Genomic DNA, 230,686 nt, shown 5'->3' on the forward strand with positions numbered 1-230,686 from the left:
GTGGAAAATATTTTGCGCTGTTGATCTTAGCATTTGGCTTTTTATTTAGCTTTATAAGCTTAATCCTGGTTTTGTTAAAATTATCGAAAAGTTTATTTTTTTTAAACTTATTTTACGGACTTCTTATTGTAATGTTTTTAGGGGTTTTGACTACTGTGTTTATACAAGAATTTGGTAAGATGGAAGAAGATATTCCTTTATTTGAATATGTAATGTTGTTTGGATTTATTTGTGTTACAACATGGCTGATCATACTAATTAACAAGTACAGATATAACGAGGTAAAATGTGATAACATTGAATTTATAGGACAAAAAGAAGAATAAAAATCAAAATATAAACATAAATGGCAATACTCGTAACCGGAGGTCTTGGATATATAGGTTCCCATACTGTAGTGGAATTACTTAATAATAACTTTGATGTTGTTATTGTAGATGATTTGTCTAACTCTGAAAGATTTATTTTAAATAATATAGAAGAGATTACCGGAAAGAAACCTGTTTTTTATCCCTTTGATCTAAAAAGAAAGGAGCTTTTAAGTCAGGTTTTTGATGCTCATCAGATTGACGGATGTATCAACTTTGCTGCTTCTAAGGCAGTTGGCGAAAGTCAGGTTATACCTGTTGATTATTATGAGAATAATTTATTTTCTCTGATCAATATTCTTCAGGAATTTAAGAAGAGAGAGATCTCTAATTTTATTTTCAGTTCTTCATGTACGGTTTACGGGCAGGCGGATGTAATGCCCATTGATGAAAATACCCCATTAAAAATGCCGGAGAGCGTTTATGGTAAAACTAAACAAATGGGTGAAGAGATCCTTAAAGATTTTGCCAATGCATATAAAAGAAAGATTTCCTTATTAAGATATTTCAATCCTATTGGAGCGCATCCTTCGGGGAAATTAGGCGAATTGCCTATTGGAGTTCCAAATAATCTTGTTCCTTATGTGATGCAGACGGCAGCAGGAATTCGTGAAAAATTAAATATTTGGGGAAATGATTACGACACGGAGGACGGAACACCAATCCGCGATTACATTTATGTTGTTGATCTTGCAAAGGCTCATGTTGCAGCATTAAAAAAATTAATGTCAGATTCTAGTAACAATACCGTTATTGATATTTATAATTTAGGAACCGGAAAAGGATTCTCAGTTTTAGAAGTGGTGAATGCTTTTGAAATGGCAAATGATGTGAAGGTTGCTTATCAGATGTGTGACAGAAGAGAAGGAGATATTATGGTTGCGTATGCCAATGCTGACAAAGCTGAACGTGAGCTGGGGTGGAAGGCTGAAACCAGTTTGCAGGAGGCATTAAAAACAGTTTGGGAATGGCAAAAATACCTGAACTCAAGAAATTTATAATAAATGATTAACAAAATATTTCTCTATGAAAGGAATTGAATAAAAGATTTCTATCTTAGCGAAGTTTTAAATAGACTAATATGAAAACAGAAAGAATAGGGATTACATTCTCTTCATTTGACTTACTTCATGCAGGACATATAAAAATGTTAGAAGAAGCAAAAACCGTTTGCGATTATCTGATTGTAGGTTTACAGATTGACCCCTCCCATGATCGCCCTAATAAAAATAAGCCTACTCAGACCATTGTAGAAAGATATATTCAGCTTAAGGCAGTGAGTGCTGTAGATGAAATTATTCCTTACTATACAGAAGAAGATCTGGAAGACATTTTGAAATCTTTTGTAATAGACGTAAGAATTATAGGAGACGATTATATGGACCGTGATTTTACAGGAAAAAAATACTGCGAGCAAAAAGGAATAGAAATTTATTATAATAAAAGGGACCACCGGTTTTCCTCCAGCGATTTAAGGAAAAGAATTTTCGAAGCGGAGAAAAGCAAAGTACCCGTAAATGCAAAATAAAAAAATCCCGATTATTAATCGGGATTTTTTTTGTATTACATTGGACCACCTTGATCGTCGTCTCCTCCTGCATTAGAATTAATATCTTTTTTTCTTTTCTGTTGTTCCACTTTTTCTCCTTGTTTGAATCTGTATGTAAGAGAGAGTGAAAATTGTCTTGGTTGCCATTGCATGTACATTTCTCTTGTATAATTGGGTCCAAAATTTGTTACTTGTCTTGCTCTAGTATTGAATATATCTTGAATATTAAATGCAATTGTTCCATTTCCTTTCCAAATAGTTTTGGTTGCTCCTAAGTTAAAAAAGTAAATAGATTTTGTCTCCTGACTTGCATTTTTTTGTGCGCCTCGGAAATTTCCTTGAACTTGAATACTAAATGTTTTATCTAACTTGAACGTATTGGCTAATCTGGCTCTGCTCGAAAATCCAGTACCATCATAAGACTGGATGAAATTACCATCTATAAAAAGATCCCCCTTAGTTTTATATCCGAATAGGTCCACGTTCCCCATTATTTTCCACCAGGCAAAAGGATCATAAGTACCATTTAAATCTAAACCATATCGATCTTCTGATCCAACATTAAATGGAGTAGAAGTAAATGAGCCAGGATCAGCAAGGTTTTGAATGATAGCAAATTGTACGTTGTCTTTCTCCTTTCTATAATATAACGTTGGGTTAATGGTTACTTTACTTTTTGATAAGTTGTATCCCAGTTCAAAAGAGTCAATGTATGAAGGGTTTAAATCTGGATTTCCTTGAAACAAGTTTCTAACATCACTAGGCGACGGAATAGGAATCATAAAAAATGATCTTGGCCTATCTATTCTTCTGGAATAGTTTAATAAGATTTGATTGTTTTTGGCTATGTCATAGCTTAAGAAAATACTAGGGAAAAGATTATTATAGTTTTTCTTTTTATTTAAAATAACATCAGTATTTACATCAGGAGTTTGCGGATTTCTATATGGATAAGAAAAGTTTATATTTGAAATCTCATTTCTTAATCCAACTTGATAGCTGAATGCTCCCATCTTACTTTTGAATTGTGCATAAAAAGCATTAAATGTTTCAGTGTAATTAGATAATCCTGTAAATCGGCCCATTACAGTAGGAGGTTGGGTTTGTGATAATTGATTTTGAGCAAAATAATCATAATCATTATCATTGTGATCTAATTTGTATCCAGCATTAAATGTTGAATGCTCACCAATGGGCAATTCATAGTCTAATTTTCCTACTAATGATTTATTTAATGTCTTCACTTTTGTATTTGTAAAAGAGCTAAAAATATCATTGGTAGTTGCTGTAATATCAGAATTATTATTGGATTGATTTCGTTGTAAGCTTACGGATAAAGAAATATTTTGACCTTTATCGTCAAATTTATGATCAATTCCAAAGTCCCCTTGCATACCGGTGTTGGTATTAGCTCCAATAGAATTTCTTGTTGAAAATACGCTACTGCCATTTCTGTTTGTATCAATGTAATTTATAGGATTATCATTGGTATTATCAAACGTTCTAATCGTTCCACTTAAATTAATCGAGGTCTTGGGTGAAATATCATATACTACTCCAGCTGTTGCATTGTAATTATTTGATTTGGTTTTATTTTCGCTGTTTTGATATGCTGATAGAAGGTCTCCTGAAGTATAATTTGTAGTACTTCTATTTTTATTTTTACCTTCTTGATATCCGCCGCCGCCATTTAAAAACCAATTCCAATTACCTTTCTTCCAACTAAGATTTACATTAAGATTTGTTTTTGGAAGATACCCTAAAGTTCCAATTACACTACCATTAAATCCTAATTTATTATTTTTTTTAAGTATGATGTTTAAAATACCTGCTGTACCTGAAGCATCATATTTTGCTGATGGATTAGTAATTACCTCAATCCTATCAATTTGATCAGCTGGAATTGCTTGCAGGGCATTTGCACCGTCATCAATACCTAATAAAGCTGACGGTTTTCCATTAATCAAAAATCTTACATTTGAGCTCCCTCTCATGCTTACAGTTCCATCAGGATCTACGGATACAGATGGTACGTTTTGTAATACATCCTGTAAATTTCCACCAATAGAAGTTAAATCACTTTTTACATCATAAGTTTTTTTATCTAATTCAACCTTATAGGGCTTTGTTGCTTGTACCGTAATCGTTACACCCTGTATATCTCCCGTTTTAAGGTTGGTTGCACTTTTTTCAGGCTCAATGGATAAGGCGCCGATATTTCCTGCAGCTGCAATTTGTTTATTAACTACACTTTTTTTGTAATCAATTGCTTCAACGGTGATGTCGTAATTCCCGGGAGCAAGATCAAGTTTATACTGTCCTTTTTCATCAGTAAGAGCAGCATCACTAAGTAATTTATTTTCTTTATTGCTGAAGGTGACTGAGGCATAAGGAACAGGCTGATTGTTTTTACTAACAATTGTCCCTGATATAGCTGCTTTTTCCTGTCCGAAAGCAAATGCTGCCGCCGAAAGAACAAAAGTAAGCCCTAAGGTTTTTTTTGTAAAAAGGTTAATAATTTCCGTCTGATTCATAAGGTGTTGTTTGTGTAAAATCGTGAAGGGATAACTCCTAATATTATGAAATTATTAATGGGTTAAATTTCAAAATATTACGATTAATTTATTGTTTGTAATAGATATGTCGCTTTTTAAGGCTGGATGTTAATTATGAAATTGTTAAAATAAAGTTAAATTTGCTTTTTATTTTATATTTTTTGAATTAAGCCAGTTTTGATAAGCTTTTGCATTGATTGCATGCTCTTCAGCACTTGCCGTGAATTTGTGATAGCCAAACCTTGTGGGATCAGCGCACATATATATATAACTGTTGTTTTCTGCGTTAAGTACAGCATCTACAGAGTTCTTATCTACAATACATATCGGGCCGGGAGGAATACCGGGATTAGCGTATGTATTGTAAGGAGAGGGCGTAGACAGATGTTTATATAAAACCCTTTTGATTGGCTCTTTAAAATTTGTCTGCTTATTAATAGCATAGATCACCGTAGGATCAGATTGTAATTTCATTCCTTTTCTGTATCGGTTTAAATATAGTCCTGCGATAGTTTTCATTTCATCTTTTTTTCCACCGGATTCTTTATAGACAATGGAGGCAAGTGCATAAATCTGATCTCTTGTTAGCCCGGACTGCTGTTCTTTGTTTTTTCTTTCACTTGTCCAGAAACCATTATATTGATCCTCAAATCTTTTAAAAAAATCTTTAGGACTTACTGTCCAGAAAAAGTTATATGAATCGATAAAAAAATACTTTTTCAGGTCTTCGGCGCTGGTATATCCTTTTTCAGTTGCAATCGTATTGAAATCTTTTACAAATCTGAGTGAATCTAGCTCCGTTTTTTTTGTGACTTTACCGATCATTTGATACATATCACCAAAATCTCCTATTCTAAAGGTATTCTCAGTCTGGTTTCCCGCTTTGATCATATTGACAATATTCGTATTTCCTGTTCCATTCTGGATGTGGTAACGACCCGGTTTGAGATGTTGTTCCAGATCCTTATCCTTTGCTACTCTTTCAAACGACTCTTTATTTTGTATATACGGTCCAATAGAATCAAGGACCTGCTTAAAGCTTGCTCCATGAGGGATTAAAACATATCCTTCTTTTTCTACGTTGTTACCGTAATATGTATTATAAAATCTTAACCCAAAAAATCCTGCTACCGCTACAACAAGCAGTATGATAATGAGAATAGTTTTTTTCATTATTTAATAGTTGATTAAAATTTGTCTGTTTTTTTTAAACCAAGTCAACCTTACCTCTAAAAACTTGTTTTGCCGGTCCTTCCAACCAAATATTCTGGAAAGAATTTCCGTTTTTTTCAGCATACACTTTAAGGTTTCCACCTAAAGTTTTAACTTTTACAGAGATTAGATTGTTTTTTTGTAGAAAGGTTAAAGCAGATGCAGTAACTCCTGTTCCGCAACTGTATGTTTCATCCTCAACGCCTCGTTCATAGGTTCTTACGAAAATTTCATCATCGGTAATTTTTTCAACAAAATTGACGTTGATACCTTTTTCTTTATAGTTTTCTGAATTTCTGATCCCGTTTCCTTCTGCAAAAACATTGTAGGTAACCAAATCTTCGACGTATTTTACATAATGTGGAGATCCGGTATCCATTACAGAATCTGCTCCGTCATTGGAAATGTTGGTAACATCGATCATTTTTAATTTGATGATACCATTATGGATTTCTGCTTCATGTTCTCCATCTATAGCAATAAATTTACATTTGGCTTCAAAGATATCAAGGAAAAAAGCAAACGCAACAAGACATCTACCACCGTTTCCACACATGGTACTTTCTCCACCATCGGAATTGTAATACACCATTTTGAAATCATACTTTTCATCATTTTCCAAAAGAATAAGACCATCCGCTCCAATTCCAAAACGTCGGTCGCAAAGCTTTTCGATAATTGCTTTGTCTTTTGGAAATTGCAGATCTCTGTTATCTACCATTACGAAATCGTTTCCAGTGCCTTGATATTTATAAAATTCCATAATTTCTTTACATTAAAATAAACAAACAAAATTAGTACATTAAAATAAAAAACGGGCAGTAAATACTGCCCGTTTTTTATTATTTAGAATGATTATCTTCTGAATCCGCTTCCGCCTGATCGATTAGAGTTATCTTGCTGAGTATTATTACTTCTAAATCCACTTCCGCTATTTGTATTTATTGTACTATTAGAGTTGGATGAACTGTTACTTCTGAAACCGCTGTTATTTTGAGGTCTTCCAGTATTTTGCTGAGGAACATTTCTATATCCGCTACCCTGATTGCTCTGGCTATTGGAGTTGTTATTTCTGAAACCGCTATTTCCGTTGTTTCTGTTAATATATCCGTTATTGTTATTGTAATTACTATTGTTATAATTACTGTTATTGGTACGTGTATTTTGTAATCCGTTATTAGGTCTCTGAGAAGTAATTGTAGAGCTTCTTCTTTCTACATAAACCCTTCTTCTGTTATTATTGTTCCCATAGTAATAATAAGGAGCACCATTATCGTAATAATAATTGATATCATTTCTATAGTAATATCCATCATTGCCATAATATCCGCCACTTCCGTAGTATCCTGATGGAGCATAATAATACCCGTTATTATAATACGGATCTCCATAACCACCAGCATATCCGTCAGAATATGCCAAACAAGAAGTTAAACTAACTATAGTGAAAAAACTAAACGTTAATTTTAATAAATTTTTCATGACTTTATCTTTCTTTTTTCTTTATAACTTTTTTTCCATTTGACGAATCCTATGATCGCCATTATAGTAAATACCAAATATTGAACCGAAGTGATTCCAAGTCCTTTAAAAATCATCATAGGCATGCAAATAAAATCTCCGATGATCCAGAAAATCCAGTTCTCAATGCGTTGTTTGGCCATAAACCACATGCCTACTAAAAATATAGATGTGGTAAATACATCCAGCCAATTTGCCCAATCAAGATGATGCAATCCTAAATTAGCACCTGCCATGGAAAAATGATTATCTATGTAAGGTTTGTAATAATATATAAAAGTAACGAGTAGTAAGCTAACTGCAAACAGGATGCTGGCAAAGATCCATTCTTTTTTGGTTGCCCATGAAACTTCCACATGAACATTATCTTCTGAATTGTTTGCCCATAAAACCCATCCGTAAACACTCATAGCAGTGTAGTAGATGTTGATCATACAATCGCCCAGCAATCCGAAGTTAAAAAGAATATAAACATAAATAAGGGTCGAAATAATACCAGTGGGGTATACCCAAATATTTTTTTTGATGGAGAAATAGACACTGAGAATGCCGAAAAAAGTTCCTGCGCTTTCCAGCATAATTTGTAAGGTTGTATAGTCTTCATACGGTTTTACAAAGAGGTCATATAGATTCATATGTTCAAATGTGTTCAAAAATAAGCAAAAATTCAATATTGATGAAAAATGAGTTGAATGGTATGTTAATCAGTTTTTTATATCCTTAAATATAAATTTAATAATGAAAGTTTGTCAATAATTGTTAGTATTTGTAAATTTTTTATACTTTCGTAAATCTTAAATAAACAATAAAATATGTCAAAAATTTGGGTTAAGAAACCAATGAGCGCTTATGAAGCTGATATTAAGAAAAGTGAGCTGAAACGCGTTTTAGGAAAATGGAGTCTTACAGCTATTGGAATCGGAGCAATTATCGGAGGAGGAATTTTTGTACTTACCGGGACAGGAGCTTATTACAATGCAGGACCTGCATTAGCACTTTCCTTTGTAATTGCAGGGATTGCCTGTGTATTTGCAGCTTTATGTTATGCTGAATTTGCTTCCATACTTCCTGTAGAAGGTTCGGCTTATGCTTATGCTTATGGAACAGTAGGGGAAATTTTTGCCTGGATTATCGGGTGGGGATTGATTTTAGAATATGCAATGGGATCTATGACGGTCGCCGTATCCTGGTCCGGTTATTTTGGAAAACTCCTTAAAATGTTCGGATTGCATTTGCCTACATGGCTTACTACTGACCCCCAGACTTATTGGGCAGCCGGAAATTCCGGTTTTTCTATGAACTTGCCCGCATTTTTGATTGTATTATTTGTTATATCTATTTTGGTGAGAGGAACAAAGGGAGCTGCAAAAGCGAATAACTTTATTGTAATGCTTAAAGTATCAGCAATCATTTTTGTTATTATTGCCGGTATTTTCTTTATCAATACGGATAACTGGGTTCCTTTCATTCCTGAAGCGACTACTATTACTGAAAATGGGGTTTCCCATTCTGCGTATGGTATAGGAGGAGTTGTTGCAGGAGCCTCTGCAATTTTCTTTGCTTATGTAGGATTCGATGCGGTGTCGACACAGGCAGGAGAGGCAATCAATCCTAAAAAAGATGTTCCTTTTGCTATTATTGCTTCTTTGATCATTTGTACACTTTTATATATATTGGTGTCTCTTGTATTAACGGGTATGATGCATTATACGGATTTCAATCCTTTAGGGAAATATCCTGATGCGATCAAAGCTCCTGTTGCCTATGCATTTGATATTGCTGGTCAGGCCTGGGCTGGTTACATCATTACAATTGCAGCAACTGTTGGATTGATTTCAGTATTGATGGTAATGATCATGGGACAATCAAGAATTTTCCTTGGAATGTCTAAAGATGGATTGATCCCAGCAACTTTTTCAAAAGTAAATCCAAAAACAGGAGTGCCAACCAAGAACTTAATCATCTTGGGAATTCTAATTTCTGTAGTTGCCTCTTTAACACCGATCAATGATCTTGCTCACATGACGAGCTTCGGGACTTTATTTGCTTTCACTATGGTTTGTGTAGCTGTTTGGGTGTTGAGGGTTAAAGAACCTAATCTGCAGAGAAACTTTAAAGTTCCGGCATTGCCATTAATCGCTTGTCTTGGAATTTTAATTAATGTTTATCTGATTTTTAATTTAAGTAGAGAGGCTAAAATGTATTCTTTCGCATGGTTGATCATCGGATTTATTATTTACTTCCTTTATAGTAAAAGAAATTCCAAATTACAAAACGGAGGATACGGAGAAACCTTTAAAGCGGAACAAGAGCCACTGGAAAAACCTGATCTAGATTTGTAAGAATAAAAATAAAAATAAAAATAAAAAATCCACAGAATGTTGTGGATTTTTTATTTTTGTCTTTCACCAAATTAAATTTTTATGAAAAATATTCTAGCATGTGTATTTTGTTTTTTGGGAATATTGACATTTTCCCAGGAAGTAAACATGGAAACAATTTTTAATGATAAAATAAGCATAAGAGCGCTCCAGGTCTGGGATCATAAAATCTGGTATGCGGGTACGGATTCTAAATTAGGTTTTGTTGATCTTAAAAATTTTAAAAATCAAAAACAGATTTCATTATCGGATCAGAAGTTAGAGTTCAGAACATTGGCTCAGAACAATAATGATTTTTATGCTATTAATGTTGGAAGTCCTGCTTATTTCTTTAAAATTGATAAAAAAGATATGCAGTCAAAAACAATGTATAAGGATACGGTGAAAACTGCATTTTATGATGCTTTACACTTTGTGGATGATCATCTTGCTTTTACTTTCAGTGATTCGGACTCAAGTAATCGCCTTAAATTGGTTGCTTTTAAAAATGGGAAATGGGATTTGCTAAAGAATGAAATTTCATTAAACAGTGGGGAAGCAGCTTTTGCAGCAAGTAATACAAACATTGCTTCAACTAAAAAATACATGTGGATCGCAACAGGAGGTAAATCTTCCCGAATTCTGAGGTTAGATCTTAAAACGGAGAAGTTTGATGTTTTTACTACACCATTTATTCAGGGTGAGCCATCGCAGGGAATGTATTCTATAGATTTTTATGATGACCGGTTTGGAGTTGCAGTCGGAGGAGATTATACCAAACAGAAAGAGAACATCAATAACATAGCGACGACTAATGACGGGGGAAAAACCTGGCAGATTCAGGCGTCAGGTGCGAACGCAGGCTATACTACCTGTGTAAAAATTAGACCGGGATCCAAAGGAAAAGAAATGATAGCAGTAGGAGATCAGCATATCAGTTATTCTTCAGATTTTGGAAAAACTTGGAGGAAAATTTCTGATGAAAAAAACTTATATGTGTGTGAGTGGATTGATCAAAATTCCGTTGCCTTTGCGGGTAAAGACAAGATTCAGCTGATGAAATTAAAATTTTAAATTTTTGGTATAGAGGATATCTGTAGTTTTATTACCCATTATTATTTTCTTCGGTATACCTTTGATTGATTTTGGATACAATTAGGTTATTGAATATTTTAAGGCTTTATTTTTTGTATTTAGAGCCTGTGAATGGTATTTAGACTGATTATAAATTTCGAAAACAAACCCTAATATAATTCATGATTTAAAATTCATAAGTTATAGCTAATTTTGCAGAATGAAATTCTTATGTGAATTTTATTCAATTTATAAAAATTTAAAATTTTTAGATGAACTCTTTAATCGATAAATATAATATTCCCGGACCACGTTACACGTCTTATCCTACTGTTCCATATTGGGACGAAAGCACCTTTTCTCCTGAAAAATGGAAGGAGAGTGTGGTAAGATCTTTCCATGAAAGTAACTCAGGTGAGGGAATTTCTATTTATATCCATTTGCCGTTTTGTGAAGCATTATGTACTTTCTGTGCATGTCATAAACGTATTACAAAGCAGCATAGTGTTGAGACACCTTATCTTGAAAGTGTTTTAAAAGAGTGGAAGCTTTATCTTGAGCTTTTTAATGAAAAACCTAAATTAAAAGAACTTCATTTAGGAGGGGGAACGCCTACTTTTTTTTCTCCTAAGAATTTAAAGACATTACTGGAAGGAATATTTGCTACGGTAGATATTGCAGAACATCCCGAGTTTTCATTTGAAGGACATCCCAATAATACAACAAGAGAGCATCTTCAGACTTTGTATGATCTTGGCTTTCGAAGAGTAAGTTTCGGCGTGCAGGATTACGATCCGAAAGTTCAGAAAGCAATCAACAGGATACAGCCTTTTGAAAAAGTAAAGGAAGTAACCGAATTAGCCCGTGAGATAGGATATGGAGGAATAAGCCACGATTTGGTTTTTGGACTGCCTCACCAGCATTGGGATGCAATGGAATACACGATCCGTAAAACACTGGAACTGAAGCCTGACAGACTGGCTTTTTATTCCTATGCGCATGTTCCGTGGGTAAAAGGAGTAGGACAGAGAGGTTTTGATGAAAATGACCTGCCAAGCGGAGAGGAAAAAAGAAAACTCTACGAAGATGGTAAAAGCTTATTGCAGGAACTGGGATATATAGAGGTTGGGATGGATCATTTTGCCCTGGAGCATGATGACCTTTATCAGTCTTTAATTCAGAAAAAGCTGCATAGGAATTTTATGGGATATACTTCAAGCAAAACGCAATTGATGGTGGGACTTGGAATGTCTTCAATTTCAGATTCCTGGTATGCTTTCGCTCAAAATGTAAAAACGGTTGAAGAATACCAGAAAATCGTTGAAGAAGGAGAGATCCCGGTGGTAAAGGGTCACATCCTTAATCATGAAGATTTAATTGTAAGAAGACATATTTTGAACCTTATGTGTCAGCTGGAAACGACATGGGATATCCAAAACTCTTTCCCGGAACTGGAAAATGCTTTGGAGATGCTTAAGGAAATGGAAAGAGATGAACTGGTTGAAATCAGAGATCATCAGATCAGGATTACAGAAAAGGGAAGAGCGTTTACAAGAAATGTAGCCATGGTGTTTGATCTTAGAATGATGCGAAATAAACCTGAAACCAGGATTTTCTCTATGACTATTTAGTAGATGAATAGAAAAGTTCTTTTCATTATTATCTATACATATACACTTGTTTTTAGTGTCTTAAAAACGATAAGGTTTCCCAATCAATGGTCCGTTGCTCACTGGATGCTCGATTATAGATTCGGGTTTATAAAAAGAGGATTTGCCGGAGGTTTTTTGGGATTATTTGTAGAGAAAAATGAGCAGAACATATTTGTTTTATCTGTTTTTATAATATTGTTGCTATATGGATTGTTGTTGTTTATGGCTAGTAAAGAAACAATCCGGAACAAAGGGGATGTTTACACTCTCGTATTTTATCTGACCTTTTTTTTATCTCAATATATCATATTTACGGCCCATCTTATAGGGTACCTGGATCATATCATCTTTTTGCTAACCATTTTAGTTATATGGCTTCTCAGGAAGAAAAAGATTCTGCTGGCATCATTAGTTGCTTCTATTAGCATTCTTATACATGAGGTTTCATTTTTCCTGATGCTCCCTATCTGTTGCTTTGCTTTGGTGGTAGATGGAGTAAGTAGAGAAGGAATTTCTTTTAAAGACACTTTAAATTCCCATTTAATAAAGAGAATCAGCTTCTTTCTTATATTACCGCTTGCTGTTACTTTTGGAGTGTCAGCCTACCAGGAAGTGAGCGGGTCAAACTATCATAAAATGATTTTAAATTATCTGGATCATTTAGAATTTATAAACGCAAAAGTTGCCGATTCTGTAGCATCTGCTTATACTGTAAAATTTACAGACTATATACAAGATGAGAGTCCGCATTTCTTTCAAAGGGTATTTGTTTCCAAATGCTCAATATTTTTTGGGATTCCCATTCTCTTTATGATGTATGTTGTTTACAGGAAGTTTGAAAAGGCCAACAAGTATCTTTTGCTATTGTTTGCTATTGTTATTCTAATTCCCTTAGGACTTCATGCTATTGCCTATGACACTTACAGGATATGGTCATTTCCTTTCATGATTTTGTTTCTGGGTTATTGGATTCTCAGTTCCGGGTACAATGTTTCAGTCGATGTTTCTGAAAAATTATCCTTACCTGAAATTTTGCTTGCTGCTCTTGCAATTGCATTGGTATCGTTAGTTCCAAGTCAATTACTGGATGATGAAGTGGAGCGTTTTTCTTTAGTTCAGAGACTGCTGATTTTAATTCCACTTCTAGCTTTAGGAACTGCGTGTTTTTATAAGAAAGCCCCAATGTAATGATATTGAGGCTTTCGTTAACATTATTGAATAATTAGCTTTTGACTATAGGATTTTAATTCTCCTGACTTTAAATTGATGTAGTATACTCCCGGGCTAAGACCTGAAATATCAATACTGTTATCATTACCAATTTTTAGCTGATTCATTAGCCTGCCTTCAGAGTTAATGATCTCTACTGAAAGTTTCTGTTCTTTAATACTGTCAATGAATACTTTTTTAGAAGCAGGATTTGGATATACCCTTATTTTGGCTAAATTATTATTTTCCTGTGTTGAGAGTGTTCCGCTTGTAATTTTGTAAATCTTTCCGCTATTAACACCGGCAACATATAGACCATTCTGATTATCTTGTCCAAAAGTTGAGAAACCATTTCCAGAGTAGGATGTCGTCCAGGTTATGGAATTATCAGAGCTCAACATTCCGATCTGGTTGGAGCAATAATCTGCGAAAAAATATTTTCCTTGTAGTGCCGGATAAAGAGTTCCACGGTAAACATATCCACCGGTTATAGAACATTTTCCACCAGAGTGGTCATATATGGCAACCGGAAAAGTCATTGTTGAAGCGGCTGCGCATCCACCGGTATTATAGGCAGTATTTCCTTCATAACATCTCCATCCATAATTAATTCCAGCCTGGGTAATCGGATTTTTGTTGATTTCTTCAATCTGTCCCTGACCCACATCTGCAATCATGGCATTTCCTGTGGTGAGATCAAAGGAAAACTTCCAGGCGTTCCGAAGTCCATATGCCCATATTTCATCTGCTCCGTCAATACCTATAAATGGATTGTCAGGAGGTATATTATAAGCATTGGTAGAGTTAATGTCAAGACGCAGCATTTTACCCAGCAGGGAGTTTTTGTTTTGTGCATTGTTGTTGGGGTCTCCACCGCTACCTCCGTCTCCGGTTACCACCCATAATTTGCCGTCAGGCGCAAAATGAATGCTTCCTCCATTATGATTATCGAAAGGCTTTGGGATATTGAGTATTATTTTTTCAGAGCTTGCATCGGCTACATTCGGATCAGTGCTGCTTACGGTATACCTGGCAACAGTAATGTTTCCGTTGGTTGCATTGTTGTAATATACAAAGAAATAACCGTTTGTTGCATACTGGGGATGGAAAGCCAATCCTAAAAGTCCTCTTTCTCCACCATACAAAACTTTGCTGCTAATGTTTAAGAAGTTAGTCGTATTAATAGTCCCGGAAGGTTGAATAATTTTAATGATTCCGTTCTGTTGTGCTACGAAAAGCCTGCTATCATTGGCATTTGTAATTTCGACCGGACTCGTGAGCCCGGTGGCAAATTCTACCAGATTAATTGTCTGGGAATTAAGAAATAGGGAAGAAAAAATCCCTATCACAAAAAGTAAAATTTTCATAATATTTTGATATTTAGTGTATTGTATTCATAATGAAAATTTCATACCAATTAAACTTTATAAACTTCATTAAAATAAGCTTTTAAAATTGATAAATCTTAAATGGAAGTCATATTGTCGATATATCTGAAAATAAACCATTTCTGTTATTGAAAGTTCATAAAATATAAAGAAAATCATTATATTTGCCGACTTAATTTAACGTAGTTATAACAAAATGCAAGGAAAAGGACTTATTACAATTGTTGCTATTGTACTGGGGTTGATTTGCTTAAATGAGCTTATACCAACCTGGTACGCCAGCAAAATTGAATCGCAGATTGAAGCTGCGAACGGAAACGAGAAAGAGATCAAACGAATAAAGGAAGATACTCTTAATCTTGGTTATACGAAGCTTTATTATTCTAAAGCGAAAGACAAAGAAATGAAACTTGGTCTTGACTTGAAAGGAGGGATCAACGTTCTTTTGGAGATCAACCAAAGAGATTTGGTGAGTGATTTAACGAATTACTCTTCTAATCCTGTTCTAATCGAAGCTTTAAATAAAACTGATGAGGTTCAGAAGAATTCTACTAAATCTTATGTAGATAATTTTTTCGATCAGTTTGATGCTATAAACAAAGCAAAAGGAACCAATCTTAAACTTGCAGATCCGGAAATATTCGGAAACACTAATCTTACAGAGATTAAGTATAATACTACTGATGAGCAGGTAAAAAGTATCGTTAAAAGAAGAATTGATGCTTCTGTAGGTACTGCTTTTGAGGTTATCAGAACCAGAATTGATAAAATGGGGGCTGTACAGCCGAATGTTCAGAGAGTACCGGGAACAGCGAGAATTTCTGTTGAAATGCCTGGTATGAAAGACATCGATAAAGTAAAGAAAATGCTTCAGACTTCAGCAAAACTTCAGTTTTGGGAAGTACAGCAGGTTCCTGAAATTGCACCTTATTTTCAGACTTTAACAAGTGTGGTTGCAGCAAAAGGAGATTCTATGGGAGTTGCAAAGAATGTGAACTTCATGAACCTTTTACATTTAGACAAGTTAAGAACCAACGGAGTTGCTAACATTAAATTGTCTGATACTGCAGTTGTAAATAAAATTTTAAACAGCAAAGTGGCTCAGGCATTACGTCCGGCTAACATTAAATATACCCAATTCATGTGGGGGTACAAACCAGAAGCTACAGATGCTGAGAGCCTTGTATTGTATGCCATAAGAGGAAACATCAACCAAAAAGCACCAGTAGACGGAGCTGTTGAAACTGCTAACATCAGCTATGATGAGCTGGGAAGAGTAGTAGTTGATATGCAGATGGATTCTAAAGGGGCTAAAGAATGGAAAACATTAACAGAGAAAAACGTTAATAAACCGGTTGCTGTAACTCTTGATAACAGGGTATATACTGCACCGAACGTAGTAAATGCTATTCCTAACGGTAGAACTCAGATCTCCGGTAACTTCTCTCAGGAAGAAGCTAAAGAACTGGTAGACGTTTTAGGAGCAGGTAAATTACCGGCAGGAGCTAAAGTAGTTCAGGCTACACAGGTAGGACCGTCTCTAGGACAGGAATCTATTAATGCAGGGATGATCTCATTCGCTATTGCATTTTTAATCATCATCGTTTATATCATTTTCTATTATGGTGGTGCGGGAGTGTACGCTGTAATTGCAATGGTTATTAACTTATTCTACATTTTCGGAATTATGGATTCCGGAGACTTTACGCTTACTCTTCCAGGTATTGCAGGTATCGTTCTTACAATGGCAATGGCTGTGGATACGAACGTAATTATCTACGAAAGAACCAAAGAAGAACTATTTGCCGGAAAAAGTATTTTGGAGGCTTACAAAGATGGTTTTAAACATGCATTAAATGCCATTATTGATGGTCACTCGACAACATTCCTAACGGCAGTGGTGTTATTCTTCTTCGGAACGGGACCTATTAAAGGATTTGCTTTAACACTAATGATTGGTATTGCAATGACTTTATTTACTTCTGTATTGCTTTCAAGAGTAATGATCTTCAACAGACTAAATAAAGGAAAACACCTTTCTGTATGGACAGCTCCGACGAAAAATCTGTTCAGAAATACGTGGATTGATTTTATTGGGAAAAGAAAATATGCGTATATTATTTCTGCTATATTAACTGTTATCTGCATCGGATCTATTGCAACTCAAGGATTTAAGTATGGAATTGATTTCACTGGTGGTAGAAACTACGTGGTAAGGTTTGATAAAGATGTAAATGCTGAAGATATCGAACAGAATCTGGTAAAAATGTTTAAAACGGAAGATGGTAAGAACTCTTCTGTTGAGGCTAAGACCTTTGGTAACTCTAAACAATTGAAAATCTCTACAGATTACCTTATTGATGATGAATCGCTTAAGGCTGACCAGACTGTTGAGCAAAAATTATATGAAGGATTAAAAGGGAATTTACCGGCTAATATTTCACTTCACGATTTTAAATCTGCGGATAAAGACCATGCCGGAATTATCTCTTCTGAGAAAGTAGGTCCTACTGTAGCAGATGACATCAAAACCCACGGTATTCTTGCAGTTGTTGCTGCACTAGGAGGTATCTTTATCTATATCCTTATCAGATTTAGAAAATGGCAATTCTCTCTGGGCGCTGTAGCTGCATTGTTCCACGATGCGATTATCATTCTGGGAGCTTATTCATTGCTGCATAAATTCATGCCTTTCAATATGGAAATCAACCAGGATTTCATTGCTGCAATCCTTACCGTATTAGGGTACTCAATCAATGACACCGTGATTATCTTCGATAGAATCAGGGAATATTTGAGAGAGAAGAAATCTTTAACATTGGCAGGTTTATTTGATGATTCAATTTCAAGTACATTGGGTAGAACATTCAATACCTCATTTACAACGATCCTTGTAATTTTAGCAATCTTTATCTTTGGTGGGGATAACCTGAGAGGATTTATGTTTGCGATGCTAATTGGTATTGGTTTCGGTACCTACTCATCCATATTTGTTGCTTCGGCTATTGCTTATGACTTCCTTAAGTCAGGGAAAGAAGAAGGAGTACATGGAAAAACGACTTCGAATAAAGAAGTCCTTTCTTCAAAATAATTATACTACAATAAATAAAAAAATAGCCTTTCATTTCGAAAGGCTATTTTTTTATTTATTGGTTTAAATCTAAGGAAAGAAAATTGTTTGAATAATTAAATGTTAAGCTGTAAATCCGACCTACTATTCAATCCTTGATAATCAATTATCATTATTAAATCTTCACAATTTAGAATCATTATACTTCTATATTTCATTAATTTTGCACAATTATGGAAAATTCAAGGAAAAAAGCCGCCATGAGCTTTATTTTTATAACGCTCCTGATTGATATCACCGGATGGGGGATCATTATTCCCGTTGTTCCTAAATTAATTGAGGAACTGATTCATGCAGACATCAGTGAGGCCGCAAAATATGGTGGATGGCTTGGTTTCGCCTATGCGTTTACACAGTTTATATTTTCCCCGGTAGTAGGAAATCTCAGTGATAAATACGGAAGAAGACCCATTATCCTCATTTCGCTTTTTGGATTTTCAATAGATTATGTTTTACTGGCTTTAGCTCCAAGTATCTGGTGGTTATTCCTGGGAAGAATTATAGCCGGAATCACAGGAGCGAGTGTAACCACTGCAAGTGCATACATCGCTGATATCTCTACTGACGCGGACAGGGCTAAAAACTTTGGTCTGATAGGGGCGGCTTTTGGTTTGGGATTCATTATTGGACCTGTGCTGGGAGGTGTTCTGGGGCATTATGGCTCAAGAGTTCCATTCTACGCTGCGGCCGGTTTATGCCTGCTCAATTTTCTTTACGGATATTTTATTCTTCCTGAAAGTTTGGATAAAGATAAGAGAAGAGAATTCAGCTGGAAGCGTGCCAACCCTGTGGGATCATTTAAATTTTTAGGTAAGCATCCTGAAATTTCAGGATTGATAGTGTCTTTAATTTTGATTTATATTGCAGGTCATGCTGTACAGAGCAACTGGAGTTTTTATACGATGTATAAATTCAGCTGGACGGAAAGGATGGTTGGATTATCTCTCGGAGCAGTAGGATTATTGGTCGGACTTGTACAGGGAGGTTTGATCCGTTGGACAACTCCAAGATTAGGAGAGCAGAAAAGTATTTATTACGGATTGGCCTTGTATGCCATCGGAATGTTATTGTTTGCATTTGCTACAGAAGGGTGGATGATGTTTGCATTCCTTATTCCTTATTGTTTAGGAGGAATTTGTGGTCCTGCACTTCAATCTGTGATTACAAAAAGTGTCCCTTCTAATGAACAAGGAGAATTGCAGGGCGCTTTAACAAGCCTGATGAGTGCTACGGCAATTGTAGGCCCTCCTATGATGACAAACCTGTTTTATTACTTTACCCATGATGAGGCGCCATTTAAGTTTTCAGGAGCACCTTTCTTTTTAGCTTTCCTTCTCATGGCTGTAAGTGTGGTTATTTCATATTATGCATTCGAGAAAAATAGAGAAATTAAAAAGTAAATTATTTTAAATAAAAAAGCAGGATATCATTAATGATATCCTGCTTTATTTTTTTAGCTATGTATTGATTAAGGATAAAGGGACTTGGTTCCGTTACTTACGATATTACTTCCCAAACCGGAAAATGATACCGTAAAGTTACTTGAATTAAAGCTTAAAGAACCTGTCGGTGTACATAATCCAAGTGCATATCTGCATTGTCCGTAAGCTCCGGTTCTCTTTAATATTTTGCTTTCGCTTTTTGCTTTTCCTAAACTGATATTGCCCCAATCACTTACATCAGTATTAGATACGGTAGATCCATTATAATAAATCGTGATCTTATATCCGATTTCTCCTCTCTTGGATCCCCATAGCCATTTTGCCGTCCACCATTCTTTATACCACTTCGAAAGTACCTTTGCCTGATTGTCATTAGAGGCTTCTACGTTACTTCCTCTATCCATCATTACCAGGCCTCCTAACACATTATCCCAGATAATTCCGCTGGTATTGTAGAAACATAATGAAGTAAATTGCTCTCCCTTGTGATTCCATGTAATTTCAAGTACTTCTGTATTTGGTTTTACCTCCTGACTAATGACATCCTTCAGGCTTTGTTGGGCAACTGATAGTTCATCTCCTGAATTAAAATTTGTCATTTTGCCTATTTTTACTGATGCCGGGTCTGTAATATTACCAAACGCCACATAAGTATTTTTATCTGAAATGAGGTTTTGAGAAATGGAAATTCCATTTGCATCAGACAGCTTTCCTAAAACTGAAACTCCGGTAATCTGAAGATCATTTTTAAGGTATTGTTCCAGATTTTTCTTTGAATCATTCAATTGTGTTTGAACAATATCGGGAAGTGTTTGAGAAGAGGGAGTTAATACTTTTTTCAAATCGGAAACAGATTCTTTTTTTGCGGTATTTTCCTGAAGTACTTCAGTTGTTTCATTTTGGCAGCTTGTTAAAGACAGCACCATTGCCAAGGCAAAAACCTTGAAGGGAGTTACTAATTTTTTCATAAGTATATATTTAATGTTTGTGTAGAAATAAAAATAATGAAAAATTTCATATAATTCTTTAATTAGAGAATTAATTATTGATTAATTTAAAAAGATCTGAATATTAAGAGGATTAATAAGCCTGAATTGAAAATATTTAAAGCTTTGAAATGGAAAATCTTAAAATTTGTTTAAATTTTATGTTTCTACATTATATATGTATAATCTTTTGTAATTTTACCTCATGGAATTAAGCATTGGAGAAATGGCATTGATTGCAGTCGCAATCGTTGTATTATTCGGTCCGGATAAACTCCCTCAGATAGCGCGTGACTTAGGAGCAGGCGTAAGAAAGATGCGTGGAGCGGTAGAAGACATTAAAACCGAGATCATGAAAGAGACGGATAACCCTGTTTCTGAAATCAAACGTGAGATCGAAAAGGTGAAAGATGCTGCTAAAGATTTTAACCCAATGAAGAATATTGAAAAAGATATTCTTACCGAACCTTCTTCTGAGCCTGCAAAGCCAAAGCCTTCTGAAGATGAAACCTATGAAGGACCTGTAAGCAGATAACTGATGGAAGAAATCATTCAGGAAGATAAAAATGTCTTTTTATTTCTCAATAATTTGGGGAGTTCTTCGTTTGATCAGTTTTGGATGCTTATCTCCAGTACATGGATCTGGGTTCCGCTTTATATTATTTTTCTGTATTTTCTTTATAAAAATTACCAGTTAAAATCCTTAGTTTTTATTCTTTTATTTATACTTATAGGAACAACCGTGTCCGATCAGGTCGCTGGCATCTTTAAGCATGGAGTACAAAGGTTAAGACCTTGCCATGATCCTTCTCTGGAACATTATATGAGGATCGTAAAATGTGGCGGACAATTTGGATTTTATTCTGCTCATGCATCGAATACTTTCTTTTTAGCTACATATCTGAGTGTTTTATTAGGAAAAAAACTCAGATGGTTTCCTTATGCTATATTTGTATGGGCTGCAGTGGTTTCTTACAGCCGTATATATTTAGGAGTGCATTTCCCGATAGATATTTTGGTGGGGGCGTTTGTTGGACTTTTATTGGGAGTGATATTTAGTGCACTCGCGAAAAAAGTCATCAACAAACAAACGATAACCTCATGAAAAAACATTTATTACTTGTAGTATTAGCATTTACATTTGCTAATCTTTATTCCCAGGACGCAAAAACAGCGGAAGAATGCTTTAAAAAAGCAGATTATAAGTGCGCCGAAGAGCAGTACGCTAAATTAGCCGAAAAAGAACAGATTCAGAAATACCAGTCGGAGTACTACAATAATCTGGGGACTTCCCAAAGGAGGTTGGGTAAAACGAGCCTTGCTCTTAAATCGTATGAAGCAGCTCTGCGGGCAAATCCAATGTCGGCACCAGTATATGCTAATCTGGCATCGGTAAACAGCCAAAAAGGAAATAAACAGAAAGCCCTTGAATACATTGATAAAGGATTACAGATCGATGCTGAAAATGTAGATATGTATTTGACAAGGTCTAAAATTTATGACAGCCAGGGAAAGAAAGAACTGGCTATTAAAGATCTGAACCAGATTTTATCTTTTGCTCCGGAAAATATCTTTGCAAGAACGGGATTGGCTAATTTAAAGAAGAATAATGGCGATCTTGACGGAGCATTAAAAGATTATAATCAGCTCATTTCTGAAAAACCGGAGTCTTTGTTATACAACGGACGTGCGGAAGTCTATTTAAAAATGAAAAAACAGAAGGAGGCTTTGACTGATATCAATAAAGCTATTTCCATAGATCCGAAATTTGCTCAGTCCTATGTAACAAAATCTCTGATTTTGTTTGACGGTGCCAAGCCGAAAGAAGCTTGTGTCAATTTGGAGAAAGCTGTTGCTTTGGGATACGAAAAAGCAATTCTTGCAGATCATTTTGCAAAATGTCCTCCCGCCAAGTAAACTTAATCGTTATGATAAGGTTTTCCCTGTAGAATCTGATCTGCACGATATAATTGTTCAACGATAAATAACCGGATCATCTGGTGGGTAAATGTCATTTTAGATAATGACATTTTTTCGTTGGCTCTGGTATATATTTCCTCAGAAAACCCATAGGCTCCTCCGATTAGTATGTGGATCTTTTTTACCGACAAATTCATCCATGTATCTATTTTCTGAGAGAATTCCCTGCTGGTAAACTGTTTTCCTTTTTCATCGAGAATAATAACGAGATCATTTTTATCTATATAATTCATAAAAAGCTTTGCCTCTTCTTTCTTCAGAAGATCTGAAGAGAGATTTTTGGCATTCTTAACATCAGGGATTTCTGTTATTTCAAAATTCCAATGTTTAGGAAGGCGGGGAATATAGTAATTGATCAAAGAATTAATTTCTTTATCATCTGTTTTACCGATACAAAGTAAACTTATTCGCATAGGATATAATCACATTTAGGATGACAAAGATATTCATAAATTAAGGAATTTTCCCGGGTTCCTATGATACATTTTACCCTTCGCTGCCAACCGGTGTAATTTTCCGGTTCATTATCAAGTCTAAAAAAATCTGTATTTTTACGGAGCCAATATCACACGATGAAAATAAAATCTATTCCCTACTTATTTTTATATTTTCCGTTAGCTTCTTATGGTCAGGAAGTTAATGAGTATAATAAGAAGTACAGGGAAGATAATAATACAATTTCTCTCGTTGCAGGCGTAAGCTACCTTAACAATTCCTTTGGACTTCGCTATGAAAGAGAAATTTTCAGGCTAAAACCAAATGATTCTTTTTACACTGAGCTTTTTCTAAGGTACAGATGGCTGGATACCAGTATTTCATTTACACCTAAACTGATTAAAATAAATAATGATGATGATATCAAGGGGAAAACGAAATATTTCAATGTGAATTTTGCTTTTTTCCTGAATCCAAAGCTACGACAAATGATAGGTTATAATCAGATCAAAGGGTTATATTTCCGGGATACCAGGAAGTATATAGATCTTTTGTTAAATGGTTCAGACGAAAGTATCACGGATGCATATATTCAGTTTCCGGATGCTAATTACAGGTCTTTTAAAGGGGAGACAAGTTATTTATGGGTCGGAAATAAAGAGAACTACAGAAGCTATACTAATATGACTTATAAGCCTGCTAAAAATGATTTTGTCGTTATTACAGGTCTGTTTTATCAGTATAATATATTGAAAGATTCCGATAGGGCAATATATAAGGGAGAAGTGATAGGAAGCGGGGAAGAAGGTTCTGCCACGAAAGATATAAGGCTGGCATTAAGAACAGGTGCAGGAATACAAAGAGTGATCGATAGTAATTGGTATGCGGTGGTTGAATTTTATCCTCAGCTTTATTATTCAAAGCTGATTGATGAAGACTTTCATGAATTTAATATGGGAATGAATTCCAATGTAAGGATCGGATATGATAACGGAAAATGGTTTGTTGGAGCCGGTACTCAGCTTAACTGGGTAAATAGTTCAAATTCCAATTTGTATTCATCTACACAATGGCAATTCAGGGCTGGAATTGGTCTGAGGTTTAATGCGCCACAAATAGTCAACAGAAATTTTGATAAAATAGATAATATCCTGAAATAATTATGAATATAAAAACACCTAATTTTATCCTGAAGATTCAGGAATTCTTAGATGATATCCATATCCCGCTCCTGGGAATATCACTGTGGCAAATGTTTCAGATTTATATTTCGGGTATTTTTAAGGATAAGATAGGAAGAAAGGCAGCCGCTATTTCATGGAGCTTTACCATCAGTTTATTTCCGTTTCTCCTTTTCTTGCTTTCCGTTTTACCTTATATGCCGCATTATGATAAGCTTCATTTTTATATTTTTGAAGTGCTGATTCACAATGTTTTCCCTTCCAATATGGAAACTGATGTTAGAGGCTATATTGAGAAAAGTATCATTCCCAATATGAGGGGAATCAGTAATCTAACCATTATTCTTGCCCTTGTTTTTGCTACAAACGGGACTTTTTCCCTCATTAATGGATTCAATGAAAATTCCGAAGAAAAGCTGAGTGACGTAAAAGAGTTTATTCTTTCTTTTTTTATTACAATAGGCTTTATCACCATAGTTTTTTTAGCTCTTTTCGGAGTCTATTATGTAGAAGTAGTTTTAAAACTATTTACACCTATCCATAATGTTTCCTGGCTGGTGAATAACCTTTCTAAGATTATTGGATTTGTGTCTTTTCCTCTTTTTTACTTTATTTTATTAGCAATGTTTTACTGGTTGGGAACAGTGAAGATTGCCAGGTTCAGGCAAGCGGTTCCTGGGGCTATTTTAACGACTGTTCTTTTTGTTCTTACTACTTACATATTTGCTATTTATGTAAAAGATATCGCCCGTTATAATGTTCTGTACGGGTCCATTGGAAGTATGATTCTTTTAATGGTATGGGTAAATGTGAATGTTTATCTGCTATTATTTGGTAATGAACTTAATATGGCTATCAGAAAACTCAGGATAGAAAAATTACTGGCTGATGAACTCCGAAAAGAAGTGCAGGCAGATCATTCCCCGAACGAAAAAGAATAATCTGAATTCTCTTCAATCAATATTGTATTGATTCAGCTAATATTTTATTTATGGGTCAATTAAAAATACCTGATTATATTTTTTCGTATTCATTTTTATGGTAATTTAGTGACTAGTAAGAATTTGAAATTCTTGTACAAATACCAAATTAATTTATTATGAAAAACATCAAAAAATTAACGAGAAACGATTTGAAAATCGTAAAAGGAGGATTAGCATGCAGAACCGGGGATGATTATTGTCCGGGAACGACCTACTGCTGTAACGGACTATGTAAGATATCCACTTACATTTGCCCGTAATACAATAAAAAAGAGCACTGAAAGGTGCTCTTTTTTATTTTTATAGTTAGCAATTACTCATCACTATCGTCGTCGATAAATTTATTCTTTTTAGCACTTAGGCTTAATATAATTACGCCTAAAATAGCTGATAAAAACGATGCAATCAGGATTGCAAATTTCGCTTCATCCTGGATTTCAAATTGCTCCTTAAAGGATAGTAATGCTATAAAAATAGACATCGTAAAACCAATTCCTGCAAGAAAGCCTACCCCCAGCATATGCGACCATGTGCTATTGTGTGGAAGTGAACTTATTCTAAGTTTAATGGCAATAAATGAAAATAAATTGATCCCGATTAGTTTTCCCAGGACTAAACCACCGATGATCCCTAATCCCAAAGTACTTATCAACCCTTCTGCCATTCCGCTGTGAAAGGCAATATTGGTATTTGTAAGGGCAAATATTGGCATGATTAGAAAGCTTACAGGTATATGAAGATGATGCTCTAATTTTTCCAAAGGAGAAATTTGAACATTGGATGCATTGGTAGGAATAGACAAAGCCAGTAATACTCCTGCGATGGTAGCATGAATTCCTGAATTGTGAAGAAAATACCACAAAAATAATCCAGGGATAATATAGAAAATAAGCCTCGTCACTTTTAAAAAATTCAAAAGAAACAAGAAAGCGACAATTCCGAAAGAGATCAACAAATACATCCATTGAATCTGATCTGTATAAAATATAGCGATAACTAAAATCGCTCCCAGATCATCAACAATGGCCAGAGCAGCTAGGAAAATTTTAATGGAATTAGGAATTTTACTTCCTAGCATGGAAATCAACGCAAGCGAGAAGGCTATGTCTGTAGCCATCGGAATTCCCCATCCATTGCTGAATTCTGTTCCTGAGTTGAATAGGGTATAGATGGTTGCGGGAACAAGCATTCCTCCGACTGCCGCAAAAATCGGAAGAGAAGCATTTTTAAAAGATGAAAGCTCACCTTCCACCAGTTCTCTTTTTATTTCGAGGCCTACCAAAAGGAAAAAAATAGCCATGAGACCATCATTGATCCAGATATGGATCGGATATTTCAAGTGAAAAAGATGAGTGCCTATTTCATAGTGGAGAAAATTTTGAAATCCTTCTCCTAAGCTCGAGTTAGCAATTAATAAAGAAATCGCTACACAAAAAATAAGGATGATACCCGAAGATTGACTGCTGTTGAAAAATTTTTTAAAATAAATAGATAAATTCATGCCTATGATTGTAATCGTCTCACCCTTGAAACTCCGTTAATATTTTTAAGTTTTTTAAAGGTTTCTTCCAACTGACCTTTATTTTTAACCTCAAGAATAATGTTACCCATAAAGACGCCATTATTGGATTCTATGGAAAGACTTTTCATATCCATTCCCATAGTGCCACTGATCACGGCGGTAATGTCGTTAATCATTCCCATCCGGTCTAAACCTTCAATTTCAATTTTAACCCTGTTTTTAAAGCTTTCAGCATTAACCCATTTGGCTGGAATAACCCGGTAATCATACTGTGCCCTCAGGTTAATAGCATTCGGACAATTATCACTATGCACTTTTATACCGTCTGAAATCGTAATGAATCCAAAAATTTTATCTCCCGGAATTACGGTACAGCATTTTGCATAACTATAGTTTAACTTTTCTTCGTCTTTTCCAAAGACGATCATGTCCAGGTTTTGCTCCTTTGGTTCTTCATAATGAACGTTTTTGGAAGGAGATTTTCTGAATCTTGAAAGTAAATTATTGAATACATTTTTACTTTCGATGTATTTTCTAAGACTGCTTACATCCAGTTCATTGCTCTGGAATTTTAAAAACAGTTCCTGTGATGTTTTTAAGTTGAAAAACTTCTGAAGTTTATTGACTTCCTCATCATTAAAATTAATTTTAGCGTGACGAAGCTTTCTTTGTAAAATTTCTTTTCCTTCTTCTACCAGCTGATTTTTTTGTGAATTAAGATAACTCTTAATCTTGGATTTTGCCTTGGAAGTAACTACGAATTCGAGCCAGTCCGATTTAGGCTTTTGATTCTGGGAAGAAAGGATATCTACCTGGTCTCCGTTTTGAAGAACATATGAGATAGGAACCAGTTTTCCATTGATCTTGGCTCCTAGGCATTTCATACCCAAATCAGAGTGTACAGAGAATGCGAAGTCCAATGCCGTAGCGTTGGTTGGCAGAATTTTGATTTCTCCTTTGGGAGTAAAAACAAAAACCTCTTTAGAATATAAATTGAGTTTGATGTTATCCAGAAGTTCGGAGGTAGAAAGGTTCTGCTGCTGTTCTAAAACATCCCGGATCTCTGTTACCCATCTTTCAAAATTTCTGTCCTCACTGCTTTGCTTGTATCCTTCTTTGTATTTATAATGTGCGGCTACCCCTTTTTCAGCAATTTCGTCCATCCTTTCTGAACGGATCTGTACTTCAATCCATTTTTTATCCGGTCCAAGGACAGTAAGGTGTAAACTTTCATATCCTGTAGAACGGGGCTGTGTGATCCAGTCACGCATTCTTGAAGGGTTACTGTGGTATACATCCGTTACGATTGAATAAATTTTCCAGGCCAGGAACTTTTCATTTTTTGCATCTGATTTGTAAATGATCCTGATGGCGTAATTATCAAATACCTCCTCAAAGGAAACTCCTTGTTTGAGCATTTTCCGGTAAATGGAAGAAACTGCTTTTGCACGGCCTTTTATACTGAAGTTTAATCCTTCCTCTTTGAGCCTTTCGGAAACTTCTTTTTTGAATTCCTCAATGTATTTTTCCCGGTTTTCCTTGGCTAGTTCTAACTTTTCAGTGATCTCATTGAAAACTTCCGCATTATTATACTTTAATGAAAGGTCTTCAAGCTCGGATTTGATGTTGTATAATCCCAGACGGTGGGCCATGGGAGCGTAGATGTACACGGTTTCAGAAGCAATTTTCTTTTGCTTATCCGGGGCCATGCTTTCCAGTGTCCGCATATTGTGAAGGCGGTCTGCGATTTTAATCAGTATAACCCTGAAATCTTCCGATAGTGTGAGCAATAACTTTCTGTAGTTTTCAGACTGTACGGAAATGTTCTGATGATTCATGATGGATATTTTGGTTAATCCATTCACGATATTGGCTATTTTTTCCCCAAAGATCTTCTTGATATCTTCGTAGGTATAGTCGGAATCTTCAATCACATCATGCAGCAGTGCGCAGGCTATTGATGTAGCTCCAAGACCTATTTCCGTTGCAACAATTTTAGCTACGGCAATAGGATGGTAGATATAGGGTTCTCCGGATTTTCTCCTTTGATCTTTATGAGCATCTAATGCAATATCAAATGCCTTTCGGATGAGTTTATTGTTTTCTTCATCCAAAGTCCTGTAAGTATTAGAAATCAGGTCTTTATATCTTGCCAGTATTTCTTTGTTCTCCCGTTCTAAGTCGTAGCTCATTTGTGTAAATCCCGTATAATTAAACGAAAATACGAAAATTTTCCCACTTGTCAATGACAAAAAATCCGCAGAAAGATCTGCGGATTTCCGGTTATTAGATTTTAGTTTTTATTAGAATTTTACTTCTGAATCCATGCCGTTGCTTGAACCCTTGATTTTAACGTCGGGACTGTTATGGATTTCAGCTTTATTTCGTGCGTCAATATATCTTTTTATGTTATGGTAGTCTGCTTGTTCTATTCCCATATTCTCAAATAAATAAGTTTTTACCACAGCATTTTTATTAAAAACGTTCCTGGCATTATCTGCCTGATCTGTATCTTTTACTGCAACACTTGCAAGATATTGTGAATTTTGATGGTCGTTGAGATAAACAATATAATCTGAATCTCCGAAGCCTGAGCTTTCCAGGTCCGTTTCAAGCTTCTTATAATCACTGTGAGATTGAAATAATCCGGCTAATATTTTTGTCATGATCGTGTGTTTTAAATTTGTACTTAAAGGTAATAATTAAATTTCAAATTATTTGAATAAAATTCAATAAAATTTGATTTATATTGTTTTATCTATAATTAAATGTTAAAATATTTGATGATTTCTATCAATCAAATGTTTGAACTTAAAAGTCCGTTAGTCGTTGATAGACAGTATCATGAATTATTAAGAAGTTTATTGTATACTTATCTCAAAAACCTCAAATTTGTTTTTAAAATTAATACCTATGAAAAGAATTTTATTTACTCTTATTCTATCATCATTCCTTCTGCAGGCTCAGCAATATAACTGGACCGCGTTCTCTTATCCTCCGGGAAATGGGGGAGGGCGGTATGATGATGTGTTCTTTCTTAATGAAAATTTAGGGTGGGCAGCCCGGGGCGGCAACGGAGCTGTTTTTAAGACAACAAATGGAGGTACCAGCTGGACACAGCAAATTGTGAGCACGACACCCAATGAATACTATAGGAATATTGAATTTTTAAATGAAAATGTAGGTTTTCTGGGGACGTTGAATAACAATTTTTATAAGACAACAGACGGCGGAGCTACATGGCAAAGAGTTGATAATATTTCGCCATACCCGCAAGGAATCTGTGGTCTGGATTGTGTGGGTACATCCACTGTGTACGGTTGCGGAGCATGGTTTTATCCTGCTTATATTATCAAATCAACAGATAGCGGTATAACATGGCAGTATATGGATATGTCCGCGTATGCTACCGCCCTGGTAGAAATTACTTTTATCAATGAGAACGTTGGTTTCGCATCCGGAAGTGATGATGATGGTGCGGTTATTCTTAAAACGACTGATGGAGGAGCAAGCTGGACAAAAATATATAATAGTAATATTCCTTTTGAGTACGTCTGGAAAATGCAGCTTCTGGATAATAATAAAATATTCTGCTCTATTGAAGCAGAATCTCCTAATACAGGAAGGTTATTGAAATCTTTAAATGGCGGACTTACCTGGGAAACAAAGGATTTTCCGGATACTTTTGTTCAGGCTGTGGGCTTTACTTCACCAGACCATGGGTGGATGGGGGGGCATAATACAGGGTTTTATGAAACCTTTAATGGTGGGGAAACCTGGACGGACACAGGAGTAGGCGGTACTTTGAACAGGATATTTTTTGTTAACAGTAATGTGGCATATGCTGCTGGTACCGGTATTTATAAAATGACTGTCGGTAATCTTGCAACGCAGGAAACTACCAGAGAGAATCAGGAAAGGAAACTTCAGATCGATGTAGCTCCCAACCCTGTTAAAGACAAGCTGAATCTCAGTATTCATTTTTTACATTCCGATCATATCATTATCGGGCTGTATGACACATCAGGAAAGTTCATTACAGAAATTCTGAAAGATGATATCAGTGGGAAAAGGCTGAAAAAATATTCTTTGGATTTTCATTATCCTAAAGGGAATTATCTACTTAGTGCACATTCCAACCTCGGTAGACAAGCTATAAAAATTATCAAAGAATAGAGTTGATAAAAAAAGCGCAGGTAAACCCTGCGCCTTCTTATTAATGATAAAGATTAGTCTATTCTTTCATTTTTAATTTCGTCCACAATTTCCGGATTTAATAACGTAGAAATATCTCCGAAGTTGCTGAAATCTCCTTCGGCAATTTTTCTAAGGATCCTACGCATAATTTTTCCTGAACGTGTTTTTGGCAATCCTGAAACGAATTGTATTTTATCCAGTTTAGCGATCGGTCCGATCTGATCGGCAATAAGCTGGTTGATCTCTTTTTTAAGGTTTTCCCTTTGTCTGCTTTCTCCGGTTTCTTTTAAAACAACATACCCGTACAAAGCATTTCCTTTGATATCATGAGGATATCCCACAATTGCAGATTCGGCAACGGCAGGATGCTGGTTGATGCTGTCCTCAATAGGAGCCGTACCTAAGTTATGTCCGGAAACAATGATTACATCATCTACCCGGCCTGTAATTCTGTAATATCCAACTTCATCTCTTAAAGCACCGTCTCCAGTGAAATATTTTCCGGGAAAAGCGGTAAAATAAGTTTCTTTGTATCTCTGGTGGTCACCCCAGATGGTTCTTGCAATTCCAGGCCATGGAAAACGGATGCAGAGATTTCCTGTTACCTGGTTTCCTGTGATTTCATTCCGTTTATCATCCATCAGCACCGGTTGAACGCCAGGTAAGGGAAGGGTTGCGTAGGTAGGTTTGGTAGGCGTTATAAAAGGTAGGGGAGAGATCATAATTCCTCCTGTCTCGGTCTGCCACCAGGTATCCACAATAGGACACTTCTTTTTACCCACATGGTCATTGAACCAATGCCATGCCTCATCATTAATGGGTTCTCCTACCGACCCGATCACTTTTAACGAACTGAGGTCATGCTTATCTACCCATTCGGCACTTTCCTTGGCCAGGGAGCGAATAGCGGTTGGTGCTGTGTAAAATTGGGTGATTTTATGCTTCTCAATAACCTCCCAGAATCTGTCCGGTTCAGGATATGTAGGAACACCTTCAAAAATAACTGTAGTGGCTCCGTTTAGCAAAGGCCCGTAAAGGATGTAAGAATGTCCCGTGATCCAGCCGATATCTGCAGTACACCAATAGATATCATTTTCCTGGTAATTGAAAATATTTTTAAAAGTATACGCGGTATAGACCATATATCCCGCACAGGTATGGAGCATTCCTTTTGGTTTTCCGGTAGAACCTGAAGTATAAAGAATGAAAAGGGGATCTTCGGCATCCATTATTACCGTAACAAAATCAGGAGAAGCTTTTTCATAGAGTTCAGACATCCAGTGATCTCTGCCTTCTTTCATTTTGATCTCATTGTTTGTTCTTTTAACGACCAGGACATTCTCAACCGTTGTTGTTTTTTCAAGAGCTTCATCAACGATACTTTTAAGGTCTAGCACTTTATTTCCTCTGTAGCTGCCATCGGAGGTAATTACTAGCTTCGCTTCACAGTCATTGATCCTTGAAGCTACTGCATTGGCTGAAAATCCTGCAAAGATTACTGAATGTATCGCTCCTAATTTTGCACAGGCGAGCATTGTGATTGCCAGTTCAGGGATCATAGGAAGGTAAATGCATACACGATCACCTTTTTCAATGCCCATATCCCTTAGGACGTTAGCTGTTTTGTTAACTCTTACGTACAATTCACTATAAGAAATATGCTCAGCTTTTTCTTTAGGATCGTTGGGTTCCCAGATAATAGCCGTCTTATCTCCTCTTTCATTCAGGTGCCTGTCGATGCAGTTTTTGGTAATATTTAATTTTGCGTTCTTAAACCAGGTGATTTTTGCCTCGTTCATATCATACTTAACTACCTTACTCCATCTCTGATACCACACAAAATTTTGATCGGCTATTTTATCCCAGAATTTTTTAGGATTTTTAATAGATTTTTTATACTCCTCAAAATAATGTGGTAAATCTTCTATTAAGTAATTTCTCATATCCCTTTTGTTTTTGAAATTTGAATTTTATTGATATTAAATGTATGTCTAATTTGTGAATTTTGCCCTGTAATTAACGATTTTTTCTTGTATTTCCTCAATGATCTGATCGTCGTCTATCGTTGAGGGAACCTGAAATTCTTTTCCATCCAGAAGCGTCCGGATAAGTTTTCGCAGGATTTTTCCTGAGCGTGTTTTGGGTAATCGTTTTACAACCATGGCATTCTTTAAAAATGCGACTGCTCCTATTTTCTCCCGTACCATTCGTACAGTGTCTTTTTCAAGATCTTCCTCTGAAATCGTGGAACCGTTTTTTAATACTACAGTGGCAAAAGGAACTTGTCCTTTCAGCTCATTATCGATTCCTACTACGGCACATTCCGCCACTTCCGGATGGGAAGCGACAATTTCCTCCATTTCCGAAGTGGAGAGCCTGTGTCCTGCAACGTTGATAACGTCATCCACTCTTCCGGTGATGAAAAAATATCCGTCCTCATCCTGTATGGCTCCGTCTCCGGAGAAGTAATATCCTTTATATTGTGATAAGTAGCTGTTCTGAAAACGTTCTTCATCTTTCCATATTCCGGAAAGTGCACCTGGAGGCAGGGGGAGTTTGATCACCAGATAGCCTTCCTGATGAGGATCGAGTTCAAAACCATTTTCATCGAATATTTTAATGTCGTACCCCGGAATAGGCTTTCCTGCTGCGGCTCTTTTAATGGTATAATGATGATCAAAAGTCATCAGTCCCAGCATTGGCCACCCCGATTCCGTCTGCCACCAGTGATCAATGGCGGGTACTCCAATGTGTTTACTGAACCAATCCAGGGTAGCCACGTCACACCGTTCGCCTGCCAAAAATTGCTTTTTAAAATGCGATAGATCGTATTTTTTGACGAGCTCCCCGTCCGGATCTTCTTTTTTTATAGCTCTGATGGCTGTAGGAGCGGTAAACATGGCGGAAACCTTATATTCTGAAATGATGCGCCAGAAAGTTCCGGCATCCGGAGTCATGATCGGTTTGCCTTCAAAAATAATGGTCGTGTTTCTGTTTATTAAAGGTCCATAAACGGAAAAACTATGTCCCACCGCCCATCCGAAATCGGAAGCAGCCCAATACGTTTCTCCAGGCTCAATGCCATAAATATATTTCATTGAGAACTTCAGGGCTGTTGCGTAGCCTCCCGTATCTCTTGTTATTCCTTTGGGTTTTCCTGTTGTTCCTGAAGTATAAAGAAGATAGAGTGGGTGGGTAGATTCCACTGCAACAGGAGAAACCGGGGAAGACTTCTGGGTGAGTTCTTCATAATCGATCAGGCCGTCAAACATTTCATCTTTATTATCAACCAGTTTTCGGTTGTAAACAATGATGTGATCCACTTTGTCCTGAGCAAACTCAATTGCTTTTTCTATCAATGGCAGATAAGGAATTCTTTTGGCGATTTCTATTCCTGCAGTAGCGGTTATCAAAGCTTTAGGCTTGCAATCATCAATTCTTACCACAAGTTCATGCGGGGCAAATCCTCCGAAAACAACATTGTGAATTACTCCAATCCGGGCACAGGCCAGCATTGCAAAAAGGGTTTGTGGGATCATCGGCATATAAATTACAGCGGTATCTCCTTTTTTTAATCCTAAAGAAGCAAGTCCGCCGGCAAATTTTGAAACCTCTTCCTGCAGTTGCCTGAATGTGTATGTTTTTTTCTGGTCTGTAACAGGAGAGTCATAAATGATAGCGATCTGATCTCCAAAACCATCTTCAATATGTTGATCTATACACAGATAAGACAAGTTAAGCTGCCCATCCGGATACCATTCCGGATAGCGGTCTGTATCTCGCGAAAGAATTTGTTGAGGAAATGTATACCAGCTTATTTCCCGGGCTTGTTCCTTCCAGAAATTTTCTTTGTCTTCGATACTTCTTTTAAATAAATCTTCTGCATTCATATTAATAATAGTATTTCGTGTTTTTTTTGTTTTTTTTGATAGTCGGAAGTCTTGTATCTGGCCTCTCCAAGCTTTTATTCTCAGTTATCAAATAATTCCTCAATCTGCTGTATCAGCTTCTTGATAGAGTAGGGTTTCGTAACATAGGCATCAGCTCCCATTTCGAGGCCTTTTTCAATGTCTTTTGGGTTGTTTTTGGCACTCAGGAAAATAACTTTTGTATGTTTCAGCTGTTCCTGTTCTTTAATGGCTTCCAGGGTGCTGTATCCGTCAAGATTTGGCATCATAATATCCAGAAGGATAACATCGGGAACCATGGTTTTAAGAAAATCCAATACTTCAGTACCGTCTCTGGCGATGAATACGTCATAGCCGTTTTTTTTGAAACTATATTCCAGGGACATCAGTATTTTATGTTCATCATCTGCAATGATTATTTTTTTCATAATGTGTTTTTAGTACTGTTCGACTTCATCTTTATATATATTTTCCGGAAGGCTTATGGTAAATATTACTCCTGAGCTTTTGTTTTCAGCGTAGATTAGACCTCCGTGGGCCTCAATAATCTGCTTTGAGATGGCAAGCCCAAGCCCGCTTCCTGTTGGTTTTAAAATATTCTGATTTTTGGACTGATAAAATTTATTAAAAATCATCTCCAGATCTTCTTCAGGAATAGGTTTACCCGTATTGAAGATAGTGATATTTAAGGCATTTTCATTTTTTAAGAAACGGGTTTGTATCTCTCCCTGCTGATCTGCAAATTTCAAAGCATTTCCAAGGATATTCTGAAACAATTGGATCATTCTTGCTTCATCGTATTCAAATACACTTTCTGTGAGAAGATTGGTTTCACTAACCTGGATATCTTTCTGCTGGATCAGGTGAAGGATAGGATTTAATGCCTTCCTGTAGGTTTCTGTGATGTCGTTTTTCTTTATTGTAAGGGCAATTTCTCCATGTTCAAGCTTATCAAGATAAAGAATGTCATTGATGATCTCACTTAAACGATCGGATTCCGTAATAATATTGTTTAAAAATTCTCTTTTGATGTCCGAAGGGATATCATCGTCATCGGCTAGAATCTCTCCCGCAGAACGGATGGCCGTTATAGGAGTTCTCAGTTCATGTGCGACGGAATCCAGGAAATCGTCCTTTTGACGGTCTTTAATTATTAAACTTTCATTAGCTACGGTAAGTTCTTCAGAAAGTTGTTTAAGTTCTTTGGATTTTTCAGTCAGTTTTTTGTTGAGTGTAATATTCTCTTTTGATTCTTCGAGGATGTTCAGAACTTCCTTTAAAGAAATTTTATCTTCTTTAGTTACGCCTTCGATGAGAATCTTGGCAGAAGCGGTTCCTATTCTTCCTGCCAGAAGGTTTTCAGAGAATTTTATAAACCTCGAATCTGCTGTTTCGGTTTGAGAATCGATGTTGTATTTTAAATTAAATATCCTTAGTGCCTGTTCTGTTTTCTTTTTTCCTAAAAATCGTTCCAGGATGTTTTTTATATCCGAAACATAAGCCGTACCCCGCCAGATAAAGGCGTTTTCATGGTTTTGAATATATTTATCAACATCCACATACAGCTCGGCAAAGTTTCGTTCCCTGTAATTTCCTTTTACGCTGACTGAAATTGTAGTAAATAGCCCGGTGTTTACTAAGATTGACCAAAAGAAAATTTCCGGGATCTTACTTAAGTAAGGAATCCTGAAAAAATCAAAAACAGTATACATATCTCTCAATACTCCTTTGAATTCCTGATTGTAAGAAAAATAATACTGTGGGATAATCAATCCGAAATAACAAATGGCCAGCCCGGCAAGAAGCCCTATTACTGCACCTTTATAGGTTCCTCTTCTCCAGAATAAAGCTCCGAAAAACGCAGGTGCGAGTTGGGCAATAACAACAAAAGAGATCAGGCCCACTGAATCCAGGGATGTTTTAAGGATAAAATACTTGTAAAAGGCAAAAGCCATTATGATGAGGGCAAAAATACTTATCTTCCTGATATTCGTTATGCTTCTTGTGTTTTGAATTTCATTTTCAGATTTAAATTTTCCCAGTAAACCGTAAGGAATGATGAGGTTATTGGAAAGCATGATGGATAATGTGATCGCGGATATAATGATCATTGAAATACAAGAACTCAGTCCTCCAAGGAAAACAAATACTGTGATTAAAGTGTTGTCAAAATATTGAGGGATCAGGATCGAATAGAATTCAGGATTTACATTCTGTCCGTTAAATAAAAGCCTGCCTCCCCAAGCAATTGGAAAAATGAAAATGGTAAAAATTAAAAGATAGAGAGGGAAAAACCAAATGGCGGTTTTGATGTGTTTTTCCTGCCTGTTTTCTACGATGGCTGTATGAAACTGTCTTGGAAGGATACAAATAGCTGTTGCAGAGATCATACATAAGATCATCCAGTTCAAAGCACCTTCAATACCATTGAATGTATTCTTTTGTTTGAAATCTTCGAATTTGCTTGCCTTTTCATAAATGTCTGAAAATCCGTCAAAGGCAAAATAAATCACAAATAATCCAAGGATGATAATGAAAAACAGCTTTAGAAAACTTTCCAGGGCAATAGCGGATATGATTCCAAGGCGCTTTTCTGAAGCATCCACATATCTTGTTCCGTAGTAGGAGGAAAATAAAGCAATCAAAACCACTACGAAGGTTGCATTATCGGTTAAAATATTTTGAGATACCGGAGTTTTCGTAACCAAATGGAAGGTTTCTGATATGGCTTTAATCTGTAAACCTATATATGGGACGATTGCTAAAAGGCAAACGATGGTAATAACGGCACTAAAGCTTCTGCTGTTTCCGTAGCGAAGCGAAATAAAATCGGCGAGACTGCTTATTTTATTGATTCGTGAAATTCTTACGATTCGTGTGTTGATAAATATCCATGCAGGAATAATGACAATAGGTCCTACGTAGATGGGAAGATAGCTGAGTCCGGTAGTGGCAGCAACGCCAATACTCCCGTAATATGTCCAGGCTGTACAGTATACTGCTAAGGATAATGCATAGATGTAAGGATTGTTGATCCATAACTTGCTTTTTTTCTTTTCTGCCAGGTGGGCGACCACAAATAGAAGGGCCAGGTAAAGCAGGACAACAACAAATAAAGCAAAACTACTCATCATATTTTTTCACGATTATAAACGATATGATGATCGAAATCATCCAGACGGCGAAGATGTAGATCAAAATCACGGGATAGCCAAAAGTATCTTTTTCACTGTTGAATAACAATGAAATAGGAATGCTGAAGAGAATGACTAATCCAATGCTTAGTATGATCAGTTTTTGTTCGTGTCTTTTTTTCATACATGATGATGGATAAAAGACAATTGATGAACAGATCCTTTGTACAGATTGTTCACCAATTATCATTCATCATTAATAATTATATTTTGTCGTCAGAATATTCTCCGGTTAAGGCGTAATATCCAAAGACTGCCAGTCCTCCGGAAATAATTGGCATCAAAACAAAAAGGATGATGATGCCAAAAACAAGGTCTTCCTGCTTTCCTGAAGTGATTTTTGGAATACCCAAAACGGTGATCCCGAAATATCCTACAACCAAAGCAATTAAAATCCAGAGGATACCTAATATTTTTTTTAGTCCGTTCATTTTAGTAGTTTTAAAATTAATAAAAATTTGACTGATTCAGTGGTTAATCGTGGATATTATTGTTCTTGCTCTTAAGATAAAATAATCCAATGAGTAAACACACGGCTGCAACACCGATAGGATACCACAGTCCCTGAAGATACCATGAAGGGTGTCCTGCCTCTTTTCCTGTGGTTACAAGGTAAGTGGCTACTGCAGGTAATAGTCCTCCAAATACACCATTACCAATGTGGTAAGGCAATGACATGGAAGTATATCGTATTCTTACCGGGAACATTTCTACCAGGAATGCTGCGATAGGACCATACACCATCGTTACAAAGATCACCTGAATGAACACCAGGAATATCAGGTACCATTTGGTATCATCACTGAGCTTTAAGGACTGTGACACCTTAGGTTCCTCGATCTTTCCGTCTTTTATAACGGGGCCGTTTGCCGACCAGTGTACAATGCTGTCTTTTTTTATTAAAGTTCCATCCGTAAAGAGGGTTTCCTTATGGAAAGTGATCAGGCTGTCGCTGGCAATATCTTTATGGATTTTTGCTGTTCTCTTTTCACTGATGCCGTTGGAAGCTATGGTTTTGCTTTCGAGATTAACACTCTTGTACATGCTGTTGTAAATCGGGCGGTAAGCTAAAATGGCAACCAGCATCCCGGTCATCATAACGGCTTTTCTGCCCAGTTTATCCGAAAGCCATCCGAAAAATACGAAGAATGGTGTGCCTAAAAATAAAGCGGTGGCCATTAATGAATCAACCTGAGCAGATTCTACATTCATTACTTTTTGCAAAAAGCTCATGGCATAAAACTGTCCTGTATACCAGATGACACCTTGTCCCATTGCGGCTCCGAACAATGCCAGCAGGACGAATTTGAAGTTGTATTTATTTCCGAAACTTTCTTTTAATGGATTTTTTGATGTTTTACCTTCACTTTTGGCTTTAGCAAAAAGCGGTGATTCCTTCATGTTTTTTCTGATGATGTAAGAGACGCCCACCATTAAAATAGAAATCCAGAAAGGAACTCTCCATCCCCAGCCGTCGAATTCCTCTGCAGAAAGGGTGTTTTTTGTTATTAAAATAACAATCAATGAGATAAAAAGTCCGGCGGTAGCGGTGGTCTGGATCCATGAAGTCCAATAGCCTCTTCTGTGGGGTTGTGCGTATTCTGCAACGTAAGTTGCTGCACCTCCATATTCTCCTCCCAGGGCCAGTCCTTGTAATAATCTCAGGATCAGAACCAGAACCGGAGCCATAAATCCAATGGTTTCATAACTAGGAATACATCCGATAAGGAAAGTGGAAAATCCCATGATCAGCAGGGTGACCAGGAAAGTGTATTTTCGTCCGATAATATCTCCTAATCTTCCGAAGAACAGGGCTCCGAAAGGTCGCACAACAAATCCTGCGGCAAAAGTAGCCAGGGTGGATAAAAAGGCTGCGGTAGGGTTGTCTGCCGGAAAGAATTTTGTTGCCAGCACAACAGCTAAACTTCCGAAAATATAGAAATCGTACCATTCTATCAGTGTACCGAGTGAAGATGCAGTAATAACACTCCATATGGTTCTGTTCTTCTGCTTATCGGTCATATTTTCATAGCTTTCATGATGGTTTTCGCTCATATCACTTGATTTTGATGTTAGTTAATTTTTTTATGTGGGTTTAAACGAGTCTGTCATTATAAATAAATCTGAAACTGAACAATGAACTCGCCTTTGGATTTTGGACGCTCGGTAGGGTTGGTATAAACAGGTCTGGTGGAGTACTGGGTTGTTATTTTAGCGTGATGTCCGTCTATAAACCAGTTGGCTCCAACGTCAAACTGTGAAGACGACTTGTCGAAGGCTTCAAAGTTTTTATGGGTATATGCTGCAAACGGTTGAATTCTGATTTTAGGCTTTTCTGCTTCGTTAGGAAGTAATAATCCGGCTTGTGCATAGATAATATTACCTGTTCCGATCGTTGGCTGTAAGTTTCCAGGTCCGGCAATTGCCTTTTGTCCTGTAAAGTTAGGATCAGCTGCTGCGATATTCATAGTCCCCAGATTTCGGATATAATTGGGGCCGAACTGATAATTATAATATCCTGCGTAGGCAGAAACTGCCATTTTATGTTTGGCATTTCCCAAAGGGATATCTGCAAAAGCATCAACAGCTAGAAGAGTGATGTCGTGCTTTTCGATATTTGAGTTTACGGAAGTTCTGGTTCCGTCCGCCTGATGATAAAAGCCGGCTCCTACATTAAACACTTTCTTTGTTCCCAGATATGATCCAACTTTGAAAGGAAGGGTATTGGATTCTTCGTCCAGAAACTGATATTCTACGTATCCGGCTTTGGAAAAGCTGGGATTTCCGTTATTATCCACAGCAACAGCTTTTGAGGGATCGGTTACATTTACAGGAACCAGATCTGTAGCGAAGGGTTTGTTTAAGCTAAGGCGGTATTCAAGTTTTCCATACTTTCCTTTGGCAAACATACCCAGTTGTCTTGCGAACTGATCAGAGCTATCGATTAATGGCCACGAAAATATGGGAGAATCGAGGGTTAAAAAATTGAGGGTGGAGGCCATAGTCATTCTGGAGAGTCCCATATAATAATGCAGTCCAGCTCCTAATGTTAAAGTGAATTTTCCTGCTTCTCCCGGCATCAGTACTGCATATTCATTCCATGCATCATGGAAAAAAAGCTGTGTTTTTTTGCCATTTCCGTTTCCTCCTGTTCCTGTTGTACCCGGCGCTCCTCCATTGATGAAGGTTTGGTTATTGATGCCGAAGTGAAGGAGGATCATATATCGCTTGGTAACCTGGGCGTACGTTAAGGCACGGAGTCTGCGGTTCCCTACATTCCAGGTATTGTCTGTGGGTTCTCCTCCGACCATACTTCCCGGGTTCATTTGTGAGTTCCTTAACCAGAACTGATCCCATAAAATAAATCTGACAAATTTATCTCCTTCAGGATTAAGGTTTATTTTTAATCCGTTTCCGTAGTCGGGAGATCCCTGGGAGTATAATGTATTGCTGATTAAAGCTAATCCAATAAAAGTGAGTATTTTCTTCATAAATTATCAATTTTTTGGCGTTAATTTTGTGAAAGCCAAATTGGAATTAATAATTTATTTAGAGAAATTTAATATATATTAATGGTAAGTATATAGTTTTTTTATAAGTACCTGTTTGTTAGTTGAAGCTGAAGCTCGGAATAGAGAGTTTCATTTCCTGATTTTGCAAATAGGTGATTTTATGATTCCTTCTTTTTGTTTGTTTACTTTTTAAAACGTTCCCACTTGATCAACATGTATTTATCTGCGAACTGTGTGATGATCAATCCTGAGTTTTTAATATTGTCTTCATTGGACATGTATTCGATCAATTCGTTTTGCTTCAGGATTTTATATACGGGATGGAATTCTGAATGCGGCGGCCGGGTGATATTGTATTTCTTGATCCATGAGCTTATGGTTACATGTGAGACCCCGATAATCCTTTCTATTTCGCGGAAGCTTAATCCTTCGAGGTAAAGCTGAAGGGCTTTGGTAACGTAGTAGTCATCGATCTGCTTGCCTATTTTTTTTACGGTGAAATAATAATTGCAGGATTTGCAATGAAATCTTTGTTTCTGGTTGATCACCCCACTTTTTACAAGATGGGAGCTATTGCATTTAGGGCATTTGTTTTCCATATATAATATTTTAGCAAATATATAATAATTTAGCAAAATTATATATTTCAAATAAGATATATTATCTTGTAATAATCATTTAAACAAAAAAAATATCTTTTTAATTTGGTTATTAAAGTTATTATGCTTTAAATTTGCCGAAAAATTCAGATAAATAAATGGAAATAGAAATTTCCTCATGCGAACATTTAATGTATGTGAGTGAAATACAGCAGGAAATGTATGATTCTGCACAACGGAGAGGAACGGGGATCGCAAAACGTTCCATAGAATATTTAAGTAAGAAGATTTCAGAAGGCAATGCCGTTGTTGCTACTGAAAACGGGGAATGGGTAGGTTTCTGCTATATAGAGACCTGGTCCCACGGTCAGTTTGTGGCCAATTCGGGGCTGATCGTTTCGCCAAAATACAGGAACAGGGGTGTTGCGACCCTGATTAAAAATAAAGTTTTCCAGTTATCAAGGGATAAATTTCCTGCGGCTAAGGTTTTTGGATTAACAACCGGGTTGGCTGTCATGAAAATCAACAGCGATTTAGGTTATAAGCCCGTTATTTATTCTGAGCTTACTCAGGATGAGGAATTTTGGAATGGTTGTAAAAACTGTGTGAATTACGAAATTTTAATGAAAAAGGAAAGGAAGAACTGCTTATGTACAGCAATGCTTTTTATTCCTTCCAACAATGATATAAAGGAGGTGAAAAATAATGAACCTCAAAATAAGGATAATGATGAAGTAAATCAGGATGGGCTTTTGTCTTCGGGGCAGATTACATCCGGTGGATTACATTATACGAACAATAATACGAAAAAGAAGATCGATGAAAAAGAAAGTAATCTTAGCGTTTAGTGGTGGTTTGGATACCTCTTACTGTGCCAAATATCTTAGTGAAAGTCTGGGATATGAGGTGTATGCAGTAACTGTGAATACAGGAGGTTTTTCAAAAGAAGAAGAAAAAGAACTTGAAAACAGAGCCCTGAAATTAGGGGTAAAGGAATACAGGTGTATTGACGCTCAGGAAGATTACTATAATTCATGTGTGAAGTATCTGATCTTCGGAAATGTATTGAAAAATAATACTTATCCGCTTTCCGTAAGCGCTGAGCGTACCATTCAGGCTCAGGAAATTGCAAAATATGCACTGGAAAAAGGGGCGGATGCTATTGCTCATGGAAGCACAGGAGCGGGAAATGACCAGGTTCGTTTTGATCTGATTTTCCAGGTAATGGCTCCGCATGTTGAGATTATCACGCCGATCCGTGATATGGCACTTTCGAGAGAAGAGGAGATTGAATTCCTGAAAAGCCACGGATATGATATGGAGTTTCAAAAGGCTCAATATTCTGTTAATAAGGGGTTGTGGGGGACTTCTGTGGGTGGAAAGGAGACGCTGACTTCCAGAAATAACCTTCCGGAAGAGGCCTTTCCGTCGCAGATCAAAGAAACCCAGTCATCTGAACTGGAAATCGAATTTAAAAACGGTGAAATTACAGCAGTAAATGGTGAGGACTTCAGCCATCCTGTGTATGCTATCCAGAAAATAGAACAATTGGCTTCTGCTTACGGTATCGGAAGGGATATTCACGTAGGAGATACTATTGTCGGAATTAAAGGAAGAGTAGGATTCGAGGCGGCGGCTGCATCTGTGATCATCAAGTCCCATCATTTATTGGAAAAACATACTTTATCGAAATACCAGCAAATGATGAAGTCGCAATTGTCCGACTGGTATGGGAACTGGCTGCATGAGGCATTGTTTTTAGATCCTGTGATGAGAAATATAGAATCTTTCCTTACTGACTCTCAGAAAATGGTAACAGGAAAAGTTTTCATCACTCTTTATCCTTACAGATTTGTTTTGAACGGCATTGAATCTGAACATGATCTGATGTCTGATCAATTTGGAAGTTACGGAGAGGCAAACAGAGCATGGAGCGGAGAAGATGTAAAAGGGTACACAAAAATTGTAAGCAATTCCCTGAATATTTACCACCAGATTAACGGCGTGAAAATATGAAAACGGTAGGAATTGTAGGAGCTAACGGATATACCGGTAGTGAATTGGTGCGCCTGTTGGCTTTTCATCCCAATATTGAATTGAGTTTTTTATATAGTCGTTCTAATTCGGGTACAAAGATTTCTGATCTGTACCCGGATTTAGCGACGGTTTGTGAAATGGATTTAACGGACAATCCTTCGGCTGTAGATATTCTTTTTTTGTGTCTTCCTCATAAGGAAAGTCAGAATTGGCTGAATCAGAATGCTCTTACAGATGAGACGTTGGTGATTGACCTGGGAAATGATTTTCGTTTGGATGGTGCTTTCGGAAATAGAAATTTTATCTACGGGCTTCCGGAAATCAATAAAAAAAATCTTTTGGGGGTAAAAAGTATTGCCAACCCGGGATGTTTTGCAACTGCTATCCAGCTGGCTCTATTGCCATTGGCTGAAAAAGGACTTTTGAATGATGTGTATACAACAGGAATTACCGGATCGACAGGGGCCGGACAGTCTTTACAGGTGACCACTCATTTTACCTGGAGAAATGATAATATTTCTGCATATAAAACACTTAGCCATCAGCATGTAGACGAGATTTTGCAGCAAGTGAATTCTTTTAACAATAAAGACGTAAGCCTGAATTTTGTTCCCTGGAGGGGAGATTTTACAAGAGGGATTTTTAGCAGCTCAACGGTTAAATCAGACCTGGAGCTTTCAGATATTGAGACATTGTACAGGAAGTTTTATGAAGATGCACCTTTTGTAAAGGTGAGTGAGAAAGCAATTGATCTCAAACAGGTTATCAATACCAATCGCTGTGTGATTCATATTGAAAAGAATAATAATGTTGTTGTTATTCACTCAGCGATTGATAATTTGTTAAAAGGAGCTTCCGGACAGGCTGTTCAGAATATGAATATTGCCATGGGATGGGAAGAAAACCTGGGACTGGATTTGAAACCAATAGGTTTTTAAATACATTCTTATAAAAGTAAAATGGGGAAGGGTGGAATTGTAAAACAATAACCCGAAACCGGTAACTAAAAATTTTCAACTTCAATTAAAAAAAATGAACTTATTTAACGTATATCCATTATTCAATATAAATCCTGTAAAAGCAAAGGGATCATTTCTTTGGGATGATAAGGGAGAAAAGTACCTTGATTTTTATGGAGGCCATGCAGTGATCTCTATAGGTCATAATCATCCTTATTATCAGGAGAAATTAAGGGATCAGTTAGAAAAAATTTCTTTTTACTCAAATTCAGTACAAAACGAATTGCAAACTGAACTGGCATCGAAACTTGGAGAGATATCAGGATACGAAGACCATGATCTTTTCCTGTGTAATTCCGGAGCTGAAGCCAATGAAAATGCGTTAAAACTTGCTTCTTTTCATAATGGAAAAAGTAAAGTGCTTTATTTTTCCGGTTCTTTTCATGGAAGAACCTCTGCGGCAGTTTCCGTAACGGATAATCCGAAAATTGTAGCACCTGTCAATTATTCCGAACGTTTCATAAAGTCGGAGTGGAATAATGTAGAGCAATTAGAGGAAGTTTTTAGGACTCAGGGAGATTCAATTTCTTCGGTGATTATTGAAGGGATTCAGGGAGTGGGTGGAATTATGATTCCAACGCCTGAGTTTTTATCTAAAATTAAAGAGCTATGCGATCAATATAATGCTGTTTTGATCTTAGATGAGGTTCAGTCAGGATATGGTAGAACGGGTTATTTCTTTGCTCACCAGGAGTTCGGTATCCAGCCTGATATAATTACAACCGCAAAAGGAATGGGAAATGGCTTTCCGATTGGTGGAGTCCTGATCCATCCTAAATTTGAAGCAAGCCATGGTTTGCTGGGAACTACTTTTGGAGGTAATCACCTGGCATGTGCTGCAGCGATTGCTGTGTTAGATGTTATCAGGGATGAAAGCCTTATTGATAATGCTGAGCATATGGGAAGCTATATCGAAAAAGAAATTGAAGATTTACCACATATCATCTCTATACGAAGGAAAGGCCTGATGATCGGGATAGAGCTGGACAGGGATTGTGCAGAGGTAAGGAAAAGCCTGCTTTACGATCATCATATTTTTACCGGAAATTCTAATGATAAAACGGTGCTGAGGATCCTTCCTGCACTCAATATCAGGAAAGAGGAAACAGATCTTTTCATTGGTGCATTGAGGGAAGTACTGACGAAATTGTAAGAGTGAAAATTGCAGAATTGCAAAAACGAAAATGATAGATTGTTAAACGTAAAATTGCAGAATCGTAAAAGGGTAAACTATAGAGATGTCTCTAATGGTTTTAAAAATATAGAAATAAGAGTCTGTTGACCATTAAATAAAATTTATACAATGAAAAACTTTACTGCTGTAAGCGATATTGAAAACTTACAGGAAATTATAAAAAAAGCCTTATATATAAAAGAAAATCCCCATTCTGAAACCGAAAAAGGAAAGGGAAAAACCATTGGATTGGTATTTCTGAACTCAAGTCTGAGAACCCGTTTAAGCAGCCAGATCGCTGCACAGAACCTGGGACTTAATATCTTAACATTAAATGCTGCACAAGAAGCCTGGAATCTTGAATTTGCTGACGGAGCTGTAATGAACGGAGATACTGTAGAACATATTAAAGATGCGATAGAAGTATTGAATCAATACTGCGATATCATTGCGGTTCGTTGCTTTGCGGGAATGAAAAGTAAAGAAGATGATGTGAATGAAAGTATTCTAAGCCAGTTTCAGCAACATGCGAAGGTTCCTGTAATTTCTTTGGAGTCGGCAACACGTCATCCTCTGCAGAGTTTAGCGGATTGTATAACCATTAGTGAAAACTGGAAAGAAGAACGTAAGCCTAAAGTAGTCCTTACTTGGGCTCCTCATATCAAGCCGATCGCTCAGGCAGTTGCGAATTCCTTTACGGAATGGATGCAGGAAATGGATGTGGATTTTGTTATCACCAATCCTGAAGGATATGATTTGGATCCAAACTTCACAAAACAGACGAAAATCATTCATAACCAGGATGAAGCTTTAAAAGATGCGGATTTTATCTATGTTAAAAACTGGTCATCTTTTGATGAATATGCTGCGATGCCTGAAGTGAAGGAAAACTGGATGTTGACAGCTGAGAAGTTGGCGCAAACCAATAACGGAAAAGTAATGCATTGTCTTCCGGTTCGCCGGAATGTAGAATTGAGTGACGAAGTGATGGATGGTGAAAATTCTATTATTTACCAACAGGCTAAAAACCGGATTTTTTCTGCTCAGGCAGTGTTCAGTGAAATCCTGGATGAAATTAACCAAAGTAAATAACAGGAGATTATGGACAAGCTTTTTGTTGTAAAAATAGGAGGTGCCTTAATTGATGACGAAGAGTTATTGGATCAGTTTTTAGAGCAGTTTTCTCAAATCAAAGAAAAGAAGATTCTTGTTCATGGTGGCGGAAAGCTTGCTACTGATTTGGCTGATAAATTGGGAGTTGAGCAGAAGCTCGTCAACGGGCGCAGAATTACAGATAAGGAGACTCTGGATATTGTGGCAATGGTGTATGCAGGTGGAATTAATAAAAATATTGTCGCAAAACTTCAGCAGAAAAAATGTAAAGCAATAGGGTTTTCAGGAGCTGATGCCAATTTGATTAAAGCCAAGAAAAGAGAACATGCAGAAATTGATTTTGGATTTGTAGGAGACATTGAGAAGAAAAGTGTCAATAATAAATTGATATCCAAATTAATTAAGCTTGAGCTTGTTCCTGTATTTTCGGCTATTACGCATGATAAAAAAGGAAATCTTTTCAATACCAATGCAGATACAATAGCTTCGGTGATTGCACAGGCCTTATCGAAGAAATACGATGTGGAATTGCTCTATTGTTTTGATAAAGAAGGAGTATTGGAAAATGTGGATGATCCTGATTCTGTAATTAAAAGCGTATCGTCCGAAGATTTTTCAACGCTGAAAGAAGAAGGAAAACTGCATAAAGGCATATTGCCAAAACTTGAAAACGCACTGGGTGCGATTAAAAACAATGTAAATAAGGTATTCTTAATAAAAGAAACTCAATTAAAAAACCATATAGAAAACCATCATGGAGGCACTGAAATCTGTTTATAGTCACGAAGAGCTGTTCGATAATGCGATTGAACTGCTGAAAAAACTGATTGAAATTCCTTCATTCAGCAAGGATGAGTACAATACATCTGTAGCTATTGAAAACTTTTTTCAGAAGCATCTGATCCCGGTAAAACGTTTTAAAAATAACATCTGGGCTGTCAATAAATATTTTGACGCATCCAAACCTTCTGTGTTATTGAACACCCATCATGATACGGTGAAACCTAATAAAGCGTATACACTGGATCCATTTACGGCGATTGAAAAAGATGGAAAACTGTATGGTTTGGGAAGCAATGACGCAGGAGCATCCTTGGTTTCTTTAGCACAAACCTTTCTACATTTTTATAATAGAGACGATTTAAAATATAATTTAATTATTGCCCTGACGGCAGAGGAGGAAATTTCAGGATTTGATGGAATTGAAGCTCTTTTTCCACAATTACCTAATGTGGAGCTGGCTATTGTGGGAGAACCTACACAGATGAATCTGGCGATAGCAGAAAAAGGACTTCTGGTCATTGACGGTGAAATGAAAGGCACTGCTTCCCATGCTGCCCATCCCAATGATGATAATGCCATTGTAAAATGTATGGAGGATCTGCAGCATATCACCCATTTTAAATTCCCAAAGGTATCTGATTATCTCGGAGAGGTTAAAATTACCCTATCTGGTATCCATGCAGGAGTTCAGCACAATGTAGTTCCCGAATCCTGCCAGTTTATATTGGATGTGAGGGTGACGGATGAGTATACGAATGAAGAGGCTTTTGATATCATTCAGTCCCAAATGAAATCCAACCTTACGGCAAGGTCTTTCAGGCTGAATTCTTCAAAAATAGAACCTGACCATCCTTTTGTACAGGCAGGACTGGCTATTGGAAGGTCGACTTACGGTTCCCCGACATCTTCGGATCAGGCAATTATCCCATGTACTTCTGTTAAGATCGGTCCCGGAGACAGTAGGCGCTCTCATACGGCTGATGAATTTATAGAACTCCATGAGATAAAAGAAGGGATTGATATTTATATCCGGATTTTAGAAAGGGTTTTGTAAAAGACAGCAGATATCAGAATTATTTGAAAGTATTGAATATCTGACATCTGAAATCTAAAGAAAATGTTTTGACACCCAGCATGATCATAATGAAGAGTATCGTTTTTAATAAGATTTATGCAAAATGACAATTAAAAATAAAAGACTTTGTTGAATGTGGAAGATGTTCAGTTCAGGAAGATGGAAAGAGCATGCTGGGTAAAAAAACAACCTAAAATCAATTAATACTATTTTAAAAAAACAATTATGAAAAAGATATGGCAGAAAGATGATCTTGCCACCAATATATTAGTCAATAAGTTTACTGTCGGTAAAGACCTTGATTTTGATGAACGTCTGGCGAAATATGATGTTAAAGGTTCTTTGGCGCATTGTAAGATGCTTGCAGAGGTTGGAATTATTTCCCATGAAGAAGCTGAACAGATGACCTCTGTTCTGTCGATGATATTAAAAGATATAGAAAACGGAGATTTCGAAATCGATACCCAGGCAGAAGATATCCACTCACAGGTTGAAGCCATCCTGATTGAAAAATTAGGAGATACCGGTAAAAAAATTCATACGGCAAGATCCCGTAATGATCAGGTTTTACTGGATATAAAACTATACCTTTTGGATGAGATCCGTGAAATAGCAGGTCTTACGGATGGGTTTTTCCAACTGCTTATCCAGCTGGCAGACCAGCATAAAAATGTATTGCTTCCCGGGTATACCCATTTACAGATTGCAATGCCATCTTCCTTCGGACTATGGTTCGGAGCCTATGCAGAAGCTTTGTTGGACGACCTTGAAATGTTATTTTCGGTAAAAAACATCATTAATAAAAATCCGTTAGGGTCTGCTGCGGGTTATGGTTCCTCTTTTCCTATAGATCGTGAAAGTACCACCTATAATCTGGGTTTCCAGACAATGAATTACAATGCAGTATATGCACAGATGACCCGTGGTAAATCTGAAAAAATGCTTGCAATGGCAATGGCAACAATGGCTGGGACCCTTGGGAAATTTGCGTATGATGTATGTTTGTATTTAAGTCAGAATTTTGATTTCATAAGCTTTCCTAAAGAATTTACTACCGGAAGCAGTATTATGCCTCATAAAAAGAATCCTGATATTTTCGAACTGGTACGGGCACGATGCAACAGAATTCAATCGCTGCCCAATGAGCTTATCTTATTAACGAATAATCTTCCGTCGGGATATCACAGAGATGTGCAGCTCACAAAAGAAATCTTATTTCCTGCGATTGACTCTTTAAAGGAATGTCTTGAAATCCTGAACTACACTTTACCACATATTAAGGTAAAGGATGGTATTCTTGAAGACGAGAAATATAAATATCTGTTCAGTGTAGAGAAGATCAATGAAGAGGTTAAAAAAGGAAGTTCTTTCCGTGATGCATATATAAAGGTAGGACAGGAAATTGAGAATAATGAGTTTGATTATGAAATTACAGACCTCCATCATTCTCACCAGGGAAGTATCGGAAACCTTTGTCTGGATAAAGTAAGCTACCAGTTCAATAAATTAAAAAATAAGATAGTAGGGTAAATCAGTACATTGGATTTCCAATCCGGCAAAAAGGTAGAATAGCTGAATTGCCCAATCGTATAATGGCCATTATGCCTTTCTGCTAAAAGAAATTAGTCCAGGTCAATTTTAAATTTGGTGGATTTTTTAACCTCATGCAGAACGATGGAGCTGTGGTACTGACCAATATTAGGAATGTTTGAAATCACGCTTACGGCAAAATCATTATAAGAGTTGATATCTTTAGCGATGATCTTTAACATATAATCATATTCTCCGGAGAGACTTATGATTTCCTGAACCTCGTCATATTTGCTGATGTTTTTCTCAAAAGTCTCCAATACTTTCTTGGATTGCTCTTTGAGCCGGACATTACAATACACCACAATATTAAGGCCTAGTTTTTCACGATTCAGAAGGCCGACGTATTTTTCAATGACACCCTGTTTCTCCAGCTGCTTGATACGCTCATAAGTAGGAGTAAAAGTAAGACCTATCTTCTCGGAGATTTCTTTTACAGATAAGGTAGAGTCTTCCTGGATAATACTGAGAATCATTTTGTCTTTGGCGTCCATATGAGCAATTTGAATTTTAACAAAAATATTAAGAAAAAATGAGAATAAGGTGTGATTAAAGTTTTTTAATTTTTTTAGAACTTTAGTTTTGTCAATTCGGTTAATTGTTATATCTTTGCACCTAATGAATAAAAGAGTATTTATATCATTAGATTTACCGGGCGAAAGCGCCCTTTACGATATTTATTGTTATTAAGCGAAGATTTTGTCTTCGCTTTTTTTATGTAAAAAAATTAAGATATTATGTTTACGATTGCAGAACTAAGTACAGAGAAAATCAACAGTATACTAACAGAAGCGCTGGCTTTTGCTGAAGGAAAAACAGCTAAAATTGACGGTGAGGTTTTTTGCTCAAATCTGTTTTTTGAAGACAGCACCAGAACAAAGACAAGCTTCGATGTGGCTGAAAGAAAACTGGGATTGCAGGTGGTTCCTTTTGATGCTTCTCACAGTTCAGTAAATAAAGGCGAAAGTTTATATGACACTGTGAAGACGATCGAAAGTATAGGAGTAAACTTAGTCGTAATAAGAGACAAAAAAGACGGGTTCTTCGAAGAATTGAAAAATATCAACATCCCTGTGATCAACGGAGGAGACGGAACCGGAAACCATCCGTCACAATGTATGCTGGATCTCATGACCATCTACCAGGAGTTTGGGAAATTCGAAGGACTGAAAATAGGAATCGTAGGAGATGTGAAACACAGCAGGGTAGCCAACTCGAATGCTGAGGCATTAAGAAGGTTAGGTGCCAAAGTATATTTTTCTGGGCCTGAGCAATGGTTTGATGAGGGAGCCTTAATCAACGGAACATACCAATCGGTAGACGAGCTGATCCATGAAGTGGATGTCCTGATGCTGTTGAGAATTCAGCACGAAAGACACGATGCTAAAATGAGCTTTTCAGCATCCGAGTACCATAGAAAATACGGATTAACAAAAGAAAGGGAGCAGGCAATGAAGAAAGGAGCTATTATTATGCATCCGGCACCGATCAACAGAGGAGTGGAGATTGACACAGATCTTGTGGAATGTGAACGTTCAAGGATCTTCAAACAAATGCAGAACGGGGTTTTTGCAAGGATGGCCATACTGAAAAATGCATTGGAAGAAAAAGGATTTAAATTTAAATAATTATTGTAAAAAGTATTAATGTAAAAGGTATTCATGAAAATCGTTAATACGTTAATACATGAATACATTATACAACAAAAATAAAAATGAAAAAGAAATTAATATTAGAATCCGGAGAGGTTTTTTACGGAGAAGGTTTCGGAGCAGAATTGGAAACTGCAGGAGAAGTGGTTTTCAATACCGGAATGACGGGATATCAAGAATTGATTTCCGACCCATCTTATTGTGGTCAGATTGTATGTATGACGTATCCGCTAATCGGAAATTACGGGATCAACCGTGATGATTATGAAAGTATTGAGCCGGCTATTAAAGGTCTTATTGTAAAAGAAATTTGCGATTTGCCATCAAATTTCCGTACGCAGATTACTTTAGATGAATTATTCAAAAAGAAAAACCTTTCAGGAATTTCAGGAATTGACACAAGAAAACTGACAAGGATTCTTCGTAATTCGGGAGTTGTAAAAGGGAAAATCGTGAACGCCGATGCAGATGAAAACACAATCGTACAGGAATTAAAATCAACAACTTTCCCTACCAACCAGGTAGAAACGGTTTCTACAAAAACACCATATGCTAATCCGGGAAGAGGGTTTAAAGTGGTGCTGGTAGATTTCGGCTCCAAACTGGGAATCATCAGAGAACTTTCCCAAAGAAACTGTGATATTATTGTAGTATCACACGATACTGCAGCCGAAGAAATTTTATTAATGAATCCGGATGGAATTATGCTTTCAAACGGTCCTGGTGACCCTGAAGATAATCCTAAAGCTTTGGAAATGATCCGTGGTCTTTTAGGAAAAGTTCCCATCTTTGGAATCTGTCTCGGACACCAATTGATAGGATTAGCCTGCGGAGCTAAAACATTCAAATTGAAGTTCGGACACAGAGGAGGTAACCACCCGGTGTTAGATTTAGAGAAAAACAAAGTTTCAATCACTTCTCAGAACCACGGTTATGCAGTGGATCAGGAAAGCCTTAAAGGAACTGATCTTATCGAAACGCACATCGCCCTGAACGATAGAACAAATGAAGGATTAAAACACAAAATCCACCCTTGTTTCTCTGTTCAGTATCACCCGGAAGCAAGCCCAGGCCCTGAAGATGCGAACTACTTGTTTGATGAGTTTATTGATTTAATGGAGAAATTTAAGAAGTAATAATATAGACATCAGATATCAGACACTAGACTTCAGACTTTAATAAAGTAAATATGCACAACTTTGAGAAATTACTTTTCTGGCAGAAATCAATTCAACTTGCAAAAGAAGTTTACCTTGTTTGTGTTGATTTACCGAAGGATGAGAAATTTGGCTTGATTTCTCAAATTAAAAGATCCGTAGTCTCAATTCCATCTAATATTGCGGAGGGAGCAGGAAGAAATAATGATAGAGAATTTTATCATTTTCTGGGTATTGCAAATGCCTCTTCTTTTGAGCTACAGACACAGCTAATATTAACAAGAGAACTGGAATTGCTAAGTGTGGAAAAAGTCGACAGTCTAATATCACAACTGAATGAAATTCAAAGAATGATTTATACATTCAAATCTAATTTAAAAAAGTAAAACACAATGTTGGAAGTCTGAAATCTGACATCTAACATCTTGTATCTAAAAAAAGAAAATGGCAAAACGTACAGATATAAAAACAATTTTAGTAATTGGTTCCGGGCCTATCATCATTGGACAGGCTGCCGAATTCGATTACGCAGGAACGCAGGCTTGTTTGTCTTTGAGAGAAGAAGGCTACAGGGTAATTTTGATCAACTCAAATCCTGCAACGATTATGACGGATGTGGAGATCGCTGATAAAGTATATATCGAGCCGATATCCCTTCAGTTTGTAAGTCATATCATCAGAAAAGAGCGTCCGGATGCGTTGCTTCCTACTTTGGGAGGACAAACCGGATTGAATATGGCGGTAGAATTAGAGAAATCAGGGATTCTTGAAGAATGTAAAGTTGAGGTACTTGGAACTAAACTTTCAGCGATCAACAGAGCGGAGGACAGAGATCTGTTCCGTGAGTTGATGAGAGAACTGAACGAGCCGGTTCCGGAATCTGATATTGTAAATACAGTGGAAGGAGCCCTTAATTTTGCAGAAGAAATCGGATATCCTGTAATTGTTCGTCCTGCCTTTACGATGGGAGGAACAGGAGGTGGAATCGCTTCCAATGAGGCTGAATTGAAGGAGATTGCTGAATTAGGATTGAAATACAGCCCGGTTACCCAGTGTCTTATCGAAAAATCAATTGCCGGTTTCAAGGAGATTGAATATGAGGTAATGCGTGATGCGAACGACAATGCCATTGTGGTTTGTAACATGGAGAATATCGATCCGGTAGGAGTTCACACGGGGGACTCAATTGTTGTGGCGCCTTCACAGACACTTTCGGATAGAGAGTATCAACTATTGAGAAATGCATCACTTAAAATCATCAGAGCATTAGGAATTGAGGGAGGATGTAATGTGCAGCTGGCCCTGGATCCTCACTCATTCAATTATTATATCATCGAGGTAAACCCTAGGGTTTCCAGATCATCAGCTTTAGCAAGTAAGGCAACAGGATATCCGATCGCTAAGATTGCGGCTAAAATTGCAGTAGGACTTACGTTGGATGAAATTATGAATCCGGTTACAGGAAAAACATATGCATGTTTTGAGCCTGCACTGGATTATGTGGTAACCAAATTCCCGAGATTCCCGTTCGATAAATTTGAAACTGCTGACAGAAGACTTTCTACTCAGATGAAAGCTACCGGAGAGGTTATGGCCATCGGAAGAAATTTTGAAGAGTCTTTACAAAAAGCGATCCGTTCTTTAGAAACAGGAATCAGACATCTCGGATTAAAGAAAAAACAGGCAGAAGCGCTTACAGCAGAAGAAATCGAAAGAAGAATCAGAGTTTGTGATGATGAGAGATTATTTATCATCGGGGATGCGTTGAGAAGAGGATATGACTGGGAACAGATCGTAGAATGGAGTAAAATTGACAAATTCTTTATCTGGAAGATCAAAAAGCTTATTGATTTCGAAAAAGTTATTGCAGACAATAAATTCAATAAAGAGACTTTAATTGAAGCTAAAAAATTAGGTTTCGCAGACCTTAATATCGCCCACCTTTGGGAGACGACACAGCGTGAAGTTTTCAACTTCAGAAAAGAAAACGGGGTGATGCCGGTTTATAAAATGGTGGATACCTGCGCAGCTGAATTTGAAAGTGAAACCCCATATTTCTACGGAACCTATGAGGAGGAAAATGAAAGTGTGGTTTCAGATAAGAAAAAGGTTATTGTTTTAGGTTCGGGACCTATCAGAATCGGACAAGGGGTAGAATTTGATTATGCAACGGTACATTCAGTATGGGCGATCAAAGAAATGGGATATGAAGCAATCATCATCAATAACAACCCTGAGACTGTTTCTACAGATTTCTCAATCTCAGATAAACTGTATTTTGAACCTCTGACGGAAGAAGATGTAATGAACATCATCGAACTGGAAAAGCCAACAGGAGTAGTCGTACAGTTCGGAGGACAAACAGCGATTAACCTTGCAGATAAATTGGCCAGCCATGGAGTAAAGATCCTGGGAACTTCATTAGAAGATCTTGACAGAGCTGAAAACAGAGATAAATTCGAGAAAGCGCTTCAGGAACTTGGAATTCCTCAACCACTGGGAAAAACTTCAACTTCGAAAGAAGAGGCAATAAAGATTGCCAATGAAATCGGATATCCCGTGTTGGTAAGACCAAGTTATGTGTTGGGAGGAAGAGCCATGGAGATTGTATATACAGAAGCGGAACTGGCACATTATATGGAATTTGCGGTAGATGCAAGCCCGGAACATCCAGTACTGGTAGACCGCTACATCACCGGAAAAGAAGTGGAAGTGGATGCCATCTGTGACGGGGAAACTGTAATTATCCCTGGAATTATGGAGCACATTGAAAGAGCAGGGGTTCACTCCGGAGACTCTATCGCAGTGTATCCACCGCAGAATGTTTCTCAAAAAGAAATTGATACATTGGTGGATTACACACAAAGGCTGGCAAAAGGCCTTAATGTGATCGGATTAATGAATATCCAATATGTTCTTTTTGAAGGGAATGTATATGTGATCGAGGTAAATCCACGTTCATCAAGAACGGTTCCTTTCCTTTCAAAAATTACGGATGTGCCGATGGCTAATCTGGCAACAAAAGCAATATTAGGTCAGAAACTAAAAGACCTTGGATATGAAAACGGACTGGTACCTAATAAAGAAGGGGTGTTTGTAAAAGTTCCTGTGTTCTCTTTCTCCAAATTAACAAAAGTTGATATCTCCCTGGGACCTGAAATGAAATCTACAGGAGAAGTAATGGGAAAAGATACAACTCTGGAAAAAGCACTTTACAAAGGTTTGATCGCTGCAGGAAGAAAAGTTCCGATGCATGGCTCTATTCTCTTCACTGTGGCTGATAAGCATAAAGAAGAGGCTGCTGATCTTGCTGCAAGATTCCATGAAGTAGGATTCAGAATCTGGGCAACCGAGGGAACGGCTAAATTCTTTGAAGAGAAAGGAATTCCTTGTAAAATAGGATACAAGATCGGAGAAGAGGATGTCAACCTTATCGACCTGATCCAGAAAGGTAAAGTACAGTATGTAGTTAATACCATGACAAAAGGGAAACAAGTTGAAAGAGACGGTTTCCAGATCAGAAGAATGAGTGTTGAAAACGGAGTACCATGTTTAACTTCCATGGATACTGTAGAAGCAATTCTAAAAGTAATTGAAAGCATGACTTTCAAAATGGAAGCGATGTAATTCCTAAAAAATAAATGTAAAACGCACCCTAAGTAATTGGGGTGCGTTTTTTAGTAAAGAATAAATCTTATAGAGATAATAGAGATAATGAAGAAATCATTGTCTAAATTTGAATGATTCACTATTTTATTTGAATCAATGTATAAAGAAATTTTTAAAATATTTTTCGGATTTTAATTTTCTCGGATCAATATATTATATGAAAAATAAAAGAATTTTCATTGTTGGAGTGTGTATAGTAGTCTTCTTAACCGCATTTTTTTATGCTTTATTTGAAAACCCCTATAAGACCGTAAAAATCAAAGTACTCGATTGTGAATATACTTACAGAGACTATTATTTTGATGATTGGAAACTAAGGGATTCCTATATAAAACCACAACCAACCACAGCATTTGGAAAACAGTTCGCTGAAAAAGAAATTGGGATGTGTTTGTATAGTAAATATTTTCAAACATTACATTCACAATATAAAATTGAACTTTTAAAATTGTTCAAAAACAGTGAAGAGGTAATAATTACAGAAAAGAATTTTGTAATTGATAAGGAGTTTAAAAATAAGACGGGGTTAAATAAACCAAAAGACTCTATTGATTTCAATCAATATTATCTTGAGTAAAGTTTTGGTTCTACAATATAAGGTTTACGATATTACAAAGGTTATCATACAATGACTTCGGACATTTTTCTTACCATAGTTCTAAACGCACTTTAATGAATAATTTAAGGTGTGTTTTTATTTTTGGCGAATATTTTATTGGGTTTATTTTAATGTACGATAAACATTGGAAAAATTAAAGAGAGTAGGTAAAAGGAAATTGATAAATATGTAAATTAGCCCGTTAAAATTTATTAAATAAAATTGAATGAAATCAAAATTTAAAATTTTTGTTTTAGGTGTTTCGTTGACGTCTTTAACGAGTTGTGCATTATCTAATTCTGTTCAGAAAATTAATTATCAATCAGGGTTAAAAATTGATAATAAATTAGCTTCCAGTAAGACTGTTCAGATCGATCCTATGAAAGATACAAGGGGATATCAGGATAATAAAGTTATTTTCTATAAGAAAAACATGTACAACCAAACCATGTCCGGTGCTTATATGGCTGAAAAACCTGTTTCAGAAATCCTTACGGACGCTATAAAAAACGGGCTTAAAGAAAAGAATGTTAACTTAGGCAGCGATAATAAAAGTTTTACGTTAAAATCAGAATTACAAAAAATGGATTACGAAGCCATTTCCGGATTCTCTACTGTTCAGCTGATTCCTCAGATCACCGTAAAGTTTCAGTTGATTGACAATGAAGGAAAAGTGGTTTGGACTGATCTGATAACAGGAAAGGCAAACACAAAAGGAGCCAAATTTGAAAAATTCCTGCCACCGGCTATCGACAATCTTGTAGAGCAGCTGGTCAACAGCCAGGATTTCCTGAATACGATAAAAGAATAATCGATATTTTGATATAAAAAAACAGATAATTTTTGCCCCGTAATTTTTTACGGGGTTTTTAGTTGATGTAAACATATTAGTTTTTTTTTGCCGATTTATTTATAAATTAGAGCGTTAAAATTCAGGCTGTTAAAATTGTAAAAAAACTAATAGGAATTCCATCAAATCAAAAGTAACCATGGCAGAATATAACGCAAAATCAAATAATGCTTTATCTTTTGAAGTGACAAAAGATGAGAAATTAATTGGAAAACTTTCTTATAATAGCTGGTTTAAGTTCAATGCAGTCATTGACCTGGCGGATTATTCCCATTATGTAATAGAACCTAAAGGTTTTTGGGGAACAACGATTGAACTGAAATACCATGATCGTGTTCTGCTGAAGTTCAGAATGAACTGGAACGGAGAAATCGTCATTCAGACCCATTTTAATGATTGTAAAAAAAGTTATGCCTTTAAGCACAGAGGGATTTTTAAAGAATCTTTCGTGCTGGTGGATGAAGAGGGTTCTGAATATGTAGTGATGAAACCTAATTTTAAGTGGAATAACCCCGATTATGAATACCAGATCGCTACCTCCGAAGCTTTTGAAGAAATTCCTGATAAAGAAATTATATTGATCACTTCATTGCATTGTGCCAATTATTACATGTCTATGATGAGTTCAGCCTCTGTAATATAACTATAGAATGCCTAACATTAGCTAGTTTTTTATTTTTAATTGATTTTATAATAAGGATCGGAGAAATATCGGCTGGGTTTAATATAAGCTGTTTTCCGGTCTGCATCAAATATCCATATGAACCTTTTGATCAGGTCAGCTGCAAAATAACTTACTTTTTGCGTTTTAAGATCTCCGGCAAAGAATCCTGCAGAAACATTTTTTAATGTTGTATTTCCGATTTTAAACTCAGGTAAAATTCCTTGTTTTGTGATCACACTTTTTCCGCTGGAATTCTTTAATGTTTTCTCGCCCGTTATTTTTAATTTTTTATCCAGCAGGTTATCTTCCGCAAGCTGATTATTGTACAGAAGTCCACCGGAATATCCCGATTGTAACAGAAAGCGGCCGGTAATTGTCTTCCCATCGATTATATTTTCTGCTTCAATAAACAACTGATCCCTTTCCGGATATAATTTTATAGGCTGAAATCCCTCCAGATCGGGTAGATGATCATAAATTACAAACTGATTATGGTCATAATCGATCTTGAAGGCCTTTCCGGAGAAAGCTCCTGTTCCGAACTTTCCGTCAGCTTCATGTCCGGTCAGTTCATTATCAAAAAAACGCACATTTTTCCAGGTGATTTTTTCCAATTGTACTCTGTTGTTGTCACTGATTTCATCCTTATTAAAGATAATATGATCTACCTTCCGGGTTCGTTGAGGGGATATTGAAGCATCCTCCATGGCAATCTGAAACATCAGATCTAGTGAATCCTTGTCATTAACCAGTGCTTTTACAATAATATTATTGTGCTTGGTTAATCTGAAAGGAATTGTTTCCTGTGCGTGAAGAGTAGTGAGGCCAATAAGGAAAAAGAGTATGAATTTTATTTTTGTCAGCATGGATAAAAGATTTCGGTATAGAAATTAACCTTTATTTTTGAAATATAAAAGAATAAAAATACTTGTTCATTTTTCGGTTGCAAAATATACCACATAGTACTTAATTTTATAAAAAAAAGAGAAATGACAAATATTCAACTTTTCAGAGATCTGCATCATGGTAATGAACCTTTATTGGTGGGAAATGTATGGAATGTACAAAGCGCGAAAGTATACGAAAAGCTGGGCTATAAAGCTTTAGCCACTTCAAGCTCTGCGGTAGCGCATAGTTTGGGGTACGAGGATGGAGAAGAGATGAGTTTTGATGAGTATTTCTATATGGCTGAAAGGATACTGAAATCTGTTCATATTCCTGTATCCGTGGACCTGGAAGCGGGTTATGGAAATACAACCGATGAGATCGTTTCCAATATTTCCAAACTGTCGGCTGCCGGAGCTGTAGGGATTAATATTGAAGACAGTATCGTGGTGGACGGAAAAAGGAGATTACTATCACAGGATGAGATTTATGAAAAATTCCGACCTGTTATTTCAAAACTGAAAGACAATGCTGTTGAGATTTTCATCAATTTCCGCACAGATCCCTTTTTGATGGGAATTGAAAATCCTGTTGAAGAACTTTGCAAAGAATCCGGATCTTTGAAGAACTGGGAGTGGATGGGATCTTTGTACCGTGTATTACCGATGAAGAGGATATCAAAACCATTGTGAACGCCACGGAGACTCCTATCAATGTTATGTGTATGCCGGAATTACCCGATTTTGAAACTTTAAAAACGCTTAATGTAAAAAGAATTTCCTCAGGTAGTTTTTTAAACGGATACATTTATGATCATTTGGAAGATGCGGGCCGCGAGGTTGTTGCAAAACAAAGCTTTTCACCTATTTTTATATCATAATGAGGCTTACAGAAGACAGAATGTATCAGGCTTCCCTGGAAAAGGATTCCACATTTGAAGGAACGTACTGGATGGCCGTAAAAACGACCGGAATATTCTGCCGTCCCACCTGCACTGCCAGAAAGCCCAAAAGAGAAAATGTGGAGTTTTTTTTAGACACGAAAGAGGCTATCGCACATGGTTACAGAGCATGCAAAGTATGCAGGCCGCTGGAAAAACTCAATGAAACACCATCCTACATCCGGGAATTGCTGAATGAATTAATGGGTGATGAATCGGTGAAAATTAAAGACTCCGACTTGATCGCGAGAAATATAGAGCCGGTAACAGTTCGCCGTTGGTTTTTGAAAAATCACGGGATCACTTTTCATGCTTTTCAAAGGAAACTGAAGGTAAATAGGGCTTTCAAAAGGATTAAAAACGGGGAAAGTATTCTCGATGCCGCAATGGCCTCGGGTTATGAAAGTCTGAGTGGTTTTAATGAACGCTTTAAAAATATAGTAGGAGTCTCCCCAAAACATACAGGAAGGCAGAAGATTATTGACCTTAAAAGGATTGAAACACCTTTAGGAATCATGTTTGCTTGTGCTGTTGATGAAGGAATCTGTCTTCTTGAATTTACAGACCGGAAAAATATGGACCGGCAGTTTGCTTCGTTGTCAAAATTCCTCAATGCAGAAATCGTTCAGGGAGAAAACAAACATTTCCAGCAGCTCGAAAGAGAATTACAGGAATATTTTGAGGGCAGGCGAAAGTCTTTTGATGTTCCGTTATACATAACGGGTACAGAGTTTCAGGAAAAAGTATGGCAGCTGCTACGTGAAATTCCAATGGGAGAGACCAGGACCTATAAGCAGCAATCTGAGGTTTTAGGAAACCCAAAGGCTATACGTGCTGTAGGAACCGCCAATGGGATTAATAAAATAGCTATATTGGTTCCTTGTCATAGGGTGATCGGGTCTAATGGTGACCTGGTTGGCTATGCCGGTGGCATCTGGAGAAAACAAAAATTACTGGAGCTGGAAAAAGCGATCTTATTCTGATTTTTTATTTAAATTTATAGAACACATCATAACAAATATCCGGAATTTATGAGTTCTGTAAATACCATCCAAACAATGATCGATGCCGGTTTATTTCAGGCTCAGAAAACCATTCAGCGATACCAGTTTTTAAAAGTAAAAGGAGAGACTGATACTCATATTTACTTTGTGCAAGAAGGAAGTGTAAGGATTTTTATCATGGATGAGGATGAAGAACGGATCGTCAGGTTTGGATATAAAGGGAACATTATTGTTTCACTTGATTCTTTTTTATCAGAAAAACCCTCTGATTTTTACATCCAGGCTATAAAAAGGACTACTGTAAAAATAGCCACCAAGAAAAATTTTTATGAGTTGATCCGGTCGGATTACCAGCATCTGAATTGGTGGACCCATGTTCTGGAAGATCTCGTTCTGCAACAGATTGAAAGGGAAAAAGATCTCCTGATCTATTCTCCCCGTGAGCGTTTTGAGAGGGTTTTGAAAAGGAGTCCGAAGCTGTTTCAGGAGATTCCCAATAAATATATTGCCAATTATCTGCGCATGAGCCCCGAAACATTATCGAGGCTAAAGAAATCTTGAGTTCAATCAAGATTTCAGAATGGATTAATCCTGAAGTTTGTAGAAAAAGGATCAATGAAAATTCTTACCGCTCAATTATTATCAGAATTAAAGGAAATTACGCAAAATAACACCCGGTACGTAGAAACTCTTCTCAATAGAACGGATCAGGAACTCAATTACAGAACCTCTGAAAACTCCTGGACTGTACTGGAATGTATAGCGCACCTTAACCGGTACGGTCAATTTTATATTCCGGAAATCCACCGAAGGATATTATCTTCAAAATTTCCACCCAAAGTTACTTTTTCACCTGGAATTTTAGGGGACTACTTCGCAAAGTCCATGCTTCCAAAAGAGAAGCTTAATCCAATGAAAACATTCAAAACAATGAATTCCATTCACAGTAAATTGGATAAGAACGTGTTGAAGGATTTTATTGAACAACAGCATCAATTACTCGGACTGCTTGAGAAAGCTAAAGATATTAACCTTGAAAAGACCAGAACGAACATCAGTATTTCAAAGCTTATTAAACTGAAGCTGGGAGACACTTTACGTTTTGTGATCTACCATCATTTGAGGCATATTGAGCAGGCAAAAAAAGTATTGGAAAGTCTTAAAAATTAATAGTGCGAAAGCAAAAATTATTAAGAATGGGGAGGGCTGTTTTATTTTGATTTCGTAATTTTAGGCAAAAATTTACACGTGAAGAAATTACTATTCGCAGTTTGCCTGTCTGCTTCAGCTTTAAGTTTTGCACAGGATTATTCTGTACCGGCAGCAAGTCCACGTCAGAGAGTGGAACAACAATTTTCGATGTCTAAGATTACGATCGATTATGGAAGACCCGGAGTGAAAGGCCGTAAAATTTTCGGTGAATTGGTTCCTTATGGACAGGTGTGGAGAGCAGGAGCAAACTCTTCAACAAAAATTACTTTCGGACAGTCCGTTAACTTTGGAGGGAAAACAGTTCCTGCAGGGACTTATGGACTATTCATTATTCCAACTGAAAAAGAATGGAAAGTTATTTTAAATAAAGATTTCCAGCAATGGGGCGCGTACACCTATGATCCAAAGCAGGATGTTGTAGACGTTACCGTACCCGTAAATAAATTAGCAGATAAGCAGGAATGGTTTGAAATTACATTAAACCCTACCGATGAAAATTCCGGAAATTTGGTTATTAAGTGGGATATGGCTCAGGCAGAAGTTGCTTTGAAGCCGGCAAAATTAGATGCGGTGATCAAAATTTCTGATAAGTTGAAAGAAATCAAGAAAATAGAAACCGACGCAGCTAAAACCAAAAGCTAAGACGTATGAATTTCTCTGTTCAACCTATTTTAGAAAATGATGAACTTCAATTAATCCCCTTGGTACAAGGGGATTTTGAATCTGTATACGAGCTGGCTTCAGATCCTAAGGTCTGGGAACAACACCCGAACAAAGACCGTTACAAGAGAGACATTTTTGAAAGCTTTTTTCAGGGAGCGATGGAAAGTAAAGGAGCTTTTAAAATTATTGATAAAGCATCGGGAGACGTATTGGGAAGCTCCCGTTATTATAATTACGACGAAGATGACAGCAGCATCTTTATCGGGTATACGTTTTATGGAACAAAATCCTGGGGAAAAGGCATCAATCCTAAAGTGAAAAAGCTGATGCTGGATTACATTTTTCAGTTCGTGGATAAAGTTCATTTCCATGTAGGAAAAGAAAATCTCCGCTCCCAGATTGCTATGGAACGATTGGGAGGTGTAAAAACAGGAGAAGAAGAGGTTGCTTATTTTGCAGAACCTACCCGGACCAACTTTGTGTACGAAATCAAAAAAGAAAGCTGGCTGAAATGAAAAAATATAAAATTCAGAAATCCCCTTTTATCGTTCCCACTACAGATGGGAAACTCATTGAGGAACATTGGGGAAATTCTACGAATAATTCAGATATATCAATTGCTCATATGGTAGCACCTCCCGGTTGGAGCGAACCTCACCAGACTCCTCAGTTTGATGAATTTACCATTATTGTTTCCGGAAAAAAGCAGTTTGAAATTGACGGTGAAACGGTCATCCTTGAAAAGGGGCAAAGCATTCTTGTGGAAAAGGGAGCCAGAGTACGTTACAGTAATCCTTTTACTGAGCCCTGTGAATACATTGCGATCTGTCTTCCTGCCTTTTCCATGGAACTGGTGAACAGGGAAGAGTAGCCATTAATAAGAAACCGGACAGTATATTGATCTGACAATATAAGGTTGTTGTATCGCCAGATCAATACATTGTCCGGATAAAAGTTACTTCAGAATTTCTTTCAAAAACATCAGGGTATGGTTCCATGCTCTCTTAGCCATCACTTCATTGTAATCAGGAGATTTTGGATCAGTAAACGTATGCTTTGAATGAGCATAGGTGATGATCTGCCAGTCAGCAGCCCCGTCGTTCATTTCTTTCACCAGGTTATCATAATCCTGTTGGGTAACTCCTTTATCGTCTGCTGGATTTTCAATCAGCATTTTCGTTGAGATCGGACCGTTCTTTCTTGTCTGGTCCTTACCAATGCTTCCATGAATCGATACAACACCGGCTACAGGCATATTGGCCCTGGCAACTTCCAAAGCTCCGGTTCCACCGAAACAATAGCCGATCACAGCTACTTTCCCGTTGGATGCACCGCTCTTTTTAAGCTGTTCTAACGCCAATGAAATCCGTTTTTGATATTCCGTATAATTTTGTTTGTAATGTCCCGCTGCTTTTCCGGCTGCGTCGTTGTCGGCAGGAACATTCCCTTCACCGTAAATATCAGCAATAAACGCAATATAACCTTGTTTTTCAAGCTCTACAGCAGCTGTTTTGGCTTCGTCATCAATTCCTTTCCAGGCGGGTAAAATCAGTATTCCCGGAAGCTTTTTTCCGGCATTGGATGTTACAAGGCCATTGAGCTTCTGTGAGCCGTCCTGATAAGAAACGGGTTTTAAGTTTTGACTGAATAATGCTCCCGATGTCATAAAAAGGGTGGTTAATAAGATGGAACGTATCATATTTTGTTATTTTAATTACACTAATTATTCTTTAATAGCTGAAGGAATATGGATGAGATACGATCTTGAAACTGCATGTAAAGAGAGGGGATTTCTCCTCAATAAAGTAACAAAAATGTATCAAAATCCTCATCTAAGTTAATAAAAATAACTTATTAGAAGAACCATTAAAACATTGTTAATCCGTTATTTATTAGAATTTCAATCCCAAACCGATCAGTTCTTTTTCCAGATCTGTTGTAGGATATACCTGTATGGTATGAAAACCTAAAGATTCTGCCATTTCAATATTCTTTGGATTGTCATCTATAAAAACAGATTCATGAGCATGGATATCGTAACGTTCCAGTAGGAGATGCCATATTTTGGGATCCGGTTTTATCAGTTTTTCGGTTCCTGAGACCACAATTTTTCCATCAAAAAGCTGGAAGAAATCATAATTTTCAAGAGCGTAGGGAAATGTTTCTTCAGACCAGTTGGTGAGTCCGTAAAGATGATAATTGGTTTTGCTGAGTTTTCTTAAAACCTCCACATTTTGTGGAATATCACTTTTCAGCATAACATGCCAGTTGTCATAATAGGCTCTAAGCTCTCTTTCCCAATCCGGAAATTTCTGAACCTGAATGTTGGTTCCTTCCATAAGACTTCTTCCCCGGTCCTGTTCCTCATTCCATTCAGACTGTGCGATGTGGGTAAGGAAATATTCCATTTTCTCATCGTCATTGAAATAGTCCCTGAAAAAATATCTTGGGTTCCAATCCATTAAAACGCCCCCGAAATCGAATATAATATTCCTGATGTTCATAGTAATCCGCTCAATATTTACTAACCGCACAATAGCTTTATCATCTGAATTTTACATTCAACTGAATCTCTTAAGTGCTTTGTTATTTAATGATTTACAATTTTTGTAGCTTAAATGTAGGGAGATTTATGCTCTTATGAACTATAGACTGTGTTTAAAAATTGTGAACTATTAGTTAACGGGAGGATTCATATACAATCGGTTGCTGATGTGTTGAATGGCAAATGGAATTTTAATGATCCGCTTTATAAAACTGATACTGCTCATTCTCAAAATAAGCATTGATATGTTGAAGGCCGTTGGTAAGGACAATTTCTTTAGCTCCGATGATCGAATTGTATCTTGCCGTTTGTTCAAAAGTTTTTTCCGTCAGTTTAATATGGGGAGCTTTGCATTCCACCAAAACAATAGGCTGGGCTTTTTCTGTGATCAGCAGGTCAACTCTTTTTGTGAGGCCGTTTAAAACGATCTTTTTTTCCGTAACCAAAGCAGATACGGAGTAGGATTTTACAGTAAGATAATAATGTATCCAATGTTGTCTTACCCATTCTTCAGGGGTAAGCAAAAGGTAAGTTTTACGAACCAAGTCATAAATAAAAAACTTATCTTTGTCTTTCTTGAATTTAAAATCAAAAGTTTCCTGAAAATTCAGTTTTGGAAGTTCCATTAAAAGATGAAAGAATTAGATTTAATCCTCAAAAATATTAAAAATAAAGAAGTTTTACCGATTTATTTTTTCCACGGAGATGAACCTTATTTTATTGATGTTGCCGTAAAGGCTCTTGAACACGACTTTCTGGAAGAGGATGAAAAAGCTTTCAACCAGACCGTGACCTATGGGAAAGATACTACCTATCAGGAAGTTCTTTCGCTGGCAAGACAATTTCCTATGATGGGGGACAAGCAGGTGATCATTGTAAAAGAAGCACAGGATCTCAGGCTGAATGAAGAGGAAAGCAGAATCCTGGAATCTTATGTTGAAAACCCTGTACCTTCCACCGTTCTTGTTTTTGCCCACAAGCATAAAAAGCTGGACAGCCGCAAAAAAGTAACAAAAGCATTGGACAAGGCAAAGGCTCTTTTCCTGAGCGAATCGATCCGGGAGAATAATCTTCCTAAATGGATTGCTGATGAATGCATCAAGCTGAATATTAAGACAGCACCTAATATTTCCCATCTTTTAGCGGAGTATCTTGGAAATGATCTTTCACGGATCGCCAATGAGCTTGGAAAATTAAAGATCATTTTAAAGGAAGGAGAAGTTCTGGACGGAACGATCGTTGAAAACCACATCGGGATCAGTAAAGAATTCAATGTCTTTGAACTTCAGAAGGCTTTGGGAACAAAGAATTCCAATGCAGCATTTAAAATTGCCCATTTTATGGGAAAAAATCCCAAGAATAATCCTTTTGTGATGATGCTGGCCAGTTTGTACAATTATTTTTCAAATGTAATTATTTACCAGACAATGGCAGGGCAGCCACCACAGGTTATCGCCTCTCAGATGGGAATCAACCCCTATTTTATAAAAGATTATGCAGAAACAGCCAGGCTATATCCTCTGAAACATGCAACAAGGGTTATTTCTATTTTAAGGGAATTCGATATGAAAGGAAAGGGGCTTGGTGCCGTGAATATGAGCGAAGCAGAATTGATCAAGGAACTGGTATATAAGATTATTAATGTGGATAAGTTTAAGATGAAGGTGTAGGTTGGATGAGAGTTGAGGGGGTAAGATTTTTATAGAGCGCTGAGAAGTCGGAGATTGCTCATGTTGACATATAAAGCGATTTCGCGATTAAGCAATTTAGCAGTTTTGAAACTCTGATGAACCCGAAACCAGCGCCTGATAACCAATACTACATTCATCGACAATCGACATATTGATTATTGACAAGTATCATTAAAATTCCTTTAATAAAACATTAAAAATTACGAAATTAGCGAACTTTAATTTTAATCTTTTTGAAAAGTAAATTATGGAGCAAAACATTTTAGATTGTGTAATAGTTGGATCAGGGCCATCTGGGTTCACAGCGGCAATTTATGCAGCAAGAGCAGATCTTAAACCTGAATTGTTCACAGGTTTGGAACCGGGCGGACAATTAACAACAACAACGGAGGTTGATAACTTTCCCGGATATCCTGCAGGTATTACAGGTCCTGAAATGATGATGGATTTGCAGAAACAGGCAGAAAGATTTGACACCAAAGTTCATTATGAAATGATCACAAAGGCTGAATTTTCTAAAGAAGTAGGTGGTGTTCATAAATTGTATGCTGGAAACAAAGAAATCCTGGCAAGAACAGTAATTATCTCTACAGGAGCCACTGCAAAATATCTGGGGCTGGACGATGAGAAAAAATATAATGGAGGAGGAGTATCTGCTTGTGCCACTTGTGATGGATTTTTCTACAGAGGAAAAGACGTAGTGGTAGTAGGAGCGGGTGATACAGCTGCTGAGGAAGCTACCTATCTTGCAAAATTGGTGAATAAAGTAACCATGTTGGTAAGAAAGGATGAGTTCAGAGCTTCAAAAGCAATGGTTCACAGAGTTCAGAATACACCGAATATTGAAGTGAAGTTTCATCACGAATTGATCGGGATCGAAGGGGAAAACAATCTTGTAGAAAGAGCTGTGGTGATCAATAACCAGACTCAGGAAAAATCTACCGTGGATGTGCACGGGATCTTTATTGCCATCGGCCACAAGCCTAATACAGATATCTTCGCCGGACAAATTGATCTGGATGAAAACGGGTATATTCAAACGGAGAAAGGATCAACAAGAACCAACCTTCCTGGTGTTTTTGCAGCAGGAGATGTTCAGGATCACATCTACAGACAGGCCATTACAGCTGCGGGAAGCGGATGTATGGCAGCCATGGATGCTGAAAAGTATCTTGCTGAACTGCATTAATACTTGAATCAATACATCATATCATAAACGCATCATGAATTGGTGCGTTTATTTTTTATCCTGTTTGTTGATCAATACACACAGAAAGACAATCCCAGGAAATTAATCCGGTTGATTTCTAGCTGATTATTTTATTTTGTTAAAATTTATCCGGGAATTATTTTGTCAGAATTAAAAAACGTTCTATATTTGCACCACTGAAAACGAAGGCATAGCCGGAGTTCAGGGAGAGTTGGCAGAGTGGTCGATTGCGGCAGTCTTGAAAACTGTTGACTGTAACAGGTCCGGGGGTTCGAATCCCTCACTCTCCGCAAGGTTAGAAACCAAAATAAGCTAAAACGCTGTAAACATCATGTTTACAGCGTTTTTTGTTTTAGTGCAGTATCAAAAAAAAACAAACTAGGTCACGATTTATATGTCCTATTTCGTATCCCATTCGAAAAATAACAAAAATGGGTCACGAAAAATCACGGAAAGCCCGACCAATAAGCAGTCTAACGATTGTACATCTTGCAAAAAGTGGTAACAAAAAGTAAATTAGTAAATCATTAAAGTTATCACACAATGAACAAAACATTCAACCTGTTATTCTTTATCAAAAAGAATAAAATCAGAAACAACGGAACCGCTCCCATCTACTTACGAATTACGATAGACGGCAAGGCAGCAGACATTGCTGCTAAAAGGTATATCGATCCGAAGAAATGGGATGTTAAAGCACACAAAGCACTAAGCAATTCGCAAGAAGCAAAAACACTGAATCTCTATCTTAAAACTTTAGAACAGAAAGTTTACGATTTCCACTACCTGATGCTGAAAGATGAAAACTTTGTAACAGCAGAGAGTTTAAAATCTAAACTGCTTGGAACTGATATTGAGCAAAGAATGCTTATTCCGATATTCCAGGAGCATAATGACAAAGTGGAAGCTTTGGTTGGTAAGGATTTTGCCCCAGGAACACTGGAGCGTTATAAAACTTCTTTAAAGCATAGACAGGAATTCATTAGATGGAAATACAAAGTTTCTGATATTGATATCACGCAAATCGATCACGGTTTTGTAAGTGATTATGACTTCTGGCTCCGCAGTGTACGTAAATGTGGAAACAATACAGCTGTGAAATACCTAAAGAATTTCAAAAAGATCATCCGATTATGTATGGCCCACGGATGGATCATTAAAGATCCTTTTCTGGGCTATAAAGCAAAGATTAAAGCTGTTGAACGTCCTTACCTTGCTAAAGAAGAAATTCAGATGATCTATGAGAAGGAATTTGTTTCCGATCGATTGAAGCAAGTACGAGATATTTTTCTTTTTAGTTGCTATACAGGTCTGGCTTATGTAGATGTAAAACAATTATCAAAATCTAACATCAATATTGGTATTGATGGGGAACAGTGGATTTTTACACATCGTCAAAAGACCGGTACTTCAACCAGAATTCCATTATTGACTTTAGCTCAGGAGCTGGTTTTAAAATATAAAAATCATCCGCAATGTGTGAATTCAGATGTCCTTTTCCCAGTTCTTAGCAATCAGAAAATGAATTCTTATCTCAAAGAAATTGCTAGTGTCTGTGGAATCAATAAAGATTTGACATTTCATATAGCAAGACATACTTTTGCTACTACTGTTACATTGTCTAATGGAGTACCGATTGAAAGCGTGAGCAAAATGCTGGGACATAAAAATATTAAAACTACACAACAATATGCTAAGATTTTGGATGAAAAATTGAGTAACGACATGTTAACTCTAAAAGGTAAACTTGGAGAACAAAAATAGACGTTATTTCTTGCTCAATTATCTTGGTAGAACAGTCATTAATTGAAAACGGAAAGTCTAAAATAATTCCTGTCAAGGGACCTTAACGAGCGTATCTTCAAACACTTTTATCGATGATTTGGTTCGATTAAGTCAAATTAAACTATACTTATAGAATCAATTTTTTCTTCAGAAATATTTAATATTATAATTTGAAATTTACTATAAGTTAGGATAAGCACAAGTGGTGAACTGCTTTTAGCATTTATTGTTAAAAGTGTAAAGAAATTAAAGGTAGGTGGATAAATTAGCTGAAGTTTTTGCAAAGGGAGATGATTTATACGAAGCAAACAAGGACGGAGCTATCTATATCACAACCGATTCGGGCGATAATTGTTAGTCCAGATAGAATTATTGAGAGTACTAGATTCTATATTTGATGCCAGACCCGCAACAATGAATGCCGTTGGGTGTGCTTATTTTTTTATGGTGTTATCTAGTTATTAACCTGTTGTTTGAATTACTATAAAAAATATTAGCTTATCAATCAGGTAATTATAGACATTGAGGAGCATATCAGGATTAAGCATTTTCTAAATATTAATATTTGTATCAAGACTACAAATCAATTCCTGATTTCATCAGTTTAAGTTTTCAAATTATTAAATTTGGAATTCAAATTTGTAATGCAGTAAAATTGGAATCACTAGACTATTTCGAATCTCATTCTCTATTTCAGCTGTACAAAGCACTGAACCTTCCTGTAGACCTGTTTGATCTTACGGAGGGATTCACTATTTTCAATTTAAGAGATATTTGTTTCCACATTAAGAGATCCGGATACACGCGATAACGAATTGTTAATTATAACATAAAGTACTGCTTTTGGGTTTTCTATTCCATGGACTTTGTAAGGAACATTCATGTGGAAGTGGCCATCTGGAAGTTGAGTCCAATCAGATGGCTCAAATTTAAAAATATAATCTTTACGATTGAAGTATGGTAGTAATGTTGCAATAAGAGGGAATAAAATAACAAATACTAATGCAAGATAGTCTAATTCTTTTGTATAGTACCACTTATTAATTACATAGACTGCAGATCCTGTAGTTAAGGCGATACATATATTTTTAATGACATTATTTCTCACGATCAATCTCTATTTTACATCAATTAAATCTAGAAATTTCAAATATTTTCAAACTTATTGGAGATAAGTAAATAAATTATCCACAACCTCAGTTACAATTTTCTTAATCAACTCAGCATCTCTATTGTAAAAGCCACTACCTCCTAATAGTAATGAATTAGCAAAAAGTTTTTGCTTACCACTGAATTCAATGACATCAAAAAAATTAATATCTAAAATTTCTAATAATTCACCCAGTTTTTTTATATCAAAATCATTTTCTCCCTTTTCTAAACGACTATACTGTGCTTGTGAAATATCAAGTAGATCTGCAATATATGTTTGAGAATAACCTTTTTGTATGCGTTTTTCTCTTATTTTTTCTAATCTGACTTTCATAATGTCAAAAATATAAATCAAAAATATAAAATTATTGTGAATTTATAAACAAAATAATTGTATTCTAAAAACGTATAAAGTATACATTTTACGGATTGTTAAATAAGGTATTAATCTATAGTTTTACCAAATATTAAAACTTAATAACATTATATTATGAAATCGGTAAGAAAAATCGCAAGTCATCCTATCATATTAGGTACATTACTTGCTTCGTTTTTAAACATGTCGTGTAGTCAAGGTGATACTCGTGACAATCAGAGTATTGAAATCAAAAATGAAAAAAACAGTAGTAATTTTTCAAAAATAGCATCGCTTAGTGATGCTGATGTTTTTAAAGGAGTAATGTTTTTTGAAGGAGATATTGCTAATAGCTTATCAGATTTTAAAGAATTAAACTTTAGAAACTTTATTACTGACAATACAAAAATTGCAGAGATTGAAGCATTCCAAAATAATGTTGTTAATAATATTGAAGTTTCAAATCCTGGTTATTTGGATAAATTCAGAACAGACATTTCTTCTGGGGATTATTACAAAGTTGAAGCTGCCATTAAAGAGGCTGCCCAGCTTGTAAGAAAAGAAACAATAGCATTAGCTCAAACTAATGATGCAACGGCAACAGAGCTTACAAATCTTTATGCGACACAGGTCAAAGAACAAAGTGACATCAGCAGTTCTACATCAGTCCCAGAGGTTGCTTCAAAAGCGAGACAAATCAAAATACAGGCTGGGGATACGGTTTGGTTTGATACTGACACTGTTGTTTGGGCAGTTGTGGCAGTTGCAGGAGCTGTGGTGGTTGTAGGTGCAGTAGCTGTGTTTTTATATGCTCCACAGACAGGAATGGATACTCCTTACTTACAAGAAAAATTTACTTCGGATGTAACAATGCAATTAAAGGGAATTTAAGTATTTTACATGAAGAAAGTAAGTATATATTCAATAATAGCTCTCTTTTCAGGGCTATTTATTGTTTTATTCATATTCTTTAAACTCCTCAGTGTTTATTTAGGAAATAATCCTCTTAACAATAGTCAGAGCATAAAAGCATCCTACGTATCGTTTTTTCCGGAAGGTTGGGCTTTTTTTACCAAGACTTCAAAAGATCCAAAAATTCATATCTTTTCTGTCAAAGGGAATAAGATAGAATACCTTAATCTTAGAAATTTTTCTTCTGAATATTATTTTGGTATATCGAGACACAATCGGGTATTAAATGTTGAAATAGGCAATATTACACAAAGAATTAAAGAAGATTCTGTTAAATCTTTCACAATAACTACAAAGTCTGAATTAAATATTCTGGATGGGATAAAACCTGACACTTTACAATATTCAGATTTGGTGATAGATAAGAAAAGTATTAAAAATTTTAATGGAAGATACTTAATTTCATTGGAATTTCTCCCGCCCTGGTCTTTATTAAACCAAAGTCCAGAGTACCCTTCCAAATTTGTAGTTTTCCCCATAAATATTATCACGAAATGAGGTCATTAATTTTGTTGTTGGAAAGAAAATCTATATTTAGTGAGCGTTTAGCATTTGCCCGATCTATATTTGCTTTAGGCGCCTTATTAACTCTTTTATTCAATAACGTCCCAGAATTGGCTGATTTTGAGTTATTGTCGAATAAACAGGAAATGATATTCGTAAGAAATATACCACTCGCCAATTTCAGTATCTTCTATTTATTAGGTTTGGAGTTGGGAAAATATATTTCGATCCTGATCCTGCTATCTGTTTTTACGGGATATATTCCCCAGGTAACAGGCTTATTACAAGCATGGGTACATTATAGCATTTGTAATAGTTTCTTGGTTGTGGAAGGTGGTGATCAAATTGCCTCAAATCTTACCATTCTGCTTGTTCTTATCTGTTTATTTGATAATCGGTTAAATCAATGGAGACCAGAAAGAAAAAGTGAGGGAAGAAAGCCTATTAATGTTTTTTTTAATATATACTATTTTTTGATTATTCTTCAGGTTGCTATAATATACCTGCATTCGGCTGTTGGAAAACTATACAATGAAGAATGGAGAAATGGAACCTGTGCCTATTATTGGTTTACGCACAACGTATTTGGAGCGCCGGTTTGGATTCAGAGAATCTACAATATTTTTACACTAAGTAAATTTACTCCTTTATTTACATGGTCTGTAATTATCTTGGAACTCTTACTTTTTGCATGTATATTAGCTACCAATAGAAAATTAAGATATTCTTTTTTAATTGTTGGGTTGATTTTTCACTTGAGTATTATTTTTACTCATGGCTTAGTTTCTTTTTTCTGTTCCATGGCTGCAGCATTGATACTCTATCTTGATGATGAAAATATCATATATTCGAAAATAAAAAAATTATTTATCAAAAACTATTATGGTAAGAAAGTACAAAGCTAAAATGGGCACAATGACTATAGTCTTAACATTAGTCTTAAATCTATTTATTATTAGTCTTTATTATTTTATTATTTTTAAAAAAGATTATGTTGAGGTTCCTTCAGCAGCAGCGAAGTATTTTCTTTTAATGCTGTTTGCAATAATAGCGATAGTCCCCTATATATTACATCCTAGAGAGTATTTGATAAAGGATAATTATATCCTTATAAAATCACCTGTTTTTACAATAAAAAAGATTAACATTTATGATTTGGTGGATATAAAAGAAACAAATACACGTGCATTCAACATGCATATGCGTATGTTTGCTTCGAAGGGTTTTTGGGGATACTTTGGAATATTTAATTCAAAACCATATGGCAGGTATTCAGTATATGCTTCCAATCTAACAGATCTTGTATTTATTATTACAAAGACTAAGGATATCACTATTATCAGCCCAAGACAAAGGCTTGATTTTATAACAACCTGTCAGAGTATCAGATCTCAGCAATTAGAAAAAATTAATTAGGACTCTGTAAAAAAGTATTCGAAGATAATAACATCCCGTTTTCAGCTTTTGAGAAAATTTTAAGGATTTCTTTAATGCAATTTGGAGGTAACAAGGGTGACGAATTTGAAATTATAAAAAGAAACGAAACCGAAAAATTCAATAAACCATCATTACCTACTTATTAAATATTTTCGATCAGTATTTTATCATTTATCTTTTCCCTTAAGTAAAGAAACTCTGAGTATAACCAAAGTTTGGATATATTGAAATCCCATAAGGGTTCATTTTCATTAATTATAACAAGTGTTTTATCATTAATGTCATATTCTTTCATAAAGTAACTGGTAAGTGATAACAAAATTTTTTAACTATCATGATTTACTGGGCTATAAAAGTATGGATTATTCGTCATGCTTATTTCTCAAATTAATAGACATTATTCTTGTTTCCAAAAGCTTAAATTCATGCATGGGGTATTTTATGGATGCGGTACCCAGTTTTTTCCAAGGGATTCCTTTAATAATTTATTGTTTCCGAATTATTCTTTTTATAAATAAAATCTTCTTTTGTAGGATGGTAATTCTTAAAGAACCATCTGGATCCTCCTACTGTGAGATGTTTCATGCTTAGTTTGTGAAGGTTATTTCTACTGACAATTTCCAGGGCCCTGCTGTTAATATTGATATTTTAAAAAGTGGCTATAAGCTCACCTTCAACACTGTATAGGTTACCTTCTTTTTCATACATGTCTCTGCTATTTGCAACCAGGTTTGCCCCGGTTCTTCTAAAATGGTCTTTACTGACAGATAGCTTTTCCAAGTTTTCAGCATGCAGGTGAAACCTATTACCATCTTTAAATGAGATCAGAAAAGGCTCGGTATTTGAATTTCCACGAAATGATGTTATACCAAACGGGGCACAGACCTTCGCTATCATTTTCCCTCTGATTATAATAAGCAGGTATATTATAAAAATCTTTTCTAGGTATTTGTTGAAGAATTTCATGAATTGTCTCATAATCAATTCCGATGGCTTACGCTTTTTTCATCTTATGATGTAATCAGGTGCTCAAGGCTTTTCATATCTCCATAGTTGGAAATAGCGTAGTTTTCAAAATTTTCAATAGATTTCCATTCTTCACCGGGAAGATTCCCGAGTGAAGTATTGTGAAAGACTTCACTAAAGTATTAGTTATCTATATTATCGGTCTGGATCATTAAAAAAATTGTTAACAAAAAAATATCACGGCATCCTGAAAACAAAAATATTAAACTCAAAATATGTTTAAAAGGAATGTGGTAGATTAGGAATACAAGCATCTTAAGTAAACTATAGTAAGAATAACAATTAGCACATTATTCTACTTAAAAAAGATTTTTTACCTTTAGTACAGCTTTTATTTGATCACCTATGCACGAAACCTTATTCAAATATATTGAAGACAAATCCGGAATGACCTTGAAATCTGATGAAAAGATCCTCATAGAAGAAAAATTCAAACCAAAAAAATTTCGGAAACGGCAATATCTTCTGCAGGAGGGTGATGTGTGCAAATATGCCAGCTTTGTTGTTAAAGGATCTGCCCGTATGTTTTCGGTTAATGATAAAGGTCAGGAACATATTGTTCGTTTTGGAGTCGAGGATTGGTGGCTCGGTGATCCTGAAAGCTATACGCAGGGCACCCCTACAAAATTTCACATAGAAATGCTTGAAGATTCTGAACTATTGCAGATTACCTGGGAGCATCTTCAAGATCTTATGGCGGCGATTCCTGCTGTTGCAGCTACCTTAAAATCAATGGATAAGCAGAGTTTCATAGCAAGCCAAAAACGAATACATGCAGCCATAAGCATGAGCGCAGAAGAGCGCTATGAAGAGTTGATGAAGTCCTATCCATCGTTCATTTTAAGATTTCCGCAAAACATGGTTGCATCTTACCTAGGTATTTCCCCTGAAACATTAAGCAGAATTAAAAAGAATGCCTTGAACGGTTGATTAAATGATTATACAATTATACGATCATACAATCAAAAGGTGGTTACTTTCCTGCTTATTTTATTTGGACTTTTTAAGCGGATCACTGCTGTGGCTAGGTATGATCTTTAAAGCGCATATCCAAGTTTGATTCTTTATGGGCTGGGCCGGCACTTTACAAGGGGAAGGTTATGAATACCATTTGCTTGTGATAGGAATATTAGTGGTGCTGGCGAAATATGGTTCAGGAAAGGTAGCGCTGGATAATCTGTTGCATAAAAACATAAAATAGAGACGGCTGTAAATTTCCAATACTGCATAAACGTTTTAGTAATTGAAAGGATTCGCTTGAGTCCTTTTTTTGTTTATAAACATCTGCTCTCTTACACGAATCCATGATTGATGTCAGTGCAATGCTCTTGATAAATGTCAAGACCATTTTTTGACAAAGGTCATTAATGCTTATTTATGATTAACGCAAATTTGTAACATCAAAATGAATCAAGGGCAATGTCCCTATAAACAAAGAATACATTAGATAATATAAGGACAATTAAAATTTACTATAATGACAACAAATTCAAATCCTCACACAAATTACAATGATGCCGAAAGTTTAGATAGAAAAATTCTTTCTACCGATGTTTTTGATCAGCTTTTTACCAAAGCAAGATCACACCACCATTGGACGGATAAGGCAGTCTCAGATGAAGACTTAAAAAAACTATATGAGATCGTAAAATATGGTCCGACAAGCGGCAACCTGCAACCTGCCCGAATTATATTTGTTCGAAGTGAAGCAGGGAAAGAAAAACTTTATCCCGCATTAGAAGGGATGGGGAGCAATCTAGGACAGGTTAAGTCAGCACCAGTGACCGCGATCATAGCACAGGACGAGCTTTTTTGGCGGGAGGCACCAAAACTATTTCCGAGAATAGATGTTAAACCAATGTTTGAAAATGATCCCAGCTTTGCTGAATCTATAGCCTACAGGAGCAGTTCCCTAACTGGAGCTTATCTCATGATCGCGGCACGTGGTCTCGGACTGGATGTATGTCCAATGTCCGGATTCCATAATAATATTATCGATGAAACATTTTTTAAAGGGACTTCATGGAAGGCAAATTTCATCTGCACGATCGGTTATGGAGATGATTCCAAATTGCATCCGCGTGATCCGCGTCTGGCCTTTGAAGAAGCTTGTCGTTTTGAATAAAGCTATCGGATTTATTAAAGAATGATAAAACGAAAGTGTTTTTCATTTTATCATTCTTAAGTTCAAAAATTAAGATTTCAAACTATGAGAAAAAATAAAATTCCGCTTCGAATTTCTATAAATGGCAAACCTGAAACTGCGCAATACTGGGAAGCACTTGCAAAGGTATTGGGAGCAAAAAACATGCTGGGAGATCCAGGCCTTTCGGCCTATAAGCTAAATGATAATACAGTATTGGAGATTTATGGAACAGGTCTGGTCGGTCCTCAAATGATTTTTAGAGACGGCGATATTGTGATAGGTTTCCAGGTGGACGACCTAGAAAAATCCGTGGATATTTTGCTAAAAGCTGGAGTTGAACCTGTTGATGGTATTATCAGGACATGTGAAAGCTATGCTTACAGTCATCTTTTATTTGACGGAAATCTTTTTGGACTTTATCAGATCGACTAGGCTTGACATTTATCAATCGTATTTTTTGATAAACATCATTCCCTATCTTTTGACAATAGCTGAACTTTGACATACAAACTTTAAGAACGACAGTAATTCAGATACGATTATCAATATATAATCTTCTTGCTCTAAGAAGTTACTAATAGAAATAAAAATTAATTATAAATAACACTTAAAAATTTACAAACATGGCAACAAAATGGAATCTTGACCCAACGCACAGTGATATTACTTTTAAAGTAAAGCACATGATGATTTCTAACGTAAGAGGAAGCTTCACAGATTTTAATGTGGAAGTGGATACTGAGGATGATACGTTTACTAATGCAAAAACGAGAGTAACGATCAAAACCGATTCGATTTCAACCAATAATACTGATCGTGATAACCATCTGAAATCCGCTGATTTCTTCAATGTGGAACAAAATCCAACCATCACTTTTGAGTCTTCAGCACTAAATGTTAGTGATGGGCTTACAGGTAATCTTACCATCAATGGAATTACTAAGCCTGTTACCATCGACCTGGATTTTAACGGGATCGAAGTAGATCCTTATGGAAATTCGAGAGCTGGCTTTTCTTTTGAAGGAAAAGTCAACAGAAAAGACTTTGGTTTGACATGGAATGCTGCCCTGGAAACAGGCGGGCTAATGATTGGAGAAGATGTCAAATTAGCTGGAGATCTGCAATTTGTAAAGCAGGTACAAGAAGGCTAAAGCATTTCTGAAGAAATAATTTTAAGCGGCCAGCTAAATGTTAGCCGCTTTCATTCAAAAGCAAATATTTATTATGGAAATAGGAATTGACAGTTTTGCATCTGCCATGTATGGCACTACAGGAATTACACCAGATCTTGCAATGAAAGAATTGCTTGAGCGTATCGAGCTTGCCGACCAGGTAGGATTATCCGTGTTTGGGATTGGTGAACACCATAAAAAAGGATTTTTAGATTCTGCTCCTGCAGTTATTTTAGCTGCCGCAGCAGCTCGTACCAAGAAGATACGGCTGGCAAGCGCAGTAGTAGTTCTTGGAGCTGCAGATCCCGTCCGGCTTTTCCAGAGTTTTGCAACTCTGGATATTATTTCTGAGGGAAGAACAGAAATGGTTGTTGGCAGGGGATCCTCGATAGAAGCGTACCCGCTTTTCGGACTGAATCTCAGCGACTATGATGAGCTGTTCCATGAAAAACTGAATCTTTTGCTGGAAATCCGTAAAAACGAATTCGTGACTTGGAGCGGTAAATTTCGTTCAAAGTTAGACAATCTTCCAGTTTATCCAAGACCTTTGCAAGAAAAGCTCCCTATTTGGTTGGGAGTGGGCGGTACTCCAGCCTCTTTTGAAAGGGCAGGCCGATTAGGATTACCACTAATGGTAGCTGTCATTGGTGGTTTTACGGAACGATTTAGACCTTTGGTTGATATATACAGAGAAGCAGGAGCTAAGGCTGGATTTAGACCCGAGGATTTAAAGGTCGGTCTGCATTCACCTGGTTATGTTGCTGAAAACGATATGAATGCTATCGCCGAATATTATCCCGGACATGTTGATCAGTGGAACAGAATTGGCAAAGAAAGAGGGTGGGCGCCAATCACACGTTCTCAGTTTGATTTAAATGTCAGTCCCAAAGGTGTATTAGTAGTAGGTGGTCCCGAAGCGGTAGCAGAAAAAATAATTAATCACAGTGAGTCACTCGGAGGTATCCAAAGATTCACTTTTCAGATGGACAATGCCGGTCTTTCACACAGCCAGTTAATGAAGGCCATAGAACTAATTGGTTCCAAGGTTATTCCGACTGTGAACATGACATAAATGTAGAAAATATGTTGTAATTTCATTCAAATTTCACAATTCCAAATATATTAAAAAAGTAACAAAATGAAAAAAATCGCTATTAACGGATTTGGCCGTATTGGCCGTGCTGCCTTAAAAATCATTTTTGATACGAATGATCTTGAAGTAGTTGGTATCAATGATCTAATGAGTATAGAAAATGCTGTGTACCTGCTCAAATACGACAGTAACTATGGCAAATATGAAAAAGATGTTCAGATTGCTGGTGATACAATTGTTGTGAATGGTAAGCCAGTTAAATATACTAACGTCACGGACATAGAAAGTTTACCATGGAAAGAAATAGGCGCAGAAATAATCATTGAAAGTACAGGTTTGTTCACCAATAAAAATGATGCTGAGAAGCACCTTACAGCCGGTGCAAAATTTGTGGTGATTTCCGGTCCGACCAAGGATACTCCAACTGTCGTACATGGTGTAAATACAGAGGACGGTAAAGTTTCAGTTTTTTCATGTGCAAGCTGTACTACCAATAACATTAGCCCCATTATTGAAATACTGGGAAGACGACTTGGTATCAAAAAAGCAATTTTGAATACAACACATGGTTATACAGCATCTCAGACCCTAATTGATGCCCCATCTAAGAAAGAGCCCCGTATGGGCAGAGCAGCAGGTATCAATCTGGCACCAGCTGCTACAGGGGCTGCTATAGCAACAACAAAAGCCCTACCTCAGTATGTAGGAAAGTTTGATGGTATAGCAGTTCGAGTACCAGTTCCTGTAGGCTCTATATCCGACATAACTTTTGTTGCAGAAAGACCTACGAGCATTGAAGAAATTAACCAAATTTTGACTGAAGAATCAAAAACTGAGCGGTATAGTAAAGTTATTTCTGTAACAGACGAACCTCTTGTATCTACTGACATCATCAAAAGTCCATTTGCTTCAACTGTTGATTTGGAAATGACCCGTGTTGTTGATGGTGACCTGGTAAAGGTTATGGCATGGTATGACAATGAATGGGGATTTAGCAATCAGATGATCAGACAGATCCAGTCTATTTAAAACTATCAAAAAACTACAGCAGATGAATTATGCAAACACAGCATTTACAGAAGTAATTAAGGCGATCCAGGAACAACAGGGAAGCCGTGATATCTATGAACGGATGGAAAAACAAAGTTACCGCGATGGTCTGACAGAAGTTGAAAAGGGTTTTATAAGTGGGATGGATAGCTTCTATCTGGCTTCATTTGGCGAAAATGGATTTCCTTATATTCAGCATCGTGGTGGTCCAAAAGGCTTTGTTAAAGTTATTGATAAGGAGACCCTTGGTATGATTGATTTCAGTGGGAATAAGCAATATATTTCCGTTGGAAATATTGTCACCAATAATAAGGTATCACTGATAATGATGTCATATCCTATGCGTGCAAGATTAAAAATCTATGCTAAGGCTGAGGTTATAGAAATTGAGGACGATCCGGCTCTATTTAAAGAATTGAAACCTAATGATTATAAATTCAAACCGGAGCGAATGCTGATCTTTCGGATCGAAGCTTACGACTGGAACTGCCCACAACATATTATACCGAGATACACCGAGTCGGAAATTACAGAAATACTTGGACCTAAGTTGGAATATATTGAAAAGCTAGAGGAAGAACTAAGTACTTTGCGCAATCGTATAAAAGGGTAATTCCTAACTAAAAATAAAAACAGATGATATTCTGACCACTAAAGGTGGTGCTGAAAGATTATAGCGAAACTCAGTTAACCTTCCCCTCTTTTCAAAATTGAACATATTGCACAGCTTCCGGCGATCAGATTAAGATACTGGCAACTCAATCACGACACGGTTCTGCAGGCATCGAACGAATCACGGGGGATTTGATGGGCTTTCATATTACCGTGTAAGTGGAAGAAAGAATTTTGAGCTGTATATAACAGAGGATACCGTGTACTATAATGAAAAGCTGATAAAAGGGGACTGGAAAATCAACTGGTAATTTTTTCTCCGCAGATATTAATGACTTATCGGATGATGCTGTTTCCGCTTATAATTATTTGAAAAACAGAAATGACCTGAATTATTCCAAAATGGGATTTTTAGGAGCAAATCAGGGTGTGGCTTATTCCGTTGGGAGCCAATAAGATTTCCGATTGTGGCTTTGCAATTTTAGTAGTCGGTCCTGCAGTTTCTCTTTACGAGCAATATTTCAATAGGGTTCAATATACTGCCTGGAAATGTCGCAAAATTTTCAATGATAAAATATTCTAAAAAAATATATTAATAGTCATCAGAACTTCAAATCTATATGATTCATTGTACTGTTGAAAGATCAACTATTTTCTTAGCTAAAATTAGTGTGGGATCTACTAAAGTAACTTTTCTCCCCTTACTTATAATAGTGTCTTCCGATGAGAACATTAATGGCAATTCGGTACAACCAAGGATGATCACATCAGCACCTTCATGAATCAAAAAGTCAGCGGCTTTGAGTACATATTCCTTACAAATACCTTCAGCAAATCCTGCTTTTACACCTAATTGACCATAAATACTTTCCATAACATACTCCTGATGTTTTGTATCGGGTATAATAACTTCCAATTTCATCTCATTTAGCACATCATGATAAACCCTACTATGTAAAGTTCCACTGGTAGCAAGCAGACCAACTTTTATATAACCATAATTTTGTAGAATATGCTCAGCGGTAATGTTCAGCATATTAATAATTGGAATTCCCAGATGCTCCTGAATATCTTTGACAAAAGCATGAGCCGTATTGCACGGAATGGCGATCGCATCTGCACCTTCCGCCTCTAATCGCTTACAAGTTGAAAACATGGCTACAGTAGGATCAGTTTCCTGCCGAATAAGATTAGCAGTTCTATCGGGAATTTGCGGATTTTGTTCGACTACCATTTTGATATGATCCTGATCTTTTTGGGCAGGTGTACTCTGTATAATCTTGTTCATGAAGTCTACTGTAGCTGATGGCCCGACTCCTCCAAGGATACCTATTTTAAAAGACTTTTCTACATTACTGTTAGGATTCAGCAGGGCATAGTCTGCATACACTTGATTCACATCAATCATTTGGATACCACGTCTATGCAATAATTCAGTAATTAGTGAGAGTTCAGTGATACCTGGCAAAATAATATCACAGCCGCCTTCAGTTAGTTCTGCACAGATTTTGTAAATGTACTCGAATGATAGGCCTTCAAAATATCCGTTTTTTATTCCATATTTACCATATATTGCTTCCATCAACTTATCCTGATCAATAGGAAATATGAGTTCATAATCAAGAAAATATTCGTCAAGCTTTTTGCTCTGCCTAACAAAATCAGAGGTAAGTATACCAATTCTGGTTCCAGAGGAGAATCTCGAACGTATATAAGCGGCAAGAGCATCATATATATTTACGATCGTAATAGAAATTTCCTTCTGTAGCTCATCAATGAAAGAATGGCTTGCAAAACAGGGCAGTAGTATTTTAGTGACATCTCTTTTCTCAAAATTCTTACTAACATTATATGTATAAAATTTTCTTGATCTGATATCCTCTTCCTGATGTAAGGGGAGGTTAATCTGGCTGTAGGGTTGCTGTTCAAAGATAAAGTGGTAGCCCAATTGATTTTTAAGAACTTTCTTGTTTTTGAGTAATTTGAAGAACAGGTCGCCACCGGATAAAGTGCCAAGGCCGCCGATTACTGCAATTTTTTCTACCATTCCGCTTGACTAAATAATATTTTACAAATTTACAAAATTTTTTAGCAAAACTTAAGGACTAATTTTTAGTTTAGCGATAAAAAAAGAACTACTAATGAAAGGGCGACTTTGCTTTGTTAGTTAATATCAATATAATGAATTACAAGATCTTAGAAAAAAACGAATTATCAATAGTTATTTGAGCTTGGAAGCTATTTTGTGAAAGAATGGAGTATTTTTGATATCATTTCAAAGAAGTGTAATAATTAGGTAATGGCTCAAAATATGCATGTGGTGTGAAATAAGTTATTGCTTCTGTATACATGGAAACCAGTGTATAACGTTCGGCTCCTGGATGCTTACAGTACAGAAGGGATTATAATAGTTTTTTTAAGGAGTTGTTAACAAAGTTTAAAACTAGGACTGCTAAACTTAAGATTTTATAAAACTTGCAAAATATGAACAGACTGAAGTCTTCAAACGTATGGACCTGAGATTTGTTGGCCACAGCAAATCTTAGCGCAAGAAACCACACCCTGCCGATCGGTTACTATGAAGACGGAACGAATCTGGATAAATTGTATATCGGGACAAATTATACAGCAGAGTATGGAGGGAATTCAACAAATTGTCTCAAAGTAGCTTATAGGTAAAATCAAATGTAAAACTTGTTACCACTAAACATTCCGGTATCACTATATTCTGCATTTTTTTTAATTTGAAATAAAACCAGATTACTCTCTGTTTCAGCTTCAATAATTAAATTTTCTTCAAAAATCACAGAATCCCCTTTTGTAACTGTCTCATTTCCGATTTTAATATTTCCATTAAAACAGTAAAGAAAATTAATAATCTTATCATAATTTTCAGGAACTTTAATAGAATTTTTTTTGTTTAATCTTATATCAAAAATATTAGTTTCCACTCTTAATTTCAAAGGAGCGTGTTTTTGATTTCCCGCAACTAAACGCCAAATATTATCGCTGTAAATATTTTCAAACTGATGAAACTGAACCTTCGGAGGCAAATCATTTTCTGTAGGGCGCATAAAGATCTGAAGCATTTCAACGTTTTCTTCTGAACTTTCCTCGTGTGAAATACCACTTCCGGCGTTCATCATCATCATATAAGAGCTATTCAAATGCTCTTCATGTCCGGTACTGTCTTTGTGAATCATTTTTCCTGAGCGCATGTAAGATAAAATTTCATCGTTCTGATGAGGATGCATCGGCACCAGTCCGGGAGGTTTGAATAGCGCATGATCAATTCTTCCAATGGTAAAAAAGCCGGTATCTGTTTTATCCAAATTGGCACCAGGGTATAGAATTTCCACTTGAAAAGTAGAATTTCCGTGAGTATGTTTTTCTGAAGCTTTTATAATTTTCATAACTTTGATTTTAATAAAAAAAGAAACACAGGTAGTTCCACAGAACCCGTGTTTCTTTTTGTTAAATTGACGATTAATGATAGTTTAAAATTCCTACCAATTTCTGTCCGTTAGGGCTTGTCCAGTCGATAGCCAATTCAGAAATAATCTGGTCAACTGTTGTAATAATAGCTCCTGCCTGTCTCATTCTTTCCAAAGCTAGATTATCTCCATATTTTGTATAAGAAGCCGATGCATCCGCAGAAACCTGCACTTCATATCCTTCATCTAACATCTGTAAAACCGGGAAAGTAACACAGATTTCAGTAGTGACTCCGGCTACGAAAAGTTTTTTACGTCCTAAATCTTTTACTGCTTTATTAAAACCGTCATGGTGCATGGCATTTACAATTCCCGGACGTTTAATACGTGCTTTGAATGCTTCCGGTAAAATTTCTTCAAGTTCAGGAATCAACGGTCCCTGTACATACTCTTCCATACTTGAAGTAAGAATTACAGGCATATTAAGCGCTTTTGCAATTTTTGCCAGTTTAATTGCGTTTTGCTTTACTAAATTAATGTCATGAGAATGTGTCCATGCCATTGTTCCTACTTGGTGATCAATTAGCAGCATTGCTGCGTTTTCCGGGTTGAATGCTTTTGTGTGCATAATGTAATTATTTAAATGTTAATAAAAATTTGTTTTTGCTACAACAGAAATTATATGATTGTTGTACAGGACAAAATTATGCTCATTGCAAGCCCTAAAACGGTGATATTTGATACAAAAAAACTGTGATAAATGTCAATCAATTTTTAAATTTTATATCTAAAAAACCTGATTATCAGTTTATTAAATGATAAAAGACCATCTTGGAATTGATATTTTGTCATTTTAAAAAAAATAATTGTTAAAAAATTTAAGAAAAATAACGCTTAGAAAAATTGCCAACTCTTCGGGAAATGATGCCTAACTGTTGCCTGGTTCAAATTCACAATTTTGTACCGTCAATAACGACAAACATATTTAATAATTTAAAAACAATATTATTATGGCACGCATTAAAGCATTAAATCCGGAGGAAGCTACCGGAAAAACAAAAGAACTTTTCGAGACTGTAAAATCTAAAATGGGAATGGTTCCCAACATGATGAGAACTTTAGGAAATTCTCCAGCGGTACTTAATGGATATCTGGGTTTCAATGCCGGATTAAGTTATTCTTCGCTTGGAGGAAAATTAGGAGAACTGATTGCACTTACCGTAGCCAACGAAAACGGATGTAACTATTGCAACGCTGCACACAGTTTTGTCGGTGGCAAAATGGGAATCAGCGAACAGGATATTAACGATGCAAGAAATGGAGTTTCTTCAGATCAGAAGGTAAATGCAGCCCTGGTTTTTGCTAAAGAAATTCTGAATACTAAAGGAGTAGTTTCTAATGAATCTTTAGAAAGAGTAAGAGCAGCAGGTTACAATGACGCTCAGATTCTGGAAATTTTAGCTCAGGTATCACTCAGCATTTTTACTAATTATGCAAATATTTTGGCAGATACAGATATTGACTTTCCAAAGCTGGCTCCAATCTCTAAAAACTAATCAACACTTATAATTTAAAATAAATCTTAAACTTAAATACTTACAACAATGAAGACAACATTCAATACAATTGATATCAACGGAATAGAAATTTTTTACAGAGAGGCAGGTGACAGAAAAAATCCGACATTAGTTTTGTTACATGGTTATCCGACCTCATCGCACATGTACAGAAATCTTATCAATGATCTTTCAGATAAATATCATCTGATTGCTCCTGATTATCCAGGCTATGGAAGAAGTGAGCAGCCACCTATGAGTGAATTCGAATACACTTTTGATAATTTTGCAAAAATAGTGACAGAGTTGTTAGCAAAACTTGATATTAAAAAATACAGTCTTTATCTGATGGATTATGGAGCTCCCATCGGTTTTAGAATTGCCAGTGCATTCCCTGAAAAAATAGATTCATTAATTGTACAGAACGGTTGTGCCTATGAAGAGGGGCTGGAAGCGTTCTGGGATCCGATTAAAGCCTATTGGAAAGATCGTAACAATAAAGAAGCTGAAAATACATTAAGGGGTTTCCATGACCTCAATGGTCTGAAATGGCAATATACCCACAGTGTAACGGATCCAAGCGTAATTTCTCCGGATAACTGGGAAATTGACCTGAGACATTTGGAAAGACCTGAAAACGGAGCAATACAATTAGCTTTATTCTATGATTATCAGAATAATATCCCTTTGTACACGAGTTGGCAGCAATATTTCAGAGATTATCAACCGGAAATGCTTATTGTTTACGGCAAGGATGATTACATTTTTCCGGGTTCAGGGGCAGAAGCATTTAAGAAAGATGTAAAAAATCTTGAATTCCATTTGTTTGAAGCTGGTCACTTTGCTTTAGAGAGTCATGGTGACGAAATTGCGGCAATTATTGAAAATTTCTTAGACAGAAAAGTTAAATAAGTTGTTCACTTTTTGAAATCACCCTATAAAACTTACAGGGTGATTTTAATACTCACTACTATTTAAATTAATAAAATATACAAATATGAAAAAAGCGGGAATTTTTTTAATTTTGATAATAAGCGACTTTTATGGTTGCCAACTAACAAATAATTATTAAAAATGTACGAACCGCTTTTTGATTATATAGAACGTTACAGCAATTCAGGGCTTTCGTCCGAAGAAAAAATAACAATTCAATCGTTGTTGCTTCCTAAAAAGTTGCGAAAAAAACAATATTTTTTGGAGGAGGGTAATGCGTGTCCATACACAGGTTTTATTCTTAATGGAGCAATCCGGATGTTCAGTGTAGACAGCCACGGCATCGAATACATTCTTCAATTGGCAATAGAAAATTGGTGGATTGTAGACCGGCAGAGTTTTATTAATCAAACACCTTCAAAATATTATATTGAAGCATGGGAAGACACAGAATTATTAGTGTTACCAAGACCTAATCTGGATGCGTTTCTGGAAATTCCGGCTATTAAAGCCATGTTTTGGAAGATGAGTGAAAACAACCATATCGCAACGCAAAAACGTGTTGACGATGCGATTAGCCTGAGTGCTTTGGAACGATATAAGAGTTTCGTTAAACTTCATCCTGAAATGATCCAAAGATTTCCATTGCATCAGATTGCCTCTTATTTGGGAATTTCAAGAGAGACATTAAGCAGAATCCGTAAACAAAGCTTTCGGTAATTGATTTTTCTGTCGATTGTGAGTTTGTGACAAATATCAACGTTTTGAATGTGCAGCTGCTGTAAATTTGTTTCAATAGAATTATAATTAAAATCATGGAAAGAAATATCAAAACTACAGATACGGGAAATAATATTCTCATGACTGCCACATATATCGGAGGTCCTACAGTACTTCTTAATATTGGCGGATTTCGTATAATGACTGATCCTACTTTAGATCCTGAAGGAACTTCATTCATTTTAAATGAAAAAATGAAAGAGTCAAAGTTGTCGGGACCTGCAATAATTCCCGGAAAGCCCGTTGACATTGTTTTATTGAGTCATGATCAGCATTTTGATAATTTAGATAACATGGGCCGGGAATACCTAAAAGAAGTGAAAGCAACGCTGACCACGAAAAAAGGAGCGGAAAGATTAAAAGGAAACAGTATCGGTTTAGATCCTAAAGAATATATAGCTTATAGTTCCCCTGCTGGGGACGAAATCAGAATAACAGCTACTTCTGCCCGCCACGGTCCCGCAGGAATAGAAAAGCTAGCAGGCGATGTTATAGGATTTCATATTGCCGTTTCAGGAAAAAATAATTTTGAATTATATATTACCGGAGATACCGTCTTCTACAATGAAATTGAAAATCTCGGGAAAACAATAAATCCGGCCTACATTTTCGCATTTGCAGGAGCGGCTCGTCCCAGGGGACCATTTAACTTAACAATGGGTACCAACGATGTTCTAGATACCGCTCATGTTTTTCCAAAATCAATTATTATTCCTTTACATTCGGAAGGATGGTCACATTATACAGAAAACAATGCCAATTTGGAAGAGGCTTTCGATATTTTGGGAATTAGAGAAAGACTTCAGATTTTAAAACCAGGTGTTGAAACTATGCTTTCTTTACACTCAAATTAAATACAATTTCAATCTCCTTTAATATATAACAAGATGGAACAGAAACATCCTTTACCTCCATTTACTCAGGAAACTGCTATACAAAAAGTACAGTTGGCAGAAGACGCTTGGAATTCTAAAGATCCTGAAAAAATAGCATTAGCATATACAGTTGACAGCCAGTGGCGCAATCGTTCTGAATTTATAACAGGCCGTGAAGAAATTATAAAATTTCTAACAGGAAAGTGGCAAAAAGAATTGGATTATAAATTGAAAAAAGAACTGTGGGCTTTTACGGATAACCGTATTGCTGTACGTTACGAATATGAATATCATAATGCAGAAGGCCAGTGGTTCAGAGCTTATGGTAATGAAAACTGGGAATTTGATGAGAATGGTTTGATGCAGAGACGTTTTGCAAGCGTAAATGATCTTCCTATACAGGAGTCTGAAAGACGATTTTAGCAACCACTTAAAAAAACAGTCTAATTAAGACTGTTTTTTAATTTATATTTAAATATCCTAAAAGTTACATTAAAAAAATTAAAAGACTTATTATCTAGCACGAAGTGGGGATAGTAGGTCTTAATTTGTATTAAATAACTTTAACCCCTTTTATTTCCACCATACATGCCTCTTTTAAAAATAGAACTGTTTTCATCTGTGAAAAATAAACCAATTCTACTTCCGCTGAAGTGACGATAGTAAATTTTTCGTCTATGAAAAGAAGTGAATCATTTTTTTCTAAAATAATCTCCGAATTTATTATAGAAAAGCCTGGATAAACGTGCAGCAGGCCGATAAGACCATTTTAAGACAATCTAGAAGGACAATGTTTGTATACCGAACAATCTTGTAAAAAATATTCAGGTCTGGCTGTTGAAGTGGGATTTGGTTTTTGCTGATTGAGATCCCAGCAAACGTCATTTGTTATTGCTGTAGAGCTTATCGAAATCCTGGATGATTACCTCTGGTTTCAGACTCTCTCCGGACTCGATATATATTTGTAGTCTCTCGAGCAACTTGGCCTGTCCGTCAATATCTTCTTCATGATAAATCGTTTACCAGTTTCCATCAGCATTAGTTTCTTGCTACCAAGATTTTCAGTGAATCTTCAGAATCCGAATGTTTTACTTTTCCTATACTGAAATAAGAAAGAATTTCATTTTTAACGTGAGGATGCATAGGGATTTCTGTTTACTCCGAAATGTCACGTGATCTATTATTCCGATACTTCCAATATCTGAGTCTGCAGTAATTATTTGAACCAGGATAAAGTATCTTGATCGGATCGTGATCTTTAGTGTATTCCCTGATATTTTTTGTAACATAGTTTCTTTTTCTTTTCATTATTTATCATTTGAGTATTGTGACAAATGTCAACGTTTTGAAGCTATATGGTCTGTAAATTTGCTTACAGAAAACCCTAAGCTGAAAATTATGGAATCAGAGATAAGCATCAGAGATAAAGAAAAAGGAAAAAGATTGGGTGTTGCGGGCGGTAATTACAGAGTAATTGTGTCAGGTGATGACACTGATCAAAGTTATGCAGTCATCGAAATGACGGTTCCGCCCGGAGGCGGTCCCCCGCCTCATTCTCATCCGGATACACATGAAATATTTTACGTACTGGAAGGAGAAGTTGAAATTAAAACAGAGAAAGGAAAAGAAGTCGTTTCTCAAGGTGGATTTGTAACAATCCCTCTTGGTGGTGCAATTCATTGTTTTAAAAATACATCGGATTCTTTTGTTAAACTTCTTTGTACGGTTATGCCTGCAGGTTTGGAAAAGATTTTTGAAGCGATCGGCCAGCCAGTGGCAGAAAATGAATTTTTACCCGTTCCCGAAATGACGGAAGAAAGAAAAAGTTTTTTAAAACATTTGGATGAACTTAATGGACAAAAAACTTATGATGTTAATTATTTAGATTAAAAAATTATGATTTTTACGAATGATTTAAATGAAACATTGCAGGTCTGTAATCTAGACCAGACAAATGCTGATATCGTTTCAAACGTACAAAAAACTGACATGACTTTTATATGGAATACGGGGCAATCCATGAAAATAGAGGTAGATAAATATGTTTATATTCTTCAAAAGAATCAGATTATATTTCTAACAGAATTCCATAAGATTGATTCTCTGGAGATTGAGTCTGCCAGAATGGTAAGATTTAATCAACCGTTTTATTGTATTGTAAACCATGATAATGAAGTTGGTAGTAAAGGAATGTTGTTTTTCGGAGCTTCGGACATTCCTATCGTTACTGTTGATGATGATATGATAAGGGATTTTGAGTTATCTTGGGAGATTTTTTGCTCGGAAATAAATAAAAACGATATTCTTAAGCAAGACATGTTACAATCTTTATTAAAAAGAATGTTAATCTTATCTGTAAGAATCCTCAGACAGTCAAACAAATTTAGTAATCTTGAAAAAAGCCAAAGTGATGTAATCAGGGAATTTAATTATTTGGTTGAAAGACATTTTGCAGAGCATCACGATGTTGCTTTTTATGCTTCCAGACTCAATAAATCTCCAAAAACATTGTCGAACTTATTTTCTCTTGTTTCTAGTCGGGCTCCGCTTCATATAATTCATGATAGAATAATGATTCATGCAAAAAGACAGATTAATTATTCTGGTTTATCCATAAAAGAGATTGCTTACGAACTTGGATATGATAATATTCAGACGTTCAGTCGGTTTTTTAAAAGTAAAGAAGGAGTATCCCCTGTTCATTACCGTAAAAAAGTTACAGAGTCTGTGTATTAAGTATTAATTAAAAAATAAAAGTTATGACAGATAAAATTACGATGCATGCTGCTTATTTTGAACAACAGGGATCAGCATCCGACGTTTTGCAGGTAAATCAATTGCCGATTCCTGTTCCCGGACGAGGAGAAGTTCGTATCCGTGTTATTTTATCAGGCGTCAACCCTTCTGATATAAAATCGAGGACAGGTTTTTTGGGGCCTATGCTTTTTAACAGAATTATACCACATCAGGACGGTGCAGGTATTATAGATGCTGTGGGAGAAGGAATAGATGCTATAAGGATTGGCGAAAGAGTTTGGATATATGAAGCACAATATGGCAGAGCAAATGGAACAGCATCCGAGTACATTGTTATTCCTGCCAATCAGGCTGTACAACTACCTGAAAATGTTTCTTTTGAGACTGGTGCAAGTTTAGGAATAGCAGCAATGACCGCGCATTATTGTTTATTTGCAGACGGGAATATCGCAGGTCGAAGGGTATTAATTCAAGGGGGAGCAGGAGCAGTCGGTGAAGCGGCAATACAGCTTGCTAAATGGTCAGGAGCATGGGTTGCAGCTACCATAAGGAACCCGGATGACGAAATGCGTGTCCGTTCAAAAGGATCAGATGTTGTTATCAACATGAGTAACCAAGATGTAGCTGAGGAAATAAAAAAAGCAACAGACGGTCGGGGAGTGGACCGGATTATTGAAGTTGACCTGAGTTCCAATTTAAATATTGATCTTGCAAGCATTGCAAAAGGCGGAGTTATAAGTACATACTCTGCAAAAAAAATGGACGAAAATTTCGCTCTTTCGATATTAAATTCCATGATAAATAATATTGCCTTCCGATTTGTATATGTCTATACAATGCCAGAAGAATTTAAAAAGAAAGCGATTGAAGATATTAGTAATTGTATTAGTGAAGGAAAATATACTCCTACTATTGGACTCACTGTTCCTCTTGACAAGATTTGGGAAGCGCATGAAGCGTTGGAGTTTCATAAGGTTAAAGGGAAAGTACTTGTACGGATTTTAAATGACGAAAATTAAAATAGGCAATGATACACTTTAGTGTACCAATTCATTTTCTTTTTAAAAAGTTGAAGCTTAAAGATTATAAGAGAAAAAACTTCGGTAATAATATACATAAGTGTACCAAAATATATTTTTAATGTAAATGCAATTTTTAAGATTAGTAACGCAATTTTTGTAGTTAAGTAACCTCGCATTAAATTTTAGTTTTGTATCTACAATTTTATTAACTTTCTTTTAATTGGATTCTATTGCTTTTTTTAGACAACCCGATCTCATGCTTCTCTGATTAGGAAAGCCTGTCATTAACTGTTTATATAATACTGAATTTCTGGTACCAGTAACAGAAGAAATATCGAAACATTTAGTGGAAGATTTAGAAAGAATTGCAGAATTGAATAATCTTGTCATGTGACCAAAACAAGCGTATCTTCAAACATTTTTATTGATGATCTAATTCGCCTAGCCAAATTAGACAGGAATTGTTAACTACCTGGTGCAGTGGATGACTATGAGACACTGCCAATCCATTTGAATGTGGCCGCCGAATTGGCAGGTATGCTATAGGTGAAGGATTGTGCCCCCCATTTGACTTTGCATGAAGTTGCTGAGCTGCTATTATTGTATGCGATAAGAACCTTTGAACCATCGGGATTTCTAAATGCTGTTGCACGGAATGTATTTTTGGCTTTGGCAAACACAAGAGACCTTGGATTTTGTTGAATGGTTAAAGCTTCATAACGAAAATATGAATAACAAAATACTGTTTGACGGCTTTGACATGCAATGTTATTTTGGAGCTTTACAGCAGATTACAGACATTTATAAAGCAAATAATTATGAGCTAGATGATATTAATAATCTGACTAAAATTTTAAAAGAAAACAATCGAGGTCAAAGAAAATATACAGATAAAATTCAGGATGCTATAAATAACTTATTGGATAAAATCTCCCAAAATGCTGTGAAAATTGATGATGCAGAGACAAAGAAAAGATATTTACAGAATATTACAGTAATAAGACAAAATATACAGGTTGGAAGTTCAGTTACCAGGGATAAATTTATGGCTGAAAATATAGATTGGATCAAACAAAATTATAACCCAAGCAGGGTAATCGTATCTGCCCATAACTTCCATGTTTCTAAAGAAGATTCCTCGTCAATGGGGTTTCATATAAACAAAAAATATCAAAGTGATTATGTGAACTTTGGATTTGCATTTTTTGAAGGGAATTACACGGCGAGCGTAAATAAAAAGATAGGAACATTCACATCACAAACATCACCACAAGGTAGTTTAGAATATAATTTAAATTCATTAAACATACCTTATTTTGTGTTAGATTTAAAATCTATAAAGACTGATAAAAATGAATTGGGAGAATGGATATTGAAAAAGATTCTGTTTCGAAAAACCGGTTCCGGAACTGAAAGTAATGAGTTTAGAAAAACAAATATTGCAGATTCTTTTGACTATTTGATTTTTATCAATAAATCTTCGCATTCAAATTTATTGAGAGGATTTTAACAGGAAATACACAACAGATGAAAGAAATTGATAAGTCGTCATGGTTCACAGTTGCTTAAAAATGCATTTTTGTGCATCCACAAGCTGCTAAAGCGGTAAGGATAATATAGTAATTATCAAATTTTTGTCATTTTATATTGCCTTTTAAATTTTCTTCACCTACATAAATATAATACTTAAAAAGCTCCAAAGTACAATGACTTTGGAGCTGATTTAATTGTAAATTAACCTGTTATTGCTTGATTATTTTAGTTAGAGTCGTATCACCTTTTAAGAAATAATCTCCCGATGGATATTCAGTAAGATCGATCGTGTTTTTCCCTTTTCTAAACATCATATTTTTAATGAGGTTACCATTGATATTATATAAATGAACATTTTCGTCCGAAGCGGATTCCACATTAATCACTCCTGTCGTTGGATTAGGATAAGCAGAGGTTTTTGTTTTTGGTGAAACTTCTGTTGTTGACAGAAAACAACCGGCAATATAGGAATCTCCAATAATATTAAACCCTTTATTGATCAGCTGAGCTCTGGCCAGCATAGCCTGCGGTGTAGAATAAACAAGTCCTGTTGCATCTATAGTTCCGGATGTTATTGTTGAGTTCCCCCATGTAGGATTATTATTCAGAGCAATAAGAAACTTACTGTAATTCGTACATGATAAGCCCGCATTTTTAAATCCAAAATAGATTGCATTCCAGCTGAAATTTTGAAGCTTGATGTTCCACGAAGAAATATCCTGGTCAAAATGGGAAGCACCCGAAAACATATTAAATCCGGCAATATAATCAACCTTGCTTACGTCCCAATTTCCAATGGGCTGATTGAATGATACTGCATTTTCAAACATATGCTCAAAATCTTTTACTTTACCTGTATTCCAGTTATTAAGAGGCTGATTAAATGCTTTTGCATTATAGAATGTATAACGGAAATTAGTAGCATTTTCCGTATTCCATGAATTTAATGGCTGATTAAAAGAAGTAGCATCCGAAAACATAGAAGAGAAGTCAGTTCCGGACATTGTATTCCAGGAAGAAATATCTTGATTGAAAGAAGAAGCAGAAGAAAACATGCCGCTAAAATTGGTTACTTTTGCTGTATCCCAGTTTCCAATATTCTGATTAAACAGAGTAGCTCCGCTGAACATACCGCTCATATCCGTAATATTGTACGGATTCCAGTAAGAAAATGAAGTGTGCCCTGTCAAAGATGAACAGTTTAGGAACATTTGTGACAAATTGTTTATATGTGTAAGGTCAGGAGTATCTGCAGCCGTTACATTAAGACTGGGACAGTTCGCGAATGCACTTTCGAATTGCTGGAGCCATGTAGTATTTCCCCACTGACTTACTTCTATGAGCTCCTGATTTCCCTCAGGAGACATAATACCGGTATTGGCCCTGAACCCATAAAATAATCCGTTACCGCCGGATACTTTCACTTCGTAGGTGGCTTGCAGAGGATCCGCATGTAATGAAGGTCCGAAATTTATGGTTATAGGATTGTTACTGTTTGAAGTGACAGAATTCATGATTCCATTATGCTGAGGATATCCTACTTCTTCCCAATAAATGGTGTAATCGGTTCCTGTGCCGCCGAACTTTATTGAATGATCAATAATGCCATTTGCATTTGGTTTCCAGAGCGTAGTAAATTCATTCTGCGCGTAGGAAATGAAAAAAGAAAGAAGAAAAATGATTATCAGTTGTTTTTTAAACATCATGTAAAAAAGTTGTTTTTAGGTTAAAATTTGGCTTAGTAAGACAATTAATTTCCCGGGATTCTTTATCTTATCTCTAATACAAAGGTACTTTTGCACAGCGACAGAACTCGTCGTATTAAAAATTATCATTTCTTTTTTTGAGTTTTTTGATGAAAATTATCCTGTAAATATTGGTAACAACAGAACAATTTAAATTGGAAAGAGTGTGAAGAAAAATGTATCCCATGTCAATTGGGTTGCAGCAATACGAATCGGTGGCTAAGCTTAGTACAATTATTTTAAAAAAGTTCAATTTTATAAACAAGAACGAAGATCCGTATTCAAATATCTCATTTTTAATCATTTAAATTATTTAAAATAATAAGTTCACATTTATCCTCCGGAACATTTTAAGCTTTTTCCCGGACTAATTTTGCTTCATAAATATTTTTATTATGAAAGCACTCCTGATTTTTACGGTGATGGTGTACAATTATTTTCAACCTTTCATGGCACCACCCATTAACAAAGAATTGAACTATTCCATTATCAAGGACAATAAAATGATTGGCAAGATCCATGTGGAACGTTCTCTAAAAGATGATGTCACTGAATATCTTTTTGAATCCAGGGCCAAAGTAAAACTTCTTTACAGTATTGAAATTTATGACAAAATGGGGGTTACCTTTAAACAGAATATCCTTCAGCAGGCCAGACTTTACCGGACAATGAACGGGAAACTAAAGGTGAACAATACCGCTACCTGGAACGGAAGTTTTTATCATCTTTCGGATAAAGATGGAGCTAGTGGCTCGCTGAAACAGTCAATTTTCAGTTCGACGGCAAGTTTGTATTTTAATGAACCGGGAAATATAAAATCCGTTTTTTCGGAGAAATTCCAAAAAATGATTCCTGTCCGGAAGATTACTTCGGGAAAGTACAGAATCGATCTGCCCAACGGAAACTCCACTACTTATACCTACAGCAATGGAATTTGTACTTTGGTGGAAGCCGATACGGATTTTGCGAACTTAAAATTTGTTCTTGATCAGAACCGATAATCAGGAGTAACAAATGACCTGAACCCTTTCTCCTAAAGGCCGAAATCAATACATTTAAAAACAGGGAAATATTATTGTTGACAGTGTTTTTTGTTTTGGTAATAATATCACAGGATCTTTCAAAAGAAAATACTGATTTTTGCGTTTATTTCTTAAATTTGACTCATGCGAAAGAATCTTTATTGTATCCTTATATCATTTTCTCTTGTGAGTTGCTATACTTATCAGGTAAAAAAACAGGCCGATCCCACAGCCGACAATAAGCAGGCATCCAAAATGAGCTCTGGTAATAATGCACCTGCGCAAACGAAAAATCCAAACGCTGATTCCCAAAATCTGAATCTGCAACAAGTATCCGCTCCTGTGAATGTTCAGGAGAAGCTCTCACCTAATAAAAATGTGAGGATTGAAGCAGACGGCAAAACCTACAAAGTAATAGTGGACAGATGGGAGAGTGATAGTCTGGTTGCGCATCCGGTCCATAATCCCAAGAAAATTCTAAAATTTCATAAGAATCAGATTAATGCCGAAAGAATTGCTGAAAAAAGATTTTCGCAACCCATAGCTGATATCATTACGGTAGCGGCCTATGCCGGTGCGGGGGTTCTTATCTGGTCGCTTTTGAAATAGTTTTCTACAAAAGTTTTTTGCGCTATTACGGTTGAACACCCCAGTATTTCGCTTGCTGTTTATTTTGGTTCAAAGCGCAATAAATTGCCAGTTGATCTATAACAAAGTAATTGATTGATTTTGAATTTGTTTCAGTTCAACTTATACCAAAAGATAACTTTTCATTTGCTATCTGCAGATGCATTCATCTTTCCTGGAGTGAAAGATGATGTGATTTCAATAGAATTTAGTACGTTTTTAATTCTTATTGGCTTGTAAATTGATATTATCAAGCTTATTGAATTTTTGATGACTAATGACTAGATCTACTATATTTTTAATTTTGCTGTTCAGTGGTTTTTTCTTTTTAAATGCACAGGAAAAAAAAGATTCTCTTTATTACAAAATAGAAGAATTTTCGGATCATCATAAAGTGACCAAATTCTTTCACCGTCTCATATTCCGTAGAGAAGCGGATTCTACTTCTGTTAAGTCCAGAACTGAAAAGCTATCGCAGGAGAAATATAACAGGAAATACATCAGAAATATCCGTATAGAAACGATAGACCCCTTTGGATATGGTTCCAAGGATACCAAAGAGCAATCTAAATGGTACGACTGGATCACCAATCACCTTCATCCTAATACCAAGACTTCTACGGTTAATAATTACCTGCTTTTTCACGAGGGGGAAGAGTATAATGCGCAGAAACTCTATGAATCCGAACGTTTGTTGAGAAAGATGGCTTTTGTCAACAGGGTTCATATCGGTGTTGAGGAAAGTAATTCCAACAATGATTCTATTGATGTGGTGGTAAGGGTTCTCGACTCATGGAGTTTAAAACCCAGGCTAAGCTACTCGGGAAGTAAAATCGGCCTTGGAGTTACGGAAGAAAATGTTCTGGGATTAGGCCATACCTTCGATTTCCTTTACCGAAACGATTCTAAAGAAAAGCAAAACTACCTTTTGGGAAGTTACACGGCCTATAACCTTTTCGGGTCCTATGTTGATGCACAGATTCTGGGGGAGAGGGATTTTTTTAAAAATGAAAGAATCAACTTCAATGTCAGGAGAGACTTTTTCTCACCGCTCACCAAATGGGCCGGTGGTGTTAGTCTGGAATATTTCATGAGGCATGTTTTACTTCCTGTAGAGAATGATACAACATATCCGGAAGTCCAGATCAAGGTATATAGCCAGGATGTATGGGGTGGATATCAGATTCCTGTTTCATCCGATCCGAATGAAAAAGTCTCCAGTAATATTGCCATAATCGGGAGGTTTCAAAACTATCAATATAAAGACAGCCCGGGAATCGACCGGTATCAGTATTTTAATTCTTACAGCAGTTTCCTGATGTCTATCGGGTTTATCCAAAGAAATTTCTCGGTTCAGAAAAATATTTTTCAATATGATTTGCCGGAAGATATTGCTTATGGTAAATCGTTGAATTTGACTGCCGGGGGATTGTCAAGGAATAACGACGTAAAACCATATGTGGGAGTTGCGGCATCTTATGGTAATTTTACCAGGCTGGGATATTTTAATTTAAAAGCTGAGTTCGGAAGGTTTTTTAATGAAGACAATCAAAATCGCGAGTCCTTCCGGTTGGATGGAACTTATTTTACCCATCTGATGGATTGGAAATTTGCCAAGGTGAGACATTTTTTCTCTCCGACCCTGGCTTTGGGAAATCCACAGCATAACTATTCGTACAAAGACAGAATTAATCTTTCGGCTTCAGATGAATTTCCGGTTTATAACTCGGATTATATCGGGACTAAGAAACTGGTTCTGAGATATCAGCTTCAGTTGTTCGTTAATAAAACATGGAAGAATTTTCACTTCAGCCCGTATTTAACCGCCGCAGTGGGCTGGCTGGGTATGCCTGATGACAAATTACTGAAAACAACAGCCAACACAAAAATAGGAATTGGTGTTCTGATCAATAATCCTTTTCTGGTATTCAACAGGATCCAGATCTCTTTTACTTATTATCCGCGTGTTCCGTTTGATAATAATTCGGTTTTTGATTTTAACAGCAACCGAAATAATCTTTTACCAATCAATAACTTTTCGACCGATATTCCGCATTTTGTGAATTTTGGAAATTAAAGAACAGTTTTTTATACTTTCGTTTAAAGAGCCTTCCTGAGAAGGCTCTTTTTGTTTTAGATTATAGCCCGAAATAGATCAAACTTCAGAACCTAATTTTTTTTCAGATGAATCACCTTCTAAAAGGAAAGTTAGTTCGTCACAATGGACTACTTTGTCATTTTTGAATTTGAATTCTGCAAAGACTTTGTGTTTTACTACCTCTTCATTCTGAAGAATACTGGTCACATAATGCTTTGTAATCACGCAATTTTCATCACTCATTATATTGTCAAACACTACCTTTTGCTCAACTACTTTTTCCTTTAATTTCCGGATATGATTTTTAAAAGAATTAAAATCCAGCATTACCCCATCTACCTCCTGAATATAATCTTCACTGAAGTATTTGTTGATCAGGGATTCGTCATAATTTTTGTTTTCTATGACTTCTTTGAATACGGCTTGTATTAATTTTTCCATTGTTGATATAATTTTCAACAAATGTAGCCTGGAAGTAAGTGATCCGTCGTTAACAATTGTAAAGAAATGAAGCGTTCATCGATTTCTGATCCTGCTTAAGCTGACCGGCGTCATACCGAGGTAAGACGCGATCAAATGCTGAGGAATACGGAGGATGATTTCCGGATTTTCTTCAAGAAGCTTTTTGTAGCGCATCTCCGGCTTTTCCCGGATCTGAGAGATCAATAACTGCTGGTAATCATTTACCCGGCTTATGAGATATTTATTAAAGAGATTCACGAAGGTAATGTCTTCGGATAATGTATCGATATCCGTTTTTTCTACTGATAAAAGGCTGCATGCTTCGATCGTTTCCACTGTATAAGAGCTTGGCTGATGATAAAAGAAGCTCTCGGAACAGCAAAAAATATGATTTTCAAACAGGAATTGAAATGTGACTTCTTTACCGTCATAATTTGTCCAGCCTCTCAGAATTCCTTTTTTTAAATAATAGAACTTTCGCGAAACTGTTCCTTCTTCGATTATTACGCTTTTAGGCCCGTATTTTTCTTCTTTCCCGGATTTGAAAAGAAGATCAGTAAGCTGATGTAATTCGTGGTCTTTCATAGAATGCAACTAAACATTATTCATGTTTACGGGATGAAAATAATGAATTCTTCCTGTTTTTAAGCGAAGTGGTAAAGAAAAATAACATCACCGGTGTATGCGGGTTTCTCTTCACCTTTAATGATCAGCTTAGCCTGGATCACCGCTTTAACAGTTCCTCTGAGGTTGGATATCATTTTTGCGGTGGCTTGTAGCTGTACTTCGCTGTTAACACGTACAGCCTGCCCAAATTTGAAGCTTTCTATTTCGTAATTGATTTCCATTTTTACATTACGGACATCCGCTATCTGCTTCCATAAATAGGGGATAAGAGAAAGAGTGAGATACCCGTGGGCTATGGTTGATCCAAAAGGTCCTTCTTTTTTTGCCCTTTCCGGATCGACATGTATCCATTGCCGGTCTAAAGTTGCATCAGCAAATTTATCGATCTGTTCCTGATCTATCTGATGCCAGTTGGAAACACCTATGGTTTTTCCTTCATAGGACTTATATTCTTCAAAATTGTTGATCGTTACCATTGTATTTCCGTTTATTTTTTAACCTGATCGGCTTTATTGTTTTACTTACCAAGTTTCCTGCCAAGTTAAGGCTATTGATCCGGAATTACATATTAAAACTCATTTCACTTTTTTGGTTGTTCTTTATATGAATGATGATGAGGGTTTTGAACAAAAGAATTTCACTTTGAGCTTACTTGTAAAAAATATAAGTAAAATCAGTTACTAATGATTTTTCTAATGGAAAGGGTATACACGGAGTTTCCTGAAGGATGAAATGTAGGAAAAGAGTAATTTACAAACAGATTATGTCTTACTGATGAATTTTACTTTGGGCTTGCTATCTATTCTCAGTACACTTTGCTGGTGAAATTGACGAATATACTTTTGTGTAATACTGTCGAGGGAAGCATTTCTTTCTTTGGTGGGTTTACCGAGAAAGGTCACCACCTTGGTATTTTCGGAAATGGTTTGTTTGGTCTGGGTGTCCATCCATTTCCCGACAGCATCTACTTCTGTATATCCCTCAGGGAAGTAGTGGGTAATAACCCCGTCACAAAATTCCTTCCACTGCCGCTGGGTTACATTGCCTCCGGTCGGGATATTGGTTCCAAAATACAGATCGGTTCGCTGCATGGTAGCGCAGGAAGTAAGAACAAGACTGAAAATAGATACAGATAAGGCTGTTTTTAAAGTTTTCATGGCTTTTTGGGTGATGATATGTTGGAACACTTTTTCCTTTTTAGTATTGCTTTTCTTATAATCCGGATGCAAATTATGTACTCAGCAAATATAAAATTTTAATTAAAACAATTCAATTTCAGGTGATAAATATATTTTAACCATTTGTAATATTGTTGTTTTTTACCCAACACAAAAAGGCCTTAAATATGTATTCAAAGCCTTTTGCTATTTATTCCGGTCAATATTAGTTACTCATCAGGAAACTAAACTTATTGATGTTTTTAAGCGCGATACCTGTACCTCTTACAACGGCTCTCAAAGGATCTTCCGCCACACATACAGGTAATCCTGTTTTTTTGTGTATTCTGTCTGCAAGTCCATGAAGAAGGGCGCCACCTCCGGCGAGATAGATTCCCGTTTTATAGATGTCTGCTGCCAGTTCAGGCGGAGTGAGGGAAAGCGTTTCCATCACCGCATCTTCAATTCTCATCAGGGATTTATCCAGGGCTTTAAAAATCTCTTTGTAATTCACCATGATCTCTTTAGGTTTCCCGGTGATCATGTCTCTTCCCTGTACCGGAATGTCTTCCAAAGGATAGTCCAGCTCTTCCAGTGCAGATCCGATTTCGATTTTTATTCTTTCAGCTGTTCTCTCTCCAACATACAGATTGTAATAGGATCTCAGGAAGTAAGCAATATCATTGGTAAAGACATCTCCGGCTATTTTAAGCGATCTGTCGCAAACGATTCCACCCAGTGCAATGACTGCAATTTCAGTCGTTCCGCCGCCTATATCTACGATCATATTTCCTTCCGGATTCTGAACGTCAATACCCGCACCAATTGCAGCGGCCATTGGCTCATAGATCAGCTTAACTTCCTTTGCATTCACTTTCAATGCAGAATCTTTTACAGCCCTTTTTTCCACTTCCGTAATCCCTGAAGGAATGCAAATGACAATTCTAAGTGCTGGCTGTATAAATCTTCCCTTAATTCCCGGTATCTGTTTAATGAATTCTTTGATCATGTGTTCGGAAGCATGAAAATCAGCAATCACACCGTCTTTCAGCGGACGTACTGCTTTAATATTTTCATGGGTCTTCCCCTGCATAAGCTTCGCCTGTTCTCCGGCTGCTATTGGTTTTCCCGTTGTACGGTCAATAGAGACGATCGAGGGCTGATCAATGATGATTTTGTTATTATGTATAATTAGTGTGTTAGCGGTTCCAAGATCCATTGCGATCTCTTGTGTAAACATATCAAATAGCCCCATCTTTTTCGTTGTTTTTTAGGCTGCAAAGTACGGCTTTATGTATTAAAATCACAGCCTCCGAATTTAAGTAAAGGCGTTAAAGTTGTGTTAATTATCTTTCTCCCTAATCTGCATTCCAGAGTTTTAGAAAGTTTCCCGGGAGTGTCAGAGTTCAATTGATTAGTTTAAAATATAGAGTATATTTATAAAGGCAGATCAAGATAGGTATTAAGCGATCAAAAATACCTGTAGTAAATATTATTAAAAACTTATTATGAGCCATAACCATTTTGCAGAAAGAATTATTGAACTAAAAAATGAAGATCTCGAATTGCGTGATCAGCTTATCAAAAGAGGGGAACTCGGGGAAGGATATCATAAAGAAATGGAACAATTGCATAACAGGAATGCGAAAAAACTGAATGATATCATGGATATTATTGGTTACCCCGGTATTGACAAAGTGGGTAAAGAAGCCAGTGAAGCTGCCTGGCTGATTATACAGCATGCTATCGGCCAGCCTGAATTGATGAGAAAATGCGTCCGGTTATTAAAAGATGCAGTAGACGAACAAAAGGCCGATCCTAAAAATCTCGCCTATCTTAGTGACCGGATTGCCGTGTTTGAAGGAAAGCCGCAGCTATACGGAACCCAATTTGACTGGAATGAGAACGGAGAAATGGTCCCGAATTTTATTGACAATATCACAAAAGTTAATGAACGAAGAAAATCTGTTGGGCTGAATACACTCGAAGAGCAAACGGCCATAATCCGTGAGCAGGTAAAAAGAGAAAATCAATCGCCACCTGAAGATTTTAGCAAAAGAAAAAATGAGCTGGAAATCTGGAAGAAGAAAGTAGGATGGATAAAATAAAACGGTAACAATCAAATGGTCTTATTTCTGAGCTCTTTGTATTTTGAACGTCCAATCGGAAGGATTTCCCCGTTTTTAAGCAATAAGCCGTAACGGGAGCCGGAGCTGATGGTGATCTTTTCAGCTTGAGACAGATTGACAAGATAGGATTTGTGAATCCGCTCAAATTCTCCCGGAAGAAGCTGTTGTAAAAGCTCTAAAGATTTATCGTGCAGCTCCTGCCGGCCATCTTTTAAGTGAAGTTCGGTATAAATTCCGGCTCCTTTTATATAAATCAAATCCGAAATATTCACCAACCGTATTTGTCCGGATCTCTTCACAGCCAGGTATTGGATATCGTCACCGGATTTGATGGAAGGGCTGCTAAAACGGTTAAGAGCCTGAAAAAGCCTGTCCTCATCAAAAGGCTTGGGAACAAAGTCCAGTACTCCATATGCAAAGGCAGTGATTGCTTTATCGGTATTGGCTGAAACAATGATGGTGTGAAAAGAAGAGGCTACCATATGTTCCAATACTTCAAAACCATTATCACCATTGAGGTTCAGATCGAGAAGCAGCAGATCAGGAAGATCGTGTTCTATTTGGGAAAGTCCTTTTTGCAGAGAATCGCAAACTGTAATCCGAACAGGTCTGTTTTCGAAGAATTTTGCTGTCATACGCTGCAGGCGATGTGCGATCCTTGATTCGTCCTCTATAATCAGTATATTCATGATCTTGTAATTTGAATGGTCGATAGCCAACCGTTTTCTGTTTGAACGGATTTGAATACCCAGTTTTGTCCGTAACTTTCTGTCAGACGGGCACGAATATATTTAAGTCCGTTGCCGCCACTCCGGCTTGTGAATACCTCACGGTTTTTTGCAATGGTTTCGAATACATATTTGTGATGATTTCCCGATAAGGAATAGCTCAGTTTAAATGTAATGATATTTCCGGGCAATGGTTCACTGTGGGTAATGCCATTTTCCAGTAAAGTATGAATAATGGCGGGTGGAATGAATTGCGTTTCATCTATTCCGTTTTGCTCCCATTTATAGTTTATCTCTTTCCGGAAACCCATAACTGAAAGATGCTGCCGGCAAAGTTCGAGCTCTTTTGTTATGGGAATCAGGGTCTGTTCGGAAATCTCGTTCATAATGTCAAACTCTGCGGCCAATGCCTGGATGAAGCGCGATCCTTCCCTGGGTGATTCTTCGACCCAGTCCATCATAGAGGTCAGGGTATTTCTCAGGAAATGAGGCTGAATATTTTTTTTCAGCAATTCCAGTTGCAGCCTTGAAGAAAGCAATACAGCCTGCTGGTGTTCGGCTTCAATAACACTGGTCCGGATCGAGTGCAGGTAAAGCATGCTTAAAACAATGATAGTGAAGCTGATAAAGAGTCCATAGTCGTAAAAAATAAATTTATGCATCAAGCCGCTGATCAAGAGTCCTGCCAGTACGATAAAACCTCCTTTTTCTTTTTGGATAATGCCGTTCAGAACGACAATGATAGCTGCTATCAGCATTGCCAGACTGTATAGTCTTGCGGTAAGGTCGTAGTGTCCGTAATTAAATCCATATAATAATAAGAGTGTTACCAGAAGGGCTGCCATGAGCCACTTTCCTCTTTTAAAATTAAACTGAATAATAAAATACCAGGGAACCAAAAGCGCATTGGCAAAGGTGAGCCATCCAATAATTTCCAGGCGGATAAAAAACTGAGAGTAGGGAATAACCACATGAAATTTAAGGTATTCCATGATCAGTAAAACAAAAAATAAAAGGCAGGTGGTTGCAAAAATAAGGATATCAAGAGGTCTTCGCCTGCTGTTCAGGTACAGGAAAAAATAATAGACTGCTGCAATAAGAAAAGCTCCTGCCATGAGATTCATGTACGACATGGTAACCAGGGGCTTGGTTAATAAGGTCGTGTATTTATTCATCTTAAATCCAATGTCACGATGTACATGAGGAAGTAATGATTTAGAAGTTCGCAATGCAACAATATGGGAACCCGGTGAAATCAGGCTGTCCGGAACTCTGTAATAACTGCTTTCGGAACCTGGGGTTTCAGGTTTTCCATTTTGAGGTAATTGTCCGTTGTTTCCGATAAAAACACCATCCCAATATACTTCAAATGCGCCAAAAGATTCAATCTGAAGTCCTAAAGGCGTAAGTTCAGGTTCTACTTGCCGGAGATCAAGACGGGTCCGTGACCAGAATATCTTATCAGAAGTATCTCCTCTTACCCGTGACCAGTTTTTGTCATTGTAGTTCTTAGCTGCCCAGGCCGGATCATCTCCTGTTTTATACAGCGATACAGGTTCATCATTCTGAATAACCGGGATATTCACCAGGTTCAGGAATACCAATAAAAGCAGGACCTTATGCATAATGTAAATATACAAGGTAATGGATAAATCCTGGTTGTCGTTTGAAAGTCTGTAGAGCTGTTTGCATGTTTTTAATTAGGTTGCAGATACATAGACTTATTTATCACATCATATTACAGATCCGATGTCATCTGGTTCAGATCATCACTGCTTATCTGAAGTATTTTTTCCATAAAACCGTTGATAATATCGAGTTCCTGGTCAGAATATGTTTTGAATAATTCTGTTGTAGCAGCTATTAAAGGAGCGTATAACGGGAATACCCTTTGTTGTATGGTATTTAAGTTGGGTTCAATAATTACTTTTCTTCGGTCAGATTTATCCAGGACCCTTTTTACAAAATCTGCTTTTTCAAGGCGATCGATCATTTTGGTAACGGCTCCTCCTGATATTCCTGTTTCGCTGGAAAGTGTTCCAGCAGTCGCTTTTCCGTTTCGTAACAGGACTTCCAAAGCTTCAAGATCGGTAGGATTGATTTTCAATTGAGCGGCGATAAGATTGCTCCTTCTAACAGCATGGGTACTTTGTTCTTTGAGTCTTTCACCGATTTGTTCTATTTTATTTCTGCTCATTGTTGTTGGTGTAAAATAATTTATTTTACTTTGTGAAATATTTCATAAGTAAAATAAAATCAAACTTAATTATATACAAAGTAAACAAAAACCGATCAGTTATGGAAGAGAATCGAAAAGCCATTATTTTAGGTGCCGGAATTGCTGGTACAGCCATGGCATTATTCCTTGAAAAAATTGGTATTTCCTCCGAAATCTTTGAGCTAAGATCACGAAAGGAAACTGCGGGTGGTGGCCTGAATATAGCACCAAACGGAATGAATGTACTGGCAGAGCTTGGCCTGGCAGAGGAAATTATTCAAAGCGGATGTCCCGTTCATGAAGGAGTTTTTAGAAATGCCAAAGGAAAAAGGCTGGCAAAAATGCTGTTTACAGATCTGCAGAAGTTTCCGCAACCTGCAGTCAGTATGAAGAGGCAGACATTGGTAGATATCTTAAGGAAAGCTGTCCGAACTAAGAATATCCCGCTTTATTTTGAAAAGAAATTAAAAGATATTGTCCAGACTGACGATGGGAAAGTGATCGTTTACTTTGATGATGATACTGTTTCAATCGGGGACCTGTTGATTGGAGCAGATGGGATCAATAGTGAGGTAAGAAAGTCCGTTGCCCCTGAAATTCAACCGGAATTTACCGGGATTGTTTCGCATGCCGGTTTTATTTCAAGAGATAAGCTGGCAGATTTAACAGACAGGGAGTTCAGGAACATTAATTTTATTTATGGCAAAAACGGTTTCTTTGGCTTTAGCGGAGCAAACGATAAAGAATTAATGTGGTGGACCAACGTCATTTCCCAAATGCCCTGGTCTAAAGATCAATTGAAAAACATTCATGTGGATGAGGAAAAGGAAGTTTTGAATAAACAATATGGAAGCTATAGTTTTCCGGTATCGGATATCATTAATAATGCAGATTCTTACATACGCGTCAATGTTTTTGATGTACGTTTTCTTCCTGTTTGGTCTCATCGAAAAATAATACTGATAGGAGATGCAGCCCATGCGGTAAGTCCAAACTCCGGACAGGGAGCGTCTATGGCCCTGGAAGACGCAATGTTGCTGGCTAAATTGCTCAGAGATCAAAAAGAATGTCTGTCCGCATTTTCACTATTTGAACAAGAGCGCAGACCTCGGGTAGAAAAAATTGTACTTGAAGGAAGAAAAAGGGGAGAGGATAAAGTAGTGGTAAACGGTTTTAAGCAATTCATCAGGGAAACTATGATTAGAATTTTCATCAATCTTTTTGGATCAAAAGGAAACGACTGGCTTTTCAGCTATAAGATTAAGTGGTAAAAGAGAGAAGTTTACAGAAGTAATAGTTGAGTCTAATCTTCCGGATTGCTGTTCGAAAGCCTCTGGAGCGGTTCACATGTTTTTACTTTAAACAGACATGAGCACGTTCTAATTTTACTTCATGAAACAATTAATAATCATCTTTCTGATCATGTTGGCAGCTCCGCTTTATTTTGCCCAGCAAGCCATGATAAAAGGCGTCATCAGCGAAAATTCCGGACAGCCATTATCCGATGTGACCGTTACATTAAAGGACAGTAACGATAAATCCATTGCAGTGGCTATCTCAGATAGCAAAGGAGCATTCCGGCTGGACCAAATTCCCATGGGAAATTATAGCATTGTTTATCACCTGATTGGTTATCGGGAAAGCCATAAACAGATACAGGTAAACTCGGAGACAATACATGTCGGAACTGTTCTCCTGGAACCTGATGCAAAGCTTTTAGAAGAGGTTTCTTTAACAGGGAAACGAGGCCCAGTCAGTTTGAAGCTTGATAAAAAAATTTTTGAAGTAGGTAAGGATGTTCTGTCACAATCGGGAGCAGTTACCGATTTGTTAAACAGGGTCCCTTCCGTAAGTGTAAATCCGGGTGGCGGGATCAGTTTACGAGGGAACAACAATGTCCTCATACTGATTAATGGACGGAGAACAGGGTTAACGCAAAGCAATGCATTGGAGCAATTGCCAGCGGATCAGATAGAACGGGTAGAAGTGATAACCAACCCTTCTTCAAGGTTTGACGCAGCCGGAACAGCCGGTATTATCAATATAATCCTTAAAAAGAATAAAAAAGCAGGTTTTAGTGGCCAGTTGCGTGTTGTTGGAGGTATTCCCAATGAAACCAGAATAAGTCCCAGTCTGAATTTTAAATCCAATAAACTCAATTTATTTGCTACGTACGGACTCAGGTTGTCTGATTATGTGGGGGTATACACCATGCAGCAGTCTTCAGGACTTTCCGATGCCTCTTATTTACTGGATCAGAGACAGGATGAAAACAGGCATGACGATGCCAAACTGTTATATTTTGGAGCAGATTTTCAAATTAATGATCAGAACAGCCTTACTGCTGCTTTTCTCCGGAACTCAACACGTGATCATGATAAAACCCGTATGAATTATCTGTACTCTGGGAGAAATAGTTTGGCAGACAGCAGTGTCACACGCAATGGAGAATCCTGGGAAAAGAGGAGCTACAATCAGCTGGAGTTTAATTATACCAAAAGCTTTGATAAGCCCGGAAAGAAATTTACTGTCGATATGCAGTATGATTTCTGGGACAGTGATAAAGAATGGAATCTTGAAACGCGAAGGGTTTTCCCGTTGGCGGCTGGCTTGCCTTTGATCAGGACAGGTTCAGTAGGAAGCAGTAAGGATTTTATGATCAAAACGGATATGATCCACCCGCTGGACAGTACTTCTACCATTGAATACGGATTAAAATTGGAGGACCGCAGGGTCAACAGTGATTTCATTGCTGAGCAGAAAAATATTTCAGGCTGGGATATCATTGATCAGATTGATAATCACCTTTTATATAAAGAGCTGATCGGAAGTGGCTATGTTCAGTTTTCAGGTAAGAAAGGAGCCTTTAGTTATCAGGGAGGATTACGTGGTGAGCTTACCAAAATAGGAATTGAAGACCGGATGGGAACCTACACAAGCAATAAAAATTACACCCGTTTGTTTCCAACATTAAACCTAAGTTACCATTTTAACGGGAATACGACTTTGCAGGGCAACTATAGCAAGAGGATCAACAGGCCGTCCCTTACCATGATTTATCCTTTTAATGAATTGACAGATCTCAGCAGCCGTTATGTGGGAAATCCGGATCTTAATCCGTCATATGCACAGGTAGTGGAATTTTCTTTTCTAAAGAACACAAAGACGCTTACTTTTAATCCATCGGTTTACTACCAAAGAAACAAGGGGATAATTGAGGATTACACGTACAGGAATGCTGAAGGGCTTTTTATTACCATGCCTGTAAATATTCATAAAGAAACCCGGAGTGGAATAGAGCTGTCCGTATTATACAATCAGTTAAAATGGATTCAGCTGAATACAGAGCTCAACCTGTTTCATTATGCAAAGGAAGGATCTTATCGGGAACAGACTTTTGATTTTTCAGGAACTACACTGACTGCCCGTTTAAGTGCTCAGCTTAAACTGAAGGATAAACTTTCTTTCCAGACAATATATAATTTCAGGGGGGGCAATGCAACAGCTCAAACCCATACTAATGCGGTACACAGTATCGACTTTGGATGCAGCAAAACTTTTTTAAAAGACAGGGCAACCGTCACATTTGATGTGAGCAATCTTTTTGAATTACGCAAACTAAGCAGCGTAACCACCGGAGCAGATTATGTGATCAACCAGACCAATATCCCTAATGCCGCCCGATATCGCCTGACGTTGGTCTACCGATTGAATATAAAAGATAACCAGGCTGTGCGGCAGGCCAAAACAGGAAACCGTAACTAGATTTATCTTTTTTTTGTTGAATAAACAATCCTGTATTTTATGATCATTTCCGTTTTACTATTTTTATAAAAAACTTTCCAGCCCTTATGAACAATTGTATTTTTTGTAAAATAATAAACAGAGAACTCCCTGCAAGCATCATCCACGAAGATGATCAGGTAATTGCTTTTATGGACATCCAGCCCGTTAATCCGGGACACATATTAGTAGTGCCGAAAATACACAGGGAATTCATTGCCGAACTGGACGAAGATCTTACTTCAGGAATGTTCAATGTTGCTGCTAAAATTAATAGGGCCCTTAGGAAATCGGATATAAGATCTGAGGGAATCAATTATTTTCTTGCCGATGGTGAAGCTGCCGGCCAGGAGGTTTTTCATACCCATCTGCATATTTTCCCGAGATTCCGTAATGATGGTTTTGGTTTGCGGTTTGGTGAAAGATATTCAGTCCTTCCGGATCGCAAAGAGCTTGATGAGGTATGTACATCTATTAAAAAGATGATGGAATAATGTAGAAAAAGTATTTTCCCAATATTCTGAGCATACAGTTCACGATCGGAATTTGAATTTCAGGATATGATTTGTTGAGGATTTATTATTTGGATAAAAGCAAAAGAAAAGGTGCAGATTAAAATTAATTTTTTCATAATACTGAAAGCAATTATAGCAGCAAATCTCATAAAAAAACAGCAAATAAAAATAGAACGAAATTAACATCTTTTCTGTGTAAAACATATTGAAATACTTTATCAGGTTGACCAAAAAATGAATTACATTTGTCTCTAAGACAGGGGATGGCCGCATCTTAACATATAAAAATGAAATTACCAGAAATACATGGATATATAGATCGAAGGATTTTGATCAATTTTACTGCTGATCCTGACGCAGTAGAAAAGATTCTCCCTTTTCCATTCAGACCAAAGCTTTATAAAAATAAAGCAATAATAGGTATTTGCCTGATTAGGCTTAAAAATATTAAAGCGTTGGGGCTGCCGGATTTTATGGGGATCGATTCCGAGAACGGAGCACACAGAATTGCTGTTGAATGGGACGAAGGCGGAGAGGTAAGGACCGGGGTATATATTCCGAGAAGAGATACTTCATCGAAGATCAATACGCTTATAGGCGGACGTGTATTTCCGGGTAAACATTATTATGCGAAATTTAATGTAAAGGAAAATAACAAGCATTACCATGTTGATTTTAAAAGCTCCGATCAGCTGATTACTTCAATTGATGCTAAGGAAATTGAAGTATTTGATAATCATTCCATATTTGAAACATTGCAGAAGGCTTCAGACTTTTTTCAGGAGGGATGTCTCGGGTATTCGCCTCATAAAGATAAGCTGGAAGGACTTCAGTTGAATACCTATACATGGGAAATAAGACCTCTTGAAGTGATGTATTTGAAATCAACTTTTTATGAAGATGAAACACTTTTCCCAAAAGGCTCTATAACGTTTGATAATGCTTTGCTGATGACCAATATCGAGCACACATGGAAATCGATGCCTGAAAAATGGTGATTCATTAAAGAGTATACCTGCAAGAATTAAAAAAAATAATCATGTACAACGAACAACTGGTAAACCGGATAAGAGAAACATTGATGCATGAGAATAATGTGGTTGAGAAAAAAATGTTCCAGGGATTAAGCTTTATGGTAGATGATAAACTATGCATCGGAGTTCGTAATGAGGAGATCTTATGCAGGATTGATCCTCAACAAGCAGAGCTGGAGCTGGAAAAAGAGTATTGCCGCCCGATGATTCATGGGAAAAGGGTAGCAAAAGGGTATATTTTTGTGAGTAAAGAAGGATATCACAAAAACAAAGATTTTCAATACTATATAGACCTCTGTCTTGCTTATAATAAAGTGGTTCAAAAGGCAAAAAAGAAATGAGGAGCCCTTCTTTTCATTAGATTTTTTTCAAGGATCGGAAAATAAAACACTACAGGAACTGTATCAGCAATCTATGGGATGAATTTGACTGCCTTGAATATAATAATAGGTATCTTATAAAATTAATTCCGCTGATATTCGTAATACTTACTTATTTTTAGGCTATTAATTAAAAATTATGAAAACCGGAACTCGTTTTTATATTGTATTATTTCTAGGGCTGATTTCCAGTTCTTTATCTGCACAGACAGATGCTCAGCTGAAAAATGAAATTGCCCGGATAGAATCAGGTTTATTACCTGCCGTGAGATTTGAGGGAGAATCTGCATGGAAACTGGAAGACCGAATGAAGTTTTATAATATTCCAGCCGTCAGTATAGCAGTGATCAGAAATTACCAGGTGATATGGACCAAAGCATATGGACTCGCAGATGTGGAAAATAAAACTCCAGCTACCACCGCTACCTTATTTCAGGTTGCTTCTATGAGTAAACCTGTAACGGCTTATGCTGCATTAAAGGAGGTAGAAGAAGGAAAAATAGATCCCGATGCTGATGTGAACAGATATCTGAAATCCTGGAAAATTCCTGAGAATGAGTGGACAAAACAGAAGCCGGTAACGCTTAAGAATATTCTTAGCCATACAGCCGGTTTCACCGTACATGGATTCCCCGGATACGAGGCAGGAAAACCTCTTCCTACAGTGATTCAGGTGTTGAACGGAGAAAAGCCTGCCAATACTGATGCTGTGAAGGTGGATAAGCTTCCCGGAAAATCTTTTCGTTACTCTGGCGGTGGATATACTGTGTTGCAGGAAATACTTACAGATATTGAAGGAAAGGATTTTGCAACTTTGATGAAGGAAAAAATCCTGATGCCTCTCGGAATGAAGAACAGCAGCTTCACTCAGCCTTTGCCAGAATCTCAATCCGTAATTGCCGCAACAGCATATTTAGAAAACGGAACTAAAGTCCAGGGCAGATATCATATCTATCCTGAACAGGCCGCCGCCGGTTTATGGTCCACAGCAGAAGACTATGCCCGTTTTGTGGTCGATATCCAGAATACGTTGAATGGTAAAAGTAATACCATTATTTCCAAAAAGATGGCGGAAGCATTTACCACTCCTTACATTGAAACTTTTGAGGGATTAGGTGTTATGCTGGAGACCTATGGCAATCAGGTATATTTCTCCCACGGTGGCTGGAATGAAGGTTTTTCCAGCCTTTTTACGGCGAGTAAAACAAGTGGGGATGGAATTGTAGTATTAACCAATACCAACAAACCTCAGTTTATCAATGAGGTTATACGTTCTGTGGCAACTGAATATCAGTGGCCGGAATTTATGGCTCCCACTCTTAAAATTTTACCTTTAAAACAAGAGGATTTCAGCAATGCTGATCGATATAAATTCAATAAGTATGGTGTTTACAGGGTATATCAGGAAAAGGGAAAACTGATGATGAAGATGAATATGGAAACACCGATTGAACTTCTTAAAATCGGGGAAAATAACTATGCGTTAAGAAACTGGAATTTTAAAATAAGTTTTAGGACTAACCCAAAGACAGGAAAACGTGAATTGATGGAAACACTCCTGAATAAAACCATCCGTTCGGAAAACCCACAATGGGCGAAAGATGAGAAAGGACCATTGGAATTGATTAGCGAAGGATATTTTGAAAAAGGTCTGGAAGCTTATAAAAAAGCAAAAAAAGAAGATGCGGATAATGAAATGCTTTCCGAAGACTATATTAACAGTCTCGGTTATACCTTACTTCGCGAAAAGAAATATACCAATGCAATAGATTTTTTCCGTGTCAATACCCAATTGTATCCCCAAAGTGCAAATACTTACGACAGTCTTGGGGAAGCCTACCTTGAAGCAGGACAAAAAGATAAAGCTTTGGAAAATTACCGGAAAGTGCTGAAAATCAATCCGGAGAATGAAAATGCAATTAAGATTTTAAAAACAACAAAATAAAAGTTTTTAATTAGCGCCCCTGAATTCCAGGGGCGTTCATTTTGCCGTTCCTATTTCACGGTTTAATCAATGAGTATTTTTCTTTATTGTGGCTCATAGTTTCATTTAATAACTATCACGAAGCATTTTTTATCAATTGATAAATAAATCCTAAGGCTTAACCTGTAGTTTTGTACAAAAAAAATGTCAGGAGAAACAGATTTAAAAATATTGCTGCAACATATGGAACCGGTGCTGAATTCAGGGGAATATGTTTTTTGCAAAGTAGGTCACTTACATGAGATTCCGGATATAGAAAAACTTGTATTTTTCTTTCGTGAAAAAGAAGCCATAACCGTTGTTCTGGAAAAGCCGGTCGCTGAAAAATGGAATTTGGAATACAATTATGTTTCTTCATGGATCACTTTGAGTATTCATTCCTCACTTGAAGCCGTAGGGCTTACGGCTGCATTCGCTAACGCACTCAAGCACGAAGGCATTAGCTGCAATGTGGTGGCAGCTTATTTTCATGATCATATTTTTGTTGCAAAAGATGATGCAGAAAAAGCAATGGAAGCTTTGAAAGCGATGAAGGTTGGGAACACCGTATGATTTTTCAGATAGAATAATGGATTATTGGATTGTTTATAAATGGGTCTGATAATAAATAGCAGAGCTTAACCTTGGCAAGGTATAATGGTTAGTTAAAAAGTTCCCTAAATCCAAGCGGAGTGGTATTCGTCATTTTCTTAAAGAATTTGCTAAAAGACTGTGGGTGCTCAAATCCTAATTCATAAGCAATCTCACTTACGGTGCTGCCTGTTGTGCTGAGTTTTTCCTTTGCTTTTTCGGTTAGCTTCTGATGAATGAACTGTTGGGTGCTTTGTCCGGTAAGGTTTTGGAGTAATGTTCTCAGATATCCTGTAGAAATACCGAGCTCTCCGGAAATATAATGAACACTTGGGATGCCATTATTTATGATCATTTCACTGTTGAAATATTGGTTGAGTAGGATTTCTAACCGTTCAAGGATTTCATGATGTGCCTTATCACGGGTAATGAATTGGCGCTGGTAAAATCGGTTTGAATAATTAAAAAGCGTTTCCAGTAATGAAACCATGATATCACTGCTGAACTTATCTGTATTAGTATTGTATTCCTTTCGGATATTATCTATCAGAAGCTGAAGGATCTGCTCTTCATCTTCAGAAAGAAAAAGGGCTTCATGCAGGGAATAATCGAAAAATTCATATTGGGTTATAGTTTTAGCCAGGGGTTTATTCCATAAAAAATCAGGGTGGATCATCAGCATCCAGCCTTCAGCGGGACGTGGCTGGTTGTCCATTTCAATCCGGAGTACCTGGTTCGGAGCCATAAAAAATAATATGCCTTCATCAAAATCATAGTCTTGCTGTCCATATTTGTATTTATGGTTCATATTTCTTTTTACTGAAAGGGAGTAAAAATCAAATACCAGGCTTTCACTTCCTTTATCGGGTTTTTGCATATCTCTAAAATCAATGATGCTGATCAGCGGATGTTTAGGCTTTGGTAAGCCACGCAAAGCATGAAACTGTGAAATCGTTTTGATCCTTATGGGTTCTTTTGCCGACATAATCTTTTAGGTATAAAAAGAGAAGAATATGTAAATAGCTTTCACATACTCTTCCCTGATGTGGTATAGTAAATTTACAATTTATTGGGCAGGAAAATAAATTTCTCCGTGTAAATCCGATAGCAAATCGATTTCATTTGGCTCCCAATTTAATATTTCCCGTGTTGCAGCGCTTGAAGCAAGGTCATTAAATTCTGCAAAATGGGCAAACCAGGTAAAGTGATCTGCTACCTCACCTGCTGAAATGGAACGTGCTGGTATACCCAGTTTTGTACCTATCGTTTCGGCGATCTTTTTAAATTCGATGCCTTCTTCTGCAACTCCGTGGTAGCGTATTCCGTTAATCGAATGGTTTTCTACGGCCAGTCGGAAGAGTTTGGCCGCATCTTTACGGTGTACAGCAGGCCAGAAATTCTTACCGCTGTCAATGTATGCAGAAAAACCTTTTGCTTTTGCTATCCCAATCAACGAAGGAATAAAGCCAATTTTATCTCCCAGGTCATGTACCACAGGGGGAAGACGGACAACGGATACCTGAACTCCTTTAGCAGCTACTTTGTCTGCTGCATGTTCTGTAATAATCCTTGGGATGCTATTACCTTCCGGCATATCTTTTTCCGTAATCATACCTTGTTTTTTAAGCACACCGATTCCTGAAGTAATAACAAATGGCTTTTGTGTTCCTTCCAGTACAGAGCCGATCGTTTCAATGACCTTTCCGTCCAGGATACACATTTCTTTAAATTTGCTGAAATCATGGATAAATCCAAGATGAATTACTGCATCAGCTTTTTCAACTGCTTCTATCAATGTCTCCGGTTGACTGAGATCTCCGTAATATACTTCTACACCGGACTTCCTTAGTTTTTCGGCGGATTCCTCAGAACGGGCTAATCCTATAACCTGATGTCCGCCGGATTGTAATTCTTTTACTGTTGCAGAGCCTATAAATCCTGTAGCTCCTGTTACAAATACTTTCATTTCCTGTTTGTTTTTAACACTACAAAGTTGGAAAGAACAGGATTTCTCTACGTAGCCAAAACACACTTTGTTGTAGCCGGAAAATTGATTTACATAAAATATTTAATTATATAAAAACACTCTTCAGTACATATCTGAAGAGCGTTGTAAAGCTATGATACTCGTTTTTATTAAAATTCGAGTTCTACGGTATGTATTGCTTTTTTCTTCCAGCTTTTTCCAAGAGAAGCACTTAATGGAATCAGGCTATATTCAGCTTCAGCCCCTGCATTAGTAGATGTTTCTATCACGAAACTGATCTTGATAGTAAAGCCTTTGGAAACTATATCTTTTACAGTAACCTTTGACATTTCATCATAAGCCTTTCTTATTGCATTTGCGAGAGCTGTTTTAAATGTTCCAGTCTGGATAAGGGATTCCTTTGGAACCAAATTAAATTGGTAAGAAATTTCTGTACTTTGTGCTTTATTCCAGGATCGTCCAATACTGAAGATTAAAATCTTCAGGCCAGTACTTGTTTCTCCTGATGTTTCGCTTTCGAAAGTAACTGCTACATTTTTAGGCTGCTTAAAATTTTTCATCGTTTCTACTTCATGTAGGGCTTCTGTAACTTGTTTGAGTACATTGTCAAGAGGTGCTGTTTTTTGTGCGTGTACCACTACGGAAAATAAAAGAAGTGTTGCAAAGATAAATGCTTTCATAATTGTAAGTTTTTGGTTGTTAGTTAATAGTAAATTTATCCTAAAACCAAAACCAGGGCAATAACACTTTTGGGTGATTTACACAATGACAGTATGTTTATTTCTAGTAGATTAAGCAGATTTAAAAAGACCTATATTTCAACTTTGAAGTAAATTCCTAACCGACCTAGGAAGCTGTAGCGTAAAGAAAATGTATTCTGTGAACGTAAAAAAATTCTACTGTCCGAAGCGCGACAACAATACCGAATCGAATAACTTATTCTGAATTCGCGCAAGTTTTGGAATTTTTAGAGAACAGAATACATTTTTAGCGGAAGATTTCAGTCTTGAATTTTTGTTTCTTTTGTTTCAAGACAAAAGAATATAACAATCGGTTTATCCAACCCCAATTTATGAGGCATTTCGCAGATTAAAAAAATCTTCAATTAAACGATTCCCTAAATGCAATAGGCGTTACCTTCACCATTTTCTTAAAAAACTTACTAAAAGATTGCGGATGCTCAAATCCAAGCTCATAAGCAATTTCACTGATTGATAATTGTGTGGTTGACAGTTTTTCCTTTGCAAGATTGCTGAGTTTCTGATGAATATATTGTTGGGTATTCTGTCCGGTTAGCGAACGTAAAAGATCACTCAGGTAACTGGGGGAAATACTCAGTTTTTCTGCTAGGGAATGAACTGTGGGAATTCCATGTTCCAATAGGCTTGAATCATTGAATGATTGATCAAGAACTTCTTCAAATTTTTCAAGTATACTGTGGTTCACTGCTTTTCGGGTAATAAACTGTCGCTTATAAAACCGGTTGCTGTAGCTTAGCAGAAGCTCTATTTGTGCAATCATTACATCCTGGCTGAAATCATCGATCCGGTTATTGAGTTCTTCTTCAATGATTTTAAAAACCGATAAAATGGTTTCCTTTTCTTTTTCCGAGAGAAGTAAAGCTTCGTTGGCAGCGTAGGAAAAGAAGCCATATTCCTTTATTTTTTTTACCAGAGGATAAGACAATATAAAATCGGGATGAAAAAGCAGGATAAAGCCAGAATTCGTTTGATCATTCGGGCTTTCAAATATCTGGTTGGGGGCCGTGAATACCAGTCCGCCTTCCCGGAAATCATAATAATTTTGTCCGTACCGGGCCTGGCTGCATAGATCTGTTTTACAGGCGATCTTATAAAAATTCAACATCATGGTTGGGGAAAGTTCATCCGGATTGATTCGGATGTCTCTGATATTGATAAAACTTACCAAAGGATGTACGGGCTTGGGAAGCCCGAACACCTTATGCAAGTCATATAAAGATTCAAATTTTTGTGGAATGTTTTTATCCATTTTATATAATTGTATCTGATCAGAAATTCTTTTACAATTTACAAATAAATTGCGTTAAAGAACCGACTCTTCTATTATCAGTTTAATCTTTTAATGTTCTTAGTTTTGCCAGATCTTCATCTTTTCTGTCGCCATGAACCTGAATGGTAGCCAGTGCTGTTTCTATCTGCCTAAATTCATCTTCAGTAAGGACAATATCAGAAGATTCTATATTCTCGCGGATCCTTTTTAAATTTCTTGAACCCGGAATCGGTACGATAAAATCATTTTTATGGAGCATCCACGCCAGGGAGATCTGCGCGGGAGTTGCTTCTTTCATGGTGGCAAACCCATTTAAGAGATCCAGTAGAGGCTGATTTGCGAGAATGTTATCTTTTTGAAAGCGGGTGATTACTCTACGGGCATCAATTCCGGTAAATGATGTATCTGCGTTTACATGACCGGACAGAAATCCATTAGCCAGAGGCGAGAAGGCTACAAAACCGATTCCCAGTTCTCCGCAGGTCGGGATCACATTTTTTTCAAACTGCCGGGCCATAATAGAGTATTCACTTTGAATCGCGGTAATGGGTGTTACGGCATGTGCTTTCCTGATCTCTTCTTCTGTGGCTTGTGATTGGCCCCAGCCCAGTATTTTTCCTTCCCTGATCAGCTTACCCATACACCAGGCTATATCTTCTACAGGAATATCTTTGTTTACACGGTGCTGATAATAAAGTTCGATGTGGTCTGTTTTCAATCTTTTTAATGAGCCTTCTATTTTGTTTCGGATCAATCCCATTAGTTTTTCTGCGGAATAATTTTCTATACTATCCTGTATCCAGAATTTAGAGGCAATGCTCACCTCATTCCTGAAACCGGCTAAAGCTTCACCCAGTAATTCTTCATTAGCTCCCATGGCGTAGGCTTCTGCAGTGTCAAAAAAAGTACAGCCCAGATCATAGGTATTGTGAAGTAACTCTATGGATTCTTTCCGTTCTGGTACTGATCCGTACCCCTGGCTGAGTCCCATACTGCCATAACCGATACTCGATACTTCGAGAGTTCTCAATTTTCTTGATTTCATTGTATTCTTATTTAAAGTTGATGTCGCAAAGTTCAGCTTATAGCATAAGGTTCATGTAGCCTGATTGAGGGATCACGTAGCCAGATTGCGGAAAATCGGCAGAAATGCATTTCATGGAAATAAACGGTAAGGAAGAAGCTTTTTTAAGTGAGGTAAATGTCTGATTAACCTCTGAAATTGTCCGTTTGAGATACTTTGTAAGTGTTCCGCCTTTTTGTGCGCTTTATGTTTGCACCATAATCATACAAAAATAAACAACAATGAAAGCATTCAGAACCATTTCAGCAGCAAGTATTTTATGTGTAACGCTATTTTCAGTAGCAACTGTTTCATGCAGTGAAGAAAGTGAGATCATCACCCAGGAAGTCCAGATGGTGAACCACCGCAACGCCAAAACAAAATTTATAAAAGTAAAGGGGAATGACATCGCTTATCGTACCTGGGGAAAAGAAGGAGGGATACCGTTGGTATTATTACCGGGATTGGGAGGCTCCATGGACGACTGGGATCCGGCAGTCACAGACGGGTTGGCTCAGAAATATAAGATCATTATATTCGATAACCAGGGCGTGGCTTCTTCCCAGGGAACAACCCCAAATACCGTGCAGGGGATGGCCGATGATGCCATTGCTTTTATCAAGGCACTCAACCTGACGAAAGTAAATATTATGGGCTTTTCGATGGGAGGATTTGTGGCACAAAGAGTGGTTTTAACGCAACCTACACTCATCAATAAAGTTATTTTAACAGGTACCGGACCTAAAGGTGCAATCGGATTATCCAATTTGCCGAATATCATTGCCGGAACTGCAGGATTAAGTCCTGAAGAATCTTTCCTGAAATTTGGATTTACCCAATCTGCAGCGAGTATTGCGGCAGGAAAGCTATCTTATGAGAGGATTCAGCTTCGTACAACGGATCGGGATCCTGCATTAAGCGACGCAACTTCCAATGCTCAGTTTACGGCTGTTCTGAGTTGGGCGCAACCTGATGCCAACGCTCTTGAAGAAATAAAAATGATCAAAAATAAGGTGCTTATCGTTCACGGGGAAAATGACCTTCCCGTATCGGTTCAGAATGCACAGAATATGAAACAAAATTTGGAGCATGCGGAACTCGTGATTTTTCCGGATTCAGGACATGCGTCTTTCTTTCAGAATCATGATGCGTTTGTGGCGAAGGCTGTGGCGTTTTTGAGTGAGTAGTTTTTGTTTTTAATTGAGAGCCCTACCGATAACGGAGGCTCTCTTCTTTTACCTTAAGGCCGGTTTCTTGTTAAGATACAAAGTTATTTTACAAGCTTTTCATAAACTTAAATTTGTTTGCATTTGATTAGCATAAATTTTATTTAATAATTACACATTGCATTTAAAATATTTTCACCAACTGAGTCAGGAATTACATAATTCATTTCGACTAAAAATTCTTTTGTTTTAAAGTTATTTAGGTATTTCCCTTCTTTATTATAAATTGTTACCTGAATTATTCCAAGTTGTTTTTCTGAACAATCAAATTTATATAATAAAATTTGATAGCCTTCAGTTGTTTTTTTACTTCCCATTTTGTTATCGGGATAGTATTCTATTTTATTGGATGTTTGTTTTATCCATGCAGTATTATCGTTGTTCGGCTTAAGATGGTAAATTGTACCATCATCCGTTGCTGTTACATATTTCCATTCTTGTGCAAATAAATTGGCTCCAATAAATAAAGGGAGTAGAATTAAAGATCTTTTCATATTTGTGTAAAAATTTATTAGAAATTGTTTAAATAAAATCTGATAATTTTAAAAATATGGAATTAATCATTATCGTAAAAATATTTAGCTTTAAAATTGAGCCTTAATGTCTTGTTTCATAGCGTTTTGAACGATATTTACTGTTTGTTATAATAATATTAATCCAATTTTCAATATTGATAAATTTATTTAGGTGAATCTTTTGCTCAATATGGAAAACCAAGATTCTATAGGATAACATACCACCCTAAAGAAGAATTATATAAAAAAATAAAAAGAGGTCCATTAGTAATGGAAACCTCTTTATTATCTAACTTCTAACTTCTAATTTCCACCCTAATCCATCTCAATAAACAGCTCTTCATTAGATCTTCTTACTTTTTTCAGGTTTACCAGCCAGTCATTCTCTTCATCCCTGTATCCCAATGCTAAAAGAACCGTACTTTTTAATCCCTGTTCACGAAGATTAAGAATCTCATCATACGCTTCACTGTCGAATCCTTCCAGAGGAGTGGCATCTACTTTCAGATCGGCTGCAGCAAGAAGGCCAAATCCTAATGCGAGGTAAGCCTGATGGGCAGCGCCTACAAAATGCTGGTCTTTACTTCTTTTTTCCAGAATGCCAAGAAGCTTTAAACGGTAGTCATCGGTGGCACTGGAAGGCAGGTTGCGTTCTTTATTACTAAATTCGAAAAAGGTGTTTACTCTTTCCGGAGTGTACTCATCCCATGCTGCAAAAACCAGCAAGTGAGAAGCCTGAAGAATCTGTTTTTGTTCCCATGATACGGGATATAACTTTTCTTTTAATTCCTGATTGGTGATCACCAAAACCTTAAAAGGCTGTAGACCGGAACTTGAAGGCGACATTCGAATCGCTTCCAGGATCTGGTCGACCTTTTCATTTTCTACTGTTTTACCATTATAGCTTTTAGTGGCAAATCTCCATTGTAATGTTTCTTGTAATGACATAATGTTGAGTGTTTTTTATTAAAAATTGTTGAGGTTTTTATCTCATTTTGATGGAACAAAGTTAGGGCGTTTTGGTTTCCAAAACACACCTGTTACCCATTGGTAACCAGTTACAAAAAAGTAACCAGGTGACTTTTAATACAAATAATTCCGTAATTTTAAAGTCTAATTTTCGGGGTATGAAAAAAGATAAAATTGAGATCTCAATAAAATGCCAAAATCACATCCGTGGCGTACGTGATACCATGTATCTGCTGGATGGGAAATGGAAAACGCTCATCATAAGCCATTTGTACTATATAGGAAAAATGCGGTTTATGGATCTGAAAAGGCAGGTAGAAGGGATCGCATCAAAGACCCTTTCCAAGGAATTAAAAGAACTGGAAATGAATAACCTGATCAAAAGAACCCAGAATAATACCATGCCCGTTTCCGTAGATTATGAACTGACCTGTTTTGGAGAAAGTCTCCATACAATCATTGATACGATGGGTGAGTGGGGGATGAAGTATAGGAAGGATTTATTGCAGAAGGGAAGTGAGGTGGTTGCAGAAGTGATCGACTGATGCAAGCAACCTTGAAATTACGATAAGACGGGAGATCTTAAATAAAAAATCTAATTTTGTATGGTATTGTGACCTGAAAAAGGCAATAGTTTAATAAAAAAATGCAGTCTAATGGGCTTAAAAATACTTTCAATTGTTTGGGGCGTAAAGGATCTTGATCGAGCCATTACATTTTGGTGTAAGGCATTAAATTATGAACTGAAACGAGATCCCGATGTTGATTTTGCAATTTTAGTACCCAAGGATGGTATAGGTATGCAATTGTCGTTGAAACTAACCAGTTCCGACGAACCAAAAAGGCATCATATTGATTTAATAACAGAAAATCAGGAGGAAGAGGTAAAACGTTTGCTTAACATTGGCGCTAGTCAAGTTGAAGGTTGGAATTATGAACCGAATGCTGACTATGTCGTATTGCTTGATCCTGAAGGAAATTCTTTTTGTGTCGTTCAGGCATCATAATACCTATTTTAGTCACCAAATCTAATTTGCTCACTTTGATGAGAATTAAAATCTACTATAAAGATATTATTAGCCTGTGCAAAGTCTGTGTCTTTAAGCTGAAATCTACACAACTATATATTCCTTTCTTCTCTATTGTTTTATAATGTTATTCTAATTCGAAGCGATATGTATTTAAATATCTGTCTTTAATCAGCGTATCAATTTTTCCAACTATTTTACCACCAATCTTTTGATAAAAACCATCAGCATATGGATCAGCATACAACTCCATATAGCTATATCCTAATTGAAGCGCTTCTGATTTTGCATTTTTATAGAGATGGATTTCTATACAGAAAATTGGTTGACCAGGCTATAAGGCAGTTTATACGTTAGTATTATAAGATTCTGTCAATTCCCCTTACTTTATAATATCATAGTTTAAAAGATTGTTCGTCTTTTTTATTGCTTCTTTGTTATTTTGCTCCATAATTCTGTAAAACTCGGAACGGGATACTTCTTTACCGTCAATATGAAAATTTTGTATATTAAGAGCTCGTGGGTCGCCTTCATCATGCATTTGTACAGAAGGTTTATCATGAAAATTCTTAATAGCGTTTTTCAAGTCCTTTTCAGAAATCTGTAATAGATCTGACTTGAAATAATAAGGAATTTCACTAATGTCAAAACGATGCAAAGATTGTATTCCAATTAGATTAAATGAAATACTTCGTTGATCATCTTCTGCTTTTATGATCAAGCCTGGTAATCCTTGAAATAAGTAAGGTCCATCCTGTACCGGAATGTCAGTAGTAAACCATACCGTCCATTTTCTTTTATATAAAGTAGTGGTTGCTCGCTGGACAGAATATCCTAGAATATTCTTTTTCTCAGGAAAAACTTGCCAATCTAATTTTTTATGCAAACTCACGTTGTAATCAACAAGGCAGCTTGTATAGAAATTCATATCAAAACTGGGATATTTTTTTACGACTACATCTAAAAAACCTATTTTTTGATAAGGAAAATCTCCCATAGGAGTCTCTTTATTTTTTATTAAAGAATCAAGTACTAAAACTTGAGCTGCATAAAATTTAGATCCTTCCTTTCCGATATCCAGATTCAAAATCTCTTTTTCTTTATTTTCAAGATGCGTTGAATCCTTTGCAAAAACATACTCATATACAAAACGTTTGTTTTGTGATTTAATAAATAAAGAAACAAATAAAAAGAAAAATACTACTTTATACATAACTGAAAGTGGGCGGATTATAATTTAGTTAATATATTGTTTTTTTTAAAATTAAATAGGATGTAAATACGAATAATTTAAAGTTTAATCAAAATATTGGGATGTATTTTTTCATAATTAATTAATAACGGCTTATATATGTATTGAGTTGCATGATGAAGGTGTTTAATGAAAGTTAATATATTATTTAAACTTGTTAACGGTTTGTTAAAAGATACTCTCTGTTTTTTATGGAATTTTGCCCCAATAAAAAATGTAGCATGAACCTTTTCAAAACTTCCCTTTTTATTCTTCTTTCTTTCACCGGTATTAGCGGGCAAGCACAGAAACATTCGCCACAAAAAAAAGTAGTTTTTATTATTGTAGATGGTATCGCTGAAGATATGCTGGACAAATCTGAAATTCCCAATCTTAAAAAGATCAAAAAAGACGGTGCACTGCTGAAAGCGTATGTAGGAGGAGAAAAAGGAGGGTACAGTGAAACACCAACGATTTCAGCAGTAGGATACAATAGTTTGCTGACAGGAACCTGGGTGAATAAGCATCATGTTTTTGATAACGATATTAAAGATCCTAATTATAGCTATCCAACCATTTTCAGGCTTTTTAAAGATCAGTATCCCGGCAAAAAGACAGCTGTATTTTCAACCTGGGAAGACAACCGCACGAAACTGATCGGTGAAGGTCTGGCGGCTACAGGAAAAATAAAAATGGATTTTTCTTATGATGGGTTGGAAAAGGATACATTGAAATTTCCACACGACAAACAAAGCGGATATATCCGTAAGATCGATAGCCTGGTGGCAGGAAAAGCAGCAAGCTATATTAAAGAAAATGCCCCTGATTTGTCTTGGGTATACCTGGAATTTTCTGATGATATGGGACATCGCCACGGAGATGGAGATATTTTGTATAAGGCAATCTCCTTCGAGGACAGGCTGATCGGAAAAATATATGATGTCGTAAAAGAGCGTGAGGCAAAGCATGGAGAGGATTGGTTATTCATCGTTACAACGGATCATGGAAGATCTGCCAGTAACGGAAAAGGGCATGGCGGGCAAAGTGATAGAGAACGGGATACCTGGATTGCAATCAATAAACCCAATATTAACGCATATGCCAAAAATAATCGTGTTGCCATTACAGATATCCTCCCTACGATGACAGATTTTCTCAGTATAAAAGTACCTGAGAATGTTCAACAGGAAATAGACGGAATCGATTTGATCAAAAACAGAGCAGTAAGCCAGCTGAATGCCTCTTTGTTATCTGACAGAACATTGGAAGTAACGTGGAAAGTAGTAACACCCACGAAGGAATCTGCGGAGGTGTATGTGACCACTACCAATAATTTCAAAACCGGTGGTAAAGACTATTACCAGTTGTTGGGACAGGCAGATCTGAGCAGCGGTAAGTTTATCTCAAAACAAAGACTCGATCATTCCAATATCTACAAGATTGTTCTGAAAACCAAAGAAGGCTTTCTGAATACGTGGATCACTCAACAAAATAAATAAGGAATCTACTTATGAAATTACATCTTTTAATCGGCCTGGGCTTAGTCACAGGCCTGGAAGTCTATGGCCAGAACGTACAGAAAATAGATGGCGCCGATACCATAAAGACCCATGAGAAAAAAATCGACGAGGTTGTTATTACAGCGCTTGGGATCAAGAAAGACAAGAAAACGTTAGGGTATGCAGTACAGGAGGTGAAAGGCGATGTGTTTGAAAAAGCAAAAGAACCGAATTTCATCAATTCCCTTTCCGGAAGGGTAGCCGGATTGAATGTTAAGAACAGTACGGATCTTTTTCAGGATCCGGGCATAAGCCTGAGGGGTGCCAAGCCACTTATTGTTATTGACGGTGTTCCAGACAGGACCGCTGATTTGTGGAGGATCAATGCGGATGATATCGATAATATCAGTGTATTGAAAGGACCTACAGCTTCTGCTTTGTACGGATCAGTGGGAAAGGACGGAGCAATCATGATTACCACTAAAAAAGGTAAGAAAGGAAGAATGAGTATTTCATTTAATAATTCCACCATGTTTCAGACTTCTTTTATCCGTATTCCTAAAGTGCAGACAACATACGGGGGAGGAAATAACGGGAAATATGCCTATATAGACGGAAGTGGTTCCGGAAGTGAAGGTGGCGGATGGATCTGGGGTCCTAAGCTAGACCAGAAAGATCCTACAACACCCAGTGGATATTATGAAACTCCGCAATACAATAGTCCGATTGATCCTGTAACCGGAAAACCGATACCCTTACCATGGATTTCCCGCGGAAAGAATAATATTAAAAATTTCTTTGATACCGGCGTTATCCAGTCCAATAACCTGAGTGTGGACTGGGGAAGTGAAAAAGCAACTTTCAGACTTTCCCTTTCTAATATTTATCAGAAGGGAATCGTTCCGAATACCGATCTGAAAACTACGTCAATCAGTCTGGCAGGATCCGTAAATCCTATTGAAAAGCTTACGATTAATTCTACTTTAACCTATAATAAAGAATATACCTCCAACTTCCCGGAAGTAGGATACGGACCTACGAACTATCTTTATAATCTGGTATTATGGACCGGTGCCGATGTAGATGTAAGAGACCTGAGAAATTACTGGGTAGCCGGAAAAGAAGGATACCAGCAAAGGCATTACAATGTTTCTTACTACAACAATCCTTATTTTCAGGCGTATGAATACCTGAGACCTTACTATAAGGATAATGTAATGGGAAATGTAAACCTGGAATACCAGATCATTCCCAAATTATCAGCTAAAGCCCGAGTGGGGACAAATGTGTATGCCCTGAACCGCGAATATAGAGAGCCTAAAAGCTATATAGGGTATGGAAATAAGTCATTAGGAAACTATACGCAGATTAACGGAAATTATTTTGATATTACTTCAGAACTGGGACTTAAATACCAGAACCGCTTTTCAGAAAACTTCTCATTAACCGGTGAAGGATATGTGTCTAATTTTTACAGGGAACAGAAAAATAGTGAGATCCGTACTGATGGATTGGTAAGCCCGGGATGGTATAATCTTTTTAACAGTATAGGAACACTATTTGCTCCAAAAGCAGGAAACCGGAAAGAATTTGAACAGATCAACAGCGTATACGGGTACGTAGATATGGAAATTTACAAAGCATTTTTCCTGAATATGACTGCCCGATATGACAAAGTATCCACACTTCCGAAAGGAAATAACGGGTATTTCTATCCGTCTGTTTCCGGATCAGTATTACTTAACCAACTGGTAACGCTTCCGGATTGGATCAGTTTTGCCAAACTTCGCGGATCATTGGCGCAGGTTTCCAACGGTAAGCTGGCTAACGATACGTATGGTTATATCTCTGCATTTGAAAAAAGTGATATCAGCTGGAACGGACAATCAACATTTGTTTTCGGGGATGTATTGATCGACAGTAATATAAAGCCTGAAACATCGAACTCCTGGGAGATAGGAACGAACATTTCATTTCTAAAAAACAGAATTAATTTAGACGTTGCTTATTACCAAACCCGGAATTATAATAATCTGGCGAGTATTCCTCTGTCTGAGGGAGTAGGATATAAAACGTACCTAACCAACGGAAATGTATTTCAAAGAAAAGGGGTAGAGTTTACCCTGAATGCAGATGTCATTAAGAAATCAGATTTCAGATGGAGTACACAGCTTAATTTGAGCCACTACCGGAAGTATTTAAAAGAAGCTTATGGCGGTAAAGATTATACAACAATCTATAATGCGGCCAACGGAAGGAACAATTTCATCCGGGTAGGAGAGAGAGCTGATAAACTGACTGCCATGCCTTATGAAACTTCACCGGACGGGCAATTGGTCCTTCAAAACGGATATCCTGTGAATTCCACAGCACCCTTTGAAAGCAATATGGGATATTCTGATCCGGACTGGACTTATGGTTTATCCAATAATTTCAGCTACAAGAACTTCTCACTTTCCTTATTATTTGATGGCCGACTTGGAGGAACCATGTATTCCACTACCAACCAGAAAATGTGGTGGGGAGGGATTGCGCCGGGAACAGTTAATCAGTATAGGGATGATGCCAATGCCGGAAACAATACTTACATAGCACCGGGTGTAAGAGTGGTAAGCGGTTCTATAACGTATGACCAGAATGGTAATATAAAATCCGATACCCGCGTTTTTGTTCCCAATGATGTTGCTGTAAACTACAATGCTTATATGCAGAGTACCAGCAATGCTTTTGAAAGCAATTACCATTATTATAAGCAAACCTTTATCAAATTGAGAGAGATCACGGTTACTTATAATTTTGAAAAATCTTTTGCCGAAAAATTAGGAGTATCATCAGCGAGTGTTTCGTTAATCGGTAGAAACCTTTGGCTGGCTTCAAAGATTAAAAATGTAGATCCCGATTCTGGTGTCGACCAGCTTCAGACTCCTGCAACAAGAAGTTTTGGAGTTAATCTCAATGTAAAATTCTAATGATAAAAATACGATAGAAATGAAAGTAGCTAAAATATATATAGTGTTGCTGACTGCTTTAATAGGACTTACGGGCTGCAGCAGGGTAGATGATTTCCATGATGATCCCAACCGCCCTAAAAGTGTAGATGCGGAAAACATCCTTCCGGGAATCGAAGTGAATGCATTCAGTACGATTAAGGCGGAAGCAGCTCTTGCATCTAGACAACTTACCTATATCAACGGAGTTAATGCGCAGCAGTATTACAACTGGCAAAGAGGATCATTTGGTGTTTATGACAACATCAAGCAGGTGGAAAAGATGGTGGAGGAAGCCAATAAAAAAGGAGGAAAGGAATATATTGCACTGGCCCGCTTCTTTAAATCCTATTATTTTATCTCCTTAACTGAGACATTTGGTGATATTCCTTATAGTGAGGCGATAAACACGGCTAATTTTTATCCGAAATATGATGACCAGAAAAGCATTTATAAAAATGTCCTTAATGAGCTGGCATTAGCCAATACCGAGCTTTCCAATCTGAATACTCCGATCCGTGGGGACATTATCTATAATGGAGATTTGCTTAAGTGGAGAAAACTGATCAATTCCTACAGATTAAGGATCTTAATGGATCTTTCTAAAAAAGCGGATGATCCGGATCTGAATGTAAAACAGACTTTTGCCAATATTATCAATAATCCGGCCCAAAATCCTGTGATGGAATCCAGCAATGACAGTGGTGCATTACCGTTTTATAATCTTGTAAATAACCGGTATCCGTTTTTTAATAGTAATGATCTGCAGACGGCCTATTATATGGAGCAAAGTTTTGTAGATAAACTCAGGACTTCCAAAGATCCAAGGTTATTTAAAATGGCTGAAAAGAAAACAAGTACAGTTGGGACAAGTCCTTCAGATCCGTTTAGCTTTTATGACGGATTATATGGAAGTGGGGATCTGGGGCAGAATTCTACCAAAGCATCTAATGGTCTGGCATCAAGAATTAATCCGAGATATTTTAATGATCCGATCAATGAGCCTTCTTTATTAATGGGATATGCTGAACTCCAATTTGTTTTGGCCGAAGCGGCCGTAAGAGGCTGGATCAATGCAAACGCAAATACATACTACCTGAATGCCATTAATGCATCCATGACTTTCTATAAAATAAGTCCTACAGATGTAGCGGTTTATCTGGCTCAGCCAACCATTAATCTGCAGCCTGGAAAAGAGATCGAACAGATCATGGATCAGAAGCATACGGCCTTGTTTTTTAATACGGGATGGCAAATATTCTATGATCAGAGAAGAACAGGTTTTCCTCACTTCAATACTGATGGTCCCGGAATTCTGAACAACGGCAAGATTCCTAAAAGATGGATGTATCCTTCTTCTGAAATCAATAATAACAATACCAATCTTAACAATGCCATTACCAAGCAGTATCCGGCTGGTGATAATATTAATGAGACCATGTGGCTGATTAAGTAAGCCGTACTGAATTTATACATCGGATCAATAAAAAACTCCTGCTTCGAAGAAGAAGGAGTTTGCTGTTAGTTAGAAAATGAAGGATATGATGATTCAATATAAATTTTTAGCTGAACTTTTTAATTGCTTCCGGAGAAACAGGTGTGAAAAAATTGATCAGATTTCCGTCCGGATCACAGAATAAAAGTGACCGGTTACCCCACGGCATGGTGGTGGGCTCCTGGACAATTTCACTTGTAATTCCTTTAATTCTCTCATATTCATCGTCTACATTGTCGACAATGAATTCTATGATGCTGCTTTTGCTTCCGGTAGATGCTGTGAGGTTTTCACTGAAGAGCGTCATGGTGCGTGTGCTTCCTATAGCTAAAGTGATAGAACTTGTAGAGAGCTCTGCAAAATCTTCTGTATACCATTGAGCTGTCAGTCCCATTGCATTCTCATAAAACTGCACGGATTGCTTAATGTCCTTTGTGATAATTCTTAATGATGTTAATTTCATGTTTGTTGAATTTAATAATATCCTGGAACAAAAGTAAGCTCAGGTTGTGACAAGAGTATGTCAGTAGAAAAATTAATCTCTGAATTTTTTACGGAAATTAAGGGCTGTCATTCCCGTTTCTTTAGAAAAAAAGCGTGAGAAATAGGAATGATCTTCAAAACCCAGGTCATTTGCAATCTGTTTTACATTGAGGTCACTGAAGTATAAAAGCCGTTTAGCTTCAAGAATTATATTATACCTGATCCAGAATGAAACAGGGGAACCCGTATATTTTTTCAGGCATTCATTCAGGTATGACTCTGAAATATGGAGCATTTTTGCGTAATCTGAAGGACTTTTATATTTCCTGATATGTTTGTTAAGAAGATTTTTGAATTGAAAGGACAGTTCAGCGGTTCTTGAATTGGCATCAGAATTCTCCCGGATACGAACAACATCTGCTGCCATTTCAAAAAAGGAACGCAGTAATGAGTAAGCTATATTTAAATTGAGTTTATCCCGGGAAGAATGATCTGTTTTTCTATGTAAAATATTCAATAGCTGATCCATATCTTCCGCATCTTCCGGACGAAGATCAATAGGTTCCTGAAAGCCCAGCCAGCTTTCAAAAGTATTCCGGCATGATGGGTCCACCAATGAAGGATCTACAGCGATATACCATCCTTCAGCTTTTCTCGACTGAATCCGGTAATGAACCTGTTCCGGTAAAATGTAGTACAGCTGTTTTTCACGGATAATTTTATTTTCAAAGTCTACAATTGTGGATCCGGAGCCTTTCAACATCATAAAAAATATATAATGATCGTCACGGTGCGCCCCAAGATCTCTGGAATGCTTCCGACTGATCTGCTCAGGGCCAAATCGTGAAATTAAAAAGCTATGATCAGTTTTTTCCTGTAATTGATGGATGGGAATATTTTGCATAGAGAATGTAATCAATTATTAAAGTCCCAGGATGCGGTCTGCATTTCCATGGGCAATCTTTGCGATCTGTTCAGCTGGAAGATTTATGCCATGTAAGAAATCAATACCCATCTGATTATCACTGAAAGGATAATCTACCGATAGAATAATATGATCTATGCCTATCGTATCCAATGCTATTTGCAAAGGAGGTTGGGTGAAGAAGCCACTCGTTGTTATATAAAGCTGCTCTCTGAATGTATCAGCCATTGTTCTTTGATTACGGCCTCCATTACCCGGCTGAAAAGCCTTATTGGACCTGTCCCACATGATCGGCAACATTTCGCCCATATGTCCTATGATTATTTTCAGTTTGGGATAATCATCAAAAACTCCGGCTATCAGAAGCCGAAGGACATGAATAGCTGTTTCTGAGTGCCATCCCCATCCCCAGCAGGCAAGGGCATCAAAAGAACCGGATGTTGTGCCTATATTGCTGTAGTAAGCATCCAAGACAGGTTTTGGTGGAATCCCGGGGTGTATATATAGGGGAACTCCTAACTTTTCAGCTCTTTCAAAAACAGGTGCAAATTTGGGAGTGTCCAGGAATTCTCCACAGGTAAGTCCGCGGATCATAGCACCGCGGAAACCATAAGTCTTTACGGTACGTTCAAGCTCATCAGCCGCAGCAGAGGGAGCCACCATCGGAAGATGGGCAAATGCCGCAAACCTGTCAGGATGATCTTTTATTCTCTCCGCCAGCAAATCATTATATTGCGAAGCAAATGCAGGAGCAGATGACTGATCCAGTAAATTGACATCGGTATTTTCTACAGAAAGGACCTGCATGGATATACCCGATTGATCCATCGATTCCAGTCGTTGTCCGGAAATATCCGACAACATAGGCATCAGTCTCATTGCCGGACCCGATGGCTGCTTTTTATCCGTTATACCGTCAGGAAGAAAGTGGGACATTTCAGGAAAGGACACGTGTTCCTCTATTGTTACTATTCTCATTGTAAAAGGATTTTATTGCCACAAAAATAGAATACTAAAGGTACGCAATCAATGAAGAACTTACAGGGATGATAGCACAATTCGCGGTAATTTTTTTCTGGGATATATGAAATGGAGAGTGCTCATGCATTAACTCATTACCTGATCTTTTATAAACCATGAATAGATTGGAATATTCTGTACATTTGTTGATCATTTCATTAAAGATCGCTTATGAAGGAAAACCCTTTACTGAAAAATATTTCCAGATATGTTACTTTAACAGAGGAAGAGACTGAAATTTTTGAGAGTTTCTGGACAGAGAAAATTTTGGAAAAGGGAGATTATCTTTTGAGAAACGGGGATGTCTGCCGGTATGATAATTATGTGGTTTCAGGTCTCGTGAAAGCATTTTATATCAATTCCGAGAATGGTAATGAAGAAATTCTTTATTTCTCTATTGACGATTGGTGGGCCAGTGATATCGATAGCTTTTCTAAACAGAAAACTTCTATTTATAATATCCAGGCTCTTGAAAAAACCAAGGTCTTACAAATCAATTACCATTCATTTCAAAATCTGTTGCGTGCTATTCCACAACTTGAGCGTTATTTCCGGCTTATCCTTGAAAGTTACCTTGGGGTCCTGCAAAAAAGACTGATCTACCATAATGTATATGATGCAGAATACAGGTATTTTGATTTTCTTGAAAGATATCCTGATATCGCTTCCAGGGTTCCGCAGTATCTGATTGCTTCCTATCTGGGAGTGTCGGCAGAATTTATTAGCAGACTGCGAAAAAAAAATAAATCCTCTTGAACTAGGTCAATTTTTCTCTCTTTTATAATCTGGAATTTTGCTTCATTATAATAACGAAGCATATGAGAAAAGTATTGATCATCAACGCAAGCGTAAGAAATGAAAGATCACACAGCCGAAAACTGTCAAAGCTTTTTGCAGACAACTGGACATCAAAATATCCTCAGGATATATTTACCTACAGGGAAGTAGGAACAGAGGTGATTCCCGGAATTGATGAATCCTGGATTGCCGGGGCGTTTACCAAGCCTGCAGACAGGACAGAAGCGGATCATAAAGCCTTGGAGCTGAGTGATGAACTGGTGGATGAATTGAAAGAACATGATATTTATGTCATTGCCACACCAATGTATAATTGGTCGCTTCCCAGTGGTTTGAAAGCCTATATCGACCAGGTGATGAGATTCAATAAAACCTGGAAATTTCGATCAGGAGTTCCTGATGGGGATTATGTAGGCTTACTTGAAAATAAAAAGATATTTATACTGTCCAGCAGGGGAGATACAGGCTATGGAGCAGGAGAGAAAAATGCTCATATGAATTTTCAGACCACGTATCTGGAGTTTATATTCGGGATTATGGGAGTAAAAGATATAACCCTTTTTTCTCTGGACAATGAAGAGTTCGGCGGAGAGATATTTGAAAAGTCCAAAAGGCAAATCTTTGAGCAGATAAGCCTGGTTGAATAAAGCAGAGTATTTTAGGTTTTCCAATTACAATTGAAAAGCAGTTATACTAAAAACCATAATTCAAAACTGCTGCCCTCATTCAGTGCCTGGTAATTGAGATACCCTCCATGCGCTTCCATTATACTTTTGGTAAGTGTGAGCCCGATTCCGGAACCACTGGCTCTGGTTGTAAAGAAAGGAAGGAAGATCTTGTCTTTAATTTCAGGAGTAATGCCTGATCCGTTGTCGGTAATAGCGATAATGATGCGGTTATTTTGAGATCGGACAGTGGTTGTGATGGTTTTATTTGCTTTTTCAGAAACGGCAAATATCGCATTGAGATACAAATTGATAAGACTGCGTTCTATCATTTTCTCATCCGCCAGAACCCTGAAATCTTCAATTTCGCGGACGATTGAAATATTTTGCTTTTCAAATTCCGGTTTCAGGAAATTTAATGCAGATTCTACTATTTTTTTCAGGGAAACAGAAGCCAGAACGGGTTTGGGTAATTCTGCAACCTGGCGGTAATCATCAACAAAGCTTAGCAACTGTTTTGATTTGGAATTAATGATCATCAGGCTTTCTTTCATTTCCTGCTGGTCTTCTTTATCTACGGTTTCCTGATTACTGATGTATTCCAGGCTTTGGATCAGGCTGTTTACGGGGGTCAGTGTATTGAGGAGTTCGTGTGAAATCACCTTCATCAGGTTATTCCATGCGAGCTTCTCTTTTTGTTCTATGATCTTCTGAACGGATTCCAGGGTGATGATGTAAAAACGGTGTTGCGGATTTTTTACCTGTTTTGTTCTTAATGAAAAGGACTGCTTGGAATTTCCACGAATAGAAATATCAAAAAATTCCTGAGAATTGCTGTATCCTGTATCCTCAATAATTTTAAAAAATTCAGGAGCTTTAGATGCATACAGGCTCCAGTTGTTGTATCTTGGAACCTGGAGGCTTGTAAGAAAAGCTTCATTCACATAAAATACTTCCCAGTTTTTATTTTCCTCGGAAAGGATCATGAGTCCTGTTTCCATCTGGTCCAGAATACTTTCGTACAGAAGCTTATAAGACGATAGGGAAAATTGTTCTTCTTTGCTCTGGTAGTACAAACGGATGCTGCTATCCAAAAGCGCTGTTCCTTCCTCTTTGGGAAATAATGAAAAATCTTTTTTTCTGATAGAAGATATAATCTTCTCTGTTTTTGAAGCTAAAGCAATCTGCGATTGGTTGATCAAAATAACAAAGAGCACCATTATTCCGGCAAAAAGACTCGCATTAAACCATTTTTCCTGTAAAAAAAAATGATAGGTAGCAATTCCGCTCATGATTGCCAGAAAGTGGTAAAGCAACCACCAATATTTATATTTATTCATAATTTTAATACATTGTCTAAAATCTACTTTCTAACCTCTAATTTCTACCATCTACCACTCATATCCCAAATTTCTCCATTCTCCTGTAAAGTGCAGCCCGGGAAAGACCTAAATCTTCGGCTGCCAGAGAAATATTCCCGGTATGTTTTTTCAATGCCTTTTTGATCAGTACTTCTTCCATTTCCTCGATATTAAGATTGATAATGGTTTGCTCTTGCTCCTCCGGCTGAGGCATCAGCAATTGGAGATGATGATCGGTGGACAGGATAACACTTCTTTCAAGACAATGATCCAGCTCCCGGATATTTCCCGGCCAGGAATAATTGATAAGGGTAAGCATTAAACCTTCCGTAAGTTCCAGGTTCGGTTTATGGTATTTCTGTTTATAGCGGTCCAGAAAATACTGAGCCAGAAGACCTATATCTTCCTGTCTTTCCCTTAAAGCAGGGATATGAATTTCCACGGTATTGATACGGTAGTAAAGATCCTGGCGAAAGCGATTTTCAGCTACCGCTTTTTTAAGGTTTTCATTAGTGGCAAAAATAAAACGGACATCCAGTAAGCGTTCCTTGGTTTCACCTAATCTCGACAATTTCCGGTTCTGAATAAGGCTTAATAATTTTGTCTGCAACTGTAGCGGTAGATTTCCGATCTCGTCAAGAAAAACTGTTCCATTTTGTGCATTTTCTATTTTTCCGGCGTAATCCTGGTGGGCATCAGTAAATGCTCCTTTTTTATAACCGAATAATTCTGATTCAAAAAGGCTTTCGGAAATACTTCCAAGATCAATATGCACAAAAGGCTGATTTTTTCTCTCCGATTGTTCATGAATAGACTCGGCAAGGACATATTTTCCCGTCCCGTTTTCTCCCAGAAGCAGAACATTGGCATCCGTAGGGGCTACTTTTTCGATTTGTTCTAAGACTTCCTGCATTTTCGGAGAATGACTATAAAGCTGATACTGATGGTTTTTCTGATTTATATTTTCCCACTGACTCAGCTTTTTATTTTTTCTGGAAATATCTACAGCGAGATTCACAGAGGCATAGAGCTTTTCATTATTCCACGGCTTCAGGATGAAATCCGACGCACCGTTTTTTAAAGCTTCAACCGCAAGTTCTACTTCGCCGTAAGCGGTCATAAGAATAATGGGAAGCTGAGGTTCAAGTGTTTTGATCTCCTTCATCCAGTACAAACCATCCTGGCCGCTTTCAAAACCTTTTCTGAAGTTCATATCCAGTACTACTGTATCAACCTGGTTTTCAGTCATGAATTTCATGATCTGTACGGGCTTACTAAGACAGCTGACCTCTGTGAAAAATTTTTTAAGCCAGACTCTTGCAGAAAACAAAATGTCTTCGTCGTCATCTACAATGAGAATGTGCGCTTCTTTTTTTCGCATATCGGTATTTGTTGATTGTATTAAAACTCATTCTTTTTCTATTAAAAATGTTCATTATCGGACAAAAAGTGTCCGATAATGAACACCTGATCAACTCCTCTTATTAATATTATTTCAGATTATCAGACACTTATAAAAGTATAATTTTCTGGCATCTGTGTTGTGTAATTTACTGTAACAAAAAGAGTTATCTTTATTATGGATACGAAAATAGTAAAAAAGAAATCGAAATTAAAATTTGTTTTAGGGGGATTGGGAGCTATAGCTGTTTTGTCGCTTTCCGGGATGTATTTCAGCAGCCAGAAAAAGACGTATAATGTTTCGGCAGAAGATATCCAGACCGATAAGGTTACGAGAGGGAAATTTGAAGATATGCTGATGGTGAATGCACAGACACAATCGCTTAAATCTTCATTTGTAAATGTTCTGGAAGAAGGAGCGGTTAAGGAAATATTTGCTGAAGACGGTCAGATGGTCACAAAAGGTCAGCCGATAGCAAGAGTCTACAATCCGAATACCGAATTCAGCTATATGAATCAGGAAACAGGGATCATGCAGCAGATCAGCCAGATGAGGAGTACACTTCTGGAACTGAAAAATCAGGAGCTGGCCCAGGATAAGGAATTGCTGCAGGCACAGAATGATTATAATACAGCCCTACAGAATTTTAACCTTCAAAAACGTCTCTATGATGCAGAGATCGGGAAGAAAACAGATTATGACATCAGTGTGCAGAATCTTACGTACCAGAAACAAAGGAAATCAATTGTAGAAAAAGGCTATTCCAGTGAAAAAAATTCCAGAAGCGCTCAAATGTCGGCAATTAATACATCGATAAACCAGATGGATAAAAGCTTACAAATCCTACATTCTAACAAAAATAATTTCCTGATCATGGCTCCGGCTTCCGGAAGACTTTCATCTTTCACAATATCGGTAGGTGAGAACCTTACGAATGGCCAAAGCATTGGAAAAATAGATCTGATGGACGGCTATAAGCTGGTAGCTAAAGTAGATGAATATTACATCAACAAACTGCAAAACGGAATTAAGGGAGTTCTGGATAATAACGGACAGGAAGATGAGGTGGTGATTACCAAAATACTTCCTGAAGTAAAAGACGGGCAGTTTTCAGCAGAGCTTAATTTCACGGACAAAAAGCCTGAAAACCTCAAAATAGGGATGACATTCGGAGTAAAACTAAAACTTTCGGCAGATACACAGAGTACCATGATTCCAAAAGGGAATTTTTATAAAGATACCAATGGGAAATGGGTGTTTGTGGTTAAAGGAAATAAAGCCGAACGGAGAAACGTAAGCCTGGGTAGGGAAAACCCTTTATATTATGAAGTGAAATCGGGGCTTCATGAAGGAGAAACGGTAATCATATCAGATTATGCGGATCTTAAAAAATATGAGATACTCACCATAAAAAAGTAAAAATATGAATACTTTTAATTCATATTGTTACAGAGATGAAGCCGATTCAGCAATTTAGGTAAAAGCTTCTCTAATGAACCTGATATCAGGGATTTATCAACAATACATAATACAATTAAATATCAAATTATCATGATCAATATTCATAACCTTTCAAAAATTTATATATCAGAAGATGTTCAGACCCATGCATTAAATAAGGTAAGCCTGGGCATTAAAGAAGGAGAATTCCTTGCTGTAATGGGACCTTCAGGCTGTGGAAAATCTACTTTTCTCAATATTCTCGGACTTCTGGATTCTGCTTCAGCCGGTTCCTATCAGTTTTCAGGAGTGGAAATGGTGGGACTTAGCGAAAAAGGTAAATCGGATGTCCGTAAAAAGAATATAGGTTTCATTTTTCAGAATTTTAATCTGATAGATGAGCTTACCGTCTATGAAAATATTGAACTGCCCTTGATCTATAATGGGGTTTCCTCCTCAGAAAGAAAAAAGAAGGTGGAAGAAATTATGGAAAAGATAAATATCAGCCACCGGGCCAAACATTATCCCCAACAGCTTTCGGGAGGGCAGCAGCAAAGAGCAGCCGTAGCCAGGGCTCTTGTCACTAAGCCCAAACTGATCCTTGCCGATGAGCCTACGGGGAATCTGGACAGTTCTAATGGAAACGAAGTGATGAATCTGTTGGCAGAACTTCACAGAGAAGGCTCTACCATTGTTATGGTAACACACTCTTCCTATGATGCCGGATACGCTTCCCGAATCATCACCATGAAAGACGGAGAGATTTTTAATGAGGAACATGCTTCTCAGAGAAAAGATGTATTCGCTAAGGCGGATGCTAAAGAATTCGGATAAATCAAAATCCTTCAGTGTACCCATGAAGATCATGGAAATGATCTGTACCATTCATTATTAATAACAACAGAATTATGTTCAAGAACTGGCTTAAAATTGCTTTCGTCAATTATAAAAAAAATGCGCTGTCCACCATTATCAATATATTTGGACTTACGATAGGGCTTACAGGATTTATGCTGATCCTGATGCATTGGAATGATGAGGAATCCTATGAAAAATGGAATCCTAAAAAAGATGATATCTATGCCTTTCAAACCTATTCTAAGGCAGAGAACTCTTACCGTAGCAGTATTTCTTATCCTATGGCATTCAATGCCCTTAAGAAAATTCCCGAAGTTCAGGATTACGTTCTTTTCTTTGGTACCGGAATCGGTAATAAAATGACTACAAAATACCATACAGCATTTCAGCAGGACGGTCTTCTGGCATCTGAAAGCTTCTTTCATTTTTTTCCTTTTAAGATTATTTCAGGAGGAGCAAAAGATGCTTTAAAAACAGAAACCTCTATTGCTATTTCCAAACAGACGGCTATCAGGCTGTTCGGAAAGACAAATGTTGCGGGGGAATCTGTAAAGATTGAAAATAAAGACTATATCGTTACCGCGGTATACGAACTTCCGGAAGGAAATACGCAGATAAAACCGGAGTTTATCATTAATCCTGTGGAACAGTTCAGAAGTGACCGTGACCACTGGAATGACTATCGTTATGCATGTTTCTTCATGTTAAAAAAGGGAGTGGATCCGTCGGTTTTCAGTGAGAAATTTAAAAGAGACATCATTGAAGTAAGGGCAGCGGTAGACGCAAAAGATTCTGGAATCAGTACCCAGCAATTTCTTGAAAAATATGGCCCCAACACCGTTTTACTGACTCCACTTGATAAGATAAAACTCCATGCGAAATCTTCCCCGCTGGCTGCAGGAGATTTTAAAACTGTGCTGATCTTGTTTATTTTATCTGTACTGATCGTTGTTTTATCTGCTATTAATTTTATTAACCTAAAAACAGCAGAAGCATCTCAAAGAGGCAAAGAAGTAGGAGTGAGAAAGGCAATCGGAGGAACAAGGTCTTCACTGATGAGACAATTTCTTTTAGAGACTTTTATAATTTGCATGGTATCCTATTTTATTTCTCTGGTCCTTACGGAACTCCTGCTTCCGAGCTTTAATAAGTTTTTTGATAAAGAAATAAAGCTGAATGACTGGCATGTCTTTCTTTATTCCCTGATCATGGTACTTTTGGTTACTTTGCTGTCAGGACTTATTCCTGCTTTTTATCTCTCCAGCTTTAAAGCTATTGAAACACTGAAAGGGAATTTTTCACGAAGTAAGCACGGGATATGGTTAAGAAACGGAATTCTTACCCTTCAGTTGATGATCTCTTCGTTTTTTATCATCGGTGGGCTTATTGTAAACAGTCAGGTAAAATATATGATGAACAAAGATCTTGGTTTTAATGGAAAGCAAATCATGCTGATAACCTTCAATGAAAACGATCCTAAACCGTGGCTGAAGTATGAGCGTCTGAAGTCCGAAATTTCTAAAATTGATGGAGTAGAAGCGGTTTCCTTTGGAGATGCAGTTGCGGGGAGTAGCAGGAAGAAAAGTGCTAATATCGATTATATGCAGGAGACTATTAATACAAACTACAGCTCCATGGATTACAACTACCTGCAGTTTATGGAAGTGAAATTGTTAAAAGGACGCTGGCTAAACCCTAATCTCGCCTCAGATACAATTAACAGTCTGATCGTAAATGAAGCATTTGTTAAAAAGTTTGGCTGGACCGATGAGGAAGCTTTGGCGCGAAATTTAAATCCGGGATTCGATGACAATAAAAAATATAGGATTGTTGGGATCGTTAAAGATTTTAATCTTAAAAGTTTAAAATTTAAAGTAGAGCCCATTGCATTTTTCCATTACAAAGAAACTGCCGCAAACAGGTATGCTCTGCAAAGTATCCAGGTAAAGGTAAAACCTGATGATATTGAAGGAACAGTAAACAAGGTAAAAAAATACTGGGAAAACTCAGCTGAGCCGGGATATCCGTTCCAATACTATTTTGTAAATCAAAAATTTGCGAAAACCTTTGTACAGTATCAGAAACAGCAGACCTTATTTACTATTCTCAATGCCATGGTGCTTATGGTGGCTCTGCTTGGGCTTTTTGCTCTCTCTTCCCTGATGATCGAACAAAAGCTAAAAGAAGTAGCGATCAGGAAAACTTTAGGTGCGTCTGACCGTATTTTGGTCTTCGGACTGACCAGACAGTTTCTTTGGATTGCCATAATTGCAGTATTGATCAGTGTACCTATATGTTACTACCTGATGAACGAATGGCTGAAAGACTTTGCTTACAGAATTGATATGCCGTTATGGCCATTTATCGTCAGTTTCTGTGTATTGCTTGCATTGACATTTGCCGTGGTAAGTATAAAAGCGTACAAAGCTACAAAAGTCAATCTTGTAAAGTACCTTAAATATGAATAAGTAGCGCAATCATACTATATTTTTAATCTACTTAAATCAGAACGAACTCATGAAAAATTTCATTTTCATATTTTTTATCAGCCTGTATCCGGGGCAGCAAACCTGGAACCTGCAACAGTGCCTGGATTATGCATCTACGCATCATCCGTCAATAAAACAGGCCGCTGTTGCCGTAGAAAAGAATGACAGGCTGATCACCGGATCAAAAGGAATGCTCCTGCCAACAATAGAAGCAGGGGTAAACCACACGTATAGTTTCGGATCTTCAATCAACCAGTCCAGTAATCAGCGTGAAGCTCTTAATACACAATACGATCAATTCAACGCAAGGGCGGATTGGGAACTGTTCAACTGGAAAAATTTCCTGAATATCTCTCTTTCTAAATTGAATAAAGAAACCAGTACCTACAAGCTTGCGCAGGCTAAAAATGAAGTAAAGCTGAATGTTATACAGATGTTCTTCACGTATCAGAACAGCAAAAGCTGGCTGGAAGTGCTGGAAACCCAGATCTCAGGCATTGAAGAGCAGATTAAACGGACTGAAAAGGAGGTGGAGATTGGCAACAGGCCCAAAAGCGATATCTATGATATAAAAGCCAATTTAGGAACTTTACAGGAGCAATGGGTATCCGCCAAGAACCAGCGTGACCTGTCAAGGATTAACCTTCTCAATGCTATGGCGGTAACACAAGATTCGATAGATTTTGTTATGGATAATGAGAATCCTCTTTCAGAAAGTGAATTTCAGGATCCCGACTTTACAAAAAGGCTTTTAGAAAAGAATCCGGCTTACCAGTCGGTGATGGCGGAGATCAATGCACAGAAAAAAAAGGAAGAGGTAGCAAGAGCCGGATATTGGCCAACTTTGAACGGAACCTATAGCTGGTCAACTTTTTATAATAAGGTTTTGGGAAAAGATAATGCGTCGACCCTTAGTTTTTCTGATCAGTTCGGACAAAATAAGAATCAATCCCTTAGTTTCGGCCTCAGTATTCCCGTTTTCAATAAACTTCAGGTAAAAACAAATGTTGAGATCGCAAAACTGAATGCTATCAATTCCAACTATGACAAAGAACTGGTAATTAATAATCTCACACAAACCATCAATTCCATAAAAGCCCAGTTTCTGAATGCACAGGAAAAATACCATCTTCTGGATCTCAATTTTGAAAATCAGAAACTGTCATTTCAGAAATCGGAAGAAAAATACAAAGAGGGTTTAATGGATGCCTATACCTTCTTCGTTGTAAGGAACGGTTGGCTCCAGGCCAATTATAATCTCATCAGCAGTAAGAATGATCTTATTCAGCAGACTGAATTATTAAAAGTGCTGGAATCCGGTTTATAAAAACGGTTCAGCAGAAAAATAAAAACATATTTAACACTGATTATATTGAAGGCTATCCCGGATTTTCGGAATAGCCTTTTTTTTTGATTCAATCGTTATAGATTATTGAATTACAGCATTTCTTTTACTCAGAGTGTGAGCAGAAAAATAACCTAAAGCACCATTGCTGATGTTACTCGGCGGATTGGATGGAGTTACTCCACCACCGGGGCCGCCTCCATCAATGATTTGAAGCAATGCACTGTAGTACGTGAATACATTATTATCAATAGATTGCATTTCGACATGGATGGTGTCACCAACTACAACCTTGTGGCTGTTTCCGTCTTCGTCATCATTGGGAAGAAACAAAGGGCGCTGATTCAGTAATCCGTTATTGATATTATCTGAAAATACTTCAAGCGTCTTTTTAGGCTTGCTGTTGATAGTAAAGCTAAAAAGATAACGGTTTCCCAAGGCTACAGGATCCGTGAAAAGAGGCAAAAGGGTATAAGTGGTCTCTCCTCCGAATACAAAGGAATCCTGAGTAAGGCCATCGAAACTTACAGCTGCGGGCATAGTGCTTTGAGCAGTATATTGTTGTCCCTCAGCCTGTATTTTTAAAGTATAAGTCCTTCCTGATACTCCGCTGAAGTTGGTCGTCTGATATTTTCCGTCTCCGATATATTGCAGGGTTTCGGTTTGTCCCATGTTATCGCTTACAATCACCTGTGCATTGGTAACAGCAGGATACAAATTATTTTCTGTAACCGCTACTGATTTTGTTATTCTTACAATATAAGGACCAGGTTGATCTGTAATGTTTCCTTCAATGACGATCTTTCCACTCTGATCAGCCAGATCAAGGTCTATTTCTTTTTGACAAGAGGTCAATAAAAACAAGGATAATATGATAAAAAAAATATTCTTCATGATTTAAAATTTGAAATTGTAAGTAATATTAGGTACCCAACGGAATAATGAAGTTTGCATAGCACGCGTAGTTCCCGGATTATTTGGATTGTCTTCAAAAGTAATAGTATAGGCGTTTTCTCGACCATATATATTATAAATACCAAATGACCAAGATCCATGGAAGCGTTTAGTGGAATTAGGCTCATAAGTAGCACTTAGGTCCATCCTGTGGTAAGCAGGCATTCTATCCGCATTCCTGCTGCTGTACTGGAAAACGGTTTGTCCGTTCAGCTCATATTTTCCGGTAGGAAAAGTTACCGCATTTCCGGTGCTGTAAACAAATAATCCGGAAAAGGACCATTTGGGGTTTAGCTGATAGGTGGCCACAACGGATAAGTCGTGGGTTTTATCCATTCTTGCATTGTACCATTCGTTATCATTAATCCCATTGATTTTTCTCTCTGTTTTAGACAATGTATATGAGATCCAGCCTGTTAATTTCCCGCTTTTCTTTTTTGCAATCAATTCCAGACCATAAGCCCTTCCTTTTCCGAATAATAACTCACTTTCTACATCTGCTGCAGTATCAAAAGTAATTTGCGCACCGTTTTTAAAGTCGATCTGATTTTTCATTGATTTGTAATACACCTCAGCATTAATCTCGTAATTGTTGTTATTGAAATTTCTGCTGTAGCCTACGCTTACCTGATCTGCAATTTCGGGCTTTACCGTATAGCTGCTTCCGATCCACTGATCTGTAGGGTTTCCGCTGCTGCTATTGCTCAAAAGATGCAGATTCTGGGTGTTTCTGGAGTATCCTCCTTTTACACTGCTCACTTCATTGATCCTGTAATTGGCTGTAATACGCGGTTCCGGATTTACATACGTTTTCCCGAATTTTCCTTTTTCAAGATATCTGCTGTCCGTAAGAACACCGTTATCATAACTATTAAATGTATCTCCACCTAAAACACTGAATGTAGAGAGCCGCACACCATAATTAATGGTCAGCTTTTCGGTTGCTTTAAAATCATCGTTTATATAAATGGCATTTTCCCACGAATACCGTGGATTTCTTGGAAAGCTGCTGACACTTGTTCCTGAGGCACTGCTCGGTGTCAGGGTATGGTAAATGGACTGTAGGCCAAAACGAACCGAATGCTTATTTCCGGCAAACCATGTGAAATCCTGTTTAAGGTTCCAGTCCTGGATCTCTGAGTTCAGTCCGAATTTATTATCATTACTTTCCAGGCTTACTTTATAATTATAGTCGCTGTAGATCAGGGAAGTGTTGGAGAATAATTTACTGCTGATGATGCTGTTCCATCGCAAAGTAGCGGTTGTATTTCCCCAGTCTGTCGCAAAGGTCTTCCCGATTCCCAAAACGTCTCTTCCAAAATATCCGGATAAATACAGTCGGTTATTATCATTGATCTGATAATTGGCCTTTAAGTTCAGATCATAGAAATACAGCTTGCTGTCCTTAAAATCTTCACTTCCTTTTAGAAATAAATCCGCATACGTTCTTCTTCCGGAAACTATAAACGATGATTTTTCTTTTTGAATAGGACCTTCCACACTTAATCTGCTGCTGATCAAACCAATTCCTCCATTGATATTATAATCTTTATTATTTCCATCCTTCATTTTCACGTCCATGACAGAAGAAAGGCGACCACCGTATTGTGCGGGGCTGTTTCCTTTGATGATACTGGCATCCTTTAAGGCATCACTGTTAAATGTGCTGAAAAAGCCCAACAGGTGAGAAGCATTATAAACAGGAGCTTCATCCAGTAAAATTAAGTTTTGATCAGTAGCTCCACCTCTAACACTGAATCCACTGCTTCCTTCACCATTACTTTTGATCCCCGGCAACAACTGAATGGTTTTCATAACATCCTTTTCACCGAATAAAACCGGAAGCTTCTCAATATTTTTAATACTTAAAGTCTCGGTACCCATTTGGGCAGTAGAAAGGTTTTTATCTTTTTTTACTCCGGAGATGATCACTTCATCAATCTTTGCTGTTCTCTCTTCTTCCTCCTGGTTCAGCGGAAGGTCCAGCTTGATATTCTTATCTACCGTGATGCTCTGTTCAAAATCCCTGTATCCCGGATATGAAATGATCATGGTGTAATTTCCTTCCGGTAGCGATAAAGAGTAGAAGCCATATTCATTGGCAACCACATTTATCGAAGGATCTTCAGCTACTTTTACGGTAACCCCAATCAACAATTCTCCGTTTTTTTTATCCTTGATCGTTCCGCTAACCGTGTATTTTTGTTGGGCTAAAACGACCGTACTGAAACAGAGTGCAGCTGAGGCAGCCGCAATTTTAAAAAAAGATGTTTGCATTCAGTTTATTATTTAAGTAGTAGATTTTTTAAATATAGTAGTAGGGTTTAATGGTGGATTGTTACAAGGATTGAAAAGGAAGTTTAATTTAACTCAGGAAGAGGTTTTTGAGGAATAGGTAGGTCACAGTTTTATAGTTTTTAGTGAATATTTTTAACTTAGAAATACGTCCTTTGAAAATATACATCGCGAAAATAGGTATTTTGATTTGTAAAATACATTTATCACTGTTAATTTTCAAACAATTGTGAGTTTTGCATCATGGTCTTAGGTTTACGGATCGGCCAGTTACCGGATTTGATTCATCTTGTTATAGGATTAATAGTTTGTTATTCATGAAAATAACTGAGAAATGATAAAAATATTGGATGGCAGATTAAAAAAATTAATAATTTTAAAAACTTTTCAAATTATTAAACACTAAAACAATAAACATGAAAAAAGTAACAGGTATCGGAGGTATCTTTTTTAAATGTAAAGATCTTAATAGGTATTTGATACCAATCATTAAAAGCTAATTTTAAAAGTTATGCTATGATTCACTCATTCCATTTAAATATAAAACAATGAAAAAATTTATCGTATTATTTAGAGAACCTGATGGAAGGACCATACAACATTCTGATGATGATATTAAAGCTCATCAGGAAAATTGGAAGAATTGGTTTTCGACTTGGGGACAAAAGGGAAAGCTGGAAGGTGGGAGCGGCTTAACATTAGAAGGAAGAATGATAAAAGATAATGGAAATACAGTCACCAATGAAATCTATAAGAATCATCATGAAATCGTTGGAGGGTATTTGTTGTTGAAGTGTACTGATTTTGACGAAGCGGTAGAAATAATGAAAACCTGCCCAATTTATGAATTTGATGGCTATGCTGAAATAAGGGAACTGCAAAATCAGGATTAAAAAGCCTTTGATGAAATGAACAATAATCTATATACTATCTTTGGCTTTGCCATCCACCCTTGTTATTTCTGCATTTATCTTTTAGCTGCATTTAATTTCCGATCAATTCTTATATTTGATCTATGAAAAAAGGATTATTGACGTTATTTATTGTTGCATTTGCTAGTTATTCTCAGGCACAAATGAAATCCCCGCCAAGGGTAGAACAAGGAGTTTCTTACGAATTGGCACAGTTCAGAAAAAATACATTAAGCGGCATCAGATATGAGCTTAGTTTAAACATTCCGGAAAGCAAATCCGAAAGGATAAAGGCAAATGAAATTCTGCATTTTACCTATAAAAAACAGGATGAAGCTCCGTTACAAATAGACTTTAAGGAAGAAGCCGCATATTTAATTTCTGTATCTGTAAACGGTAAGGCCGTAAAACCGGTTCTGGAAAATGAACATATAATAATTGAATCCAGATTTCTTCAATCAGGAGCGAACGAGATTCATTTTACGTTTCTCGCAGGTAATGCAGCATTGAACAGACGTGATGGTTATCTGTATACTCTTTTTGTTCCAGACCGGGCCAGGACTATGTTTCCCTGTTTTGATCAGCCCAATCTGAAAGCCAGTTACACCTTATCCCTTACGATTCCTGAAAAATGGAATGCTTTAGCCAATGGAAAACTGAAAGAAACAAGTATCCGGAAAGGAACAAAAACATTGAATTTTGCAGCTTCAGACCTGCTTCCAACCTATTTATTTTCTTTTGCTGCCGGAGATTTTAAAGATTTTACAGCAAAAATCGGAAAAGAAGATTCTAAAATCCTATACCGTGAAACGGATTCTGTGAAAATTAAGAACAGTATGGACTCTGTATTCACACTCTATCGAAATTCTCTAGCTTACTATGAGAAATGGACTGACATTCCACATCCATTCCAAAAGCATGGAATGGTTGCGGTTCCCGATTTTCAGTTTGGAGGTATGGAGCATCCCGGGGCTATACTATTTCAAAACTCAACCTTGTTTTTAGATAAAAATGCCACCCAAAATCAGTTAAACAGTCGTTCCAATCTTATTGCCCATGAAGTAGCCCATTTGTGGTTCGGAGATATGGTGACAATGGATTGGTTCAACGATGTCTGGATGAAAGAGGTATTTGCCAATTTTATGGCAGACAAAAGTACCGGAGCTGCATCAGATAAAAGTGTGTATGATCTCAAGTTTTTAACGACACACTTTCCGGCTGCTTATTCAGTAGACAGGACTCTGGGAGCGAATCCGATACGTCAGACTCTGGATAATCTGAAAAATGCAGGAATGATGTACGGTCCTATTATTTATAACAAAGCCCCCATTATGATGAGACAGCTGGAGCTGTTAACAGGAGAGGAGAATTTCAGGAAAGGAATTGATGAATACCTTAAGAAATATGCATACAGCAATGCAACCTGGCCGGATCTTATCAGGATTCTGGACCAATATACAGATGAGGATTTACAAAGCTGGAATAAAGTTTGGGTGAATGATCCCGGAAGACCGGTTTTTGATAATGAAGTACAATATAAAGGGAATACGATTGATCAATTTACGATCTTACAACATCCCGAGCATGGAAAAGAGCATAAATCCTGGCCACAGGAGTTCCAGATTGCTTTATTTTATCCGGACAGGGTTGAAAAAACAGAAGTTAAAATTTCAGGAAGACAGCAGGAAATTACAGCATTAAAAGGAAAAATGAAACCTCTTTTCATTCTTCAGAACTCTTCCGGTATTGGATACGGCATATTCGGTATAGACAAAGGGATGCTGTCCAACTTTTCTCTGGTTAAAGATCCTGTCAACAGAGCGAGCGCCTATATTTCATTATATGAAAATATGCTGGGAGGAACGGGCATTAGTCCACAGGATTTGTTGTATTTTTTTACAGCACAACTTCAAAATGAAAGTTCAGAGCTGAATCTACGTCTTATCATGGGATATATTTCGGGTATTTACTGGGAATTTTTACCGGAATCTCAGCGGATAAAAGAATCGGAAAATTTAGAAAATACCTTATGGAAAGCGTTACAGGTGCAAACCACAAAAAATAATAAAAAAATTCTTTTTGACGGATACCAGGGAATCTTTCAATCTAAAAAAGCGTATGATAATTTGTATGCCATCTGGAAATCACAAACTCCACCCGAAGGTGTGTCTTTGAATGATGAGGATTATACAGGACTTGCGCTTTCCTTATCATTAAGGAATAACAACAATAATGATCTCCTGCAGGAACAGTTAGCTCGTATTAAAAACCCGGACCGGATCAACCGTTTTAAGATCATTATGAAAGCGGCATCTTCAGATCAGAAAATCCGTGATGATTTTTTCAAAAGCTTATCCGAAAAACAAAACAGAACCAATGAATCTGCCGTGGTGGCTGCCGTAGGATATTTACATCACCCATTGAGACAGCAGACTTCTATCAGCTATCTTCCAAAAACTTTAGAATTGTTACAGGAAATACAAAAAACCGGAGACATATTTTTTCCTGATAACTGGCTTCGTTCTGCATTCGGAAATTATCAGGATCCAAAGGCACTTGAAATTGTCAATCAGTTCCTTTTGAACAATCCGGATTATAATAAAATCCTGAAGAATAAGATTTTGCAGGCCTCTGATAATCTGAGAAGGGCCCAAAAACTTGTAAAATAAACACTTTTCCTGCTTGTTCAGGAGGATTTGTATGAACAGGTATACATCTGTTTTTCAGAAAATGGTTATATTCGGTGTCGCAAAAAAAATGATATGCAAGTATATGAAGCAATTTCTGTCGGATTATACCTGTTGCTGATGATTGGCATAGGTATTTATTCTTACAGGAAATCAACCAGTAATTCAGAGGAATTTTTAATAGGAGGAAGAAAAATGGGAGCAGCTGTTACCGCGCTATCCGCCGGGGCTGCCGATATGAGTGGCTGGTTGCTGATGGGAGTTCCCGGGGCCATGTATTTTACCGGGATCTCCAGTGCATGGATCGCGATAGGGCTCACGATAGGAGCTTATCTCAATTATATTATTGTCGCACCCAGACTCCGGGTATATACAGAGGTTGCCCAGAATTCCATTACACTTCCGGTATTTTTTGAAAACAGATTTAAAAACAAAAATCACCTTCTCAAAATAACTTCGTCTATTTTTATTCTTGTGTTTTTTACCCTCTATACTTCTGCAGGAATGGTTTCAGGGGGGAAATTATTCGAGTCCGCATTCAGGATGGACTATACTGCCGGTTTATTATTAACGAGCTTAGTTGTGGTATTATATACATTTTTAGGAGGATTTCTTGCGGTGAGTTTAACGGACTTTGTGCAGGGAACAATTATGGTACTGGCGCTTGTCATTGTACCGATTGTCGCTATTTCTGAGATAGGAAGTGTTCAGGAAACTTTTTCATTGATCGAAGCAAAAGACCCAAAGTACCTGGACCTGTTTAAGGGAACGACCACGGTGAGTATTGTTTCCCTTCTTGCGTGGGGATTAGGATACTGTGGGCAGCCACATATCCTGGTTCGTTTTATGGCAATTGATAAGCCGAAAGATCTGATCAAAGCAAGACGGATCGGAATCACATGGATGATCTTTACTGTTGCTGGCGCTTTAGCAATAGGGTTGGTAGGAATTGCTTATCTGCAAAAGTTTGATGTAAATACCATGATGAAATTTGATGCTTCAAAAACCGAGGCAGAGACTATTTTTATTTATTTCTCAAGGATACTATTCCATCCGTTTATTGCAGGATTTTTGCTTACAGCGATTCTCGCAGCAGTAATGAGTACCATTTCATCTCAGTTGCTGGTTACTTCGAGCTCATTAACAGAAGACATTTACAAAGCTTTTCTGAATAAAAAGGCAACCTCAAAACAATTACTGATCGCCAGCAGGCTTTCCGTTCTGTTAGTTGCTGTTGTTGCTATGTTATTATCATTGAATCCAAAGGATAGTATTCTTAATCTTGTGGGAAATGCATGGGCAGGTTTCGGGTCTGCATTCGGTCCTTTGATTTTACTATCTCTTTTATGGAAAAAGACAACGTGGCAGGGTGGTTTGGCAGGAATGCTGGCCGGAGGTATAACCATCCTATGCTGGGTGTATATTCAGCATCCACTGAAAGACTGGTATGAAATGATTCCCGGATTTACACTTTCATTCATCACCAATGTTATTGTTTCATTGGCTACCTATAAACCTGATCCGGTTATTGAACGTGAATTTGATGAGGTAAGCCAGATCATTAAGGAATAAAATAAAGATGCATTAAGATGCTCATTATACTAAAAGCCAACTCTGTAGAGTTGGCTTTTTATTTACATTCAAATCTTTATGTAGGAAATAGCTGTTAAAGATTATGGTTTTGTTAATCTCAGGTATGCAAAAACCGCTGACGGCTAAATAAAACTTCTTCGCTTTCCCGATGTTCAGGATCATCAACACAACAGTCTACCGGACAAACCGCTTTGCATTGAGGCTCTTCATGGAAACCCTTACATTCTGTACATTTTCCCGGGACAATATAATAAACATCATCAGAAATAGCCTGGTTATAGGCATTGGCATCTACTTCCGTACCGTCAGGAAAAATAGTTTTCCCGGAAAGCTTTGTTTTATCCTGCCAACGCCAGTCGATGGCACCTTCATAAATTGCAGAGTTCGGGCATTCCGGCTCACAGGCTCCACAGTTAATGCACGCATCCGTTATTGTTATAGCCATGATATCAATCGTTTAGATTCTTTAATAAAGGTACGGGATTTTATATTATCAATCCCGATGTTTTCTTTATACTTTGGAATAAATTATTTTTTCTATCCTGTTTGTGGTTGCGATGCTGATCAATCTGTCCAGCTTATCGGAATAAAGAGGAGAGATTTTATTTTCAGCATCAAACAGGGACGTTCTGATCATAGGAACACTGTAAGGCAGCGGCCATGCCCGTAACGATTTGGCAATAGAATCCATTGCGTTGATCCCCTGCATGGCCTGTAAACCATCTGCCCAGCATACAAGGCCTACTGTCTTATCTGTAAGGTAGGGCTGTTCATTGTCAGCGGTTACCTCAAGCCAGTCCAGGCAGTTTTTCATTACACCCGGAATACTTCCATGATAGAGAGGAGCCAGCCAGAAGTGAATATCTGCTCCCAGGAATAATTGGGTCATACGCTCTACAGCCAATGGTGTTTTGGTAAGGGTAATATCATAAAGTGGAATACCGGAATCAGCGAGGGCAAATGTTTCATGAATGATGCCCAGCTCTTCAAGTTTGTCCGTAAAATATTTGGAAAGGATCCCTGAAGTGGATTTTGGTCTTCTCTCCAAAGCGCCGTTGAAGATAATTGCTTTCATTTTATTTAATTTTTTAATATGACTTTAGGAAGGCCTACTTCACCATACATCAGACTTTTGACAAATGGTTTCATAAGCTGGGTGATTAAAAGATAAAGAGCAGGAGAAGTTTCGGATCTTGCTTTAACAACAATTTTAAGATCCTTATACTGCTCCGGTTCTACATTTTGAAGTTCTTTTTTCCAAAGATCCAGAAGGATCTCTTCTGAACTGCGTATATCTGTATAAACAGAATACCCGGATAATTTATCCATCAGTAACATATATGCCCACGGTGGAATGATGGCCTCTGTAGAGCAGATAACAGCGACGGCTTTTCCAGTGTACACCGAGAAATCAATAGATGACAGGGACTCTTTAAATTCTTTTTCTTTGAGAATCATTCCCATGAAGAGATGATCCTTAAGATCAAACTCAACAATCTCTATAGTGGGTTTATAATCCCAAAGATCAAATGGAATGATTCCCGAAGCCTCAGCTTTATTAATAAAAATATTCTGGTTCATAAGTAGGCAACCTGTTTTGTTCTAGGAATGTTATTTGATTTTTGAGAGAGCTTCTTCATATTTTTTCTCTACTGATGCCCAGTCAAGAACTGCCCAGAATGCATCCAGATAATCTGCTCTTTTATTTTGGTAGGCTAAATAATAAGCATGCTCCCAAACATCTATTCCCAATATTGGAAACCCTCTGTTGGCAGATTGAATATCCATCATAGGATTGTCCTGATTAGGGGTTGAGCTTAAGGCAATAGAACCATTGAATTTTACATAGAGCCAAACCCATCCCGACCCAAATTGTCCCAGACCTGCTTTTTTTATCTCAGTTTTAAGGGTATCAAGGTTTCCAAAAGTGGAGTCGATTACCTCTGCAAGTTTTCCCTCAGGAAGAAGTTTAGGTGCAGGAGAGAGGATTTCCCAAAATAAAGAGTGGTTAAAATGTCCACCGCCGTTATTTCTTACAGCAGGGCTGTACTCACTGATCCTCTGTAGAAGAGAATCCAGATCAGTCTCTTTTTCTTCGGCCTGTTCTAAGGCAGCATTTAGATTATCAACGTATGCCTGATGATGTTTTTGGTGATGAATAGTCATTGTTGCTTTATCAATAAAAGGCTCTAATGCATCGTAAGCATACGGCAGCTGGGGTAGGGTAAATGCGTTCATTACTTTGATTTTTTATTAATGTGTTTCAAAGGTAAACATTTATTTCAATTAAACAACTTTTGGGTTGTTTAATTAGTGGTCCTATTGAGTCCTCCCATATATTATAAATGACTGATTTGTCGTTATAAAGCCGATATAATAGAAAATGACTATCTTTGTTGTAAGAAATAAAACAACCTATATATTGCCAAATGAAAAAACCGGCAGCAGATCGTATTCTGATGTTTTTAAAGATGAGAGGGGAAGCTACTTCGCTTTTGATCTCTGAAGAACTCTCCATAACAAAGGAAGGGGCGAGAAAGCACTTGCTAAATCTTGTTAAAGAAGGACTTATTGAGTCTGTTATCAGGAGTGAAGGAGTGGGGCGTCCTTCCACTTATTATATCCTTACCCGAAGGGGGCTTTCACAATTCCCGGATACCCACGCTGACGTTACCGTACAGCTTCTGAAGTCTGTAAAAGACCTATTGGGAGATAATGCACTGGATTTATTGATCAATGACAGGGAAAAAACGACGTATCAGAGGTACGAGAAAGCGCTTACCAAAGCAAAATCGTTGGAAGACCGACTGGAAATTCTATCAAAAATAAGGAATGACGAAGGGTATATGGCAGAATGGACAAAGGAAGGAGCTGATTATTTTTTAATAGAAAACCATTGTCCGATCTGTGCAGCTGCAAGTGAATGCCAGGGGTTTTGCCGGGCAGAATTATCCAATTTTCAGAACCTGATAGGTTTGGACTATAAAGTAGAAAGGGTAAAGCATATCCTGTCCGGAGCTCAGAGATGTGTGTATAAGATCAGTGTATAATAGCCTGATCGGAGGAGAGGATAAGGGCAATATGCAATTAAGAAAAATATCTTTATTCTATTTTCACACTCATTTCCTGTACTTCTTCTGCCGAAAAGCCATAAATCTGAGGTGTTTTTACATCCAACAGGTTCAGGTAAATATAAAGTTCGCCTCTGTGGTGGATTTCATGTTCCAGCATTGCCCGCAGCCATTTCCATATTGTAATTTCCTGATTCGCGGGAGTAAGACACTTCTTATACAGGTCTTCATCCGATAGCCGGCTTATAATATCGATAGTCTGCCGGTGCATTTCGTTAAAATATTTCAGTATGTTGTCATAACCATCTGCCAGCTCTTTTCCGCAGCCCTGATAAGCACTCCTTCTTCCTGCAATGGTTTCTCCGTACATATAACGTTCAATGGCTGCAATATGCCTGATCTGGTCGCCTACGGTAAACTTTCCCGGTTTATATGAAAAATCAAGGTGTTCCGGCTGGATAACTTCCAGCAGCCGAAGGGTTCGGGACCGTACTTTTTCGTAATAATCAATAAATGACTGTGCTGATCTTATCTCCATCGTATTAATTTTATTTCTGTCAGTTTAAACTTAAAAGATGTCTTTATAGGTCCAAACATTTTGTGAATATATGAAAATCTGAATTTACTGTTTTTATGATCTTTTTAGGCTGATCAAAAACAGGGAAGTACTTAACATAATAAAAAAGTCTACTATTTTAGTAGACTAATTGAAAGTATATTTTATATTTGCAGGCATATTCAGATAATAAATTTACAAAATTGATGTTATGTGTTTAATTTATTCAACTTATTCTTATGTAATGTATAAATCATTTATAAGCCGGAAGAAGGGAAATTTTTTATTGAATATTAATTGCAACTTTGTTGCTTTTTAAAAATTTTTTATTATTATTGCAATTAAATTGCATTAATAAAACGTGATCCTTTCAAAAAAAATAAATAATTCATGGATTATTAGAAAATAAAGGATAATAATTAAATGCAGGATGGATTTTGGTGAAGTGCTTTTCTGAGCTGTAAAAGATGCTCTTTTTGGATTGATTTTTAACTTAAAAAACATATTTAAATTTACCACTAATGAAAAAACAATTACTTGTAATCAGCACCCTGATGGTTAGTCTTGCGAGTGCTCAATCCAATGATATCTTACAAAAAGAATTCGAAAAGCAAAACAGAGAAAACAACGACAGGTTTGATTCATATGTAGCCAAACAATATGGTTCCGCTAAAGGAGCAGCCAATCAAAAGGAAATTGAAGAGCAAAGAAGCAATCTGGCAGGATTTCTACCTGATGGAAAGCCTTACTTCTACAAACAGCAGGATATAAGACAAGTTCAGAATGCCAATGCTGACGCTCTGAACACAGCGGGTAGTGTAGCGGGACTTACCAATGCATACAAAGGAGAGAATATTAAATTTACGGTCTTTGACGGAGGAAGGGTTTATGCTGCTCATCCCGCATTTGACAATGCAGTTGGTAGAATTACCAATAGAGAAGCTTCAACTCAGATCTACAGTGCACATTCAACAGGAGTTGCCGGATTTATAGGAAGCAGGGCATTAACCATTTCAGGAACTTTAAATGGTGCGGCAGTTACTGGAAATATCCAGGGAGTTGCGGTAAATTCAACCATAGATTCATATAGATTTGCTCAAACAGTACTACCGGGAAATACAGCGGCAAGTAATGTATTTCAAAAAATATTAATTGCACAGCCTAAAATATCCAATCATTCTTACGGGGTTAATCCAGGTTGGGATGTAGTAAAAGATGCTAACGGAAGCAATGTCTGGCTATGGAATGGTGCTTATGATAGTCCTGATACCTCTTTTGATACTCAGGGATCTTATTTATCCAATGATCAGAATTATGATCAGATCGTATACAGTAATCCTTCTTATATTATAGTAAAATCAGCAGGGAATTCTTTCGGATATGGCCCTACAATGCCAGGAACCACAACATTTCCAAAGTATTACAGAGACAGCAATGGTAATCTGGTTCAGTTTGCTTCTACAGATACTTTACCTGCAAATAATTGTGCACAAGGCTATGACTGTATAGGTCAAGGCTCATTAGCCAAAAATATTATTGTGGTAGGCGCTACAGATGTGATCTCTACGAATAACTTTAAATATTCTGTTCCTTCGGATGTGGTGCATTCTGATTACAGCAGTGCAGGACCAAGAGATGACGGTGGAATAAAACCGGATATCACAACCACGGGTACAAATGTGTTTTCAGCTTCTACAGCAGAAGATACTACGGGAAGTGTGAAATATGATTATGGAAGTGGAACATCTTATTCCGCCCCGGTGGTAACCGGAGTAATCGGTTTATGGTCCCAGATTTACAAAGATCTATTTTCTGATCAGCTTCTTAATGCTGCCAGTGCTAAAACTTTAATGGTTCATTCTGCTTCTGAAGCAGGTAATGTAGGTCCTGATCCATGGTTTGGCTGGGGATATATCAATGCAAAAAAAGGCGCTGAGCTATTGGTTGGAAAAGCAAACAATACTGTAGTTTTCAATAATGAAACTCTCAATAACGGTGTTGCCTACACAAAAGTGATAAAAGCATCAGGAACTGAACCTCTAAAAGTAACCATATCCTGGATTGATCCTGCTTACAATGTTCCTGCGAACCTAACCTGGGGACAAGTTTATAACAACAGAAGCTCGAGATTGGTGAATGATCTGGATCTGAGAATCATTGATACGACGAATAATACGGTTTATACTCCATGGAAACTTGATGCTGCTAGTCCTATGACCCCGGCAACCAAAGGAGATAACACGGTGGATAACGTGGAACAGGTAGTCATTGATGCTCCGGTTGCAGGTAGAAATTACAGGATAGAAATCACAAATAAAGGGAATCTGGTGAACAGTGCCGGAGCAGGGGCCCCTCAGGATTATTCGATTATTGTTACAGGCTACAGTGAACAAGTTCTCGCAACAAGTGAGAGAGGAATTGCAAAAACCGAAAGTTTAATCATTGCTCCTACCATTACCAAAGATGTGGTTAAAGTACTGAATGCACCTAAAAACTCAACCTTCAATGTGTATGATCTTTCAGGTAAAAAGATACAAAGCGGAACGATAAACACCAACGAAGCGAGTGTAGATTTGTCTTCGAATGCCAATGGTATTTACATTATTGAGGTAAAAACAGATAAAGAAACGATCTCTAAAAAAATTATTAAAGAATAAGCAGTAATTCTTTCTACTATTTTTTGTAATTAAAGGCACCGGTTATGATTTGACTTTTATAAAATCATATTTCGGTGCCTTTTTTTGTAATATATTGCAGGTTTATATTGTCTTATCACAAATGCCTCGACATGAAAAGTTTCTTTTTACTCATTCTTTGTATATTTTCTTCTTATGGATATGGCCAGGAAACAGCTTCAGCCATTGAAGCCATTATTAAAAGAGAAATGGCAGAACGCAAAATTCCCGGCCTACAAATCGCTGTAGTTAAGGAGGGTAAGGTGATAGTGAAAAGATCTTTCGGAGTTGCCAATGTACAGGATCAGGTTCCGGTTACAGATACGACTGTTTTTGCTATTAACTCCTGTACGAAAGTATTTACCGCTACAGCTATTATGCAGCTGGCTGAGCAAGGCAAAGTTGATTTGTCTGCACCCGTGTCCCGGTATCTGGATGATCTTCCGGAACAATGGCAGAAAGTGACCATAGAACAAATGATGACTCATATTTCAGGTTTTCCTGAGATACTCAAGTTATTTGATCCGGCTACCGGTGATACATCGAAAACTGAAAAAGAAATCTGGGACGAACTTAAGGGATTGCCTATGGAATTCAAGACAGGTGAGCAGTTTAGCTACAATCAAACCAACTATTATCTACTGGGAAAGATTATAAACAAACTGAGTAGGAAGTCTTTTGATCAGTTTTTTAAAGAGGAACAGCTTCAAAAAGTCGGAATGCCGCATACATTATTTGGAGATTCCAAGGATGTCATTCCTCACTTTGCACCCACTTACCGTTACAGGAATATGACCGAAGGAGAAAATGGGAATCGGCAAAAGCTAGTCAACGACTATTTTATATTTCCTCCTTATAGCAGAACCGGAGCTGGGCTGAACAGTACGGCTGAGGATCTGGCCATGTGGATCATTGCGCTGCAGAGTGGAAAGCTTTTGAAGACAGAAGAATCTCTGCAGAGAATGTGGAAACCTATAAAAATGAACAATGGAAGTCAGACTATGTGGTCTCCCGGTTGGGGATTGACGAAATTCAGGACAAAACACAAGGCTATCGGAATGTCAGGAGGAGGAAGATCTGCATTTTTGGTATATCCGGATGATCATCTTGCCATTATTGTGCTTACAAATTTAGCAGGAAGTTATCCTGAAGAATTTCTGGAAGAGCTTGCCGGAGTATATTATCCGGAAATTATTAAATCCGATCCGGTTACTTATCTTAGACTTCATCTAAAAAAGATTGGTTTTGATAAGGCAATAGAACTGGTTAATTCGGAAAAGAAAAAGAATCCGGATTTCAAGCCTCAGGAAGCTGAACTTAATAATTGGGGGTACCGGATGATGTCTGAAAATGATATTAAAAATGCTTCCGAAATTTTTAAACTGAATGTTTATTTGTTTCCCAATAGCTGGAATGCGTACGATAGTTACGGAGAAGCATTATTAAAGTTAGGAAATAAAAGTCAGGCTGCCATAATGTACCGAAAATCAATAGACCTGAATCCTGATAATGAATATGGAAAAAAAGTCCTCAATGAGATCCTTACAGCAAATGGGTCCACAAATTCATCGGTTAAATAATGAGAATTGTAAAATGAAAAAATGATTTCAGGTATTGATCTTGGATTTTTTTCAACAGGAAATAACAAGTAAGTATAACAAAATCCGGCCCCTGTGAAACAGGGCCGGATTTTTATATCAGATTTAAATGATTTTAAGAATACAGATTGGGCATCATTTCCATAAGAATCAGAAGGGAAACAAGTTTTTTGGAAGATTCATAATTGGGATTAAGCTTTTCTCTGATTTCATTCAGGGTTTTACTTAAATTATTACTCACCGTTTTATTGCTTAAATTAAGGGCTTCAGCAGTTTCTACCACAGACATGTTCTTGCGGATTCTAAGGTCATATACTTTTTGTTCAGTGGGAGTAAGTTGGGAAATCACTTCATCGATCATAGCAAACAGTTCCGTAATATCATTTTCCTCCAGTATTTCCGCATATTCTGCATCCGTTATTTCGGCTAAGAAATCTTCGCTTTCATCTACATATACTTCCTGGATCTTTCTGATGCTTGCATAATAGTCCAAAATACGGTAATGGATGAAACGAAATAAATAACCTTTGGCACTTTCCTCCTCATCTGTCTGTACAAACTCCGGATTTTCCAGAATCCTGATCCAGAGGTTCTGCAACAGCTCTTCAGTAGCATCCCTGTCCTTTGTCCGTGTGAAGATCATTGTATAGAAACTATCCCAATATCTTTCATACAATATCGCAAAAGCAGGCCGGTCGCCCGATTTTATTTTTTTTAATAAAGTATAGTCTGTAGGTTTCATAATGTCTGTTACAAATTTACCTAAACTAATATTAATGTTTTGTGAATTATATAACCTATAAGATTAAATATTTCTGAAAATATTTTCATTTTTCCACTTATAATGTATCGAATTGTTCATAAACCAAGTGTTTTTGTTGAAAAAACAAATGTGATATTAAGGAAATGTTAAATGGGGTTTGGGAAGTTTGTCTTTTTGCCCAGTATTATAAGTGAGGGTATTTATTAGAATTAATACAAAAATATAAAACTAATACAACAACATTATACAGTGAAGAAATTGAAATACAGCAAGGCACAGACATTTGTTTTTAAGTTATGGAGCAGGGAGGTGTCTGGTGATGAGATCTCAGAGAAAGAATCGGTGATCCTTGAACTATGGAAAAATGAAGCTATTAAAGATTTGGATAAAAAACATATTCAGGAGTCTAAGCTAAAAGTATTGGCCGGTCTTGAGTCTTACTTTAAACAATCTCATAAGGCGAATATATTTTCTCTTAAGAAAAATATGTACAGGGCTGCCGCTGTATTGCTTCTGCTGTTTAGTCTTACAGGTTTCCTGGGGTATATGTTTTTTATAAAACCGGATGTATATGTTGCGATCAATGACAATCAAACGATAAAACTTGAGGACGGATCTTTAGTAATGCTTTTACCGGGTGCAAAGCTTACTGTCGAAAAATCTTTTCCCGCTGATACCAGAGTGGTGGATTTGCAGGGTGATGCTGTATTTAAAGTAGCTAAATCTAAAAAACATCCATTCATAGTTCGTGCGGATGGCTTCAGCACAAGGGTAATGGGAACGGTATTTAAGGTAATGCAGCGGGGAGAACGCAAGACCGTGGAACTTTATGAAGGTAAAGTGGCTGTTTCTTCACCCGGAACTGCAGTTTCTTACCTGACTCCAAACCAAAGGTGGACAAATTTTGGAATGGCCCATACTGCTGCTGTAATAAATGAAAAAATAAATAAGCAATCGGGAAAAAAGACTTCAGTACTAATGACGCTGACTTTCAATGATGTTTCGTTTAGGAGCATCATGGAAATACTATATAAAAATTATGGAATAAGTATCAGATATCCGGAAGAAATAGCAGAAAAAAAAATTACTGCTGACCTTACCGGCAGCAACTGGGATGAAAATGTAGAAGCATTGGCATTTATCACAGGGCTTGAGGTACAAAAAGAAAACAATACCACTTACATATTAAAAAAATAGCAACCGGATTAATTTAGATAGAGTTTACGAAGAATTATGAGTCAGTCAATAATGAAAAGTGGTGTTAAAAACATGAGAAATTTGAAATGCAGTCTTACGGTAGCGGTGATCTTTTTTGCCACGACAGTAGACGCGCAGGAGTTAACGATGAAAGTGTCCTTTTCTGCCCCGGCCGGAAAGCCTTTGATCAATACATTGGAAGAATTTGCAGATAAAACAAGAATGCGTCTGGTCTATTCAAAAGCTGATATAAATGATCTTAAAGTGAGAGAGGTAAAATGTGATAACCTTCCTGTGAACGATTGCCTGAAAAATATTACAGACAATCTACCTGTAGCAGTACGCCAGAGGGGAGAACTGATCTCAGTAAAATATCAGGGCCTGAATACTTCCATATCCTCTGCCCGGGGAAACGGAAGGCTTACAGGAAAAATTGTAGATGAGGTAGGAAATCCCATTGTAAAAGCAGAAGTAAGTGTAGCAGGTAAAACGGCAGTAACGGATAACAACGGGGATTTTAGTATCAGCATTCCTGCCGGAGTTTATACCCTAAGTGTAAAGGCTTCGGGATTCAGCTCATTAAGGGTGGAGAAACTGCAAATCAGTAATGACGATATCAATACTGTTTCTTTTGCCATGAAGCATATTTCTTCCGATAAAGAAATGAATATTAAGGAAGTGGTGCTTACAGGAACACGCAAAGCGGATACCCAGGCAGGACTTCTGGCTCAGCAAAAGAAAGCCGCACAGATGAGTGACGGGATTTCTGCTGAACAGATTTCAAAAACACCGGACAATGATGTAGGAGGAACATTAAAAAGAGTAACCGGGGTAACCACGATAGATAATAAATATGTAGTGGTCCGCTCCATGGGGGAGCGTTGGAATACCGCTGCCATGGATGGAATCAATTTGCCTAGTACAGAAGCTTATAACCAGAATTTTTCATTTGATATCATCCCCACGTCCATGGTGGAAAGCGTGGTGATCAGCAAGACGGCCACTCCGGATATGAATGCAAGTTTTGCCGGAGGATATGTGGAGGTGAGAACGAAAGATATTCCGAACGAAAATTTTACCACGGTAAATCTGGGAACTTCATATAATGACGTCTCTACGTTCAAAGAGTTTTTATCAAAGAAAAGAGGAAAATATGATTATTGGGGATATGATGATGGAACCAGGGATTTCCCTAAAGGTTTGGAAGCCATGGATTGGAATAATCCCTTGTTTTTTGAACAATCCAAAAGGTTTACCAATGATAATTTTACCAATTATGCTACCAAAGCAGATCTGAATTCCAATATGCAGATTGCTTTGGGAAGAAATTACAGACTGAAAAATAATAATAAATGGGGATTTGCTGCTGCCATTACCACGAGAAATGAACAGAATAAACTGGATATTGAAAATACAGCCAGAGGAGGCTGGCTGGATAATGTAGGTGGAGTGAATAACAACTGGGAACAATTGGGAATAGCACCGGTCAATACCTTTAATTTCAGGAATCAAGGAGCCTCGTACAGCTATAACTCCACTATCGGTGCCATGTTGAATCTGGGATTACAGCTTGGGAAAAACAGGATTTCATTCCGCAACTCCTATACTCATATTTATGATCAGACTCTGACAAGGATTACGGGATGGAATGAATATACAGGCGGAAACGGGGATGCCTCGGATGCTTATAACTATTTTTACCATGAGATCGTTCCTCCCAACACAGACCTTAAATTTTTAGATAAGCCTATAACAGAAACTACGGATTATCCGGTTTATCAGACTTTATTACAGAACAAGCTGGAGGGGAACCATAAAATAGGAAATAAAGAAATCAGCTGGTTTGCAGCAAGAACTGGTGTCACTTCCGATACAAAAGATTATACACAGTATCAGACCAATTATAATTTTATCGGCAACGAAATTTTGAGTTATAACCAGATCTATAATTCCGGGAATAATTTCGCCAGGGGATATATTGCAAATAAAGAAACGGATTATAATTATGGAGCTGCCTTTAAATGGAGTATGGATGCCGGAAATTTTAAAAATGATATTAAGGTGGGGTATGCAGGGGCCTCAAAAAGCAATACCAACCAGCAACAGAAGTTTTTCCTGAGGGTAGATGAAAACCGCGATGTTCCGAATAGTGAAAAGAATATGCTGATCATGTATGGAGCACTTTCAGGATGGTTTGACGGATCTCATTATGTACCCGGAGGAATCGGGTGGCAAACCAAAGCATTGTATAAAAATGATAAATATGAAGGGAAAGTTTCCCAGCACGCACCTTTCATCATGTTTGATAACCGTTGGAAAAATAAGTTGAGGCTGGTATGGGGAGTACGGGCAGAATATTTTAAGTATGATCTTATTTCTCAGCAACAGGATCCGAATGATCCTAAAAGCGTTACCAAAGAACCGATTGAAGAAAAGCCATGGCAGTGGATGCCATCAGCCAATTTTACGTACAGTCCTTCCAACAGTATCAATGTAAGGCTGGCTTATAACAGGTCTGTCATTCGTCCTCAGTTTAATGAAAGAACAGGGTTGCCTTATTTTGATCCTGTGGCGAACGGACTTATTTACAATACGGAAATGACATCAGCAGTCATTAATAATTACGATTTTAAGTTTGAATGGTTTCCGGGTCTTGGAGAAATTATTTCTGCAGGTTTATATTATAAAAATATCGACAGACCGATAGAGCGTGAAGGTTATATTTCCAGTGAGGGGAACCTCTTCCTTTATAACGGAAACTCTAAAAATGCAAAGCTGAAAGGATTTGAAGTAGAGGTAAGAAAGAGCCTTGGCTTTATCAGACCCGAAAGCTTCCTGAAAGATCTTTTTATCAGCGGAAATTTCACGTATAACGATACTAAGGTTATAGCTTTTAAAGACCGGTATAAAACTCAGGATACCGATGACACTTATGAAGTAGATCGTCCCCTTTACGGGCAGACACCGTATGCCTATAATCTGGGGCTGCTGTACAATGGAGATCGTTTAGGACTTAGTTTCCTGTACAATGCTAAAGGAGATCAGTACGTTACAGTGGGCTATGCTTACATTGGAGAAGAGATCCAGCGTCCTTATGCCGTAGCGGATGCACAGATTTCCTATAAGCTATTGAAAGATAAGAACCTGGAAATCAAATTAAATGTCAGAAACCTGTTCAACAGAGTAAGGGAGTATTATAATAATTTCAATTCTTACTCAGTATCCAAAGGAAACGGAAGTTCTTTTGATACCCAGAGAGAATCTTTAGGACTTTTACCGGGAGCAACGGATAAATATGATAAAGGAATTGATAAAATATTATTCCGGGCTTACAATGGTAGACAGTTCGGTTTATCAGTAAGTTATAGTTTTTAAATATAAAAGAACTTTTAACAAAAGTATATATGAGATCTTATAAGCCATGTCACAGGTTCCCATAGCCTGAAATCTGAATCGATAGATCTGTTGATGCGCACATCAGTGAACTTTCAGTCAAAAAATGGAAATACCGGATTTCCCCGTCCGGTAGGATTTTAAGGGGAAGCTTTATTCACTTGCACCCTGGGTGAAATGGAGTTTTAAAAACAATGTGTAACCAAATCACGGAGATAAAGGTGAATATCCCGTAAACAGGAATCATCCGGACCAAAAAACAAAATAACCGGATCCATATTTCTAAATTTTACAACAATGAGAAAATTAACTTTAATCGCTGTAACAGCTTTATCTTTAACAGCTTGTCGTGAGAATGATTCTTTATCAGATTCTTCTAAATTTGAAATGCAATCTGCTTCTGCAGAATATTTAACTGCTTCTGCACTTCCTGTGACTACAGTAAGTGGTGCTATTACTACCAATACTACATGGAGTGGAGTGGTTGAAATTGATGGAATCGTAACTGTTAAAGGTGGAGCTACTTTGACTATCCAGCCAGGTACTTTCATTAAAGCTAAACCTAATACAACAAATACACCTACAGGAGTTTTGGTTATTGCTAAAACTGGGAAAATAAACGCTACAGGAACTGCTTCTCAGCCGATCATCTTTACAAGCTACAGATTATTGGACGGAGATGAAGATACTACAGCAACTCCAGGTGATTTCGGAGGGGTTATCATGTTGGGAGATGCTCCTACAAACAAGCCTACAACTACTGTTATCGAAGGGTTAACAGGTGCAGATTACCAATATGGAGGTACGAATGCCGCTCATAATGGGGGAACTATTAAATATGCACGTATCGAATTCGGTGGATTCGACCTTTTCGCTCCTAACTCAGGAAACGAAATCAACGGATTAACATTAGGTGGAGTAGGTAACGGAACTACACTAGACCACATCCAGGTATCTTATGGTAAAGATGATTCTTTTGAATTCTTCGGAGGTACTGTAAACGCTTCAAACCTTGTATCTTTCGCTCCGGACGATGATAACTTCGATTTTGACTTCGGATATACAGGAACAATTACTTGTGCATTAGCTTTAGCTGATTACAACTCAACGCACAGTCAAAGTGGTGGAGTTTCTGATACGAACGGTATCGAGCTTGATAACGATGGAACAGGTTCTACTGCTTCTCCATTTACCCGTCCTACAGTTAAAAATCTTACAATTGTTGGTGCTAAAAGCCCATTAAAAGGTGGATTATATGAAAATGCCATCCACGTAAGAAGAAACGGTAAATTGAATTTAGATAATGCTACTGTTACAGGTTATCCTATCGGAATTTTATTGGAAACTCAGAGCAGTGCTCCGGTAAATCTTGCAGACCTTAGCTTTACAGGAGTACAGGCACATGGATTTACATTCGCTACTGCTTCTAAGATCGGTACTACCACTGCTGCTCTTACTATTCCTGGAGTAACTACTTCTACAAGTAATCCTGCTAACCTTTGGGGAATGTCTCAGCCATTCTTTAACGAGGCTACAGCATGGAACGTTTCTCCAAGAAACTGTGGAGATTTCCAGGGTACATGGACAAAATATAATTTCTCAATTGTACAATAATTGATCAACATGGGGTGGCATTACCTGCCATCCCATTTTTTAATTCAACTTTAAAAATTCATAGAATGAAAAAAGTAATTTTACTATCTGTTTTGGTTTTATCAAAATTAGTGTCTGCACAATATCCTGTATGGACTAATTCTTTTAATTCAACAAGTGATATGCAGGGATGGTCTTTCCATGATCTGAACGGAAACGGAAATGGATGGGTACAAGGACCGAACATCTACCATAACGGTACTTCTTTGGCTTATGGAGGGGCTGGTTCTCTTCGTTACTCAATCAGTAATGTTCCTTCCGGAAATGTGGCCGGTTTCACTACAGAAAATGACTGGGCCATTTCTCCGGAGATTGATCTCACTTCATCTTCAGGAACGATTACATTAGCAGCATACATAGGACGTCAGAGAACAACACATCAGGTGGTAAAGAGATATCTGTACATCTATGTAAGTACTGCACAAAAGCCTGTCCCTGAATTATCGGATTTTCAGGCATTGGCAGTAGATGCAAACGGCAATAATGTTCCCAGCCCATATGTGATTGCAGCAGGAGGAACTGCTAATCCTTTCCCATCGGACCTCAATCAGTTTGTTGAAAGCCTTGTTAATCTCTCTGCTTTTGCAGGAAAAAAAATCTACATCGGATTGTGGTCGAACAGATATGCGGCTGATGATACCAATGTACAGAATATCAACATCAACGAAATGGCGATCTATACTTCAGTTCTAAAAACACAGGATGTAAAAAAAGCAAAAGATCTTACTATGGTGATGCAGAATCCCGTATCCTCATCACTGATGTTAAAACTTAATCCAGCCCTGAAAGAAAACAATGTTACTGTGACTGTTTTCAATATGGCCGGACAATCTGTTATTACTACGCAGTACCGTAGAGAAATTAATGTTACGACTTTATCTTCCGGAAGCTATATCGCCGTGGTTTCGGATGGAGTGCTTTCTGAGAAAGTGAAATTTATCAAAAAATAATGTTTTAGATGCAGGAAGGCAGTCTCTTATTTTCAATTTTTACAAATGCAAAATAATAACCATATCAAAACCATCATCATAGGATATATGCCTTTCCTGCTTACTATAGAATTTAAAAGTATTGCCCTCTGCGTGCTAAGGGCAATATTTCTAAATCGAATTTTTATAATGAATCATACAATGAAAAAAATAATCGCCTTTGCTGTTCTTACAGGTCTGATATCGTGTACCGATGATGTGCTGCAACCTTATGATAAATCACAGAAACCTGCAGAAATCAGTGTCAAGGGATATTCAAAACCGGATGTACTGCAGCTCCGGCTTAACGGAAAACCGGTAAGCATTAATGGAAGTACATCTTATACCAATACTATAGAAACAAAGCTGAGCTTTGTCGTGGACGAAGGGGAAACAGATCAGATTGAGATCTATAACCATGAAACCGGCAAACAGATCGCAAAATATAACATCGATTTTAATACAGTGGATCAGTATAAAAATCTGAATTTCTTCAATCTGCCCGGGATCTATCTTCAGACCTATGCAGTAAAGCCACAGGTTAACCTGGGGAAGGTAGGTTTCGAACTTATTTTTCCGAATTTGGGACAATATTCCCATACTACATTACAAAGTGTGAAAGGAATACTCAAAAAAGAGAATGGAGATGTTCTCGCTGAATTTGAAAATATTGAAAAAAATAACTTCTCTTCACTTAAAATGTATAGCTTTTTCAGTGTTACTGCTCCCGTTTATCTGGAGTTGTACAAGCCTGGAAGTACTGACCCTTATTTTGGATCACAAACGATTAGAGTAAAAATAAAACAGGATATCGGAGCTAATATGATCGTGCTACAGGAAAAAGCGGAAGGCGGTACTGTTCAGATTATGGGTGATATTGACATCGCAGACTACCTGTAAAATAAAAAATCATTCGGATAAGATCATGCATAAATTTTTAAAATCCTACCTACTTGTTTTATTATTTTTAAGCTCAGCAGTTATCGTTTCCTGCCGTTCTGAGGAGGAGTCTGTTCCTGATTTTCCCGACGGAAGCGTAGAGTCTGTCAATCTATGGGTTCATGAAAACATGAAACGTTATTATTTCTGGGAGGATCAGATGCCTGCAAAACCGGATTATCATCTTCCTGTAAAGAAATTTTTTGCAAGCCTCCTATCTCAGAATGACCGTTTTTCAAGCATTGTAAATACGGAAGATGCTTCTACTTACCTGCGGACGGTCCGCAACATGTATGGCTTTGATTATGCAGTATTGCAGCTTGCTAACGGGCAGATAACAGCTGTGATAAAATTGGTATTACAGGATTCTCCGGCTCAGAATGCCGGCCTGAAACGAGGGATGATCATTAAGAAGATCAATGGAAGTGAGATTACGGCTTCGAATGCGGAAAGTCTTTTAAATTCTATTCCGGACAATACTACGCTTGACCTGAGCGTAGGTAATTGGGACAACGGAAACGTGATTGATGAAAAAGATATAAAAGTATACTATGGATTTTCGCTCAGCCAGCCTGTTATATCTAAAATTTTTGAACAAAACGGAAAAAAGACAGGGTACCTGTACATCTATGATTTTCCGGATGGCATGTCTCACAGTCTCAATCAGAAGTTTGCAGAATTTAAAGCTAACGGTGTACAGGATCTTATCGTGGACCTCAGGTACAATTATGGAGGATCAGTAGCTTCTGCGGCCGCATTATGTGCAATGATCCCTTCCGGAATAACGGGCAATTCTCCTTTTATAACCTATAAAGGAAATAAAAATGGGGGTGAGGTGAAAAAAACATTTGCCGAACAAATTGCCTATGACCCTGCCGCTCTGAATTTCACAACACTCCATGCCAATAATCTGCAGCTGACCAAAGTATATATACTTACCTCGGGAAGTACGGCCTCGGCCTCGGAAATCGTTATCAATAATCTAAAACCTTATATGCAGGTGATACAGATGGGAGGAAAAACACTAGGAAAAGATATGGCCGGATTTGCCATTACGGATGATCGTAAACCTAAAAAGATTTCCTGGCAGCTTCACCCGGTCATCTATAAAGTATATAATGCTAACGGACAGGGAGAATACAGCAATGGAATTTCACCGCAGTTTCCTGTAGATGAATACGCATCTTTGCCTCTGAAGTCTTTAGGGCAGGCTGATGAAACCTTATTGCAATCGGCTTTAGGTAAGGTGTCGTCTAAATCCGCTTATTTCGAAACTTTTACGCACCAGATAAAAATAATTACAGAAAGTGAAAAGCCGTTTTCTATGGGTAAACACTAAATATTAAAAATAAAAAACCAAATCAAACTATATTTTTTTAAAATTGAATTCACTATGCAGGGAATAGAGCCAAAAATACACCAGGAAGTAATCAAGAGAATTAATGATCTGGAGCAGCTTTTAAAGCAATCTCCCGATCAGGACAGGACCTATACAGATGAAATTGTTATGATGAACACAGAATTATCAGCGCTGTATGAAGAGTATCTCAGTATAAAAAAGAGATTAGAAACCTGTATTAAACTCTACAGGTCAAGACATATTGAGATCAGAAAGCACCTTACCCACAATATTAGAAAGATTAAACGGGAAAGGGTTAACCGAAAATAAATAAAGGGTATCTATTTAAAAATAGGGTCCCGCGACTCAACTTTTACGAATAAAAACCTGAGCCGGAAAATTAATTGATAAAAATGTGGTATCTATAATGGTTCAGTAAACAGGTTTTTTTTGATTTTATATTGAGTTAAATTCGGTTAAATAGCATTTAAATTAGGGAATAATTGGCATTTTGTGATGAATGTGTGCTGATAATTGTATTATTGGTTGGTTTTTTAATGGATAATGGATTTTAGGAACATTATTAAGAAAATCAATCATTTTTTGGGATTTTGTGAGTACTTTTGAGGACTTAACTCCCATTAGATTATTTGTGCTTTATGATCTTAATTGTCGATGATAACCAAAACAATATTTACTCATTAAAGAAACTATTAGAATCCAAAGATTTTCAGGTAGATACTGCTAATTCCGGTGAAGAAGCATTAGGGAAAGCATTGAAAAATGATTATGCCCTAATTATTCTCGATGTTCAGATGCCGGGAATGGATGGTTTTGAGGTAGCTGAAATATTTGCAGGTTATAGCAAAACGAAAGAAATTCCTATTATATTTCTTTCAGCGGTAAATACAGAAAAGAGATTTATCACCAAAGGATATGCTTCCGGAGGTAAGGACTATGTCACCAAGCCGGTAGATCCCGAAATTCTTTTACTGAAAGTTAAAACATTTTATAATCTGCAGGAGCAGAATATTGAAATGAAAAAAACTCAGCAGAGTTTACAGCTTGAGGTAAAAGGAAGAAGAGAATCACAGGTTACCATGAAGTCGCAGATTGATCACTTTCATCTGATGCTGGAAGGCTTGCCGCAAATTGCATTTACGTTGAATGATAAAGGGATCATCGATTTTGTCAACGGCAGATGGTATCAGTATTCAACATCTGATAAAAACTTCCCCGAAACTTTTCCTGATGATTTAGATATAAAGGAGCAATTTGAAATTTCAAGGAAAAATGGAAAATCACTTCAGCTTGAGACGCGGATAAAAAATATTGAATCCGGAGAATACAGGTATCATTTATTGAGAATATCACCGGTTTATGAAGGTAACCATGTCAAAAACTGGGTAGGAACATTTACGGATATTGATGATCAGAAGAGGGTAGAAAATGAGAAAGATGAATTCCTGAGTATTGCCAGTCATGAACTGAAAACTCCTCTTACAAGCATTAAAGCGTATGTTCAGTTGTTGGAACGCAAGCTAAAACTTGACAAAGACAGTGCAGAAGCAGGATATGTAACCAAGGTCCAGGATCAGATCGAAAAATTGAACAGCCTTATCAGTGACTTACTGGATGTCTCTAAAATTGAAAACGGGAAGCTGAAGATCAACAGGAAACCTTCCAATCTTGAGAAGATAATTGAAAATGCTATAGAAACGATACTTCAGACTCATGATGAAAATAAGGTAAAAATCCAGCGTCACGGGGAAATACCGGATATCCTTATTCCGTTTGATGAAATTCGTATAGAGCAGGTATTGATCAATTTCCTGACCAATGCCATCAAATATTCACCACAAAATAACCAGGTTATTGTCACTACATTTGTAGATGATGACCAGGTAAAAGTAAGTGTTACCGATTTTGGAATCGGGATTCCTGATTTCAAACAAAAGGCAGTATTCCAGAAATTTTATCGTGTAGAAGAATCGTCACTACAATTTCAGGGAATGGGAATAGGCTTGTATATCTGTTCAGAGATCATCAAGCAGCACCATGGAACAATCGGATTGTCAAGTATTGTCAATGAAGGTTCCACATTTTACTTCACTTTACCCTTAAACTAATTTTTTATGCCACAAAAAGTTATAAGAAATCTGCAATTTGGAGTCGGGCTTTCGCTGTTAATTTTAATAGCAAGTTCCGTAGCATCGTACTGGAGCATTCAGAAACAGATGGAAAACCGCGAAAGCCTTTCCCGTACAAGAAGATCCATTACTGCAGTAAAAGATATATTAATTTCCCTCCTGGATGCAGAAACTGCCAACAGAGGATACCAGCTTACCGGCAAGCAAAATTTTCTGGAACCCTATAACAGAAGCGTTGCAGCCTATCCTAAAGCAATTGCCTATGCTAAATCCTTAGACATTAAAGATAAGGCACAGCTAAAGCGTTTGGCGGATCTGGAATATAATGTGAACACGAATATCGGTAACCTTAAGCAATTTGTTGAAAACAGGAGCAAAGGAATCGTAATGACGCAGGATCAGCTTATTTTAAGCAAATCCTATATGGACAAATGCAGAAAGATCGTTCGTGATTTTGTACGGTATGAAGAAATTCAGCTTGAAATAAAAAACAAAGATCTTAACCGTTCCTCAAACACAACTGTTATTTTTATCATTTTTTCAGCACTTGCAGCCATAGTGGTAACTACTTTCTTTTATCTTAAATTAAGAAGTGACCTTCTCCGCAGGGATAAGCTTGAAAAAGAGTTGAAAGCAAAAGATCTGGAAATCACAAAACGGGTAAGTGCAATCCAGCAGATTGCCAATAGAGTTGCCAACGGAGACTATAGTCAAAGGGCTGTGGATAATGTACAGGATGATCTTGGAGATCTTGTGGAATCACTGAATAATATGACGGACTCCCTAAAGAAATCCTTTGATAAAATAAACAGAAGCGACTGGCACCAGAAAGGATTGGCTTTACTGAATGAATCTCTGGTTGGGAATAAGTCTGTTAAAGAGGTTGTTACCAATTCCCTGAATCATATTATCGAATACGGAGGAGGAACCAATGGTGCCATCTACCTGCTTGATGAAGGTAAATTATTCCTGAACAGTGCTGTAGCGCTGGAAGATAATATGAAAAAATCTTTCGAACCGGGAGAGGGAATGGTAGGACAGGTCTTTCTTCAGAAGAAAACAAAGGTATATAACGACCTTAACGACGAAGATTTTGCGGCAACATTTGCCAGCAGCAAATTAAAGATTAATGGACTCGTTGTAATCCCGATTACTCTGGACAGGCAGAGTATCGGAGTTTTGGAAGTGGGCTCAACCACAAATTTCGATCAGGATAAAATCAATTATTTCGCAGATAGCTGCAGGAATATAGCAACTGCCATAAGTGCGGCAAAAGGTCGTGAAAAGGAACAGCGTTTATTGGAAGAGACGCAGGCACAATCAGAAGAACTTCAGGTACAGCATGCAGAACTTGAAAACCTGAATACTGAACTCGAGGCACAGACACAAAAGCTTCAGGCTTCAGAAGAAGAACTGAAAGTTCAGCAGGAAGAGCTTATGCAGACGAATGCAGAACTGGAAGAGCGTTCAAAATTACTGGAAGAAAAAAATCACCTCATTGCAGAACGTAATATAGAGATCCAGAAAAAAGCGGAAGAACTGGCTTTAAGTACGCAGTACAAATCAGAATTCTTAGCCAATATGTCGCATGAATTGAGGACCCCTCTTAATTCTATCCTGCTTCTTTCCCGTTTAATGGTAGAGAACCCGGAAGAAAATCTGAATGAGGACCAGGTAGAGTCAGCGAAAGTAATCCAGAGTTCCGGAAGAAGTTTGCTAACATTGATCGATGAGATCCTGGATCTTGCTAAGATTGAGTCCGGGAAAATGGTTCTGGAATATGATGACGTTGCCCTGGAAGATGTGGTGAATGACCTGCGAAACCTGTTCAATCCTATGGTTAATGAAAAAGGGATCAGATTTGACCTTGAAATAGAAGAAGGTCTTCAAAAGTCTATAGAAACGGACCGGTTACGATTGGATCAGGTTTTACGTAACCTGCTTTCCAATGCTTTCAAATTTACACAGGAAGGAAGCGTGGGGCTGTATATTAAAAAAGATCCTAAAAATAAAGACTTTATTACCTTCAGCGTAAAAGATACGGGAATCGGAATTCCGGAAGATAAGCAAAGAATTATTTTTGAAGCATTCCAGCAGGCAGACGGATCTACCCAGCGTAAATTCGGAGGTACAGGTTTAGGATTATCCATAAGCCGTGAGATTGCCAAATTATTGGGTGGAGAACTATCGCTTACCAGTGCAGTTAACGAAGGAAGTGAATTTAGTTTAACAATTCCGGTAAAGGCGGTCTCAGAAACGGTCCAGGTATCACTTGATAAAGAATTGGTAGAGATCATAAAAGAAGATGTAGAGGAGATTAAGAACATTGCAGGATATGAAGAAGAACCGGAACAACCGCTTACGGTTTTAGAAATTCCTGAAGAAATAGCAGATGACCGGGATAATATTACGAAGGATGACAAAGTTATATTGATCATCGAAGACGATACCAACTTTGCAAAGGCACTTCTGAAGTATGCCCACAGACAAAATTATAAAGGAGTAGTGGTTGTAAGAGGAGACCATGGGCTCTCTGCAGCATTACAATATCATCCTTTAGCTATCTTACTCGATATTCAGCTGCCGGTAAAAGATGGATGGCAGGTAATGCATGAGCTGAAATCCAACCCAAAAACCAAACCTATTCCGGTGCACATGATGTCTTCGTTGCATATTAAAAAGCAGGAAAGTATCATGAGAGGAGCCATTGACTTTATCAACAAACCTGTGGCCCTTGAACAGATGACGGATGTATTTAAAAAAATTGAAGAAGCCCTTCGAAAATCACCTCAAAAAGTTCTTATTGTAGAGGAGAATGCTAAGCATGCCAGCGCATTGTCATATTTCTTAAGCAATTTTGATATTTCTCTGGCGGTGAAAGATAATGTGGAGGACAGTATAAAGGCGCTTACGGAAGCTGAGGTAGATTGTGTGATCCTGGATGTGGGACCGGCAAGAGGAAAAGGATATAAGATCATAGAATCAATCAAAAGCTATGAAGGCCTTGAAAACCTTCCGATCATTATTTTTACAGAAAACAACCTGTCTTCCTCTGATGAGTTGAAGATCAAACAATATGCTGACTCTATTGTTGTTAAAACGGCACATTCATACCAAAGGATATTGGATGAAGTCGGTTTATTCTTACATTTGGTTGAAGAGAAAAGTACCGAAGCACCGCGAAACAAAAATCTCGGATCACTTACTGAAGTATTAAGTGGAAAGAAGATTCTGATTACGGATGATGATGTACGGAATATATTTTCACTGACCAAAACGTTGGAAAAATACAAAGTAGAAGTCATCCTGGCGATGGATGGGAAGCAGGCTTTAGAACAGATTAAAGAACATCCGGATATTGATGCTGTTTTGATGGACATGATGATGCCGGAAATGGATGGCTATGAAACCATACAGGAAATAAGAAAAAAACAGGCGTTCAGCAGATTACCGATCATTGCCGTTACGGCAAAATCCATGATAGGCGACCGTGAAAAGTGCATTACCGCCGGGGCATCAGATTATATATCAAAGCCTGTGGATGTTGATCAGTTATTATCTTTGTTGCGTGTTTGGTTATATGAAAGCTAAAAAAACTCACTTCTGATGAAAAAAAAGATTTTGATCGTGGATGACGATCCGCGAAACATATTTGCACTTAAACTTACTCTGAAAGCCAGAGGATATCAAATGGAGAGCTGTACAATGGCACAGGAAGCCATTGAACTTTTACAGAAAGACGACCGGATCGGAGTCGTATTGATGGATATGATGATGCCGGAAATGGATGGTTATGAAGCCATCAGGATTATCCGCGAAACGCCTTCGATCAGTAAGGTTCCCATTATTGCCGTGACGGCACAAGCCATGAAGGAAGACCGCCAGAAATGTCTTGATGTTGGAGCACAGGATTATGTGAAAAAGCCTATCGATGTCGATCTTTTATTAACTGCCATTGAAAAACTGTCGTAGATGCTGGAACCAAGTATTGTAAAGGATGAAGAGGTAGAGCATCTGATAAAAGATGTTTATGAACTGTATGGTTATGACTTTTCCATGTACAGCAGGGCTTCGTTTAAACGAAGGGTAAACAGGATCTGCCTGATCGATAAGTTTGCCAGTTTTGCAGAGTTAAGATATACTGTGCTTAATGATCCGGATTATCTGAAGCACTTTATCGAGGAAATTACGGTGAATGTGACGGAAATGTTTCGTGATCCCTATTTTTTCAAAGCATTACGGGAAAATATTTTACCCCAATTGGGAACCTATCCTTTAATCAGAATCTGGGTGGCAGGCTGTTCAACCGGGGAAGAGGCTTATTCTATGGCCATATTATTGAAGGAAGCCGGTCTTTATCAGAAATCACTGATTTATGCTACGGATATTAACCCTTCTGTGCTGGAAACAGCCCGTGCCGGAGTTTTTCCTCTGCAACAGATGAAATTGTATTCAGAGAATTATATACTTTCAGGAGGTAAAAAAGATTTTTCAGATTATTATACGGCCAATTATGATAGTGCAATGTTTGATTCAAGTCTCAAGCAAAAGTTGATTTTGTCTACCCATAATCTGGTGTCAGACAGCTCCTTTAACAGTTTTCAGCTGATTATATGTCGGAATGTGCTCATCTACTTTGATAAAGCTTTACAGGAGCGTGTTTTTCAGCTGTTTGACGATAGCCTTGAAAATCTGGGCTATCTTGCTTTAGGTTCGAAAGAAACTCTTAGATTTTCGAATCTGAACAGATATTATCATCAGGCCGATGATCAGCGGATCTGGAAGAAAGTAGACCATCATTAATATTTATATGAAAGAAATAGAAGAGAATATTGAACTCATTGTTATAGGAGGTTCTGCGGGAAGCTTAGAGGTGATACTGGATATGGTGAAAAAGCTGGATCATAAGATCAGCTTTCCCATTATATTGGTTGTTCACCGTAAATCTCAATCCGTAAGCATTTTACCGACTTTGCTGCAGCAGTTTTCTTCTATAGAAGTAACGGAAATTGAAGATAAAACAGAAATAAATAATAATCAGATCTATATTGTGCCAGCCGACTATCATCTTTTATTTGAAAGTAAAGAGCTGGTATCTCTTGATAGTTCGGAAAAAATGAATTATTCACGTCCATCGATTGATGTAACCTTTAAGTCAGCTTCAGAAATATATGGGAAAAGTCTTGTCGGAATATTGTTATCCGGTGCTAATGCCGATGGAGTAGAAGGTTTACAGTATATTAAAAAAAATCATGGAAGGGTGTGGATCCAGGACCCGGATACCGCGGAGGTTAACTATATGCCCAGACATGCAGTGGAAGGAGTGAGCTATGATCTCATCATTACTCCTGAAAATCTTGCAGAGTGCATTAATCAATTAAACCGGTTTTAAATTAAAGCTAATATATATGAGTAAGAAGAAAATTTTAATTTTTGATGATGACAAGACGATCCTGGACGTTGCAACCATCATTTTTGAAGAAAGTGGTTATGAAGTAGGGATTTCAGAAACGTCGCATGATATCATCGATAAGGTATCACAGTTTCAGCCGGATGTGATTCTAATGGATAACTGGATTCCCAATATCGGGGGAGTAGAAGCAACGAAACTTCTAAAAAACCATGAAGAGTTCAAAAAGATCCCTGTGATCTACATAACGGCTAACAATGATATCAATGCGTTGGCGGAAAGCGCTCAGGCTGATGATTATATTGCCAAGCCATTCAACCTGGATGATCTTGAAGAAAAGGTAGCTAAATACCTGAAAGGATAAACCGGATAAAAAAGCGTGTTTATCATACCGGATGTATAAAATCCTTACCTGACAAAGTAAGGATTTTTTATTTCTATTCATGATCTTGTACTTTTTTTTCAAAAAATATATAGCCACCTATATAGTTGTGTATATTTTTTATATATTTGAATGTCCAATATGTACAATTCCATGAACAATGATTTCATAAAAGAGCTTGGCTATAAGGCACTTGATTCCCGGTTTAAAAGGATCAGTGAAAAGATGGCTTACAGTGTGAAGAAACTTTATAAAGATCTTGATTACGACATAGAGCCCAACTGGTATCTGATATTTATGATCCTAAGGGATAAAGGAGAATTATCTCTGATAGATATTGCTGAAAGTCTGGGATATTCCCATCCGTCTGTTGTGGTCACGGTAAAAAAAATGGCGGCCAAAGATTATCTGGATGTAAAAAAAGATGATTCGGATAAAAGAAAACAGATCGTATCACTTTCTCCCAAAGCATTAAGATTAATGCCCGAATTTGAAATGCTCTGGAACAGCTGTGAGGCTGCCATTCTCAAAGTATTGCAGGAAGATCTCACGATCTTAAAATACCTTGATACTATTGAAGCCTCTTTGGAGGAGACCTCCTTTTATTATCGCTTCAAACAGGAGTATAAAAACCAATTAAAATAAAAACCCATGAAAAAATACCTTATCATTCTTCTCTCGGTATTTTGCGTATTTTCCTTTGCAAAAGAGACCAGAATAACCATTAGAGCGAAAGCTAAAGATGCTAAATTCATCGGAAGTTCTCTGGGAGGAGCGTATGTGATTGTAAGGAATAAGATCAATAATACCATTTTGGCTGAAGGAAAAACCAGTGGCAGTACAGGAAATACGGATCTGATCATGAAAGCTCCAAAACATAGAGATAGTTCTATTGTTGATGATGCAACCGGTAAATTTCTGGCCACGGTTAATATTGATGAACCTACTTTTGTAAGTATAGAAGTGTTTTCACCATTCAATCATAAACAGGCACAGGCGAAAGTAAGCACGGAAATATGGCTTATTCCTGGAAAAGATATTCTGGGCGACGGGATCATCCTGGAAATACCCGGGTTTATTATTGATATTTTAAAGCCCCGAACGCATCAATATATCGGATTAAGCTCAATCAGTGGAAAACCTTTTCAGATACAGGCCAATATTGTTATGATGTGCGGTTGTGTGATCGATAAAGGTGGTGTATGGGATTCCGATAAGTTTGAAACTAAAGCCTTAGTTAATAAAGATGGAAAACGGGTAAGTGAAATCAATTTATCATTGGTTTCTACCAATCTTTTTGAAGGGAACACTTCTATTTCTGTACCGGGAAATTATGAGATCATCGTTTATGCTTTTGATCCCAAAACAGGAAACACCGGAGTGGATAAAATCAATTACGTAGTATATTAAAAGATACAGAGGTTTTTATACCTTCTTGTTTATATCTGAATACACTATAGTAAAGCTGCTTTATTCGATCTCGATCTATAGTTGTAGTATAGTTGTTTTGAACTTTTTAATTGTAAAAAACATATAAAAATTAGAATATTAATGGACTAGATTATCCTTTATGGCATGATAATAGGTTGATTGTAAGCATTAACCAAATCAATTACAAAATGAAATCTGAGACTAAATTAAAAAAGAGTATAAGAGGAAAAACCGTAGTTATTACCGGAGGAAGTAGTGGAGTTGGTAAAGCTACTGCGGAAGCATTTGCTTTGGAAGGATGTAATATTGTAGTTGCTGCCCGGGGTAAAGAAGCTCTGGATGAAACCGTGAGTCTTTGCAGGGATCTTGGAGTGGCGGTAATAGGGGTACCTACAGATGTTTCAAAAGCTGAAGAAGTTGCTCATCTTGCTGAAACAGCCATTCAATTTAACGGAAGAATTGACATTTGGGTAAATAATGCCGGTGTCATGGCAAGCGGAAAATTTGAAGAAATACCCATGGAACTTAATGAGCAGGTCATCAAAACAAATTTGTTCGGATATATGCATGGGGCTTACAGTGCGCTCCCCATCTTCAAAAAGCAGCAGGAGGGAATCTTAATTAATAATGTTTCTATCGGTGGTTTTATGCCGGCTCCTTATAGTGCTGTTTATTCATCAACAAAATTCGGAATTCGCGGTATGATGGATTGTCTTCAGGGGGAGATTTCCGATTATCCGGATATTCATATTTGTAATATTTATCCTCAGATTCAAAGATCCACCGGAAATATGCATTCGGCAAAATATTCCGGACTGGATTTTAAAATTCCGCCGTTTGCAGCAGATCCCCGGGACACAGCCAAAAAAATTGTGGAGTTGGCTAAAAACCCCAGAAAAGATCTGTTTCCCGATTTTACCTCATTACTTCTTAAAAATATCTACGGATTATTTCCGAAACCGATCATTAATATAGCTTCTGCAGGGATGAGAATGATGATGAAAGCTAAAAATGCTCCACCTGATTCGGGTAATATTTTAAAGCCTTCGTCAGAGCCTCACCGCATTTATGGGGAAACCATGCTGCCCGTCCCTTCCAAAAAGACAAAATTAGCCATTGCAGCGGGACTGGGTTTAGGTTTGGCTTACATGATCTTGAAAGCCGGTTCCGGAAATAAGCAAATAAAGAATTCTTAATATAAGAAGCGATATTTCAGCAGTAAAATTACTACGCATTTCATTTCGTCCGTTGCCCTGAAATTCATATTTTTATACTTCATGATAGAGAACGGATTTTTGAATTTCAGCGGATCGGGATTTCCCGAATATATAAAAATATTGGAACGGTTGACCTGGTTGGATTGGGTAGGGGCTAGCCTGGCTGTAAATATCGCTTTGTATCTTTTTTCAATAGGTCTTTACCTGAGTATTGAAAAGACCTGTCCCAAAAATAAGCTACAGGAGCATAGTCATCCTGTCATGCGGTCGGATTATTATCTGAGCTTCGTAACCATTCTCTGTAATTGTTTAGTAATGCTCTGCGGTGTTTTCCTTTGGAAAAATCATTGGATTACATTAGGAAATAGGTTTTCAGCGGTTTCCGTTTTTTTAGAGGTCCTGGCTTTAATCCTACTGATGGATCTTTGTATGTACTTTTTTCATTTTATTGCCCATACACCTTACTTTTATAAAAGATTGCATGGAAGACATCATGAACATGTTAACACCAACTTCTTAAGCCTTTTTGTATTGCATCCGGCAGAAACAATAGGATTTGGATTGGTGATACTGGCCGTATTGGTGTGTTACGATTTTTCTGTTCTCTCCATTAGTCTGTATCTTCTTATCAATCTCATTTGGGGAACAATCGGTCATTTAAATAAAGAGTTTTTCCCACCTCAGTTTAACAAGTATTTTGTGGGAACAACACAATTCCATAACCAACATCATGTAGATGAAACTAAAAACTTTGGTTTCTACACTTCCATCTGGGACAGGATATTCGGGACTTATAAATAATGATTACAGTTGGCTGAATTTTATTTTAATTTTTTAAAACTCCTAAAAGCTTCTGTAACACCATCAAATTTTTCGTTTTTAAAAATACCGGATTCATCAACCCTTTCAAAAGTTTCAGCGGTACCGGCAGCAATTGTATTGGGAAGTCCTTCACTTCTGAGCATATCGGTCAGACCTTTCATTTCATCAATCCTTCTTGAAATATGCTGTGGGTAAGTAGGAGTTGTTTTAATCAGATCCTGATAGGTTCCCGGAAGAAATGCCTGAAGGCTTTCATTCAGTTCATCAAGAATGCCATAATGGGCTGCAGCGATCATTGTTTCAAAAAACAAAGCGTTCATTCCTTTATTGACCATTGAAAACAGAAGCTTGTAAGCTGAAGCTGCTTCTGTTTTTTCACCGGCATCTTTTATTTTAAATATCCCGCCGAATTGTTCTGCAAATAAGTTTCTCCAGATACCGCTTACAACAAATGTTGCCTGGTCCGGAACATCTTTGGAAGCACCCATTACCGCTCCGTTTACAAATCTGATATTCCCCTTACTGCACATTTTTTCAATAGATAAAGCAATCTGAGGAGTATTGGAATTGAGGTCTATAAAGACAGGTCGGTTATCCGTGTTTTTGAGATGGCCGATTATATTTTCTGCCACCTTCGGACTTGCTTCAGGATTTGCCAATGAAATAATAATATCTGCCTGTTCTGCTATGTTTTGTAGAGTATTCACATCATGGATTCCCGCATCTTTAATATTTTGGAGCGTCACTTGCGATCTTCCTTCACCTGCGGTGATAACCGTATATTTATTTTTGATTAAGGTTTTGGCGATTTGTGTTCCCATGTCTCCGGGAAAGAGAATGGCTATAACAGGTTGGGCAGTCATTATAATTTCAGTTTAACATTCAAATGATGAAGTAAATTTTATTGCAAATTTCTTTAATTTTTTTTAATTCCTAAACATATTGTCCCGGATAATTTCTATAGTTTAAAAGCCAATATTACACTTACAGCCGGTATCTATATTTTCTACACTGGCTGTAAGTAAGGTTACGGTGAAATTTACTTCTTTTCAATCACCGGAATATTGGTAATGACCTGCCATTTTTCATCCTCCTGTATACATGTAATGGTAGATGAAAAGCGGAGCACATCGCTCTCCAGGCTGAGCTTTGCAATAGCAATATTCCCTTTTTGCTCAATTGAGTCAAAAGCAAGGGTTCTAGGTTTTCCGCCAAAGGTTTTATTGCTGATGTACTCAATGTATTGTTCTTTGGAAATAATAAAAATCCCTTTTTGTTCGAAAAATCCATCCTGAATATTCTGGTAATCTTTGTGAAGAACTTCGTCCATAAGATTCGTATCACTGGTGTCACCTGCTTTAATAAATTTTTCTATAGTCTGTTTTATCTGTTGCATAATCTGATTGATTTAAATGTTGATTAATCTGCTTTCTTTGTTGTTGGATTTTTATAGCTGCTTGCTCCGGATCTACCATTCCATCCATCGGAAAATAACTTATATCTAAGATACCCAGCTGGTTTAATATGCTTGTGACCTGAATTTCAATAGGATTTTTTTCCTGAGAAGCAGGCTGAAGAATACCCAGTGCCGTAATGAGGTATGCTTTTTTACCGGTCAGCAGCCCTTTTATTCCATTGGTGTCATAGGCAAAGGTTTTTTTCGTCCGGACTATAAGGTCAAAATATGCTTTTAATGAAGAGGCAATTCCATAATTGTACATCGGAGAGGTAATAAGGATCTCATCGCAGGAATACAGCTCATCTATAAGCAGATCGGACAATCCGATGTGTCTTGAATGTAATGAGTCATCAAAAAATCCATTGAGTGTTTCCTGGGTCAGATGGGGAATAGGCTGTAAGGTCAGGTCTCTCCGGATAATCATTCCGTCATGATATTTTACTTTCCATTGTTCTGTAAAATAATCACCCATGGAACGGGAATAGGAATCATTTATCCTGAGGCTGCTGTCGAGGCGAAGTAGTGTTGTCATGTTCTGCTTTTTTCTTTAAAGACACACCGCTTCTCGGAAACGTGACGTTTATGTTAATCTTTTTAATTTTTCCGGATCTACTATGGAATAAATCTCCCGGATTCTGCCATCACGATCAACATCTAAAATATGGCAGTTGTATATCTGATTTTCCCTCCAGAAACATATGGCTGGTTGATGACTGAACCTGTGAAAAGTAAAAGGTTTGTGGTTAAGAAACTGCTGCTGGACATAGGCAAGAAGGGCAGCTGTAGCTGATTTTCCTACTTCCACTGCTTTTATCACCCGGACACGCTGTCCGCCATCTGCAGAAAGCCTGATGTCGTTCAGTAAAAGCTCCTCAAGCATCGGGATGCTTCCTTCGCTTAATGCTTTTTGATATTGAGAAAGGGTTTCATGGGAAATCGAAGAGTTGATATGATCTGGCTTATACTCGATATTCTGAAGGTGTTTCGTTGCCCTGCTCAGTAATTTTCTTGAATTTTCAGCAGAGATATCAAGGAGTTGTGCGATTTCCTGGTGGGAATAGTCAAAAGCTTCTTTCAATATATAGACAGCACGTTCTTTAGCCGTTAGTTTTTCTAAAAGAACAAGCAAAGTATAACGGGCAGTCTGTTCCTGAATAAGTCTGTTTTCCACATTATCAAAAGACAACGGTTCCGGAAGCCACTCTCCATATACCATCTTTTTTGTGTGCCTGTTTTTAAAATTTATAGCGTGATTGATGGTGCTTTTTATTAAAAAATTCTTCTCATTCCTGATTTCTGTTTTATCCAATGAAATGTATTTTTCCAGAACATCCTGCACGAGATCCTGTGAATCTTCATATGAACCTGTAATATTATAAGCGTAAGTCAATAGCTGACGATAATTTTCCTGCATGCCTTTTCTATTTAAGACCCATCAGAGGGGAAAAACGTGACCATTCTGATCAAATTAAATGATAAAGAAAGTAAAAGTAGTATTTTTATACTTTCGAAGCTACTACAGATGCAGGATCCGTTAAGAATACATATTGAAAAAGTTGTTCCGGTAAGTGACGAGGAATTTACCATCATTTCCTCGTATTTCACGAGGAAGAAATATAAAAAGTACCAATTCCTGATTCAGGAAGGGGAGTCTGTATCCTGCAATTATTTTGTTCTAAAAGGGCTTTTAAAATTGGTATACACTGATGATACCGATAAAAGCCATATTGTAGGCTTTGCCATGGAAGACTGGTGGGAGAGTGATTTCAAAGCTTTTTACACAGGATCCAGGGCAACGATGTCTCTGGAATGCGTTGAAGATACGGAAGTTCTGTGTTTAACATTGGAGGGATATAAAAAATTATGCAGTGAGATTCCCAAAATGGAACATTTTTTTCTTGAGAAAGCTTACTTTGGTTTTATATCAGCCCAGCAACGTATACTTTCGATGATGACCTCCTCTACGAAAGAAAGGTATGATCAGCTGCTTAAACAATATCCGGCACTGGTTCAGCGTGTGCCTAAATCTCTTCTTGCTGCTTATCTTGGCGTTTCGAGGGAAACCTTAAGCCGCTTTTCTTTATAAAGGAGTGATCTTCATCACTTCATAATCGTGATCCATGTCAAGAGTTGTTCCAGTGGATGATATATTGCAACTTTGCTACAACAATATAAACAGCAAACAACAATGGAAAAGCGAACAATCAATCCCTGGAACTGGCAAAAAGAAAGAAGCTATTCCCAGGCTGTAGAAGTGAAAAATGCAGAAGCTACCTTATACTGTTCAGGGCAGGCGGCTATTGATCCTGACGGAACTTCGAGTACACAGGATATGAAATCCCAGCTGGAACAGGCTATAACCAATCTGGAGGAAGTAATTACTAGTGCGGGTTATGAATGCAAAGGAATCGTCAGATTAAATATTTACACCACATCTACGAAAGAGCTGTGGCCTCATTTTCCTATCCTTCAGGAGTGGATCGCCAGGCATGGTATTGAACAGGCAGTTACCATACTTGAAGTAACAGGATTGTTTGAAACTTTAACAGTGGAGCTCGAAGCGACCGTGGTGAAATAATGAACAACTTTATTAAAAAAACAAAACCTTCAAGTCTTAAACTTGAAGGTTTTTTATGCCAGTAATTTCCGAATACTTTCTGAAATCCTTTTTGCACATTGGAAATCATCAGGAGATTAGATTTCCGGTTATTGAAGAAAACTTTATATATAAACAAAGAAATTGTTGTAACGGTTTAATACAAAACTCCCATACTTTCTGCTGCAAAGCCTGAAAGTTCTTCTAATTTTCCCTCTTTTACTTTTTTCACCCACTGATAATCGTTCAGTAAAGCACGGCCTACAGCCACTAAGTCGAAATCCTGTCTTTCTAATCTTCTCAGTAATTCCGTAAGGTCAGATTTTTCTGAGCTTTCACCCGCAAATGCCGACATGAAATCACCTTTAAGTCCTACGGACCCTACGGTAATCGTTGGCTGGCCGGTTACTTTTTTTGCCCATCCGGCAAAGTTAAGATCCGAACCTTCAAATTCTGGCTCCCAGAAACGACGTTGTGAACAATGGAAGATATCTACTCCCGCTTCTTTTAAAGGAAGCAACCAATCTTCCATCTCAGAAGGGTTTGTGGCCAGCCTGCTTTTATAATCCTGCTGTTTCCACTGCGAAAGTCGGATGATAATTGTAAAATCTTCTCCTACAGCCGCTCTGATTGCTTTTACTACATCTACAGCAAAGCGGGTTCTTTCCTTTATTGTTTTGCCACCATATTCATCAGTTCTTGTATTGGTAACCTCCCATAGAAACTGGTCGATAAGATAACCATGAGCACCGTGGATCTCAATACAATCGAAGCCTAAATCTTTAGCTGATTTCGCTGAAGCTGCAAATTGATTTATGGTGTCCTGAATATCTTCCAGAGACATAGTAGAAGCTTTTTCCATTGGAACCAAAGGATAGTCGTCAGATGAACGGGTGTCGCCCACGTGCCATATCTGTGGTCCCATTTTACCCCCGTTATGATGAACCTGATCGATTACATTTTTCCAACCTGCCAATGCTTCAGTACCGTAGAAATCAGGGATGTTCTGCATATTTTTAGAGGCAGGGCGATTGATTACAGTTCCTTCAGAAAGGATTAATCCAACTTCTGAGGCTGCTCTACGGCCATAATAATCTGCAATTTGTTGTGTAGGTACACCATTATCCGATTGTGCTCTTGTCATGGGAGCCATTACAATTCTGTTTTTAAGGTGTAGATTTTTATAGTTAAATGGAGTGAATAACGCGTCTGTACTCATTTTCTATTAATTTTTATTAATAATTTTTATTCTTTTGTTACACAAAGTAACTAATAATAATTCGTTTTTGTACCTATTAGAAAAAAAATTGTGGTAACTTTGTCGTAACAAACGATAGTAACCGGCTTGTAACTTATGAAAGAAAATAAAATAACCCAGCACTGTTGTCCCCTGGTAAAGGCTATGTCTTCCCTGGGAAGTAAATGGAAGCCTGTCATTGTTATGGTAATTAATGACAGAAAATTACGGTTTGGACAGATTGCAGCCCGCATTCATGTCATTTCGCGTAAGGTTCTTACCGACCAGCTAAGAGAAATGGTAGAGGATGGACTGCTAATTAGAGAGGAATTTAAAGAACTGCCACCCCGGGTTGAATATACCCTCACGGAAAAGGGACTTGCTCTTTTGCCCATTTTAAATTTATTGGAAGATTGGGAAAGAAATTATGAAACAAAAGAAGTTTTGGCTGAGGCATAACGTTCTTTGGTTTTATAAGATTAAGAGTTTTTGATGCCAGGTTGATGATTGATTCCTACTCAGTTAAAGATTATTTTATTTTTTTATAAGAGGTGCATTAGTGAATTAAAATTCAGTAAATGCTTATGACATACATAACAGATTAAGTAAAAAAAGAAGACAATCTCTAATCTCAAATACTTTTTTTTATAATTAATCGTTATATTTATCGAATTAATTCTTAAATCAAAAATGGATTAATAGATCATAACTTTTAGATGACCAGTAAAATCATTGGTGTAGGAAACTACATCCCCCCGGAAACCATTACCAATTTATTCTTTGATAAACACAATTTTATAAACAAAAGCGGCGAGTCATTAAAAGAAAGTAATGCTATTATTGCCAGTAAACTCAAGGAGATTACGGGCATTGAAGAAAGAAGATATGCGAGCAATGATCAGGTTACATCCGATCTGGGCTTTATTGCTGCCAAAGCAGCTATCGAAGATGCAGGAATTGATCCTGAAACGTTGGATTATATTATATTTGCCCATAACTTTGGGGACGTCCGCTTTGGAACTGTTCAGTCCGATACGGTTCCGAGTCTTGCCTCAAGGGTGAAACACCTATTAAAAATCAAAAATAATTTTTGCGTCGCCTATGACGTATTATTCGGATGTCCCGGATGGATCGAAGGAATCATCCAGGCCAATGCATTCATTAAATCCGGTATTGCCAAAAGATGCCTGGTTATCGGAGCTGAGACCTTATCAAGGGTAGTGGATATCCACGACCGGGATAGTATGATCTATGCAGATGGGTCAGGGGCAGCCATTCTGGAGATCTCTGAGGAAGAAAACGGAATAAAATCCCATATCTCAGCCTCTTTTACCCTGACCGAAAAAGATTATTTATATTTCGGAAAATCATACAACAATGACAAATGCCCGGATACCAAATACATTAAAATGGATGGGCGTAAAATTTACGAATTTGCTCTTTCAAATGTTCCGGATGCAATGAAGAAATGTCTGGATGACAGTGGCTATGGAATTGATCAGCTGAATAAGATTATCATCCACCAGGCGAATGAGAAAATGGATGAAGCTATTGTTAAAAGATTCTATCAGTTGTACAATACACCTATGCCCGAAGATATTATGCCTATGGTTATCAAAAAACTAGGCAATAGCAGTGTGGCAACAATCCCTTCATTACTAAGCATGATCCTGAAAGATGAACTGGATTCCCATGATATCGATAAAGGAGATATAGTCTTGTTTGCCTCGGTAGGAGCAGGGATGAATATTAATGCATTTGTGTATAAATTTTAATATTTTATTCACAGACTGCTAAAAATATTTTGTCAGAAATAAAAAACTCTCTATATTTGCACCACTGAAAACGAAGGTATAGCCGGAGTTCAGGGAGAGTTGGCAGAGTGGTCGATTGCGGCAGTCTTGAAAACTGTTGACTGTAACAGGTCCGGGGGTTCGAATCCCTCACTCTCCGCCAGGTTAGAAACCAAAATAAGCTAAAACGCTGTAAACATCAATGTTTACAGCGTTTTTTGTTTTTGCGTTAGTATCAGAAAAAATCAAAATAGGTCACGATTTATATGACCTATTTCGTGTCCCATTCAAAAAAACACAAAAATGGGTCACGAAAAATCAAGGAAAGCCCTACCAATAGGCAGTCTAACGATTGTACATCTTGCAAAAAGTGGTAACAAAAAGTAAATTATTAAACCATTAAAGTTATCACACAATGAACAAAACATTCAACCTGTTATTCTTTATCAAAAAGAATAAAATCAGAACCAACGGAACCGCTCCCATCTACTTACGAATTACGATAGACGGCAAGGCAGCAGACATTGCTGCCAAAAGGTATATCGATCCGAAGAAATGGGATGTTAAAGCACACAAAGCATTAGGTAATTCGCAAGAAGCCAAAACACTGAATCTCTATCTTAAAACTTTGGAACAGAAAGTTTACGATATCCACTACTTGATGCTGAAAGAAGAAAACTTTGTAACTGCAGAGAGTTTAAAATCTAAACTGCTTGGAACGGATATTGAGTACAGAATGCTTATTCCGATATTCCAGGAGCATAATGACAAAGTGGAAGCCTTGGTCGGGCAGGATTTTGCTTCCGGAACATTGGAACGTTATAAAACATCTTTAAAGCATACGCAAGAATTCATTAATTGGAAATACAAAGTTTCTGATATTGATATCACGCAAATCGATCACGGTTTTATCAGCGATTACGACTTCTGGCTGCGCAGTGTCCGTAAATGTGGAAACAATACGGCTGTAAAGTATCTCAAGAATTTCAAAAAGATCATCCGTTTGTGTATGGCGCACGGCTGGATTACGAAAGATCCTTTTCTGGGCTACAAAACAAAAATAAAAGCTGTGGAACGTCCTTACCTTACCAAAGAAGAAATACAGATGATCTATGAAAAGAATTTTGCATCAGACCGATTAAACCAAGTTCGGGATATCTTCCTTTTCAGCTGCTATACGGGCCTCGCCTATGTGGATGTCAAGCAATTATCAAAATCAAACATCAATATCGGCGTTGATGGTGATCAATGGATTTTTACCCACCGTCAAAAGACCGATACTTCCACAAGGGTTCCCTTATTGCCGGTTGCTCAGGAGCTGGTTTTAAAGTATGAGAATCATCCACAATGCGTCAATTCAGATGTTCTGTTTCCTGTTCTAAGCAATCAGAAAATGAATTCGTATCTAAAAGAAATTGCGAGCGTCTGCGGGATCAATAAAGATCTGACGTTTCATATCGCAAGACATACGTTTGCTACAACTGTTACCTTATCCAATGGTGTTCCTATTGAAAGTGTAAGTAAAATGCTGGGGCATACGAATATAAAAACGACACAGCATTATGCGAAGATTCTTGATAAGAAAGTGAGTGATGATATGGCGGTTTTGAGAGATAAACTTTAAAGTTAGAGAGGAGATTTAATAATTATAATTAGTGCTATTTATTTGACATTCCTTAAATTTTTTCCAACGATTAACTTACAAAAATTTCAAGTGGAATTTTTTATCAAATAGAAATTGGTTTTTATGACAAGAAACATAATTTGTTTCTTGTCATAAATTTTACACAATGAAAATTGTAAGAATTTTGAAAAGAAAAAAAACCCACTCTTAAATTATCTGCTAAATGTTCACAAAGTGACTGGATATGATAAAGAAATATTTAGCAATTATTTCAGATTGGTAATTTTAAGTGAATTAAAATCATTAAATACTATCTTTCAGTAGCTACTTTTTAAGATATTGCTGTAGTACTTTAACAATATTCTCTGCCCTATGTTTGGTAGAGAATTTATCACCAAAAGAAACTTTTTCATCGTTAGCTAATGCTTTAAAAATTTCTTCTTTCATACTATCAGGCATTTTACCTCCAAAATTCATTTTTTGAAATATTTGATCACATTCAAAGAATAAATTAATGCGATAAAATTCAGCAGCCTTGGCATGAAAGCGACCATTTAAATTTAGAAGTGTATCCGTAGTTATAGCCAAAATTTTCTCGTCAGTTTCAGCATTGCTATTTTGCTCCGCTTCTTCTACCGGAAGTCTAAACCCATAAAAATCGTTATTTTCAACATCAGTATTTAGTGATAAATAAACAATAAATTCATCTACTACTAGTAAATAAGGATTTTGAGATTCCGGATTTATGTGAAGCAAAGTACTTGCTTTCTCAGGTACATTTTGGGCCCTCAATATTTTATACTTCACCTTATCAATCTCAGAGGAGATTTGTTTTTTGGAAAAGTATTCATTTAATATATTCCGTAACGTATCCTCGTCTTCAGACAGAAGTTTTACGCCTGAATTCTTTGATATACTAAGTCGAAAAAATATAGAGATCCAAAATAACAATGCCTGTTCCGAATTAATTCCACTTGAATAGTTAATTCCAATAGGATGGCCATTTTTTGAAATACTCACAGAATAATTATTCTCCAGCGTTGCGAGCTCTGCTTCGCATCTGCTGCAAAATATATAATCCTCTACCAAAGGAATCGAATTATCAGAAATTCTTTCATCACTAATTTCTCCATATATTTTTTTCAATGTTTCAACATTTGTTGATCTACCAAAATATGAAGAAGGATTTCTTTCTGAAATAACAAATCCCATTTCTTTATCTCTGCCCTTATGTTCGGAATCAATTCTTTTCAAAAGAAAATGAGGGATAATATGCGATCCCGTTTTATCAGCTATCGAGTTACATATTTTACAATAATTCATAAAAATTTACTTAGAGTTTATTACCATTCTAATTGCGGCCGCACCATCTGGGATTTCATATCTTTGAGAATCTCGATCTTCATCAAAATCTTTTGAATCTGCATATACTTCTCGATAGCCAAAAGTTTCTATTTCTTCCCTTTTAAATGTCCTACCTTCCGGTGGTAAATGCGGTAAACAACAAAATAACTTTCTTAAAGAATCTAAATGGTCAGGAAATACTTGTTCGAAATAGAACATTTGAGAGTGCCTAAGAATGTTCATTCTTATGTTAGCAACTATTCGTGTTTCAACAATACCAAGTCCCAATTCATTAATATCTGGGACACCTAAGCAATCTGATCTACTTGGTTGGATATATGGAGCTCGTAGAGAATTTCCACTATATAAAAGATAAAATGTCTTACTACCGTACACACTTTCATGTCGTAAAAGTTTATCCCATTGTTGAAAAACTTCGTCTTTATTATATTTCAAATCTTTGAATGCTCCGTTATAGGACATTACCTTTGCTTGAAGTGCATACCAGTTATAAGTTCCCTCTCTATTTTGAACAAATATATCTATATCATTACCATATAGACTCTCGACCGTCCAAGGTAATTTATAAATCTTGACACTTCTATCATTAGTTATTGCGGAATATTCTACTATGTTCAACAGAAGATGGTCCGTTAAACCTACTTCAGAAAAACTTAGCCTATGGGAAAATACTTTAGATAAATGGTAGAATACCATTCTTGAAAAATGATTAATATTATTACAATGTGACATTATTTACTAAATGTTTAAAGAATAAAATATATTTTCAGTCAGTTAATTAGTTGTAAAAAATACTCGAAGTTAAATTTTGTCTTCTTCAGATTGTTAATTTACAAGATATTATTAAAAACCATCATCTGGATACTCGATGTAATCTATATCATTAAAACAATTTAAAAGTCTGTACATGATATCAGTGAATTTCTCATTAATTTGTAAAATAATAGCACTATTATTTCCATCCATAACTAAAAATTGATTATTTACAAATGAGAATTTAACGTTTTGGAAGGAATGCTCGAAATCTTTACCTAAATATAATCCGTTTGAATGAGAAAAAATATTTCTCAGTTTACTGCAGAATTCTATAAAGATAACATCCTCTTTATAGTTCCCTGAGTAACTATTCTTAATTCTATTTGCAACAAATCTAAATTTCCTGCTTAAAGGAATAAATGATGACTTACGCAACTCAGATAATAATTCATTATATTTTTCAGCTTCCAAGTACTTACAAATTCTAAGAATCTTTTTGTTTAAATCATCCAAGATTTTATTTTTCTCAGATAGACTTATCACTTTTTCAAAACATAGATTAAGAGTAACTTCAAAATTGGTAAAAGATTCCAATAACAATTTTCTATTTATATCGTTTTGATAAGCTTGAGACAAGAGTTGATGATCTGCTATTTCATAAACTCTTTTTATATGACTATTTAATACATATATTTCCTTAGCAAACCGAACATTTCCTTTACCTATTTGTTTTGATATTTCAAAAAAAACTTTCCCTTTATAATAGTCGTACACTATAGCATACAAATTTTCGAAATATGCTTTTCTGACGTCATTATCTTTTAGTTTTAAATCATAAATTGTTTTCTTTATTTTTTCTGTAAGTAATAACAGTTCATCCAAACTCATGGTTTATTAGTTTAAAATTTAATTTTCGAGTATTATTATCTAAAGTAGATTCATAAATATCCATTTTTTTGTAATTATATACATTAAATTTATTATTAATAAATATATGTTTTAATTAAAATACAATTTATTACACTAAAGTATATTATCGCCTTTTAAAAATAATTCTAATAAAAAATCGTAACACCAAAACCAGGACTCAACTTTATAGGATTGCTAAAAAAATATTAAGTACTATTCTAAATAAATGATTGATTCTTCTCTGTGCACTTCTTTTGTGCCATTAATAGGGAACGAAAACCAATATCTTTCAACAGGGTCTTCATCTGAAATGATATGTAATAAATTAGAAATAAAATATGAAAAGGATAAATTTTGTAAATGGTATTTTATGTAACAAGGTGCGATTCTAACAACTGGTGGAACCAAGCCTGCAGGATCTTCCCAAAACCTGATGAATCTGTCGCTTCCCAAAGCTAGATGATTCACTATTCCACTGCTATTTTCTAATATCTCCTGCAGAGATTCATGGTTATAGTCTTGATTATATTTGTAAGAAAATATTCCAACAAATTTTTTCCTTGGACCATTATTTGAAAAGGTTCGAAAATTATTTAATAACTCAAGCTTAGTGATAATATTATTCAAACCATTACTATTGGTACTTTTATTGACAACTTCTGCTTTAACTTCAATAACGGCTCTAACAGAACTTTCTGTCAGAATAACAAAGTCTCCCTCTCTAAAAACAACAGGTGTTTTATCCTCGTAAATAATAATATCTAATTGCTTAGAAATTTCACTTTCTGTCCCATTTAAATGATCATTATTTCCGACAATAAAACCACTTCCAATTTTAAGATTGGAAGGTAAAAATTGAGAAATTGTCTTTCTAAGAATTGCTTCCTTATATCTTCCTTCATCTCCCCAATTGGCATTTCCAATTAAATCTCTAACTCTTTCGTGAGTCGCAATTAGTTCTTTTGTTATTGATTGTTGAAATTTGAGAATATTTTGATCTGGCATATTAGTTTTTGATTTTCAGACTAATATACGGATATTTTAGTGCAAATTACTTTTAATTTTTTCAAGAATTTTCACATTTTTAAAAGCATAGCTATGATCACCATATAAAGAAATGATAAATATAAAATTTTATAATATCATTAGTCATTCTCAACACAAAGAAATTAATTCGAGTAGTCATTAAACAACCAGTAAGGATCATCCTTAAATCTGGCATATTGTGCAATCAGCTTTTGTTGAAAATCGTACCAGATTGCCTGACCTTCTTCGTCAGTAAATCGCAGAGACCATCTAAGAAGATTATAGCAAGTGGTGAATTGACCGCAGGCTACAACAGATTTTGGCTGTCCTTGTTCAATATGATGAGCATCGTACCACAATGTTGTCTCCATTTTAGCTGCGAGATCAGCGGCTTTACGCATTTTTTCAGATGGAGTTATAAAATCAAATGCTTTTTCCATTTTATCACCTATTAAAACTTCTCGTTCATTTTTGACCCAAACCTCACCCTTAAGACTTTCTTCAAGTTTTGATTTATTTTTATTACTAAACATATAAATGGCATTCATTACAGAGAACTGCCCCCAAAATTTAAGATTTGTTACTCTTGGCCCCTCAGGATTTGCTGTTCCTCTTCTATCTCCTACAGGAGTTACTCTTTGAAATAAACCACCATAAGATGCACGTCTGATTTTTTTCAAAAAGATTACGGCAGCCAATTCCCCTGCGGAAGTTAGACGAGCATATATCTCTTGTATAAGAATACTTATATCAAGTTGTAGAAAAAACCTGAGATGTTTTAAAATTAGCAGAACAGCCGTTGAATGATCTGTCTCAGCATTTTTCTTGGCTGATATCAATTTAATGCCAACAAATAAGATTAATGCTAAAAAAAAGGAAGTGACTCCAATAACAGCATATGAAAAGCCTTTACAAAAGTCGTACACAGCACCTAAAATACCCAGAGCTAACACCAAAAAAATAGCGCCAATATAAAATAGCAAACTTCGTCTGCCGAACCAACCGGGTTTACTTTGAGAAGGATATTGATAACCGTTAGTGTAATTGCTGCTTACGTCGCATGTCATATAAAGATCGTAACCAAATTTGTTTTTTCGTTCCAGTCTTTCTTCTGCATTCATAAATGAATCGATACCCTGATTATCATCTATACCTCCATCCATCAATGGGAAGAGATCTGCAGATTCTCTTTCATTGTTAATATATTGATTATTCATCTTCACAGCCCTTTCTAAAGCTTCTCTATCCAATTCATTATAGCTGAAATCCTTTGGATAAACAAACGGTTCAAAACCGACCGGAAAGCAAGATGAACAGGCTAAAATATCGCCCAGTTTAATTTTTTGAAGATTTTTTTTTAAAACACCTTTAATAAAATTATTCCCTATTCTACCTTTATTTTGAAAACGGAACAACAGACCATTTTGAAATTCAGTCGTGTTAACACAAATATCTGGGATTCCACCATTCTCCCATAGAAAACCAAATTTTTCACCTTTAAAAATCTTAAGATCATAAGCTATAGAAAAAGCATTAATCAAATTTCTTGATTTATTCGGACGCAAGTTCCATTCCGGTGATGAACGCATAATGTCGAAAACCTGATTTACCAGTTTTTCACCGTAAAGGACTTCATCTACCATCCATTTATAGTAATCCTTAAATTCCTGACCATTTCGTTTCGCAACAGAGTAAGAGAGTAAAGTAATCGTTCCTCCTGAAGCTGAAGAAGCGAATTTTACAAGATCCATAAAAGGCTTTTCATTGAATTCCAGCTGTTCTAAATAAGATAAACATCCCAAAGAAAATGAAGCAGCACGGAAGCCACCGCCAGAAAAGCTTAAAGCAATGTTCTCAGGCCTTTTGGGGTCTATTGTTTGATAGTTTTTCATGATATTTTAGTTTGTTATGGTTACTTTGATGGTTATACCTAAAGATTAAATAAGAGCTGTTCGATAATCTACTTTGATAACTAATGAGCACATTTTTATTGCCGCCCTAACTGAACTATAATAATATAATGTTGTCAGTTTATCAAAATAGATCATTCGTTCCGCTTAAGTTGTTTTCAAAAGATTTCACAAGTCATTAAATTCAACTTCATTATATACTTTGAAAATCATATTTTGCAGTTATTTCTAAAACATCTTATTCATCTAGTTTAGTCTCAAGACGATAATTACCAAGCCTTAGTAAAGCCACAATCAGCAATAGCATTGTACCAGAACTATAATTCTCTGTTTTATAAAAACAATGTGCAATATTATTTCTTAGATTCATACCTTCTGAGGTGAAAAGATATTTAAAAAATGCAATATCATTAGCTGGTATTAAGTCCGTAATTTTTTCATTATCCAAAAGTTTATCAAATGAAATACGTTCTTCTGTTCCGTCTGCCTTAAATTCAATTGTTTGTGCCCCGATTGCTCTAGAAAATTCTCGCAACAAGCCTTCAAATTTTAGGACTAAACTATCTATCGCAACAATATATCCCTGATTATGACTTGTTGCCGTTTTAATATCGGCCTCGATCTGATTAAAGAAAACTTGCAAAGATGGTGTCAGTAATTCAATCCAGTCAAATCCCTGTTTTTCATTATTGTTATCAACATATGTAAAATCTGTTCCGTACCAAGTATAATTTTTCAGGTAATCAATCAAAGATTGGAATGTAATCTTTTCCTCCTTAATACCTTCCAAAAATACACAACTAATCTGTCGAAAAGTAAAATTGCTAATATGGAGATAATAGGGGTTAATCATTCCCGACTTATTTTTATTCACATTTTTATTGATATCAAATGTCATGGTTGTCACCAAATCAGCCAATCCCGATTTTGGTGTATCTTCTTCCGAATTTGGTTTAGGTAAAAAATCCTCTACTATAAGATATTCATAAATATCCTTACTTGATTTTTCAGTTACAATCTGCTTAATAATATCGTAGGTTATTTTCCAATATTGACCAAGTTTATCTAGTATTTCCTCATCCTTAATTTCGAAAGTTACTTTCTTTAAATCAATCGTCTTCTTAGCTTTTTCAAGCATTACACTTGTCTGTTCAACTTTCTCTTTATGATTTGCTTTTCTATACTCTTCTAAAGCATTTAAATAGAAATGATGAGCCACAAAGCCTTGTCTATCTTCCTTTTTCAACTGCGAAATATGCCAATCACCAAGTTTTTCGTGAAAAATTGCTGGAGATTTTTTAAGTTTTTGACTGATAATTATCAATAATTTGAGAAAACTTTCTAACAATCTATCTTCTGCAATTTCCAACTGACTATTAGCATAATCGAAAAACTTTTCAAAAAGTACAGCATCACTTTTTTTTATATTTTCAACTATAAATTTCATGATGGCACATTTGCAGAACTCGCTTATTTTACTCCCTGATAAAAGTGTAATAAAGTAATCAATAGTTTCAGCACTTTTATAGTTTATACTCTGGCTTAAAAGGAAAAGATTTTCGAAATATGTTCTAAAAGAATTATTTAATAGATTATCATCTACAGCAAAATTGGAATTTTCAAGGAGAGTCATATAACTTTCAATCGCCTGTTTTGCATAATTATAGTGCTTTTGCGGGCTAAGCCAAAGAATATGATTATATCTAGATTTGTATTTCGGGTTAATAGTTTCCGCAGCTCTTTTCTTAAGATATTGGAAATTATCATCAAACAAATCCAATGTAGGGTACTTATAATCTCCACTTTGATGTTTAGGAATATGTTCACCTTTTTTAATTGAAAAGTCGCAAAAAAATTGCTCATAAAAACATAGTTTTTTAAACTCTGTTTCAGAAGAGCTGTCACCAAGAATTTTTAGATATTTAGGTGTATTAAAATCGAGAATGGAAAAATTTTCATCTTCTTCCAGATAAGTATAATAAGATTCCAGATCAGTAAATTGCATTGCAATGTTTTTTTTTAGGTTATTAATTAAATTCATTTAAAAATTTGAAATGGATCAAATTTTCAGATAATGAACCGGAATCTGCGTAATTTTTGTTAGATCATCTTCTACAACTAAAAAGCAATATTTATCTATCAGTGCAGAATCTATCTCAGTCAATTCGTAAAATCTCTTGACAAAAGCTTTTTCCTCATCTTCGACAAATTCAGTCATTAAAAAATCTGACAATTGTCGAAAATGGTCTAATGATTCTCGAAGTAAATTAAAAGCCGGAAAATCATCACCGATTGCTAATAAGTCAGGTCTAACTTTAGCTCCCCAAAAAGCTGTATCTTCCATTAAATCCTCATAGATAAATTTAGGAATGAAAGTGATTTGTTTGTGAGTATATTCAATTTCTATTGCGCAAAGTGAAAATCCCAAGTGAACCGTAAAGTTTCGAAGTTTGTAAAGAAAGCGATATGAGAAGTGGTCAGCGAACAAATCATTGGTCATCTTAGTAAATCTCTGCGATTCATCGGAATTAGATCCAAACTTTTTTGATAGAAATTTAAAGCTGTGATCAAGGAAAGCGTTTTGCGAAGCCAAGTAATTCAAAATATGCCTATTAATTTCGAGGGAGGCAAGTTCTAAATTTTCCCAGAGAAGATCCTCTTTCGATAAATTTTCAAATTCGATATCTGCCGCTTTAAATAATGTATAAAAATTCCTTTCTATTACTTGAAAAGCCCATTTCATCTTAGCATTTAAGACAAATCGTTTAAGGATTTCATCGATTTCTTGATATTCTGCTTCACTAAATTCTTTAATAGAACTAATATCATCTTTATAGCTGAGATGAAGTGTTTTCATTATTAATTAGTTTGTTATATCAAATATACAAAAGCTTGTAATCCTTTGATTATGGTTTCCCGTAAATAACAAAAATAAAAACTGCCTTAAATTCATCATTCAGTATTTTCACTGATTTTTATGATGATTACAAATTCAACGTATTTTATAAATAAGCAAATCCCAACTCTCGTCAGGATTCATTACTTAAATTGAAATTCACACTATTTTCCAAGATAAAGTTTCACATCTTGTACAGAAGTTCCAACTGCCCTTACAGCTTCTTTCAGCCGTTCTTTGGTAACACCAAGTTCTTCTGACCAATAGTCAAGTTCCCAACTTTCGTTCACGTTGATTTTTGTCGCGTCTTGAGGTCTTCTTTTACTTAAATCATCACTCATAATAAATAATTTTTTGGTTAATGGAGTAAAATTAGTCAGCTTTTATTTTATATCACTACGGTTTTCCGTAAAACAAACATATCAACGAAAGTTGGGTCTGAATTTATTATCTCTTCAGAATTTGTAAATACTGCTATGAAAATGATTTATTCTTCATTGTCTTCTTCTTCCGATTTTGTTCTGATCCATTCGTCACCAATAAAGTTTCTATCCATTGAATAGCCATAGTCTAAGTCAAAAACTTCATTGAGTGTAAGGTCGCTGATAATCATTTCTTCTAAAGCGACGAGCCTGATATCTTCGGGCATCTGGTCACCTGTTAGAAATTGCCAATCTCCGTCTGTATCGTGAACAACTCTCAGTATTGGTTGGTCGAGTTCTAACCATTGCCTTGTGGTAAATATTCCCAGGTTTTTTTCTTCTCTGAATTTGAAATCCGTATTTCGATCAAGTAGTGGTTGATCGTATAAAAACTTTTCTTCAAAATTTTCCTCCCAAGGAAATTTGTTGTTTCGGTCTGTCCAGACAAGTTGAACAGCTGGGAATTCTGTTTTGTCGTAGTAATTCAAAGCTGCTCCAAAATAATCGGCTATGTTTCTCTTATCTACTGGTATGAACTCGGCTCTACTATCTTTAAAAATGTTATTATAGTTAGAATAAGTTTTAATGTTTTCGCCATTCTTTATTAGTTCAGCAACATCATTAAGTATTGCTTGTCCAAGCTTTTCCGGCAAACCAAAGCAAATTACTTCAGGTTGTTTATAAGTCTCGAAAAGTCCTATGCTGTAGGCAAAAGATGGCGAATAGTCAGAGCCATTTAAAGTTATTACTTGAAGCCCATACTTGTCAATATTAATCTTAGTCTTGATGAGAAGTTCATCCTTACTGATGCAATTATGCTGCTTTTTTTTATTCATACAAAGCTTTATTATCAGATTGCCACCAAGGTTTTAGGCAGTGTAAATAACGGTTTAATACTAAATTTCAGTTAGCGTCCTTTTCAATTGAAGTTTCCCAGCCGTCATAATCAGCATTTAATTCGTTAGCGAGTTTCCATAAATAAATTACATAATCATCCACGCTATTTTGGTCAACATAGTCCACTCTTCTAATATGTAACACAAAAGGTGTTTCGTCCAACTCTTGATTATAACCTTTTTCAACGATGCTAAATCCATTGTTTGAAATTTGTTCAATATAAGCTTCTCTATCAGTCTCTGTTTTGAAATATATCCAATGATCAACTTCTCTTGCTTTGGTTAAGTCATCACCATTTTTTTCTAATTGATCAATTACACGCCTGTTCTGAATAGTTTGCATCTGTGTTGGTGTGGGATAAAGAAAGTCCAGATAACCGCTCCATTCTTTGTCTTCCTTTGATCCATATTCAAATTCGTATTTAGGATAGGAAACCATTACCTCTGAAATTGTCCTGTCATAAAGCATTGTGTCACCAGAATAGAAATACAAATCTCTATGACCTGCTGATGTTAGCCGCCCAATGTAAATTGAGTTGTGTTTGGAAGAAACTTTTGAAACTAATGCATCTTCAATATCACATAACAACGTACTTTCTTCTTTTGAGGATAGCCCGTCTTCTCTTGGGTTATTCATCTGGATAGAAACCCAAACAATATTTGGTTTGTCTTTCATTGGAGCCATAGTAATGAGTCCAAGGTCAACAAAGATTGAGGCTAAGTTACCATCAACATTGGTGAAATAAAAATCCCAATCTTCTTTATTATTTGTTTCTGAAGCAGAAAGCATTGTTGGTTGTTTATTATTTGGCTTTCCAAATATTTTATTGAAAAAACTCATTATAATTACTAATTTATTTAGATATCAAATTTTTTTTATAATTTCTGCTAATAAAGAAAACAATCGATTGTATTCGATAAATAGAAATCCTAATTCATTTCTGGATTTAATCGGAAATTCTATGTCACTCTATTACAAATTTCAACAAATTCTGTTGAGATCTTTGTCTTTCAAATACTCAACAATTAAAAATGTTTCATATAATAAATGTGGACTTTCACATTTTACAGAAGTTAAGTTTATGATAAAGTTAAAAAATATAGTTTTACATCGACTATCGTTGTAGCTATAATTCCATCTTTTATTAAACGTACTAGAATTATTCTACAAATAACTAAAAAAATATATGTAGAAATATCTTAAATTTAGATCAATACTTATGCAATATGATATATAGATTTAGAACCGCAGATAGTTTACTGGATCGTTTTAACGAGTTAGAAAGACAGGAAATTTATTTTGCATCTCCAACTGAGCTTAATGATCCGATGGAAGGGTTTCAAGATATTTTTTGGAAAGGCGACGAGATTGTCTGGAAGAACTTCTTTATAAACTATATTAAAAGTTTGGAAAGATTCTACTCTCTTATGCTGGTAACTGCGGAAACAATTAAGCTAAGTGAAAAAGATATAAGATTAACACATCAATCGGCATTGCATCCGCCAGAGCATCAAAAAGTTATTGAGCAGATAATCATCCATATATTCAGCTATTCGTATATAAACTCCATTCCAAAATCATTAGCAAACCGAACCAGTCCGGTGAGGAGAGAGGAATTACTGTCATATCTGAATTTTTTTCATCAAAATGCTATAAACGCAATTAGCAAAATTTATTTCGACAATGGTTATACTGATCATAAACATTTTTTTAATGAATCTCCAGAATTAACTGAAGTGCAGCAGCAGATGGGGAATATGGTTGAACTTACCAATACATTAGAGCAGGAAAATGGCACTACGGTAGTAGAAGCACTGTTTTCAATGACTGCCAAATTAATGTCGCAGACGAAATTAAACGCCAGACTATCTATGACGGAAAAAGATATGAATACAAATGGCTTTTTTCTTATTTCTGAATTTCCAGAAAAGTATCTTATATTACTAGAGGAATCCATCTATCCTGAGTGGTATTCAGCTTCATTTTTGACAGACAATACCAATTCTGCTATTTGGGGACATTACGGTGACAATCATAGGGGAATCTGCCTGATTTTTGAGGCAAATGTCGATAAGGATGATAATATGTTTCTAAATCTGGATGTGGAGTATGGAGTGAATTCCGAAGGATCCGTAAGAGGAATGAGACCAAATCAATTTTATAAAATTAATTACACACAAAAACATACCGAGATTGACTTCTTTAGATCAATCGGCCGGTTAAGTAAGATTGATCTAAATAGAATGTGGTACCGAGATGAATCTGGTAACCTAAGTATATGTGGTGATCATATCAATAACAGTAAAGATCAAAGCTGGATCGACAAATATTGGGATAACTTTTATCTTAGCGTAACATCAAAACTAGATGAATGGTCATATGAAAAAGAATATAGATTAGTTTTAACTAACACCTTTAACGATTACTCTGATAAAAAAGAACGTAAGTTAAAGTATGATTTTAAAGATTTGAAAGGCTTGGTTTTCGGTATTAAAACTGATATGACAGACAAGTTGAAAATAATTAAAATCATCACTAGAAAATGTAAAGAAAACAATAGGCAAGATTTTAATTTTTTTCAGGCTTATTACTCGAAGGAGACCGGCAGGATTGATAAGTTTAAGTTGGATGTATCTTTGTCTGATTAATTGGATTTTCGATTAATTTTTTGCTTAAACATATTTCAGAATAAACAAACATTTTCTTGTATAGTTAAGGTTTTTCGTAAAAGAAAAAAATCAAATGTTGTCAAGATTTACATTTATATTTCTTGAAAACAAAGTTGTTACATATTTTCATTTATTAATCTAATTTCCTCTTCTAAGTCCAATTTGCTATCAAAGTTTATTTTTAAATTCATACCGATATTATAATAAATTACATTCGAATGTGTTATAACTTCAGGGAATTCATTCATTATATTCAAACATATTTTTTGCATAATCATCAAACAAACTTTTTTTTCATTTAAAGAATCTGGAATTAAATATTCATAAACTTCATTATTCGGATTATTAAAAAATGATTTCTTATTTGCTCTAAAATTATGTGCGAGAATGTCATTTCTGAATTTTTCTAAATCTTTCCATTTACTAATTCGTTTAATTCCGTATTGATTGATATTTCGCACTCTTCTTATCGATTCAGCGTACTTTTTATCAAAATTACTTTCATTGAAGTTTTTATATTCATCTAAAAATGACTTAAATTGTATTAAACAATGATTTGATAAAATTGCTCTTGAAGCCATTGAAAATCCAGGTTGATTATAAAAATTTTCATCAAATTCTATTTTACTTAATTCCGAATGGTTTTTTATACATTCCTCAATACAGAGAATTGTTAATTTTATTTGCGTGAATAGAAAAGATAAGGATTTATAAATTTCAATTAAACGATCCATTTCTTAATGAAATTGCTAATACGGTTTCTGACTATGCTAAATGTGTAATAGAAAATCCCAACTCTCATTAAGATTAATCTGGAATATTTATACCTTTTGCACTTTCAAATTCTTTGAAGAATTTTTCTAATGAATAACGCTCGTGTCGGAGTATATTGTAAATTGTTGACATTGGAATATTATACCCTTCTTCTAATTTCAACTTTGAGATTGTTGATGAAGTGATTCCACACATTTTTGCATATTTATTTTGTGTTATTATCTTACCGTCTTGGTCACGATATTCACGTAGAAATTTACTTTCAATAAAATTACACAAGTGCTTATTAACAAGTGTATTTTTTGTATTCAAAACTTCTTTATTTTGCATTTCATAATAATCTTTATCAAAAGAAAAGATTAAAAAGAAAAATACTGTTCGCTATAGCGAACGATTTAAAAGTTTTTATTATATTTGTAAAATAAATTACTGAAACGTAATTTTGCGATACTTCAAAGAAATATTAGAAGCTATTGCTTAGAATCTCAATTCGAAAACTGGTAATTTTATGACACGAGACGATAAGCAGAAAGCTCACGACCTAGGCGTGGGCTCTCTTATCTGTGTCAAAGGTATACCAGTGCCCCGAATTGGATAGTGTAGAGTTCCACGCCGTTTTATTTCTTATGCAGTCCGCTATCTCTACAATTCTCTAAGCTGCTTTTACAAAATACAGTATCAGATTAGAACAGATACAATGGCAGCGCAACCATTGCGGCTTTACAGCTTTCACGGGACACAACTTTCATTCATATTAATTTTTGGCTTGTATTGGCAGGGAGCTTTGTAAGAAAGATTTCCAAGCTTCCTCCTATGCGGTCACTAAACCTAAACAAAACGATTGAAAAATAAGAGAATAGACTTTGAAGCCCGGTTTTGGTCTGGCAGCAGAAAGCATTCCGGGATAAAACTTCTTGAATCCTACTTCCATTTCAACGACTTGGTTACCGCCAAACAGATGCTCAACAACATTATGATCTATGCCGGGAAAAAGAAAACGCCGATCAATGAGGATTCGTCGGAGATTTTCCATTTTCATCAGGCCTTACGATCCTTCGTGCGGGCGTGCTATGCTATCAGGCTGAAGGAAGAGAAATGGTCGATTACCATACCTCCTGAGAATCGTTCATCATTAATTCAGGCTTCCCTTTCGAATGAGGAATATCAAAATCCAACCCGAGTATTTCAAAACGCTTTTGCAGAATACAGCATCAGGGATTTCGACTACTATATTGCAGTTGCAGTCTATTTCTCAATGGGTGTATTCAAAAATGCCGAGGAAAGCAGCCTTATCAGCCCTTACATCAATCTTACTAAAATGCTGGATGCGGCATACCTTATCCTCGAAAGAAGGACTCAAAAGAATCAATAACCATTAAAAGTAAAAATCAAAGAATGGAAAACAGCACCTAGAAATTATACCAATATGATAAAAAAGCCCTTTCCGCAAGAGTTTGGCGACCAAACGGAAAGAGCATAATCAGTTTTAATAATTATTAAAAACCTATTCAAAAGTATGAAAAATATGTTTTGCAGGGGAATCCTGTCCATTGTTTTTACCCTGGTGGCAGCTACCACAGCCTTTGCGCAGAACAAGTCTGTTAAAGTCGGAGAACATCTTCCCGAAAGTTTTTGGACAACCTCTCTTCCTGTAGTCAACCACTCACAGAAAACATTAAATCTTTCAGAAGATAAAAGCAAATTAATTCTCATAGACTTCTGGAACACCTGGTGCAGTGCCTGCCTGATGAATATTCCTAAGATAACTACATTGCAACAGAAGTTCGGGGACAGAATCAGGATACTTCCGGTAAGCAATCAGGACAAGCCGGCACTGGAAAAATTCTTTGTGTCTCAAAATGGAAAGAAGTATAACACTCTGACTTCCGTTTATAACGATTCCTATTTCCATCAGCTTTTTCCGCACGCCGGCGTCCCCTTTATCATCTGGATCAAAGATGGAAGGCTACTGAGTACAACCGATGCAACGCAGCTTACCGAAGAGACCATTAATGAGATCCTGGATGGAAAGCAATCTTCATTGCAGACCATTATTCAAATGGACAGAAAACGTCCCTTGATGCTTTCCGAGGATTATGACCGTCAGAAAAATATCCAGCTTCTCAATTATTCATTCTTTTCCAAAGGCCCCATTCCCGACATTGGCTCCGGCGGAACATTCCGGACCACAGCATCCGGAGCGATCAATGGCAGACAATTTACCAACCTTCCTCTTTGGGATATGTATTATGCTATCGGCTTTGAATTGTTCAGAAAGCAGTCTCAAGGATCCTTTACGGGCAAAAGAATGCTTATTGAAGTTAAAGAACCCAGAAAACTGATGCTTCAACAAAAAGCAGACGGTTTCAATGATACCTCCAATTTGTACAATTACGAGTTCATCATTCCCGAAAGCAAGGCTGATGCGCTTTACCAATATATGCTGGAAGACATCAACCGCTATTCGGATTATACGGTAACACTGGAAAAGAGACCTGTCCAATGCCTTGTGCTGATAAGAACAAGTCAAAAAGATAAGCTGGCGAGCAAAGGCGGGGAAAAACGCTCCACCTTTCCACGGACGCCATCCATCCTCAGAAACGCACCGCTCAGAAATATGATCAATATGCTGAACGGCGAAATTCCCATTAAAGAAATCTTTGTCGATGAGACCGGCTATACCGGAAATGTAGATCTGGAAGTCTCCGGCATCAAAGATATCCCGACACTTAGGAAAGAACTTCAGAAATATGATCTGGATCTGATCCCGGCAGAGCGAAACCTATTGATGATGGTCATTAAAGATAATTAATGCTAGAGATCTGTTCAGCTGTCAAGTAATCTCTGAATAAATATATCCCTGATGCTGACATTGGCATTTTACAGAATTCACTTGAATTAACATTAACTCAAAACTATATCAAACTATGAAGAAATTATTAATGTTTCCCGCTATCTGCTTTGCCTTACCTGTAATGGCGCAGCAGATAATTACGGGAATCGTAATGGATGAAACAACCCGATTACCAATAAAAGGCGTAACGGTAGCCATACAAAACACCAAAACCGCTACCACACCAGACCAAAACGGGAAATTCAGCCTCAGTACAGACGAGAAAAGGATCAGCCTGATTATTCTCGGAAAAGGTTACGAAGAAAAGATACTTTCTTTGGAACTACCGATTAAAGAACCTCTAAGGATTTACCTGTCAGAGAAAGTGGCACAGATCGATGAGGTGGTACTGACCACGGGATATCAGAAAATACCGAAAGAACGTTCCACAGGTTCGTTCTCCTCCGTCGGTAAGACCGCTCTGAATACCCAAGTCTCAACGAATATCCTTGACCGTTTGGCTGCCACTGCCAACGGTATTGTCATCAGCCGTGGGACTTCACAGGGAACGCCGCAGATTATGGTAAGAGGACTCAGCACGATTCAGGGACCTAAAGCTCCCCTGATCGTGGTGGACAATTTTCCGTACGAAGGCGACATCAGCAATATCAACCCCAATATTGTTGATAACATCACCATTCTCAAAGATGCCGCAGCAGCGAGCATCTGGGGAGCCAGAGCCGCCAACGGGGTCATCGTCATTACCACTAAGGGAGCAAAATACAATCAGCCGATCACGGTGGATTTTAATACCTTTCTCACGACAAGTCCAAAACCTGATCTGAACTACCTCAAAGTGATTTCCAGCGCAGATTTTATCGATGTGGAACAGGAGCTTTTTAAGAAGAACTTTTATAACACCGATATCAATTCATCAAGCCATCCTGTTTTGTCTCCTGTTGTCGATCTTCTCAACAAGGAAAAGAAAGGTCTCCTTTCTCACGAAACCGTTCAGAAGGAAATTGAACGGCTAAAAGGCATTGATTCCCGTGACCAGTTCAAAAGATATATGTACCAGCCTTTGGAAAACAGGCAGTATTCACTGAGTATGGCTGGCGGTGCACCGCAGTTTTCGTGGACCTCTTCACTAGGTTATGATGACAACACCGGAAACCTCGGTGAGAATTACCAGCGGATGAACCTGCGTTTCCAGAACAATTGGCAACCTCTGAAGAATCTGACCCTGAACACCGGAATCTTCTTTACCCATTCAGCGACCAAAAACGGAAGAAGTGCCTACGGAAGCATCATTATGAAAACCAATGCGGTTCCCTATATGGAAATGGCGGATGCAAACGGTAATGCACTTACTGTCTCAAAATCTTTTGAACAGGGCTACAAATCGGGATTGGGCAATGGAAAATTACTGGACTGGAACTACTATCCGCTGACTGACTGGCAGCATTTCTCAGGAACAGGCAGAAGCTCGGAGATTATTCTCAATGCGGGATTGAACTACAAGATCCTGAAGGGACTGGATGCTGATCTGAAATACCAGTACCAGAGAACTACCGGTCTATCCAATAGCCTTTATGATGAAGAAAGCTATTACGTAAGAGATTATGTCAACCGGTTCACAGTCATCAATTCCAACGGCAGTCTGACCTATAACGTTCCGAAAGGCAGCATATTAGATAAAACGACCTCACAACTGCTCATCAACAATTTCCGTGGTCAGCTCAACTTCAACAGAGGATTTGGAAAACATCAGGTCTCAGCCATTGCCGGCGGAGAAGTGCGGGATGCCAATTCCCAGTCTGCCAATATCAGATATTATGGCTATGATCCGAATAATCTTTCATTCGGTACGGTGGACTTTAAAAATAAATACCCGCTGATCACTGGCGGTACTTCTTTCATTGATAACCTGAATGCCCTGCGGGAAACCAACAACCGCTTTGTATCCATATATGCCAATGCTGCCTACACCTTCGATAACCGCTATACCATTTCCGGAAGTGCCAGAAGAGATGCCAGCAACCTGTTCGGGCTGAAAACCAATGACCAGTGGAATCCGTTCTGGTCGGCAGGACTGTCCTGGAATGTCTCTAATGAAAAATTCTATTCTCTAAAGTGGTTACCTGAACTCAAGCTAAGAGGTTCTTACGGCTATAATGGTAATATCAACCCTGCGATGGTCGCCGTAACTACAATGGCGATACTTGGTGTCTCTACCTACACTCAGGAACAGATGGTAAGATTTGACAACTATTATAATCCTCAGCTTCGCTGGGAAACGGTCAGGATGGTCAATGCAGGACTGGATTTTGCGACCCGCAACAATAGGATCTCCGGCTCTGTGGAATATTTCCGTAAAAAAGGAGAAAATCTCTTCGGACAGGTTCCGCTGGATTATACCATAGGATTGACAAGTCTTATATGGAATGTTGCAGGTATTGAAGGGAACGGTGTTGATGTGGAACTCCGAACCATCAATATCAATAAAGGAGTCCGTTGGCTAACCACAGCTAATTTCAGCACTTATAAGGATAAAGTGACAAAATACTATCCAAGCAGTACCATTGCCCGGAACTTTGTGTTGTCCAGTGTTCCCATTTCAGGAATTGAAGGCTTGCCGGTCTATTCCATATTCGCTTACCGGTGGGCAGGGCTTGATCCACAGAATGGAGATCCCAGAGGTTATTTAAACGGCGAGGTCAGTAAGGATTACGCCAAGATGATGGGCGCTGATGTAAAGGATCTGCAATATTTTGGTTCTGCGATTCCTACGGTGTACGGTTCATTTACCAATACCTTTTCTTATAAGCAATTCACTTTGGATATAGGGATCACCTACAAGCTGGGATATTATTTCAGAAGGCCTTCGATTAATTACACGAGCCTTTTTAAAGATTGGGTTGGACACAGCGATTATGCTCTACGGTGGCAGAAGCCCGGAGATGAGGCGTTTACCGATGTGCCTTCCAACCAGTACCAGACCAACTCCAACCGGGATGCCTTTTATGCAGGTTCGGCGGCTCTTATCGAAAAGGGTGATCATATCCGTCTGCAGTACATCAACCTGGGCTATGAGATCGGCAAAAAGCAGTGGCAGCAAATGCCGCTTAAAGCCTTACAGCTCTACGCCAATATCAGCAACCTGGGAATCCTCTGGCAGGAAAGCAAAAGCGGGATCGATCCTGATTTTAATTTGGGCAGTTACGTGGTAAAGCCTCCTGTAATGTACACTTTAGGATTAAAAGCTAAATTTTAAAATTATTGAATGAAAAAAATCAGAGATATGAAAACGATCAAGACAATGAACATTATAAAAACACTCTTTAAATCATCAGTGCTGATACCGGTAATACTATCCGTTTTGAGCTGCAGTGATTTTTTGGACGAAAAATCAGACCAAAAACTAGCCACACCTGATAAGCTGGAGGACAACCAGATGCTACTCAACAATTATGGGTTTCTGAATGTGGATTTTGCATCCAGTGGTGAGACCAGTTCGGATGACTACTACCTGACGGATGCAGATTATAATGCATTAAGCTTCGAGGCTTCCAAACGGCTTTATACATGGATGCCCGACAATGTAGCTACTCCGGTTTCCTCCGGAAATGACTGGTCAGCCTGTTACCGAAGCATTTATGTGTGTAATGCCGTACTCTTCAATATGAAGGATAAGAACTATACCGGCGAGCAGGCTGATAATATCAGAGGACAGGCGTTGGCTTTGCGTGCCTTCCGCTACCTGGATGCCGCGCAGATCTGGTGTAAGGCTTATAATCCTCAAACAGCAGGTACAGATCTAGGTCTTCCACTAAGGCTGGATCCGGATATGAATATTACGTCAGTGCGGTCAACGGTACAGCAAACCTATGAACAGATCATCAGTGACTTTCAAACGGCCATTCCACTATTGTTATCAAAACAGATCTCCGGAATGCGGATCTCAAGAGCAGCAGCTTATGGTCTGTTAGCCCGTACCTATCTGTTTATAGGAGATTATCAGAAAGCGCTCAGCAATACGGAAGCGGCACTAAACATCAATAGCGAGCTGATGGATTTTAATTCCCTGAACCCTAATGCGGATTATCCTGTTGCAGAACTTAACAAAGAGGTTCTGCTCTGGGGAGCGATGAAGTATGAATATCATCTGATTCCGGCCAAAATTCCTGACCACATTTACCAGATGTACGATAATAATGACCTGCGGAAAACCGTATTCTTCGGTAAAAATGCGGCGAACGAGGTGCTCTTTAAAGCTTATTACAATAATGCCAACGGTCCGCTCGTAAGTGTGGCCACTGATGAGCTGTATCTGATGGCGGCTGAATGTAAGGTGAGATTAAATAAGATCCAGGAAGGTCTTGCTTATCTTAATAACTTGCTTGTCAAGAGGTGGAAAGCAGGAACCTATGTTCCGATAATTGCCGGTTCACAATCACAGGCTTTGGATATTGTTCTGAAAGAACGGCGGAAAGAACTTTTGATCCGTGGACTTCGGTGGCCAGACCTCAAACGGTATAACCGCGATGGGGCTAATATTACGCTGACAAGAACGGTAAAAGGACAAACTTATACGTTACCACCGAACGACCCTCGCTATGCGATAGCCATTCCTGAAGACATTATTACGCTGAGCGGAATGCCACAGAATCCAAGATAAACAAACAGGGCTGGAAATTCCAGCCCTGCATTATTAAGAAATGATCAGTTATGGTCTTCTTTCACTTGGGTGAATCGCTAGAACCTGGGCATTGGTCAGCCCGTCGATCACATCACTCAGGCTGCTTCCTTCCGGAACAGTCATCGAACAAGGTCTGTTTCCAGAAGTAATACAGGATGGGCTTGTTCCTTCCTGCCAGTTGGCGACTTCAGCGAATGCACCTTCTGATACATCACTGCTGTTGTAAAAGTACTGTTTGTCAGCAGACTTTTTCTCCATCACTTTGAAGGACATCACCGCCCCTGAGAATATCACGGCAGCAATGGCTACCGCATTGGCTTTCAAAATTTGATTAAGTTTCATAATTCCGGTCTTTTTATACATCAAAAAAGATTACCATAAAAACTTTAGAAATCTGCGTGAGAAGTACGATTGAGTAGGTTAAGTCATTTAATTATACCGATAGATTTACAAATCTTATCGTACCAAAATATCCTATTCTACAAATTCTCAAACAAATTGTTGTTAATAAAATCATTTTAGAATTTCGGGTTGTTAAACAGCTTTCGGCTGCCTAATTTTAAGGTTGAACATTAATTACAAATTCAGTCACGATCGATCATCCGTAAATAATTACGGTAACATACTTATTCAGCAGGCCTGCTGTATTTTAGATTTAAACCTAAAGCAATAACAATAAGAATAACACAGCCAATATTGAAATACAGATGCTGGCTCCAGCTCATTTTCTCCAAAATTCCGCCGCAGGAGCAAGGGAGATTTTTACTTGTCCTTAGTAGTTTAGCAATATATCCAGTAAAGATGAGCATCAAAATAAAGCTTCCTATCAGTCCTATAGTTCTGGTTTTCGGGTAGCATAACAATCCTGCTATAATAACTTCGACAATGATTATCGTGTAAGGCAGGAATTGCGAAAATCCATTCAACAATGGTGATGCTGAGATCTGCACCTGGAAATTCTCAAAATCCAATATCTTACTGATAGCTGCATAGCAGAAGAGAATAACAAAGAAATTGCTTACCGCAAATGGTATTATTTTTTTTAAATATTTCACGACATTAGTTTTTTTGTTGACAGTATTTCTTTGTAAAGCATATATCTATTTTTCTTGCCATTACTGATCAAATGTAAAACAGAAATTCTACAAAAAAAATGATTTACGATGCCTGTTTCCTATGTCTGATGCCAGTATATAAACTGATCCTCTGTATCAAAATCCCAGAGCGGCATAGCTGTATACTGTAGTTTTTTTCATAAAAGTGATTATAAGTTGGATTTAGATATTGTGCTTAAAAAGACAAATGATGCCTATTCAGCACATCAAATGTTATTTTGTGTGAATAAGAACCGTAATGGATGTTATTTTGGTTATGTAGTTTACAAACAGTTGGATATTCCATAAAAAATAATGTAATTTTATAAAAGGTTTTAATAAAATGAAGATAACGTGCAGATGTTCAGGTTGTTTATATTGCTTTTGGTTTCCACTGCGGAATTATGGGTTGCGCAGAGTACAGACAATGTGGCCTATCATCAAATCAGAAAAAAGTACGATTACAAGAAGGTTAATGATACTACAGCACTTTCTTACGTTGACCTTTTAATTGCCCTCGCGAAAAAAGAAAAAAATTATTCCGAATTAACATATGCATACCAAGATGCCCTACATTTTGAGCCATCAGGATACCGTAAAAAGCTGTATGCAGACAGTGCAATAACTTCCGCTCAGCATAGTTGTAATAACGATCTTATTGCCTCTGCTTATCTTGGAAGGGGAATTGTGTCTTACTTTATTTTTAAAGACTATCAACCTGCATTGGATGATTATATAAAAGCGTTATCCTACGCCAGATATAGCACTAGTCCATACATAAAGTATAATATATTATATCACCTGGGTGTAATGAAGAGTTATCTGGGATATTATAATGAAGCGGTCAGTCAATTTGAGGCCTGTTCTGCATTCTTTAGACAGGAAATTTTGAAAAATAATTCCCCAGATATCCTGTACAATATGCGCAAAGGCTATTATAATACTTTACATCAACTTATCTATTGCTACCAGCAAATAGGAGATGATGATAGTGCCGACCGCTTAATTGAAATAGGCAAGAGGGAAATACCCAAAGATTTAGATTTCGTCCAGTTAAGGAGTTGTTTTTTTAAATCAGAAGGCATTTCTAAATTCCGTAAAGGAAATTACGAGCAAAGTATTGCCGATCTCAATCGTGCACTTCCGGAACTGGTCAGGGTAAATGACTTTGCCGGGGTATCAGTGATCTACTTTTATCTGGGAAAGAATAAATTGGCTCAGCACCGAGAACAAGAATCCTTTAGTTTTTTTAGAAAAGTTGATTCTCTTTATCAGAAATACCATTTTTTCTTTCCTGAGCTTACGGAAAACTATAAGATTTTACTGGAGGATGCCCGTAAAAAATCAAATATAGATGAGAGCTTATCTTTTGCCAATACCCTCCACAAAATTGAAAAAATAAACATAGAAGACACACATCATCTTTTTATACAGTTTGAGGCCGAGCGGATAAATATTGAATATTCGAGTATTACACAGCGTTACAGGAATATTCTCTTTGGAGTTGTAACATTCTCTATGTTTTTACTTATATTCACTATAAACACTTATCTGGAAAAGAAGTCCGAGAAAACATATGATGTGGTCTTAGCGGGTGTAGGTGTTGATATTGAGAGATTAAAAACTGATGTCTCACCACCAAAATCCACATTGAGTGCAGAGATTCGCAACAGAATTCGGAAGAATCTACAGAAATTTGAAGACGAAAAAGAGTTTTTAAAACCGAACCTGAGTTTGAAAAAAATTGCAATAAGAGTAGGGACAAACCCTAATTATCTGTCTGCCTACATTAACACGGAAAAAGGAATGCATTTTAACCGCTATTTAAGTGAATTGCGCATCAAGTATATCGCCGAATTGCTCGCAGAAGATCCTATAGCAGTTCATCAGAAAACAGAAGTTCTTGCCAAAATATGCGGAATTGCCTCTCGCTCCAACTTTCTAAAACTGTTTTCGGAGATCTATGGTATGTCGCTGCAAGAGTATCAGCATCAGTGCAGAGAAAAGTTTGCTGCGAATGAAGATCTTAATTAAGTTGTGTTTGGATGATGTCTACAACACTCCTCAAATCGTAGGTTTTCTGATATCTGCATTTTAAAATTGCCTAAATCAATTTCATAGATTTTCTCTGATTCAAGAGATTGAAGGAGATTGAGGAAGATTGAATTGCTGAAATCGTGTAGATATTGATTCGATGCGTATATTTGGAATGTTCAAGAATAATTAAATAAGAGATAAATATGGGATTTTTTGACTTTTTCAAGACAAAACAAAAAAAGGAAAATGAATTAAAAGAAAGTGATGACGCAATTTCACAATCGAAAAAAATCATTGAAAATTCTATTCTTGATGACGGATACCATAAACCATCAAATTGGACGTCGAATTATATTTATGGATTCATTAATGGAAATCCAATGCAAAAAATTTCTAATCATAATGATTTAATAGAAATTATTAGAAACACTATTGGTGATGGAAAAGGCTATATCGCAATAGATTCAATATTCCACCCTTATAATTTAATAAATCATAAAGGTGCTACTGCGTGGGATTTAGCTTGGTTTTGGCTATACGCTCAAGACCAAGGGAAAATCATTTCAGAAATTGCAAAAAATGAGACTGCTACAATCGTTCAATCTGAAAATTTAAACCTATTTGAAAATTTCAGAATTTGGCCAAATGACAATTTAAATCCACATAAAAATAAGCAATATGATAAATTTGTTCCTTTTGTTCTACCTTATTTAACTTACTCGATAGATGATGATAAAGATGAGAAGCATTGGGTGAAAATGATAAATACTGAATTACAATTACAAGGACACGCTCATACTTATATAGAAAACTTCAACCGTGTTTTGTCAAATAATACTGAAGGGCACATTATGACTTTAGGTTTTGGTGAATTTAATAGAGAAAATTTAGACGAGCTGATCAATAAATTCACAGATTTTTATGACCAGAATATGAGTGGAAAATAAAACTCTTAGTTTTACGTGTTGAAATAGAGTCGGAAAAACAACTTTGGCGGAAGAGATTGCACCATAAACATTTGTGTGAAGACCATTTTTATTTCAGGTCATTTCTGGCATTATTTTATCAACACTAATGATAAAAATAGGAAATGGATTTGTTATTTGAAAATTGGGAAAAACTTGGACAGGTCGCATTGATGACCATCGCCTCTTTTGTCATTTTATTCCTTTTTATCAGGATCTCAGGAAAAAGGACACTGGCTAAGTTCAACGCTTTTGATTTTGTGGTCACGGTCGCTCTGGGTTCCACATTGGCCTATATGATGCTTGCAATGGTGCCTTTAGCAGAAGGTGTAATGGTCTTATTTCTGATAATAGCTTTACAATACCTGTTTGCAAAATTGGCCAGTACATCCGATAAGATGGAACACCTGATTAATTCCTCTCCTCGTTTATTGTTCTATAAAGGCAAATACCTCAAAGACAATATGAACACCGAGGCCATAACAGTTGATGAGATCAACGCTGTAGTGCGTCAGGAAGGAATTGAAAGGTTGGATGATGTTTTAGCAGTTGTCATCGAGCTCAATGGAGAGATCAGTGTCATCAAAAAATCGGATACTCCGGGTGGTAAAAGTTCTTTAGAAGATCTTGATATCCCTGATGGTCAGGGAGCGGGCGATCTGTAGAATTTTTGCAATTATATACTTGAACTTATTGAATTAACCGAAGCTTGTCTACATTATAACCTTTTCACTCTTTTCATTGGAAAGGTCTGTTTGCGTTTCTGTCCGTTTTTTATTCCTGAAATTTCGGCTATCAATAAATCGGAAGTGATTTTTGTGTAAGCGATGATTTGCGGAAAGTCGTGTTGTGGGTTTTCAAAGACCAATTGATTTTCTGAGATAGTTTTGGCGGCAAAACGAACAGGCAGTCCATCATTTTGATTTTTAACAATTGGAATGTAAAATAACTTTTTGTTTTCCTGCACGAGCCGGATATTTTCAAAAACGATCGTGTCTTTGCCTTTGATACTATAACTTTTCCCCGACAATTCATTATTGCCAGTTTTGGTCCAGGTTTCATAGATACTGCCTTTCTGGGTTTTATTTTCCCAGGTACCGATCAGCCATTCCGCTTTTTGAATGTCGTTTGTCTGCTTTATTGTCCAGGCATAAAGAAAAGCCAAACTAATTGTAATAAAAAATTTTGCTCTTGTTTTCATAATATTAGCTGATTGAATAATTGTTGTTTTATTCGATTTTCAAACACTGGATAACTTCCTTGCTGAAAGTTTAGATAACAAAGTTGCAATATTTTTTAAACCTAAAATTGTAAAAATGGGACAAGTTTAATCCGTACCATAAAAAAGCGAGGACATCTTAAGATGAGTACCATAAAATTCTTTAGGCGTAGATCCGGTAAATTCTTTAAACTCTTTGATAAAGTGCGCCTGATCATAGTACTCGTTTTCGTAAGCCAGGTTTGCAAGGCTGGTAAACTGATCATTCAGCAACATCTGAAGCGCAGCCTGCAATCGGATCGTCCGGGATAGTTGTTTAGGGCTTAGGCCAATGGCTGAAGAAAATTTGCGTAACAATTGTCTTCGATTGACTTTGGAGTGTCTGGACAATTCGTCAACCGAGAGTTGTCCGTTGGCTGTCATAATGCTTTCAACAGTTGATCTTACAATGCGGTCAACAGTTTCGAGGTCAGTCAACCGATCTAGTAAAAATATTTCAATGAGCTTTATTCTCTCCGAAGTAGAATTGGCATTTAAGATCTGTTGCTCAATTCCCAGTCCATCATTTCCAAACAGCTTTTCCAATGAAACAGCTGTATTTTCCATCTCTTTTATAGGAAATGTGGTAAAAGGCAAAAACCCTTCGGGATGAAAACGGATGGAAAAAATTCCTATCTCGCCGGTCGGCTCGATCTCAAGTGGTCGAGTCAATTGCCCGATGACAAAACATCTGGGCTGGATAATGCTGTTCCCATTATCCAGGTATTGTTTGTATAGATCGCCATAATGAAAGATCATCTCCATACATCCGTCAGGAACGATGGTTTGTTTTTCAGGCGTTTCTTCTTTCGGGTTTTCCAATGTCCAATAACATTTGATAAATGCTGTCAGGTCCCGATCCGGTTCAAATGTCTGGTAATTCATCGGCTTCTTTACAAAAGTTATTCATTTAAAAACTTCAAAGTAAATCAAATATAATCAATCTTAGTATAAGAGATTAATGAATCATCTATCATAAATCTGCGTGATGTAATACACGTAAATCTGAAATCTGCGCAAAATGTGCACAGGTCAGATTAAAATCGGCTCGAAAATTAAGCAACTCAACACTGATCCTGCTCAAAAATATTACCACAAAACGCTTACCTGGCTCAAAAAGTAAGCCGCTCATCCCAAAGCCGGCGCAGAATTTGAGCCGGATATTGTCGATGCGGCTCAAAAATTAAACCGCCATATTGCTAAACTGTATCCAAGAAACTATAGCAACTCATATCCCTGCGCAAAATTGAGCACCCTTTTTGAAAACCGGCTCAAAATTGTTACCACAACACGCTTACCTGGCTCAAAAAGTAAGACGGTCATCCCTAACCCGGCGCAGGATTTGAGCCAGATACTGTCGATACGGCCCAAAAATTGAGCTGCCTTGATTTCATTGTCTTTTCTGTTTTTTTCTTTTTCAAAAGCAATTATACAACTAATTAATAATCAGTTAGGTTCAGTCGCATTTTAGAGCTCTGAAAAATCAGCGATATAAATCAGCAAGATGTGTCTTTGTATATACAAACTTTTCAAGTTTTATATCCAAGACTCTCTTGCCTTTTTTGCAAAAAGGGGAAAAGACTTCGGAACTCGTCTTTTTCTTTGTAAACTATTTAGTAGATTCCAATTTATTCTTTTTTAATCTCCAAAAGATTCCTGCATCATCCAGATTGTTCTTATTTAGCCCACGCCCCTCTAACACTATTGTTTTCAATATTTTAATGCTACAACTTTGTAGAAGAAAACTAAGTCAAAAACAAAAATGAAGTAGTTATGATCGTAAACCTAATCACCAAAGAAGACCTTCAGGAATTTAGAACCGAATTGCTGGAAGACCTACAAAATCTATTTCAGATCAAGATTTCCCAGCAGAAATTATGGCTGCGTTCGTCAGAGGTCAAAGCACTTCTAAAAATCTCCTCCGGAACACTGCAAAACCTCCGTACCAATGGAAGCTTATCTTACACCCGTGTCGGCGGGACATTATATTACAATTACAAAGACATTGAAGAAATGCTGAAAAATAAGCAATGATATTTCGAAGCACCGAAACTAAATTATGAATTATATTAAACATCTTACAGCTTTCTATGAAAAGGTGGCTCAGGATAATACGCTTAATCCATCACACATCAGCCTCTATTTAGCCTTATTCCAGTTCTGGAATTTCAGCCGTTTCCGAAATCCGGTCAGTATTTCCCGCGATGAAGTGATGCGTATCAGTAAAATCCGCTCAAAAGCCACCTATCATAAATGCCTGAAGAATCTTCATTCTTCAGGCTATATTATTTATCAGCCTTCTTATAATCCGTTTGTAGGAAGTCAGGTGGTGATGTTGGATTTTCGAAATAAGGAGTTAAAAAATTAAATAAGGAGTATAACAAAAAGCAGATAGCTCTCGAACAAGAAATAAACAGCTTGGATATCAAAATTTAAAAATGTGATTTGGCAAGTGTTAATTAATGACTTCTATAAACAAAAAAGACTTAACAAATAAAACTATTCGTATTTCACACAAAAGTAATCCATTATTTGAAAAAGCAAAAAATTCCATTGTCACACGCTGAGAAATATCAGGAAGGTAAGTATAGCTGGAGAATTTACTCTTTTAACAAACAATTTAAAACACCTCAACTTTCCGAAATCAAAATACATTTCGTAGAAAAAATGTTTTACCTGAAGAAGCAAAAAATTCTTAAATCAAAGCATTGATAACACACATTGCAACTAATCTTTCTTTAACTTAATAAAATCCAAATACAGCAATCGGTTGCTCTCCCGATTGAGAGAAATATTTAATTTGTTTGGATATGAGGAACAAAAAATGATAAAAGGAAATAAGAAACTTGATTAAAGAAAATATAAAATCCCTTAATGGGATTTTTTTGGTTATAATTTCAGAATATATATTGAAATTTGATTAATTTTATAGAGTTTTATTGTATTTTATTAGCAATTATGGAAAACCGTAATTTAATACAAATAAAAAAAACTAAATTCCCAAACTATGAAAATTAAATTTTTACAAGCATTTAATGGAGATTCCATTTGGATTTCATTTGAGGAAAATGACATTCCAAGAAATATAATTATAGATGGAGGCATAGGAGATACATATGAAAATAAATTAAAGAGAAAAGGTGATTTATTTGATGCTATCGATTATATAAAAAGTAATGGACAGAAGATTGACCTTTTAGTTCTGACTCATTTCGATGACGACCATATTGGTGGATTATTAAGATGGTTGAATAAAGACAAAGAAGCTCCAACGCTTATTAAGAAAGTTTGGTTTAACTCTGGAAAAGAAATAGCTAAAGAATTAGCTATTGAAGAAAATCAAGATTTAAATATTGAAATTAAAGAAGGTGAAAATGATTTTTATACAAGCCCCAAACAAGGGATTAAGTTTGAAGAATACCTGTCAAAAAATCAATTATGGGATGGTAAAATAATCAAACAAGGTAATAAAATTGATCTTTTAGGATTAAAGTTCAAAATATTATCCCCAAGTAAAAAAAGTCTAAAAAACTTATTAGAACTATACAAAAAAGAGGAAGACTATTTTACAAGCGGTGGAGAGTTTGATTTTGAAACATCTTTGAAAGATTTTATAGAAGAAGAATCTAAACCAAAATTTAAGTTTAAAGAAGATAAAAGTATTCCTAATGGTAGTTCCATTGCTTTTATAATGGAATATGAAGGTAAAAACTTTTTATTCTTAGGTGATGCACATCCATCAGTAGTAGTTGAAGGATTAAATAAATTTGAAATTGATAAAGAAAATTCTTTACAAGCAGAGCTAATAAAAATTTCACATCACGGAAGTAAGCATAATACGAATTCAGAATTGCTGTCAATTATTAAGACCGATAATTATTTAATAAGTTCAAACGCCACTAAACACGGTTTACCAAATAAAAGAACAGTTGCGAGGATTATAAAAAATAATCCAAATGCTAATATTCATTTTAATTACGATATAGGTACAAAAATTATCACAGATGAAGATTTTAACGATTTTGAATATTTTAAAATCAGTTCTAAAAATGAATTTAATTACTAATGACCGAAAATGATATAAAAAAATACTCAGTTATTTTAGGGGAAGGAAGTGGAGCTCTATTTCAACCTGCTGATTCAGATAAAACATATGTATTGTCTGCAAGGCACGTGTTCTATGATGAAATTAAAGACGAAAGAGGTAGAAAGAAAAACGAAGTTAAAAAAGAAATCACTTTACGTTTTGCTGATTCACAAAATGAGGAAAAAGTAATTGAAATCAAAAATGGAGAAAATTATTTTGAACACTTTGAGTCATCAATTGATGCTGCTATATTATTGTTGCCAGATATAGTAGGATATAATCAGATTTTTACTGACAGTTATACTTCTTCTAATGGATATAATATGGCAGGATTCCCTGAAAGTAGACGAGCATCTGATGATAAATACAATAAATATAAAATATCAGATATTATTTCTTCCGACCAAAATGTTTTAAGTCTCCGGCTTGAAGTAGCTCACTTGTCGCATAGTGATATTTCTGGATTTTCAGGAGGAGGTATTATTAAATTTAACGATGATTATCTTACTATATGTGGAATACAAAGTAGAACTCCTGAAGAGGACTGCAATGGGGAAATTTCAGTTGTTCCAATTATGCGTTTTATTGAAATAACTAGACAGCACAATCTCCCAGAATTACTTCCATCATTTTTGGTCAATTTCAAATTTTTAAAACAATCTGCTTTTAACTTTGATGCAGGAATAGATGATGAAGACATTTCTTTTACAAGATTATTTTTAAAGCAAAAGACAGAAGAGGTTCTTTCAAGTGATATTACTCCTCGATTTATTAAAGATTATTTTACGGATAGATTGCTGATTAATGAAAAGGATATGCTAAAGCTAAATGATGAGTTGATTTATATTACCTGGCTAGAGTTTTTGACTTTAATAAATATTGTAAAAGATAAGGCTTGTAACATTAGTGATTTGGAAGATATCTTTTGCTATTTGAGATTATTGTACAGAAAAACTGATACAGATTGGTTGGAGACCGATTTTTTAAAGGATTGTTTGGTTTCTAATTATGATGGTTTAGAAGAGAATGGAACTGTATTTATTAAAACGAACAAACCTCCAATAAAGTCAAATATTAAACATTACAAGTTAGATAAAGGTAGCATTATTCCACGAATCGATTCTCTAAAGAGCAATTACGAAAATGGAACACTCAACTCTGATGTCAATAATATCACAAATGCTCTTTCTGAATTAAAAGAATTTGTATTTGAAAAATATAATTTTATCCATTTTGAATATCTGAAACATTTTATGTTGGTTGAAAATAGTGAGAACTATAAGACTTTCAAAAAATCAAATGAAAATGAATTACTAATAAAACTCAAAGAAGAATATGGAAAAGTATTCGGAATATAGCCAAGAAATTTTACAGGAACTATCCAATAAATATACAAATTGTACTTTCAATTTTCAATTGGTAGAATTAAATGTCAATATATCAGTATTTTTTGTTTTAACAAATTCTTCTGTCTTGGAAGAAAATAATTTATGGCAAAAAATTTCTGAAGAAGTAGCGTTGAAATATCAACCAAAATTAGAGTCGGTTTATGAAAAATGGAATTTGTATATTATTTATGTGACAAATGATAAAACCTCCAAAGAGCTGAAGAATAAAATAGAAAATGATAAATTCTCAAGTAGGAAAATAGTTGAAGATAATTTTTCGCAAAAATTTGATGAAGGTGAAGCAAACAAACTAATAATAAAACATATTACAAATTCTGATTTGAAAGAAATTGTTGATATAACCAGAGAAGTAAACATTTCTAAATATGTTCCTTTAAATACTGATTTATGGAAACTTTTAGATACGGGAGATAAGGTTATAGGTGATAAAGAAGCTCAAGAGTTTATTGTTAAAGAATTGAATAAAAAATGAAAATCAAAAGTGTAAAAATAACTGGTTTCAGAGCATTTGAAAAAGAAGAAAACTCAACTTTTGATTTTACTTCCAATGGCGAGATAATGGACTTTGCATCTATTTATGCACCTAATGGATTTGGCAAAACTTCTTTTTATGATGCGGTAGAATGGAGTGTGACTCATCAGATTCAAAGATTCGACAGAATGGATGATTTCGAGAAAATGAGGAAAGAAAATAGTCTTCCCTTGTTATTAAATAATTCATCTAAATCTGGTAAAGTAATTGTCGAAACGGATTCAAGTACGTTTGAAAATACAATCAATAAAAGAAAAGTTTACAGCACAAAAACTAAACCTGATAACGAGTATTTTCGTAATCAAATATTAAGTCAGGATCTGATAGATACTTTTATAAAAGAAGAAAGGGCTGAAAAACGTTATGAAAGATTTCTTGAGATAGATGGTGATTTAAAAAAATATGATTCTATTTATAAAAAGGCAGTAAAGGTTTTAGACTATATAAAACAGGAAAAAGTACGAATTGATGGAGAAATAGAAAAACAGAAAAAATCACTTCAACTAGAAATTGATTACGATCAAGAGTTTAAGAAATTTGATGAAATTAATGAATTAATAAGCTTTCTTAAAAAGAACGAAGAAACTCTTGATTATGTTACTAGAGAGTCATTTGACGAAACACTGCACGACAATTTATCTAGAAATGTTAAAGTCAGATTATTAACTTTAGAAGAGGAATTTACTAAAGTCGGATTACAGATTGATAATATTAGATTGGCGAAAGACGGTGAAGAAAATGGAGAGAATAAACTGAAAGGTGGTGTTTTAGACTATGTTGATAACAGAAAGAAATTAGAAAATTTTGAAGATCAGATAAAAGAACTAAACCGAATTATCACCTTAATAGAAAATAGAGATAAGGCTCAACAAGAAATAGAAAATGCAGATAAAAATCTTTCAGAACATCGAAAACGTTTAGAAGAAGTTCTGGATATTGAAAAGAAAATTGAAGATTTTTTAATTTTACAAAAAGGATTAGAAGAACAGGAAAAAAGAATTGCGGAATTCAAAAATGAAAATGGAGTAAAAGAAAGTGAAAAATTTTTGATTGAAGAAGAAATCAACTTGCTAAAGAGTAAAAATGACCATCTGCAAGAATCTTTGAATCTAAATCAAATCAAGTTAGAACAAGTTCCTAATCAAAAAACTAAATTAGAACAATTATCTAAGAACCATCAATCTATTATAAAATCAATCGAGGATTTATCTAAATTAATTGACGATAAAGAACTAAAATTACTTGAATTGAAAAGAGTTTTAGAGCAGTTCGGATATTATGAAACTAAAATTGATGATGACTTAGAACTTTTATCAGAATTTGCTCAGTTTACCAAGCATCAGGATTTAATTACACAACAGCTTGATCTTAAAATTAATTTTGAAATAAAAGATAAACAATTAGTTGAAACACAAAGTAAAATAAATACTCAAAATCAGTTTAATAATGAACTGAAGGAATTTGTAAATCGTGGTTTGGAAATAATTTCACAGACCCATACTTCAGATTGCCCTCTTTGTAATCATCATTATAATTCGTTTGAGGAGCTGTCTAGTAACATTGTAGAAAACAAGTTTTTTGATAACCAGCTAAAAGAAAATCTGGAAAATAAAATTTCTCTTGAAACGGAAATTAATGAATTGAAAGAAAAAATGCTTTCTGGTAATGAAAATATTAAGAAATCTTTTGCCTTACTAAAACAACCTTTTTCTAATGATTATAACAACTTGGAAAAAGAAATAGAAAAATTGAATTTACAGAGAGAAGAAAAAAAACAAGAACTTAAAAATAATCTTGAAAGCACAAACGAGATATTAGTGTTTTTTGGTAATGAACAGATTCCTGATGAATTAGCGAAGACAATACAGGAAGAGATTTCAAAGATTTTAAAAGGAATTAATGATAATACCGAGCTTATAAATACAAATAATAAAAAGACTGGTGACCTTCTAGTTATTATTAACGGTAATAATGATAATATTAAGCGATTAAGTGATAATATTGAAGTACAGCAAAAATCGGAAGATTATAAAATTGTTATTGATTATTTTAACCTCGTGTTAAACCACAATCAGGTTGATAAGGCTATTTTATTAAACGCAAAATCTGATATTGAGAAGATTATAACTGAATTCATAACTGAAAAAAAGGAATTTGAAGACTCTTTAAATCAATTAAACATAGAATTATCCAATCACAATTTATCTAAACAGGAATACAACAATAGAATCCAGCAGATTAATGATGCAAAAAAATTAATTTTAAGGGTGTATGAAAGTTACGAAAGCTTTATAAAATCAGAGTTTAATATAGAATTGAATGATAAGGATAAATCTCAAATTGAAAAAGAGTTTTTTGATTTAATTGAAAAACAAAAACAGTCTCAAAAGATTATAGAAGATAAAATCGAAAAGTATAAAATTATTGAAATACTAAAAGATGACTGTCTTAATGCAACTGTTTCTCAAAAAATCCAAGATAAGATTAAAAATTACCGAAATAACCTAAGCGATCTAAATAATGCAGAGATACAGTTGAATAATGAAAAAGATAATCTCATAGAATACCTTACAAAAACTATTGATGAATTTTTCTACACAGAATTGATTAATAAAATTTATAAAAAGATAGATCCACATCCTGATTATCAAGCAATAGAATTTAAGTGTGAGTTTGCAGATTCTAAACCACGATTACAGATATATACTACAAAAGTAAATGATAAAGGTGAAGTAGAAAGATCAGTTCCAGCTCTGTATTTCAGCACTGCACAAGTAAACATTTTAAGTTTAAGCATATTTTTGGCAAGAGCTTTAAAAACAAAAAATCCAGAAACAAAGGAGGCGGTTGATTGTATTTTTATAGACGACCCAATTCAATCAATGGATAGCATAAATATTCTGTCATTTATTGATTTGTTTCGTGGAATTACCTTATCACTAGGGAAACAATTGATAGTTTCTACACACGAAGAGAATTTTCATTTATTATTACAGAAAAAAATTCCTAATGAGTTATTTAAATCTAAATTTATAGAGTTCGAAACTTTTGGGAAAGTAAAACAACCCGTTTAATATATTTTCTTAATGCCTTTAGAAGCAAGAATCGTTTTAGGTTACAAGAATATTTTTGGAATTTCAAGCAGTGAGAGTGTTGTTGAAATAATTGCAGGTATCAGCCCCGATACTTTGCTATTAATTTTGTGTAAGACATCAAATTTATTGTTTAATCAAAAGTCATCCAACCATATATTATCTTTATTTGCAAGTACTGCAACGAAGGCATCAAAAGAAATACAGCAGATTTCTTTTGTTTTAAATCAAAAAAGAGAAAATGAGATTTTTAATGAGAAAACAAATTCTGAGTTTTTTAAAATTGTAATAGAAAATTATAGTTATCTACAAGAGAGGAAAATAGAAGAAAATTTTATTTTTATTGAAAGTCATTTTTTCAAAGCCTACCTAATCCTAAATGAAGTTGTGTATGTGTCAAAAAATGAAGAAAATTTATTTCTTGACATCCCTAAAGAATATTATGCTGAATTTGGTCAGATTATATTAGGAAAAAAAACAATTCAGTATTATTCCAAAAGCGATTTCTATTTTGAGTTTTTAAAAATCAAAACATTACTACATCACTATTATTGTAATGATAGAGATATTCTAAATGAATTTTATAAAGTCAATTCTATTGAATATCCCGATATATGGATTTTTGAGATTTTTAAAATACTGACAGTAGCTGGTGGTAGTTTTTGGATTGAAGAGAATCAGTGGATGTGGCAGTACTGTAATGAGATAAAAATAAATAAGTTTTTTGATAAGTCAATTTCAGATACAGAGTTACGTTTGAATTGTCTTTTTTATCACGATGGTAAGTATGCAATATTGAAATGGACATTTTTTCTACAACATTTGTTTTATAAAATCTACTATCAACTTTTCCAGTTGTATAAAAGTAAGTATAATCAGAAACTAACCTTTGCAAACTACAAGTCTAGTATTTCAAAATTAATTTCTGAAAAGGTTCTTTTTAGAAAAGTTATTGAAAAATCATTTAATCATAAAGGAGTTTTTATAAAGTTTGATGAAGAAAAAATAAGCGGGTTTCCAGATTGCTATTTACGATATAACAATTCGATTCTATTATTTGAGTTTAAAGACAATACTATAGGAGATGATTTTATAGAGAATGACAGTTTTGAATATGTAAGATCTTATATAGACGATAGATTCATTCAAAATAAAAAGAAAGCAAAAGGAATTTTACAACTGGCTAATTCAATAGATTATTTGAACAAAAATATTGAAAAGATTGACCCCTTGCTATTAAAGAAATACAAACAGAAGTCTCTAGATATTTATCCGATTATTGTTGTATCAGATGAAATGTTTTCCCAGTCAGCAGTTGAGTCATACATTACAAAAGAATTTGGAAAGATAAAACCCCAGAATACAAAGTTTAAAAATATTAAAGACATTATAATGATTAATATGTCAAGTTTAATAGATTATTTTTTAAGTTGTGATAAGACCAATTATGTTAATATAATTAAGGAATATTCGAATAAGAAAAAGAAGTTTCGTCCCAAAGGATTATTTCCAAATTTTCCTGATATAGAAAGTATTGCTTATCCAAGAATGTCTAAAGCAAAATCATTGGTTGATTTTATAAGAGAAATTCCAATTTCTGACTTAAGTATTGATGAACAATTTGAGCAAATAAAGAAAAAAAGCTTTAGAGTCATCACCTTTCTCTTGAAATAAGGAAGTAAAAGTTATAATCACGAAATTGCTTCTTACAATTTGTTTTTTAAAATTTTAGTAAATTTGGAAACTAATGCAAACTAATATGAATAATACAAATTTGCGGTTTTTATCACAAATTTTTTCGACATCAGTATTTAAAAAGATAGTATCAAACGATTATACTACCTTTGATAATATTGTTATGAAACATTATTCGACTTATAAATCTACTTCATCAAACCTTGAATTATTAAATAATATTTATTCGAATCTTAGTAATAATTATCGTTGCGAATACATCTATAAAAATTTAGTATTCAAAGAAATTCTTAAGAAATATTCTTTGAATACTACGGTTACTTTTAACGAATTTAAGATTGCTGATTCTAAAGCAGATGTGTTTTTAATTAATGGAATTGCAAGAATTTTTGAAATTAAAACAGAATTAGATGATTTTTCTAAATTGCAGAAACAAATTTCGGATTATCAGAAGATAGCTGATGAAGTTTATATTGTTTCAGGAGCATTGCAATCAAAAAAACTATTAGAACAATATTTAAATACTGATGTTGGAGTTATTAAATTAACAAATACTAATAAGCTAGTTACTCTTAAAAAAGCAACTAAAAATAATGATAACTTAGAATTTGACAGCTTGTTCAAATTGTTAAGAAAAAAAGAGTATCTTCATCTTGTAAAAATAAATTTCGGTTTTATACCAGATGTTCCAAATACGAAAATATTTAGAGTCTGTTATGAACTTTTAAATGAGATTGATATTTGTACATTCCATTTGCAGGTTTTAAATATTTTGAAAAAAAGAAAACTAAAACGTGCAGATTTACTTGTGTCAGATAAAACACCGTTTGAATTGAGATTTATTTGTAATGCGTTGGACCTTAATGAGGATGAGTATGAAAATTTGTTTAATTTTTTAGATAATAACCATTTATGTACCACCCATATATTAGAGGAAAACAATTTGAACTCATTGGTATTAGAGAAATAACCCCTTCTATTTTATCTGCTAACAGAGATAAGATTTCTCCTATAATTGAGCCTGTAAAAGATTCATCAACTTTCCGGAAAACTCTTACTGAGCTTGTTAA

The 230,686-nt window shown here is 36.6% G+C and carries 211 protein-coding genes, 2 tRNA genes and 3 pseudogenes (2 of these 216 only partly in view); 132 read left to right on the top strand and 84 right to left on the bottom strand.

Annotated elements, in window-relative coordinates; genetic code table 11:
- From ACNFU2_RS00240 to ACNFU2_RS00250, 3 genes are all read left to right on the top strand, one after another.
- A protein-coding gene (locus ACNFU2_RS00240; protein WP_418123205.1) for a hypothetical protein crosses the window boundary here: on the top strand, positions 1 to 326 show its 3' portion. The gene continues 136 nt to the left of window position 1, outside the view; only the last 326 of its 462 coding nucleotides appear in the window; the start codon falls outside the window, past its left edge; the stop codon is at positions 324 to 326.
- Positions 327 to 346: 20 nt separating this feature from the next.
- Positions 347 to 1,369, top strand: a complete 1,023-nt coding sequence (galE, locus tag ACNFU2_RS00245; RefSeq protein ID WP_418123207.1) for a UDP-glucose 4-epimerase GalE — start codon at positions 347 to 349, stop codon at positions 1,367 to 1,369.
- 80 nt (positions 1,370 to 1,449) lie between these two features.
- Positions 1,450 to 1,896 carry an adenylyltransferase/cytidyltransferase family protein gene (locus tag ACNFU2_RS00250; protein WP_273647536.1) on the top strand — a complete coding sequence of 149 codons (447 nt, stop codon included), beginning with the start codon at positions 1,450 to 1,452 and terminating at the stop codon, positions 1,894 to 1,896.
- A gap of 35 nt (positions 1,897 to 1,931) precedes the next feature.
- Here ACNFU2_RS00250 and ACNFU2_RS00255 read toward each other — a convergent pair whose 3' ends face one another.
- The 5 genes from ACNFU2_RS00255 to pnuC all read right to left on the bottom strand — a co-directional run bounded on the left by ACNFU2_RS00255 (position 1,932) and on the right by pnuC (position 7,840).
- A complete protein-coding gene (locus ACNFU2_RS00255) occupies positions 1,932 to 4,451 on the bottom strand; it encodes a TonB-dependent receptor domain-containing protein (protein WP_418123209.1) in 2,520 nt (839 codons plus the stop codon).
- Between the two features lie 168 nt (positions 4,452 to 4,619).
- The gene (mltG, locus tag ACNFU2_RS00260) at positions 4,620 to 5,645 is read right to left on the bottom strand and encodes an endolytic transglycosylase MltG (protein WP_418123211.1); all 1,026 of its coding nucleotides are present in this window, start codon (positions 5,643 to 5,645) and stop codon (positions 4,620 to 4,622) included.
- Positions 5,646 to 5,679: 34 nt separating this feature from the next.
- Positions 5,680 to 6,447, bottom strand: a complete 768-nt coding sequence (gene dapF / locus ACNFU2_RS00265) for a diaminopimelate epimerase (protein ID WP_418123213.1) — start codon at positions 6,445 to 6,447, stop codon at positions 5,680 to 5,682.
- 92 nt (positions 6,448 to 6,539) lie between these two features.
- Positions 6,540 to 7,166 (bottom strand): hypothetical protein, encoded by a 627-nt coding sequence (locus ACNFU2_RS00270; RefSeq protein WP_418123215.1) that lies wholly within the window; start codon positions 7,164 to 7,166, stop codon positions 6,540 to 6,542.
- Positions 7,163 to 7,840: a nicotinamide riboside transporter PnuC gene (gene pnuC, locus ACNFU2_RS00275; protein ID WP_418123217.1), complete on the bottom strand. Its 678-nt coding sequence runs from the start codon at positions 7,838 to 7,840 to the stop codon at positions 7,163 to 7,165. Before pnuC ends, ACNFU2_RS00270 begins: the two co-directional genes overlap by 4 nt.
- A gap of 177 nt (positions 7,841 to 8,017) precedes the next feature.
- Between pnuC and ACNFU2_RS00280 the strand changes: the two genes are divergently transcribed.
- The 4 genes from ACNFU2_RS00280 to ACNFU2_RS00295 all read left to right on the top strand — a co-directional run bounded on the left by ACNFU2_RS00280 (position 8,018) and on the right by ACNFU2_RS00295 (position 13,479).
- Positions 8,018 to 9,547 (top strand): APC family permease, encoded by a 1,530-nt coding sequence (locus ACNFU2_RS00280; RefSeq protein WP_273647541.1) that lies wholly within the window; start codon positions 8,018 to 8,020, stop codon positions 9,545 to 9,547.
- 81 nt (positions 9,548 to 9,628) lie between these two features.
- Positions 9,629 to 10,639: a WD40/YVTN/BNR-like repeat-containing protein gene (locus ACNFU2_RS00285; RefSeq protein ID WP_418123219.1), complete on the top strand. Its 1,011-nt coding sequence runs from the start codon at positions 9,629 to 9,631 to the stop codon at positions 10,637 to 10,639.
- Between the two features lie 272 nt (positions 10,640 to 10,911).
- Positions 10,912 to 12,270, top strand: coding sequence for an oxygen-independent coproporphyrinogen III oxidase (gene hemN / locus ACNFU2_RS00290; RefSeq protein WP_418123221.1), 1,359 nt, complete (start codon positions 10,912 to 10,914; stop codon positions 12,268 to 12,270).
- Positions 12,271 to 12,273: 3 nt separating this feature from the next.
- The gene (locus ACNFU2_RS00295; RefSeq protein ID WP_418123223.1) at positions 12,274 to 13,479 is read left to right on the top strand and encodes a hypothetical protein; all 1,206 of its coding nucleotides are present in this window, start codon (positions 12,274 to 12,276) and stop codon (positions 13,477 to 13,479) included.
- Positions 13,480 to 13,502: 23 nt separating this feature from the next.
- Here the strand turns inward: ACNFU2_RS00295 and ACNFU2_RS00300 are convergent, their stop codons facing one another.
- Entirely contained in the window at positions 13,503 to 14,867 is a 1,365-nt protein-coding gene (locus ACNFU2_RS00300; protein WP_418123225.1) for a PQQ-dependent sugar dehydrogenase, read from the bottom strand.
- A gap of 217 nt (positions 14,868 to 15,084) precedes the next feature.
- Between ACNFU2_RS00300 and secD the strand changes: the two genes are divergently transcribed.
- On the top strand, positions 15,085 to 17,979 hold the full coding sequence (gene secD, locus ACNFU2_RS00305; protein WP_418123227.1) for a protein translocase subunit SecD: 2,895 nt from the start codon (positions 15,085 to 15,087) through the stop codon (positions 17,977 to 17,979).
- A gap of 212 nt (positions 17,980 to 18,191) precedes the next feature.
- Positions 18,192 to 19,418, top strand: coding sequence for a TCR/Tet family MFS transporter (locus ACNFU2_RS00310; RefSeq protein ID WP_172277839.1), 1,227 nt, complete (start codon positions 18,192 to 18,194; stop codon positions 19,416 to 19,418).
- A gap of 68 nt (positions 19,419 to 19,486) precedes the next feature.
- On the opposite strand, the gene ACNFU2_RS00315 is transcribed toward ACNFU2_RS00310, so the two are convergent.
- Positions 19,487 to 20,428, bottom strand: coding sequence for a hypothetical protein (locus ACNFU2_RS00315; protein ID WP_273647547.1), 942 nt, complete (start codon positions 20,426 to 20,428; stop codon positions 19,487 to 19,489).
- Between the two features lie 223 nt (positions 20,429 to 20,651).
- Between ACNFU2_RS00315 and ACNFU2_RS00320 the strand changes: the two genes are divergently transcribed.
- Genes ACNFU2_RS00320 through ACNFU2_RS00330 form a run of 3 tightly spaced genes read left to right on the top strand, consistent with a single transcriptional unit; the run spans position 20,652 to position 22,363 of the window.
- On the top strand, positions 20,652 to 20,981 hold the full coding sequence (locus ACNFU2_RS00320; protein WP_172277843.1) for a Sec-independent protein translocase subunit TatA/TatB: 330 nt from the start codon (positions 20,652 to 20,654) through the stop codon (positions 20,979 to 20,981).
- Positions 20,982 to 20,984: 3 nt separating this feature from the next.
- On the top strand, positions 20,985 to 21,551 hold the full coding sequence (locus ACNFU2_RS00325) for a phosphatase PAP2 family protein (RefSeq protein WP_172277845.1): 567 nt from the start codon (positions 20,985 to 20,987) through the stop codon (positions 21,549 to 21,551).
- Complete coding sequence (locus ACNFU2_RS00330; protein ID WP_273647548.1) at positions 21,548 to 22,363, top strand: tetratricopeptide repeat protein; 816 nt, start codon at positions 21,548 to 21,550, stop codon at positions 22,361 to 22,363. The genes ACNFU2_RS00325 and ACNFU2_RS00330 overlap by 4 nt, the downstream gene beginning before the upstream one ends.
- 2 nt (positions 22,364 to 22,365) lie before the next feature.
- Here the strand turns inward: ACNFU2_RS00330 and ACNFU2_RS00335 are convergent, their stop codons facing one another.
- Complete coding sequence (locus ACNFU2_RS00335; protein ID WP_172277849.1) at positions 22,366 to 22,839, bottom strand: 23S rRNA (pseudouridine(1915)-N(3))-methyltransferase RlmH; 474 nt, start codon at positions 22,837 to 22,839, stop codon at positions 22,366 to 22,368.
- Positions 22,840 to 22,998: 159 nt separating this feature from the next.
- Here ACNFU2_RS00335 and ACNFU2_RS00340 point away from each other — a divergent pair, with 159 nt between their 5' ends.
- From ACNFU2_RS00340 to ACNFU2_RS00350, 3 genes are all read left to right on the top strand, one after another.
- Positions 22,999 to 24,021, top strand: a complete 1,023-nt coding sequence (locus tag ACNFU2_RS00340) for a DUF4421 family protein (RefSeq protein ID WP_273647549.1) — start codon at positions 22,999 to 23,001, stop codon at positions 24,019 to 24,021.
- Positions 24,022 to 24,023: 2 nt separating this feature from the next.
- A complete protein-coding gene (locus tag ACNFU2_RS00345) occupies positions 24,024 to 24,983 on the top strand; it encodes a YihY/virulence factor BrkB family protein (RefSeq protein WP_306611568.1) in 960 nt (319 codons plus the stop codon).
- Between the two features lie 158 nt (positions 24,984 to 25,141).
- The gene (locus tag ACNFU2_RS00350; RefSeq protein WP_172277855.1) at positions 25,142 to 25,285 is read left to right on the top strand and encodes a bacteriocin-like protein; all 144 of its coding nucleotides are present in this window, start codon (positions 25,142 to 25,144) and stop codon (positions 25,283 to 25,285) included.
- A 53-nt stretch (positions 25,286 to 25,338) separates the two neighbouring features.
- Here ACNFU2_RS00350 and nhaA read toward each other — a convergent pair whose 3' ends face one another.
- From nhaA to ACNFU2_RS00365, 3 genes are all read right to left on the bottom strand, one after another.
- Entirely contained in the window at positions 25,339 to 26,526 is a 1,188-nt protein-coding gene (gene nhaA, locus ACNFU2_RS00355) for a Na+/H+ antiporter NhaA (RefSeq protein ID WP_306611571.1), read from the bottom strand.
- A gap of 2 nt (positions 26,527 to 26,528) precedes the next feature.
- Positions 26,529 to 28,739 carry a RelA/SpoT family protein gene (locus ACNFU2_RS00360; protein ID WP_172277859.1) on the bottom strand — a complete coding sequence of 737 codons (2,211 nt, stop codon included), beginning with the start codon at positions 28,737 to 28,739 and terminating at the stop codon, positions 26,529 to 26,531.
- 111 nt (positions 28,740 to 28,850) lie between these two features.
- Entirely contained in the window at positions 28,851 to 29,213 is a 363-nt protein-coding gene (locus ACNFU2_RS00365; protein WP_172277860.1) for a hypothetical protein, read from the bottom strand.
- A 247-nt stretch (positions 29,214 to 29,460) separates the two neighbouring features.
- Here ACNFU2_RS00365 and ACNFU2_RS00370 point away from each other — a divergent pair, with 247 nt between their 5' ends.
- Complete coding sequence (locus ACNFU2_RS00370) at positions 29,461 to 30,723, top strand: photosystem II stability/assembly factor-like protein (RefSeq protein WP_418123233.1); 1,263 nt, start codon at positions 29,461 to 29,463, stop codon at positions 30,721 to 30,723.
- A gap of 53 nt (positions 30,724 to 30,776) precedes the next feature.
- Here ACNFU2_RS00370 and acs read toward each other — a convergent pair.
- From acs to ACNFU2_RS00415, 9 genes and pseudogenes are all read right to left on the bottom strand, one after another.
- Positions 30,777 to 32,693, bottom strand: a pseudogene (gene acs / locus ACNFU2_RS00375) (acetate--CoA ligase); the annotation flags it as partial.
- A gap of 42 nt (positions 32,694 to 32,735) precedes the next feature.
- On the bottom strand, positions 32,736 to 34,634 hold the full coding sequence (locus ACNFU2_RS00380; protein WP_418123235.1) for an AMP-binding protein: 1,899 nt from the start codon (positions 34,632 to 34,634) through the stop codon (positions 32,736 to 32,738).
- 80 nt (positions 34,635 to 34,714) lie between these two features.
- The gene (locus tag ACNFU2_RS00385; protein WP_306611578.1) at positions 34,715 to 35,080 is read right to left on the bottom strand and encodes a response regulator transcription factor; all 366 of its coding nucleotides are present in this window, start codon (positions 35,078 to 35,080) and stop codon (positions 34,715 to 34,717) included.
- 9 nt (positions 35,081 to 35,089) lie between these two features.
- Complete coding sequence (locus tag ACNFU2_RS00390) at positions 35,090 to 37,783, bottom strand: ATP-binding protein (RefSeq protein WP_306612892.1); 2,694 nt, start codon at positions 37,781 to 37,783, stop codon at positions 35,090 to 35,092.
- Entirely contained in the window at positions 37,776 to 37,970 is a 195-nt protein-coding gene (locus tag ACNFU2_RS00395) for a hypothetical protein (protein ID WP_306611580.1), read from the bottom strand. Before ACNFU2_RS00395 ends, ACNFU2_RS00390 begins: the two co-directional genes overlap by 8 nt.
- Positions 37,971 to 38,049: 79 nt before the next feature.
- Entirely contained in the window at positions 38,050 to 38,277 is a 228-nt protein-coding gene (locus tag ACNFU2_RS00400) for a DUF6814 family protein (RefSeq protein ID WP_172277871.1), read from the bottom strand.
- A 43-nt stretch (positions 38,278 to 38,320) separates the two neighbouring features.
- The gene (locus ACNFU2_RS00405; RefSeq protein WP_306611582.1) at positions 38,321 to 39,901 is read right to left on the bottom strand and encodes an MFS transporter; all 1,581 of its coding nucleotides are present in this window, start codon (positions 39,899 to 39,901) and stop codon (positions 38,321 to 38,323) included.
- Positions 39,902 to 39,957: 56 nt separating this feature from the next.
- Positions 39,958 to 41,337, bottom strand: a complete 1,380-nt coding sequence (locus tag ACNFU2_RS00410; RefSeq protein WP_306611584.1) for a porin — start codon at positions 41,335 to 41,337, stop codon at positions 39,958 to 39,960.
- Positions 41,338 to 41,540: 203 nt separating this feature from the next.
- Entirely contained in the window at positions 41,541 to 41,957 is a 417-nt protein-coding gene (locus tag ACNFU2_RS00415) for a transposase-like zinc-binding domain-containing protein (protein WP_306611586.1), read from the bottom strand.
- A gap of 158 nt (positions 41,958 to 42,115) precedes the next feature.
- Here ACNFU2_RS00415 and ACNFU2_RS00420 point away from each other — a divergent pair, with 158 nt between their 5' ends.
- The 8 genes from ACNFU2_RS00420 to argH all read left to right on the top strand — a co-directional run bounded on the left by ACNFU2_RS00420 (position 42,116) and on the right by argH (position 50,688).
- Entirely contained in the window at positions 42,116 to 42,805 is a 690-nt protein-coding gene (locus tag ACNFU2_RS00420; RefSeq protein ID WP_172277878.1) for a GNAT family N-acetyltransferase, read from the top strand.
- On the top strand, positions 42,777 to 43,973 hold the full coding sequence (gene argG, locus ACNFU2_RS00425; RefSeq protein WP_306611588.1) for an argininosuccinate synthase: 1,197 nt from the start codon (positions 42,777 to 42,779) through the stop codon (positions 43,971 to 43,973). The genes ACNFU2_RS00420 and argG overlap by 29 nt, the downstream gene beginning before the upstream one ends.
- On the top strand, positions 43,970 to 44,932 hold the full coding sequence (gene argC / locus ACNFU2_RS00430) for an N-acetyl-gamma-glutamyl-phosphate reductase (protein WP_418123241.1): 963 nt from the start codon (positions 43,970 to 43,972) through the stop codon (positions 44,930 to 44,932). The genes argG and argC overlap by 4 nt, the downstream gene beginning before the upstream one ends.
- Positions 44,933 to 45,026: 94 nt before the next feature.
- Entirely contained in the window at positions 45,027 to 46,166 is a 1,140-nt protein-coding gene (locus ACNFU2_RS00435) for an aspartate aminotransferase family protein (RefSeq protein ID WP_273647560.1), read from the top strand.
- A gap of 150 nt (positions 46,167 to 46,316) precedes the next feature.
- Positions 46,317 to 47,279, top strand: coding sequence for an N-acetylornithine carbamoyltransferase (locus tag ACNFU2_RS00440; protein ID WP_273647561.1), 963 nt, complete (start codon positions 46,317 to 46,319; stop codon positions 47,277 to 47,279).
- A 9-nt stretch (positions 47,280 to 47,288) separates the two neighbouring features.
- Positions 47,289 to 48,080: an acetylglutamate kinase gene (gene argB / locus ACNFU2_RS00445; protein WP_194304220.1), complete on the top strand. Its 792-nt coding sequence runs from the start codon at positions 47,289 to 47,291 to the stop codon at positions 48,078 to 48,080.
- On the top strand, positions 48,055 to 49,137 hold the full coding sequence (locus ACNFU2_RS00450; RefSeq protein ID WP_273647562.1) for a M20 family metallo-hydrolase: 1,083 nt from the start codon (positions 48,055 to 48,057) through the stop codon (positions 49,135 to 49,137). The genes argB and ACNFU2_RS00450 overlap by 26 nt, the downstream gene beginning before the upstream one ends.
- 246 nt (positions 49,138 to 49,383) lie before the next feature.
- Positions 49,384 to 50,688: an argininosuccinate lyase gene (argH, locus tag ACNFU2_RS00455; protein ID WP_172277888.1), complete on the top strand. Its 1,305-nt coding sequence runs from the start codon at positions 49,384 to 49,386 to the stop codon at positions 50,686 to 50,688.
- A 92-nt stretch (positions 50,689 to 50,780) separates the two neighbouring features.
- On the opposite strand, the gene ACNFU2_RS00460 is transcribed toward argH, so the two are convergent.
- The gene (locus ACNFU2_RS00460; protein WP_172277890.1) at positions 50,781 to 51,242 is read right to left on the bottom strand and encodes an Lrp/AsnC family transcriptional regulator; all 462 of its coding nucleotides are present in this window, start codon (positions 51,240 to 51,242) and stop codon (positions 50,781 to 50,783) included.
- Between the two features lie 243 nt (positions 51,243 to 51,485).
- On the opposite strand from ACNFU2_RS00460, the gene ACNFU2_RS00465 reads away from it, so the two are divergent.
- From ACNFU2_RS00465 to ACNFU2_RS00495, 7 genes are all read left to right on the top strand, one after another.
- Positions 51,486 to 52,376, top strand: a complete 891-nt coding sequence (locus tag ACNFU2_RS00465) for an aspartate carbamoyltransferase catalytic subunit (protein ID WP_172277892.1) — start codon at positions 51,486 to 51,488, stop codon at positions 52,374 to 52,376.
- 86 nt (positions 52,377 to 52,462) lie between these two features.
- A complete protein-coding gene (locus ACNFU2_RS00470) occupies positions 52,463 to 53,536 on the top strand; it encodes a carbamoyl phosphate synthase small subunit (protein WP_273647563.1) in 1,074 nt (357 codons plus the stop codon).
- A gap of 53 nt (positions 53,537 to 53,589) precedes the next feature.
- Positions 53,590 to 53,943, top strand: coding sequence for a four helix bundle protein (locus tag ACNFU2_RS00475; RefSeq protein ID WP_273647564.1), 354 nt, complete (start codon positions 53,590 to 53,592; stop codon positions 53,941 to 53,943).
- 58 nt (positions 53,944 to 54,001) lie between these two features.
- Positions 54,002 to 57,184, top strand: coding sequence for a carbamoyl-phosphate synthase large subunit (carB, locus tag ACNFU2_RS00480; protein WP_273647565.1), 3,183 nt, complete (start codon positions 54,002 to 54,004; stop codon positions 57,182 to 57,184).
- Between the two features lie 199 nt (positions 57,185 to 57,383).
- Positions 57,384 to 57,803 carry a hypothetical protein gene (locus ACNFU2_RS00485; RefSeq protein ID WP_273647566.1) on the top strand — a complete coding sequence of 140 codons (420 nt, stop codon included), beginning with the start codon at positions 57,384 to 57,386 and terminating at the stop codon, positions 57,801 to 57,803.
- A gap of 247 nt (positions 57,804 to 58,050) precedes the next feature.
- Positions 58,051 to 58,635 (top strand): hypothetical protein, encoded by a 585-nt coding sequence (locus tag ACNFU2_RS00490; protein WP_172277902.1) that lies wholly within the window; start codon positions 58,051 to 58,053, stop codon positions 58,633 to 58,635.
- A gap of 178 nt (positions 58,636 to 58,813) precedes the next feature.
- Positions 58,814 to 59,317, top strand: coding sequence for a hypothetical protein (locus tag ACNFU2_RS00495; RefSeq protein ID WP_273647567.1), 504 nt, complete (start codon positions 58,814 to 58,816; stop codon positions 59,315 to 59,317).
- Between the two features lie 35 nt (positions 59,318 to 59,352).
- Here ACNFU2_RS00495 and ACNFU2_RS00500 read toward each other — a convergent pair whose 3' ends face one another.
- The gene (locus ACNFU2_RS00500) at positions 59,353 to 60,204 is read right to left on the bottom strand and encodes a hypothetical protein (RefSeq protein WP_273647568.1); all 852 of its coding nucleotides are present in this window, start codon (positions 60,202 to 60,204) and stop codon (positions 59,353 to 59,355) included.
- A gap of 123 nt (positions 60,205 to 60,327) precedes the next feature.
- On the opposite strand from ACNFU2_RS00500, the pseudogene ACNFU2_RS00505 reads away from it, so the two are divergent.
- The 7 genes and pseudogenes from ACNFU2_RS00505 to ACNFU2_RS00535 all read left to right on the top strand — a co-directional run bounded on the left by ACNFU2_RS00505 (position 60,328) and on the right by ACNFU2_RS00535 (position 64,913).
- A pseudogene (locus ACNFU2_RS00505) lies at positions 60,328 to 61,103 on the top strand (isocitrate lyase/PEP mutase family protein).
- The gene (locus ACNFU2_RS00510; RefSeq protein ID WP_418123250.1) at positions 61,103 to 62,146 is read left to right on the top strand and encodes a bifunctional transcriptional activator/DNA repair enzyme AdaA; all 1,044 of its coding nucleotides are present in this window, start codon (positions 61,103 to 61,105) and stop codon (positions 62,144 to 62,146) included. Before ACNFU2_RS00505 ends, ACNFU2_RS00510 begins: the two are co-directional and overlap by 1 nt.
- A gap of 48 nt (positions 62,147 to 62,194) precedes the next feature.
- Entirely contained in the window at positions 62,195 to 62,728 is a 534-nt protein-coding gene (locus ACNFU2_RS00515; protein ID WP_273647571.1) for a Crp/Fnr family transcriptional regulator, read from the top strand.
- A 54-nt stretch (positions 62,729 to 62,782) separates the two neighbouring features.
- Positions 62,783 to 63,337, top strand: a complete 555-nt coding sequence (locus tag ACNFU2_RS00520; RefSeq protein ID WP_273647572.1) for a DinB family protein — start codon at positions 62,783 to 62,785, stop codon at positions 63,335 to 63,337.
- A gap of 78 nt (positions 63,338 to 63,415) precedes the next feature.
- Entirely contained in the window at positions 63,416 to 64,021 is a 606-nt protein-coding gene (locus ACNFU2_RS00525) for a DUF2911 domain-containing protein (protein WP_172277915.1), read from the top strand.
- Positions 64,022 to 64,026: 5 nt separating this feature from the next.
- The gene (locus ACNFU2_RS00530; protein WP_306611603.1) at positions 64,027 to 64,557 is read left to right on the top strand and encodes a GNAT family N-acetyltransferase; all 531 of its coding nucleotides are present in this window, start codon (positions 64,027 to 64,029) and stop codon (positions 64,555 to 64,557) included.
- Positions 64,554 to 64,913, top strand: coding sequence for a cupin domain-containing protein (locus ACNFU2_RS00535; RefSeq protein ID WP_273647574.1), 360 nt, complete (start codon positions 64,554 to 64,556; stop codon positions 64,911 to 64,913). The genes ACNFU2_RS00530 and ACNFU2_RS00535 overlap by 4 nt, the downstream gene beginning before the upstream one ends.
- 84 nt (positions 64,914 to 64,997) lie before the next feature.
- Here the strand turns inward: ACNFU2_RS00535 and ACNFU2_RS00540 are convergent, their stop codons facing one another.
- The 3 genes from ACNFU2_RS00540 to ACNFU2_RS00550 form a co-directional block, all read right to left on the bottom strand.
- Positions 64,998 to 65,741, bottom strand: coding sequence for a dienelactone hydrolase family protein (locus ACNFU2_RS00540; protein ID WP_273647575.1), 744 nt, complete (start codon positions 65,739 to 65,741; stop codon positions 64,998 to 65,000).
- Positions 65,742 to 65,934: 193 nt separating this feature from the next.
- Positions 65,935 to 66,546, bottom strand: coding sequence for an HAD family hydrolase (locus ACNFU2_RS00545; protein ID WP_273647576.1), 612 nt, complete (start codon positions 66,544 to 66,546; stop codon positions 65,935 to 65,937).
- Positions 66,547 to 66,778: 232 nt separating this feature from the next.
- Positions 66,779 to 67,213 (bottom strand): type I restriction enzyme HsdR N-terminal domain-containing protein, encoded by a 435-nt coding sequence (locus tag ACNFU2_RS00550; protein ID WP_273647577.1) that lies wholly within the window; start codon positions 67,211 to 67,213, stop codon positions 66,779 to 66,781.
- A 6-nt stretch (positions 67,214 to 67,219) separates the two neighbouring features.
- On the opposite strand from ACNFU2_RS00550, the gene holA reads away from it, so the two are divergent.
- The 4 genes from holA to ACNFU2_RS00570 all read left to right on the top strand — a co-directional run bounded on the left by holA (position 67,220) and on the right by ACNFU2_RS00570 (position 71,252).
- Complete coding sequence (gene holA, locus ACNFU2_RS00555) at positions 67,220 to 68,257, top strand: DNA polymerase III subunit delta (RefSeq protein WP_306611606.1); 1,038 nt, start codon at positions 67,220 to 67,222, stop codon at positions 68,255 to 68,257.
- 268 nt (positions 68,258 to 68,525) lie between these two features.
- Positions 68,526 to 69,467, top strand: a complete 942-nt coding sequence (gene trxB, locus ACNFU2_RS00560) for a thioredoxin-disulfide reductase (RefSeq protein ID WP_172277927.1) — start codon at positions 68,526 to 68,528, stop codon at positions 69,465 to 69,467.
- A gap of 226 nt (positions 69,468 to 69,693) precedes the next feature.
- A tRNA-Ser gene (locus ACNFU2_RS00565) sits at positions 69,694 to 69,778 on the top strand.
- A 253-nt stretch (positions 69,779 to 70,031) separates the two neighbouring features.
- Positions 70,032 to 71,252: a site-specific integrase gene (locus ACNFU2_RS00570; RefSeq protein WP_418123255.1), complete on the top strand. Its 1,221-nt coding sequence runs from the start codon at positions 70,032 to 70,034 to the stop codon at positions 71,250 to 71,252.
- Positions 71,253 to 72,036: 784 nt separating this feature from the next.
- On the opposite strand, the gene ACNFU2_RS00575 is transcribed toward ACNFU2_RS00570, so the two are convergent.
- A complete protein-coding gene (locus ACNFU2_RS00575) occupies positions 72,037 to 72,381 on the bottom strand; it encodes a hypothetical protein (RefSeq protein ID WP_273647580.1) in 345 nt (114 codons plus the stop codon).
- Positions 72,382 to 72,435: 54 nt separating this feature from the next.
- On the bottom strand, positions 72,436 to 72,759 hold the full coding sequence (locus ACNFU2_RS00580) for a helix-turn-helix domain-containing protein (RefSeq protein ID WP_273647581.1): 324 nt from the start codon (positions 72,757 to 72,759) through the stop codon (positions 72,436 to 72,438).
- A gap of 156 nt (positions 72,760 to 72,915) precedes the next feature.
- On the opposite strand from ACNFU2_RS00580, the gene ACNFU2_RS00585 reads away from it, so the two are divergent.
- Genes ACNFU2_RS00585 through ACNFU2_RS00600 form a run of 4 tightly spaced genes read left to right on the top strand, consistent with a single transcriptional unit; the run spans position 72,916 to position 75,672 of the window.
- Positions 72,916 to 73,671 (top strand): hypothetical protein, encoded by a 756-nt coding sequence (locus tag ACNFU2_RS00585; protein ID WP_273647582.1) that lies wholly within the window; start codon positions 72,916 to 72,918, stop codon positions 73,669 to 73,671.
- A 9-nt stretch (positions 73,672 to 73,680) separates the two neighbouring features.
- A complete protein-coding gene (locus ACNFU2_RS00590) occupies positions 73,681 to 74,250 on the top strand; it encodes an SdpA family antimicrobial peptide system protein (protein WP_306611611.1) in 570 nt (189 codons plus the stop codon).
- Complete coding sequence (locus ACNFU2_RS00595; RefSeq protein WP_306611613.1) at positions 74,247 to 75,161, top strand: sporulation-delaying protein SdpB family protein; 915 nt, start codon at positions 74,247 to 74,249, stop codon at positions 75,159 to 75,161. The genes ACNFU2_RS00590 and ACNFU2_RS00595 overlap by 4 nt, the downstream gene beginning before the upstream one ends.
- Positions 75,139 to 75,672 carry a PH domain-containing protein gene (locus tag ACNFU2_RS00600; RefSeq protein WP_306611615.1) on the top strand — a complete coding sequence of 178 codons (534 nt, stop codon included), beginning with the start codon at positions 75,139 to 75,141 and terminating at the stop codon, positions 75,670 to 75,672. The genes ACNFU2_RS00595 and ACNFU2_RS00600 overlap by 23 nt, the downstream gene beginning before the upstream one ends.
- A gap of 669 nt (positions 75,673 to 76,341) precedes the next feature.
- Here the strand turns inward: ACNFU2_RS00600 and ACNFU2_RS00605 are convergent.
- Together ACNFU2_RS00605 and ACNFU2_RS00610 are read right to left on the bottom strand one after the other, a co-directional pair.
- A complete protein-coding gene (locus ACNFU2_RS00605) occupies positions 76,342 to 76,590 on the bottom strand; it encodes a hypothetical protein (RefSeq protein ID WP_273647584.1) in 249 nt (82 codons plus the stop codon).
- Between the two features lie 113 nt (positions 76,591 to 76,703).
- Positions 76,704 to 76,784 (bottom strand): annotated as a pseudogene (locus ACNFU2_RS00610) (hypothetical protein); the annotation flags it as partial.
- 280 nt (positions 76,785 to 77,064) lie between these two features.
- Here ACNFU2_RS00610 and ACNFU2_RS00615 point away from each other — a divergent pair.
- The 8 genes from ACNFU2_RS00615 (at position 77,065) to ACNFU2_RS00650 (ending at position 82,793) form a co-directional block, all read left to right on the top strand.
- Positions 77,065 to 77,649: a Crp/Fnr family transcriptional regulator gene (locus ACNFU2_RS00615; protein ID WP_273647585.1), complete on the top strand. Its 585-nt coding sequence runs from the start codon at positions 77,065 to 77,067 to the stop codon at positions 77,647 to 77,649.
- A 136-nt stretch (positions 77,650 to 77,785) separates the two neighbouring features.
- A complete protein-coding gene (locus ACNFU2_RS00620; protein WP_273647586.1) occupies positions 77,786 to 77,920 on the top strand; it encodes a hypothetical protein in 135 nt (44 codons plus the stop codon).
- 276 nt (positions 77,921 to 78,196) lie between these two features.
- A complete protein-coding gene (locus ACNFU2_RS00625; RefSeq protein WP_273647587.1) occupies positions 78,197 to 78,844 on the top strand; it encodes a malonic semialdehyde reductase in 648 nt (215 codons plus the stop codon).
- Positions 78,845 to 78,928: 84 nt separating this feature from the next.
- On the top strand, positions 78,929 to 79,297 hold the full coding sequence (locus tag ACNFU2_RS00630; RefSeq protein WP_273647588.1) for a VOC family protein: 369 nt from the start codon (positions 78,929 to 78,931) through the stop codon (positions 79,295 to 79,297).
- 191 nt (positions 79,298 to 79,488) lie between these two features.
- The gene (locus tag ACNFU2_RS00635) at positions 79,489 to 80,016 is read left to right on the top strand and encodes a YceI family protein (protein ID WP_273647589.1); all 528 of its coding nucleotides are present in this window, start codon (positions 79,489 to 79,491) and stop codon (positions 80,014 to 80,016) included.
- Positions 80,017 to 80,089: 73 nt separating this feature from the next.
- Positions 80,090 to 81,109 (top strand): Atu2307/SP_0267 family LLM class monooxygenase, encoded by a 1,020-nt coding sequence (locus ACNFU2_RS00640; RefSeq protein ID WP_273647590.1) that lies wholly within the window; start codon positions 80,090 to 80,092, stop codon positions 81,107 to 81,109.
- 66 nt (positions 81,110 to 81,175) lie between these two features.
- Positions 81,176 to 82,159: a type I glyceraldehyde-3-phosphate dehydrogenase gene (locus ACNFU2_RS00645; protein WP_273647591.1), complete on the top strand. Its 984-nt coding sequence runs from the start codon at positions 81,176 to 81,178 to the stop codon at positions 82,157 to 82,159.
- A 22-nt stretch (positions 82,160 to 82,181) separates the two neighbouring features.
- Positions 82,182 to 82,793, top strand: coding sequence for a pyridoxamine 5'-phosphate oxidase family protein (locus tag ACNFU2_RS00650; RefSeq protein WP_273647592.1), 612 nt, complete (start codon positions 82,182 to 82,184; stop codon positions 82,791 to 82,793).
- Positions 82,794 to 83,417: 624 nt separating this feature from the next.
- Here ACNFU2_RS00650 and ACNFU2_RS00655 read toward each other — a convergent pair.
- From ACNFU2_RS00655 to ACNFU2_RS00665, 3 genes are all read right to left on the bottom strand, one after another.
- Positions 83,418 to 84,839 (bottom strand): amino acid racemase, encoded by a 1,422-nt coding sequence (locus ACNFU2_RS00655; protein WP_273647593.1) that lies wholly within the window; start codon positions 84,837 to 84,839, stop codon positions 83,418 to 83,420.
- A gap of 634 nt (positions 84,840 to 85,473) precedes the next feature.
- Positions 85,474 to 86,205, bottom strand: a complete 732-nt coding sequence (locus tag ACNFU2_RS00660; RefSeq protein WP_273647594.1) for a pirin family protein — start codon at positions 86,203 to 86,205, stop codon at positions 85,474 to 85,476.
- A 73-nt stretch (positions 86,206 to 86,278) separates the two neighbouring features.
- The gene (locus tag ACNFU2_RS00665) at positions 86,279 to 86,854 is read right to left on the bottom strand and encodes an isochorismatase family protein (RefSeq protein WP_273647595.1); all 576 of its coding nucleotides are present in this window, start codon (positions 86,852 to 86,854) and stop codon (positions 86,279 to 86,281) included.
- Between the two features lie 382 nt (positions 86,855 to 87,236).
- Between ACNFU2_RS00665 and ACNFU2_RS00670 the strand changes: the two genes are divergently transcribed.
- The 8 genes from ACNFU2_RS00670 to ACNFU2_RS00705 all read left to right on the top strand — a co-directional run bounded on the left by ACNFU2_RS00670 (position 87,237) and on the right by ACNFU2_RS00705 (position 94,146).
- Positions 87,237 to 87,782 (top strand): carboxymuconolactone decarboxylase family protein, encoded by a 546-nt coding sequence (locus ACNFU2_RS00670; RefSeq protein WP_273647596.1) that lies wholly within the window; start codon positions 87,237 to 87,239, stop codon positions 87,780 to 87,782.
- A gap of 48 nt (positions 87,783 to 87,830) precedes the next feature.
- Positions 87,831 to 88,694: an alpha/beta fold hydrolase gene (locus ACNFU2_RS00675; protein WP_273647597.1), complete on the top strand. Its 864-nt coding sequence runs from the start codon at positions 87,831 to 87,833 to the stop codon at positions 88,692 to 88,694.
- A gap of 162 nt (positions 88,695 to 88,856) precedes the next feature.
- The gene (locus ACNFU2_RS00680) at positions 88,857 to 89,435 is read left to right on the top strand and encodes a Crp/Fnr family transcriptional regulator (RefSeq protein WP_273647598.1); all 579 of its coding nucleotides are present in this window, start codon (positions 88,857 to 88,859) and stop codon (positions 89,433 to 89,435) included.
- A gap of 95 nt (positions 89,436 to 89,530) precedes the next feature.
- Complete coding sequence (locus ACNFU2_RS00685; RefSeq protein ID WP_273647599.1) at positions 89,531 to 90,349, top strand: MBL fold metallo-hydrolase; 819 nt, start codon at positions 89,531 to 89,533, stop codon at positions 90,347 to 90,349.
- Positions 90,350 to 90,382: 33 nt separating this feature from the next.
- The gene (locus ACNFU2_RS00690) at positions 90,383 to 90,793 is read left to right on the top strand and encodes a nuclear transport factor 2 family protein (RefSeq protein WP_273647600.1); all 411 of its coding nucleotides are present in this window, start codon (positions 90,383 to 90,385) and stop codon (positions 90,791 to 90,793) included.
- Between the two features lie 975 nt (positions 90,794 to 91,768).
- The gene (locus ACNFU2_RS00695) at positions 91,769 to 92,260 is read left to right on the top strand and encodes a cupin domain-containing protein (protein WP_273647601.1); all 492 of its coding nucleotides are present in this window, start codon (positions 91,769 to 91,771) and stop codon (positions 92,258 to 92,260) included.
- 6 nt (positions 92,261 to 92,266) lie between these two features.
- On the top strand, positions 92,267 to 93,106 hold the full coding sequence (locus ACNFU2_RS00700; protein WP_273647602.1) for an AraC family transcriptional regulator: 840 nt from the start codon (positions 92,267 to 92,269) through the stop codon (positions 93,104 to 93,106).
- Between the two features lie 23 nt (positions 93,107 to 93,129).
- Positions 93,130 to 94,146: an NADPH:quinone reductase gene (locus tag ACNFU2_RS00705; RefSeq protein ID WP_273647603.1), complete on the top strand. Its 1,017-nt coding sequence runs from the start codon at positions 93,130 to 93,132 to the stop codon at positions 94,144 to 94,146.
- A 491-nt stretch (positions 94,147 to 94,637) separates the two neighbouring features.
- On the opposite strand, the gene ACNFU2_RS00710 is transcribed toward ACNFU2_RS00705, so the two are convergent.
- Positions 94,638 to 94,829 (bottom strand): glycoside hydrolase family 30 beta sandwich domain-containing protein, encoded by a 192-nt coding sequence (locus ACNFU2_RS00710; protein WP_373428006.1) that lies wholly within the window; start codon positions 94,827 to 94,829, stop codon positions 94,638 to 94,640.
- On the opposite strand from ACNFU2_RS00710, the gene ACNFU2_RS00715 reads away from it, so the two are divergent.
- Positions 94,805 to 95,659 (top strand): erythromycin esterase family protein, encoded by an 855-nt coding sequence (locus tag ACNFU2_RS00715; RefSeq protein ID WP_273647604.1) that lies wholly within the window; start codon positions 94,805 to 94,807, stop codon positions 95,657 to 95,659. The genes ACNFU2_RS00710 and ACNFU2_RS00715 overlap by 25 nt on opposite strands.
- Before the next feature lie 232 nt (positions 95,660 to 95,891).
- Here the strand turns inward: ACNFU2_RS00715 and ACNFU2_RS00720 are convergent, their stop codons facing one another.
- Complete coding sequence (locus ACNFU2_RS00720; RefSeq protein ID WP_418123267.1) at positions 95,892 to 97,388, bottom strand: BspA family leucine-rich repeat surface protein; 1,497 nt, start codon at positions 97,386 to 97,388, stop codon at positions 95,892 to 95,894.
- Between the two features lie 434 nt (positions 97,389 to 97,822).
- On the opposite strand from ACNFU2_RS00720, the gene ACNFU2_RS00725 reads away from it, so the two are divergent.
- The 3 genes from ACNFU2_RS00725 (at position 97,823) to ACNFU2_RS00735 (ending at position 101,153) form a co-directional block, all read left to right on the top strand.
- The gene (locus ACNFU2_RS00725; protein WP_273647606.1) at positions 97,823 to 98,428 is read left to right on the top strand and encodes a DUF6134 family protein; all 606 of its coding nucleotides are present in this window, start codon (positions 97,823 to 97,825) and stop codon (positions 98,426 to 98,428) included.
- A 165-nt stretch (positions 98,429 to 98,593) separates the two neighbouring features.
- Positions 98,594 to 99,058, top strand: a complete 465-nt coding sequence (locus ACNFU2_RS00730) for a hypothetical protein (protein ID WP_273647607.1) — start codon at positions 98,594 to 98,596, stop codon at positions 99,056 to 99,058.
- 295 nt (positions 99,059 to 99,353) lie between these two features.
- Positions 99,354 to 101,153 carry a hypothetical protein gene (locus tag ACNFU2_RS00735; protein ID WP_273647608.1) on the top strand — a complete coding sequence of 600 codons (1,800 nt, stop codon included), beginning with the start codon at positions 99,354 to 99,356 and terminating at the stop codon, positions 101,151 to 101,153.
- A gap of 78 nt (positions 101,154 to 101,231) precedes the next feature.
- On the opposite strand, the gene ACNFU2_RS00740 is transcribed toward ACNFU2_RS00735, so the two are convergent.
- The 5 genes from ACNFU2_RS00740 to ACNFU2_RS00760 form a co-directional block, all read right to left on the bottom strand.
- Positions 101,232 to 101,615, bottom strand: a complete 384-nt coding sequence (locus ACNFU2_RS00740; RefSeq protein WP_273647609.1) for a hypothetical protein — start codon at positions 101,613 to 101,615, stop codon at positions 101,232 to 101,234.
- Between the two features lie 75 nt (positions 101,616 to 101,690).
- A complete protein-coding gene (locus tag ACNFU2_RS00745) occupies positions 101,691 to 102,221 on the bottom strand; it encodes a Crp/Fnr family transcriptional regulator (RefSeq protein WP_273647610.1) in 531 nt (176 codons plus the stop codon).
- Positions 102,222 to 102,280: 59 nt separating this feature from the next.
- Positions 102,281 to 102,739: a MaoC family dehydratase gene (locus tag ACNFU2_RS00750; RefSeq protein WP_273647611.1), complete on the bottom strand. Its 459-nt coding sequence runs from the start codon at positions 102,737 to 102,739 to the stop codon at positions 102,281 to 102,283.
- A 285-nt stretch (positions 102,740 to 103,024) separates the two neighbouring features.
- On the bottom strand, positions 103,025 to 103,420 hold the full coding sequence (locus ACNFU2_RS00755) for a DUF3574 domain-containing protein (RefSeq protein ID WP_273647612.1): 396 nt from the start codon (positions 103,418 to 103,420) through the stop codon (positions 103,025 to 103,027).
- 226 nt (positions 103,421 to 103,646) lie between these two features.
- Complete coding sequence (locus ACNFU2_RS00760) at positions 103,647 to 104,675, bottom strand: rod shape-determining protein (protein WP_418123271.1); 1,029 nt, start codon at positions 104,673 to 104,675, stop codon at positions 103,647 to 103,649.
- 253 nt (positions 104,676 to 104,928) lie between these two features.
- On the opposite strand from ACNFU2_RS00760, the gene ACNFU2_RS00765 reads away from it, so the two are divergent.
- Entirely contained in the window at positions 104,929 to 105,528 is a 600-nt protein-coding gene (locus ACNFU2_RS00765) for a DUF6624 domain-containing protein (RefSeq protein WP_273647613.1), read from the top strand.
- Between the two features lie 11 nt (positions 105,529 to 105,539).
- Here ACNFU2_RS00765 and ACNFU2_RS00770 read toward each other — a convergent pair whose 3' ends face one another.
- The 3 genes from ACNFU2_RS00770 to ACNFU2_RS00780 all read right to left on the bottom strand — a co-directional run bounded on the left by ACNFU2_RS00770 (position 105,540) and on the right by ACNFU2_RS00780 (position 108,474).
- Complete coding sequence (locus ACNFU2_RS00770; protein WP_273647614.1) at positions 105,540 to 106,238, bottom strand: LytR/AlgR family response regulator transcription factor; 699 nt, start codon at positions 106,236 to 106,238, stop codon at positions 105,540 to 105,542.
- Positions 106,235 to 107,902, bottom strand: a complete 1,668-nt coding sequence (locus tag ACNFU2_RS00775; RefSeq protein WP_418123274.1) for a histidine kinase — start codon at positions 107,900 to 107,902, stop codon at positions 106,235 to 106,237. The genes ACNFU2_RS00770 and ACNFU2_RS00775 overlap by 4 nt, the downstream gene beginning before the upstream one ends.
- A gap of 113 nt (positions 107,903 to 108,015) precedes the next feature.
- Positions 108,016 to 108,474, bottom strand: coding sequence for a MarR family winged helix-turn-helix transcriptional regulator (locus ACNFU2_RS00780; RefSeq protein ID WP_172277968.1), 459 nt, complete (start codon positions 108,472 to 108,474; stop codon positions 108,016 to 108,018).
- Positions 108,475 to 108,575: 101 nt separating this feature from the next.
- Between ACNFU2_RS00780 and ACNFU2_RS00785 the strand changes: the two genes are divergently transcribed.
- From ACNFU2_RS00785 to ACNFU2_RS00815, 7 genes are all read left to right on the top strand, one after another.
- The gene (locus ACNFU2_RS00785) at positions 108,576 to 109,766 is read left to right on the top strand and encodes an FAD-dependent oxidoreductase (protein WP_273647616.1); all 1,191 of its coding nucleotides are present in this window, start codon (positions 108,576 to 108,578) and stop codon (positions 109,764 to 109,766) included.
- A 121-nt stretch (positions 109,767 to 109,887) separates the two neighbouring features.
- The gene (locus tag ACNFU2_RS00790; protein WP_306611633.1) at positions 109,888 to 112,260 is read left to right on the top strand and encodes an outer membrane beta-barrel family protein; all 2,373 of its coding nucleotides are present in this window, start codon (positions 109,888 to 109,890) and stop codon (positions 112,258 to 112,260) included.
- 86 nt (positions 112,261 to 112,346) lie between these two features.
- Positions 112,347 to 112,772 (top strand): HIT family protein, encoded by a 426-nt coding sequence (locus tag ACNFU2_RS00795; RefSeq protein WP_172277974.1) that lies wholly within the window; start codon positions 112,347 to 112,349, stop codon positions 112,770 to 112,772.
- A 308-nt stretch (positions 112,773 to 113,080) separates the two neighbouring features.
- Positions 113,081 to 113,791 (top strand): DUF2071 domain-containing protein, encoded by a 711-nt coding sequence (locus tag ACNFU2_RS00800; RefSeq protein ID WP_418123277.1) that lies wholly within the window; start codon positions 113,081 to 113,083, stop codon positions 113,789 to 113,791.
- A 41-nt stretch (positions 113,792 to 113,832) separates the two neighbouring features.
- The gene (locus ACNFU2_RS00805; RefSeq protein ID WP_273647620.1) at positions 113,833 to 114,168 is read left to right on the top strand and encodes a TfoX/Sxy family protein; all 336 of its coding nucleotides are present in this window, start codon (positions 113,833 to 113,835) and stop codon (positions 114,166 to 114,168) included.
- A 178-nt stretch (positions 114,169 to 114,346) separates the two neighbouring features.
- Complete coding sequence (locus tag ACNFU2_RS00810; RefSeq protein WP_306611638.1) at positions 114,347 to 116,152, top strand: serine hydrolase; 1,806 nt, start codon at positions 114,347 to 114,349, stop codon at positions 116,150 to 116,152.
- A gap of 183 nt (positions 116,153 to 116,335) precedes the next feature.
- A complete protein-coding gene (locus ACNFU2_RS00815) occupies positions 116,336 to 116,743 on the top strand; it encodes an ACT domain-containing protein (protein ID WP_306611640.1) in 408 nt (135 codons plus the stop codon).
- An 88-nt stretch (positions 116,744 to 116,831) separates the two neighbouring features.
- On the opposite strand, the gene ACNFU2_RS00820 is transcribed toward ACNFU2_RS00815, so the two are convergent.
- The 5 genes from ACNFU2_RS00820 to ACNFU2_RS00840 form a co-directional block, all read right to left on the bottom strand.
- A complete protein-coding gene (locus ACNFU2_RS00820) occupies positions 116,832 to 117,746 on the bottom strand; it encodes a helix-turn-helix domain-containing protein (RefSeq protein ID WP_172277982.1) in 915 nt (304 codons plus the stop codon).
- 81 nt (positions 117,747 to 117,827) lie between these two features.
- Positions 117,828 to 118,727, bottom strand: a complete 900-nt coding sequence (locus tag ACNFU2_RS00825) for an SDR family oxidoreductase (RefSeq protein WP_306611642.1) — start codon at positions 118,725 to 118,727, stop codon at positions 117,828 to 117,830.
- A 170-nt stretch (positions 118,728 to 118,897) separates the two neighbouring features.
- Positions 118,898 to 119,428 carry a hypothetical protein gene (locus tag ACNFU2_RS00830; protein ID WP_273647624.1) on the bottom strand — a complete coding sequence of 177 codons (531 nt, stop codon included), beginning with the start codon at positions 119,426 to 119,428 and terminating at the stop codon, positions 118,898 to 118,900.
- A 421-nt stretch (positions 119,429 to 119,849) separates the two neighbouring features.
- On the bottom strand, positions 119,850 to 120,758 hold the full coding sequence (locus tag ACNFU2_RS00835) for a helix-turn-helix domain-containing protein (RefSeq protein WP_306611645.1): 909 nt from the start codon (positions 120,756 to 120,758) through the stop codon (positions 119,850 to 119,852).
- 82 nt (positions 120,759 to 120,840) lie between these two features.
- The gene (locus ACNFU2_RS00840; protein ID WP_273647626.1) at positions 120,841 to 121,824 is read right to left on the bottom strand and encodes an aldo/keto reductase; all 984 of its coding nucleotides are present in this window, start codon (positions 121,822 to 121,824) and stop codon (positions 120,841 to 120,843) included.
- A 260-nt stretch (positions 121,825 to 122,084) separates the two neighbouring features.
- Between ACNFU2_RS00840 and ACNFU2_RS00845 the strand changes: the two genes are divergently transcribed.
- A complete protein-coding gene (locus ACNFU2_RS00845) occupies positions 122,085 to 123,029 on the top strand; it encodes an alpha/beta fold hydrolase (protein WP_306611647.1) in 945 nt (314 codons plus the stop codon).
- A 143-nt stretch (positions 123,030 to 123,172) separates the two neighbouring features.
- On the opposite strand, the gene ACNFU2_RS00850 is transcribed toward ACNFU2_RS00845, so the two are convergent.
- Positions 123,173 to 123,562 (bottom strand): surface-adhesin E family protein, encoded by a 390-nt coding sequence (locus ACNFU2_RS00850; protein WP_306611649.1) that lies wholly within the window; start codon positions 123,560 to 123,562, stop codon positions 123,173 to 123,175.
- 336 nt (positions 123,563 to 123,898) lie between these two features.
- Entirely contained in the window at positions 123,899 to 124,531 is a 633-nt protein-coding gene (locus ACNFU2_RS00855; protein WP_306611651.1) for an NAD(P)H-dependent oxidoreductase, read from the bottom strand.
- Positions 124,532 to 124,710: 179 nt separating this feature from the next.
- Here ACNFU2_RS00855 and ACNFU2_RS00860 point away from each other — a divergent pair, with 179 nt between their 5' ends.
- Together ACNFU2_RS00860 and ACNFU2_RS00865 are read left to right on the top strand one after the other, a co-directional pair.
- The gene (locus tag ACNFU2_RS00860) at positions 124,711 to 125,097 is read left to right on the top strand and encodes a winged helix-turn-helix transcriptional regulator (RefSeq protein ID WP_306611653.1); all 387 of its coding nucleotides are present in this window, start codon (positions 124,711 to 124,713) and stop codon (positions 125,095 to 125,097) included.
- Positions 125,098 to 125,208: 111 nt separating this feature from the next.
- Positions 125,209 to 125,559 (top strand): VOC family protein, encoded by a 351-nt coding sequence (locus tag ACNFU2_RS00865; protein ID WP_418123283.1) that lies wholly within the window; start codon positions 125,209 to 125,211, stop codon positions 125,557 to 125,559.
- Between the two features lie 403 nt (positions 125,560 to 125,962).
- Here the strand turns inward: ACNFU2_RS00865 and ACNFU2_RS00870 are convergent, their stop codons facing one another.
- Positions 125,963 to 126,793 (bottom strand): GLPGLI family protein, encoded by an 831-nt coding sequence (locus ACNFU2_RS00870; protein WP_345989294.1) that lies wholly within the window; start codon positions 126,791 to 126,793, stop codon positions 125,963 to 125,965.
- Between the two features lie 260 nt (positions 126,794 to 127,053).
- Here ACNFU2_RS00870 and ACNFU2_RS00875 point away from each other — a divergent pair, with 260 nt between their 5' ends.
- Genes ACNFU2_RS00875 through ACNFU2_RS00885 form a run of 3 tightly spaced genes read left to right on the top strand, consistent with a single transcriptional unit; the run spans position 127,054 to position 132,753 of the window.
- Positions 127,054 to 128,310 carry an alkaline phosphatase family protein gene (locus tag ACNFU2_RS00875; protein ID WP_418123286.1) on the top strand — a complete coding sequence of 419 codons (1,257 nt, stop codon included), beginning with the start codon at positions 127,054 to 127,056 and terminating at the stop codon, positions 128,308 to 128,310.
- Between the two features lie 11 nt (positions 128,311 to 128,321).
- Positions 128,322 to 131,279 (top strand): SusC/RagA family TonB-linked outer membrane protein, encoded by a 2,958-nt coding sequence (locus ACNFU2_RS00880; RefSeq protein ID WP_418123288.1) that lies wholly within the window; start codon positions 128,322 to 128,324, stop codon positions 131,277 to 131,279.
- A gap of 19 nt (positions 131,280 to 131,298) precedes the next feature.
- The gene (locus ACNFU2_RS00885; protein ID WP_418123290.1) at positions 131,299 to 132,753 is read left to right on the top strand and encodes a SusD/RagB family nutrient-binding outer membrane lipoprotein; all 1,455 of its coding nucleotides are present in this window, start codon (positions 131,299 to 131,301) and stop codon (positions 132,751 to 132,753) included.
- Positions 132,754 to 132,859: 106 nt separating this feature from the next.
- On the opposite strand, the gene ACNFU2_RS00890 is transcribed toward ACNFU2_RS00885, so the two are convergent.
- From ACNFU2_RS00890 to ACNFU2_RS00900, 3 genes are all read right to left on the bottom strand, one after another.
- A complete protein-coding gene (locus tag ACNFU2_RS00890; protein ID WP_172278012.1) occupies positions 132,860 to 133,255 on the bottom strand; it encodes a VOC family protein in 396 nt (131 codons plus the stop codon).
- A gap of 72 nt (positions 133,256 to 133,327) precedes the next feature.
- Positions 133,328 to 134,179: a helix-turn-helix domain-containing protein gene (locus tag ACNFU2_RS00895; protein WP_418123292.1), complete on the bottom strand. Its 852-nt coding sequence runs from the start codon at positions 134,177 to 134,179 to the stop codon at positions 133,328 to 133,330.
- An 18-nt stretch (positions 134,180 to 134,197) separates the two neighbouring features.
- On the bottom strand, positions 134,198 to 135,178 hold the full coding sequence (locus ACNFU2_RS00900) for an amidohydrolase family protein (protein WP_418123294.1): 981 nt from the start codon (positions 135,176 to 135,178) through the stop codon (positions 134,198 to 134,200).
- A 213-nt stretch (positions 135,179 to 135,391) separates the two neighbouring features.
- Between ACNFU2_RS00900 and ACNFU2_RS00905 the strand changes: the two genes are divergently transcribed.
- Entirely contained in the window at positions 135,392 to 135,976 is a 585-nt protein-coding gene (locus tag ACNFU2_RS00905) for a Crp/Fnr family transcriptional regulator (protein WP_172278018.1), read from the top strand.
- A gap of 62 nt (positions 135,977 to 136,038) precedes the next feature.
- The gene (locus tag ACNFU2_RS00910; protein WP_306611672.1) at positions 136,039 to 136,665 is read left to right on the top strand and encodes an FMN-dependent NADH-azoreductase; all 627 of its coding nucleotides are present in this window, start codon (positions 136,039 to 136,041) and stop codon (positions 136,663 to 136,665) included.
- 41 nt (positions 136,666 to 136,706) lie between these two features.
- On the opposite strand, the gene ACNFU2_RS00915 is transcribed toward ACNFU2_RS00910, so the two are convergent.
- Entirely contained in the window at positions 136,707 to 138,023 is a 1,317-nt protein-coding gene (locus ACNFU2_RS00915) for a sensor histidine kinase (RefSeq protein WP_306611674.1), read from the bottom strand.
- A gap of 58 nt (positions 138,024 to 138,081) precedes the next feature.
- On the bottom strand, positions 138,082 to 139,425 hold the full coding sequence (locus tag ACNFU2_RS00920; RefSeq protein ID WP_273647646.1) for a sigma-54-dependent transcriptional regulator: 1,344 nt from the start codon (positions 139,423 to 139,425) through the stop codon (positions 138,082 to 138,084).
- A gap of 198 nt (positions 139,426 to 139,623) precedes the next feature.
- Between ACNFU2_RS00920 and ACNFU2_RS00925 the strand changes: the two genes are divergently transcribed.
- The 4 genes from ACNFU2_RS00925 (at position 139,624) to ACNFU2_RS00940 (ending at position 145,560) form a co-directional block, all read left to right on the top strand.
- Positions 139,624 to 140,865 carry an efflux RND transporter periplasmic adaptor subunit gene (locus tag ACNFU2_RS00925; protein WP_418123298.1) on the top strand — a complete coding sequence of 414 codons (1,242 nt, stop codon included), beginning with the start codon at positions 139,624 to 139,626 and terminating at the stop codon, positions 140,863 to 140,865.
- Positions 140,866 to 140,997: 132 nt separating this feature from the next.
- Positions 140,998 to 141,720 carry an ABC transporter ATP-binding protein gene (locus tag ACNFU2_RS00930; protein ID WP_273647648.1) on the top strand — a complete coding sequence of 241 codons (723 nt, stop codon included), beginning with the start codon at positions 140,998 to 141,000 and terminating at the stop codon, positions 141,718 to 141,720.
- Between the two features lie 74 nt (positions 141,721 to 141,794).
- The gene (locus ACNFU2_RS00935) at positions 141,795 to 144,212 is read left to right on the top strand and encodes an FtsX-like permease family protein (RefSeq protein ID WP_418123300.1); all 2,418 of its coding nucleotides are present in this window, start codon (positions 141,795 to 141,797) and stop codon (positions 144,210 to 144,212) included.
- A gap of 49 nt (positions 144,213 to 144,261) precedes the next feature.
- Positions 144,262 to 145,560 carry a TolC family protein gene (locus ACNFU2_RS00940; RefSeq protein WP_172278031.1) on the top strand — a complete coding sequence of 433 codons (1,299 nt, stop codon included), beginning with the start codon at positions 144,262 to 144,264 and terminating at the stop codon, positions 145,558 to 145,560.
- A 102-nt stretch (positions 145,561 to 145,662) separates the two neighbouring features.
- Here the strand turns inward: ACNFU2_RS00940 and ACNFU2_RS00945 are convergent, their stop codons facing one another.
- Positions 145,663 to 146,472, bottom strand: a complete 810-nt coding sequence (locus ACNFU2_RS00945) for a DUF4249 domain-containing protein (RefSeq protein WP_273647650.1) — start codon at positions 146,470 to 146,472, stop codon at positions 145,663 to 145,665.
- Positions 146,473 to 146,475: 3 nt separating this feature from the next.
- Entirely contained in the window at positions 146,476 to 148,809 is a 2,334-nt protein-coding gene (locus ACNFU2_RS00950; RefSeq protein ID WP_273647651.1) for a TonB-dependent receptor, read from the bottom strand.
- A gap of 566 nt (positions 148,810 to 149,375) precedes the next feature.
- On the opposite strand from ACNFU2_RS00950, the gene ACNFU2_RS00955 reads away from it, so the two are divergent.
- The 3 genes from ACNFU2_RS00955 (at position 149,376) to putP (ending at position 153,997) form a co-directional block, all read left to right on the top strand.
- Complete coding sequence (locus ACNFU2_RS00955) at positions 149,376 to 149,720, top strand: YciI family protein (protein ID WP_273647652.1); 345 nt, start codon at positions 149,376 to 149,378, stop codon at positions 149,718 to 149,720.
- Between the two features lie 122 nt (positions 149,721 to 149,842).
- Positions 149,843 to 152,407, top strand: coding sequence for a M1 family metallopeptidase (locus tag ACNFU2_RS00960; RefSeq protein WP_273647653.1), 2,565 nt, complete (start codon positions 149,843 to 149,845; stop codon positions 152,405 to 152,407).
- Between the two features lie 93 nt (positions 152,408 to 152,500).
- A complete protein-coding gene (putP, locus tag ACNFU2_RS00965) occupies positions 152,501 to 153,997 on the top strand; it encodes a sodium/proline symporter PutP (protein ID WP_273647654.1) in 1,497 nt (498 codons plus the stop codon).
- Between the two features lie 118 nt (positions 153,998 to 154,115).
- Here putP and ACNFU2_RS00970 read toward each other — a convergent pair whose 3' ends face one another.
- The 4 genes from ACNFU2_RS00970 to ACNFU2_RS00985 all read right to left on the bottom strand — a co-directional run bounded on the left by ACNFU2_RS00970 (position 154,116) and on the right by ACNFU2_RS00985 (position 156,256).
- Positions 154,116 to 154,463, bottom strand: coding sequence for a 4Fe-4S dicluster domain-containing protein (locus ACNFU2_RS00970; RefSeq protein WP_172278050.1), 348 nt, complete (start codon positions 154,461 to 154,463; stop codon positions 154,116 to 154,118).
- A gap of 66 nt (positions 154,464 to 154,529) precedes the next feature.
- Complete coding sequence (locus ACNFU2_RS00975) at positions 154,530 to 155,093, bottom strand: NADPH-dependent FMN reductase (RefSeq protein WP_172278052.1); 564 nt, start codon at positions 155,091 to 155,093, stop codon at positions 154,530 to 154,532.
- Between the two features lie 5 nt (positions 155,094 to 155,098).
- Entirely contained in the window at positions 155,099 to 155,599 is a 501-nt protein-coding gene (locus ACNFU2_RS00980; protein ID WP_273647656.1) for a DUF2480 family protein, read from the bottom strand.
- A 30-nt stretch (positions 155,600 to 155,629) separates the two neighbouring features.
- On the bottom strand, positions 155,630 to 156,256 hold the full coding sequence (locus ACNFU2_RS00985) for a superoxide dismutase (protein ID WP_273647657.1): 627 nt from the start codon (positions 156,254 to 156,256) through the stop codon (positions 155,630 to 155,632).
- Positions 156,257 to 156,447: 191 nt separating this feature from the next.
- Between ACNFU2_RS00985 and ACNFU2_RS00990 the strand changes: the two genes are divergently transcribed.
- Positions 156,448 to 157,068, top strand: a complete 621-nt coding sequence (locus ACNFU2_RS00990) for a helix-turn-helix transcriptional regulator (RefSeq protein WP_172278058.1) — start codon at positions 156,448 to 156,450, stop codon at positions 157,066 to 157,068.
- A gap of 52 nt (positions 157,069 to 157,120) precedes the next feature.
- Here the strand turns inward: ACNFU2_RS00990 and ACNFU2_RS00995 are convergent, their stop codons facing one another.
- Complete coding sequence (locus ACNFU2_RS00995) at positions 157,121 to 157,627, bottom strand: DinB family protein (protein WP_172278060.1); 507 nt, start codon at positions 157,625 to 157,627, stop codon at positions 157,121 to 157,123.
- Positions 157,628 to 158,166: 539 nt separating this feature from the next.
- Here ACNFU2_RS00995 and ACNFU2_RS01000 point away from each other — a divergent pair.
- Together ACNFU2_RS01000 and ACNFU2_RS01005 are read left to right on the top strand one after the other, a co-directional pair.
- A complete protein-coding gene (locus ACNFU2_RS01000) occupies positions 158,167 to 160,302 on the top strand; it encodes a S8 family peptidase (protein WP_418123305.1) in 2,136 nt (711 codons plus the stop codon).
- 131 nt (positions 160,303 to 160,433) lie between these two features.
- On the top strand, positions 160,434 to 161,900 hold the full coding sequence (locus ACNFU2_RS01005) for a beta-lactamase family protein (protein ID WP_273647659.1): 1,467 nt from the start codon (positions 160,434 to 160,436) through the stop codon (positions 161,898 to 161,900).
- A 133-nt stretch (positions 161,901 to 162,033) separates the two neighbouring features.
- On the opposite strand, the gene ACNFU2_RS01010 is transcribed toward ACNFU2_RS01005, so the two are convergent.
- Positions 162,034 to 162,660, bottom strand: coding sequence for an RNA polymerase sigma factor (locus tag ACNFU2_RS01010; protein WP_273647660.1), 627 nt, complete (start codon positions 162,658 to 162,660; stop codon positions 162,034 to 162,036).
- Between the two features lie 270 nt (positions 162,661 to 162,930).
- Here ACNFU2_RS01010 and ACNFU2_RS01015 point away from each other — a divergent pair, with 270 nt between their 5' ends.
- The 17 genes from ACNFU2_RS01015 to ACNFU2_RS01095 all read left to right on the top strand — a co-directional run bounded on the left by ACNFU2_RS01015 (position 162,931) and on the right by ACNFU2_RS01095 (position 183,561).
- Entirely contained in the window at positions 162,931 to 163,878 is a 948-nt protein-coding gene (locus ACNFU2_RS01015; protein ID WP_273647661.1) for a FecR family protein, read from the top strand.
- A 72-nt stretch (positions 163,879 to 163,950) separates the two neighbouring features.
- Positions 163,951 to 167,253: a TonB-dependent receptor gene (locus ACNFU2_RS01020; RefSeq protein WP_273647662.1), complete on the top strand. Its 3,303-nt coding sequence runs from the start codon at positions 163,951 to 163,953 to the stop codon at positions 167,251 to 167,253.
- A gap of 315 nt (positions 167,254 to 167,568) precedes the next feature.
- On the top strand, positions 167,569 to 168,885 hold the full coding sequence (locus ACNFU2_RS01025; RefSeq protein ID WP_172278072.1) for a hypothetical protein: 1,317 nt from the start codon (positions 167,569 to 167,571) through the stop codon (positions 168,883 to 168,885).
- Positions 168,886 to 168,950: 65 nt separating this feature from the next.
- Positions 168,951 to 169,874, top strand: coding sequence for a T9SS-dependent choice-of-anchor J family protein (locus ACNFU2_RS01030; protein ID WP_172278074.1), 924 nt, complete (start codon positions 168,951 to 168,953; stop codon positions 169,872 to 169,874).
- Positions 169,875 to 170,054: 180 nt separating this feature from the next.
- A complete protein-coding gene (locus ACNFU2_RS01035) occupies positions 170,055 to 170,792 on the top strand; it encodes a hypothetical protein (protein WP_273647663.1) in 738 nt (245 codons plus the stop codon).
- A 25-nt stretch (positions 170,793 to 170,817) separates the two neighbouring features.
- Positions 170,818 to 172,170: a S41 family peptidase gene (locus tag ACNFU2_RS01040; RefSeq protein WP_273647664.1), complete on the top strand. Its 1,353-nt coding sequence runs from the start codon at positions 170,818 to 170,820 to the stop codon at positions 172,168 to 172,170.
- Positions 172,171 to 172,224: 54 nt separating this feature from the next.
- Positions 172,225 to 172,500 (top strand): hypothetical protein, encoded by a 276-nt coding sequence (locus ACNFU2_RS01045; protein WP_172278081.1) that lies wholly within the window; start codon positions 172,225 to 172,227, stop codon positions 172,498 to 172,500.
- A 329-nt stretch (positions 172,501 to 172,829) separates the two neighbouring features.
- Positions 172,830 to 174,299 carry an ATP-binding protein gene (locus tag ACNFU2_RS01050; RefSeq protein ID WP_273647665.1) on the top strand — a complete coding sequence of 490 codons (1,470 nt, stop codon included), beginning with the start codon at positions 172,830 to 172,832 and terminating at the stop codon, positions 174,297 to 174,299.
- A gap of 6 nt (positions 174,300 to 174,305) precedes the next feature.
- Positions 174,306 to 177,911, top strand: coding sequence for a response regulator (locus ACNFU2_RS01055; RefSeq protein WP_418123310.1), 3,606 nt, complete (start codon positions 174,306 to 174,308; stop codon positions 177,909 to 177,911).
- 15 nt (positions 177,912 to 177,926) lie between these two features.
- The gene (locus ACNFU2_RS01060; protein ID WP_172278087.1) at positions 177,927 to 178,292 is read left to right on the top strand and encodes a response regulator; all 366 of its coding nucleotides are present in this window, start codon (positions 177,927 to 177,929) and stop codon (positions 178,290 to 178,292) included.
- Positions 178,293 to 179,123, top strand: coding sequence for a CheR family methyltransferase (locus ACNFU2_RS01065; RefSeq protein ID WP_273647667.1), 831 nt, complete (start codon positions 178,293 to 178,295; stop codon positions 179,121 to 179,123). It abuts the gene before it with no gap.
- 7 nt (positions 179,124 to 179,130) lie between these two features.
- A complete protein-coding gene (locus ACNFU2_RS01070; protein ID WP_273647668.1) occupies positions 179,131 to 179,712 on the top strand; it encodes a chemotaxis protein CheB in 582 nt (193 codons plus the stop codon).
- Between the two features lie 16 nt (positions 179,713 to 179,728).
- Complete coding sequence (locus ACNFU2_RS01075; protein ID WP_172278092.1) at positions 179,729 to 180,094, top strand: response regulator; 366 nt, start codon at positions 179,729 to 179,731, stop codon at positions 180,092 to 180,094.
- A gap of 171 nt (positions 180,095 to 180,265) precedes the next feature.
- Positions 180,266 to 180,757 carry a MarR family winged helix-turn-helix transcriptional regulator gene (locus tag ACNFU2_RS01080; RefSeq protein ID WP_273647669.1) on the top strand — a complete coding sequence of 164 codons (492 nt, stop codon included), beginning with the start codon at positions 180,266 to 180,268 and terminating at the stop codon, positions 180,755 to 180,757.
- A gap of 6 nt (positions 180,758 to 180,763) precedes the next feature.
- The gene (locus ACNFU2_RS01085; protein WP_306611698.1) at positions 180,764 to 181,522 is read left to right on the top strand and encodes a hypothetical protein; all 759 of its coding nucleotides are present in this window, start codon (positions 180,764 to 180,766) and stop codon (positions 181,520 to 181,522) included.
- Positions 181,523 to 181,731: 209 nt separating this feature from the next.
- Entirely contained in the window at positions 181,732 to 182,739 is a 1,008-nt protein-coding gene (locus ACNFU2_RS01090; RefSeq protein ID WP_306611700.1) for an SDR family oxidoreductase, read from the top strand.
- An 81-nt stretch (positions 182,740 to 182,820) separates the two neighbouring features.
- Positions 182,821 to 183,561, top strand: a complete 741-nt coding sequence (locus ACNFU2_RS01095) for a sterol desaturase family protein (RefSeq protein WP_306611702.1) — start codon at positions 182,821 to 182,823, stop codon at positions 183,559 to 183,561.
- Positions 183,562 to 183,581: 20 nt separating this feature from the next.
- On the opposite strand, the gene ACNFU2_RS01100 is transcribed toward ACNFU2_RS01095, so the two are convergent.
- From ACNFU2_RS01100 to ACNFU2_RS01115, 4 genes are all read right to left on the bottom strand, one after another.
- On the bottom strand, positions 183,582 to 184,445 hold the full coding sequence (locus ACNFU2_RS01100; RefSeq protein WP_306611704.1) for an NAD(P)-dependent oxidoreductase: 864 nt from the start codon (positions 184,443 to 184,445) through the stop codon (positions 183,582 to 183,584).
- A 176-nt stretch (positions 184,446 to 184,621) separates the two neighbouring features.
- Positions 184,622 to 184,978 (bottom strand): nuclear transport factor 2 family protein, encoded by a 357-nt coding sequence (locus ACNFU2_RS01105; protein WP_273647673.1) that lies wholly within the window; start codon positions 184,976 to 184,978, stop codon positions 184,622 to 184,624.
- On the bottom strand, positions 184,941 to 185,573 hold the full coding sequence (locus ACNFU2_RS01110) for an FMN-dependent NADH-azoreductase (protein ID WP_273647674.1): 633 nt from the start codon (positions 185,571 to 185,573) through the stop codon (positions 184,941 to 184,943). Before ACNFU2_RS01110 ends, ACNFU2_RS01105 begins: the two co-directional genes overlap by 38 nt.
- 48 nt (positions 185,574 to 185,621) lie before the next feature.
- Positions 185,622 to 186,455, bottom strand: coding sequence for a sigma-70 family RNA polymerase sigma factor (locus ACNFU2_RS01115; protein ID WP_273647675.1), 834 nt, complete (start codon positions 186,453 to 186,455; stop codon positions 185,622 to 185,624).
- 108 nt (positions 186,456 to 186,563) lie between these two features.
- Between ACNFU2_RS01115 and ACNFU2_RS01120 the strand changes: the two genes are divergently transcribed.
- Positions 186,564 to 187,127 carry a Crp/Fnr family transcriptional regulator gene (locus ACNFU2_RS01120; protein WP_306612895.1) on the top strand — a complete coding sequence of 188 codons (564 nt, stop codon included), beginning with the start codon at positions 186,564 to 186,566 and terminating at the stop codon, positions 187,125 to 187,127.
- A 102-nt stretch (positions 187,128 to 187,229) separates the two neighbouring features.
- A complete protein-coding gene (locus ACNFU2_RS01125) occupies positions 187,230 to 187,619 on the top strand; it encodes a RidA family protein (RefSeq protein WP_273647676.1) in 390 nt (129 codons plus the stop codon).
- 175 nt (positions 187,620 to 187,794) lie between these two features.
- Here ACNFU2_RS01125 and ACNFU2_RS01130 read toward each other — a convergent pair whose 3' ends face one another.
- Positions 187,795 to 188,856: an NADH:flavin oxidoreductase gene (locus ACNFU2_RS01130; RefSeq protein ID WP_273647677.1), complete on the bottom strand. Its 1,062-nt coding sequence runs from the start codon at positions 188,854 to 188,856 to the stop codon at positions 187,795 to 187,797.
- Between the two features lie 183 nt (positions 188,857 to 189,039).
- Here ACNFU2_RS01130 and ACNFU2_RS01135 point away from each other — a divergent pair, with 183 nt between their 5' ends.
- The 4 genes from ACNFU2_RS01135 to ACNFU2_RS01150 all read left to right on the top strand — a co-directional run bounded on the left by ACNFU2_RS01135 (position 189,040) and on the right by ACNFU2_RS01150 (position 192,291).
- Positions 189,040 to 189,333, top strand: a complete 294-nt coding sequence (locus ACNFU2_RS01135) for a winged helix-turn-helix transcriptional regulator (RefSeq protein WP_228456933.1) — start codon at positions 189,040 to 189,042, stop codon at positions 189,331 to 189,333.
- Between the two features lie 257 nt (positions 189,334 to 189,590).
- Positions 189,591 to 190,649: a 3-oxoacyl-ACP synthase III family protein gene (locus ACNFU2_RS01140; protein WP_418123317.1), complete on the top strand. Its 1,059-nt coding sequence runs from the start codon at positions 189,591 to 189,593 to the stop codon at positions 190,647 to 190,649.
- A gap of 93 nt (positions 190,650 to 190,742) precedes the next feature.
- Positions 190,743 to 190,830: transfer RNA gene (locus ACNFU2_RS01145), tRNA-Ser, on the top strand.
- 252 nt (positions 190,831 to 191,082) lie between these two features.
- On the top strand, positions 191,083 to 192,291 hold the full coding sequence (locus ACNFU2_RS01150; RefSeq protein WP_418123319.1) for a site-specific integrase: 1,209 nt from the start codon (positions 191,083 to 191,085) through the stop codon (positions 192,289 to 192,291).
- 324 nt (positions 192,292 to 192,615) lie between these two features.
- Here ACNFU2_RS01150 and ACNFU2_RS01155 read toward each other — a convergent pair whose 3' ends face one another.
- The 10 genes from ACNFU2_RS01155 to ACNFU2_RS01200 all read right to left on the bottom strand — a co-directional run bounded on the left by ACNFU2_RS01155 (position 192,616) and on the right by ACNFU2_RS01200 (position 203,312).
- Complete coding sequence (locus ACNFU2_RS01155; protein WP_418123321.1) at positions 192,616 to 193,614, bottom strand: hypothetical protein; 999 nt, start codon at positions 193,612 to 193,614, stop codon at positions 192,616 to 192,618.
- Positions 193,615 to 193,620: 6 nt separating this feature from the next.
- Positions 193,621 to 194,388 (bottom strand): hypothetical protein, encoded by a 768-nt coding sequence (locus tag ACNFU2_RS01160; protein WP_418123323.1) that lies wholly within the window; start codon positions 194,386 to 194,388, stop codon positions 193,621 to 193,623.
- 111 nt (positions 194,389 to 194,499) lie between these two features.
- On the bottom strand, positions 194,500 to 195,300 hold the full coding sequence (locus ACNFU2_RS01165) for a hypothetical protein (protein ID WP_317094847.1): 801 nt from the start codon (positions 195,298 to 195,300) through the stop codon (positions 194,500 to 194,502).
- Positions 195,301 to 195,534: 234 nt separating this feature from the next.
- Entirely contained in the window at positions 195,535 to 196,326 is a 792-nt protein-coding gene (locus ACNFU2_RS01170; RefSeq protein ID WP_317094848.1) for a DUF6602 domain-containing protein, read from the bottom strand.
- Positions 196,327 to 196,490: 164 nt separating this feature from the next.
- Positions 196,491 to 198,239: a patatin-like phospholipase family protein gene (locus ACNFU2_RS01175; RefSeq protein ID WP_418123326.1), complete on the bottom strand. Its 1,749-nt coding sequence runs from the start codon at positions 198,237 to 198,239 to the stop codon at positions 196,491 to 196,493.
- Positions 198,240 to 198,495: 256 nt separating this feature from the next.
- Entirely contained in the window at positions 198,496 to 200,298 is a 1,803-nt protein-coding gene (locus tag ACNFU2_RS01180; RefSeq protein WP_418123328.1) for a DUF4209 domain-containing protein, read from the bottom strand.
- 18 nt (positions 200,299 to 200,316) lie between these two features.
- Positions 200,317 to 201,114, bottom strand: coding sequence for a hypothetical protein (locus tag ACNFU2_RS01185; RefSeq protein WP_418123330.1), 798 nt, complete (start codon positions 201,112 to 201,114; stop codon positions 200,317 to 200,319).
- Positions 201,115 to 201,317: 203 nt separating this feature from the next.
- Positions 201,318 to 201,494 carry a DUF3606 domain-containing protein gene (locus ACNFU2_RS01190; protein ID WP_418123332.1) on the bottom strand — a complete coding sequence of 59 codons (177 nt, stop codon included), beginning with the start codon at positions 201,492 to 201,494 and terminating at the stop codon, positions 201,318 to 201,320.
- Positions 201,495 to 201,640: 146 nt separating this feature from the next.
- A complete protein-coding gene (locus ACNFU2_RS01195; RefSeq protein WP_418123334.1) occupies positions 201,641 to 202,411 on the bottom strand; it encodes a DUF4262 domain-containing protein in 771 nt (256 codons plus the stop codon).
- Between the two features lie 67 nt (positions 202,412 to 202,478).
- On the bottom strand, positions 202,479 to 203,312 hold the full coding sequence (locus tag ACNFU2_RS01200; RefSeq protein ID WP_418123335.1) for a DUF695 domain-containing protein: 834 nt from the start codon (positions 203,310 to 203,312) through the stop codon (positions 202,479 to 202,481).
- A gap of 386 nt (positions 203,313 to 203,698) precedes the next feature.
- Between ACNFU2_RS01200 and ACNFU2_RS01205 the strand changes: the two genes are divergently transcribed.
- Positions 203,699 to 205,120, top strand: a complete 1,422-nt coding sequence (locus ACNFU2_RS01205; RefSeq protein ID WP_418123337.1) for a DUF2971 domain-containing protein — start codon at positions 203,699 to 203,701, stop codon at positions 205,118 to 205,120.
- Between the two features lie 137 nt (positions 205,121 to 205,257).
- Here ACNFU2_RS01205 and ACNFU2_RS01210 read toward each other — a convergent pair whose 3' ends face one another.
- Together ACNFU2_RS01210 and ACNFU2_RS01215 are read right to left on the bottom strand one after the other, a co-directional pair.
- Positions 205,258 to 205,875, bottom strand: a complete 618-nt coding sequence (locus tag ACNFU2_RS01210) for a hypothetical protein (RefSeq protein ID WP_213278940.1) — start codon at positions 205,873 to 205,875, stop codon at positions 205,258 to 205,260.
- A gap of 73 nt (positions 205,876 to 205,948) precedes the next feature.
- Positions 205,949 to 206,245, bottom strand: coding sequence for a hypothetical protein (locus ACNFU2_RS01215; protein WP_418123339.1), 297 nt, complete (start codon positions 206,243 to 206,245; stop codon positions 205,949 to 205,951).
- A gap of 511 nt (positions 206,246 to 206,756) precedes the next feature.
- On the opposite strand from ACNFU2_RS01215, the gene ACNFU2_RS01220 reads away from it, so the two are divergent.
- The 4 genes from ACNFU2_RS01220 (at position 206,757) to ACNFU2_RS01235 (ending at position 213,426) form a co-directional block, all read left to right on the top strand.
- Positions 206,757 to 207,287, top strand: a complete 531-nt coding sequence (locus ACNFU2_RS01220) for a hypothetical protein (protein ID WP_418123341.1) — start codon at positions 206,757 to 206,759, stop codon at positions 207,285 to 207,287.
- 144 nt (positions 207,288 to 207,431) lie between these two features.
- Positions 207,432 to 208,727, top strand: coding sequence for a TlpA family protein disulfide reductase (locus ACNFU2_RS01225; RefSeq protein WP_418123343.1), 1,296 nt, complete (start codon positions 207,432 to 207,434; stop codon positions 208,725 to 208,727).
- Between the two features lie 115 nt (positions 208,728 to 208,842).
- On the top strand, positions 208,843 to 212,022 hold the full coding sequence (locus tag ACNFU2_RS01230) for a SusC/RagA family TonB-linked outer membrane protein (protein ID WP_418123345.1): 3,180 nt from the start codon (positions 208,843 to 208,845) through the stop codon (positions 212,020 to 212,022).
- Positions 212,023 to 212,031: 9 nt separating this feature from the next.
- Positions 212,032 to 213,426, top strand: coding sequence for a RagB/SusD family nutrient uptake outer membrane protein (locus tag ACNFU2_RS01235; RefSeq protein WP_418123347.1), 1,395 nt, complete (start codon positions 212,032 to 212,034; stop codon positions 213,424 to 213,426).
- 48 nt (positions 213,427 to 213,474) lie between these two features.
- Here ACNFU2_RS01235 and ACNFU2_RS01240 read toward each other — a convergent pair whose 3' ends face one another.
- Together ACNFU2_RS01240 and ACNFU2_RS01245 are read right to left on the bottom strand one after the other, a co-directional pair.
- Positions 213,475 to 213,789: a hypothetical protein gene (locus ACNFU2_RS01240; RefSeq protein WP_213278946.1), complete on the bottom strand. Its 315-nt coding sequence runs from the start codon at positions 213,787 to 213,789 to the stop codon at positions 213,475 to 213,477.
- Positions 213,790 to 214,073: 284 nt separating this feature from the next.
- A complete protein-coding gene (locus ACNFU2_RS01245; RefSeq protein ID WP_418123349.1) occupies positions 214,074 to 214,502 on the bottom strand; it encodes a MauE/DoxX family redox-associated membrane protein in 429 nt (142 codons plus the stop codon).
- A gap of 399 nt (positions 214,503 to 214,901) precedes the next feature.
- Between ACNFU2_RS01245 and ACNFU2_RS01250 the strand changes: the two genes are divergently transcribed.
- From ACNFU2_RS01250 to ACNFU2_RS01260, 3 genes are all read left to right on the top strand, one after another.
- Positions 214,902 to 216,575 carry a helix-turn-helix domain-containing protein gene (locus tag ACNFU2_RS01250; protein ID WP_418124929.1) on the top strand — a complete coding sequence of 558 codons (1,674 nt, stop codon included), beginning with the start codon at positions 214,902 to 214,904 and terminating at the stop codon, positions 216,573 to 216,575.
- 206 nt (positions 216,576 to 216,781) lie between these two features.
- On the top strand, positions 216,782 to 217,525 hold the full coding sequence (locus ACNFU2_RS01255; RefSeq protein ID WP_418123351.1) for a hypothetical protein: 744 nt from the start codon (positions 216,782 to 216,784) through the stop codon (positions 217,523 to 217,525).
- A gap of 143 nt (positions 217,526 to 217,668) precedes the next feature.
- On the top strand, positions 217,669 to 218,208 hold the full coding sequence (locus ACNFU2_RS01260; protein ID WP_418123352.1) for a DUF421 domain-containing protein: 540 nt from the start codon (positions 217,669 to 217,671) through the stop codon (positions 218,206 to 218,208).
- 53 nt (positions 218,209 to 218,261) lie between these two features.
- Here ACNFU2_RS01260 and ACNFU2_RS01265 read toward each other — a convergent pair whose 3' ends face one another.
- Positions 218,262 to 218,744, bottom strand: a complete 483-nt coding sequence (locus tag ACNFU2_RS01265) for a DUF6265 family protein (RefSeq protein WP_418123354.1) — start codon at positions 218,742 to 218,744, stop codon at positions 218,262 to 218,264.
- A gap of 126 nt (positions 218,745 to 218,870) precedes the next feature.
- Complete coding sequence (locus tag ACNFU2_RS01270) at positions 218,871 to 219,686, bottom strand: DUF6597 domain-containing transcriptional factor (protein ID WP_418123355.1); 816 nt, start codon at positions 219,684 to 219,686, stop codon at positions 218,871 to 218,873.
- Between the two features lie 888 nt (positions 219,687 to 220,574).
- Here ACNFU2_RS01270 and ACNFU2_RS01275 point away from each other — a divergent pair.
- The 9 genes from ACNFU2_RS01275 to ACNFU2_RS01315 form a co-directional block, all read left to right on the top strand.
- Positions 220,575 to 220,835 carry a helix-turn-helix domain-containing protein gene (locus ACNFU2_RS01275; protein WP_288462491.1) on the top strand — a complete coding sequence of 87 codons (261 nt, stop codon included), beginning with the start codon at positions 220,575 to 220,577 and terminating at the stop codon, positions 220,833 to 220,835.
- Between the two features lie 25 nt (positions 220,836 to 220,860).
- On the top strand, positions 220,861 to 221,169 hold the full coding sequence (locus ACNFU2_RS01280) for a hypothetical protein (RefSeq protein ID WP_418123357.1): 309 nt from the start codon (positions 220,861 to 220,863) through the stop codon (positions 221,167 to 221,169).
- A 639-nt stretch (positions 221,170 to 221,808) separates the two neighbouring features.
- Positions 221,809 to 222,867 carry a ComEC/Rec2 family competence protein gene (locus tag ACNFU2_RS01285; protein ID WP_418123359.1) on the top strand — a complete coding sequence of 353 codons (1,059 nt, stop codon included), beginning with the start codon at positions 221,809 to 221,811 and terminating at the stop codon, positions 222,865 to 222,867.
- Positions 222,867 to 224,246, top strand: coding sequence for an ABC-three component system protein (locus ACNFU2_RS01290; RefSeq protein ID WP_418123361.1), 1,380 nt, complete (start codon positions 222,867 to 222,869; stop codon positions 224,244 to 224,246). Before ACNFU2_RS01285 ends, ACNFU2_RS01290 begins: the two co-directional genes overlap by 1 nt.
- Complete coding sequence (locus ACNFU2_RS01295) at positions 224,224 to 224,769, top strand: ABC-three component system middle component 1 (RefSeq protein ID WP_418123363.1); 546 nt, start codon at positions 224,224 to 224,226, stop codon at positions 224,767 to 224,769. The genes ACNFU2_RS01290 and ACNFU2_RS01295 overlap by 23 nt, the downstream gene beginning before the upstream one ends.
- Complete coding sequence (locus ACNFU2_RS01300) at positions 224,766 to 227,903, top strand: hypothetical protein (RefSeq protein ID WP_418123365.1); 3,138 nt, start codon at positions 224,766 to 224,768, stop codon at positions 227,901 to 227,903. Before ACNFU2_RS01295 ends, ACNFU2_RS01300 begins: the two co-directional genes overlap by 4 nt.
- A gap of 12 nt (positions 227,904 to 227,915) precedes the next feature.
- Positions 227,916 to 229,595 carry a hypothetical protein gene (locus ACNFU2_RS01305; protein ID WP_418123367.1) on the top strand — a complete coding sequence of 560 codons (1,680 nt, stop codon included), beginning with the start codon at positions 227,916 to 227,918 and terminating at the stop codon, positions 229,593 to 229,595.
- A gap of 73 nt (positions 229,596 to 229,668) precedes the next feature.
- Entirely contained in the window at positions 229,669 to 230,586 is a 918-nt protein-coding gene (locus ACNFU2_RS01310; protein WP_418123369.1) for a sce7726 family protein, read from the top strand.
- Positions 230,529 to 230,686, top strand: the 5' end (the start) of a protein-coding gene (locus tag ACNFU2_RS01315; protein WP_418123371.1) for a sce7725 family protein. It continues 781 nt past the right edge of the window; only the first 158 of its 939 coding nucleotides appear in the window; it begins with the start codon at positions 230,529 to 230,531; its stop codon lies off the right edge, out of view. Before ACNFU2_RS01310 ends, ACNFU2_RS01315 begins: the two co-directional genes overlap by 58 nt.

This window comes from Chryseobacterium sp. PTM-20240506, from assembly GCF_048296755.1.
GTDB lineage: Bacteria > Bacteroidota > Bacteroidia > Flavobacteriales > Weeksellaceae > Chryseobacterium > Chryseobacterium proteolyticum.

Bases quoted from the DNA above. Each gene is read 5' to 3' on its own strand.
- ACNFU2_RS00720 (WP_418123267.1), bottom strand. From the start codon at position 97,388: ATGATGTTTAAAAAACAACTGATAATCATTTTTCTTCTTTCTTTTTTC.
- mltG (WP_418123211.1), bottom strand. From the start codon at position 5,645: ATGAAAAAAACTATTCTCATTATCATACTGCTTGTTGTAGCGGTAGCA.
- ACNFU2_RS01150 (WP_418123319.1), top strand. From the start codon at position 191,083: ATGAACAAAACATTCAACCTGTTATTCTTTATCAAAAAGAATAAAATC.
- ACNFU2_RS00515 (WP_273647571.1), top strand. From the start codon at position 62,195: ATGAGTTCTGTAAATACCATCCAAACAATGATCGATGCCGGTTTATTT.
- ACNFU2_RS00570 (WP_418123255.1), top strand. From the start codon at position 70,032: ATGAACAAAACATTCAACCTGTTATTCTTTATCAAAAAGAATAAAATC.
- putP (WP_273647654.1), top strand. From the start codon at position 152,501: ATGCAAGTATATGAAGCAATTTCTGTCGGATTATACCTGTTGCTGATG.
- ACNFU2_RS00300 (WP_418123225.1), bottom strand. From the start codon at position 14,867: ATGAAAATTTTACTTTTTGTGATAGGGATTTTTTCTTCCCTATTTCTT.
- ACNFU2_RS00495 (WP_273647567.1), top strand. From the start codon at position 58,814: ATGGCAGAATATAACGCAAAATCAAATAATGCTTTATCTTTTGAAGTG.
- carB (WP_273647565.1), top strand. From the start codon at position 54,002: ATGGCAAAACGTACAGATATAAAAACAATTTTAGTAATTGGTTCCGGG.
- ACNFU2_RS00760 (WP_418123271.1), bottom strand. From the start codon at position 104,675: ATGGGGCTATTTGATATGTTTACACAAGAGATCGCAATGGATCTTGGA.
- ACNFU2_RS00350 (WP_172277855.1), top strand. From the start codon at position 25,142: ATGAAAAACATCAAAAAATTAACGAGAAACGATTTGAAAATCGTAAAA.
- ACNFU2_RS00310 (WP_172277839.1), top strand. From the start codon at position 18,192: ATGGAAAATTCAAGGAAAAAAGCCGCCATGAGCTTTATTTTTATAACG.
- ACNFU2_RS00360 (WP_172277859.1), bottom strand. From the start codon at position 28,739: ATGAGCTACGACTTAGAACGGGAGAACAAAGAAATACTGGCAAGATAT.
- ACNFU2_RS00745 (WP_273647610.1), bottom strand. From the start codon at position 102,221: ATGAAAGACCACGAATTACATCAGCTTACTGATCTTCTTTTCAAATCC.
- ACNFU2_RS00795 (WP_172277974.1), top strand. From the start codon at position 112,347: ATGAACAATTGTATTTTTTGTAAAATAATAAACAGAGAACTCCCTGCA.
- ACNFU2_RS00620 (WP_273647586.1), top strand. From the start codon at position 77,786: ATGGGCTGGGCCGGCACTTTACAAGGGGAAGGTTATGAATACCATTTG.
- ACNFU2_RS01270 (WP_418123355.1), bottom strand. From the start codon at position 219,686: ATGAATTACCAGACATTTGAACCGGATCGGGACCTGACAGCATTTATC.
- ACNFU2_RS00925 (WP_418123298.1), top strand. From the start codon at position 139,624: ATGGATACGAAAATAGTAAAAAAGAAATCGAAATTAAAATTTGTTTTA.
- ACNFU2_RS01160 (WP_418123323.1), bottom strand. From the start codon at position 194,388: ATGTCACATTGTAATAATATTAATCATTTTTCAAGAATGGTATTCTAC.
- ACNFU2_RS00510 (WP_418123250.1), top strand. From the start codon at position 61,103: ATGAGGCTTACAGAAGACAGAATGTATCAGGCTTCCCTGGAAAAGGAT.
- ACNFU2_RS01250 (WP_418124929.1), top strand. From the start codon at position 214,902: ATGTTCAGGTTGTTTATATTGCTTTTGGTTTCCACTGCGGAATTATGG.
- ACNFU2_RS00345 (WP_306611568.1), top strand. From the start codon at position 24,024: ATGAATATAAAAACACCTAATTTTATCCTGAAGATTCAGGAATTCTTA.
- ACNFU2_RS00900 (WP_418123294.1), bottom strand. From the start codon at position 135,178: ATGAGAATAGTAACAATAGAGGAACACGTGTCCTTTCCTGAAATGTCC.
- ACNFU2_RS00755 (WP_273647612.1), bottom strand. From the start codon at position 103,420: ATGAAAACTTTAAAAACAGCCTTATCTGTATCTATTTTCAGTCTTGTT.
- ACNFU2_RS01045 (WP_172278081.1), top strand. From the start codon at position 172,225: ATGCAGGGAATAGAGCCAAAAATACACCAGGAAGTAATCAAGAGAATT.
- ACNFU2_RS00840 (WP_273647626.1), bottom strand. From the start codon at position 121,824: ATGAAATCAAGAAAATTGAGAACTCTCGAAGTATCGAGTATCGGTTAT.
- ACNFU2_RS00340 (WP_273647549.1), top strand. From the start codon at position 22,999: ATGAAAATAAAATCTATTCCCTACTTATTTTTATATTTTCCGTTAGCT.
- ACNFU2_RS00820 (WP_172277982.1), bottom strand. From the start codon at position 117,746: ATGTCGGCAAAAGAACCCATAAGGATCAAAACGATTTCACAGTTTCAT.
- ACNFU2_RS00800 (WP_418123277.1), top strand. From the start codon at position 113,081: ATGAAATTACCAGAAATACATGGATATATAGATCGAAGGATTTTGATC.
- ACNFU2_RS00405 (WP_306611582.1), bottom strand. From the start codon at position 39,901: ATGAGCGAAAACCATCATGAAAGCTATGAAAATATGACCGATAAGCAG.
- ACNFU2_RS01235 (WP_418123347.1), top strand. From the start codon at position 212,032: ATGAAAAAAATCAGAGATATGAAAACGATCAAGACAATGAACATTATA.
- ACNFU2_RS00910 (WP_306611672.1), top strand. From the start codon at position 136,039: ATGAGAAAAGTATTGATCATCAACGCAAGCGTAAGAAATGAAAGATCA.
- ACNFU2_RS00535 (WP_273647574.1), top strand. From the start codon at position 64,554: ATGAAAAAATATAAAATTCAGAAATCCCCTTTTATCGTTCCCACTACA.
- ACNFU2_RS00850 (WP_306611649.1), bottom strand. From the start codon at position 123,562: ATGAAAAGATCTTTAATTCTACTCCCTTTATTTATTGGAGCCAATTTA.
- ACNFU2_RS01010 (WP_273647660.1), bottom strand. From the start codon at position 162,660: ATGAAACCTACAGACTATACTTTATTAAAAAAAATAAAATCGGGCGAC.
- ACNFU2_RS00415 (WP_306611586.1), bottom strand. From the start codon at position 41,957: ATGGAAAACAAATGCCCTAAATGCAATAGCTCCCATCTTGTAAAAAGT.
- ACNFU2_RS00395 (WP_306611580.1), bottom strand. From the start codon at position 37,970: ATGAAAAAAAGACACGAACAAAAACTGATCATACTAAGCATTGGATTA.
- ACNFU2_RS00335 (WP_172277849.1), bottom strand. From the start codon at position 22,839: ATGCGAATAAGTTTACTTTGTATCGGTAAAACAGATGATAAAGAAATT.
- ACNFU2_RS00600 (WP_306611615.1), top strand. From the start codon at position 75,139: ATGGTAAGAAAGTACAAAGCTAAAATGGGCACAATGACTATAGTCTTA.
- ACNFU2_RS00325 (WP_172277845.1), top strand. From the start codon at position 20,985: ATGGAAGAAATCATTCAGGAAGATAAAAATGTCTTTTTATTTCTCAAT.
- secD (WP_418123227.1), top strand. From the start codon at position 15,085: ATGCAAGGAAAAGGACTTATTACAATTGTTGCTATTGTACTGGGGTTG.
- ACNFU2_RS01030 (WP_172278074.1), top strand. From the start codon at position 168,951: ATGAAAAAAGTAATTTTACTATCTGTTTTGGTTTTATCAAAATTAGTG.
- ACNFU2_RS01170 (WP_317094848.1), bottom strand. From the start codon at position 196,326: ATGCCAGATCAAAATATTCTCAAATTTCAACAATCAATAACAAAAGAA.
- ACNFU2_RS01175 (WP_418123326.1), bottom strand. From the start codon at position 198,239: ATGAAAAACTATCAAACAATAGACCCCAAAAGGCCTGAGAACATTGCT.
- ACNFU2_RS01285 (WP_418123359.1), top strand. From the start codon at position 221,809: ATGAAAATTAAATTTTTACAAGCATTTAATGGAGATTCCATTTGGATT.
- ACNFU2_RS00410 (WP_306611584.1), bottom strand. From the start codon at position 41,337: ATGAAGAAAATACTCACTTTTATTGGATTAGCTTTAATCAGCAATACA.
- galE (WP_418123207.1), top strand. From the start codon at position 347: ATGGCAATACTCGTAACCGGAGGTCTTGGATATATAGGTTCCCATACT.
- ACNFU2_RS01305 (WP_418123367.1), top strand. From the start codon at position 227,916: ATGCCTTTAGAAGCAAGAATCGTTTTAGGTTACAAGAATATTTTTGGA.
- ACNFU2_RS00700 (WP_273647602.1), top strand. From the start codon at position 92,267: ATGATTTTTACGAATGATTTAAATGAAACATTGCAGGTCTGTAATCTA.
- ACNFU2_RS00685 (WP_273647599.1), top strand. From the start codon at position 89,531: ATGGAAAGAAATATCAAAACTACAGATACGGGAAATAATATTCTCATG.
- ACNFU2_RS00985 (WP_273647657.1), bottom strand. From the start codon at position 156,256: ATGAACGCATTTACCCTACCCCAGCTGCCGTATGCTTACGATGCATTA.
- ACNFU2_RS00420 (WP_172277878.1), top strand. From the start codon at position 42,116: ATGGAAATAGAAATTTCCTCATGCGAACATTTAATGTATGTGAGTGAA.
- ACNFU2_RS00765 (WP_273647613.1), top strand. From the start codon at position 104,929: ATGAGCCATAACCATTTTGCAGAAAGAATTATTGAACTAAAAAATGAA.
- ACNFU2_RS01115 (WP_273647675.1), bottom strand. From the start codon at position 186,455: ATGCAGGAAAATTATCGTCAGCTATTGACTTACGCTTATAATATTACA.
- ACNFU2_RS01210 (WP_213278940.1), bottom strand. From the start codon at position 205,875: ATGGATCGTTTAATTGAAATTTATAAATCCTTATCTTTTCTATTCACG.
- ACNFU2_RS01060 (WP_172278087.1), top strand. From the start codon at position 177,927: ATGAAAAAAAAGATTTTGATCGTGGATGACGATCCGCGAAACATATTT.
- ACNFU2_RS01130 (WP_273647677.1), bottom strand. From the start codon at position 188,856: ATGAGTACAGACGCGTTATTCACTCCATTTAACTATAAAAATCTACAC.
- ACNFU2_RS00550 (WP_273647577.1), bottom strand. From the start codon at position 67,213: ATGGAACTTCCAAAACTGAATTTTCAGGAAACTTTTGATTTTAAATTC.
- ACNFU2_RS00935 (WP_418123300.1), top strand. From the start codon at position 141,795: ATGTTCAAGAACTGGCTTAAAATTGCTTTCGTCAATTATAAAAAAAAT.
- ACNFU2_RS00740 (WP_273647609.1), bottom strand. From the start codon at position 101,615: ATGGAAAAATTAATACAAGCCGTATTCAAAGAAGTCATAGAAAACAAA.
- ACNFU2_RS01280 (WP_418123357.1), top strand. From the start codon at position 220,861: ATGAATTATATTAAACATCTTACAGCTTTCTATGAAAAGGTGGCTCAG.
- ACNFU2_RS01295 (WP_418123363.1), top strand. From the start codon at position 224,224: ATGGAAAAGTATTCGGAATATAGCCAAGAAATTTTACAGGAACTATCC.
- ACNFU2_RS01275 (WP_288462491.1), top strand. From the start codon at position 220,575: ATGATCGTAAACCTAATCACCAAAGAAGACCTTCAGGAATTTAGAACC.
- ACNFU2_RS00485 (WP_273647566.1), top strand. From the start codon at position 57,384: ATGAAAAATAAAAGAATTTTCATTGTTGGAGTGTGTATAGTAGTCTTC.
- ACNFU2_RS00660 (WP_273647594.1), bottom strand. From the start codon at position 86,205: ATGAAAATTATAAAAGCTTCAGAAAAACATACTCACGGAAATTCTACT.
- ACNFU2_RS01090 (WP_306611700.1), top strand. From the start codon at position 181,732: ATGAAATCTGAGACTAAATTAAAAAAGAGTATAAGAGGAAAAACCGTA.
- ACNFU2_RS00625 (WP_273647587.1), top strand. From the start codon at position 78,197: ATGACAACAAATTCAAATCCTCACACAAATTACAATGATGCCGAAAGT.
- ACNFU2_RS01240 (WP_213278946.1), bottom strand. From the start codon at position 213,789: ATGAAACTTAATCAAATTTTGAAAGCCAATGCGGTAGCCATTGCTGCC.
- ACNFU2_RS01310 (WP_418123369.1), top strand. From the start codon at position 229,669: ATGCAAACTAATATGAATAATACAAATTTGCGGTTTTTATCACAAATT.
- dapF (WP_418123213.1), bottom strand. From the start codon at position 6,447: ATGGAATTTTATAAATATCAAGGCACTGGAAACGATTTCGTAATGGTA.
- ACNFU2_RS01095 (WP_306611702.1), top strand. From the start codon at position 182,821: ATGATAGAGAACGGATTTTTGAATTTCAGCGGATCGGGATTTCCCGAA.
- ACNFU2_RS00435 (WP_273647560.1), top strand. From the start codon at position 45,027: ATGAACTTATTTAACGTATATCCATTATTCAATATAAATCCTGTAAAA.
- ACNFU2_RS00810 (WP_306611638.1), top strand. From the start codon at position 114,347: ATGAAAACCGGAACTCGTTTTTATATTGTATTATTTCTAGGGCTGATT.
- ACNFU2_RS01205 (WP_418123337.1), top strand. From the start codon at position 203,699: ATGATATATAGATTTAGAACCGCAGATAGTTTACTGGATCGTTTTAAC.
- ACNFU2_RS00595 (WP_306611613.1), top strand. From the start codon at position 74,247: ATGAGGTCATTAATTTTGTTGTTGGAAAGAAAATCTATATTTAGTGAG.
- ACNFU2_RS00500 (WP_273647568.1), bottom strand. From the start codon at position 60,204: ATGCTGACAAAAATAAAATTCATACTCTTTTTCCTTATTGGCCTCACT.
- ACNFU2_RS00975 (WP_172278052.1), bottom strand. From the start codon at position 155,093: ATGAAAGCAATTATCTTCAACGGCGCTTTGGAGAGAAGACCAAAATCC.
- ACNFU2_RS00805 (WP_273647620.1), top strand. From the start codon at position 113,833: ATGTACAACGAACAACTGGTAAACCGGATAAGAGAAACATTGATGCAT.
- ACNFU2_RS01005 (WP_273647659.1), top strand. From the start codon at position 160,434: ATGAAAAGTTTCTTTTTACTCATTCTTTGTATATTTTCTTCTTATGGA.
- ACNFU2_RS00990 (WP_172278058.1), top strand. From the start codon at position 156,448: ATGAAAAAACCGGCAGCAGATCGTATTCTGATGTTTTTAAAGATGAGA.
- ACNFU2_RS01020 (WP_273647662.1), top strand. From the start codon at position 163,951: ATGAGAAATTTGAAATGCAGTCTTACGGTAGCGGTGATCTTTTTTGCC.
- ACNFU2_RS00645 (WP_273647591.1), top strand. From the start codon at position 81,176: ATGAAAAAAATCGCTATTAACGGATTTGGCCGTATTGGCCGTGCTGCC.
- ACNFU2_RS00320 (WP_172277843.1), top strand. From the start codon at position 20,652: ATGGAATTAAGCATTGGAGAAATGGCATTGATTGCAGTCGCAATCGTT.
- ACNFU2_RS00475 (WP_273647564.1), top strand. From the start codon at position 53,590: ATGCACAACTTTGAGAAATTACTTTTCTGGCAGAAATCAATTCAACTT.
- ACNFU2_RS00890 (WP_172278012.1), bottom strand. From the start codon at position 133,255: ATGAAATTAACATCATTAAGAATTATCACAAAGGACATTAAGCAATCC.
- ACNFU2_RS00370 (WP_418123233.1), top strand. From the start codon at position 29,461: ATGAAAAGAATTTTATTTACTCTTATTCTATCATCATTCCTTCTGCAG.
- ACNFU2_RS00875 (WP_418123286.1), top strand. From the start codon at position 127,054: ATGAACCTTTTCAAAACTTCCCTTTTTATTCTTCTTTCTTTCACCGGT.
- ACNFU2_RS01140 (WP_418123317.1), top strand. From the start codon at position 189,591: ATGACCAGTAAAATCATTGGTGTAGGAAACTACATCCCCCCGGAAACC.
- ACNFU2_RS00915 (WP_306611674.1), bottom strand. From the start codon at position 138,023: ATGAATAAATATAAATATTGGTGGTTGCTTTACCACTTTCTGGCAATC.
- ACNFU2_RS00490 (WP_172277902.1), top strand. From the start codon at position 58,051: ATGAAATCAAAATTTAAAATTTTTGTTTTAGGTGTTTCGTTGACGTCT.
- ACNFU2_RS00790 (WP_306611633.1), top strand. From the start codon at position 109,888: ATGAAACAATTAATAATCATCTTTCTGATCATGTTGGCAGCTCCGCTT.
- ACNFU2_RS01065 (WP_273647667.1), top strand. From the start codon at position 178,293: ATGCTGGAACCAAGTATTGTAAAGGATGAAGAGGTAGAGCATCTGATA.
- argC (WP_418123241.1), top strand. From the start codon at position 43,970: ATGAAAACGGTAGGAATTGTAGGAGCTAACGGATATACCGGTAGTGAA.
- ACNFU2_RS00835 (WP_306611645.1), bottom strand. From the start codon at position 120,758: ATGGATAAAAACATTCCACAAAAATTTGAATCTTTATATGACTTGCAT.
- pnuC (WP_418123217.1), bottom strand. From the start codon at position 7,840: ATGAATCTATATGACCTCTTTGTAAAACCGTATGAAGACTATACAACC.
- ACNFU2_RS00380 (WP_418123235.1), bottom strand. From the start codon at position 34,634: ATGAATGCAGAAGATTTATTTAAAAGAAGTATCGAAGACAAAGAAAAT.
- ACNFU2_RS00390 (WP_306612892.1), bottom strand. From the start codon at position 37,783: ATGAGTAGTTTTGCTTTATTTGTTGTTGTCCTGCTTTACCTGGCCCTT.
- ACNFU2_RS00450 (WP_273647562.1), top strand. From the start codon at position 48,055: ATGGAGGCACTGAAATCTGTTTATAGTCACGAAGAGCTGTTCGATAAT.
- ACNFU2_RS01000 (WP_418123305.1), top strand. From the start codon at position 158,167: ATGAAAAAACAATTACTTGTAATCAGCACCCTGATGGTTAGTCTTGCG.
- ACNFU2_RS01200 (WP_418123335.1), bottom strand. From the start codon at position 203,312: ATGAGTTTTTTCAATAAAATATTTGGAAAGCCAAATAATAAACAACCA.
- ACNFU2_RS01135 (WP_228456933.1), top strand. From the start codon at position 189,040: ATGTCTTCCCTGGGAAGTAAATGGAAGCCTGTCATTGTTATGGTAATT.
- ACNFU2_RS00705 (WP_273647603.1), top strand. From the start codon at position 93,130: ATGACAGATAAAATTACGATGCATGCTGCTTATTTTGAACAACAGGGA.
- ACNFU2_RS00860 (WP_306611653.1), top strand. From the start codon at position 124,711: ATGAAAAAAGATAAAATTGAGATCTCAATAAAATGCCAAAATCACATC.
- nhaA (WP_306611571.1), bottom strand. From the start codon at position 26,526: ATGAATTTATCTATTTATTTTAAAAAATTTTTCAACAGCAGTCAATCT.
- ACNFU2_RS00400 (WP_172277871.1), bottom strand. From the start codon at position 38,277: ATGAACGGACTAAAAAAAATATTAGGTATCCTCTGGATTTTAATTGCT.
- ACNFU2_RS00885 (WP_418123290.1), top strand. From the start codon at position 131,299: ATGAAAGTAGCTAAAATATATATAGTGTTGCTGACTGCTTTAATAGGA.
- ACNFU2_RS00585 (WP_273647582.1), top strand. From the start codon at position 72,916: ATGAAATCGGTAAGAAAAATCGCAAGTCATCCTATCATATTAGGTACA.
- ACNFU2_RS01035 (WP_273647663.1), top strand. From the start codon at position 170,055: ATGAAAAAAATAATCGCCTTTGCTGTTCTTACAGGTCTGATATCGTGT.
- ACNFU2_RS00855 (WP_306611651.1), bottom strand. From the start codon at position 124,531: ATGTCATTACAAGAAACATTACAATGGAGATTTGCCACTAAAAGCTAT.
- ACNFU2_RS00825 (WP_306611642.1), bottom strand. From the start codon at position 118,727: ATGAAAGTATTTGTAACAGGAGCTACAGGATTTATAGGCTCTGCAACA.
- ACNFU2_RS00970 (WP_172278050.1), bottom strand. From the start codon at position 154,463: ATGGCTATAACAATAACGGATGCGTGCATTAACTGTGGAGCCTGTGAG.
- ACNFU2_RS01265 (WP_418123354.1), bottom strand. From the start codon at position 218,744: ATGAAAACAAGAGCAAAATTTTTTATTACAATTAGTTTGGCTTTTCTT.
- ACNFU2_RS00295 (WP_418123223.1), top strand. From the start codon at position 12,274: ATGAATAGAAAAGTTCTTTTCATTATTATCTATACATATACACTTGTT.
- ACNFU2_RS00950 (WP_273647651.1), bottom strand. From the start codon at position 148,809: ATGCAAACATCTTTTTTTAAAATTGCGGCTGCCTCAGCTGCACTCTGT.
- ACNFU2_RS01185 (WP_418123330.1), bottom strand. From the start codon at position 201,114: ATGAAAACACTTCATCTCAGCTATAAAGATGATATTAGTTCTATTAAA.
- ACNFU2_RS00530 (WP_306611603.1), top strand. From the start codon at position 64,027: ATGAATTTCTCTGTTCAACCTATTTTAGAAAATGATGAACTTCAATTA.
- ACNFU2_RS01230 (WP_418123345.1), top strand. From the start codon at position 208,843: ATGAAGAAATTATTAATGTTTCCCGCTATCTGCTTTGCCTTACCTGTA.
- ACNFU2_RS00635 (WP_273647589.1), top strand. From the start codon at position 79,489: ATGGCAACAAAATGGAATCTTGACCCAACGCACAGTGATATTACTTTT.
- ACNFU2_RS01105 (WP_273647673.1), bottom strand. From the start codon at position 184,978: ATGCAACAGATAAAACAGACTATAGAAAAATTTATTAAAGCAGGTGAC.
- ACNFU2_RS01190 (WP_418123332.1), bottom strand. From the start codon at position 201,494: ATGAGTGATGATTTAAGTAAAAGAAGACCTCAAGACGCGACAAAAATC.
- ACNFU2_RS00690 (WP_273647600.1), top strand. From the start codon at position 90,383: ATGGAACAGAAACATCCTTTACCTCCATTTACTCAGGAAACTGCTATA.
- ACNFU2_RS00650 (WP_273647592.1), top strand. From the start codon at position 82,182: ATGAATTATGCAAACACAGCATTTACAGAAGTAATTAAGGCGATCCAG.
- ACNFU2_RS00280 (WP_273647541.1), top strand. From the start codon at position 8,018: ATGTCAAAAATTTGGGTTAAGAAACCAATGAGCGCTTATGAAGCTGAT.
- ACNFU2_RS00980 (WP_273647656.1), bottom strand. From the start codon at position 155,599: ATGAACCAGAATATTTTTATTAATAAAGCTGAGGCTTCGGGAATCATT.
- ACNFU2_RS00865 (WP_418123283.1), top strand. From the start codon at position 125,209: ATGGGCTTAAAAATACTTTCAATTGTTTGGGGCGTAAAGGATCTTGAT.
- ACNFU2_RS01120 (WP_306612895.1), top strand. From the start codon at position 186,564: ATGCAGGATCCGTTAAGAATACATATTGAAAAAGTTGTTCCGGTAAGT.
- ACNFU2_RS00945 (WP_273647650.1), bottom strand. From the start codon at position 146,472: ATGAAGAATATTTTTTTTATCATATTATCCTTGTTTTTATTGACCTCT.
- ACNFU2_RS00440 (WP_273647561.1), top strand. From the start codon at position 46,317: ATGAAAAACTTTACTGCTGTAAGCGATATTGAAAACTTACAGGAAATT.
- ACNFU2_RS00590 (WP_306611611.1), top strand. From the start codon at position 73,681: ATGAAGAAAGTAAGTATATATTCAATAATAGCTCTCTTTTCAGGGCTA.
- ACNFU2_RS01055 (WP_418123310.1), top strand. From the start codon at position 174,306: ATGCCACAAAAAGTTATAAGAAATCTGCAATTTGGAGTCGGGCTTTCG.
- ACNFU2_RS00330 (WP_273647548.1), top strand. From the start codon at position 21,548: ATGAAAAAACATTTATTACTTGTAGTATTAGCATTTACATTTGCTAAT.
- ACNFU2_RS00775 (WP_418123274.1), bottom strand. From the start codon at position 107,902: ATGCATAAGGTCCTGCTTTTATTGGTATTCCTGAACCTGGTGAATATC.
- ACNFU2_RS01070 (WP_273647668.1), top strand. From the start codon at position 179,131: ATGAAAGAAATAGAAGAGAATATTGAACTCATTGTTATAGGAGGTTCT.
- ACNFU2_RS01290 (WP_418123361.1), top strand. From the start codon at position 222,867: ATGACCGAAAATGATATAAAAAAATACTCAGTTATTTTAGGGGAAGGA.
- ACNFU2_RS01025 (WP_172278072.1), top strand. From the start codon at position 167,569: ATGAGAAAATTAACTTTAATCGCTGTAACAGCTTTATCTTTAACAGCT.
- ACNFU2_RS00670 (WP_273647596.1), top strand. From the start codon at position 87,237: ATGGCACGCATTAAAGCATTAAATCCGGAGGAAGCTACCGGAAAAACA.
- ACNFU2_RS00250 (WP_273647536.1), top strand. From the start codon at position 1,450: ATGAAAACAGAAAGAATAGGGATTACATTCTCTTCATTTGACTTACTT.
- ACNFU2_RS00630 (WP_273647588.1), top strand. From the start codon at position 78,929: ATGAGAAAAAATAAAATTCCGCTTCGAATTTCTATAAATGGCAAACCT.
- ACNFU2_RS00270 (WP_418123215.1), bottom strand. From the start codon at position 7,166: ATGAAAAATTTATTAAAATTAACGTTTAGTTTTTTCACTATAGTTAGT.
- ACNFU2_RS00385 (WP_306611578.1), bottom strand. From the start codon at position 35,080: ATGAAAAAAATAATCATTGCAGATGATGAACATAAAATACTGATGTCC.
- ACNFU2_RS00895 (WP_418123292.1), bottom strand. From the start codon at position 134,179: ATGCAAAATATTCCCATCCATCAATTACAGGAAAAAACTGATCATAGC.
- ACNFU2_RS00920 (WP_273647646.1), bottom strand. From the start codon at position 139,425: ATGCGAAAAAAAGAAGCGCACATTCTCATTGTAGATGACGACGAAGAC.
- ACNFU2_RS01050 (WP_273647665.1), top strand. From the start codon at position 172,830: ATGATCTTAATTGTCGATGATAACCAAAACAATATTTACTCATTAAAG.
- ACNFU2_RS01080 (WP_273647669.1), top strand. From the start codon at position 180,266: ATGAACAATGATTTCATAAAAGAGCTTGGCTATAAGGCACTTGATTCC.
- ACNFU2_RS01075 (WP_172278092.1), top strand. From the start codon at position 179,729: ATGAGTAAGAAGAAAATTTTAATTTTTGATGATGACAAGACGATCCTG.
- ACNFU2_RS00695 (WP_273647601.1), top strand. From the start codon at position 91,769: ATGGAATCAGAGATAAGCATCAGAGATAAAGAAAAAGGAAAAAGATTG.
- ACNFU2_RS01225 (WP_418123343.1), top strand. From the start codon at position 207,432: ATGAAAAATATGTTTTGCAGGGGAATCCTGTCCATTGTTTTTACCCTG.
- ACNFU2_RS00845 (WP_306611647.1), top strand. From the start codon at position 122,085: ATGAAAGCATTCAGAACCATTTCAGCAGCAAGTATTTTATGTGTAACG.
- ACNFU2_RS00815 (WP_306611640.1), top strand. From the start codon at position 116,336: ATGTCAGGAGAAACAGATTTAAAAATATTGCTGCAACATATGGAACCG.
- holA (WP_306611606.1), top strand. From the start codon at position 67,220: ATGAAAGAATTAGATTTAATCCTCAAAAATATTAAAAATAAAGAAGTT.
- argB (WP_194304220.1), top strand. From the start codon at position 47,289: ATGGACAAGCTTTTTGTTGTAAAAATAGGAGGTGCCTTAATTGATGAC.
- ACNFU2_RS00725 (WP_273647606.1), top strand. From the start codon at position 97,823: ATGAAAGCACTCCTGATTTTTACGGTGATGGTGTACAATTATTTTCAA.
- ACNFU2_RS00460 (WP_172277890.1), bottom strand. From the start codon at position 51,242: ATGGACGCCAAAGACAAAATGATTCTCAGTATTATCCAGGAAGACTCT.
- ACNFU2_RS01040 (WP_273647664.1), top strand. From the start codon at position 170,818: ATGCATAAATTTTTAAAATCCTACCTACTTGTTTTATTATTTTTAAGC.
- ACNFU2_RS00905 (WP_172278018.1), top strand. From the start codon at position 135,392: ATGAAGGAAAACCCTTTACTGAAAAATATTTCCAGATATGTTACTTTA.
- ACNFU2_RS01085 (WP_306611698.1), top strand. From the start codon at position 180,764: ATGAAAAAATACCTTATCATTCTTCTCTCGGTATTTTGCGTATTTTCC.
- trxB (WP_172277927.1), top strand. From the start codon at position 68,526: ATGGAGCAAAACATTTTAGATTGTGTAATAGTTGGATCAGGGCCATCT.
- ACNFU2_RS01180 (WP_418123328.1), bottom strand. From the start codon at position 200,298: ATGAATTTAATTAATAACCTAAAAAAAAACATTGCAATGCAATTTACT.
- ACNFU2_RS00315 (WP_273647547.1), bottom strand. From the start codon at position 20,428: ATGAAAAAATTAGTAACTCCCTTCAAGGTTTTTGCCTTGGCAATGGTG.
- ACNFU2_RS01155 (WP_418123321.1), bottom strand. From the start codon at position 193,614: ATGAATTATTGTAAAATATGTAACTCGATAGCTGATAAAACGGGATCG.
- ACNFU2_RS00750 (WP_273647611.1), bottom strand. From the start codon at position 102,739: ATGGTAACGATCAACAATTTTGAAGAATATAAGTCCTATGAAGGAAAA.
- ACNFU2_RS00605 (WP_273647584.1), bottom strand. From the start codon at position 76,590: ATGATAGCGAAGGTCTGTGCCCCGTTTGGTATAACATCATTTCGTGGA.
- ACNFU2_RS00715 (WP_273647604.1), top strand. From the start codon at position 94,805: ATGTATTTTTGGCTTTGGCAAACACAAGAGACCTTGGATTTTGTTGAA.
- ACNFU2_RS00680 (WP_273647598.1), top strand. From the start codon at position 88,857: ATGTACGAACCGCTTTTTGATTATATAGAACGTTACAGCAATTCAGGG.
- ACNFU2_RS00770 (WP_273647614.1), bottom strand. From the start codon at position 106,238: ATGAATATACTGATTATAGAGGACGAATCAAGGATCGCACATCGCCTG.
- argH (WP_172277888.1), top strand. From the start codon at position 49,384: ATGAAAAAGATATGGCAGAAAGATGATCTTGCCACCAATATATTAGTC.
- ACNFU2_RS00285 (WP_418123219.1), top strand. From the start codon at position 9,629: ATGAAAAATATTCTAGCATGTGTATTTTGTTTTTTGGGAATATTGACA.
- ACNFU2_RS00540 (WP_273647575.1), bottom strand. From the start codon at position 65,741: ATGATACGTTCCATCTTATTAACCACCCTTTTTATGACATCGGGAGCA.
- ACNFU2_RS00465 (WP_172277892.1), top strand. From the start codon at position 51,486: ATGTTTACGATTGCAGAACTAAGTACAGAGAAAATCAACAGTATACTA.
- ACNFU2_RS01195 (WP_418123334.1), bottom strand. From the start codon at position 202,411: ATGAATAAAAAAAAGCAGCATAATTGCATCAGTAAGGATGAACTTCTC.
- ACNFU2_RS01255 (WP_418123351.1), top strand. From the start codon at position 216,782: ATGGGATTTTTTGACTTTTTCAAGACAAAACAAAAAAAGGAAAATGAA.
- ACNFU2_RS00470 (WP_273647563.1), top strand. From the start codon at position 52,463: ATGAAAAAGAAATTAATATTAGAATCCGGAGAGGTTTTTTACGGAGAA.
- ACNFU2_RS00870 (WP_345989294.1), bottom strand. From the start codon at position 126,793: ATGTATAAAGTAGTATTTTTCTTTTTATTTGTTTCTTTATTTATTAAA.
- ACNFU2_RS00735 (WP_273647608.1), top strand. From the start codon at position 99,354: ATGACTAGATCTACTATATTTTTAATTTTGCTGTTCAGTGGTTTTTTC.
- ACNFU2_RS00640 (WP_273647590.1), top strand. From the start codon at position 80,090: ATGGAAATAGGAATTGACAGTTTTGCATCTGCCATGTATGGCACTACA.
- ACNFU2_RS00780 (WP_172277968.1), bottom strand. From the start codon at position 108,474: ATGAGCAGAAATAAAATAGAACAAATCGGTGAAAGACTCAAAGAACAA.
- ACNFU2_RS00665 (WP_273647595.1), bottom strand. From the start codon at position 86,854: ATGCACACAAAAGCATTCAACCCGGAAAACGCAGCAATGCTGCTAATT.
- ACNFU2_RS01110 (WP_273647674.1), bottom strand. From the start codon at position 185,573: ATGACAACACTACTTCGCCTCGACAGCAGCCTCAGGATAAATGATTCC.
- ACNFU2_RS00955 (WP_273647652.1), top strand. From the start codon at position 149,376: ATGAAAAAATTTATCGTATTATTTAGAGAACCTGATGGAAGGACCATA.
- ACNFU2_RS00995 (WP_172278060.1), bottom strand. From the start codon at position 157,627: ATGGAGATAAGATCAGCACAGTCATTTATTGATTATTACGAAAAAGTA.
- ACNFU2_RS01300 (WP_418123365.1), top strand. From the start codon at position 224,766: ATGAAAATCAAAAGTGTAAAAATAACTGGTTTCAGAGCATTTGAAAAA.
- ACNFU2_RS00580 (WP_273647581.1), bottom strand. From the start codon at position 72,759: ATGAAAGTCAGATTAGAAAAAATAAGAGAAAAACGCATACAAAAAGGT.
- ACNFU2_RS00940 (WP_172278031.1), top strand. From the start codon at position 144,262: ATGAAAAATTTCATTTTCATATTTTTTATCAGCCTGTATCCGGGGCAG.
- ACNFU2_RS01215 (WP_418123339.1), bottom strand. From the start codon at position 206,245: ATGCAAAATAAAGAAGTTTTGAATACAAAAAATACACTTGTTAATAAG.
- ACNFU2_RS00365 (WP_172277860.1), bottom strand. From the start codon at position 29,213: ATGACAAAAATATTAGCCGGATTATTTCAATCTCACAGTGATTATAAG.
- ACNFU2_RS01100 (WP_306611704.1), bottom strand. From the start codon at position 184,445: ATGACTGCCCAACCTGTTATAGCCATTCTCTTTCCCGGAGACATGGGA.
- ACNFU2_RS00255 (WP_418123209.1), bottom strand. From the start codon at position 4,451: ATGAATCAGACGGAAATTATTAACCTTTTTACAAAAAAAACCTTAGGG.
- ACNFU2_RS00545 (WP_273647576.1), bottom strand. From the start codon at position 66,546: ATGAACATCAGGAATATTATATTCGATTTCGGGGGCGTTTTAATGGAT.
- ACNFU2_RS00675 (WP_273647597.1), top strand. From the start codon at position 87,831: ATGAAGACAACATTCAATACAATTGATATCAACGGAATAGAAATTTTT.
- hemN (WP_418123221.1), top strand. From the start codon at position 10,912: ATGAACTCTTTAATCGATAAATATAATATTCCCGGACCACGTTACACG.
- ACNFU2_RS00930 (WP_273647648.1), top strand. From the start codon at position 140,998: ATGATCAATATTCATAACCTTTCAAAAATTTATATATCAGAAGATGTT.
- ACNFU2_RS00880 (WP_418123288.1), top strand. From the start codon at position 128,322: ATGAAATTACATCTTTTAATCGGCCTGGGCTTAGTCACAGGCCTGGAA.
- ACNFU2_RS00655 (WP_273647593.1), bottom strand. From the start codon at position 84,839: ATGGTAGAAAAAATTGCAGTAATCGGCGGCCTTGGCACTTTATCCGGT.
- ACNFU2_RS00960 (WP_273647653.1), top strand. From the start codon at position 149,843: ATGAAAAAAGGATTATTGACGTTATTTATTGTTGCATTTGCTAGTTAT.
- ACNFU2_RS00520 (WP_273647572.1), top strand. From the start codon at position 62,783: ATGAAAATTCTTACCGCTCAATTATTATCAGAATTAAAGGAAATTACG.
- ACNFU2_RS00615 (WP_273647585.1), top strand. From the start codon at position 77,065: ATGCACGAAACCTTATTCAAATATATTGAAGACAAATCCGGAATGACC.
- ACNFU2_RS00730 (WP_273647607.1), top strand. From the start codon at position 98,594: ATGCGAAAGAATCTTTATTGTATCCTTATATCATTTTCTCTTGTGAGT.
- ACNFU2_RS01165 (WP_317094847.1), bottom strand. From the start codon at position 195,300: ATGAGTTTGGATGAACTGTTATTACTTACAGAAAAAATAAAGAAAACA.
- argG (WP_306611588.1), top strand. From the start codon at position 42,777: ATGAAAAAGAAAGTAATCTTAGCGTTTAGTGGTGGTTTGGATACCTCT.
- ACNFU2_RS01260 (WP_418123352.1), top strand. From the start codon at position 217,669: ATGGATTTGTTATTTGAAAATTGGGAAAAACTTGGACAGGTCGCATTG.
- ACNFU2_RS01125 (WP_273647676.1), top strand. From the start codon at position 187,230: ATGGAAAAGCGAACAATCAATCCCTGGAACTGGCAAAAAGAAAGAAGC.
- ACNFU2_RS00830 (WP_273647624.1), bottom strand. From the start codon at position 119,428: ATGAAAGCATTTATCTTTGCAACACTTCTTTTATTTTCCGTAGTGGTA.
- ACNFU2_RS00785 (WP_273647616.1), top strand. From the start codon at position 108,576: ATGGAAGAGAATCGAAAAGCCATTATTTTAGGTGCCGGAATTGCTGGT.